The sequence below is a fragment of the Bacillus cereus group sp. RP43 genome, from assembly GCF_040459645.1.
GTDB classification, from domain to species: domain Bacteria; phylum Bacillota; class Bacilli; order Bacillales; family Bacillaceae_G; genus Bacillus_A; species Bacillus_A mycoides_C.
Window position 1 is genome coordinate 517,694 of the sequence record NZ_JARVHQ010000001.1, and the last position, 230,686, is coordinate 748,379.

Below are 230,686 nucleotides of genomic sequence, written 5' to 3' on the forward strand. Positions count from 1 at the left end.
GGAGAAACACCATTTATTCGTGAAAACTTCTTATACAATAATCACCGTTATGCATTTACAGCTGTTTCAATGGGGAATCCGCATGCGGTTATTTTTGTTGATGATGTAGAAAAAGCGCCTCTTACAACGTTAGGACCAGTTCTTGAAACGCATGAAATGTTCCCAGAGCGAGTGAATGTTGAATTCATCGAGATTTTGAATGATGAAGAGATGAATTTCCGCGTTTGGGAACGTGGATCTGGTGTAACACAAGCTTGCGGGACAGGAGCATGTGCAGCTGTCGTTGCGGCAATCTTAAATGGAAAAATGGAACACGGTAAAGAAATTACAGTTCACTTAGCAGGCGGCGACTTAATGATCGCATGGACAGAAGAAGGAAATGTATTAATGAAAGGACCTGCGGAAATAATTTGCCGCGGAGTGTATGAGTACAAGATAGAAGCGTAAAGATGTATAATAGAATGAGAACAGAAAGGATGGTGTATTTCATGATTGAAGTAACAGAACAAGCAGCTTTTCAAATTAAAGATATGTTAAAAGATGCTGAAGATGGAGAGAAGTACGTGCGCCTTGCTGTACATGGCGGCGGATGTAGTGGTCTTTCTTACGGCTTAGGATTTGAAGTAGAACCAAAGGAAGACGACACAGTTCTTGAGTTTTTCGGTGTTGAATTTGTTATTGATAAAGAAAGTGCTCCGATTGTAAAGGGAGTGAAAGTTGACTATAAACAATCTATGCTTGGCGGCGGATTCACAATCGACAATCCAAATGCGATTGCATCATGTGGATGTGGATCATCTTTCCGTACAGCGTCGAATGCTGGTAAGCCGGAAGAGTGCTAAGTTTTTTCATTCCGTTATTCTAAGCGGAAATTGAATGGGTGGGTTGCATATAAAGACCTTCTTAGCGATGAAATCAAATCGTTAGGAAGGTCTTTTCTTTTGCCGTTAAAAAAGAAAAAGAGCATGACAAAGATGGCGAATATATGCAAGAAGAAGGATGAAGAGGATGCATGAAGGTGAAGGCCATATCAAATTATATAGAACTGACTCGTTCCATATTAATTAAAATACGCTGATTACTAGAAATTAAAAACTACCGGAGGAATTTACAATGAAGTCATTTAAGAAAGTACTGGTATTAGGGATGACGTTGGTTACAGCATCAATATTTGGAGCTTGTTCTAACGATACAGACGTGTTAACAAAAGCGGGAGCAAAGCAACAAGTGAAATCGGAAGCGGAAGTACTAAAAGAACAGAAGGAAACTCCTATGACTACGAGCGAACGTGACAGCATTAAATATGAGGACGCTCCGTCATCACAGAAGCGTTATATTTCTCGCGACGAAGCCCAAAAGATTGAGGAAGGTATGACGTATACGGATATTCTTAATACGATTGACTACGGTGGTGAGAACATAAAACATTACAATAACAAGGAAAAACGCGTGTTTTATACTGAAAAAGATACGGATGGTACATATGAAATTATGGTTGAATTAAATACATAGTTACGTTGTGAATATTGAACGTACTGCTATAAAGGATGCGGATAAAGAGAGTCAGGTATCTACGAAAAGCAGTGAAGAGCCTGCGAAGGAATATGAAGAAAAGAACGACCGCGTACCGTGGTATAAAGATGTAAATAACGATTCGGCGGAAGTAGACTATAATCACTATTTGAAAATCAAAAAAGGTATGCCCGCAAATCAGGTAAAAGCTGCGATTGGACAGCCACGTATGATTGAGAAATATAAATCGTATTCAGTATACGGCTATACCGGTTATGGTGGGGAAGGAACATTACGTGTAATCTTTGAACCAAATGGAACTGTTACGCAGGTAGTAGAAGATGGCTTACCACGATAATAAATTAATTAGGGGAACAATTGCAGTAAAGTTGTCGGTGGCTTTATAAAGTCTTGGAGAGAGAACCGTGAACAATCGGAGAGGACGATGATGAACGAAGATAAGATAACGATAATTATGCTAGTAGTATTAACGATAGCGTTAGTATTTGTTGGAGTTTCGTCCAAATTCAATAGCCTCATTGTGGACGCTATCGCCGTACTATTTTTGTTGATAGCTACTGCAGTAGGTGCAGCGATTGGAACAGAACGTAGGTTACGCAAAAAAGGTGGGAAGTAGCAGTTTTCCTTATGCAAGAAGGAGGGACGCATGATTGACGATATTTTTGAGTTCGTAGGGAGATATGTCATTAAACCCATTATTAGATCTATAAGATATCTTTTGATAGATATCATAATTGAATGTGTAATAGAGGGGGTAATAAGCGGTATAAGGAAATTATGTGACAAGTGGAAAAATTGGCGTGGAAGACGTTATTGGCGTTAATAGATTGTCATGGATAGGCTAGATGAGTGCCAATAACGTTTTCAATGAAAAAAACACTGATTAAAGTTTTAGTTTATTATCTTACAAAAGTGTAATGTTCATGTCATGTTTTTGAATTTCTTCTTTAAGGCCTGGGCTTTAAGATAAGAATATAAGAAAAAACATATGAGGTGAAGGAAATGAAAAGATACATTGCACTATTTAGTATTTTAGTTGTATTTGCAAGTTTGTTAGTTGGTTGTGATATTAACCGTATGGGTAAAGATGAGTACTACGTTCAAATTACAACTGATGGAATCGAAAAAAATGAGAAGTCTGATGATGGTAAGCCATACAAATATTTTGAGTACAAGTTAACTGGATTTGATAAAGAAGGTAAAGAGAAAGAATTAGAATTTAATGCTCAAAAGAATCTGCGTAAAGAAGCATTTCTACGTGTGTACCACTCAGATAAAAAAGGTGTATCAGCTTGGGAAGAAGTGAAAAAGGACGAGCTTCCTGCGAAAGTGAAAGAAAAATTAGGTGTGAAATAAGTAGTGAAGAAAAGGAATTGACGATCATGGTCAATTCCTTTTTTCGTTCTCAAAATCCTCTTCTGAAATGACTTTAAATCCATGTCTTTTGAATAAAGCTGTTGTTACCCCGTAACCAGTTTGTTTATTCCCGTTAAATTCCCCTGTGTAAATAGTGGAACTACCACAAGATGGACTGCGTTCTTTTAAAATAATATATTCTGGGTTTAAATCTTTTATTTGTTCTAGAGCTTTATAAGCACCGCTCACGAAAGCTTCTGTAACATCTTCTCCAGCTTTTGTCATTACTTTCGCTTTTCCGTCCAAAACGTCATCGCCATTCCCACCAATAATTTCAGCTGAAGGACGAGGCGTTGGTAATCCTCCTAATACTTCAGGACAAACGAGGATGGTGTCTTCTCTTTGTAATAACTCTTCTATTTTTGAAACGAGATTATCGTTACCATCATACCGACAGGCGATACCACCTAAACAAGCACTAATTACGATCATATTGTCATCTCCAATAAAAAATATTAACTATCACGCCAATTTCTCTTCCTGCCTCTTACTTATAAATGAGGTGATAAAAATGGGAAGCTTATATAATTTAATGAAACCATACATTGAATTTCGAAGTAAAGAAGAGTTTAATACATATCAAAAACAAGTTTTTAAATGTTATCAGTTTCAACTAAATAAGACTGATTCTGCCGTCATTCGATCCATTTAAAAAAGAGTCATGCGTATAATACATGACTCTAAGTAGCTAATCGAACTTTCTTACAACTGGAACACGAATTGCTACAAATAGTACAAAGACGATAACAGCGATTGCACCGCTTTTCATAACCGTTACAATTGGAATGCCGATTCCAAGTGCAAGCGATGTAAATGCGTAAGAGAGCGGAATGAATCCCATCGATGAAAGCATGAGTAGGCTCATTACGCGTCCCATCATTTCTTCTTTTACTGTCGACTGAATCATCGCCATAAGTGGAACAATTGCCATTGCGATTGTAATACCGTAAAACGTTCCAGCTAATAACGCTTGCCAAAGTACGGTGCTAAAATTGATGGCTAGGAAGAATACACCAGACAGTAGCATCATGATAATGCAAAATAGTCCACGTCTACGATTAATATTTTTTAATCCGACAATGACAGCTCCTATCGCCATCCCGCCGCCAACAGACGCTTCTAAGTAACTAAACTGAAGGGAATCACCGTGCAGAACGTTTTTGACGAAGAGCGGGAAGCCTACTTGCATTGGGCCGATTAAAAATAAGTTTAAAAAGGCGCTACATATAAGGAAAGTTGAAAGAAATGGTGATTCTTTTACATATAAAATTCCCTCTTTAATAGAAGTAAACATGCCTTTATCTGTTTCATTTTTTTCGGGTACGGTAAATTGTATTTTTTGAACGAGTATCGCAGCGATAATGAGTAGCAGGATTGTAATTGAAAAAATTGTTTCATAGTTCGTAAATTTAATGAGAATACCACCAAGTACAGGTCCTAAAATGACAGATGCTTGGTTTGTCATTTGAGTAAGTGAATTTGCTTGTGTTAAACGGCTTTTTTCTACAAGTTCAGGCAGAATAGATCCATCTGCTGACCAGAAAAAAGCGTCAGCAAGTCCGAAGAACAAAGCGAACAAAGCAAATGTATATAGTGTTACATCACCGACGATGAACCAGGTGAGAATAGTTGCGACAAGAATAGCGCGAATAATATTAGAGTAAAACATAATATTTTTTTTCGGGAATTTATCAGCTAATGCTCCGCCGATAATCATAAAGATTAGCCTTGGAACACTAAGAGCCACGAAAACAATACCGAGTGAAGCCTCAAGATTTAATGTTTTTGCTATGTACCATGTTTGTGAAAAAGTAAAAAAGGCTAAAGCAAAACTTGAAAAGAGAGTAGCTGCCCAAAGAAAAAGGAAGTTCGTATTTTTTAATAACGGTTTTCCGCTTCCTTCTAAAGCAGATTTATTTTGTTGTAGTTCCTCCATATTGCTTCCTTTCTATGTACCGATTTTAGACTAAAAAACCTATTAACAATCGTTTTATCCCGCGTTAACGGGCAGTAAAACTCCCACCTTAAAATTTGGCTCGAGCAAAGAAGTTAGGTGGGAGACCAACTGCCCGTAAACGCCCGATTGGTGAAGGCTAATACTCAGTGGGGGATGAACAAAACACCCACTGAGTATAGTTTCACTTTATACAGCTTCTAATATTTCTATACTGCACTTTCTCATTGTAGACAATAATAATGAATTTGCACAGTGGCTATTTAACGACAAAAAAGAAGATACCAAAGGGTATCTTCTTTTTTGTCATTCAGGCTAAAGCAATATAAATATCCAATTGTACGTTATTTGGATCAACTGCATTTTCGTCATAAAGCTCAAAATCTGCTGTAAAAGCACGCTTGTTTTCTTTTGACCATTGCCAAATATATTCCCAAGCTTCACAAACGACTTCAGACACAGGACCTTTTCTCGTTGTAAATACCGCATACGTAGCGGCAGGTATTGTTAAGGTTGTCATATTTTCAGGAACGTCTTCTAATGAAGAAACAGGCATGCCGATAGTAAATTGATATGTACCAGTTTCATCCGATTCGTAGTTTGAGTAGAAAGCGAATGTTTCTTTTGTTTGTTGATTTGGAATTTGATGCATGATTTGTTCTTGGAAGTAGCGATTCCAAAGCATCGGAATCTTTCCTTCAGTTGATGCTTCTTTTTCGTTTGTAGTTGTAATAGAAACACCGATTGCTTGGAAAGCTTCTTTTTTTACGATAATAGGTTCTTTCATTAATAAAACCTCCCTTTATTAAACGAAACATACGTTCTGTTTTATTGTAACATATTTTGGAAGGAAGTAGTGTTTTTTATCAAATTGCGATGTATTTTATTTAGGGAAAAGAGAGTATGAAAAGAACTCCTTTCATGTAAAAGGAGTTCTTTTCATTTCTATATTAAAACATACTTGAGCTATGCATTGGTTGAAGTTTTGCGTTTGGATCGAAGTAAGCTTTTGCATTGTTTACTGCTGTCGGTGCTTCACCAAAGCCGCAAGCAATGAGTTTTACTTTTCCTTCATATGTACAAATGTCACCAGCAGCGTAAATGCCAGGAATATTTGTTTCCATTTTTGAGTTCACGAGGATGCTGTTCTTTTGAATATCTAAGCCCCAATTTTTAATTGGACCAAGCGAAGAAACGAAGCCGTAGTTTACGATTACGTCATCAACATCGATGATAACTTTTTCTTCTGTTTTTACGTGCTGAAGGACAACTTGTTCAATCGTGTCATCACCGATGAGTTCAACTGGAACGTAAGGTGTGCTTACTTCTGCACGGGAATTCATTAAGCTTTCTACGCTATGTTCATGTGCACGGAATTTATCACGGCGATGAACAATTGTAACTTTGTCCGCGATCGGTTCTAACATCATTGTCCAGTCTACTGCTGAGTCACCGCCACCGAATACAACGACGCGTTTTCCAGCAAATTTATTCATATCATCAACGAAATAATGTAAGTTTTTCTTTTCGTATTTTGCTGTGCCTTCTAATTCTAAGCGGCGTGGTTGGAAAGCACCATTACCAGCAGTAATAATGACAGATTTAGAGTAATGAGTTTGTTTATTTGTAACAAGTTTAAATATACCGTCAGCTTGTTTTTCAAGCGTATCAACAGCTTCTTCTAAGCAAATAGTTGGATCGAACTTTTTCATTTGCTCTTTTAAGTTATCAACTAACTCTTGTGCACGCACTTTTGGGAATCCAGCTACATCATAAATATATTTTTCGGGATATAGTGCGGATAATTGCCCTCCAAGTTGAGGTAAGCTTTCAATGATTTTTACACTTGCTTGTCTCATTCCGCCATAAAATGCAGTGAATAGTCCTGTTGGGCCACCACCAATAATCGTTATGTCGTAAACTTTTTGATTTTCTGTCACTTTCATTCCCCCTATAGATGGAATTTTAATATTGATTTCATATATTGTTCATATGTACACGAAAATCCTGCAAATGATGACACTTTCAAATAAATGATAGCATATTTCAGTTAATAATACTTCTGAAAACGACTGAATAATAAGTAAGTTTGCGTATAGATGTTTTAGAATCGTATAAAATATAACGGAAGGAAAATACATGAAAAAAAGGCTAAAAAACCCTTGAAAACGCTATGTTATTTTAAAATATCGATAATTCTCTAGGTGCTTGAATTATGGAATGAAACCGACTAATATAGGGAAGTATTATGTTAAATTTCTATGACAAATTTCGTACGATTTTTTGACTGCGTTTTGTTATGATATAGAATGTGATAAATTCCACATTCTTGACAAATAGAGTTTTTAGTACTTGGTATTATTTTTTATTACTATTATATAAAGAAAAGGGTTGTGATTTAGTGAAGACTCCAAAAATCGTAGTTTTAGGTGCAGGTTATGGCGGGATGATTACGACTGTTCGTCTGCAAAAAACATTATCTGTAAGTGAAGCTGAAATTACGTTAGTAAACAACAACAGCTATCACTACCAAGCAACTTGGTTACATGAGAGTGCAGCTGGTACATTACAAGATGATAAAATCTGTCTAGATATTCAAGACGTTATCGATACAAATAAAGTGAACTTTGTACAAGATACAGTAGTAGAGATTAAAGCTGCTGAAAAACGTATTATCTTAAAAAATGGTGAATTAGAGTATGATTACTTAGTAATCGGTCTTGGTTTCGAATCAGAAACGTTCGGAATTAAAGGATTAAAAGAGCATGCATTCTCAATCACTAACATTAATGCAACTCGTCAAATTCGTGAGCATATGGAAGAAAAATTTGCTCAATATGCGACTGAAAAACGTGATGAATTAGTAACAATCGTTGTTGGTGGCGCTGGATTTACTGGTATCGAGTACGTAGGTGAGCTTGCAAACCGTATTCCTGAACTTTGTAAAGAGTACGATGTTCCACGTGAAAAAGCACGTATCATCTGTGTAGAAGCTGCTCCAACAGCACTTCCTGGTTTCGATCCAGCATTAGTAGAGTACGCTGTAAAACAACTTGAGAAAAAAGGTGTAGAATTCCGTATCGGTACAGCAATTAAGGAAGCAACTGAAGAAGGTATTATCGTTGCAAACGGTGATGATGCTGAACTTCTTAAATCTGAAACTGTAGTTTGGGCTGCAGGTGTTCGTGGTAACGGTATTGTGGAAGAGTCCGGATTTGAAGCAATGCGCGGACGTATTAAAGTGGATGAGTACATGCACGCTCCAGGTCATGAAGATGTATTCATGGTTGGTGACGCAGCGTTAATCATCAACGAAGAAATTAACCGTCCATATCCACCAACAGCACAGATTGCAATTCAAGAAGGTTATAACATTGCACACAATTTAACTGTGTTAGTTCGCGGCAAAGGCGAAATGAAAAAGTTCGCATTTGATAATAAAGGATCTGTATGTTCATTAGGTCATGACGATGCGATGGGCGTTGTTATGGGCAAAAAGTTAACAGGTTGGAAAGCTTCATTCATGAAGAAAGTAATCGACAACCGTTACTTATTCTTACTAGGCGGACCTTTATTAGTTCTTAAAAAAGGTAAATTGAAGTTCTTTTAATATATAGTAGAAAAAGCAGAAACGGCTATGAGCTGTTTCTGCTTTTTTCGTATTGAAAATATAGTATAATATATAAAAAAGAAAGAATATTCTGTTCGTTCGGTGGAGGAGGTTATATCATGGGGAAGCGAGGGAAAGTGTGGTTAGCTGTCAGTGGCTTAGTAGCTACAAAAGATGGGAGATGGCTATTCGTTAAGAAAAAATACGGTGGATTGAAAGGGCAATGGTCTTTACCAGCTGGTTTTGTTAATGAAGGTGAGACTGTTGATGAAGCTGTAAAACGTGAAATTTTGGAAGAGACAGGTATTGTTGCTCATGTAAAAGGGATTATTGGTATTCGCTCAGGTGTTATTCATAATGAAATTAGTGATAATATGATTATTTTTCTTCTAGAGCCAGAGGGAGAAGACGTTATCGTACAGGAGAAAGAATTGTCGGAAGTAGCTTTTTTACATCCAGAAAACATTGCAGATGATCAAAATACTTCTGTACTCATCAAATATTTATTAGAAGGAAGAGCAGAGTCGCATTTTGAAATGGACAAAACATTAAATCCAGGAGAGCAATTTGGTTATACGGCTTATCATGTGTTTACGGCGTATGCGAAGGAGAGGGAGAAGAAGTGAGTATACCGGTACTACTTATTTCAATGATGTTGTTCTTTATTTTATTTTTTGGAATTGGATTTTTACTCAACATGATTTTGCGAGCTACGTGGGTAATGGTTATTGTGTATCCGATTATTTGTATGCTTATTATTAATAAAGCGAGTGTATGGGACTATTTTTCAAAGCCAAAAGAAACATTTTCTTCATTTGGGACAAGTGTATCGCATTTAGGACACGCAGATGTGTTTATTCTATCCACTGGATTAGTAGGTGCTGCTTTAGCAGGAATTATAATTAAAAAACTTCGGAAAAGTGGATATCAAATGTTTTAATCTCCAATCAATTTGGAGATTATTTTTTTGCATATTCCTTCATCGTATAGGGAATGATTAACGATGAAGGAGTGTGGAATATAAAAATGTTAAAACGATATTGTATTCGCATTATGATGACTTGTTTACTTGCATTCGCATTATGCGTAACATGGAAGGCTTTCACAGGAGTTTCTTTATTAGAGATTATAAAATTATATGAAGAAACAAGTGCAAAAGAAGTACATGCAGCAGAAATTGAGAAAAAAGTTGCTCCGAGTAAAGAAGTGATAAATGCTTTAGAACAGGCAAATGACTGGTCTAAATATCGTGTTATAGAAATGACTGCAACTGGTTATACATCAGGTATAGAGTCAACTGGAAAGAGACCGGGGCATCCAGAGTATGGCATTACATATTCAGGTGTTAAAGCAAAAAGGGATTTATATTCCACAATCGCTGCTGACTTGCGCGTATTCCCCCTTGGGACAATTCTATTCGTGCCAGGTTACGGATATGGTGTTGTAGCTGATAAGGGCGGTGCTATAAAAGGAAATCGTCTCGATTTATATTATGATACGGTGAAAGATGTTTATAGCCAATGGGGTAAGAAAAAAGTAAATGTGTATATAGTGAAAATAGGAAATGGTAAGTTTTCGGAAGAAGAGTTAACGATGTTAAATCAAGACGAAACGATGCAAGTGTTTCGTGGACAATATTTAAAACAAAGATAGTCTAGTGGTAATAACGCTAGACTTTTTTCTTGTCTTATTTCACCATAGGAGATAGCATCTTTATATGAAATAACAGAATTTAGAATTGTCGCATTTTATCGAAAATAAAGTTATAATGGACGTAGAGAAATTTAGGGGGTCTGAACATGTTGCAAGTACAAAAAGAATTAGCAAGTCATGAAGCGGTAATTGTTGCCTTATTTGAAGAAGATAAAACGAGTAGCTTTGTACAAGAACTGGATAAAGCGTTTGAAGGACAATTACAAGTTTTATTAGAAGAAAAAGAACTTTCAGCTAAGAAGAAAGCCATTTCAAAAGTACATAGCTTAGGAAAAACAAATGTTAAACGTTATTATTTTGTTGGTTTAGGTAAGAAAGAGTCATATACAACAGAAACGTTACGTGCAGCTCTTAGTAAAGCTTTTAAATCGTTACAATCGGCAAAAGTAAAAGACGCAGCAATCTTACTTGATTCTTTCGTAACAGAGAAATTAGATGCGATTGATGTAGCTCATATTGCAACGGAAGTATATTGCCTTGGTACATACGGATTACAAACATATAAAACGGATGAAAAAGAAAGAGTAGAGTTAGAAAAACTGATTGCTATTACAGCAGAAGATGCACAAGAAATTGAAGCAGCATTAACAGTAGGATACGTACATGGACGTGCAACGAACTCAGCTCGTACGCTTGTAAATATGCCGCCAAACGTATTAACAGCGACAAAGCTTGCTGAGTATGCAGTTGAATTAGCAGAAAAATACGATATGGATTATAAGGTTCTTGAGAAAGAAGAGATGGAAGAGCTTGGTATGGGTGCATTACTTGCAGTAAACCAAGGATCGACAGAGCCACCTAAAATGATCGCTCTTATTTATAAAGGAAAAGAAGAGTGGAAAGATGTAATTGGATTTGTTGGAAAAGGGATTACATATGATACAGGCGGTTATTCTTTAAAACCACGTGAAGGCATGGTTGGTATGAAAGGTGATATGGGCGGCGCTGCAGCTGTTCTTGGCGCGATGGAAATCATCGGTGAACTTCGCCCTGAGCAAAATGTAATTGCTGTTATTCCATCAACTGACAACGTTGTAAGTGGTACGGCATTTAAGCCAGATGATGTTATTACATCTATGAGCGGAAAAACAATTGAAGTATTAAATACAGATGCAGAAGGTCGCCTAGCGTTAGCTGACGGTATTACGTATGCGAAGAAACTTGGTGCAAATTACTTAGTTGATGTTGCAACATTAACAGGCGGTGTAATTGTTGCACTTGGAAATCATACAACAGGCGCAATGACAAATAATGAAGAATTATTTGAACAAGTGTTAGAGGCTTCTATGGAAACGGATGAGCCAATTTGGCAATTGCCGATTTTTGAACGTGATAAAGAACGTGTCAAGAACAGTAAATTTGCGGATTTAAATAACTCACCAGGCCGTGAAGGACATGCGGTTATGGCTGGGACATTCCTTGGTGAATTTGCAGAAGAAACACCATGGGTACACTTAGACATCGCTGGAACATCTGAAACAACAGGTGCACATGATTTAGGACCATCTGGAGCAACAGGTGCAATGGTGCGTACACTTGCAACACTTGTTGAGCGTTTCGGAGAAGAATAATTTTTGAAGAAAAGGCTGTCTCAAATTTTTGGGATAGCCTTTTCTTATTGATATGGTATGACTATTGTCAGTTTTTGTCGGTAAGTCGATATATTTGGAGTTACGGTTGATATAATTTCATTTACTATTTTACCGTTCCAAAAAGTGCTATATAGTGAAAGATTCGTCCTATAAAGAAATCGTATATAACGTCCCGCTTAAAGCGAATGAAGTACGCCCTGTTTCCTCAGAGACAACCAATATAAGTGAATCGCTTTTCTCTGATAGGCCAATTGCGGCCCTATGACGTGTTCCTAGCTCAGGATTGATTTCTGTGCTTTTTGTTAATGGAAGAATATTAGCTGCTGAGACGATATGATTATTTTTAATGAGAACGGCTCCGTCATGAAGAGGGTTCCCTGGATAAAAAATCGATTCAAGTAGTGGCGCGGTTAAGTGTGCGTTTAATGTCGTTCCAGTTTGAATGAAAGAATTAAGAGCATCACTTCGTTCCACAATAATAAGAGCACCGTGTTTTCGAGCGCTTAAATGTTGGACAGCTGTAGTGATGAAATGTGAACTTTCCGTATAAGGTGATAAATATGCTTGAATATAATATGTAGCTGCTAACGTCTGTACATCTGTTAACATATGATGAATATCTTCCATTTTACATAAAATACATTCATCTTCTTTATCGATTGCATGCTTCATGTTTGATAATTCTTTTTCAGCAATTTCAATCATCTGCTTTGTTTTTATTTTGAGCTCTTCTGACAAGCCCCATTCTTGCATAATCTTCATTCCCTTTGGTGGAGTATTTAACCATAGTGTATACAAATATTTATAGTAAAATCCTGCTAGATTTTAAAAAATATTGAGATGCAGGTTGTTTTTTTCATATAATGAAGGTACGACAGGCGAGAGGAGATGGAAGTATGAATTGGAAACAAGAATTTAGTCGCTGGCTTTCATATGCAGAATTAGACGCAGAATTAAAAGAACAGCTAGAAAACATGAAGCAAGATGAGAAGAAAATCGAGGATAGCTTTTATAAAAATCTAGAGTTCGGCACAGGTGGTATGCGTGGTGAACTTGGTGCTGGTACGAACCGTTTAAATGTATATACAGTTCGTAAAGCAACAAAAGGATTAGCTAGGTTTATTGAAAAATTAGGTGAAGAAGCGAAAAAACGCGGTGTTGTTGTCGCGTATGATTCTCGTCATAAATCACCTGAATTCGCAATGGAAGTAGCTGCTACTCTTGGTGCACAAGGTATTACAACATATGTATTTGAAAGCTTACGTCCAACACCAGTGCTTTCTTTCGCAGTTCGTCATTTACATACAGCAAGTGGAATCGTTCTTACGGCAAGCCATAATCCGCCCGAATATAACGGTTATAAAGTATATGGTGAAGATGGTGGCCAGTTGCCTCCAAAAGAAGCTGATGAGTTAATTAGCTACGTAAATGCAGTAGAAGATGAATTAACAGTTAAAGTTGCTGATGTTGAGCAATTAAAAGCTGACGGTTTATTACATATAATTGGACAAGAAGTAGATGATGCATATGCGGCAGAATTGAACAATGTCATTATTAATAAAGAGATGGTGAAAGAAGTAGGAAAAGATTTAAAAATCGTCTTTACACCACTACATGGAACGTCAAATATTTCGGTACGCCGTGGTTTAGAAGAAGTTGGATTTACAGATGTAACAGTTGTAAAAGAGCAAGAGTTACCAGATCCAAACTTCTCTACAGTAAAATCACCAAATCCAGAAGAGCATGCAGCATTTGAGTATGCAATTCGCGACGGTGAAAAAGTAGGCGCAGATGTGTTAATCGCAACAGATCCTGATGCAGACCGTCTAGGTGTAGCAGTTCGCAATCATGATGGTGAGTTCCAAGTGTTAACTGGTAACCAAACAGGTGCGTTAATGCTTGATTACTTATTATCACAAAAGAAGGAAAACGGGACTCTTCCAGAAAACGGTGTTGTTTTAAAAACAATCGTAACGTCTGAAATTGGTCGTACAATCGCAAAAGCATACGGTTTAGATACAGTTGATACGTTAACTGGATTTAAATTTATCGGTGAAAAAATTAGACAGTATGAAGAAAGTGGACAATATGAATTCCAATTCGGTTATGAGGAAAGCTATGGTTATTTAATCCGTCCATTCTGCCGTGATAAAGATGCGGTTCAATCCGTCCTATTTGCATGTGAAGTAGCTGCGTACTACAAATCACAAGGTAAAACGTTATACGATGGTCTGTTAGAAGTATTTAAGAAGTATGGGTTCTTCCGTGAGGACCTTGTATCGTTAACGTTAAAAGGAAAAGATGGTGCTGAACAGATTCAAAAGATGATGGCAACATTCCGCGGGAATCCTCCGAAAGAAGTAGCTGGTTTAATAGTCGTTGCAGTTGAGGATTATAAGGAAAGCATCATTACAACGTTACAAGATGGAAATAAGGAAGAGATTCACTTACCGAAATCAAATGTGTTAAAATATCAATTAGAAGATGGTTCTTGGTTCTGCTTACGCCCATCGGGAACAGAGCCGAAGATCAAATTCTACTTTGGTGTACAAGATGATTCCTTACAAAATAGTGAACAAAAGTTACTTACTATTAAAGAAGATATTATGAATCGTTTATAATAGAATAGAGTGCTACTGATAGGAAAAGGGGAGAACGGAGAACGGCCTCCTCTTTTCTTATAGTTTTGTTTGATGTAGAGGATTATTACGAGCGAGTGTTATAAATTTGCACTTTACTAAGAGAATTAGAATGAAAAGCGAGGGTATTTGTCATGAAAAAAGTGAGAAAAGCAATTATCCCGGCAGCGGGATTAGGAACACGCTTTTTACCAGCAACGAAAGCAATGCCAAAAGAAATGCTTCCAATTGTAGATAAACCAACAATTCAATACATCGTAGAAGAAGCAGTCAAATCAGGCATCGAAGATATTATTATCGTTACTGGTAAAGGAAAGCGCTCTATCGAAGATCATTTTGATAACGCATTTGAATTAGAGCAAAACTTATTAGAGAAGAAAAAGTATGAGTTACTTGAAAAAGTACAAGCTTCTTCTAAAATGGTAGATATCCATTACATTCGTCAAAAAGAACCAAAAGGATTAGGACATGCTGTTTGGTGTGCGCGTAAATTCATTGGTGATGAGCCGTTTGCAGTATTATTAGGCGATGATATCGTTCAAGCTGAAAAACCATGTTTACGTCAATTAATGGACGAGTATGACAAAACACTTTCTTCTGTTATTGGTGTACAAACTGTTCCTGAAGCAGAAACACATCGCTATGGAATTATTGATCCGTTAGAGCAAGAGGGACGTCGTTATCAAGTTCGTAATTTCGTTGAAAAACCAGCGCAAGGTACTGCGCCTTCAAACTTAGCGATTATGGGACGTTACATTTTAACTCCTGAAATCTTTATGTTCTTGGAACAGCAACAAGTTGGAGCGGGTGGCGAAATTCAGTTAACGGATGCAATTCAAAGCTTAAATGAAATTCAACGTGTATTTGCATACGATTTCGAAGGAAAGCGTTATGACGTTGGTGAAAAATTAGGATTTGTTCAAACAACAATTGAAATGGCATTGCAACACCCAGAATTACGTGATGATATGCTAGTAATGATGAAAAAAATTTTAGACGAGCAAATGAAGCAAGAGTCTTAATATAATAAACAAGGAGCTGTTCCTATAGGAACAGCTCCTTGTTTATTATGAAATCGTCGAATGAGAATGCTGATAAGCCGAACGACGTACAGCATAGTATATGCGAGGTGCGATAATAGCGCCGATAATTGTAAATGCAATATCCTTTACTGCAAACCACATCATGATCATCCAAGCAGCTTTATAACTCATATTACCGCCCATGAAGAGATTGACCGCCCCGTACATGTAAGTAGTACCGATAATATAAGTTAAAATGATTCCTGCGAAAGAGGCAATTGCAAATGTACTAAATGTTGGTTTTTCTTTTTGTTCTACTAGTTTTCCTGATACGTAAGCAACGATAATAAACGCGATAATAAAACCACCAGTAGGATCTAAGAGTGCCCCGAATCCAGCTTTGAAGTTAGCGAAGATTGGTGCGCCGGCTACGCCAACGAGCATATATACAATCATTGATAATGCACCAAGTCGACTTCCAAGAAGAAGACCTGCTAAAATTGCGAAAAATGGTTGCATAGATAACGGGACGCCCGCTATTTGCAGGAATGGTGCCCAAGATACAATATTTGCACCAATGGCCATAAGAGCAACGAACATGGCAGCTAATGCTAAATCTAAAACATGAAATCTTCTCATAATGTTAACCTCCTGTTGTTTTTAGGTTAACATTATCGTAGCGAAAATATTTACTTGTTGTCAATCAAAATATTTTGATAAGAAGGCTTTAAATAGTCTCTAAGCAATGTGTATGGAATACGAAATTGTGGGATTCCGCTTGAATAAGGAGCAATTTCATATAAAGAGAAATAAATCACAAGATTATCCGGTTCTAAAAAGTAGTGAAACTTTTTAGTGCTCATTACTTTTTCGGCTGCGTCAGGGAAATAGATGCTTTCATTTTGTTTAATTTGTCTTACAATCTCTGTGCGAACTATTTCTTTATATTTATCCTCTTGTTGAAATAAGTCGTCTAAGTGTAATAATTTTTTTTCGTTCAAATCAAATGTATTTGCCTTCCACGTATACAGTCCGTGCGCTCCGCCTGTATATTGATAGTAATTCACATATAGGCTGAGAAAAGGTGGTTTATTTAAGGAGATTTTATAATCAACATTCGCCACGTACGGATGGAAGGGTGTACTAGACCCTTCTGTTTCTTTATAATATTTTTTTGCTTCTTTTTCTAATTTGTTTTTAAATTTGTCAGTAGATTTTTTGTAATAGAAATTGAGCTTATTTTGAAATTTAGAATCGGAAAAATTGTGAAAAGAAGGCCTACTAATTTGATATTCTATATAAGGTTTCTTACCTTTTTGCGTTATAGTCTGAACATCGATTGTCAGGTTAGATGCTTTGGCTGCCATTGCACAATTTGGTACAATAGTCAGCAAGGAGAACATGAGCAATAGTATACAAAGTTTCTGTTTCATTGTGGTGAAACCTCCTTATATAAGTGTTATAGGTAGTTTGAAAATAAACAGGTAAAATTATACATTTAATTAAAGAGAGAGAAGGCGAAAACGATATGGCAAAAACTTTAATGGACTCACTTGGAATTGAGTTGTTAGAAATGACAGAAGATAAAGTAGTTGCTACGATGCCTGTTGACGAGCGTACGCATCAGCCGTTTGGATTTTTACATGGTGGTGCGTCTATTGCGTTAGCGGAAACGGTAGCAAGTGTTGGGTCATATAATTTAATTGATCAAGAGAAATGTATTTGTTTCGGTCTAGAAATTAATGCAAATCATATTCGCTCAAAGAAAGATGGAATCGTAACAGCAATCGGGACACCGATACATAGAGGGCATTCAACGATGGTTTGGGATATTCGTATCATTGATGAAAATGATGATTTAATATGTATTTCAAGATGTACAGTAGCAATTAAAGAAAAACGTGAAAAATAGAAAAGAGGCGGCTCTTATGAGCTGCCTCTTTTTTATAATTAGAACTGGATTTTTTTCTCTAAGAAACCTTTTAGTTCGCTAATTGGCATACGGACTTGTTCCATAGTGTCACGGTCACGTACTGTAACAGCTTTGTCTTCAACAGAGTCGAAGTCGTATGTGATACAGAATGGTGTACCGATTTCGTCTTGACGACGGTAACGTTTACCGATAGAACCAGTTTCATCAAAGTCTACCATGAAGTCTTTAGCTAGTTCTGCGAATACTTCAGTAGCACCTTCAGATAGCTTTTTAGATAATGGTAAGATAGCTGCTTTATATGGTGCTAAAGCAGGGTGGAAACGAAGAACTGTACGAGAATCGTTTTCTAATTGCTCTTCTTCATATGCATCACATAAGAATGCTAATGTTACACGGTCTGCACCTAGAGATGGCTCGATACAGTACGGCACGTAACGCTCATTCGTTTGTGGATCGATATAGTTAAAGTCTTCGTTAGAGTGTTCCATGTGACGTTTTAAATCGAAGTCTGTACGAGATGCAACGCCCCAAAGTTCGCCCCAACCGAATGGGAATCTGAATTCAATATCAGTTGTTGCGTTACTGTAGTGAGATAACTCTTCTTCACCGTGGTCACGAAGACGCATGCTCTCTTCATGCATACCAAGTGAAAGTAACCAGTTTTTACAAGTTTCACGCCAGAATGCGAACCACTCTAAATCTTCACCAGGCTTACAGAAGAATTCAAGTTCCATTTGTTCGAATTCACGTGTACGGAATGTGAAGTTACCAGGCGTGATTTCGTTACGGAAACTCTTACCAATTTGGCCGATACCAAATGGAAGTTTTTTACGCATAGAGCGTTGTACGTTTTTGAAGTTTACGAAAATACCTTGTGCTGTTTCAGGACGAAGGAAGATTTCGTTCGTGCTAGACTCTGTAACACCTTGGAATGTTTTGAACATTAAGTTGAACTGACGGATTTCAGTGAACTCTTCACTGCCGCAATCAGGACATTTTACTTCATGTTCTTTCATTAAATCAGCCATTTGGTCGAAAGTAAGACCATCAACAACCATTTCGATGCCTTTTGCATCTAATGCATCTTCAATTAATTTGTCAGCACGGTGACGAGCTTTACATTTTTTACAGTCGATCATTGGATCGTTGAAGTTACCAACGTGACCAGAAGCGATCCAAGTTTTAGGGTTCATTAAAATAGCAGCGTCTAAACCAACGTTGTGTGGAGATTCTTGAATGAATTTTTTCCACCAAGCTTTTTTAACGTTATTTTTTAATTCGATTCCAAGTGGACCGTAATCCCAAGTGTTTGCAAGACCACCGTAAATTTCAGAACCAGGGAAAACGAAACCGCGATGTTTTGCTAAGTTTACAACTTGTTCCATTGAATACATAATAAAATCCTCCTTTTGAAAGTTAACGTATTTGCGATGACGTGATGGGTACTTTGGAAACGGGGTATCTCCGCTTTAAGGTATATCCAGCTCTAGCGGCTAGAATATTCGGTGGCTTCGCTTCTTCCGCCGAGGCAAAAAGCGCCTCTATGTCAGAAGCTCCATCCCCCTCACATTCTGAACGAGCCGATTGCGCTTTAAGGTATATCCAGCTCTAGCGGCTAGAATATTCGGTGGCTTCGCTTCTTCCGCCGAGGCAAAAAGCGCCTCTATGTCAGAAGCTCCATCCCCCTCACATTCTGAACGAGCCGATTGCGCTTTAAGGTATATCCAGCTCTAGCGGCTAGAATATTCGGTGGCTTCGCTTCTTCCGCCGAGGCAAAAAGCGCCTCTATGTCAGAAGCTCCATCCCCCTCACATTCTGAACGAGCGCTTGCGCTTTAAGGTATATCCAGCTCCAGCGGCTAGAATCTCCGGCCATTTCGCTCTCTCGCTCGAAGCAAAGAACGCTTCAAGATCGAGAGCTCCAATGTCCTGCGATTCTGAACGAGCCGCTTCCGCTTTTAAATTAAATACAAAAAAGCTCGTCTCTAGGCAATCATGCCTAGGGACGAGCTTGTATATACCCGCGGTTCCACCCTAGTTGATGTGCATTTCGCACATCCACTTTCATCACGTATTGCTCGAGACTGCCGTTTCCTTGCGGCTTCAGGCTTTCACTATCCCTGAATCGCTTTTGTGCAAGTACTTATAAGTCCGTCATCGCTACTTATATTAATAATAATGAACATATTCTAACACGTTCTTTTTTAAATCACAATAGAGGAACGTGCCTATCTATGATAGAGTCTCGCCTATTTTTTCGTTATTTATTCCGTAATTTTGCTTAATGTGCTTAATTGCTTCACGTTTACTTAATGGAGCGAGCTCGTTAGTTTGAACGTATTCCCAAACTACATCTGGCTTTGTTTTTGCATATTCGCGAAGGACCCAGCCAATCGCTTTTTGAATGAAAAATTCTTTTGAAGAATGTAGTTGTCCGATAATCCAGAAAAGGAGTTCTTCATCCATTTTTTGTTTATATTTTAGCTGGAATAAAATAGCGGCACGTTGTAACCATATGTTTTCTGATGCAATCCACTTTGGAATATATGCAGAAATTAATTCTGGATGTTTTAAAAAGATAGCACCTAAAAATGTAGGGACGATGCTATCAACAGAGTCCCACCAAGATTTTGTGACAATAAGTTCTTCTAAAAATGGGATATGAGTTTCGTTTATGTGTTTTTTATATTTTTGCATGATATCGAGTGCGGCAGCTTGAAATTCACGTTCTGGTAAGTCCCAAAGCTCACGTATGATAATTTGGAAGTCCTTTTTATCTGGGAGAGTATGTATTTGAATGACGTCTTTCAATAATTGTCTTCTCTCAGGAGTTTGAATGCCGAGAAACGGGAAGTGATTTTTCATATAACGTGCCATCGGTTCTGCTTTTTCGGGATTTTGATGAGCTGTAAAATGCTCTTGTAATGCTTTTACAAATGGATGCATAAGTCTTTCTCCTCTCTTATTATCTTTCTCATATTATTATACAAAGAGTTTGGGTGAATTTTAAAACATAACTTGCACTGTAATGAAATATGTTGAGAAGAGAGAGGAGAGGATAAGATGGAAGATCAAAGCGTACTAGCAGGTTTCTTTGCTCTTAGTTTTGCGGTTATTCTTGTTATAATAATTTGGGCAATTATTTCGTATTTGTTAACGGCTTTTGCACTTTATACGATGGCAAAAAATGATGGTGCAACTGATGGGGTTCTTGCGTTTATTCCATTTTTGAATAGTAAGACGTGGGGTGACTTGGCGAAGGACAAATTACCAGATTTCTTGAAAGAAGAGGCAGGGTGGAAAGTATTTGGTATATATGTCGGATGTTTTATCTTTAATTTCGTACCGATTATAAGTTTACTAGCAACAGCAGTATCGATTGTGCTGTCTATTTATCTCATCTACGCTATTTTGGATAGATACGGAACGAATTCCATACTATTTACGATCATTCATACAATCACATTTTCGGTTTTCTTGCCGATTCATTTGTTCATTATTCGGAATGAGCCGGTGAGGTATAACGAGTAGGCGTATCGAAGTTGTCGTGCGGTCGATAGATTTGGTTTCATAATAATTCGGATATGCTGAAAAAAGAACGAAAGCGCCCTGCTTAGCAGGGCGCTTTTTTCTACTACACAAGATAGCGTAAGTAAATGTAAATATGAGAAATGATTAATGAAACGATCATAATTGGGAAGCCGACTTTAAGGAATTCCATGTAGCTGAATTTATGTCCTTCACGACTTGCGATTCCGGCTACGATTACGTTAGCGGAAGCCCCGATTAATGTTCCGTTTCCACCTAAGCAAGCACCTAATGCTAATGCCCACCATAGTACGTCGATTTGTGCGTCAGAAGGTGATAAACCTAGCCCAACTGCCATATCGTTAATAAGTGGAATCATTGTTGCAACGAATGGAATGTTATCGATTGTTGCAGAGGCGATACCAGATACCCATAGAATAAGGATAGATGCTTGAGAAATATCTCCGCCTGTTATTCCAATTACTTTTTGAGCTAACGTTTTGATAAGCCCGATATCGATAAGTCCTCCAACGAGTACGAATAGTCCCGCGAAGAAGAAGATTGTTACCCACTCTACACTTGCGAATACCTCTTCAATTTCATGCTCTTTCACACCGATTAGCATAAGTACAGTAGCACCAGTTAAGGCGATAATTGCTGCATCAATATGGAAAATAGAATGAGTCATGAAACCTACAATCGTAAGTCCAAGTACTGTTAAAGATTTCTTCATTAATACTGGATCTTTAATGTATTGTTTTTCATCTAAGCTCATTAACTTTTTAATTTGTACAGGATCAGCAATTAATTGTTTACGGTACATGAAGTAAAGCATTGTTGCTGTAACAGCAATAATGATGATTACGATAGGTGCTAAGTTGAATAAGAAAGCATTGAAATCTAAATGCTTATTTGCAGAACCGATCATAATGTTTGGCGGATCACCAATTAATGTTGCTGTTCCTCCGATATTTGAAAAAATAATTTCAGAAAGTAAATATGGAACAGGATTTACTTGCAAGATGCGCGTAATAGATAAAGTAACTGGAACAACAAGAAGTACTGTTGTAACGTTATCTAAAAATGCGGAGCCAAGCGCGGTAAGTAAGGAAAGTGAAATTAAAATTTTAATTGGATTTCCTTGTGCTCCTTTTGCTGCTTTAATGGCAACGTATTGGAAGACACCTGACTTACTTGTAATGTTTACTAGTATCATCATACCGATGAGTAATGTAATTGTTCCCCATTCAATATGTTTCGTAAAGGCGTTGTGTAAGTCAACGACACCCACAATTACCATGAATGCTGCGCCAAGAAGTGCGATGACAGCGCGGTTAATTTTTTCAGAAATAATAATGGCATATGTAATTAAAAAGACTGCGATAGCAAAATAATACTGCCAGTTTGCGAGCTCTTGCGTTGTTTCGTGCAAAAATCTCATCTCCTTTCGTTCACTTTTCTTAGTGTTTCAAAAAATTAACTAGATGAAACACACATAAAGTCATTATAAAGTAGAAAAATGGCGGATGTAAATGAAAGGGTTTATTTTGTCATATTTTCTGCATAGGTCATTTTTTCTTATTTTTAAAAATATTTGTGGGCATCTGACATATATATAAGATACATCCAATCTGAATATTTAAAATAGAATCAGCATTCGAGCTTGTTCGTGTAGGAGTGTCAAATAGAAAGGAATGACAAAGATGATAAGGAAGGGATCGTATGGATGAACAACGATTTTTGTTTTTAGACTTTGAGTTTACGATGCCCCAGCATAGAAAAAAGCCAAAAGGTTTTTTCCCAGAAATTATTGAGGTCGGACTCGTTTCAGTTGTTGGTTGTAAGGTGGAAGATACGTACTCATCGCATGTTAGACCGAAAACATTTCCGTCTTTAACGGATCGATGTAAAAAATTTTTAGGAATTAAACAGGAAGTAGTGGACAAAGGAATTTCTTTTCATGAACTTGTTGAGAAACTTGCAGAATATGAAAAGAGGTGTAAACCAACAATTGTAACGTGGGGAAATATGGATATGAAAGTCTTAAGGCAAAACTGCGAAATGGCGGGAGTAGAATTTCCATTCTTTGGACAGTGTCGTGATTTATCGCTTGAGTATAAAAAGTTTTTTGGAGAGAGAAATCAAACAGGGCTGTGGAAAGCAATTGAGGCTTATGGAAAAGCAGGAACAGGAAAGCATCATTGTGCGCTTGATGATGCAATGACGACATATAATATTTTTAAGTTAGTAGAAAAAGATAAAGAGTATTTAGTCAAACCAGCACCTCCGACATTAGGGGAACTTGTTGATTTTTCGAAAGTGTTAAAGAAAGTGAGTACACAGTAACGACCAAATTGCAAAATATGTAATTTGGTCGTTTTGTTTTTTTAAAGTTTGTAATCTTGCTTCAATTGCTGAAGTGTTTCTAGACTACGCCCCGCAAAAGGTGAATCATCTTCAGAAAATGAATTCATTTGAGTTTCTAATGCTAATTTTAGTGACTCTGTATAATCCGGAATTTCTCCTTCATATTTCTTCACCATTTGCTCTGGAATGTTGGTCTGTTCACGAAAAGCTAAAGCACGTCTTTCATGGAAGAATGGTACGTCAGCTTGTTTTACATTATGTAAATCACCTTGCACTGGATGTTTTAAAACAGCTAATACTTTTACGACGTAACTGCCAGGACGGCTATTTGTAATTTCGCCGATGTATTTTCCAGTTTTATAAATACCAGTAACGATTTCACCAATTTCAAATGTTTCTCTCATATTTTTCACCTCAAGTTTATAGTAAGGAAAGTATAAGAAGTAGTCAAAGAAATCAGTTGATTTTTGAATGTCCTTGAGAATATGACAGGCTTCAACTATAATTTAAAATGATATAACAGAAAATTCTGATGTTAATTGTTTTCATAAATTCCCTGATAAGGAGTGTTCTATATGATGCCTTTATATTTTCCTGAAGATAAAACGGAGTATATTATTCCAGGTATTGTTTGCGTTCTATTTATCATCGGTGCGGTTGCTACGTGGCGTATGTTTATTCGTGTATCAAAACGAGAAGCAGAGCGATTACAGAAAGTAGAAAAAAAGCTTTTAGCTGAAAAGAAACAGTAATTCATTTTTGCATGTTTCCCTCTATGCTCGGACAATCTAAGGGCAGAAAGTATTTTGGAGGGAATTGAATGAAAAGACGGCTTTTTTTCAGTTGTTGTTTATTATTTCTAATGGCGGGTTGTGACCAAGGGAAGCCGAAAGAAATTGATGTGAAATTACATAATGCTTCAGGTGATGAGGTTGGGACTGCAAAAGTAGCTCAGCAAACAAGTGGAGTGAAAATTACGATTAAAGCGGAAGGCTTTACACCAGGACCACACGGGATACATGTACATGAAATCGGAGAATGTAAAGCGCCACGTTTCGAATCATCTGGGAATCATTTTAATCCGGATAATAAAGAACATGGGCTCTTGAATCCGAAAGGTGCGGAAAATGGTGATTTACCGAATGTAGTTGCAGACGGTTCGGGAAAGATTAAAGCAGAAATCGATGCTCCGCATATAACGCTTGAAGAAGGAAAAACGACGATTCATAGAAAAGATGGAGCGTCTATTATTATTACAGAAAACGCTGATGATGGTATGACACAACCAACGGGTAAATCTGGTGGCCGAATTGCTTGCGGTGTTATCGTAAAAAAAGCGTCGGATATGAAGAAAAAATAGAAGCTACCGTGAATGGTAGATTTTGTTGTAAAACCGCATGATAGTAAGTGGAATTATATCGATTTATCGAAAAAAAAGGAGGTTGTCCCAAAATCATTTTGGGATAGCCTCCTTTTTTGTTATGAGAATGTATGGTGCAGTCTGTTTAAAATTTTTTCTAAAACAGATCTAGGACAGCCAATGTTAATTCGGATATGGGCTTCTCCACCTGTTCCGTATTTCTCACCAGGTTCAACGATGATTTTACCTTTTTCTTCAAGCAATGCTGTTCGTTCATCTTGAGAAAGATCCAAGTGGGAACAATCAATCCACAGTAAAAAACTACCTTCTGGTTTAATTACAGAAAGAGCTGGTATGTGATTTTGAATATACTCACAAGCAAATTGAGCGTTATCTTCAACGTACAATCGAATTTCATTTAGCCAATCATTACATTCTGTATAGGCACTTTGCATTGCTGTATAAGCAAATGTATTTAATCCGTGGAATCCTTGTCTATATTGGATAGACATAAAGGCATTACGGAGATTTTCATTCGGAATAATAATGATCGATGCTTGTAATCCAGCGATATTAAATGTTTTGCTCGGAGCCATACAAGTAATAGTGCGTGCTGCTAATTCTTCAGATAAAGAAGCAAACGGTGTATGAGTATGGCCTCTATAAATAATATCGGCGTGAATTTCATCCGCGACAACGGTTACATTATATTGCGTACATAACGTACCGAGTTTTATTAGCTCCTCTTTCGTCCAAATGCGTCCGATAGGATTGTGAGGGCTGCAAAGAAGCATTAGTTTTACACCTTGTTTAAATTGAGTTTCTAGATGCTCGAAGTCTATCTTATATATGCCATTTTGTTTAAACAAGGGACTCTCACATAATTGTCTATTATTTGTTTTGACCATTTCAAAAAATGGTGGATAAATAGGAGGTTGTACGAGTACGGCTTCGCCTTCTTTCGTTATAGCCTGTATGCTCGTACTAAGAGCTGGAACGATACCTGCGCTAAATACAATCCATTCTTTTTGTATTTCCCAATTGTATTTGCTTTTCGTCCAATTACAAATGATATCCCCAATATTTTCAGGAGGAAGTGTATAGCCGAAAATAGGATGTTCTATGCGCTTTTGTAATGCAGTTTGAATTGGTTTTGGTACTTCAAAGTCCATATCGGCAATCCAAGCGTGGATGAGCTCTTCATTTTTATATGTATCCCATTTTGTACTATGTGTTCCGCGCCTATTTACCGTTTTATGAAATAGTTGCATATGTTTGTTTGCTCCTTTCTTCTGTCAAACTGTTAAGTTGTGAAAATTCTCACTCTTCTTATAGAATAGCTGATGTGATACGATAAAGAAAAGCATTAAAAAGTGAAAAGGCGGGAAGTAGATGGGTACATATGACAAAATGATTGAGGTTGTGAAAAATTGGGATCCGTTTCAAATGGGACCGGAGTTTTATGAAACAGAAGCGAGCGATGTTGTAAACGTCGTAAGTGTGTTTGATGATCCGAAATACATCGCAAAGAAAATTCAACATATATACTTTATGTCTTTTGAAGAAGTACCTGCACTTGAAAAATGCGAAAAATTAGCAGTAGAGTTACTTGTACTAAAAGAAGGCGGAAGTTGTTCATTATAGGCTGTCGGAATTTACGACAGCCTTTTTGTTTATTTTCGTTTGGATTGATTAAAGCTTCACTTTATCCCGTTTTAACGGGCAGTAAGACTCCCGCCTCAAAATTGGGTTGAAGCAAAGAGGTTAGGCGAGAAATCAAACTGCCCGTAAAAACCCGATTGGTGAAGGCTAATAATCCGTGGGGATAGAACCTCCCACGGATTAAAGCTTCACTTTATTGCGCCGCAAATGCAACAATTTCTTCATAAACATGATCGGGCTTTTCTTCAGGTAGTAAGTGTCCTGTATTTTCATAAGAAATGAAAGTTGAATTAGGTAGGTCCTTATGGAGACGGTGTCCTACATGTACAGGGACGACGCGATCTTTTTCACCCCAAATGAGTAATACTGGGGTTTCGATTTTTTGTAATTCAGTTGAAGATAAGTCGCCTTCACGGTCTCTTATCATTCGAGTTAAAGCAGGGAATATACGATCATCATAAAAAGGAGCAGCATAGCCTTCCATCATTTCATTGTCAATTAATGAATGGTCATGAACGACATTCATTAAGTTATGAACGATGCCCCTTCGAATAATCCAGTTCTTCACGTATAAGTGGAAGAACGGTAAATAAGAGGAGTACAGTAAAGGTAAGTTTGCGCGTGCTAAATAACTAGAGCTACATAGTAAAATTGTCTTTGAAATTAATTCAGGGCGTAAACGGTTTACAAAGAGTGAAATTTGTCCGCCCATAGAATGACCAACTAATACAATATTCGAGAGAGATAAATGTTCGATTAAATCGATAATAATAGCTGCTAAATTGTGATAAGAATATTTAAAGAGATGAGATTTATCACTTTTTCCGAATGGTGGTAAATCAAGGGCAATTACTGTACCTTCCTTTGTTAGTAAAGGAATGAGTCGTCGATAGCTAAATGAGGAAGAGAGGAAGCCGTGAACGAGTACGAAAGTAGGTCGTTCTTTTTTAGTATTATTTTCGTACAATTCGTAATGAATAGTAGTGCCGCGAGTGGAAAAAGTGAAGTAAGGGCATTTGCATTCATGGTTCATTTTTTGTCACTCCATTGATTTTTGTTCATATCATCTCCAAGGGAGAAAAAAATATGTTAACAAAAAAAGGCAAGATGACGATGTCATCTTGCCTTTCGCGTATTTATAATTACCGACGCACAATATTAGGTGGTGTTTTTCCTTGTAATCCTGCCACTAAATTTTCAGCAGCTGTCATTGCCATTTGCTGCCTTGTTTTTAATGTTGCAGATCCGATGTGCGGTAAAGTTACAACGTTTTGTAATGATAAGAGCGGATTCTCTTTTTGAATCGGTTCTTGTGTAAATGTGTCGATGCCGGCTGCGAATATTTTCTTTTCTGTTAACGCATGAATTAATGCAGTTTCGTCTACTGTTTTCCCGCGAGAAGCATTAATGAAAATTGCTGTTTCTTTCATTAGTGAAAATTCCTTTTCACCGATAAGATGATATGTTTCATCTGTTAATGGAGTAAGAAGAATAATAAAATCAGATTGTTTGATTAGAGTTTGTAAATCACAATATGTAGCATCAAATTTTTGTTCAGCTTCTTCTTTACGGCGACGGTTATAGTAAAGGACATTCATATCAAATCCGAATTTCGCTCGTTTTGCGACAGCTTCTCCAATTCGTCCCATTCCGATAATACCGATCGTACTATGATGTACATCTAGTCCGAAGTGTTCTTTTCCGATTTCAGCGTTCCATTCACCATTTTTCACATAGGAATTGAGTTCGCAAACACGGCGTCCAGCAGATAACATAAGAGCGAAAACGAGATCGGCTACTGTATCATCTAACACATATGGCGTATTCGTTCCGATAACATTTTGTTTTTCCATCGCTTTTAAATCAAAGTTATCATGGCCAACAGAAATGTTACTTACTACTTTTAAATTAGGAGCAGCCTGCAATAACTCTTCATTTATAGTAGATCCGAAATTTAATAACCCATCTTTATCTTTTATTTTTTCCAATAGAACATCACGAGGTACTTTCTCGTTTTGATCCCATTTTTCAAAATCACAGTGTTCTGATAAATAGTTTTCTACAAATGTTGGAACTGGTTCGGCAATATATACTTTTGGTTTCACGGTTCCATCCCCTTTCCTCTTTACCTTGATTGGTGTGTACTAATAATCAGCGGGTATGAAGCTCCCGCTGATTAAAGTTTCACTTTACCCCACTATTTGCGGGCAGTAAGACTCCCACCCAAAAAACGGCTGAAGCAAAGAGGTTAGGTGGGAGTCCGGGCTGCCAGTAAAGGCCCGATTGGTGAAGGCTAATAATCAATGGGGATGAACCCTCCCACTGATTAAAGTTTCACTTTATTTTGACATAATTCTCAAAAAAAATCTTCTTTTCAAACTGGAAAGGGTATTTGTATAATTTAGACACAAACTAAAAGGAAGGGTGATTTATATGGTGACAGAGAAAGAATTAGAATTATTAGCTTGTCTTGAAAAGAATAGTCGTTTATCTGTAGATACATTAGCGAAGTTGTTAAATATAGAAGTAGAAGAAGCGAAAAAAATGGTTGCGAAATTAGAAAGTGAAAAGATTATCGTGGACTATGTAACACATATCGATTGGACAAAAGTGAAAGAACATACTGGTTTAACGGCGATGATTGATGTGAAAGTTACACCGAAGCGTGGTGTCGGTTTTGATGCAGTAGCTGAACAAATTTATCGCTATTCAGAAGTGAAATCCGTTTATTTAATGTCTGGGACATATGACCTTTCTATTACGTTAGAAGGGAAGACGATGGGAGAAGTAGCAATGTTTGTTTCTGAGAGACTAGCAACAATTGAATCTGTCGTTTCAACGACAACTCATTTTATTTTGAAGAAGTATAAACATGAGGGCATTATTTATGAAAAGACAGATGATGATAAGAGAATTGTGGTGACACCGTGAAGCAATTTGACCTATCTAGAGTAGCAGAATCTTTACAACCGTCCGGTATACGAAAGTTTTTTGATTTAGCGGCAAGTATGAAAGGTGTTATTTCACTTGGAGTGGGGGAGCCTGACTTTGTTACACCTTGGAATGTAAGGCAAGCATGTATCCGTTCTTTAGAGCAAGGATATACAGCCTATACAGCAAATGCAGGATTATTGGAGCTCCGTCAAGAAATAGCAAAGTATCTAAAAAAACAATTTGCAGTATCTTATGATCCGAATGATGAAATCATTGTTACAGTTGGAGCGAGTCAAGCGCTAGATGTAGCGATGCGTGCTATTGTAAACCCTGATGATGAAATACTTATTATTGAACCAAGTTTCGTTTCGTATGCACCGCTTGTTACGCTAGCGGGCGGGGTTCCAGTTCCAGTAGCGACTTCATTAGGAGATGAATTTAAAGTACAGCCAGATCAAATTGAAGCAGCTATTACAACGAAAACAAAGGCAATATTACTTTGTTCTCCTAATAACCCAACAGGCGCAATGTTAAATAAATCCGAATTAGAAAAGCTAGCAGTTATTGTTGAGAAGTATAATTTAATCGTGTTATCTGATGAAATTTATGCAGAACTTGTATACGACGAAGCATATACGAGTTTCGCGAGTATTAAAAATATGCGTGACCATACGATTTTAATTTCAGGGTTTTCAAAAGGATTTGCGATGACGGGATGGCGTCTTGGGATGATTGCAGCCCCTGTGCAATTTTCAGAATTAATGCTCAAAATCCACCAGTATTCAATGATGTGTGCACCGACGATGTCTCAATTTGCAGCGCTTGAAGCATTACGCGGGGGAAATGATGAAGTAATTCGAATGAGAGATAGCTATAAAAAGCGTCGTAACTTTATGACGACATCTTTCAATGAAATGGGCTTAACATGTCATGTGCCAGGCGGGGCGTTTTATGTCTTCCCTTCTATAGCTTCAACCGGACTATCTTCAGAAGAATTTGCAGAACAGTTATTATTAGAAGAAAAAGTGGCTGTTGTTCCTGGAAATGTGTTTGGCGGGAGTGGTGAAGGATTTATCCGTTGTTCATATGCAACATCGCTTGAGCAACTTATGGAAGCAATGAAGAGAATGGAACGGTTCATAGAGAATAAAAAAAGGACAAAACACAATACGTTTTGTCCATAAAAGGGGGGGAATACTAGAAAGCCATGTGTTAGTATTCTATCCTAATATTGGAGAATTATACGTATTACAGGAAATTTTTTCGTGAATTTTGAATGAGTTCTATCATAGTGGTATAATTTACTAATATAAGGTGGGAGTGTCCTCGGGGGTTTACTTAGGATACTTACCATTAATCGGATATTTAACAATAAATACATCTGCTTTGCTATTTACAATTGTAGAGAAAATGGTAAACGTATGGGAGTGTTTCACATGTCAGAACAATATACAACGGGAGTGGTTGTAACAGGGAAAGTAACTGGAATTCAAGATTACGGTGCATTTGTAGCTTTGGATGCAGAAACACAAGGACTTGTGCATATATCTGAAATCACAAATGGGTATGTAAAAGACATTCATGACTTTTTAAAGGTCGGAGATACAGTAGAAGTAAAGGTACTTTCAATTGATGAAGAGCACAGGAAAATGAGTTTATCGTTAAAAGCCGCGAAAAGAAAACAAGGAAGGGTTCTTATACCGAATCCATCTGATAAAGGGTTCAATACGCTGCGAGAAAAGCTAGCAGAATGGATTGAAGAATCGGAAGTAATAAAGTAAAAGAGGAACGCATATGAGCGTTCCTCTTTTACTTTGACTTATGATATATATATATTTGCAAATATGATTGCATGCAATCATATTCGTATGTCGGAGGCGAAAAAGACATACTGACTATTGAATTTCATGTGTTTCTGGGTGAGTACCAAGATTCTCGGATGGTTTAAATAGTAAGCCGAGGTTGATAAGCCCAGAAATACCAACGATGCCGTAAATAATACGTGCAAGAGCTGAGTTTTGTCCACCGAAAATGGCTGCCACTAAGTCAAACTGGAAGAATCCGATCAATCCCCAGTTCACAGCGCCAATTACAGTAAAGACTAATGCGATACGTTGCAGAGTACTCATGAAAAAGCCCCCCTTAATTGTGAAGCATGAGCAAGCGATGAGTTAATTAACTCCTTTATAGAATGGTTTAGTTATGTTGTTTTTATACATAAAAAATATAATAAAAATGATGTATATACATCTATACCGAAAAATGCGAATTTTTATGCGAAAAATGAACTTTTTCTAAAAAATATATTTTGGTTACGGTTACAATTGTTGAATCGCTTGATTTACAACTTTAGTTTCGCTAAAGTGAATACAGAAATACATATACATAATTGGAGGGAAAAAGATGAGTACACATGTAACGTTCGACTATTCTAAAGCGTTATCCTTCATCGGTGAACATGAACTAACTTATTTACGTGATGCAGTAAAAGTAACACATCATGCAATCCACGAAAAAACTGGAGCTGGGAACGATTTCCTTGGGTGGGTAGAGCTTCCGCTTCAATATGACAAAGAAGAATTTGTGCGCATTCAAAAATGCGCAGAAAAAATTAAAAATGACTCTGACATTTTACTTGTTGTAGGTATCGGTGGTTCTTATTTAGGAGCACGTGCAGCAATCGAAATGCTAAACCATTCTTTCTATAACACGCTTTCTAAAGAACAACGTAAAACTCCACAAGTGCTATTTGTTGGACAAAACATTAGCTCCACTTACATGAAAGATTTAATGGACGTACTAGAAGGTAAAGACTTCTCTATTAACGTTATTTCCAAATCAGGTACAACAACAGAGCCTGCAATTGCATTCCGTATTTTCCGTAAGTTATTAGAAGAGAAATATGGAAAAGAAGAAGCTCGCAAGCGTATTTATGCAACTACAGATAAAGCACGTGGCGCATTAAAAACATTAGCTGATAACGAAGGTTACGAAACATTCGTAATTCCAGATGACGTTGGAGGCCGTTTCTCTGTATTAACGCCAGTTGGTCTATTACCAATCGCGGCAAGTGGCTTAAATATTGAAGAGATGATGAAAGGTGCAGCTGCTGGTCATGATGACTTCGGGACATCAGAACTGGAAGAAAACCCAGCTTACCAATACGCAGTAGTTCGTAATGCCCTATACAATAAAGGGAAAACAATTGAAATGCTTGTTAACTATGAGCCAGCACTTCACTACTTCTCTGAGTGGTGGAAACAGTTATTTGGTGAAAGTGAAGGAAAAGATCAAAAAGGTATTTTCCCATCTTCAGCAAACTTCTCAACTGACTTACACTCATTAGGTCAATACATTCAAGAAGGTCGCCGTGATCTATTCGAAACAGTTCTTAAAGTAGGTAAATCTACACACGAACTAAAAATCGAATTAGATGACAACGATTTAGATGGATTAAACTATCTTGCTGGTGAAACGATAGACTTCGTAAACACAAAAGCATACGAAGGTACATTACTTGCACATAGCGATGGCGGAGTACCAAACTTAATCGTAAACATCCCTGAATTAAATGAGTACACATTCGGTTACCTTGTATACTTCTTCGAAAAAGCATGTGCGATGAGCGGCTATCTATTAGGCGTAAATCCATTTGACCAACCAGGAGTAGAAGCGTACAAGAAAAACATGTTTGCTCTACTTGGAAAACCAGGATTTGAAGAGTTAAAAGCAGAATTAGAAGAGCGTTTAAAATAATAAAAAGCGACCGGATCTCCGGTCGCTTTTTATTATTGTACTGAAAAATACATCGGTATATTCAAACTAGAATGGGTATGCTAAAGGAAAAGTCTAGGAGGGATGGGCTTGATTCCGATTCAATCAAATTTAGAAGGACGTACATATGCTTTATATAAGTTAGAAGAGGTTATGAAACCACTTGGATATAATATTGGTGGCAATTGGGATTATGATAAAGGATGCTTTGATTATAAAATCGACGAAGAAGATGGTTATCAATTTTTACGAGTACCATTTACAGCGGTGGATGGAGAACTAGATGTGCCTGAGGTAATAGTCCGTCTTGAAACGCCGTATATTCTTTCTCACGTATATCAAGACGAACTAGATGATAATGTGAATGCGTTAACAGCTGGAACGAGCGGATTTGATCAATTTGCTGAGCCGAAAGATCCCGATGGAGACGTGAAAAGAAAATATATCAATATTGGTAAAGTACTAGTGCAGGAACTAGAAAGTCATTTTTTTAATGGTGAATAACAATGAGTATGTCGCTTTCGATGAGAATGAAAGAATGAACTGGATTGATCATATATTGTTCGTCGCGCTTTACACCTAGTAAGAGAATGTTTTGCTTTAAAAGAGTATAGCTACAATTTGCAAAGGATTGTCCGGTGCAGGACGGGAAAATCTCCATCAGTTGTAATTTGTTATCAGAGATTTCATCGTAAAGTGAGAATAGTACACCTGAAATGGAAGGGAATAAAAGAGAAGCGGTAAATACATAGCTCGTTAATTTATTTCCTTCTATAATTTCTGATACGCCAGCTCTTGTTGCATTTTGGATTTGTTCAGAAGTAAGAAGTTCAGCGATGCAGTGAATGTTTGGATTAAGACCTTTTGCAGTTAAAATATTTAAAATGGACTGTGTATCCGCTAAGCTTTCGTTCTTTTCTTTATCCGCTGTTATTAATATAGTGTGAGCTGTTGTGATATTAGCTTTTAATAAAGTTTGATCGTGATGCGGACAACCTTTTATAAATTCTAAATGATGAAATGGCTTTGGAAGTAAAGAAAGTGTTTCATCAATTAAAACGATATCAAGGTTCGGCTGTAATATGTGCATTTGTTTTACAACATGTTTTGCACGTTCATTCCAGCCAACGATAATCATATGACCATTAGAGGTAGCAGCTTCTTCTCCTTTAATTTTCATATATTGTTTATTAATCATGTCGGTAGCGAATAGAACCATATAATAAGAACAAAATCCCGTTCCTAATAAAATAATGCCTATACCAATAAGTTTTCCTATCGTTGTATGGGGGGCGAAATCGCCGTATCCAACGGTGAAAATGGTAACGATTGACCACCAAACCCCGTCGAACCATGTGGTGAAGTGAGTTGGCTCTAATATATGTATAAGAAAGCCGGAGAAAGCAGTAAGCACAATAATAAAACAAATTAAACGAAAGATAATGGAATCACGAAATGTATCTACTAAATTCGGACGGGATTTCAAGTTCCTATTCCTCCTTACTTTTCAGGACTACATTCATTGTTACCATTATAGAAACAAGAAAAACTCTCTAATTAAAAAGAGAGTTCATTTCATAATTAATACATACTTTCAACTTCAGTTTGTTGAACACTTTCAAGATGTTGGAGAGCATAGTAAACATCGGCAGTATGTCTTGTTTGATCGATAGACAATTTAAGATGTAAGTAGTGAGTGCCGCTTTCTAATGTTTTAAGCTTCATATTTTTAACCTTTATATCCATTTCTTTTATTTCTTCAATTACAATGGGGATATTGTCCATATTTCGTACAACGAGTTTAACTGCGATATCACGTTGACGAAATGATCTAGGGCCGACAAATTTCATAGTTAATGGGATAAGTTCTACACTAATCATAAGGAAACACATCCCGAAAATTGCTTCGATATAGAAGCCGGCTCCAACGGCAATGCCAATACCAGAAGCACCCCAAATCATAGCGGCAGTCGTTAGTCCCGCAATACTATCGTTTCCTCTTCGTAAAATTACACCGGCACCTAAAAAGCCGATTCCTGATACGATTTGAGCGGCAAGTCGAAGTGGATCCATATTCATATGATCAGTATGTGGTAAGTTATAAGCTGCTTTAATAGAAACAATAGTCAGGAGGCAACTAATAATAGAAATAACTAAACAAGTTTTTAAACCGAGTGGTTTACGTTTTAATTCGCGCTCTAAACCGATAGCGAATCCTAAAATAGTTGAGAGACCTAATTTTATTAATAAGTCGGTGTAGTCCATGTATATTCCTCCTTGTATGATATGGTATATAAATAAAACGTTTATATAGAAAGAAACGCTTTTTGGTAGAGTGACTTTATATAGAATATATGTAGGAATTACTTAGAAATGAAAGAGATATTTCGTTTAAGTATATGATATTAAAAAAGAAATGTAGTTGGTTTTAAAAAAGTTTTCAAAAGGTGTTGCATTTCATTTTTTCACATGATATATTAATAACCGTCGCTGATGCGGAAACGCAGAAAACGACAAAAAAGAAATTAAAAAACTTAGTTGACATCGAAAAACGAAGATGTTAACATAAGGAAGTCGCAAATGAGCGACCAAGTAGTTCTTTGAAAACTGAACGAAACAAACAACGTGAACGTCAATTTTTATTTTTAGATGCTAGACAAACTAACTTTATTGGAGAGTTTGATCCTGGCTCAGGATGAACGCTGGCGGCGTGCCTAATACATGCAAGTCGAGCGAATGGATTAAGAGCTTGCTCTTATGAAGTTAGCGGCGGACGGGTGAGTAACACGTGGGTAACCTGCCCATAAGACTGGGATAACTCCGGGAAACCGGGGCTAATACCGGATAATATTTTGAACTGCATGGTTCGAAATTGAAAGGCGGCTTCGGCTGTCACTTATGGATGGACCCGCGTCGCATTAGCTAGTTGGTGAGGTAACGGCTCACCAAGGCAACGATGCGTAGCCGACCTGAGAGGGTGATCGGCCACACTGGGACTGAGACACGGCCCAGACTCCTACGGGAGGCAGCAGTAGGGAATCTTCCGCAATGGACGAAAGTCTGACGGAGCAACGCCGCGTGAGTGATGAAGGCTTTCGGGTCGTAAAACTCTGTTGTTAGGGAAGAACAAGTGCTAGTTGAATAAGCTGGCACCTTGACGGTACCTAACCAGAAAGCCACGGCTAACTACGTGCCAGCAGCCGCGGTAATACGTAGGTGGCAAGCGTTATCCGGAATTATTGGGCGTAAAGCGCGCGCAGGTGGTTTCTTAAGTCTGATGTGAAAGCCCACGGCTCAACCGTGGAGGGTCATTGGAAACTGGGAGACTTGAGTGCAGAAGAGGAAAGTGGAATTCCATGTGTAGCGGTGAAATGCGTAGAGATATGGAGGAACACCAGTGGCGAAGGCGACTTTCTGGTCTGTAACTGACACTGAGGCGCGAAAGCGTGGGGAGCAAACAGGATTAGATACCCTGGTAGTCCACGCCGTAAACGATGAGTGCTAAGTGTTAGAGGGTTTCCGCCCTTTAGTGCTGAAGTTAACGCATTAAGCACTCCGCCTGGGGAGTACGGCCGCAAGGCTGAAACTCAAAGGAATTGACGGGGGCCCGCACAAGCGGTGGAGCATGTGGTTTAATTCGAAGCAACGCGAAGAACCTTACCAGGTCTTGACATCCTCTGAAAATCCTAGAGATAGGACTTCTCCTTCGGGAGCAGAGTGACAGGTGGTGCATGGTTGTCGTCAGCTCGTGTCGTGAGATGTTGGGTTAAGTCCCGCAACGAGCGCAACCCTTGATCTTAGTTGCCATCATTAAGTTGGGCACTCTAAGGTGACTGCCGGTGACAAACCGGAGGAAGGTGGGGATGACGTCAAATCATCATGCCCCTTATGACCTGGGCTACACACGTGCTACAATGGACGGTACAAAGAGCTGCAAGACCGCGAGGTGGAGCTAATCTCATAAAACCGTTCTCAGTTCGGATTGTAGGCTGCAACTCGCCTACATGAAGCTGGAATCGCTAGTAATCGCGGATCAGCATGCCGCGGTGAATACGTTCCCGGGCCTTGTACACACCGCCCGTCACACCACGAGAGTTTGTAACACCCGAAGTCGGTGGGGTAACCTTTATGGAGCCAGCCGCCTAAGGTGGGACAGATGATTGGGGTGAAGTCGTAACAAGGTAGCCGTATCGGAAGGTGCGGCTGGATCACCTCCTTTCTATGGAGAATTGATGAACGCAGTTCATCAATAAGCGTTGACTTGTTTCGTTTCGTTCAGTTTTGAGAGAACTATCTCTCAAGTTTAAATGTATGTTCTTTGAAAACTAGATAACAGTGTAGCTCATATTTTTTTAATTTTAGTTTGGTTAAGTTAGAAAGGGCGCACGGTGGATGCCTTGACACTAGGAGTCGATGAAGGACGGGACTAACGCCGATATGCTTCGGGGAGCTGTAAGTAAGCTTTGATCCGAAGATTTCCGAATGGGGAAACCCACTATACGTAATGGTATGGTATCCTTACCTGAATACATAGGGTATGGAAGACAGACCCAGGGAACTGAAACATCTAAGTACCTGGAGGAAGAGAAAGCAAATGCGATTTCCTGAGTAGCGGCGAGCGAAACGGAATCTAGCCCAAACCAAGAGGCTTGCCTCTTGGGGTTGTAGGACATTCTATACGGAGTTACAAAGGAACGAGGTAGACGAAGCGACCTGGAAAGGTCCGTCACAGAGGGTAACAACCCCGTAGTCGAAACTTCGTTCTCTCTTGAATGTATCCTGAGTACGGCGGAACACGTGAAATTCCGTCGGAATCTGGGAGGACCATCTCCCAAGGCTAAATACTCCCTAGTGATCGATAGTGAACCAGTACCGTGAGGGAAAGGTGAAAAGCACCCCGGAAGGGGAGTGAAAGAGATCCTGAAACCGTGTGCCTACAAATAGTCAGAGCCCGTTAATGGGTGATGGCGTGCCTTTTGTAGAATGAACCGGCGAGTTACGATCCCGTGCAAGGTTAAGCTGAAGAGGCGGAGCCGCAGCGAAAGCGAGTCTGAATAGGGCGTTTAGTACGTGGTCGTAGACCCGAAACCAGGTGATCTACCCATGTCCAGGGTGAAGTTCAGGTAACACTGAATGGAGGCCCGAACCCACGCACGTTGAAAAGTGCGGGGATGAGGTGTGGGTAGCGGAGAAATTCCAATCGAACCTGGAGATAGCTGGTTCTCCCCGAAATAGCTTTAGGGCTAGCCTTAAGTGTAAGAGTCTTGGAGGTAGAGCACTGATTGAACTAGGGGTCCTCATCGGATTACCGAATTCAGTCAAACTCCGAATGCCAATGACTTATCCTTAGGAGTCAGACTGCGAGTGATAAGATCCGTAGTCAAGAGGGAAACAGCCCAGATCGCCAGCTAAGGTCCCAAAGTGTGTATTAAGTGGAAAAGGATGTGGAGTTGCTTAGACAACTAGGATGTTGGCTCAGAAGCAGCCACCATTTAAAGAGTGCGTAATAGCTCACTAGTCGAGTGACTCTGCGCCGAAAATGTACCGGGGCTAAATACACCACCGAAGCTGCGAATTGATACCAATGGTATCAGTGGTAGGGGAGCGTTCTAAGTGCAGTGAAGTCAGACCGGAAGGACTGGTGGAGCGCTTAGAAGTGAGAATGCCGGTATGAGTAGCGAAAGACGGGTGAGAATCCCGTCCACCGAATGCCTAAGGTTTCCTGAGGAAGGCTCGTCCGCTCAGGGTTAGTCAGGACCTAAGCCGAGGCCGACAGGCGTAGGCGATGGACAACAGGTTGATATTCCTGTACCACCTCTTTATCGTTTGAGCAATGGAGGGACGCAGAAGGATAGAAGAAGCGTGCGATTGGTTGTGCACGTCCAAGCAGTTAGGCTGATAAGTAGGCAAATCCGCTTATCGTGAAGGCTGAGCTGTGATGGGGAAGCTCCTTATGGAGCGAAGTCTTTGATTCCCCGCTGCCAAGAAAAGCTTCTAGCGAGATAAAAGGTGCCTGTACCGCAAACCGACACAGGTAGGCGAGGAGAGAATCCTAAGGTGTGCGAGAGAACTCTGGTTAAGGAACTCGGCAAAATGACCCCGTAACTTCGGGAGAAGGGGTGCTTTCTTAACGGAAAGCCGCAGTGAATAGGCCCAAGCGACTGTTTAGCAAAAACACAGGTCTCTGCGAAGCCGTAAGGCGAAGTATAGGGGCTGACACCTGCCCGGTGCTGGAAGGTTAAGGAGAGGGGTTAGCGTAAGCGAAGCTCTGAACTGAAGCCCCAGTAAACGGCGGCCGTAACTATAACGGTCCTAAGGTAGCGAAATTCCTTGTCGGGTAAGTTCCGACCCGCACGAAAGGTGTAACGATTTGGGCACTGTCTCAACCAGAGACTCGGTGAAATTATAGTACCTGTGAAGATGCAGGTTACCCGCGACAGGACGGAAAGACCCCGTGGAGCTTTACTGTAGCCTGATATTGAATTTTGGTACAGTTTGTACAGGATAGGCGGGAGCCATTGAAACCGGAGCGCTAGCTTCGGTGGAGGCGCTGGTGGGATACCGCCCTGACTGTATTGAAATTCTAACCTACGGGTCTTATCGACCCGGGAGACAGTGTCAGGTGGGCAGTTTGACTGGGGCGGTCGCCTCCTAAAGTGTAACGGAGGCGCCCAAAGGTTCCCTCAGAATGGTTGGAAATCATTCGTAGAGTGCAAAGGCATAAGGGAGCTTGACTGCGAGACCTACAAGTCGAGCAGGGACGAAAGTCGGGCTTAGTGATCCGGTGGTTCCGCATGGAAGGGCCATCGCTCAACGGATAAAAGCTACCCCGGGGATAACAGGCTTATCTCCCCCAAGAGTCCACATCGACGGGGAGGTTTGGCACCTCGATGTCGGCTCATCGCATCCTGGGGCTGTAGTCGGTCCCAAGGGTTGGGCTGTTCGCCCATTAAAGCGGTACGCGAGCTGGGTTCAGAACGTCGTGAGACAGTTCGGTCCCTATCCGTCGTGGGCGTAGGAAATTTGAGAGGAGCTGTCCTTAGTACGAGAGGACCGGGATGGACGCACCGCTGGTGTACCAGTTGTTCTGCCAAGGGCATAGCTGGGTAGCTATGTGCGGAAGGGATAAGTGCTGAAAGCATCTAAGCATGAAGCCCCCCTCAAGATGAGATTTCCCATAGCGTAAGCTAGTAAGATCCCTGAAAGATGATCAGGTTGATAGGTTCGAGGTGGAAGCGTGGTGACATGTGGAGCTGACGAATACTAATAGATCGAGGACTTAACCATATAATATGAAGCGATGTTATCTAGTTTTGAAAGAATATAAAAAACTTGTTGACTTTAAATGTCGAATGAGTTATGATGATTCTTGTCTTAAATGAATACAGTCTGGTAATGATGGCAGAGAGGTCACACCCGTTCCCATACCGAACACGGAAGTTAAGCTCTCTAGCGCCGATGGTAGTTGGGACCTTGTCCCTGTGAGAGTAGGACGTTGCCAGGCAATTCGGAGGATTAGCTCAGCTGGGAGAGCACCTGCCTTACAAGCAGGGGGTCGGCGGTTCGATCCCGTCATCCTCCACCATTCTAGCCGACTTAGCTCAATTGGTAGAGCAACTGACTTGTAATCAGTAGGTTGGGGGTTCAAGTCCTCTAGTCGGCACCAGAAAATCATGGCGGTTGTGGCGAAGTGGTTAACGCACCGGATTGTGGCTCCGGCACTCGTGGGTTCAATTCCCATCAGTCGCCCCATTTTTTCTTTTAAAATTATAATATGCGGGTGTGGCGGAATTGGCAGACGCACCAGACTTAGGATCTGGCGCCTTTGGCGTGGGGGTTCGACTCCCTTCACCCGCACTTTTAATAAAATAACTCATACATGTCTTGCGGAAGTAGTTCAGTGGTAGAATACAACCTTGCCAAGGTTGGGGTCGCGGGTTCGAATCCCGTCTTCCGCTCCAATTTTCAATATGACATGCCGGGGTGGCGGAACAGGCAGACGCACAGGACTTAAAATCCTGCGGTGGGTGACCACCGTGCGGGTTCGACCCCCGCCCTCGGCACCATATGCGCCCGTAGCTCAATTGGATAGAGCGTTTGACTACGGATCAAGAGGTTAGGGGTTCGACTCCTCTCGGGCGCGTTTTTATTAACGGGAAGTGGCTCAGCTTGGTAGAGCACCTGGTTTGGGACCAGGGGGTCGCAGGTTCAAATCCTGTCTTCCCGATATTTCAACATATGGGGCCTTAGCTCAGCTGGGAGAGCGCCTGCCTTGCACGCAGGAGGTCAGCGGTTCGATCCCGCTAGGCTCCACTTATTTGAATATAACTTATGGCGGTGTAGCTCAGCTGGCTAGAGCGTACGGTTCATACCCGTGAGGTCGGGGGTTCGATCCCCTCCGCCGCTACCATAAAGGACCTTTAGCTCAGCTGGTTAGAGCAGACGGCTCATAACCGTCCGGTCGTAGGTTCGAGTCCTACAAGGTCCACCACTCAAAGTTCATATCTCGGAGGTATACCCAAGTTCGGCTGAAGGGATCGGTCTTGAAAACCGACAGGCGGCGAGAGTCGCGCGGGGGTTCGAATCCCTCTACCTCCTCCATTTTTTCTAAATTAAATATTATATCATCGCGGGGTGGAGCAGTACGGTAGCTCGTCGGGCTCATAACCCGAAGGTCGCAGGTTCAAATCCTGTCCCCGCAACCAAATGGTCCCGTGGTGTAGTGGTTAACATGCCTGCCTGTCACGCAGGAGATCGCCGGTTCGACCCCGGTCGGGACCGCCATTTTTTTTACATAAAGGCTCGGTAGCTCAGTCGGTAGAGCAGAGGACTGAAAATCCTCGTGTCGGCGGTTCGATTCCGTCCCGAGCCACCATTTTGAAATCGCAAGCCGGCTTAGCTCAATTGGTAGAGCAACTGACTTGTAATCAGTAGGTTGGGGGTTCAAGTCCTCTAGCCGGCACCACTTTCAAAATGAGCCATTAGCTCAGTTGGTAGAGCATCTGACTTTTAATCAGAGGGTCGAAGGTTCGAATCCTTCATGGCTCACCATTTTTAATTTAATGCGGGTGTAGTTTAGTGGTAAAACAAGAGCCTTCCAAGCTCTGGTCGAGAGTTCGATTCTCTTCACCCGCTTTTTATGGGCCTATAGCTCAGCTGGTTAGAGCGCACGCCTGATAAGCGTGAGGTCGATGGTTCGAGTCCATTTAGGCCCACCATAATTATTCCGCAGTAGCTCAGTGGTAGAGCTATCGGCTGTTAACCGATCGGTCGTAGGTTCGAGTCCTACCTGCGGAGCCATATTATAGAGAAGTACCCAAGTGGCTCAAGGGGCTCCCCTGCTAAGGGAGTAGATCGCGAACGCGGTGCGAGGGTTCGAATCCCTTCTTCTCTGCCAGATTTTGGCCCGTTGGTCAAGTGGTTAAGACACCGCCCTTTCACGGCGGTAACACGGGTTCGAATCCCGTACGGGTCATACTAAAAGAGATAGCATAATCTGCTATCTCTTTTTTGTTGTGTAAAAGTAGACTTTGGATAGTCTGCTTTTTTTTTGAATACAGCTCGAGCAAGTGCATGTTGTGCTTCGCCTTTATTTAAACCAACCCGTACACGTCTTTTAAGCTCAGGACTCTATTTGAACATTTAAAAACTGTCCACTATGTAAAGCATATTCTAATTGAATTTTTATGCCCGCTGTTTGGGCGCAACCACCTGCCCCTGGGTACACACTAGCTAAATGCTTTGGCACTTGGAAAATCGTTGCATCTAAAATACGAATTCGTTGAAAATAAGCGATTGGATACCCGAAATATTAAAGCATCTTTCGCTAGATAACCACTTTTACACTAATTTCGCCATCGCTCTACTGAATATCAAGTTCACTGCAATCACGATGACTGCACCGATAAGGGTTGCAAATACACGGTCGAACAGAATGATAAACTGAAACGGCTTGCCGGCCTCCATGATCAAAATAATGAGCGGGATCATGGTTGCAGAGTATACAAGATAATTTCGAACCTTTAGAAGAGGTCGAACACCTGCGAATAGCCCGATACTTATAACTAACCCCAAAATTGGTAGACTAGTTGCGAGAAGCAAGCTCGCAACAATCACGCCGATTACTGTACCAAGCACTCGTTGTGTTGTTTTGATTGGAAAGAGTTCTATTTTCCGCTGAGTAAGGATCGCTACGGTAATTGCAATCCAATAGAAGTGGTGCTCGGGCCAAAGTATTCGCAATCCCTCAGCTATACCTAGACATAATGCGAGCCTGATTGAGAATTGCCAACCGGATAGGTGTGCAAGAGAATTCCGCCATAGAATGATTTTTTTCGATTTTGGCCCTTTCACAGCTCCATCCAGCGATGATTTAAAACAACGGTGTACCCAGATGCCTAGCACCAAGCTGATACTGACGGTCCAAATCGCCCCTGCTAAGATTGAAAAAATTAGTTCCATCCGGTACTCCGTCTGGCCGACCATGTTGAGGATGATAATCAGGAATATGACAAAGCTTGTTGTTGACACCGCCAAAGCACGACTATATCCGCCAATTAACGCAGCAAGGCTTACCAGCAGGATCAAGAATCCAAATGTCAGATAGCCATGTCCGAAAGAGAGAACAGCAGCAATCGCAGCGAGCACTACTGATATCAGTGCTGATGCCAACTTTTTCCCGTGATTTATAAAACTCGAACCGACTTTCACGCTACTGACTGCCAAACTGCCGACCGATGCAGCAAAACCAAGAGCAGGATAGCCTAGAACTGTAGCGAACAGAACAGGTCCGGCCATACCTATGCCGGCGGAAATGAGTTCTACTATTTCTACTTTGGCCTCCTTAGACCAAGAAAATACTTGAGCCCTATATGTCTTTACATTCATCTATAGCACCTCTTCCGACCCAAAGAGTAGGGTACAGTTTAATAATGGGCTCTTTCTTTAATCCATGGACATGTGGTGATACCTATGTCCATCAGGCTAATATTTTGAAGTATTCCCAAAATGAAAATTTTATCTTTCCAGAGTTATTTATAATAATTCAGCTCATTTTTTTCGATATGGGGAAATGCCAATTTCTTAAGTTGATGGCAATGTATGGTGACTCCTTATAGAAACCTCTAAAAGTATTGCTGCGGATTTACAAAAGTTAAATGATAAGAATTATGTGCAGGCTGCTGTATTAGGGGCTACTGCGGAAAATAAAGTGAAACTTTAATCAGTGGGGGTTTTGTTCATCCCCCACTGATTATTAGCCTTCACCAATCGGGCGTTTACGGACAGCCGGACTCCCACCTAACTTCTTCGCTCCAGCCAAATTTTGAGGTGGGAGTCTTACTGCCCGGCAAATAGCGGGATAAATAATATAGAAGAAGCTGTCTTTCAATAGGTGATCTATTGGAGCCAGCTCTTTGATGTTGTTATTATTGTCGAGTTTTTTTGATAAATCGATATCCCTTGTCGAATCGTTGATATATTTAAAGTTATGATAGATATATTGGGAAAATCGTTAATGTAATTTCACTTACCAAAGAACATCTAATCCCTTCTTTCACAATCTAAAGAAAACGCCTCCATTGAGATGGATTTCACCCGCATTCTAATAACTTTACACTCTATGTGAAAAAGTTCACAAATAGGTCATAATTTGTGAATTAATTCACAATAATCCGTGCTACAATATGAATGTAAAGAAGTTAAACAACATTAAATTAGTATTTTAATTAATTACTTAAACAATAATAAAAAAAATAGATGTAAACAATTGAAAGGGGAAATTAACATGAAAAAAGGTATCAATCGCGTAGTATTAGTAGGAACAGGAGCTGTAGGTTGTAGTTATGCTTACTCAATGATCAACCAAGGTGTAGCTGAAGAATTCGTACTGGTAGATGTAAATGAAGCAAAAGCAGAAGGGGAAGCAATGGACTTAAGCCATGCGGTACCATTCTCTCCAGCAGCAACAAAAGTTTGGAGCGGTAGCTATGCAGATTGTAAAGATGCAGATTTAGTTGTTATCACTGCTGGATTACCACAAAAGCCAGGCGAAACTCGTTTAGACTTAGTTGAGAAAAATACAAAAATCTTTAAACAAATCGTTCGCGGTATTATGGATAGCGGATTCGATGGAATCTTCTTAATCGCAACAAACCCAGTTGATATTTTAACTTACGTAACTTGGAAAGAATCTGGCTTGCCAAAAGAGCGCGTAATTGGTTCTGGTACAACTTTAGACTCTGCTCGTTTCCGTTACATGTTAGGTGACTACTTAGATGTAGATCCACGTAACGTTCATGCTTACATCGTTGGTGAGCATGGTGACACTGAACTTCCAGTATGGAGCCACGCTACTGTAGGTGTACAAAAACTAGAAACAATCTTAGCGAACAACGAACAGTATAACCAAGAAGATTTAGATAAAATCTTTGAAAATGTACGCGATGCAGCTTACCACATTATCGAGCGTAAAGGTGCAACTTACTACGGAATCGGTATGTCACTACTTCGTGTAACTAAAGCGATCTTAAGCAACGAGAACAGCGTATTAACTGTATCTGCATACCTTGAAGGTCAATATGGTGAGAAAGATGCTTACGTAGGTGTTCCAGCTGTTATTAACCGCGAAGGTGTACGTGAAATCGTAGAACTTGAATTAAACGAAGAAGAAAAAGTGAAATTCGCTCATTCCGTAAAAGTATTAAAAGAAACAATGGCACCAGTACTATAATAATTGCTAAATAATTCAGAGGCGGGAAACTGCTTCCTACCTCTGAATTTATATATAATTTAATATAAATTCCTTTTCCGGTTTCCCTTGTATATCCCCAATATACCCCTTTTGCTGGATAAGGGTTGTTTATAGAAAAGAGCACTCTACTTTATATAGAGTGCTCTTTATTATTATTTTTTAGGCGTTAATCCTAATTTCGTTAAAATATCTGCAAGTGTACCGCTTTTTGATTTTTCAACAGGTGTTTGTGATTTAGATGCATCTGGACCTTTTTTCAAGAAGTTCTTTTCAACGAAACGAATATCTGTTTCGTCGACAATACCGTCTTTGTTAAGGTCACCGTCTTTTACAGTTAGTCCTTTTTTACCATAGTTGCTAGCGATAATTTCAGCATCTTTCATATCGATTACTTTATCACCATTTACATCGCCGGCAAGGTTTTCGTCAGGTCGTGCATAATAATATTGGCCAAAAAGCTTACCATCTTTTTCAGTACCTAATTTTGTTGTTAGACGGCTTGTTAAATGCCCTGGTACTTCTACGTATAAATTATAGTCCCGATTATTAACAGGAAGTCCATTCAGTTTGAAGTATCCGTATTTATCTAGTGAGCCTTCAAACTTATGACGGTAAGAATCAGTTGCATATACTTTTACACCAAGCTTTGTATAATCGAGCTTTTCATCTAAATATCCACGCTCATTTAAGAATGCACCAGGTTTAATATTTCCTTCTACTAGTGAGTTTAGGGACATAACTGAGAATGTTTGATCTTGAAGGACACGCATTCTATTTGGCTCTGTTTCATCATGTTTCCAGTAAGCAAACACTGATGAATCTAACTGAGCATTTGCTTCATAAAACTCATCATTTTCTACTTTGAACGTTACATCAATGAATGGGAAATCACCATCTAATCCAGCGAAGTTTTTGTCATCGATAGCACCGCCAACTGTAAGAGAACCTGCCTCTAGTTTCGGCTCATTTACTTTTGCCGTTACCCCTTTTTCAGAAAGGAGTTTTTCAAAAGCAGGATTCAATTTCGCATTTGCAAATTTGAAGTTCTTTTCTAGGAATTTTACGTTAAATTCCCCAGCAACAAATTGTTTTACGTGTTTCGCATTTAGGGTTACAGTAAGTTCATCATTTTTGTATACTTCTTTTTTATCATAACTAGTTTTCGCATATTGAGCTCCTTGCGGGATAAACCAATAGTTATTTACACCGTTTGGATAGTCAGGACCTGCAGTTGCATAATCGAAAATATATACGCCTGTGTTCATTGGTCCTTCCACTTTAAAGGATTCAGGAGTAATGCCAACTTTAAAGTCACCATTTGCATTGATAGGTAAAAACTTATGCAAGTATGGAGAATAGTCATAGTACATAACCCCATTCGCTTCTTGCGTAATGTTTAATCCTTTTCCTTTTAAGTAGTCAACGTTCGAATCGTACACATTTCCTTTAATCCATAGTGCCTTTTTACCGTCTTCTACTGTATAGTTTTCTTCATTTAATTCATAAATACCAGGTTTTAATCCAGTTAACTTCACTTCAGGTGGTGTATTATCAATTATGACATAATCACCTTTCACACGTGCTTTCCCAGCTTTATCATAGCCGACAAACTCAATTGTGTAGTCTCCTTCTGGTAAATTGATTTTCTCATCACCAATTGGTTTCGCTGGATCATTTGTAAAAGGATACACTTTTCCGTTAAAGAATGAGTCTAGGTAGTAATACACATCAGTTTTTAGACCACTAGTGTTTAATGTTCCAATGAAGCCGAGAGCTTTATTTGTTTTTGAATCTTTCACGATAAGGTCTAACGTTTCAAGTGGGCTGTTTAATTGGAATGCCCCGTGAACATATGATTCGCCGTATGGGTTAAATTTAGATGTATCAGTTGAAATTGCTTTTCTTGATAATAGCGCATTTTCAATACCAGGTTCTGATACGCGAATAGAAAATGGAATTTGATATGTTTCTTCTTTATTTTTCGTATTTGTAATATGAATATATCCTTCATATCGGCCTTGTTTCACACCAGCTGGAACATTAATTTTCGCTTCAATTTCATCTGATTTTCCAGCATCAAGAGTAATTGTTTCAGGAACAGAAACTTTTACCCCATTTGCGGTAGCATCGTTAATAGTGGAAGAGGCTGGTGTATAAGAAATTTCTGTTTTAAATTCTTTTTTCTCTTGTTTATTATAATTAGCTACTTTTATATTTCGTTTTTGTTCAAGAGCTTCGCCGTCTTTTTGATAAAACTTACCGAATGCAATGGATCCAGTTTCTTCAGGTACTTCAATCACTTCATCATTTACAACAGTTTGTGTCGTATCTAATACTTTAAAACTTGTTTCCGTATGAACGGCGTTGTAAGCATCTACTAGCCCAGCTCCAACTTCATACACGGAATATTTTTCTTTTAAATCATCAGCAGTGTTCATGAGAGACGCTTTTACATCAAATGGAGAGTATTCTGGGTGTTCTTGTAAAATAAGTGCAGCAACGCCAGCGATATGAGGAGAAGCCATGGATGTTCCTTGCATACGCTCATAGGAAACGTCATAGTTTTCGCCCTCTTCTGGATCATTAATATATTCAGGTACTGTTGAAAGGACAGCAACACCAGGTGCTGTAATATCAGGTTTAATGTCATCATTTGCTGTAACAGGACCGCGGGAGCTAAAGTCTGCAAGATGATCGCCTTCTGTTTGAATATAACTGAGTTCGTCAAAAGTAAAGGATGTGTTCCCTTGTTCAATTTGAGCTTTTAGTTTTTCACCGTCTTCTTTCGTTAGGCGGAATGCTGGAATGTATTTTGTGCTTTCACCAACATAGAAAGGAATTTCTCCATCTACATTGTTATAAATAATAACGGCTTTTGCACCTGCTTGTTTTGCATTAGCAATTTTTTCATCAAATGAGGTCGTACCACGTGCAACGAGAGCGATTTTTCCTTTTACATCCTTTTTACTAAACTCGTCAGGTGTACCGATTCCTACAGATTCAATAGGTAAAGATTGTCCTTTGAAATCTTCTATTCTATCAGTGAAATTTTTGCCAAATAAAATCAAGTTAGGGAATTGTAATTGTCCAGCGTGACTTGATAGTTTTGGTAAGGAAATAGAGCTATCGCTTGCTCCAACCGTAATAGCAAATGGAGAAGCGCCTGGTGATCCGAGTGTTGATGGATTTGGTCCAGAGTTCCCAGCAGCAACGACTGTAACCACGCCGGAAAGCATCGCATTATTGACAGCGATAGACGTTGGATCAAGCGGATTGTTGCTATCGTCACCTAACGATAAGTTAATAACGTTCATACCGTCAGAAATGGATTTGTCAATTGCAGCGATAATACCTGAACTATCTCCACTTCCATATGGACCGAGTACACGATAGTTATATAGTTCAATGTCAGGTGCAACACCTTTTACTGCTGAATCTGATTTGTTTTTCTTTTGAGCAGAAACAATACCTGCTACGTGAGTGCCGTGTGATGTATAGAAGGCAGAACCACGGTTATCAAATTCAGGAGCACCAGATTGTTGCCACTCTGAATAAGTTGTTTCCATCGGATCTGCATCGTTATTAATAAAGTCCCAACCTTTTACGGAGTTTGGATCTATTTTACTAGAATCCTCGCCAGATTTTGCGCGATAGCCTTTATACACGTCTTTTAAGTCAGGGTGATTGTAATCGATGCCTGTATCTAATACACCAACTTTAATACCTTTTCCGGTAATGCCCTCACTATGTAACTTATCTACCCCGATTTGCGGAATGCTATCTGTTAGTTTTTGAGGTGCCTTTTGCTCAGCTTGCTTCGGTAAATTTAATTTCACTTCGTAATCTTTCCAAATACGTTTTACTACGCCGATTCGCAACAGTTCTTCAACTGTATTTGCCGGTAATGTCATCGCAACGCCATTTATCGCATGTTTATAAGAACGTTTAATTTGTACAGATTGGAAATTTCCTGATTTTACTGATGGGCTGAATTGATGAATACGTTTTAATCCTTTTTGGAATTCCTCATGTTCTTGATCAATACGTGCTTTTATATTTTCAGGAGCAGCTTGTAATCCTTTTGTTTTTTGTTTTAATTCATTAATCTTTACGGGTGCAGTTTGAAATTCTACAATGATATTTACTGGTTCAGAACTACTCGTATTAATATCTGGCGAAATAGTAAAGCCAGGATTGGCATCTAACGTTTGTAACGCCTGACGTTGCTCTTTAGAAAGTTTTGATAGTAAAGACTGAGCGTTTGAAGAGTCAATTTGGTTAATAGGATTTTCAGCAAGTACATTGAACGGAAGAGCAGTTGAAAATAGAACGCCAGCCGTTACAATTCCCGTAACAAATCGATTTTTCTTTTTCATTTATAAGCCTCCGACAATTTGTATTTTTTAATAGAGAAAAAATAGAATTATTTCTCTTCACCTTTTGTTTGCTCTGCATTGAATGTCCAGTTTAGTTGTAAAGAATCACCTTGAAACTTATTTTGATCTTGGTTATTATCTTCAAATGAGAAGAGAACGTGTAAGTAATCTGTTTCACCAGATTTAATACCGTCTATTAAGTTATAACGTTCTAGAGAAGTAGCTACATCCTCAGGTTTCATAGTTTTTAACTCTGATAGTTTTGTTTCCCATAAAACCTCGTGATCATCATTTGGATTAGATGGCTTACCATCGTTAACTAGAAACTTTACGACGATATGGTCACCTAAATCTTCACCAGCATTATTTTGCTTTGCATCTGTAACTTCATAGGATGTTTCAAGTGCTACTTTTGCAATATCTAATGTTCCTTTATTTTCAAGCTTGAAATTTCTTTCAATAAAATCACCTGGTTTTAAATCTTTCACATTAACGATTACACTTGGGTTAATAGAAAGGTCTAACGTACCAGCTTGAAATGAATTACCCGATGTTTCGGAGTCGCTGAAATAGGCAAATACACCACCAAATGTAAGTGATAAGCCTAGTGATGCAGTGACAACTCCCATTCCTACTTTTTGTTTCAATGACATAAGAAAGCCCCCTAGTTTGATTTTTATAGCAAACATTCGCAACGAGTGTGAGAAAAAGTAAACATAGCATTTCACTATGAATTGTAGTTGCAAAAGCTTGTTGTTCGTTATTGAGAACAAGTATATGCTTATGAATTTTACATTTCAATAAACTTTGTGACAAAAAATGTTGAGAAACATTATTTTATGACAGATTATTTTGTTTGAATTTTACGTGGAAAATAGTGTGAAAAACAGGGAGAAATCAATAAAGTAAATATTGAGCAATAATGAAAGGTGAAAATAGTAAGGGGAAATGAAGCGTTTGCAATGAATATTCGTCAAAATTCGATATTTTACACAGTAAATTTGAATATTTTAAGCCGAATTAAAGAAAAAAACGTATATTTTTAAAAAAATAACAAGGATATTTCAGTTTTTCGCAGAAATGATAAAGAGTAAAAAATTTCTGTCATCTTAGTGAGGTGAACATATTGGATGTAATAAATTGTGAAGAAGTGAAACGAGATGAGTTTCATACAGAAAAGTACTATGACAGTTATAACATCTTTGGGGCACATATTGTGACGGAAGATGGGATGCGAGGGGTACGATTCACAGTATGGGCTCCTCATGCGAAAGCAATGAGTGTTGTTGGGGATTTTAATGAATGGGATTATGAGCAACATAAGATGCTACAAGTGACAGAAGAGGGGATTTGGTCCTTGTTTGTACCGCATATTGAAGAGAATGAGATATACAAGTATGCGGTTGAAACGATGGATGGTGCCGTTATTTTAAAAGCAGATCCTTACGCAGTATATGCAGAAGTAAGACCAAATACGGCATCTGTAGTTTTTGATATAGAGGGATATGAATGGAATGATAAAAACTGGATTCGTAAGAGAAAGAAAAAATCGATTTATAAAGAAGCGATGACAGTTTATGAATTACATTTCGGTTCTTGGAAAAAGAAAGAAGATGGCGCTCTGTATTCTTACAGAGAAATGGCCGAAGAGCTCATTCCGTATGTGGTGGAACATCAATTTACACATATTGAAATTATGCCGCTTGTTGAGCATCCATATGATCGTTCTTGGGGATATCAAGGAACGGGATATTATGCAGCTACAAGTAGATTCGGCACGCCACATGACTTGATGTATTTTGTCGATGAATGTCATAAATATGGAATCGGTGTCATTTTAGATTGGGTGCCGGGGCATTTTTGTAAAGATGCTCACGGTTTATATTTGTTTGATGGGACACCGACTTATGAATATAAAGATATAGATGTACAAGAAAACCTGGTATGGGGAACTGTTAATTTTGATTTAGGGAAGAGAGAAGTACGTAATTTCTTAATTTCAAATGCGTTATTTTGGATGAGGTATTTCCATATTGATGGTTTCAGGGTAGATGCAGTTGCGAATATGCTGTACTGGAATAAAGAAGGAAAAGAGCAAAGCAATGAACACGCTGTTTCTTTCTTACGAGAGTTAAATGAAGCTGTGTTTGCAGAAGATGAAGAGTTTCTTATGACAGCGGAAGATTCAACAGCTTGGCCACTTGTAACAGCTCCAACATACGAGGGTGGACTTGGATTCAATTATAAATGGAATATGGGTTGGATGAATGACGTGCTGAAATATATGGAATGTGCGCCAGAGTATCGGAAATACATTCATGAGAAAATGACATTCTCTTTACTATATGCTCACTCTGAAAACTTCATATTGCCGCTTTCTCATGATGAAGTCGTTCATGGGAAAAAGTCGTTATTAAATAAAATGCCGGGAGATTACTGGGATAAGTTTGCTCAGCTTCGTTTATTATATGGATATTTCTTTACTCATCCAGGTAAGAAATTACTCTTTATGGGTGGAGAATTCGGGCAATTTGATGAGTGGAAAGACCTTGAAGATTTAGATTGGAATTTACATGATTTTGAAATGCATCGTTACATGCATGATTACTTTAAAGAGCTCATAGCATTGTATAAGCGCTCAAAACCACTTTGGCAGTTAGATCACTCGCCTGAAGGATTTCAGTGGATTGATGCTAATAATAATGAGCAAAGTATTTTCTCTTTTATCCGCCAAGGGGATAAGCAGGAAGATGCGTTAGTTGTCGTATGTAATTTTACGAAAGCTACATATGAAAACTATAAAGTAGGTGTACCAGATTTCGAGTATTATAACGAAATTTTAAACAGTGACTCGGCGCAATATGGCGGATCGGGGCAAGTGAATAAGAAACGTCTCAAGACGATTCTAGAGCCATATCATAATCAAGCGGCACATGTAGAAATTACAATTCCACCATTTGGCGTATCCATATTACGACCAGTGAAGACGAGAAAGGGGAGCAAAAAACAAGATGGCTCAAAAACAAAAGTGCGTAGCAATGTTACTAGCAGGGGGAAAAGGTAGTCGTTTAAGTGCATTAACAAAAAATTTAGCCAAGCCAGCTGTTCCATTTGGTGGTAAATATCGCATTATTGATTTTACGTTAAGTAACTGTGCAAACTCCGGTATTGAAACGGTGGGGATTTTAACACAATATCAACCGCTAGAACTTCATAATTATATTGGAATCGGAAATGCTTGGGATCTTGATCGTGTAAACGGTGGAGTCACTGTGTTACCTCCTTATGCGGAGTCTTCAGGTGTGAAGTGGTATACAGGTACGGCAAGTGCCATTTATCAAAACCTAAACTATTTAAGTCAGTACGAACCAGAATATGTCCTTATTTTATCAGGCGATCATATTTATAAAATGGATTACAGTAAAATGCTAGATTACCATATTGAGAAAGAAGCAGATGTTTCAATTTCTGTTATTGAAGTGCCTTGGGATGAAGCAAGTCGCTTTGGTATCATGAATACAAATGAAGAGATGGAAGTTGTTGAATTTGAGGAGAAACCACAATTTCCAAGAAGTAATCTTGCATCAATGGGAATTTATATTTTTAACTGGGCTATTTTAAAAGAATATTTAGAGATGGATGCAAGAAATCCTGAATCTAGTAATGACTTCGGAAAAGATGTACTTCCGCTTTTATTAGATGAAGGGAAGAAGTTGATGGCGTATCCGTTTGAAGGATATTGGAAAGATGTTGGAACGGTGAAAAGCTTATGGGAAGCGAATATGGATTTACTTCGCGATGAAACATCGTTGAACTTGAACGATCGTGATTGGCGCATTTATTCTGTGAACCCAAATGAGCCACCTCAATATATTGCAGAACAGGCAAAAGTAGAAGAATCACTTATTAATGAAGGATGCGTCATTGAAGGGGACGTGAAGCATTCTGTTTTATTCCAAGGAGTAACGGTAGAAGAAGGTAGTATGGTAATCGATTCTGTCGTTATGCCTGGGGCAAAGATTGGTAAAAACGTTGTGATTGAAAGAGCGATTGTTGGATCGGAAATGGTTATTGAAGATGGGACAATAATTCGCCCAGAAAAAAATGTTGACGATGTAGTACTAATTGCTGAAGGAAAATAGAAAAGGGGGATGAAATGAATGGGAGAAAAAATGTTAGGAATTATTAATGCAACGGGAAGTTTTCCTTCCTTAAAGAAAGTAACAGGGCATCGTTCATTAGCGGCGTTACCGTTTGGAGGCCGTTACCGACTCATTGATTTCATGCTTTCAAATATGGTGAATTCTAATATTCATAGCGTGGCGGTTTTTACAAGTCATAAGAATCGTTCTTTAATGGATCATGTCGGTTCAGGAAAACAGTGGGATTTAGATAGAAAGCGTGATGGACTGTTTTTATTCCCACCGAACTGCCAATGTGATCATGACGAATTTGGATCTTTTGCACATTTTAGAAGACATATTGATTATTTCCTAAGAAGCAGAGAAGAGTATGTCGTTATTACGAATAGCCATCTTGTAACAGCGTTAAATTTTCAAGCGGTGCTAAAGCGACATATACACACGTCCGCAGATATTACTGAAGTTTGTCATGAAGGGGTTTCGCTTCAAACATATGTGCTAAAGAAACAATTATTGCTAGACTTATTTGAGACATATAAAGATGTGGAGCAATACAGTTTATTTGATGTAGTGAGAGAAAAGCGAGGGGAATCACTGCATATTGCTACGTATGAGCATACAGGGTATGTAGCTATTATTGATTCGATTGAAAGTTACTATAAACATAGCTTAGAAATTTTGCAACCTGCTATTTGGAAGCAATTATTTAAGAAAGAAGCACCGATCTTTACGAAAGTAAAAGATGAGCCACCAACTCGTTATATGAAGGGTGCAGTAGTGAAAAATACAATGGTTGCAAACGGCAGTATTATTGAAGGGGAAGTGGAAAATAGTGTTGTCGCCCGTTCTGTTAAAATTGGAAAGGGTTCAATTGTACGTAATAGTATTATTATGCAAAAGAGCCAAATTGGAGATAATTGTATAATAGACGGTGTTATTATTGATAAAGATGTGAAACTTGGCGACGGCGTAGTGTTAAAAGGAAGTGCTGATAAGCCATATGTTGTAGAAAAAGGTAGTGTACAAAATAGTACAATCAATAGTTATTCGTAAATAGCAGGTGCATAATTAGTGGGGGATTTAAAACCCCCACTAATTAAGGTTTTACTCTATATGAAAACTTGAAGGGAGGAAGCTGTAAGAAGAGCGATTTATGATGTATACGCTTTTCGTGCAGTGGAACAACAGGTGAATATTTTATTTGCAGTATCAGAATGTGTACCGTTTATTAAATCCGGAGGTCTAGCTGATGTAGCAGGAGCGCTCCCAAAAGAATTAAAAAAATTAGGAGTGAATGTTCGCATTATACTTCCAAACTACAGTCTTATTCCGAAAGAGCTAAGAGAAGGATGTACGCTTCATAAAGTAATTAACGTTCCTCTTGGATGGAGAAACCAATATTGCGGGATTCTAAAAGGTGAGCAGGATGGGATTACGTATTACTTAATAGATAATGAATATTATTTTAAGAGAGATTCTCTATATGGCCATTATGATGATGGGGAGCGTTTTTCTTATTTTTCAAAAGCAGTTTTAGAGTGTATCCCACATCTTGATTTCGAAGTAGATGTTCTTCATAGTCATGATTGGCATACAGCTATGGTTAATTTCTTACTTCGTGAAAAGTATCAAGATAACCCGTTATATGAGCATATTAAAACGGTATATACGATTCATAATTTGCAGTTCCAAGGTGTATTTCCTCCTGAAGTGATGTACGACTTACTGGAGCTTGGTCATGAATATTTTCATAATGAACAGCTTGAGTTTTATGGAAACGTGAACTTTATGAAAGGCGGTATTATCGCATCTGACCAAATTACAGCGGTTAGCCCGACATATAAAGAAGAGATTCAATATGAGTTTTTCGGTGAGAAGTTAGATGGATTGTTACGAAAGCATAACGATAAGCTTAGTGGTATTGTAAATGGAATTGATACGAGCGTATATAATCCAGAAACAGATCCATATATTACGGCTCAGTATAGTGCAGAGTCGCTAGATGAAAAGAATGAAAATAAACGCGCATTGCAGCGTTATTTTGGTTTACCAGAAAAAGAAGATACACCAGTTATTTCGATGGTAACACGATTAACGAAGCAAAAGGGGCTTGATCTAGTACGTACTGTATTCCGTGAAATAATGGAAGAAGATGTACAATGTATTATTTTAGGGTCAGGCGATTCTGAATACGAGCAGTTCTTTGAATGGATGGCATATGAGTATCCAGAAAAGGTAAAAGTATATATTGGGTTTAATGAAGCGTTAGCGCACCAAGTGTATGCGGGAAGCGATTTGTTTTTAATGCCATCGCTGTTTGAACCATGTGGACTTGGACAACTTATTGCGCTAGCATATGGCACGATTCCAATTGTAAGAGAAACAGGCGGATTAAATGATACTGTACACTCTTACGATGAGGACACTGGAATTGGGAATGGCTTTAGCTTTACGAATTTTAATGCGCATGACATGTTACATACGATTCTTCGTGCAATTGAGTTTTATCAAGATAAACCGGTATGGGATAAGCTTGTAAAGCAAGCGATGACTGAAGATTATAGCTGGGGGAAATCTGCTCTTGCATACAAGAAATTGTATAAAAGTCTCATGGAATAACATTGAGGTGGTGAAAAAATGTTTACTCATGTTGAAAGCTTCAAATCCGCTTTTCTAGAAAAATTAGAAACGATGTATGGGAAAAGTTTCAAAGATTCTACAACTCGTGATCAGTATAATACGCTCGGTCATATGGTACGTGAGTATATGAATAGTCAATGGATTGCAACGAATGAAAGTTATCGTTCTGGAGATCAAAAACAAATGTATTATTTATCCATTGAGTTTTTACTTGGGCGTTTGCTTGGCAGTAACATATTAAATTTAGGTATCAGGGATGTATGTGAAAAAGGACTTTTTGAACTTGGAATTTCTTTGCACGAGTTAGAAGAGATTGAAGCAGATGCAGGACTTGGAAATGGTGGACTTGGACGTTTAGCAGCCTGTTTCCTCGACTCGCTTGCTTCTTTAAACTTACCAGGACATGGCTGTGGTATTCGTTATAAGCATGGTCTGTTTGATCAAAAAATTGTTGATGGCTATCAAGTAGAATTTCCAGAACAGTGGCTTCTTCATGAAAACGTTTGGGAAGTAAGAAGGCATGACCAAGCCGTAGAAGTAAGTTATTTTGGAAACGTTGAACCACTAGAAATCGATGGACGTTTAGAGTTCAGGCATACAAATGCAGAAGTTATTATGGCAGTACCATACGACGTTCCAGTTGTCGGGTATGAAACAAGTACTGTAAATACGCTTCGGCTTTGGAATGCAGAGCCAGTTCCTTTCCCGCAAAATTGTAAGGATATTTTGAAATATAAGCGTGAAACAGAGGCCGTATCGGAGTTTTTATATCCAGATGATACGCATGATGAGGGGAAAATACTTCGTTTGAAACAACAGTATTTCCTCGTATCATCAAGTTTGCAAAATATCGTTCGTATGCATAGGGAGAGACACGGTAGTCTTCGTCAGTTACATGAAAAAATCGCGATTCATATAAACGATACACATCCGGTTCTAGCAATTCCAGAACTTATGCGTATTTTATTAGACGAAGAAAAATTGACATGGGAAGAAGCTTGGCACATAACAACGCAGACGATTTCCTATACGAATCATACGACATTATCAGAAGCGCTTGAGAAATGGCCAATTCATATTTTTAAACCGTTATTACCGAGAATTTATATGATTATTGAAGAAATTAATGAACGTTTCTGTCATGAGCTTTGGGACCGTTATTCGTACGATTGGAAGCGTATTGAGGACATGGCCATTATTGCGCATGATCTTGTGAAAATGGCTCATTTGGCGATTGTTGGTAGCCATAGCGTTAACGGTGTGGCGAAAATTCATACAGAAATTTTAAAGCAGCGTGAAATGCGATTGTTCTATGAATTTTATCCAGATAAGTTTAATAATAAAACGAATGGAATTGCTCATAGGCGCTGGTTAATGAAGGCGAACCCGCAGCTGACGAATCTTATTTCGGAAGCGGTTGGGGATGAGTGGAAGAAAGAGCCGATTAAGCTGCAAGCGTTGCAAAACTTCATACATGATACTAGTTTTCAAGAAAAGCTTGCAGGGGTAAAGCAAGAGCGTAAGATTATTTTAGCGGAGCGCATTCATAATAAAATGGGGATCACGATTGATCCAAATTCTATTTTTGATGTGCAAGTGAAAAGGCTACATGCTTATAAACGACAGTTATTAAATGTTCTTCATATTTTGTACTTGTATAACCGTTTAAAAGAGGATACTAGTTTTTCATTTTACCCGCGTACTTTTATTTTTGGAGCAAAAGCATCACCTGGTTATTATTATGCGAAGAAAATTATTAAATTAATAAATGAGCTTGCAAGAAAAGTAAATACCGATCCGTACGTAAGTCAATTTATGAAAGTTATCTTTCTAGAAAACTACCGAGTTTCTTTAGCGGAAGATATATTCCCGGCGGCAGATGTAAGTGAACAAATTTCAACTGCGAGTAAAGAAGCTTCAGGAACAGGTAACATGAAATTCATGATGAATGGTGCAATTACACTCGGAACGTTAGATGGAGCTAATATTGAAATAAAAGACCGGGTCGGTGATGATGCTTGCTTCATTTTCGGTTTAACAGCGGATGAGGTTCTTCATTACTACCAAAATGGTGGATATCGTGCAAGTGACTATTATCACCACAATATGCACATTAAAAAAGTAGTAGACCAGTTAACGAATGGTTTCTTTGCACAGTCGGGAGCTGAATTTGAAGCGATTTATGATTCTCTCGTTATTCAAAATGATGAATACTTCGTTCTTCGAGATTTTAGCCCATATGCTGAAAGACAAGATGCTGTTGGAAGGGCATACGAAAATAGGCAGAAATGGATGGAAATGTCGATTTTGAACATTGCACAATCGGGGCATTTTGCGAGTGATCGAACAATTTTGCAGTACAGTAATGAAATTTGGGGTATTGGTAATACTGTTAAACTTTTTTAGATGAAAGCCCCTTTTGAAGGGGCTTTTATTTATTCAGTTTTAAAACAGAGATACGCTTGCTTAGAAAAATAAAACGAGCTTAATGAGATTAGGCTCGTTTTACTTATTTTACTTAAGAAAGGTAAGGCATGAACGTATATATTATACCTGTTCCGCCATATTCCCCTGTCGCAAAGTATGAAAATGTAAAGAAACCTGTAAACGAAAAAATTATAATGAGAAAAAGTGCAAAGATAAATTTTAGCATGTAAGGTCCCCTCATCCGAAAGTAATTTCATAGATTATTATAGTATACAAATATTGAATTTCCAATTGTTTACTGGTTAAAAATGAGAGGTCAGACATGTTTTGTATGTTGTAATGGAATGATTATTCGTAATGGATTTTGTATTTTTCGTAAATGTCATGTTGTGATGGACGTGTGCATATTCCCAATCACGATCATTAAAATTTATGTTTCGGGGAGGGAGAAGTGGAACGACATCGAATAAGTTGACGAAACGAAAGCTACTAGCCACTTGCAGTTTATAATAATTTCGAAAGGCGATATCTCCAACTTTTGGAGAGGCAAATGTATAAAGACCATACTGTGCGAAGGCAGTATTTATACGTGCATCTAGTATGTGTAGTGTAGCGAGTGCACCTCCTAAGCTATGGCCTGTTGCAAGAAGTTTCTTATGGGCTGGTAATGACACGAGCATATCCATAATGGGGTCCCGGCAAGATTCATAAATTGAAAGAAAGCCGTTATGAACATTTCCACTATTTAAAGCGTATGGGTATGGCCTTTGGTTGACGAGTGAATCAATAATCCAATCTGTATCTGTTTGTGTGCCCCTAAAAGCTACAATAATCGTATCTTCAGATTCTAATATGAACCCAAACCATTCCATCGTTTGAATCGCTTTTCCTTGAAAGCCTTGTACATATTGGAATCCATCAGGTATTTCAAAAATCCCATTTTGTTTATATTGTTCATACGTTAAATCGCAGCAAGATGCTAACAATATGGCAGTATCTTTATCAAAGGATAAAGGAGTACGCATCAAGAAAGCCCTCCTTAAGAAAAGGTATAGTTCAATATATGCAGTGAGGGACTTGATTCATTCTTTTTGAAAAAAGGCTTGAACCTACAGTTACGTGAGGGAGTATGATTTTTGTAAACATATTGTTAGGAGGAGTGTAGGATGAGCAAAAAAGAAGTTTATTCAATTGGTGAGTTTTCAAAGAGAACGGGCACATCGATATGGACACTACGATATTACGATGGAATACTATATGATTCAAAATGGTTTATACAGTCCAAAAGAAAAAGATAGTTCCCTATGAAGGGGACTATCTTTTTTTAGTGTTTTATTCTTTCCCATCTAAAAGACGGCCAAGTCCGCCTAAAACGCTGCCTTCACCGCTATTTTGAGCTGCTGGGCTTGTAAGGCGTGCTGCTAAGCGGCTAAGTGTTAAGGACTGAATCCAAACTGTTCCAGGACCTTCTAACGTTGCGAAGAATAAACCTTCGCCGCCAAATAGAGCTGTTTTTACTTTTCCAACGAATTGAATATCGTAGTTAACATCTTTTGTCATTGCAACGAGACAACCTGTATCAATGCGAAGTTTCTCGCCAGGTTTCAATTCACGCTTATATACAGTTCCGCCTGCATGCATGAAAGCTAGACCATCACCTTCAAGTTTCTGCATGATGAAACCTTCACCACCGAAGAAACCAGTTCCTATTTTTTTAGTAAACTCAATTCCGATAGAAACACCTTTTGCAGCACAAAGAAATGCATCTTTTTGGCAGACTACTTTTCCTTGGTATTCTGTTAAATCAACAGGAATAATTTTCCCAGGATAAGGAGCGGCGAATGATACGTGTCGTTTGCCATGACCTGTATTTGTAAATACAGTCATAAACATACTTTCACCTGTAACGAGACGTTTACCTGCGCCCATTAATTTACCGAATAGACCACTAGATGGTCCAGAACCATCACCGAAAATCGTTTCCATTTCGATATGATCTTCCATCATCATCATTGCGCCAGCCTCTGCGATAACGCTTTCTTCTGGATCCAATTCAATTTCAACAAACTGCATATCATCGCCATATAATTTATACTCGATTTCATGTGCTTGCATTTTTTCACCTCATCATATGTAGTAATTATATTGTACAAAAATTAAAGAAATTAGAATACTGTAGTTTTGTTAATTTTTGAATAAAAATAGAATAAAAATTTATGATTATACTAGGCTTATAAAAAACGATGGGACGAAAGTGTTCTCATTTGACGTTTTTGATATAGCATGATATAGTGAAAACACTATTGAGCTACATAATGTGGTACGGAAATAAAGCACGTTGTATTAAAGGCTGTAAGCTTGTTATACATTCATGTCCTTTATATCCACCTTTTCATGTGGATTCATAGTTTCATTTTTATTTAGGAGGTACATGACATGCAAACAGGTAAAGTTAAATGGTTTAACGGCGAAAAAGGTTTTGGCTTCATCGAAGTTGAAGGCGGAGAAGACGTATTCGTACATTTCTCAGCTATTCAAGGCGACGGCTTCAAAACTTTAGAAGAAGGTCAAGAAGTTTCTTTCGAAATCGTTGATGGAAACCGCGGACCACAAGCAGCTAACGTTACAAAAAACTAATTAGCTAGCGAAAAAAAGCATTCCGAATTTCGGAATGCTTTTTTTATGCTTTAGAACCAGACTCATCTGAAGATAATTCACCTTTAAAGGTGCGTTCTTCAAAGTCATCAAGCAATTGTTCATATTCTTCATGTTCTTCTGTTGCAAAAACTTGCGGGTTTTTCCCATACATATCAGTTCCAATAAAATTTTCGAAATCCTCTACATACCCAACATTTTCTTCACTATTTACGTACATTCCATTATAGTTTTTTGAATCCTGTCTTTCTAAATCGGATGGTGTTTCTGATGTTCCGTAATTTGCGACGTCTTGCCAAGCATCTTCAGCATCGTACTCTACAGAATGATCTTCGTCGTGCTTGTGAAAAGAAGGATTTAGCACTTCTTCTTCAACTGGGCGCGTCTTCATATCTAATTTATTTGTAGTGTGCTGAATACACGTTGTAGCAGTTGGCATTGCTTCTAATCTTTCAAATGGAATTTCCTCACCAGACACTTCGCAAATTCCGTACGTTCCAGCTTTAATTTTTTGCAGGGCATGTTTCGTATCTTCTAGCTGTTTATGCCAAAATTCGATGAGCCCGAAATCTTTCTCACGTTCGTATAATTCTGTTGCCATATCACCTGGATGGTTGTCATAGCTAGATAATTCTCCTACTGAATCACGTTGAGATGCACGGTCTTCATTTTCATGAGTTTGTATCGTTTGTTCAATTTCTTGCTGTTGTTTTTCTAAGCTCGATTTAAATTGATTTATTTGTTGTGGAGTTAACATAGGTCGTCCACCTTCCTACAATTCAGTTTCTTTACATAGTATGAGCGTTGAGAGTAGGAATTATGAGATGAATTTCAGCCGGGAAGTCGGTATATGAAAAAAGGAGCCGCATAAGCAGCTCCTTTCTATCCCGCTATTTGCCGGGCAGTAAAACTCCCACCTTAAAATTTGCCTGGAGCAAAGAAGTTAGGTGGGAGTCGGGCTGCCCGTAAAAGCCCGATTGGTGCGGGCTAATAATCAGTGGGGATGAACAAAATCCCCACTGATTAAAGTTTCACTTTATAGGAAGTATCCAAGCAATAATCCGATTCCCATTAGGAAACCGAAAATTGTATTTGTTTTTGCTGTGGAAATCATCGCAGGTACCATTTCCATTGGAATGCTTTTGCCGATAAAGCCTTTCGTCGCTTTAAATGCTTTCGGTACACTTAAGAATACGATAAGCATCCATGGTGATACGATGTTAACGATGATTAAAGCGATTGTCCAAATGTAGGCAACGATAAACATAGAAGCAAGTACACCAACGGCTCTTTCGCGTCCAACGAGAATTGCTAACGTTTTACGACCATTTTCTTTATCACCATCTAAATCACGAATATTGTTAGATAGTAAAATTGCACCAATTAAAATGGAGCTTGGAATAGATAATAAAATCACTTCTGATGTTACTGCCCCTGTTTGGATAAAGAATGAAATACCAATAATAATGACACCCATAAATAATCCTGCTGTTAGCTCCCCAAATGGTGTGTACGCAATTGGAATGGGGCCACCAGTGTAAAGGTAAGCAACGGCCATACAAACAAGACCGATTGCAGCAAGCCACCAGCTAGAGTTCATACAAATATAAACACCTAATAGCGTTGCGATGCCTAAAAATCCGAATGCTAAGTTAAGCACAGTTTTTGGTTTAATACCATCGCGGACGATAGCACCACCGATTCCAACTGAACCTTCATGATCGAGTCCTCTTTTATAATCAAAGTATTCATTAAACATGTTTGTTGCTGCTTGAATGAGAAGACAAGCAAGAAGCATCATAAGGAAAAGAGGGAGATGTATTTGATTTATACCTCCGACCTGCATCGCATATGCTGTTCCGATGAAAACAGGAACGAAAGCTGCTGTTAATGTATGGGGACGTAATAAACTCCACCAAATGCGCCAGCCTGTTTGCTTACTTGGCTTTTGCGCCGTAGGAGAGGAATTCGTTTCGACGTTCATTTCCATGGTGAATCCTCCTTGGTCACATATTGTACACAATTAAGTGTAGAAAAAGCATCATTTAGTGTCAACGTTTATTTTCTAGGAAGAGAAGGTGAATTTCTCAGAAATGCTAAACGTTGACAGGCCTTTCCTTTGAGGTGTATCTTAAAATCAAGCGTAATTATGACTATTTTTCGCCCATAGGGGGGAGACAATTGTGATTCAAACGAAACAAAAAGGCTTACAAGAAGTTCTTGTTACAGCTATTAAGCGTGCGACTGATGAAAAAACATTAGTTAGTTTTGTAAAACAAATAGATTGGGTGGATCCACTTCTGTTTTATGCAGCAGGAAAAAGGATCGCATTCGAAAATAGATGTTATTTTGCGGACCCAGCTCAGCATGTAATATTTGCTGGAATTGGCTCTGTTTTCACTATAGCAAATTCTGCTCACAAACGCTTTCAAACTGCTCGTGACGAGTGGGATAAAGTAAAAGAAAAAGCATTCGTACAAAGAGAAGGATACGAATTTGGAACAGGTCCTCTTTTATTTGGTGGATTTTCATTTGACCAAGAAAAAGAAAAAACGAATCTTTGGAAAGAATTTGATGATACCACATTTTCACTACCAGCATTTTTATTAACTGTAAAAAATGAAAAAGCGTGGTTAACGATTAATAAGTTCGTTTCAGCTGAAGAGTGTGCAGAAACTCTTTATAACGAAATTATTTCGGTAGAAGAGAGAATTTTACAAGAGAGTAAATGTGCACTAGAAGGATCAAAATTAACAGTTACTTCTAAAGTAGAAGTTGATCCGAATGGTTGGATGAATGCGATTGGAAAAGTGCAGGATGAAATGAAGCAAGGGAACGTGCAGAAGGTTGTATTAGCAAGGGAGCTAAAATTAACGATGGATCAGCATATTGATTCCGTTCTTGTTTTAGAAGCGCTTCGCATTGGGCAACCGGATTGTTACGTATTTTCTTTTGATTATAAAGGAGCATGCTTCTTAGGGGCGACACCTGAGCGATTGATTCGAAAAGAAGGCGAGAAGTTTACATCGATGTGCCTTGCTGGTTCAATTGGTCATGGCAATTCTATAGAAGAAAGTAAACAAAATGGTGAGACGCTTCTTCATGATGAAAAGAATTTGGCTGAACACGGTTATGTAGTTAACATGATTCGAGGTGTGCTAAGTGAGCATTGCGAATCTGTTAATATTCCGGAGAGCCCAGGCTTATTAACGACGAAAAATTTAATCCATTTATATACGCCAGTAGAAGCAAAAGGTGATGCAAGTCTTTTAACGATGGTAGAAGAATTACATCCAACACCAGCTCTTGGTGGTACACCTCGTCATGAGGCGTTGAAATTAATACGTGATGTAGAGCTTTTAGATAGAGGATTATATGGTGCACCAATTGGCTTTATAGATGATGAAGGAAATGGTGAATTTGCGGTTGCACTTCGCTGCGGATTATTAAATGGCGAGAAAGCATCCTTATTTGCCGGCTGTGGTATCGTAATTGATTCAGTAGCTCAGCTTGAATATGAAGAAACAAGTTTGAAGTTTAGACCGATGCTTGGTGCTTTGGAGGAATTAATGAAATGAACAATCATATAGAAGCATTATCATATTATTTAGGCGCGTTCGTGGACGAACTGACGCGTCTAAATGTATGTGATGTTGTCATTAGTCCTGGCTCGCGGTCAACGCCGATTGCCTTACTAATGGAACAACATGAAGGAATGAAAACATATTTACATGTAGACGAAAGATCAGCAGGATTTTTTGCGCTTGGTATTGCGAAAGCAAAAAAACGTCCTGTTGCGCTATTATGTACGTCAGGAACGGCAGCAGCGAACTATTATCCAGCTGTATGTGAAGCGTTTCATTCACGATTGCCGCTTATCGTATTAACAGCGGATAGACCGCATGAATTAAGAGATGTGGGTGCACCACAGGCGATGAATCAATTTAATTTATACGGTACTTTTGTGAAGCAATTTACAGAGATGGCACTTCCTGAAGCGAGTGAAGCAATGTATCATTACGCTCGAATGACAACGCAGCGTACGATAGCAAGTGCCTGTTTAGCGCCGCAAGGACCTGTTCATCTTAATTTTCCAGTTCGCGAGCCGCTTATACCGGATTTCTCATTAGAAAGCTTATGGGATAAAGGGCGTGGTGAATATACAGGAGTAGTTCAGCAAGGGAACGTGACGATGCCGAGTGAATATGTAGATTCTCTTGTAGGGCGCCTTTCACATATGGAAAAGGGGCTTATTATTTGTGGAGACGGCAGTCATCCAGAAATCACAGACGTTGTTATGAAAGTAGCTGAGAAAACAGGGTATCCAATTTTAGCAGATCCACTTTCTAATCTCCGTAGTGGTAATCATGATAAAACGATGGTTATAGATTGTTATGATACATTTTTACGAAATGAATTGTTAAAAGAAACGTGGAAGCCGGATGTTTTAATTCGTTTCGGCGGAATGCCTGTCTCTAAAGCATTAACGCAGTTCATCAAAAAACAAACGAAAGCTGTTCATATCGTTGTTGATGAATCTGGACAATGGAGAGATCCAGCTCTAGTTGCGACAGAAGTTGTACAAGCTAGTGACATTGAATTTTGCAGAGCATTACTAGAGAAAATGCTAGTTATGAAAAAGAATGATTGGTTCGGAATGTGGAAACATATAAACGAGAAAACGAGAGAAACACTTCGTGAGATGGAAACATATGAAACGGCATTTGAAGGAAAAGTAATTACGGATATTGTACGTGTATTACCAGAAGGGGCAACGTTATTTGCGAGTAATAGTATGCCAATTCGCGATACCGATTCATTTTTCTTCACATCGGATAAAAACATTCAAGTAATGGCGAACCGCGGTGTAAATGGTATTGATGGAATCATTTCAACAGCTTTAGGAGCGAGTATTATTTGTGATCCGCTCGTATTAGTAATCGGTGATTTATCATTTTATCACGATTTAAACGGGTTATTGGCTGCAAAATTACATGAATTAAATATAACGATTGTTGTTGTGAATAATGATGGTGGAGGTATTTTCTCATTCTTACCACAATATGAGAAAAAGGAACATTTCGAATCATTATTTGGAACACCAATTGGGCTTGATTACGAGCATGTTGTCAAAATGTATGGTGGTTCATTTAGCCGTGTGAATGGATGGGAAAACTTCCGAGAAGAAGTACAAACTGGAACGACAGCGAAAGGATTACATGTTGTGGAAATTTGTACGAATCGCGAAGAAAACTTGAAATTACATCGTGAATTATGGGCGAAAACAATGGACGTTATCACTACATCTTTGCAAGGTGAATCAAAATGAACGTAACGCTGCAAGGTGTATCGTATGAATATGAAGTAGTCGGAAGCGGTGAACCACTTCTACTTCTTCATGGTTTTACGGGAAGCATGGAAACGTGGCGTTCTTTCGTTCCTTCTTGGAGCGAGAAATTTCAAGTTATTTTAGTAGACATTGTTGGGCACGGCAAGACCGAGAGCCCTGAAGATGTTGCGCACTATGATATTCAAAATGTGGCACTGCGAATGAAAGAACTACTAGATCATCTTCATATTGAAAAAGCGCACATACTTGGCTATTCAATGGGAGGTAGACTAGCGATTACGATTGCTTGTTTATATCCAGAATATGTACGTTCTCTTTTATTAGAAAATTGTACAGCTGGACTTGAAAGTGAAGAGTCTAGAAAAGAACGTCGTGAAAAAGATGAACGACTTGCCGATAAAATTGAGCAAGAAGGTATCCGAAGTTTTGTATCGATGTGGGAAAATATTCCGCTATTTGAAACGCAAAAACGTTTAGCGCAAAACGTAAAAGAAGCGGTGCGAAAAGAACGACTTGCTAATAATCCAAAAGGACTTGCAAATAGTCTTCGCGGCATGGGAACAGGGGCTCAGCCCTCATGGTGGGACGAGCTGCAAAACTTAAAAATGCCTGTTCTTTTAATAAACGGGGAGCATGATGAAAAGTTCTTTCGCATATTAAAAAACATTGAAAAATCCATCCCTCGCGCGAAATTTGTCAAAATTGATGGTGCTGGCCATGCAATTCATGTGGAACAACCGGAAAAGTTTGATACAATAGTAAAGGGATTTCTAAAAACTATGCAGTGATACTTTTTTCAGCAAGAAGGAAGTTGCACTTATAGAGGAGATCAGAAATATAAAAGGAGGTAGTAGTAATGACTATTGAATGGGTAAAAGAAGGCAATTACGAAGATATTATTTATTCAACATACAATGGCATCGCAAAGATTTCGATTAACCGCCCTGAAGTACATAATGCATTCCGTCCTAAAACGGTAATGGAGTTAATCAATGCTTTTGCACACGCTCGTGATGATGCAAATGTTGGCGTTATCATTTTAACAGGTGAAGGTGGACGTGCATTCTGTTCTGGCGGCGACCAAAAAGTTCGCGGTCATGGTGGATATGTAGGTGACGACCAAATCCCACGTCTAAACGTATTAGACTTACAACGTCTAATTCGCGCAATCCCTAAACCAGTTATCGCAATGGTAGCAGGTTATGCAATCGGTGGAGGACACGTACTTCATATCGTATGTGACTTAACAATCGCTGCAGACAACGCTGTATTCGGACAAACAGGTCCTAAAGTAGGAAGCTTTGACGGTGGATACGGAGCTGGTTACCTAGCTCGTATGGTAGGTCATAAGAAAGCTCGCGAAATTTGGTACCTATGCCGTCAATACAGCGCTGGGGAAGCGCTTGATATGGGCTTAGTAAATACAGTTGTACCATTAGAAGAGCTTGAAGCAGAAACAGTACAATGGGCACAAGAAATCTTAGCAAACAGCCCAATGGCACTTCGTTTCCTAAAAGCTGCATTCAACGCAGACACAGACGGTCTAGCTGGTATTCAACAACTAGCTGGAGATGCAACGTTATTGTACTACACAACTGACGAAGCAAAAGAAGGTCGCGACGCGTTCAAAGAAAAACGCACTCCGGACTTCGGTCAATTCCCTCGTTTCCCGTGATCAAACCAAAAGCGGAAGCGGCTTGCTTAGAATGTGAGTAGGAAGAAGTGAAGCCACCGAACATTCTAGCCGCTGTAGCTGGATGTTTTAAAAGCGAAGCCGACTGTTTAGCCCCGTTGGCTAAGGTTCTTTCGCACAGAAAGTGTTTTTTACTTTCTCGTGCGGAAGGTTCTTAGACGGAAGGGGCTAGGAGGCGCAGCTAGATGAGATCAAACCGGAAACAAAACAACTAAGAGACTTGATGTCATATCAAGTCTCTTTCTTTCATGAAAGGAGAATGGATGATGGAGACGATGCCGAATTGGTTAATGCAGCGTGCATTTTTAACACCAGAGCGCACTGCAATTGAAATAGAGGACGAAAAGGTTACTTTTATGCAGCTACATGAAAAAGTAGTATCTGTTTGTGAACACCTCACGCATGTAGGAGTGAAGCGTGGGCAAAAGGTGGCTGTTCTGATGAAAAATGGTATGGAGATGATTACAGTGATTCACGCCCTATCTTACGTAGGGGCAGTAGCTGTGCTTTTAAATACGCGTCTTTCAAGAGAAGAGCTACTTTGGCAAATGGATGATGCTGAAGTTGTTTGTTTAGTGACGGATCAAGATTTTGAGGCTAAAGCTGTTCCCATCTATTCATTCGCCGAGGTGATGAATGGACCGAAGGCGGAAGCATCTATACAAGAAGAGTTTTCTTTAGAAGAAGCGATGACGATTATTTATACGTCTGGGACGACAGGGAAACCGAAAGGCGTTATTTTAACATACGGCAATCACTGGGCAAGCGCAGTCGGTTCTTCGCTTAATTTAGGGCTTCGTGATGATGATTGCTGGTTAGCTTGTATGCCGATGTTCCACGTTGGCGGGCTATCTCTTTTAATGAAAAATATTATGTACGGTATGCGCATTTTACTCGTTCCGAAATACGATGCTGATTTTATTCATAAAGCACTTCAAACGAGGGGCGTTACGATCATTTCTGTCGTATCAAAAATGTTAACAGATTTATTAGAGAGACTTGGAGAAGGGACATACCCAGCTTCTTTACGATGCATGTTACTTGGCGGAGGACCAGCGCCGAAACCGTTATTAGAAACGTGTGTGGCAAAAGGAATCCCTGTGTATCAAACGTATGGTATGACAGAAACGTCGTCTCAAATTTGTACGTTATCAGCTGATTACATGTTAACGAAAGTAGGATCAGCTGGAAAGCCACTATTTCAGTGCCAACTTCGTATCGAAAAAGACGGCGTAGTAGTGCCGCCACATGCGGAAGGCGAAATTGTAGTAAAAGGGCCGAATGTAACAGGCGGTTATTTTAACCGTGAAGATGCGACGCGTGAGACAATTCAAAATGGATGGCTTCATACTGGTGACCTCGGTTATTTAGATGAAGAAGGATTTTTATACGTATTAGACCGCCGCAGCGATTTAATTATTTCTGGCGGAGAGAATATATACCCGGCTCAAATTGAAGAAGTGTTACTCTCTCATCCGGCAGTAGCGGAAGCCGGTGTTGTCGGTATGTCTGACGATAAATGGGGACAAGTGCCAGCTGCATTTGTTGTGAAAAGTGGAGAGGTTACAGAAGAAGAAATTCTTCATTTTTGCGAGGAGAAATTAGCGAAATATAAAGTGCCGAAGAAAGCATGTTTCTTAGAGGAATTACCACGTAACGCTTCGAAAAAATTGTTAAGACGAGAGTTAAGACAATTAGTGGAGGAGATGTAGGTGGAAATAAAAAAAGCGACACTGTATATAACGGAAATGCCACTCGTAATTCCGTTTGCTGCAAGCTACGGAACTTACGAAAGGCGTGAGAGTATCGTTATTGAATTAGAGGATACAGACGGGTACCTCGGTTTTGGTGAAGTCGTTGCATTTTCTGAACCGTGGTATACGGAAGAAACGGTGAAGACAGCACTGCATGTACTACAAGATTTTTTATTACCTGACTTATTAAGGGCTGAAATTTCTCATCCGAATGAAGTACCATCTTTGTTCCAAAATATAAAGAGAAACCGAATGGCAAAGGCGGGAATAGAAGGGGCTGTTTGGGATTTATATGCGAAGCGACAAAAGAAGTCATTAGCGACATTACTTGGTGGAACTAGGACTGAAATTGAAGTTGGTGTTGTAATTGGAATAAATACGATTCCGGTTATGTTAAAACAAATTGAGAAGTATGCGGAAGAGGGATACGAGCGTTTTAAAGTGAAAATAAAGCCAGAGCATGACTACGAATTATTGAAAGAAATTCGTAAAGAGTTCCCGAATATCCCGTTAATGGCTGATGCAAATTCAGCGTACACATTGGCTGATGTAGATAAGTTGAAACGACTAGATGAATTTCAACTTATGATGATCGAACAACCGTTAGCGGATTACGATTTTCTTGATCATGCACAGCTGCAAAAGCAAATTGAAACACCAATCTGCTTAGACGAAAGTATTCATAGTTTAGAAGATACGCGCGTTGCGATTACACTTGGCAGTTGCCAAATTGTGAACATTAAACCAGGGCGAGTGGGCGGATTAACAGAATCAATCCAAATCCATAATTATTGCATGGAGCATAACATACCAGTTTGGTGCGGCGGTATGGTGGAGATGGGGATTTCACGAGCGCAAAATGTTGCTCTTGCTTCATTGCCTAACTTTACGATTCCTGGAGATATATCCGCTTCTAGTAGACATTGGGAGCAGGATATTATTTGGCCGGAAGTAATGCTTGAGGGCGGGAAAGTGATGGTGCCGCAAAGTGTTGATGCTGAGTATGAAGTTGACCGCGGGAGACTGGATGAAATCACGAAACAGCGGATTGTTTTTGAGTGATAAATTGAAGCTTCCTTAGGCTGCTCTCAAATAGCGAGAGGATTTTTTCGTTAATTGTCGGTAAGTCGATATATTTCAATAATCGCTGATATAATTCGAGTTACGGTCGATATAATTGAAAAATCGCTGATATAATTCAAGTTGTGGTCGATATATTTGGCAAATCGCTGATATAATTTTATTTACCAAGGTTACTTTAACGAGTAGCCTTTTCGTATTGTACAAATTGGATAGACTAGTTTACAATCTAGCGTATAAAAACGGAATGAAAAAGGGGGAGTAAAATGAAGCGGATTTCAATTTTAATCGCTGATGATGAGGCAGAAATTGCTGATTTAATTGAGATACATTTAGAAAAAGAAGGGTACCATGTTGTGAAAGCAGCGAATGGGGAAGAGGCGGTTCATATTATTGAAACGCAGTCAATTGACTTGGTAGTTTTAGATATTATGATGCCGAAAATGGACGGTTATGAGGTGACACGCCAAATTCGTGCGAAACATCATATGCCAATCATTTTCTTAAGTGCGAAAACATCTGATTTTGATAAAGTGACAGGTCTGGTACTAGGCGCAGATGATTATATGACGAAACCTTTCACACCAATAGAATTAGTTGCACGTGTAAATGCACAACTGCGTAGGTTTTTTACGTTAAATCAACCGAAAGTAGCGGAGAGTAAATCTGCTTTAGAAATAGGCGGAGTCGTAATTAATCCTGAGCGCAGGACGGTTGATGTATATGGTGAGCAAATTGAATTAACGCCGAAAGAGTTCGATATTTTATATTTATTAGCGAGTCATCCGAAGAAAGTGTACAATGTGGAAAACATTTTTCAGCAAGTATGGGCAGATGATTATTATGAAGGCGGAAATACAGTAATGGTACATATTCGTACATTACGGAAAAAGCTTGGGGAAGATAAACGAAAGGATAAGTTAATAAAAACAGTATGGGGGGTAGGTTATACTTTCAATGGCTAACATGATGAAAAGCTTTCGTTTTAAAATGATTGCCTTATTTGCATTAAGTATGGTGCTCGCAGCTACTGTAACTTATATAATTTATAAAGGATTGCAGCTGTATTATAAAACGATGGTTCGCTACGAAGAGCCTTTAGCGCAATTTCGGTCAATGGTAAGGGAATTTGGAGACATTAACTTCTTTTTAATTTTCTTTATTCCGCTATCTATTATCTTTTTCTTCTTTTTGACAAAACCGTATTTAAAATACTTTAGTGAAATTTCTAATGGAATTCATCATCTTGCGAACGGTAACTTTACAAATAAAGTTCAAGTTTCATCAAATGATGAGTTTGGAAATATCGCGCGCGAAATAAATGTTGCGAGTGAAAAGTTAAAAGAAGCTGTGGAAAGAGGCGACTTTGCAGAAAGTAGTAAAGATCAGCTTGTTGTAAATTTGGCTCATGATTTAAGAACGCCATTAACATCCGTGTTAGGATATTTAGATTTAATTCTTAAAGATGAGAACTTAACAAAAGAACAAATTAAACATTTTTCCACGATTGCATATACGAAATCGCAAAGGCTGGAAAGTTTAATCGATGAGTTATTTGAAATTACACGTATGAATTATGGCATGCTAAAGCTGGATAAAAAGCCGATTGATATAAGTGAGTTGCTTATACAGTTAGAGGAGGAATTGTATCCGTTATTAGAAAAACAGCATTTAGAAGCTAGATTGAATGTGGATCCTCATTTACCGATGCACGGTGATGGAAAATTGTTAGCTAGAGTATTTGAAAACTTGTTAACAAATGCCGTTCGTTACGGATATGATGGACAATTTGTTGATATGAATGGGTATGTTGATAATGGAGAAGTTGTCGTACAAATTATGAATTACGGAGATAGCATTCCAGAAGAAGATTTACCTTATCTTTTTGATATGTTTTATACAGGTGATAAAGCGAGAACAGAGAACCGTGGCGGGACAGGCCTTGGACTATTTATTGCGAAAAATATTGTCGAGCAACATAACGGTACGATTTCTGCTGAGAGCAATGTAGTTAGAACGATCTTTGAAGTACGATTGCCAAAAGACGAGAATTTAACAACTTAATAAAAATTTAAACTTTACCCCACTTTTTATTTTAATAGTTTTTTCTATTCTATACGTAAGTTACGTTAAGGAGGAACTAGAAATGAAAAAGTGGGTATTTATTTCTTTTTTTATAGCATGCACAGTATGTGTAGGCTTTTATATATCACCGTTATTTCAAAAGGAAATCGACGTTAAAATTGTCGGAAAAGATGAGCTAGTAAAGGCGGCAAACACCGAGAGGAAAGAGATTACGAAGGAACAAATTTATAAGGGCGATTTATTATTAGTTAACAAAGATTATCCAGTAAAAAAAGATAGTATTAGGTCTGATATTATAAATGTAAATCATAATAGTGAATTAGTGAGAGGCTATGTAATATTTGATAGAAATCTTCGTTTATCAAAGGATGTTGTGAAAAAGTTTTTGAACGTTGTCGATGCGGCTGGAAAAGAAAGTGTTAACCATTTTTTGATTAGTAGTGGCTATAGAGATTTTCAAGAGCAAAAACAGCTATATGAAAAAATGGGATCTGATTATGCGCTTCCAGCAGGATACAGTGAGCATAATTTAGGCCTATCACTGGACGTTGGGTCTACTCAAAAGAAAATGGAGAAAGCTGCTGAAGGAAAATGGATTGAAGAGAACGTATGGAAGCATGGCTTTGTATTACGTTATCCGAAAAATAAAAGTAACATTACTGGAATTCAATATGAGCCATGGCACATCCGTTATGTCGGCCTACCTCATAGCGCAATTATGCAAAAAAAGAATTTCACACTAGAGGAATATTTAGATTTCTTAAAAGAGGAAAAAGAGATTTCGACTGAAGTAGAAGGTAAGAAATATACGGTTTCTTATTATAAAATTTCGGGGGATATGAAAGTGAATGTTCCGGCGAATAAGCAGTATGAAATTTCGGGGAACAATATGGATGGGGTTATTGTGACGGTTCAGGAATAGAAAAGAAGGCTGTTCCGTTTGGGACAGTCTTTTATTATATAAGGAAGTGAGGGGCATTTTTGTCGGTAAATCGATATTCCTTGTTAAATCGTCGATCTATTGTAAGTTACGATAGATATAATTTTCCGTACTATCAACATGCTGGAGAGCTCCTTTTTTATTTATTTTTAAACATTATAACGTTATATTTACTTCTTCCTTTTTCTGTGTTACGCTAAATGTGTGAAAGAGATATAAAAAATGAAACTTTAATGTAAGCGTATTCTTATGGCTTCTTATAGAAAAGGGTGGAAATACAATGACAGAACGATTCGTACTACGTAATGTGAAACGTGTGAACGGGGAAGAGATTGACATTGTAATTGAAAATAATAAAATCGCACAGGTGACGAAAGCTGGTACTGGCGAGGGTGGAAAGATTCTTGATTACTTTGGTACTTACGTATCGAGTGGCTGGATTGATTTGCACGTTCACGCTTTTCCAGAGTTTGATCCGTATGGCGATGAAGTGGATGAAATTGGCGTTAAGCAAGGGGTAACGACAATTGTTGATGCAGGTAGCTGCGGAGCTGATCGTATTGCAGATTTAGTACAAAGTAGAGAGCAGGCAAAAACGAATTTATTTGCCTTTTTAAATATTTCTCGCATCGGTTTGAAACGAATTGATGAATTATCCAATATGGAATGGGTAGATAAAGAGAAGGTAATAGAAGCAGTAGAAAAGTATAAAGATGTAATCGTTGGGTTAAAAGCAAGAATGAGTAAAAGTGTCGTTTGTGATAGCGGAATTGAACCGCTTCATGTAGCGCGTTCTTTATCTCGTGAAACATCATTACCGATTATGGTACATATCGGTTCAGCTCCTCCGCGTATTGAGGAAGTTGTACCTCTTTTAGAAAAAGATGATGTGATTACACATTATTTAAACGGGAAAGAAAATAATTTATTTGATGAAGAAGGCAAACCGCTACCTGTGTTACTAGATGCAGTGAATCGCGGCGTACATTTAGATGTTGGTCACGGTAATGCTAGTTTTTCTTTTAAAGTAGCAGAAGCGGCAAAGCGTCACGATATTGCCTTTAATACAATTAGTACAGATATTTATCGGAAGAATCGTATACACGGTCCAGTGTATAGTATGGCTCACGTTCTTTCGAAATTCCTTTACTTAGGGTATTCGCTGGAAGAAGTGATTGATGCGGTTACGAAAAATGCAGCAGCGTGGCTAAAAAAACCAGAGCTTGGCCGTATTCAAGAAGGAGATATTGCAAACTTAACTTTATTTACGGTGAAAGATGAGCCAATTACGTTAATTGATTCAGAAGGGGATCAGCGCATTGCTGAAAGAAGGATTGATACGAAAGGGGTTGTAATCAATGGGTCATTCATTGAATGCTAAGTACGGATTAAAAAGAGTGATTAATGCGAGCGGTAGAATGAGTATTTTAGGTGTATCCGCTCCGACAGATACAGTTATGGATGCGATGAAACATGGTGGACAAAATTATGTGGAAATTGCTGATTTAGTAGATAAAGCAGGAGACCATATTGCGAGAATTCTAGATTCAGAGGCAGCGGTCGTTGTGAATTCAGCATCGAGCGGAATTGCGCTTTCTATCGCTGGTATCGTTACAGAAGGAAATCGCCGTAAAAGTGAAAGACTTCATCAAGAGGTCATCGCGAAAAGCGAAGTGATTATGCTAAAAGGCCATAATGTCCAGTACGGTGCTCCTGTTGAAACGATGATTTACTTAGGTGGCGGTAAACTTGTAGAAGTCGGATACGCAAATGAAGGAAAAGCAGAACATATTGAAGATGCAATCGGTGAAAATACAGCGGCAATTCTGTATGTGAAATCACATCATGCTGTGCAAAAAAATATGATTTCTGTTGAAGAAGCTTGGGAAGTAGCGCAGCGAAATAACGTACCACTTATCGTGGATGCGGCAGCTGAAGAAGATATTCAAAAGTATGTGAAGTATGCAGACCTTGCCATTTATAGCGGTTCAAAAGCGATTGAAGGACCTACTTCTGGTATTGTCGGAGGGAAACGAAAATATATTGAATGGCTGAAAGTGCAATTACATTGCATCGGAAGAAGTATGAAAGTTGGGAAAGAAACAACATTTGGTTTACTTCAAGCGCTCGATGAGTACGGAGTAAAAGAAGATAAGAGCCAGCAAGAAAAAGAATTGTTACAAGTACTTATGCCGCTAAAAGAATTAAACGGTGTAAATGTAACGATCGTTCAAGATGAAGCGGGAAGAGCGATTTTTAGAGCACGTATTCATATTAATGAGAAAGAGTTAAATAAATCAGCGAAAGACGTTGTGACAGCATTACGCGAAGGGGAAATCGCAATTTACACACGTGATTACGGAGTAAGACAAGGATTCTTTGATATCGATCCACGTCCACTTCAAGGCGATGACATACATGTGATTGAAGAAAAAATGAGAGAAATTGTAGGGGGAAACTAAAATGACAAACATTCAAAAACGTTTTTATAAAGGCCGCGTAGCATTAAATGTATTAGCGAACAATATCCGAAATGCGAAAGAAATTTTTGAAGCAGCAGAAGGTTATGTAGTAGTAGGTGTATTATCAAAAGATTATCCAACAGTAGAAGAAGCAGTTACAGCGATGAAAGCATACGGAAAAGAAATTGATGACGCTGTATCAATTGGACTTGGAGCTGGAGATAATCGCCAAGCGGCAGTTGTAGCTGAAATTGCGAAGTATTATCCTGGTAGTCATATTAATCAAGTGTTCCCTTCAGTTGGAGCGACACGTGCAAACCTTGGCGCAAAAGATAGCTGGATTAATAGTTTAGTATCCCCTACAGGAAAAGTAGGTTACGTGAATATTTCTACTGGCCCAATTAGTGCAGCTGGAGAAGAAAAAGCAATCGTTCCAATTAAAACAGCGATCGCACTTGTACGTGATATGGGCGGAAATTCATTGAAGTACTTCCCGATGAAAGGTTTAGCTCATGAAGAAGAATATCACGCAGTTGCGAAAGCTTGTGCGGAAGAAGGATTCGCATTAGAGCCAACGGGCGGAATTGATAAAGAAAACTTCGAAACAATTGTACGTATTGCGCTTGAGGCAAATGTAGAGCAAGTTATTCCGCACGTGTACTCTTCTATTATTGATAAAGAAACTGGCAATACGAAAGTAGAAGATGTACGCGAACTATTAGCGGTAGTGAAGAAGTTAGTTGATCAATATGCGTAAGAAAATTGCAGCATTCGGTGAAGTAATGATGCGCCTGCAAGTACCAGGATATGAATTGTTATCACAAGCTAACACATTAAAATACTCATTTTCTGGTACAGGTGTGAACGTGGCAGCAGCACTTTCTCATCTCGGGCATGAAGGATTTCTTATTTCAACTTTACCGGAAAATTCGGTTGGAGATGCGGCATTATCATACATTCAAAAGTTAGGTGTGCAAACCCCGCTTGTTTCAAGAGGCGGCAAACATGTTGGCATGTACTTTTTAGAAAATGGATTTGGAGCACGTGCAAGCCGCGTTACATATTCGAATCGACTAGAAAGTAGTTTCAATACGGCATGTGAAGAGATGTACCAATTCGAAGAAATCGCAAAAGAAATTGATATCGTTCATTTTTGCGGTATTACACTTGCGATGAATGATACTGTGCGCCATCATATGAAATCTTTAGCGAAAGCAGTTAAAGAAAACGGAGGCACCGTCGTTTTTGATTGCAACTATCGTCCATCGCTTTGGGGAGAAGATGGATATGAACAGGCGAAGCCGCATTATGAAGAGATGCTTGGGCTAGCTGATATTGTAATGATGAATGAAAAAGATGCAATGTTCGTTCTAGGAATGAAAACAGAAGAGACGGAGCGAGAGGCACAGCTGATGGATCTCATTCCAAAGGTCGCTGAAACGTATAGTATCACTACAATTTCTGGTACACATCGCTCTATTAATAGCGATAATACACACTCGCTTCGCGGGTTTATATGTAAAGATGGTGCGTTCACTTTTGCAAAAACACTTACGTTTTCTGTATATGATAGAATAGGTGCTGGAGATGCTTATACGAGCGGGATTATTCATGGCGAGATAGAAGAGTTTGCACCAGAGAAAGCTGTTTCATTTGCGTCAGCAGCTGGAATGCTTGCACATACAATCGTCGGTGATACGCCAATGTCATCAGGGAAAGATATACTTCGGGCAATGACGGCATCAGTAGGTGATGTAGAAAGGTAGTGGGTGTAACGGTGAACGTAACGAGAAAAAAAGGACCATTATATTTACAAATAAAAAATATTATTCGTGATCGAATATTACATGGTGTATATGCGATTCATACGAATATTCCTTCAGAACCGCAATTAGAGGAAGAGTTCAAAGTGAGCAAAATTACAGTTCGTAATGCGATTAAAGAACTCGCTCAAGAAGGATATTTGGAAAAGAAAAGCGGTAAAGGAACGAAAGTGATTCGTAATACTTCTGCGACAAAACTGTCGAAGGGTAAGAAATTTACTGAAGTGTTAGTGGAAGAAGGATATAAAGTACAAAAGAAATTGCTAAAGGCAGAAGTGGTTCATAATGAAGAAGGAACAGTACCGTTTCGATTATTCGGTAAAGAGAGTTTCCGTATTGAACGATTATATGCGTTAAATGATGCGCCGTACATTCATTATACGCACTACTTCTCAGCGCAAATGGCAAGTACAGATTTATCGGACTTTGATTTACAATCGCTTTACGATTTAGTCGAGGACCGAGGTATACATTTAGAAAACTTCAGAGATGAATTCGCAGTTGGATTTGCGCCTAGTTTCGTTGCAGAAGCGTTAAGTGAAAAAGAAGGCGCTGCATTATTAAAACGTATGCGCTATTCTTACGATGAAGTTGGCGAAGTAATTGAATATAGTGAAGGCTACTACAACACGGAAATGCAGCATTATGTAGTTAATTATGACGTATAAAAAAGAGGGTTTTTTCCCTCTTTTTTATTATAAAGTAAGGGGAATGAGAGATGGATATATACTTATTAATCGTCACGTTAATTGCGATCGCAATTGTTATTTTAGGAGTATCATGGTGGAAATGGCATGCATTTATTAGTTTAACAGTTGCTAGTTTGTTTTTAGCTATTATGTCCGGACTGAATTTAACGAAAATAGTGATTGCCTACGAAACTGGTGTTGGTAGTGTACTAGGGCATTTAGTTGGTATTTTGGCTCTCGGAACAATTTTAGGGAAAATGATGTCTGACTCAGGGGCAGGCATGCAAGTTGCAGATTTCTTCATTCGATTTTTCGGCGTAAAGAAACTACCTTGGGCTATGTTATTTGCGGGATTTGTTATAGGGATTCCAGTATTTTTTGAAGTGGGGATCGTCATTTTATTACCACTCGTTATCTCAATTCGAAAAACGACGAAGCAAAACATATTATTAATTGCTTTACCTGTCATTGCTGGATTATCTATTGTACATGGGCTAGTGCCTCCACATCCAGGTGCGATGACTGCAATCGGCATTTATAATGCGAATTTAGGGAAGGTATTATTGTATTCATTAATCATCGCGTTACCAACAGCTATTATCGCAGGACCGTTATTTGCAAAGTGGGTACATAAGAGAGTTATACCTGAAAATGAACCGGAGCTTGTTCGGGTTACAACTGTATCAACTGATTTACCGAGTCGTAAAGTTTCATTTTTTATTATTTTACTGCCAGTAGTTTTAATGATTTTATCAGTAGTCGCACCATATATTTCATTACCGAAAAAAATAACTGAATTTTTTGTATTTATCGGAAGTCCGGTAATCGCTTTACTTATTTCATGTTTCGCAGCGTTTTATTTACTAGGGATAAGACAAGGCATTAATAAAAAGATGATTAAAAAATTAACAGATGAAAGTTTACTACCAGTCGGTTCCATTATTTTAATAATCGGTGCAGGCGGTGGATTTAAACAAATATTAATTGAAAGCGGCGTTGGAACAGCCATCGCTCAAATGGCAGAACATATTTCATTATCACCAATCGTCTTAGCTTTCATGGTAGCTGGCTTAATTCGAATAGCGACCGGATCAGCAACAGTCGCTTTAACGACAGCAGCAGGAATTGTTTCACCGGTTATTCAGCACATGTCTGGTGTAAATTTGGAGTTGCTTGTTATTGCAACCGGCGCAGGGTCATTAATGTTTTCTCACGTAAATGATGCCGGTTTCTGGCTCGTAAAAGAGTATTTAGGATTAACGGTGAAGGAAACATTTAAGACGTGGACGGTACTGGAGACGTTATTATCATTTATTGCATTCGGTTTTGCACTTTTATTGAATATGTTTATTTAGAAGATACCTTAATTGGTATCTTTTTTTGATGAAGCCCAATTCCTAAAACAAGCCCGTTTTTATGTAAGCCAAGCTTCCGATTTGCCCTGAAAACATAATATAAATGGAATCCCCTCATTTAGAACAAGAGGAACTTGTTATGAATGATACTAAAGGAGGAATAGAGTAATGAGCGAAAAGTGTGAACACAGACATGATGATTGTAACCGCAGACATGGGTGCGGAGGCGGTTTTGCGCTTCTAATCGTATTGTTTATTTTATTAATCATTATCGGTGCTAGCTGCTTCGGCGGAGGCGGCGGTTCTTGTGGTTACGGCGGTTATGGTGGCTATGGCGGCGGCTATGGTGGGTACTGCTGCTAATTAAAAACTATTGAAAATGGCCTTGTGCAATATGCACAAGGCCATTTTATTCATATCTTGATATTCTGTGATAATTTATTAATGTACAGAGAACGGATTAGGAAGAAGAAAATAATCTCGATAATCCCGAACAATGTAAGTATAATGATTAATTCTTTTAATAAAGAAAAAGCAAACATGTTTTGTAAAAACTGAATCGCAAATATTGTATGAATACCAGCAACGATATAAGGAATGAAAAATAAAATTCCTAATTGAATCGTTGCGGAGCGAAACATTTCTGACTCAGTTAATCCAAGCTTTGTAATCGTAATGTATTTTTGTTTTTCAATTGTTAAGTCATTATACATACGGAAGTATAAAACACTAGCTGCCCCGATAAAGAACATAAAGCCAAGAAATGTCCAAATAAAGAAAGTAGCAATTGAATTGCCTTTACTGTAGTGTAGATCATCCGCGGCTGTAGAAAGGGAAAAAGGGACTCGAGCATCTTCTTCTTTATGTTTTTCATAAAAATCACGCACATCTTCATTTATAGTACGCGAAATATTTTTTGTCGGAGTAATTGAGTTTTCCCAGTTCTCCACAAAATAATTATATAGCGTTATTGTTTCAATATGAGGAATCAAATTATCAATTACAGTATCTTGAATAACAATTAAATGGGGTAATAAAAAAGAAGGCTCTATCCCTTTATTAATAAATCCTTTAATAGAAAATTCCTTTTTATTTGATCCGATTGTAATTGTATTTTGTTTTGCAAATGGATTTGATACAAGATTTAAGAGTTCTGGCGAGTAACGAGAAATAATATAAACTTGTGTAGAATCAAGAGTTATTTCTGGTCTCTTTAATTGTTTGGCGAGTATGTTATAGTCACTCATTTTCATAAGAACAACGTCTTCTTTTAAAGCTGTATCTTTTAATACTGTAGATTTGTATTTATTGTATTGAAAATTAGCATTTGTAAGCTCCTTTTCAATTGTAGCAATGTGTTTTTGCTCTAATGCATTTTCACCTTTGGTTACGTATGTGAAGGGGAAAGGATATCGTTCTAATATCGAAGCTTTTGTATTGTTATTAGCGGCAAATAATCCGATGATAATTGTAAATGCAAGTGCGGATAACATAGAAACGATAAAGAGAACATTAATATTACTACGAGTACGGCTAGTTAAATCTGAAATCCATAGCATATTTATTTGCTTCATATAAAACTTTCTTCGTCTTTTTAAAATGAAGATAAAGAGAAGAAATGTTTGCGAAAAGAATAAATATGTCCCGACTACTACGAGAGGCAAAATAGATAATATAATAAAGACTACAGAGCCATTCTGTACATTTTTTTCTGTTACGTAGCCTTGTGGATAACCGGCGATATAATAACATAATGTTAAGCAAATTAAAGCAAATATCGAAATAAGTATAGATGGTTTCTTTTCTTTGTCTCCTTTTTTTGTCCCCTTAATGAGCTGTGTTGTTTTACGAGTACGAATGAACATCGGTGTAAACGTAGAAACGATGAAAAATAAAATGATAAACGTTACCGTTGTAACGATAATTGCTTCTGTTGGCCAATATAAATAGAGGCCTTTTGCATTTGTTAATTTTGAAGTAACGAGTAAGAAAAAGTTAGAAAACACAAGACCGCCTTGAATACCAGCAAAGATAGCTAGTATTCCAATAATCATATTCTCAGTAAACAAAAGCCGTTTTAATTGTTTGTGTGAAATACCGAGAACAGTTAAAACGCCAAATTGTTGTTTCCGGACATTTAAAAATGTCCCGATAGAATATAAGAGAAAGAAGAACGAGAACAAAACGATAACAAACTGTGCCATGCCAGCTAAGTTCATGAGCGGATCTTGTTCCTGCAATTTATTCATAATTTGTAAGCGTGGATGATACGCGTATACAGTAAATGAAAAGAAAACCATGATAGAAAAAGCACTACTTACAAAATAAGCGAAATATGCTTTAGAATTACGCGAGACATTTTTAAATGCAAATTGCCAAAATGTCATCCACGTCTTCCTCCCAATAATGCTAGGACATCTAATATTTCTTGATAAAATTTCTCACGGTACAATCCGCGGTGTAGTTCATTGTAAAGTTCGCCATCTTTAATGAAAATAACACGGTTACAATAACTTGCTGCAAACGGATCATGCGTAACCATTAAAATCGTTGCATCTTCTTCTTTGTTTAATTTCGTAAATAATTCCATTACATCAATAGCTGCTTTTGAATCTAAGTTTCCTGTTGGTTCATCCGCAAGTAAAAGAGAGGGATGATGAATGACAGCACGTGCTACCGCAGTACGCTGTGCTTGTCCTCCTGAAACTTCAAAAATACGTTTGTCCAAAATATGATCAATTCCAAGTTTCTTTGAAATGTTATCGAGCTTTTCGTCCATTTCTTTTAAAGGAACATTATCTAACGTTAAAGGTAATACGATATTTTCTCCGATTGTTAACGTATCTAGTAGGTTAAAGTTTTGGAAAACAAATCCTAACTCTTGGCGACGGAAAATAGCCAATTTTTCTCTGCGAAATGTGTGCGGTTTTTTCCCGTTAATCACGACGTCTCCAGAAGTAGGGGAATCGATTGTGGAAATAACGTTTAAAAACGTAGATTTACCACTTCCAGATGGCCCCATAATTGCGACGAATTCACCTTTATCTACGTGTAAATTTATATTTTTTAAAGCGGTATGAGGGACTTTTCCCTCATATACTTTTGAGACGTTTTTTATGTGTAATACTTCTTCCATAGTAATCACCTTTCTACTTTTAAAACTTAATATGTTGTGATAATTTTTGCATATAAAAGGAACGAATTAAAAGGAAAAATAAAATTTCAACTGTTCCAAAAATCAACAGTACGACTGTAATCTCAGCGAAGAACGAGAGATGTAAAACTTCTTGTAGCATCTTTGTCGCAAACATCGTATGGATCGATGCCATAATGTAAGGCACGAAGAAAAGAATCGCAAGCTGAATTGTCGCTGAACGTTTCATTTCAGTTTCAGTTAAGCCAATTTTCGTAATCGTTATATATTTTTCTTGCTCATTTGTTAAATCTGTATACATTCGGAAGTAAAGAACACTACCAGCACCGATAAAGAAAATAACACCTAAGAAAGTACCAATTAAGAAGAATGAAGCGACATTTAGTTTTGTCTTATATAGAGAATCGCTCGCTTCACTTGCATGGAAAGGTGGATGCTCTGCTTGAATAGCTGCATTATCGTTATCGATTTTTGTTATAAACGATGAACCGATATTATGTGCTTTTTCCCAATCTGTAACTTTGAAGTTATATACACTCATTTGTTTGGAAACGGTGGATAAGGCTTCTACATTTTCATCAGATAGTATGAGTACTTGGTATATTAAGCTGTTTGGGAATGGGCTATAACTTTTATATTCTTTCACTTGTAGTTGTAAATTGTTTTGAGTAAGTGTAAGAGTATTTTTCTTTTCTTTATTGTGAAGTGTTCCAATAACTTGATCATCTAAGTCTTTCATAAGAATATAAGATTCATTCTTATTCACCGTGAGTTTTTCCAAATTTAACGCCTTAGCAAGTACATTATAGTCACTTTGTTTAATTGCATAATAGAGCTGCGTGTTATCTTCAGCCGAAGATACTTCATATATATCCGTTTTAAATTTTGTATAAGTAAAGTGTTCTTCATTAAATTTCTGCTCTAACCAGTTTAAATGTTCATCAGCTAATGTATTTTCAGTATGTGATAAATACGTAAACGGGAAAGGGTTTTTCCTAATTTCATCAAACTTTGTAAATTTCCCAAAACCGTATAAGAATGTAATCATTGTAAAAGCGAGCGTTGATAGCATCGCTACTATAAAGAGCATATTAATATTCGTACGAATGCGCGATGCTAGATCAGAGATCCAAAGCATATTAATTCGTTTCATATAAAACGTTCTTCGCGTTTTTAAAATACGAATAAGTAAAAAACTAATTTGTGAAAAGAAAAAGTATGTTCCAGCTGCAATAAGCGATGGAATGACAAATATACTAGAGACGGCATATAAAAGCCCAATGGTATCGCCTAACGACATAAAATATAATGGATTGGATTCTAATACATATCCAGTTATTAAGCATGCCGCACCAAATAGAGAGACGAGTACGGATGCTTTTTTTTCTTTTTGTTGTTTTCCTTCTTTTAAAAGGCGTACGGCTTTTCTCGTACGAATGAGCATCGGTGTAAAAGATGATACGAGAATGAAGAGCCCAAGAAAGATGATGATAGTTAAAACGATAGCACTTGTAGGCGGATATAAATATAAACCAGGTACGTGTGTAATTTTGGCGGTAACTAATAAAAAGAACTGTGAAAAGACAACTCCAAGTTGAATGCCAAAAAATATAGAAAGAGCACCAATTAACATATTTTCTATAAATATGAGTCGTTTTAATTGTTTTTGAGATATGCCAAGTACTGTTAAAATCCCGAACTGTTTTTTTCGTACTTTTAAAAACGTACCGATTGAATACAGTAAAAAGAAAAATGAAAAGAACACAATGACAACTTCTGAAATTGTCATTAATATGTTCAGAGAATAATTCACGTCTGTCATATGCAATTTAGGATGAAATAAATAAACTGCAAATGAGAAAAAGATTGCGATGGAGAACGCACTGCTTACAAAATAGGCGAAATAAGCTCTGGCGTTCCGCGTCACGTTTTTAAATGCAAACTGCCAAAATGTCATTCACCTAGCCTCCTAATGGGGTGAAGATGAAAAGAGTATAAGAAATACCCTTTTCATCAAGTTTGTTTTAAATATTTTGTCCACTCGTGTACTGTGATAATTTTTGCATATAAAGTGAACGAATGAATACGAAAAATACGATTTCAACGAATCCAAAAATAATAAGAACGGCTGAAACTTCTTTGAACAGAGATAAACCAATTACATCTTGTAGCATTTTTGTTGCGAACATTGTATGAATGGATGCCATAATGTACGGAACGAAAAATAAAATACTAAGTTGAATGGTTGCAGATCGTTTCATCTCTGTATCTGTTACACCGATTTTAGAAATCGTTATATATTTCTCTTGTTCGTTCGTCAAATCCGTATACATTCTAAAGTAAAGAACGCTACCAGCTCCAATGAAGAAGATAACTCCTAAAAATGTCCCGATTAGGAAGAATGCAGCACTGCCAGATGTTATTTTGTATAACGAACCTGCTGATTCAAAGGGGCGAATAAGAGGTCCTTCATACTGGGATGTATCTCGATCTTTTTGTACTTTTTCCATAAAATTATCAGCAATTTTATATGTCTGTTCCCAGTTTTGAATTTTGTAATTGTATGCTGATATATGCTTTACGGTGCCAGGTAAGTTATTTACGATAACATCAGGCAAAACTATCGTTTGATATGAAAAGCCAGCTGGAATTGCATTCACATACTCATAGCCTTTTACTCGTAATTTCGTATTTGTACTAGAGAGTGTAATGTAATCTCTTTTGTAGCTTTGCTCAAATTCGTTGAATATGGTGATATAAGATGTCCCTGTTAACACATATGCTTCGTTATCATCCATAAATAGTTGTTTCATTAGTAAAGAATTCGCAAGTTTGTTATAGTCACTTTGCTTAATTGCGTATACATCATTAAAAATGGCTACATCTTTATCTTCTTTTAGTGGTGTTTCATATATATCAGCTTTTATTTTCTTATAAGAGAAATGCTCTTTTTGTAATTGTTGCTCAAGCCAATTTAAATGCTCTGTAACAAAAGGGTTCGCATCATAAGAAAAATAAGAAATTGGGAAAGGAGAAGTTCTATTAACTTCTAGCTTAATAAATTTCCCGAATCCATATAGAAACGTAATCATTGTGAAAGCGATAGTAGATAGCATCGCTACAATAAAAAGCATATTAATATTCGTTCGAATACGGCTTGCTAAATCCGAAACCCAAAGCATATTAATCCGTTTCATATAAAATTTTCTTCTTTTCTTTAGAATATAAATGAGTAAGAAGCTAATTTGAGAAAAGAAAAAATATGTTCCGATTGTAACAAGCGTTGGGATAACGAAAATACTTGAAACCATATATATAACACCTATTTGCGGGCTTATTGATACGAAATATTTAGGATTTCCAGCTAACGCATAACCACCTAATAAACAAATCGCACCAAAGAAAGAAACAAGTATGGATGGTTTTCTTTCTTTTTGTTTTCCAACATTGGTTTTTAAAAGGTGTACCGCTTTTTTTGTACGAATAAGCATTGGTGTGAATGCAGATACAATGATAAAAAGACTAAGGAAAACAATGGTTGTTAAAATAAACGCGTTAGTAGGACCGTATAAATATATTCCTGGAACATGCGTAAGTTTGGCTGTTACTAATAAGAAAAATTGCGAAAAAACAACTCCAAACTGCATACCGAAAAAGATAGATGAAATCCCGATTAACATATTTTCCATGAAGACGAGACGGTGTAATTGTTTTCTCGATATTCCTAAAATGGTCAAAACCCCAAATTGTTTTTTTCTAACTTTTAAAAAAGTACCAATGGAATATAGTAAAAAGAAGAAAGAGAAAAATACAATTACTACTTCTGAAAATATCATTAATCCTGAAATTTCAGAAGTCATGTCAAAGTTTTGTAATTTCGGATGGAATAAGTAAACAGCAAACGAAAAGAACACAGCAATGGAAAAGGAGCTACTTACAAAGTAAGCAAAATAAGCTCTTGAGTTGCGCGTGACGTTTTTAAATGCAAATTGCCAAAATGTCATAGATTATACCTCCGGCTAGAAGATATAGAAGTAGTTGTATTGCAAAAAATGTATGAGATTGAGTTCTCATACATTTTGCTTGCATATGTTACGATCATGCTTCGGTCCTCTTCTCCGTATGTTCTGCCTGATTATTTGCAGCGTTGTGGAAGATGATTTTAATCGTCGTTCCTTTACCGACTTCAGAATCTAGTTTGACAGAGTGACCTAAATAATCACAAATTTTACTTACAATATAAAGTCCCATACCAGTAGATTCTCCGAATGCGCGACCGTTTTTCCCAGTGTAAAACGGTTCAAATACTCTTCGAATATCTTCTTGCGGAATACCAACACCTTCATCGCGAACTTCTAAAATAATATCTTTTCCGTTTCGGTAAGCAGATAAGAATACTTTCTTTCCGCGTTCACCAGAGTAACGAACTGCATTTGTCATTAACTGATAGATGATAAATTTTAGCCATTTCGCATCAGAAGCAACTTTTAAATCAGAATGGACTTCTAAAACAGGGAAGACACCATTACGAATGAATAGTTCTTTTAATCCGTTAATATTTTTTGTTACCGTATCTTTTAATGAAATCGTCTCGACATGGAAGTCTTCATGGAAGTTATTTAATCTTGCCATGTATAAAGCCATATCAAGCCCTTGGTTCAGACGATCTAATTCCTGTTTAAACTTTGGAATTAAATGTTCATCTTCCATTTCCAGCACCATAAGTTGCATGACGGAAACAGGTGTCTTCATTTGATGCACCCAATGGTTAATGAATAATTGATGTTCTTGTTGTTTTACTTCATACGATTGCAGTTCTTTTTGGAAGAGGCGGTACTGCGTACGCACGAGTTCATTGACACCGTGAGGCATCGGAGCAGTTGCTCTTTCAATAAACGCATCTTCCATTTTTTCTGGTTGCTCACTTAATCTATGGTACATTCTACGATTACGAACGTAACGATAAGCGAGGAAACAAATGAATAAATATAAACTTAAAACGACGAAGTAAAATTTATTGTTTTGAAATCCATCTACTGCATCATAAAGAACGAAAATGATACCGAAGTTTAATACGTACAGTAGGAAAAATGCAAAATGATCACGTAAAAATAGCTTCATGCTTATTCACTCCAAGTTGCGTTAAAACGATACCCAAGTCCACGTACTGTTTCAATAGAGTTCTCAATACCAAGCTCATTAAACTTTTTACGAAGACGCGTAATGTTTACGTTTAATGTATTTTCCTCAACAAAACTTTCGTCATCCCAAAGCGCAGCTAATAAATCTTCACGGCTCGCTGTACGAGGGAATTTAGATAATAACATTTCTGCTAAAATTGCCTCTTTCTTCGTTAAAAGAACTTGTTCAGATCCAAAGTGAATTTCTGGACGTTCAGGGAATAGTTTTAAACCTTCTACTTCAACGATACGTTCTGAAATATTTGGTGCATAATCACCGTAAATACGGCGTAATTGACCTTTGATTTTTGCCATTACAACGTCGTAGTGGAACGGTTTCGTAATGTAATCATCCGCACCGCTTTCAATCGCCATAATTTGCTCCATTTCACCAGCACGCGCTGAAATGAAAATAATTGGACAAGTAGATTCATGACGAATTTGACGGCACCAGTAGAATCCATCGAATTTCGGTAAGTTTACATCAAGTAAAACAAGATGTGGTTTCACTGCGTTAAACGATTCCATAATATCATCAAAGTTTTCAGTAACAACAGCGTCGTACCCGTACTTTTGAATGTGAGATTGTAGTAATGATGAAATATTTGGATCGTCTTCAACGATTAAAATTTTGTACATATGTATATTCCTCCTCAAAAAAACAATTGTAGCTATAGTGTATCATGTGTTTCAAGTCTTTTCATTATGTTGAAATATAAGCTATATAAATATACAAATTTAAAAAGGACATAGAACCTTTCTTTTTAGGTGAGAGAGAGGGTATAGCTATGTATAGGGCGGTCAAAGCCTGTTTCTTCTCCATGCGAAGTAATATACATAGAATAGCTGTGGCGTATTTATATGACGAAAGATTAAACCAGATTTATATAGTATCAGTATAGGTCAAAAGTGGAAAAGTAAAAAGGGCTATGGATATAATTGACAATTAATAGTTTTCGATTTAATATTTAGATAAATATCTAAATGTCTAATTAGTGAGAGGAAGAAAGACATTGAATCAAGCATTCAAAGCATTAGCAGATCCAACAAGGCGAAAAATTTTAGATTTATTAAAAGAAGGCGATCTAACCGCTGGTGAAATTGCTGAACAGTTCAATATGACAAAGCCAAGTATTTCACATCATTTAAGTGCATTAAAAAATGCTGAACTTATTCAAGATGAAAAGAAAGGGCAATTCGTTGTGTACTCATTGAACACGACTGTATTTCAAGATTTATTGACTTGGGTGTTTACGTTTACGAATAAGGGGGAAGAGGGGAAATGAGAAAACATCTTTTTGCAATTATATTAATTTTTATAACTTGTATCGCATGGGCGTTTGCTTGGCCTCATTTACCGGATACAATTGCGACGCATTGGAGCGGCGGTAAGGTAGATGGATATTCGTCTAAATTATATGGAATGATTTCTATGGTTGGAATTATGATTGCGTTATATATATTTCTAAATGTAATACCGAAGATTGATCCAAGGAAAGCAAATTATGAGAAATTTTCTAAAGCTTTTATGATGATGAATAATGGGATACTCCTGCTACTATTTGTAGGGAATATAGATATTATTACAAGTGGACTTGGGTATAACTTATTCATTAATCGTGTGCCGGAATTATTAGTGGGTGTTTTGTTTATAGTCATCGGCAATTATTTGCCACAATGCAAGCCTAACTTTTTCGTTGGGATGCGTAATCCTTGGACATTAAGTAATGAAGAAGTATGGAGAAAGACACATCGATTTAGCGGGAAAGTATTTGTGGTGTTAGGACTTATTATGATTATAAGTGTTTTCGCTCCAGCTGATTTGAGATCTTATATGATGCTCGGGATTATAGTAGTTGCTGTTATCATAACGAATTTATATTCTTACGTTTTATATAAAAAAGAAATGCAATTGTGAGCAATAAGGGATTGAACTGTACTAGTCAAATTTTATATTTATAGTTTCTATGTGTTAAGAGATTTAAATACTCAGTGGGGATAATGAAAAGCTCGCTGAGTAATTTTTTTGATTTTAGGTCTGAAAATTCAGTTAAAAATATAGTTTGGGGGAAATTACATGTTAGAAATTATAAATTTTAGCAAGACATACAAAGGTGGTAAGAAAGCAGTAGATCATTTAAATATTACTGTTCAAGCAGGAGATATCTTTGGATTTATCGGGCATAACGGTGCGGGAAAAAGTACAACAATTAAGTCGTTAGTAGGAGTTATAGATTTTGAAGAGGGTGAAATTTTTGTTGATGGCCACTCAGTAAAAAAGGATCCGATTGCATGTAAGAAAGTAATGGCGTATATTCCTGATAATCCAGATTTATATGAGCAATTAACAGGAATTCAATATTTGAACTTTGTTGCTGACGTGTTTAAAGTGTCTGCGAAGGATCGGGAAGAACAGATACAGAAGTATGGGGATGCCTTTGAGATTACACCTTACTTAGGAGACTTAATTTCTTCTTATTCACACGGTATGAAACAAAAAGTAGCGATTATATCGGCGGTTTTACATAAACCGAAATTATTAGTTTTAGATGAACCTTTCGTTGGTCTTGATCCAAAGGCAGCCGTAGTATTGAAAGGTATTATGAAGGAGCTTTGTGAAAAGGGAAGTGCAATTTTCTTTTCTACGCACGTTTTAGATGTGGCGGAGAAGTTATGTAATAAAATAGCGATGATTAATAGAGGGAAATTAGCACTTTCAGGGGAAGTAAATTCTTTAATAAAAGAAGGCTCATTGGAAGAGCTCTTTATGGAGGAGCTTGCTAATGAATACTAGTAGTTTAGGTCTGTTGAAAATCCGGTTGATAACGCAGCTAGGTTTAAATACCTTTAAATACGAAAAAGATAAGAAAAAGAAGCAGAATAAGATTTTGCTGACAGCATCTATTGCCCTAGTTGGTGTCATGTTAATGTTATATTGCGGAACCTCGGCATATGGATTGGTGAAACTAGAAATGAGTGAAATTATTCCAGTTTATGCACTAGTTATTAGCAGTGTATTAACGTTGTTTTTCACTATATTTAAGGCAAATGGAGAAATTTTTGCTTTTAAGGACTATGATTTTTTAATGTCATTGCCGATTTGTGTAAGTACTGTTATTGCAAGTAGATTTTTGTATTTATACTTGCTGAATACGATCTTTTCAATCATAATCATGCTACCGATGGGAGTTGTTTATGGCATACATGAGAAGCCATCAGTTGTTTTTTACTTTATGTGGTTCATCAGTATGTTTATAGCATCTTTAATCCCAACAACAATAGCAGCGATCTTTGGAGCTGGGATTACGGCAATCGCTTCTAAATTTAAAAATACGAATAAAATAACTACGATTTTAAGTTTTATAGTAATTATTACATTCGGTTTCTTTATGCTAAAAAACGGAAATGCTCAATATAGCCTTAATGATATGAATGGAATTGGTGCAATTGTTTCAGAGCAATTAACGAAAGTGTATCCATTAGCTAACATGTTTCAAAAAGCAATTGTTAATGCTGATATTATAGCCTTCATCCTATTCGTTGGGATATCAGTTATTTGGTATTATCTTTTTGTAAAAATACTTTCGTTAAAATATAAGCAAATAAACACAGGGATTTCCACTTATCATATGCTTTCAAATTATGAGATTAATAGTATGAGAAAAGAAAGTGTATTGGTTGCATTGTATAAAAAAGAGCTGAAACGTTTCTTCTCTTCTACAGTGTATGTCATAAATAGTGGAATGGGAGTCGTGATGGCGATAGCTTTCTCGCTGGCTATAGTTGTAGTAGGGCCAAGTCAATTAATAGCGTATCCTGGAATTGAGCCCCTGTTGCAAAAGATTGCTCCATTTGCTATTGCAGCAGCGATTTCGATGACGTGTACAACATGTGTGTCATTGTCTTTAGAAGGAAAAAATATATGGATTATTAAGTCATTGCCTATAGCGCCAAAGATGATTTATGACAGTAAAATTCTTATGAATCTTTCATTGACTATACCTGTATCACTTATTAGTGCTGTATTACTAATAATAGGGTTAAAATTAGATGTTTGGAGTTCTTTTTTAATCATAATAACACCGATAACATATTCAGTATTTTCGGCAGTATGGGGGATTTTTATTAATAATCGATTGGGTTATTATGATTGGGTATCAGAAACGCAAGTAGTAAAACAAAGTGTAGGATCGTTTGTCGGTATGTTTGGTGGCTTAATTGTGGCTGTTATACCTGCCTTATTAATCGGTACGGCTGCTATCTCGAACTACAGAGTATTTACTTTTTTATTTGTTATAGTGCTTACGAGTATTACTATTTTCTTGTATAGGAACGAGTCGAGAAGAAGTATAAAATAAGAAGCTGCTCTTCCTTTAAAAAGGAAGAGCAGCTTTTTTATTTTGAAACAGTTCAGATCCTTATATTACTTTTTCAAAACAGGTACCCATATTTCGCTTCTGAAATTCGGCGAGGATATATCTTTACTTTCATTCCATAAAATTTCCGGACCTTCTGCTAGTTCATAGTTTGAAGAAGGGAACAATTCGGAATAAATACGTCCCCATACATTTTGTAATGCACTAGGAAATGGGCCAATAGCTTCAAATATAGCCCACGTTGAAGCCGCAACTTCAAGCTGTTTGAATTGCTTTGGACAATCCTTTGTTGCGGCTACTCCAATATAGTGATCGAGTTCGCCTTTTTCCTCCATTCTTCCTTCAGAAAAATTTGTAGAAGCACTAATGAGTCCTGTAGGTTCAATATTTGAAAGGGACTTTAATGTTTGAATAGACTCTGGGTTTAAACTTTTCCACATCGAGGCAATTTCTTCATTTACACCATTGAAAACGATTGGTACTCGTTTTGTAATACCTATAATTCGAAATGAGTCTTTTTCTTCAATTCGATAGTTCATTTCATTTCCTCCTTGAATGGATAGTTGGAAGGTCATCGGTGAATAAGCTTTCAAAGAATGACTACTATTTCGGGCCTCTGAAGGTGTTATGCCGTGTAAGTTTTGAAATGCACGAGAGAATGAATCTGGTGAATTGTAGCCATATTTAATAGCGACATCAATGACTTTTACATTGCTGTTTTTTAGTTCAAAGGCAGCGAGAGTAAGACGTCTACAGCGAATATAATCAGATAGTGATATGCCAGCTAGAAATGAAAACATTCTTTTAAAGTGATATTCAGAGCAGAGAGCTAGCCTCGCAACTTCTTTAAAATCAATTTCATCTGTCAGGTTGTATTCAATATATTGCATTGCTGCATTCATATTTTTTAGTGAATCCATTAAATGACCTCCTTTGCAATTAGAATAGCAGGAAAGAAATAGCTTCATCCGACATTTCGTGCACAACTTTGTAGGTGCATTTTTTACCTTACAAAATTGTAATGTTCCTGTAAGGAGAATGAATGGATGGTATGATATCCCAATGCTATAGTAACAAAGTACTTTCATTCATTAAGTTAAATTTTTATGTCTTTACTTAGGTGCCTTACATAACTGTCATGTTTGTGTAAGAAACATCGATAGTGGCAAGAGTAGAGAATGTATATAGTGAAAATAGAGAATAGAAGAAATGAGGGATGTCGAGATGAAAACAGTGTTAGAAGCAAAAAATATTGAAAAAGTGTATGACACGGGTGGTAATAAATTTGCAGCGTTAAAAGGTATTAACTTACAAGTAAAAGAAGGTGAGTTCGTTGGAATTATGGGACCTTCTGGTTCTGGTAAGACGACTCTTTTAAATGTTCTTTCTACAATTGATAATGCGACGAACGGTGAAATTTTAATTGATGGAAAAGATATTGTGAAGATGAATGATGATAAGCTAGCTTTGTTCCGCCGCGATCATTTAGGTTTCATTTTCCAAGATTATAACTTATTAGATACATTAACGGTGAAAGAAAATATCGCTTTACCTCTTGCATTATCAAAGGTGAAAGCGAGCGAAATTGACCGCCGTGTTCTTGAAATCTCGAAGAAATTCGGTATTGATCATATTTTAAGTCAGTTTCCTTATCAAGTGTCTGGTGGACAGAAGCAGCGCTGCGCCGCATCACGGGCAATCGTTACAAATCCAAGTATGATTTTCGGGGACGAGCCAACTGGAGCACTCGATTCTAAATCAGCAACAGATTTATTAGAAAGTATGAAGTCATTAAATGAATATGATAACTCAACAATTTTAATGGTAACGCACGATGCATTTGCGGCGAGTTATTGTAAAAGAGTTATTTTTATTAAAGATGGTGAACTATATAAAGAATTGCATCGCGGTGAATCGACGCGTAAACAGTTCTTCCAAAAAATCGTTGACGTAATGTCTTCTATTTCTGGAGGTATGGCTGATGACCTTATCTAGAATTGCCCTCCGCAACATACAGCGGAATTTTAAAGACTACTTTGTATATTTTGCATCTATGATTTTTAGTATCGTCATTTACTTTACATTTAAAGCACTGCAATATAATTCACAAATGGAAAAAGCAGCGGAAGCCTCTAAAAAGATTAGCGGTGCGTTTCAGGTTTCCAGTGTGATGCTTATCATTTTCGTAGCAGTGTTCATTATATATTCGAACGGATTCTTTACACGTAAACGTAAAAAAGAAGTTGGCTTATATTCTTTATTAGGTATTCGTAAAAGACAAATTGGTAAAATGCTCTTTTATGAAAATATGTTAATGGGATTAATGTCATTAGTAATCGGGATTGCGATTGGTAGTGTCCTTTCAAAATTATTCCTTGAGTTATTAGTAAGTATGATGGGATTAAACTTAAACGTCCATTTTGAAGTACCGATGGCTGCCATTATTGATACAGCAATTATTTTCTTTGTGATTATTTTATATACATCACTCCAAGGGTATCGTTTAATTTATCGCTTTAAGTTAATTGAACTTTTCCGCGCAGAACGTGAAGGAGAAGCAATGCCAAAAGGATCTGTCATTATGGCATTAATTTCAGTTTTCTTAATCGGTTCAGGTTATTTCTTAGCGTTAATGTTTATGAAGGCAATTATGTATGCAAACTTTATGGCAGTTGCACTTTATATTTTACTTGCGACAGTATTAGGTACGTACTTACTATTTATGTTCTTTACTGTATTCGTATTGAAACGTGCAAGAAATAATAAATCATCGTTTTATAACGGTATGAATATGGTAACGACGTCACAGCTACTATATCGTATTAAAGGGAATGCAAAGTCACTTGCGACAATTTCTATTTTAAGTGCGGTAACATTAACAGCGGTTGGTACGTCAGTTACGATGTATTACAACACATTTACACAATCAAAAGCAGTTGCACCATACAGCTACTCTTATGAGAAGAAAGATGCAGAACTAGATAAGAAAGTAAATGCGATTTTTGCTGAGGAAAAAGAGAATCATCCTGTAAAAGATCAATTTGAAGTTGAGATGGTTCCTGTAAAAGGAAAGTTTGAAGGAGTTAAAGTCGATTTCATCTTTAATATGAACTACAGTATCTCAGAGAAATATCAATTTATATCTCAATCTGAATTTAATAAACTTGCTAAAAAAATCGATGCAGAAACAGTGAATATAGCTGCCGGTGAAGCCTTTATATATGATAGTTCTTATATTGAAGGGTATGAGTTTAGCCCTGAATATAAAGGAAATAAAGCGGTATTCCAAATTGGAAATGAAACGAAGACATTGACGATCCAAGGTGCAAATAATAATGCAATTACGAACTTAGGTGAATTAGTTGTTGTCGTTCCAGATGAAATGTATGAACAAGCGAAGCAAGCATTTGGAACACGTGTTGTGAAAAATATTGATGTAAAAGATGAAAGAAACAGTAAAGTATTAACAGAAAAACTAACAAAAGTGATGCCAGCTGGTGAATCAGAAATGGCACCACCATTTAGAGACTTCTATACTGGTTTCCATATGGGACTTGAAGCAACTGGACTAATGATGTTCATCGGAATGTTCTTAGGACTTGTATTCTTACTAGCAACAGGTTCTATTATTTACTTCAAACAGCTAACAGAGGCAAGTGCAGATCGTGAGCGTTACGTTGTCCTTCATAAAATCGGTGTAACGAAACAAGAAATGAAAAAAGCTATTGCAAAACAAGTGAGCTTTATCTTTGCAATTCCACTAGTAATCGGAATTCTACACAGTTTGTTTGCATTAAAAGGTTTAGGGAACATACTACCATTTGAAATTATGATTCCGCTTCTAATTAGTATCGGAGTATACAGCGTTATTTATATCGGATATTACTTCTTAACAGTTCGCTCTTATTATAAGATTGTGAGTGCGAAGTAATAAGGGAGCAGCTATCGCTATAGGCGGTAGCTGTTTTTTTATTCTTCATAAAATCTTAAGAAATCTCCTCAATTTTTATTAAGAAACGATAGTTATACTTAAACACAAGTTAAAAACTATTGAACGAATGGGGAGAGATTTACATGCAACTCATAACATTCTTACATGAATTTATTAAACACCCGAAACATACTGGTGCGATTGCGCCAAGTTCAAAAATATTAGCAAAGAAAATGGTAGATGTAATTGATTTTAATAGAGCGAAGTGCATTGTGGAATTAGGTCCTGGTACAGGAGTCTTTACGAAAGAAATTATGAAGCGAAAGAAGAAGGAGACAATATTTCTTCTTATTGAAATTAATGAAGTGTTTTGCAAAGAGCTAAAGAGCAAATTTAAAGATGAGCAGAACGTCATTGTTGTACACGGTTCGGCTGAAAATATAAAGAAATATATGGAAGAGTTCAATATAGAATGCATTGATTACGTCTTATCAGGATTGCCTTTTACTTCTTTACCAGAAGAAGTTTCAAAACGCATTTTAAACAATGCAATGGAAGCGATACATGAGAATGGGGAATTCATTACATTTCAATATTCACTTGTAAAAAAAGGATTTATACAGCATTTCTTCCCTGAAATTACACTAGAAAAAGTTTGGTTTAATTTCCCGCCAGCCTACGTCTTTAGCTGTAAAAAAGAGCTAAGGGGAGCATATGCATAATGGAGCTACATGAATTAATATCATACATTGAGCAGTATGGTTATTGGGCACTATTTTTTTGTTTATGGCTTGGCATTATCGGTATGCCGATTCCAGATGAAATGATTGTAATGAGTGGTGGATTTGTATCTTCATTAGGCGTATTAAGTGTAATTCCTGCGTTTTTATTAACATATTTAGGCGTTGTATCTGGGCTTTCTTTAGGTTACATACTAGGGAAAATATTTGGCATAAAAGTGCTTGAAAAATTGATAAAAAAGAAGAAGGCGAAGTACCTTTTAAAATCACAAGAGATAGTAGGGAAATATGGCCATTATGCATTAGTAATAAGTTATTTTATCCCCGTTGTGAGACATATCGTACCGTATTTAGTAGGAATGAATAACATGTCATTTAAAACGTATGCGATTTATTCATATGTAACAGGATTTGCTTGGACTTTAGTTTACTTTGTACTAGGCTCTATATTTGGAAAGCATATAGAAATGATAGTAACCATTGTAACCGAGTATGGTATATATTTTGGTGGCATCATTATCGTGGTTTTTAGTATTTCTTATGTGTATATGCATAAGAAGGATGCAGTGGTGGATTGATATAGTAGATAGAGAGTAGAAAAATAATACATAGATATTTCCTATATTTCACTTTTTTATTAGGGGATACATCCATGTTATTAATTTTTAGTATTATTTTAATAGGAATTATGGTCGGGATGAGAGTAGTAGCTTTAGGGATGATAGAGAGACATAGAAAAGAAGGTTTGTATGTGTATTGTCCTAAATATAGTGGGTAAATTCGAAGGGGGGATTCTGCTCCTTTTTGTTCAAAATGTAATTTGTTTTTTTAGTAAAGAATGATAGTAGGGATGAGTTTGAGCTATTGAAAAAGCTTTGCGAGGATACGCAAAGCTTTTTTGTATATTTTATTTTCTTTCGATTCACATTGTAGATAAGGAGAAAGAGAATCCTTTATTTTTCAGTTTATAAAAGATGAAGAGGAGAATTTATTATAGTTTTTGTAATAAGCGTTCGCCGCTTTCCATATTGCCTTTACATAACGGACATTTCGGCTCTTCTTCTAATGAAAAATTTTTACGCATCCACCCACGGCAGTTTTCTTCTTCGCATTCCCACACAGCAATTGCTTCTGGTTCTTCTACAGGTTTATCATTTTTTCTCCAATACATGTGATCGCTCCTTTAAATTGAAAAGTTTTTTAGAAAAAACAAAAAAGGTTGTTAACGTTTTTGTTAACAACCTTTTATTTATTCATCATACTATATTTTTTTGAAAAATGCGAAGTTTAGTAATTATTAAAGTTATAGTGAAATAGTTATTATACAAACGCAGGATTATAAATCATCGTAAAGTGCCCTTGCAACAATTCAATATGACACGGTGTATGAAGGGAACTTTCTCCATCTGTATCTACTTCTTTTTCTTCTTCTGTTTCAATATGAATGGATTTTGCTTTTACATGGAAGATGTCATTTTCATTTGAGTCTTCAAATAGTTTCTTTCCGATATAATCTTTAAACGCTTGAATGCCTGTTGACTTAACTACGAAAATATCAAGTGTTCCGTCATCACATTTTACGTTCGGAATAAAGGAAGGGATACCACCGAGATATTCACCGTTTCCAACCATAACAAGGACAGCTTCGTCTTCATATACTTGTCCGTCGTAAGTAATTTTTACTGGGAATGTTTCAGCATTTTTTACAGTTCGAATTGTGCTTAAATAGTAACCAATTTTACCAAGCTTTGCTTTCTCTTCTGCATCGATATTGTTTGATACTTCAGAGACGAGTCCAATACCCCAAAAGTTTAAGAAGTGTTGTCCATTTGCTTTTGCGACATCAATTGGTTTTACATGTCCTTTTGTAATGAGTTTTGCTGCTTCTGCAATATTTTGCGGAACACCAAGTGTGCGAGAGAAGTCGTTGCAAGTTCCGCCTGGAATGATTGCAAGTGTAGGTCTAGTTTCAAGAGGGGCTAAGCCATTTGTGCATTCAAATACAGTTCCGTCGCCACCAAAGACGATAATTAAATCTACTTTACTAGCAAACTCTTGACAATATTTTGTTGCATCACCTTGTTGTTTCGTATGTAGGATGCGTAAATCAGGAAAAGCCGTAGCAAGAGGTGGTACGATTTTCGTTAAGTTCGTATGTAAATCGCCTTGTCCTGCTTTCGGATTTACGATGAGGAGTACTTTTTCGAATTTTGTCTTTGTCATTTTTATTCTCTCCCTTTGTCTTTTACGAATCGTGATAGAAAATAAACTTCCACCAGTAATTGATGGAAGTTTATTATATTATTCCGTTACAACTGAAGCGATAAATGGTAAGTTACGATATTTTTCTGCACAGTCGATACCGTAGCCAACGATAAATTCGTCTGGAATTTGGAAGCCAACATATTCAGCTTTTAAGTCCACTTTACGACGCTCAGGTTTATCAAGTAACGTACAGAATTTCAATGCTTTTGGTTTATGCATAAAGAAGTGATCTTTTAAGAAGTGAAGTGTTAAACCAGAATCGATAATGTCTTCTACGACAATTACGTTTTTTCCAGTAATGTTTACATCGATATCTTTTAATAGTTTTACTTTTCCAGTTGTTTCGGTTTGATTTCCGTAGCTAGATGCAGAGATAAAGTCGATAGTTACTTCGTTTTTAATGTGACGAATTAAATCAGCAGCGAATACGAAAGATCCTTTTAATACAGCGATTACTACGATTTCTTCTCCCTCAAAATCACGTTCGATTTGAAGCGCTAGTTCTTTTACTTTTTCTTGTAATTGTTCTTCAGAAATTAAAGTATCTTTTATTTCAATTTTCATTTGAATCCTCCTACAGTGCAAAACTTGTGAACATTTCGACTGTAAAGGATAGAAAGGAAAAAGTCAAAGAAGATATAAGGTTTTTACAGAAATCCCCACAAAATAATCAGATGATATGATATACTGATTATATTAAGAAAACGCTTCCATAAAGGGTGATTATGATGAAAAAGAAACAGTATACAAGTGTAACATTTATAAAAGCATTGCTTTTAACAATTGTTCTTGGCATGTTGGCTTACATAATTGATGTACCTGCAATTCGCATTTCACTAATTGGAATGACTTTAGTATTAGGCGCAATTTCCCATGGTATGGTGTCGCAGCTGCAAGAGGCTGGACTTGATGATATGAAAAATCCTATAGATAAGAAATGAGAAACCTTCACGTATATAGAGTGAAGGTTTTTTCGTTTCTTACAAAAATGTAAGGTGATTTGTAAGACAAATCGATAGTTGCATAGTAGTGTTTTGGATAAACTATAAGTGTAAGGTAAAAGGCAAGCATATTTTAGGTAAATTAAGTTTTAGGCACTCTATATGTGAAAAAGGAGTAGGAGGGCATGGAGAAACATTGGACGACCTTTTCTTTTTTAGCAACTAGTAACACCGTAATGCTAGCTGGAGAAACGGATTTTTTGCAGATGTTTGATCGAGAAGACGATCATTCTTCTTCTAAATTTACAATGAAATGGAGTAAGTGGAGCGATAGTTGTAAATTGGAAGAAGAGGCCCCTAACGACAGGCAAAAAATTATTTTAACAAATCCTATTAAAGCATGGGTCGTTCAATGTCGTAAGTGTAACGTCAAAAATCACTTCAAGAAAACTGAGCCGAGACAATTAGTTATCACTCCGGCCCTTTCTACTTCTCAATCACGCGAAAGTAACAAATAAATATCGAGACACATCCAAAGAAGCATCGTATTTATACGGTGCTTCTTTCTTGTCCATAAAAAGTCCCTTAGCGTATGAAAGATTTGTTATGATTATAAAGGAATCTTACATTTTACATATGGTAGGAAATATGATGGAAGTAAAATTAGAAAAGGTGTGTATGATGAAAAAATATAGTGTAATTGCAGTAGCGAGTTTATTGGCAACAAATCTATTAACATTTCCTTCTAGTTCGCTAGCAGAAATTGAAAATAAAACGAGAAATAGTATAGAAGCCTTACCGGTTATACATAGTAGTAAGCAAAGTGAATTGCAAAAACAATTAGAAGTTATAAAAGAGCAGCAAATGGAATTAGAAAAAAGAAAAGATATTTTGAAACAGCAGGAAGAGTTATTTGTTAAAACTGATGAATTAAAACAGAAAAAAGAAGAGTTACTAAAACAAGATAGCGAAGATAAAGGGCAATTAGAAGAAGTTCAGCAAAAATTAGAAGAATTAAAGAAACAACAAGAAGAACTTGAAAAGAAGAATCCTTTAGAGGTAAAAGAGAAGAAGATTGATGAAAAGAATAACCAAGAAGAAACAAACTCGAATGAATTAGAGGAACAAACAAAGAAGGAAGAGCTTGGAGAGAATAGTCGATTAGAAATAGACGAAAAGAATAAACAAGAAGAGATAAATCCTGAATTAAAAGAGAAGCAAAAGAGAGAAGAATTAAAGAAACAGCAAGAAGAATTACTAATAAAGCAGCAACAATTGGAGCAGCAGCAAATAGAGTTAAAGCAAAAAGAAGAGCTTGAATTAAAGCGAAAAGAAGAGCAAGCAAAACAAGAGCTTGAATTAAAGCAGAAAGAAGATCAAGCAAAACAAGAACTTGAATTAAAGCAAAAAGAAGAACAAGAAAAACAAGAACTTGAATTAAAGCAAAAGGAAGAACAGGAAAAAAGAGAAGTAGAATTAAAAAGGGCAGTGAGTAATTTACAAGCAGCACCACAATCTTTCCATGATGTTCCAGGGTGGGCGGAAGAGTCTGTTAATTACTTAGTGAATAAAAAAGTAATTACAGGGATGCCGGATGGAACATTTTCACCGCATGGTGTATTAAGTAGAGCTGAAGCGGCTACAATTATGGCTAAAGTTTTAGGATTAGAAGTTAAAGAAGGGGACAAGCCGACCTTTATAGATTCGAAAGATAATTGGGCATCTTCCTACATTGCAGCGGTGGAAAAAGCAGGCGTTATTAAAGGTGAAGGAAACGGGAAATTTAATCCGTACGGTCAAATGACAAGAGCGGCAATGGCAACAATGCTTGTACAAGCATATCAATTAGATTTGAAAGTTAATGGAGAATTACCGACATTATTTAATGATGTGAAAGATCATTGGGGTGAGAAATTCATTAATATTTTAGTAGAATTAGGTATATCAAGTGGGATTGATGGAACACAGTGGCAACCTGATAAATCGATAACACGTGCGGAGGCAGCGCGACTTGTTGCGGTAACAGATCAATCTAAAGATAGTGAAGTAAAAGTGAAAAAGGTACATATAACGAAAAGTTTCTTTACGTATAACGAGCCATCATTATCATCAGGTATTTCAAATGAATATGCATCACAAGAAGTAAAGGTATATGAAGAAAGAGACGGTGGATGGATAAAAATTTATACGGATCTGGGTTTTAAGTGGGTGTGCTTAACTGAGAAGAAAGTGAATATAACGAAAAACTTCGTTACATATAATGAATCGTCATTATCGTCTGGTATTTCAGGCGAGTATACTCCGCAAGAAGTGACGGTTGTTGAAGAAAGAGAAGGCGATTGGATTAAAATTCGTACGAGTGTAGGTTATAAATGGGTCTGCCTAACTGAAAAGAAAGTACAGATTGATAGAGACTTTACTACTTACGATGCTCCGTCACGGTCTGCGACTGTTTTAGCGTATTATGGACCACAAACAGTAACTGTTGTAGAAGAAAGAGGAACGTGGCTTCGTATAAGTACATATGCAGGATACCAATGGTTAGACACGAAAAAGGAGACAAAGTATTTATCTAAAGTATTTTTTGCATATGACAGCCCTAGTTTTGTATCGCGTGTATCAGGGAAATATTCTCCGCAAACAGTAGAAGTATATGGTGAAAGAGAAGGCGGTTGGATTCAAATACAAACTAATAATGGTTTGAAATGGGTTAATGAAGGAAATGTTAATCGTAGTCAAGTGATATTGAACGTACCATCAATTTACCAATTTCCAGAATTACACAATGGCTGTGAAGTAGTTTCTTTACAAATGCTTGTGGAACATCAAATTGGTCGCTCATTAAATAAAGTAGCATTTGCGTTTGAAATGCCTTTTGATCAAACCAAATTAAAGAACTATAAAACATCATCACAAATTTGGGGAGATCCGGATGTAGGGTTTGTAGGTGATGTGACAGGAAATACGCCAGGATATTCTATTAATCCAGAACCATTAAAAAGATTGTTAGATAAATATGCAAGAGGAACAAATTTAACGGGAAATGATTTCTCAGTCCTAGAAGATTATGTGCGAAATGGGAAACCGGTTGTTACTTGGGTAACTGTAGCACTAAATAATCCAAGACCAATTACAACGTGGAAAACACCAAGTGGAAAAACAATTTATGGACGAATGAATACTCATGCGGTCGTTTTAACAGGTGTCGATGATAATTATGTATATTATAATGACCCATTTTATGGCACGAAAAATGTGAAAGTGAGTAAGAGTTGGTTTGCAAGTATTTATAATCAAATGGGGAAGAAAGCTTTAAGTGTAGACTAAATAAAAAAGGTTATCCAAGAGATTATTTTTGGATAACCTTTTTTTATAATGAAATCTTTAAAAGAACTCCATTTCATCTGCATCTTATATTTATATCTATTGTTTATTCTAGTGATACATCCGATGCGACGTGATGTAAAACGTATAAGAGGAGAGAATGAAAATGAAAAAGAAACTATTACCAATTTGTGCAATGGCACTTTTAACAGTAGGTTATTCTTCGGTAGCGAGTGCTTCAACTGGAACACTGACAAAGGAAGAAGCAGCGCAAGTACAGTCAGATGTAGCTAAAAAGGAAGCAGCAATTCAGGAACAGCAAAAAAATGATGTAGAGAAAAAGCAAGCAGCACAAGTACAAGAAAAAAGTGATATGGCTAAAAAAGAAGAAGCAATAAAAGCGCAACAAAAGAACGAAGTAGAGAAAAAGGGAGCAGCACAAGTACAAGAAAAAGGTGATGTGGCTAAAAAAGAAGAAGCAATAAAAGCGCAACAAAAGAACGAAGTAGAGAAAAAGGGAGCAGCACAAGTACAAGAAAAAAGTGATGTGGCTAAAAAAGAAGTAGCGAAGCAAGCTGTACAAGGTGAAAAATTACCAAACACAGCATCAAATAATGTAGCAATGATGGCACTAAGCGCATGTCTTGTAGCAATAGGCACATTATTTGGATTGAATCGTCGTAATAAAGTGAAGGCATAAAAATAAAGTGTTTATTAGCCTATAAAGAATGGGATAATTTCATATATTAAAAATGGTAGGATATCCCTACCATTTTTTGCATGGAGGGATTAAAAGTGACGATTTTAAATCGTATTGGGTTTACGTTAATGATAGCAGGTCTATTAATGGGAGCTTATTATTCTTTTGAATGGTATAAAGGAAAAAGTTCTGCACAAGATTTGACGACGGAAGAGATTAAAAATTTTGAGCAGCAAACATCTAAGCAGCATTCTAGTGAAGTACCAGTAAACGCGCAAGTACCTTCTTCTCAAATACAACATAAAGAAGGCCAAAAAGTGGCTATGTTAAATATCCCGAAAATAAAGAAGAAATTTTCTGTTTATTGGGGAGCGAATGATGCAACTTTGAAAAAAGGAGTTGGTATGTTTGTTAGTGATTTAACGACAACTCCATCTGGAGGAGGACATACTGTACTCAGTGGGCATCGAGATACTGTATTTACAGATTTAGGAGAGTTAAAAGAAAAGGATACTCTTATTTTAGAGTATGATAATAAAACTTACACATATGAAATTCAAAAGACATGGATTACCCATGCGGATGATCGTACTGTTATTATAAAAAAAGAAGAACCAATATTAACACTGACGACTTGCTATCCATTTGATTATATAGGGGATGCACCGGATCGATATATTATCGAGGCAAAGTTAATTACGAGTAATTCAAAATAAAATTATCAAGTACAAAATGCTGGCTACTTAAAATGAGAGGGGAAGACATAGATTATGTCAAAAAACATTTTAATTGTTGAAGATGAAGATATTTTACGTGAAATATTAAAGGATTACTTTTTGAGTGAACAATATAAAGTGCTTGAAGCGAGAGACGGGAAAGAAGCTTTAGTCTTATTTGAAGAAGAAGAGGTTGATTTAGTTATTCTTGATATTATGTTGCCAGAACTTGATGGTTGGTCTGTTTGCCGAAGGATTCGTAAGACGTCCGGGGTTCCAATTATTATGCTGACGGCACGTGTAGATGAAGATGATACGTTACTTGGGTTTGAGCTTGGGGCAGATGATTATGTTGCGAAACCATATAGTCCGCCTATTTTATTAGCGAGAGCGAAAAGGTTGTTAGAAAGTAGAAAAACAAAGAAGCCTTTAGAGAATGAAGATGATACGTTATCAATTCATGGCATTCATGTCCATTTTCCGTCACGTACTGTTACTGTTGATGAGGCAGACATTACTTTAACACATACAGAATTTGAAATATTAGTGTATTTCATGAAAAACCAAGGAATTGTACTAACAAGAGAGCAATTAATTTCAAGAATTTGGGGATATGAGTTTGCTGGTGATGATCGAACGGTTAATAGCCATATTCGTAATTTGCGAAATAAATTAGGAGAAAAATCAAAGCACATTACAACTGTAGTGCGAACCGGTTATAAATTCGAGGGGAACATATGAGAAAAGGGATTGTACTTAAATTATTTACCCTTACAACAGCCCTATGTATGTTGATTTTGGCGACGATATTTATTGGACAAACGATATTTTTTAAGCAATATTATGCGAATCGAAAAGTGGAAGACATTAAAGTGAATTTAAATTCTTTTGAAAAGAACTATTTAAATTATGCAGGAAGTGCAGATGGAATTCAGAAACTGGAGCAAGACTTTTTAAGAGAAAATAATACGTGGATTACAACATTAGATCAGAATGGGAATTTAAAACATACGGATGATTTTTATGTGGAGATTACTTTAGAGCGTTTGGAAGAGAAACAATTTGGACAAAAAACAATCACTATTCCTCTGTATAACCTCATGAATATAGATGAGATTGAAAGTAGGATACTACCTAGTTTGGTAGGAAAAAAGGTTTATTTTAGTGGTTTGCTAAGAAATGACAGTTTCATCACATCATATTTACAGTCAGCAGAGGGGAGTTTGAGCTGGGCTAATAAACCACTAAGTAAGAAGTTAGCTGAAAGGGAACTTAAGGAAAGTGAGGAAAAGCCAAGAGTAGCACAAGATTTAATCGGTGAGGAAAGAAAAAAAGTTGCTGGGAATTTGAGTGATTTGGAGAAGAAGAGGGTTGCTCAAAATTCCGATTTCAATATAAATGGAACAATTACGAAAGTGCAGCCTTCTGATGGAACAGTTCCCGTAAATCCAATTTATAAAAACAATTTGTTTTTGGATAATATAAAAGAATTTCAAGCTAATTTATTATTAAAAGAAAGCAATCAAATAAAATATGCAACACAAACAATGGACTTCGAAAAGAATGATATAAAATATAAATTATTAATCAAACCGATAAAAGAAAAAGACGGATCAATCACATATATATATGCGATGGCTTCTTTACAGCCTGTAGATGAGGCTGTACAAATGGTGCAAGATTATTACATCTATATTGTTGCATTTGTAGTCGTTCTAATTTTTCTAGCTTCGTTTTATTACTCAAAACAAATTGCAAAACCGTTACTAAGAATAAACGATACAACGAAAAAAATAGCGCATTTAGATTTTACAGAAAAAATTCCGATAACTTCAAAAGATGAAATCGGTGATTTATCGGAAAATATTAATACACTATCTAATAAACTACATTCACATATTGGACAGTTAGAAGAAGATATTGAAAAAGAAAGAAAGTTAGAAAACACAAGGAAAGAATTTATTGCAGGTGTATCGCATGAACTAAAAACGCCACTGAGTATTATGAAAAGCTGTATTTCCATTTTAAAAGATGGGGTAGCTGAACATAAGAAAGACTACTATTTTCAGGCGATGGAAAAAGAAGTAGACAAGATGGATATACTAATTTTGGATATGCTTGAATTAGCTAAATTTGAGTCTGGCACATATAACATGAAGATGGATTCTTTCTATATCGATGGAGTGATTGAAGAAATATGTGAACAGCTTTCATCGGAGATAGAGAAAAAAGAACTGAGTGTGCACAAGCATATATGTCCAGCTGAAGTGGTTGGGAATCAAAATAGAATTGAACAAGTTATAGTGAACTTCCTTACGAATGCAATACGTTATACACAAAATAAAGAGAATATCATTATTTCCACAATAGATGAAAAGGATCGTATCAAAGTGTGTATTGAAAATAAAGGCGCCCACATTGAAGAAGAGCAATTAGATAAAATTTGGGATCGTTTTTATCGCGTGGATGCAGCTCGTCAGCGTTCACAAGGTGGAACGGGGCTTGGGCTTGCTATTTCAAAGAATATTTTAGAATTGCACAATGCTGAATATGGGGTAAAGAATACAAAAGATGGTGTGTTATTTTACTTCTACTTACCGAAAAAAGCGTAGACAATACATGTTACGCTTTTTTAATTTAATTTCATATTATCTTTACCTAATCTTTATTTTTAAACAGTATACTTTGAATAGAAAATGAGGTTATGTAAGGAGTAGATTAGCCGTGAATAGCAATTTACTAGGTGTGATGGTATTTATTTTCTTTTGTGCATTTATTGTATTTATTATTGATATTACGATATGAAAAAAGAGCGCTCATTAGGCGCTCTTCTTTTCTCTATTCATTTGATAAGCACCGCTGCTTTTGAATAAGCGTGGTGAAGTTTTAAATAAAAGAATTAGTAATACAGTACATAGCATGAAAGAACTGATCATAGTACTGCCGTTTACAATTAATGAATATAAGACAGCTGATTGACCTTTTGGTGCATATTGGCCAAAGAAAATAATACCAGCAATAAAGTGACAGAAATAGCGTGCAAAACTACCGACAAATGTGGCAATGATCATGTAAACGAGTGCTTTTTTTCCTTTGTTTTGTTTGGGCTTATCTTTGCGACTGCCAAAACTTGGATGATCTGCATTACTATTGTCTGCGGCAAGTGCTTTTTGAATTGGACGATAGAATAAACCAGCAAATCCGATAAAAGCAAATGCAATGAAGTACTCAATGAATGCTTGAACAGGTGTTAAAATGTAAGCATCACCTACGACGATTTGTAAAAGTCCCCAAATTAAGCCACCTAGGAAAGCCGTTTTGAATCCCCAGCGGTATGCGATAATAAAAATAGGAATCATAGCGAATGAGATGGAACCGCCTGTTGGAAGTTTGATTGATAATGGTAAAATATCGATGACCAAGGCGAAGGCTGCAAGAATAGCAGATTCGATCATCGCTTGTAAATTAGTGTTACGCATGTTGTCTCCCCCTAAATCCAAGTTGCACAAAAAAAGAATAGATATCATAGGAGGATACGAAATACGTAAATAAAAAGAGGTATGTATTTCGGACGTTTGCACAATCCCTGCGTTAGCATTAACTAACAGGTTCGAAGGGTCGGAACGAAGTGTTCCCTCTCAGCAGCATGGCTCCCCCAGTGATAACGAGATTCTTTATTTGCTATTGTTTATTGTAAGCGAAATGGATGAGAATGGCAAACGAATCTAGTATGACAGTGATTGAAATATAATTGTATTGAAATGTTAATAAATATGAAGCAAAAGGGTATAGTACAAGAGAAATAGAGTGTGCTATAATTTGTCTGAAAATAATTATCATTCTCTTCTGAGGGGGAAGGTTATGAGCTTAGTAGATATTAAAATCGGTGAGAAAGTGTTAGTAAAAAGCGTTCAGTCTTTAGACCAATTATTAAAGAGAAGACTGGCAGCTTTCGGTCTTTCTGAAGGAAGCGAACTTCGCATGAAGCAGAAAGCGATGTTCAAAGGTCCTTGTACATTGGAGTGTCGTGGACAGTTAATTAGTATTCGTCATTGTGACGCGAAAATGATAAAGGTGGAATTAGCGTGAATAAGGTAGCTTTGCTAGGGAATCCGAATACAGGGAAAACATCATTATTTAATGCACTGACAGGTTCTTATGAATATGTAGGAAACTGGAGTGGTGTAACAGTAGAAAAAAAGGTTGGTAAATTAAAAGATAAGCAGGGAACATTAATCGATTTACCAGGCGTCTATGATTTAAATCCAGTTTCACGTGATGAAGGGGTTGTAACAAACTTTCTACTAACAGAAGAATTTCAGCATATGTTAAACATTGTGGATTCTTCGCAATTTGAGCGGAATATGCATTTAACGTTGCAATTGCTTGAATTTGGTAAGCCAGTTTCAATTGGTTTAAATATGGTTGATGTGGCGAAGCAAAGAGGAATTGTTATTGATGTAAAACGATTATCAAAACTATTAAGTGTGACAGTCGTTCCTGTCATCGCAAGAACTGGAAAAGGCTGTGAAGAATTACTTACGACTCTTAAAGAAAATGACAAAAAAGAGAATAGGCCATTCATTATTTCATATGGTGTACAAATGGATGAAGGGATTGGAGAGATAATCGCCCTTTTAGAGACGGCGAATTATGAGCATCCAAGATGGTTAGCCCTTCAATTTCTAAGTAATAACGAAGTAGTAGAAAAAGAAATGAAAGCATTACCAATTTATAAGGAACTTGTAGCCATTCGATCTCGTTTAGAAGAAAAACTTAATTGTACGTTGGAAGAGCATATTTACAAAACTCGTGAAGCGTATATTGAAAAGTTAAAAACAAATGTTATGAAGCATGAGAAAGAAGGGAAAATTCCTTTTTCGGAAAAAATCGATCAGTTAATTACACATAAAATTTTAGGACTTCCAATCTTTTTAGCAGTTATGTTTTTTATTTTTCAGGTTACGTTTACGTGGATTGGTACACCGTTATCTGATCTGTTAGATGAGTTTTTGGGTGGGCAGCTTACGGATTGGGTAACAGCTGGACTCACAAGTGTTGGTGCTTCAGATTTTATTCAAGCACTCGTTACAGAAGGTATTATTGCAGGTGTTGGTGCTGTATTAGTATTCGTTCCACAAATCTTTGCACTATTCTTTTTCATTTCATTATTAGAAGACTCGGGATATATGGCGCGAATTGCGGTTGTTATGGATAGAATTATGGAGTTCTTCGGATTAAACGGAAAAGCATTTATCCCAATGATTATCGGGTTTGGATGTAATGTACCAGGTATTATGGCGGCGAGAACGATTGAACAGGAGAAAGAACGTTTACTTACAGTTTTAGTAACTCCATTTATGTCTTGTTCAGCACGTTTACCTGTATATGCATTATTTGCGGGAGTATTCTTCCCTAATAGTCAGGCGACTGTTGTGTTCTCCTTATATGTTGCGGGAATTGTCCTTGCGTTATTAGTTACAAAAATTATGTCTCTTACAATTTTAAAAGCGGAAAAATCTATTTTCGTAATTGAATTACCTCCTTACCGTGTGCCACAAGCGAAAACGTTATGGCTAAGTACATGGGAGAAAGGTAAAGGATTTGTTCGTAAAGCGGGTACATTTATTTTCGGTGGTTCCGTTGTCATTTGGTTATTAAATTATGCAGGTCCATCAGGATTTGGTGTTGATATGGGAGACAGTTTCTTAGCAATGATTGGTGGATTTATTGCACCACTATTTGCACCGCTCGGCTTTGGAACTTGGCAAGCTGGGGCATCCCTTTTAACAGGATTTTTGGCAAAAGAAGTTGTCGTTTCAACAATGGCGATTATTTATGCGGTTAAAGAAGATGTGCTAGGAAATGTAATGGGGGCACATTATACTGCTTTATCAGCGTACGCATTTATGTTCTTTGTTTTATTATATGTTCCGTGCTTAGCGACAGTAGCTGTTATTAAACGTGAAACAGGATCGATGAAATGGACAGTTTTCTCTGTCGTTTATCCGCTCGTTGTTGCTTATGTATTAACGCTCATTATATACCAAGTTGGATCCTTACTCGGATTCTAGAAGGAGATGTATCGCGGTGATGGTCAATATTATAATTGGAGCTATCATTTTTGGTTATGCAGCATATACGTTAGTTAATTTTGTAAAGAGAAGTAAAAAAGGAAAATGCGCAGCATGCTCTTTAAATAAGTCATGTCAGTCGCAAACTTGTAGTCCGGATATGGAGCAAATTGCTCATAAATAGAAAAAAGCTTTGCGAATTTCGCAAAGCTTTTTTTATTATTTAATTTTAACTAATTGAGCTTCTTCTGCTGCTTTTCTATGATCAGCCATTTCTTTTTTAGGATCTTTATTCATTTTTAATACACCGACAGATTTTTCTTCTCCTGTTACTTTTCCGTATGCAGCATCATCGACGATTGCAAACATATCTGTATAAGAACGACCATCACCAATAATTGAATTACCTTCATATTTCAATTTTGTACCATTAATTTCGGCGTTTTCTACTTTTTCTTTCGCAAATAATACACCTTGTTCGACTGTTACTGCTGGTAATTTATCAATTGCTTTTGCATTGTCTTTTTCTACTTTCTTAAGTAGTTCTTTCTTCACTAACTCTTCACCAGTTTTCTTATCCATTACAAGTACTTTTTTACCTTCTAATGTCGCAAGTTTCATTTTGTATGTGTTCTTTTCTTTTATGTCAGATTTATTTTTATCAATGATTGAATTCACTTGTTGGTCACTACCGTAAGCAACGATACCGTTCGCTTTTTCTCCTAATAAAGAACAACCTGATAATGCTCCGAATGAAATTGCTGCTGCTAACCCGATTCCTACTAATTTTTTCATGATGATTTCTCCTTTTTATATGTTTTATAGTAAATACAGTTTTTGTATTAGTTCTTACATGTGGAGAAGCTTGTTTGCTGCTTCTGGTATTAGTGTATAAGAAATATGGAAACGTAACTATCGAGTTAGCTTACAGTAACATTACACTTATGTAATTTAGTGAAATCGCGCAAAAATAAGTTGATTTTGGAGGCAGAAATAATAAGGATATAGTAGGAATACAATATTCAATATGGAATGTCATATTATATTGGCTGTATTTTGGAAATAACATGTAAGGACATCTTAGTTTTGTTATAATAAACACATAGGTTGTAAAAATGAATATTCTTACTGAAAAGGGAGATTTTTAATTTTCCAAGTAGTGAATTTGAAATATGAGGTATATCATAGGAGGAATTTGGATGTCTGTATTTAAACGATTAAGAGATTTAACAATGTCGAATGTGTATTCATTAATTGAAAAAGCTGAAGATCCAGTTAAGATGACGGATCAATATTTACGCGATATGCAAGCGGATGTACAAGAAGCTGAGAAAAGTGTAGCAGCTCAAATCGCACTTGAGAAGAAATTTAAAATATTATTTGAAGAGCAAGAAGCACTTGTGAAAAAACGTGAAGAGCAAGCTCATATGGCTGTTCAAGCTAGTAACTTAGATCTTGCGCGCCGTGCTTTAGAAGAAAAACAAAATGCAGAGCAAAAGATGAATGAGTATAAAGCAAGCTATGAGCAAAACAAAGCTGCTGCTGATAACCTTCGCCTTAAGCTAGAAGAAATGCGTAAACAATTAACAGAGCTGAAAAATAAGCGTGAAACACTTGTAGCACGTGTAAATGCAGCGAAAGCACAAAAGAATATTAATCAGGCGATGTCTGGATTCGATTCAAATTCAGCAAAAGCTGGTTTAAGCCGTATGGAAGAGAAAGCACTTCAATTAGAGGCTGAAGCAGAAGCAAGCGGTGAAATTTACAAGAAAGAAAAGTCGTTAGATGATGAATTCGCAAGCTTAAACAAAAATTCTGTTGTTGACGATGAATTAGCTCGTATTATGAAGCAGTACGAGAAATAATATAGAATAGACAAAGAAACCGACATGTCTGAAGAGAATTCATGTCGGTTTTCTATTACTATTTTAGAGGAGGTTTTGTAATGACGTGGATGAATGTTTTAGCTATGCTTGTATGGACTGGAGCGAGTGCGGTACTTTTATTTGCAATTATGTGGGTTGATTCGATTTTTACAAAATACAATGATTTAAAAGAGATAAAAAATGGAAACACAGCAGTGACAACACGTTTCGTTATGAAATTATTCGCTCAAGGATACATTTTGTCACAATCGATTACGAAAGCAAATGATTTGTGGCAAGCGCTTCTTGCCTCAGCAGTTTCTTTCGTTATTTTATTAGTTGTAGAAATGTTCATTGAGTTTGTGTTAAAGAAGATGTCTGGTTTAGATTTGGAAGAAGGAACGAAAGAAGGCAGCGTAGCACATGCGATGTTAGCTGGTTCATTACATATCGTTGGGGCACTTATTTTAGGTGCTTGTTTATAAAGAGAAAAGGAGGGATAGATTGTGAGCTTATTTAAACGTATTAAAAATATAATGAAAAGCCCAGAGCCGCCGAAACCAGAAAAGAGTCTTTTGACATTAGCTCCTGGCGATATGATTGAAGTGTCGTTAGTGATGTACGAATTAACTGGGAAAACGAGCATGCATTCTCGCAAAGAGATTGTTTTAACTTTGCAGGACGGGAAAGATATTCGTTATTTAAAAATTGAAGACCGTGAAAATACGTATTACAAATTGTATACACCGATTGATGGTCGTTTAGATTCAATCGATGAAATTCCGACGACGATTGAAATGGATGATATAGAGTATCATATGGAAGAACAATATAATGGACGTGTTGTTGTTATGGGGAAAACGCCATTCGCTGCTTCAGAAGAACAGTACGTATGGGAATTCCAGTCTGACAACCGCAAATTATTACGTGTTGAATGGCAAAATGGTCGCACAATGATGTATGAGGGAGAAGCAATTATTCCTGCTGATGTACAAATCATAAGAGCAACATAAGGGGGGCGTAATCATGTCAAACCGATTGTTTACCATGATTAAATCGTTCGTGATCCCTATACTTGCTATCGTTACATTACTTGTTATTGCCGGCTATGCTTTATCGGGCTGTCAAAGTGGTCAGGCGAAGTCAATTCAGGACCGTTATCCGCTAGAGTCTGTCGCAAAGGATGGTAAACAAGAATCTTACGTGTATAGGGCTGCCAATCGGTCAGTTCCTGAAGTCGCAAAGGAACTTATAGCCGAAAGGAAACCGAAGCAAGCATCTAAAGAAGACGAAAATCAAATGTTCCTCGTTTATTCTGATAAAATGTATAATTTGCAAAAGGATAAAGAGAAACCATCTGATACGTTAATTGAAATTAGTAATGAAGAATTTGTCCGTCAAAATTACCAACCATCCTTCTTACAAGGATATATTATGGGGAGTATATTAAACGATATATTCGGTTCACGAAAATCATCATACGGTGATTATCGCGGATATAACGACAGACAAAATCATAAACCGGTTATCCCGGAAAGACCACCTACGAAAGAAGAAAAGAAAACCCCGCCTCCAATTACGAAGGAAGGGAAAGGATCTATTATTAAGCGAGGCGATAATGTAGATTCGAAATCATCTGTAGGTGATAAAGGGAGTATTACGGAAAAAGGAAGTAATACGACGCCTCCGCCTCCTACCGGAAGCAAAGGAAAAATTACAAAAACACCCGGTGGTTCAAGCGGATCAGATGTGAAGCCGAAATCATCTATTAAAACGCCGCCAAAGAATACATCTCCCCCGAAAACAAGGGTTGGTGGTTCTGGGAAAATTACGAAGAGAAGATAGTATAGAGACCGAAAAGTGGAATTTGCTTTTCGGTCTTTTTTATGGGGATTTATTCCTTGTGTCTGGTACACTTAATATATAAGGAGGGATTCGTATGACAATGTACAAAAGATTTAGTTTGATTATGTTCCTCGTCTTATTCCTCAGTTTGTTCATTAGTACAACGATGAAATTTCACTTTATAGTAGGTATTCTATGGATAATATGTACATGTACTCTCTTTCTGTATTTTCCGCTTCGCTTTCAACATGAAGTAAACGCCTTTCAAAAGTATGTAGATTGGGTTAAGAGAGGAGGAAAGTGGGGGGAGTGAAAATATATCAGCGATTATTAGAATATATCGACTTACCGACAAAAACTGATAACGGTAGCAACTTAATAATAAGGAGAGGCTGTGCCAAAATTTTGGCACAGCCTCTTTTTTCATAATGATTAATGAATATCACGTTTCTTGAAATTACCGCCTTTTACTTCTGCTACGTCATAAACTGTAATAAAGGCATTAGGATCGATTTCATTAATAAGGTCTTTCATTTTACTTTCTTCTAAACGGTTAATTACACAAGAGATTTCTTTAAATTTCTCTCTTGAATAACCGCCGTAAACTTCATTGTATGTTGCGCTTCGGCCTAAACGATCACGAATTGTTTCAACCATTAGTTCAGGTTCTTTTGTGATGATTTTAAATGTTTTCGAACCACTTAAACCAACTTCAACAATATGAATCACTTTAGAAGCGATAAAGTAAGCAATTGCCGAAAGGATAGCTCCTTGAAGACCAAATACTGTTGAAACAAAAATAAAGACAAACATATTTAAGAATAAAATAAGGTCACTTGTTCCAAAAGGTAACTTACGAGAAAGTAATACAGCTAGCATATCGATTCCATCTAATGCGCCGCCGTTACGTAATGCTAGTCCCATACCGAAACCGATAATAATACCACCAACAACTGTAACGAGTAATGTATCACCTTCAATAATAATTGGTATTCCGTGCATGACAACGGTACCTATTGCTAATGAAGCAATCCCGATAATAGAATAAATTGCAAAACTTTTACCAATTTGTTTATATCCTAACCAAACGAAAGGAATGTTAATAACTGCGATTAGAGCTCCTAATGGCAATCCAAATAATCTTGAACTAACGATACTTAAACCAGTTACACCACCGTCTGATACGTTATTTGGAATTAATACCGATTCTAATCCATACGCTGTGATAAATGCCCCAATAATAATCATCAAAGCTTTTGAAGCAATTTTTAGCTTATTGGGCTTGTTTTTGATAATTTTCTCCATGTAATTTCCTCGTTTCAAACTAGTTTCTTATTTGTTACGTAATTCACACCTACATTCCATTTTAACATTTAATTTGAAAAAATTCTCCTTTAATGGATGTATGCAGGGAATATTATCACCATATTATCTTTAAAATATTTTTGAAATAAGTATAAGAAATCCCATCCTTATGAAAGGATGGGAGAATGTTAAGAAACAATAAAACTAAGGACTGTTAGGAATAAAGCGAAACCTAAAATAGTCCCGCACACTTTCATATGGCGCTTACGTCCCATTACAACAATTGCGACATATTCACGAATCATTGCGTTAGGCCAGTAATAAAATGCTGTTTTTGATCCAATTCCCTGGCTATTAAGACCAGCTTGTCTTGCATATATACCAGCGCGGAAAAGATGGAAGTTGTTCGTTGTAAAGATACTTCTATACTTACCTTCTGGTTTTAAAGAATCCATAATTTCTTTAGAGAACGACATGTTTTGATATGTGTTGACAGAGCGATTTTCCTGCACTGTATGTTCAATCGGAATTCCTTTTTCAACAGCATATTTTTGCATTGCTTCTGCTTCAGGAAGACCTTCATCTGGACCTTGCCCACCAGAGAAAATGATTGTTGGTGGTGTATTTACAGAGGCTTGTTTCCAATAAAAGTCGATTGCTTTATTAATGCGACTTGCAAGTAAAGGTGGTACTTTATCATTAATTAAGCCACTACCAAGAACGATGATGAAATCTTGATTACGTCTAGGTCTATTGAATTGATATAAAAAATATGCGCTTAAGAAGTTAGACAAATGTACAAAGAAATACATAGTTATAAGCGAAATCGCAGTGAAAATAAATTGAAAATGCTCTGAGAATAAATTTGCTGGATTTATGATAGCGAGCATAATAAAGAATAAAATCCCTAAAGCAGCAATTAAAGTTAAAGAGTTTGTGAAGCGTCTTCCTTCACGTTGCATTAAAATTTTTGCATTAAGAAATAGTCCAAACATTAAAGCGACTATAGCAAAAGGTATCATTACAATTAGCGCTAACAGGGGAATAATAACGATAAAATGTAAAGAGTTACTACCAGACTCATATGAGGCTATAGCGCAAAATAATAGAAATGAACAGAAAAAGGCATTAAATAAAAAGCCATTTATTATTTTTCGTGGATCTTTTAAATATGAGATAAGAAAAATAATAAGTAATATAAGAGGAATGATTCCAAAATACATAATATAGTACACCTCAATTTGTATAAGAATTTGACATACCTTTTATATTACATGATTTTATAATTGGAAATGAAAGAAAAAGGATTTTGAATTTTCTCGATAAAATATATTGGATAAATATGTTAAAATGCATTTAAGGCAATATGTTAAAAGTAAAATGGTTGAAAAGGCACTCGGTAGAGTGTCTTTTCTTTTGGGTATGTAATTGTGCATATTGTATTTGTTTTCAAGGAAAGAGGATTAAAATATAAGTTGTGGATACACGCTATAAAGCAGAATTTTATACAAACATTTCCCTCTACTTTTTGTATCTAACAATCGTATAACAATAAATAATTCTGTTTTATAGTGTCTTCTTTGAAGGCACTTTTTTGTTGTTTAGTATAGATAGTTTTCACTGTTAACGTAGTGGAAACTATCTATACTAAACATTAGCAATCTTCGGTATAAATATTATCAATTTACTATATATTCCAATGATGTTAAGTTGAATATGAAAGGCTTTCTTTTTCAAAATATTACCCCTAATAAATTTTTGAAGAAGTCAACTGTCTCCAGAATTGCCATTCATGCTTAGCAAAAAGAATCCTTCGGGATTCTTTTTTGTGTTCGACACAATATGACAAAAAGAATTTATATAATTTGTTATATTGTTAAGTGGTTATTATGGAAAAGAGAAGGAGATTCAAATATGGGGTTAAAAAAATTACTTTTAACAGGTGCAATTGTTGCGACTACAGCATTTACTTCAATTGGGACGGCGCAGGCAAGTATAGAGTTTAAAGATGTTCCAAACAATCATTGGTCTTATAAGGCAATTATGGACTTAGCAAATAAAAACATTGTTGCTGGATATGGAAATGGGATTTTTGGGTTTGGTGATGATGTAACTCGTGAGCAAGTGGCAGCCCTTATGTTCCGTCAATTAAAGCCAGCAGTAAAAGAACAGTATAATAATCCGTATAAAGATGTTACTGATCGTTCGACTCTGTTTAAAAAAGAGATTCTTGCTTTAACAGAGATGGGTGTATTTGCTGGAGATGGCACAGGGAACTTTAGACCGAAAGATTCGTTAACTCGCGATGAAATGGCACAAATTTTAACAAAAGGGTTCCAATTGCAAATAAGAGGGGATCATAATTTCCCGGATGTAGATAGAAATGGATGGGCGAATCCTGCGATTACTGCAATTAAATCAAATTATATTACAGCTGGAACTGGTGATGGTAAATTCGCACCTAGAATGCATGTAAGTCGTGAGCAATACGTTCAGTTCTTATATAACGCGACATTACCGCTTGAAGAAAGACCAGGAGCCGGACAAGAACAACCACAACCAAAACGCTTTGCTAACTGTAAAGAAGCAAATGATGCTGGGGTTTACGATATTACAAGAGATAGTCCTTATTACGGTAAGCATTTAGATCGTGATGGTGATGGAATTGCTTGTGAGAGAAATAAGAGCGGTAAATAAGAAAAAGCACTCAGGCTGAGTGCTTTTTCTTATTTACACATGCTATTTTTTTAGACGATTCTCATAGAATGGGAGTAACGGAATGAAAGTAGGTGACAAAATGCCAGCTATTGTTGAAGGTGTTATTATTGAGAACTGTAACGGGACAATTAACTTAGGTGATAAATATAACGTACATCCGATTGAAAAGACGAAAGCTTATAACGGATCGGGATCTTCAAATACTGGATTAAATGTGAGAACATTCAGTGGTATTAGTACGGCAGATGTAAATGATAACGATTTAAATGATCAAGAAATTCAGTTTACTTTATAGAAGCTATATGTAAAATCGCATAAAGTGATGTATTTGCTCTGTGATACAATGGAGTTGTTAGTGATACTTCTTTATCATAGTTGTTAAACCAAAATATAACATCGTATCGAAAATCATACGTATAAGTAAAAAAGACACTTCGCTCGAAGTGTCTTTTTCATTTTAGTGATATCCTTTAGCAGAGTCTTTATGAATTTTATCTTTAAATATGCTGTAGCTCCAAAGTTGATATCCAATAACGATTGGTACCATGACCATTGCAACGAAGAACATAATTTTTAAGTTTAATTCACTACCTGCTGCGTTGTATAACGTTGTGCTGTATGCGTCGTTAATACGTGATGGTAACATTCTTGGGAACATACCTGCAAAGCCAGTTGTCATAAACATTGCGATTGTTAAGCAAACGAATGTGAATGCAAGGCCGATTTTATGTTTGTACACCATAATAAGTGCGAGTACACTCATTAACATTGCAAGTATTGGAAGAATGAATAGTACAGGATATTCCGTAAAGTTGTGGAATAAATTTGTACGATTTGCAGTTGCTACATAGAAGATAGCTAAAATGATAGCAGCTGCCATTGAAAATGGTCTTGCGATTTTATAAGCGCGATCAGATACTTCACCAGTCGTTTTAATCATAACCCAAAGGGCACCAGATACGACGAATATAGCAGTGAAGAATAGACCACCTAAAATACCATAATGGTTTAATAAGCTAAGTAAATTTCCTTCATAACCGTTTTTTCCAATTTGTAGTCCGTAATATAGGTTAGCGAATGTAACACCGAATAAGAAGGCGATTAGGAAACTACCAATTGAAAATGCCCATTTACAAGTTTTTTGCCAAATTGGTGAATCGTCTTTATGCATAAATTCAAGTCCAGCGGCACGAGCAAATAGTGCAAGTAATACTAAAAATAGTGGTGTATATAGGTAGCTAAACATATTTGCATATGTGACTGGGAAGGCAGCAAATGTTGCACCACCAGCTGTAATTAACCATACTTCATTACCACCCCAGAACGGGCCGATAGCTTCTTGTAATTGATTTCGTTCTTGACGATCTTTCGCAACGAATGGGAAAATCATTCCGTTACCGAGTGCGTAGCCATCAAGAATGAAGTAAACTGTCCAAATTACGCCCCATAAACCGAACCAGATGATTGCAAGCATATCATGAGACATGAGCTGTACCTCCTTCAGTAGCAGGCTCTTCTAATGCAGCTGGTCCTTTTTTTGCGAACTTCAGCATTAAGTATACGTCTGCAATTAAAAGTAAAGTGTAGAACAATATTAAACTAATTAATGAGAACCAAATTTGTGGAACTGATATAGGTGATACAGATTCTGCTGTACGCATTAGTTTATAAACTGTCCACGGTTGACGACCTACTTCAGCAACAATCCAGCCAGCATTAATTGCAATATAAGGAAGTAAGACAGACCACATTGTAATTTTTAAATAACGTTTTGAGTTTTCTAGTTTTCCTTTTCGGTTTAAATAGAAACCGAACCAAGTTAATGCCATAAAGAACATACCAAGTGCAACCATTAAGCGGAAGCTATAGTATACGAGGTTAACATTTGGACGATCTTCTTTCGGAATATCTTTTAAACCAACAATTTCTCCATCAAATGAGTTTGTATAGAAGAAACTGCCGAGTTTTGGAATTGTAAGTAGTTCAAAGTTCTTTTCATTTTTTACATCAGGAATTTGAATGATTGAGAAACCTTGTCCTTTTCCAGTTTCCCAAACAGCTTCCATTGCAGCTCCTTTTGCTGGTTGGTATTTAGCAGCTGATACACCTGATTGGTGACCCATAAAAGGTGTAATTGTTGCTGCGAATAATCCTAATATTAAACCAAACTTAAATGATTTTTTGAAGAAATCGACTTCATTTTTACGTAATAAGTGATAGGCACTAATTGCCATAACGAAGAAAGCACCAACGATATAACAACCAATTACAGTATGGAAGAACATGTTCCAAGCATATGGATTTGTAACAAGTGCCCAGAAATCATTTAATTCAGCGCGGCCGTTACGTACTACGTAGCCAACAGGGTTTTGCATAAAACCGTTTGCTGTAATAATCCAAAGTGCGGAAATATTTGTTCCAAGTGCAACCATCCACATACAGAAGGCACGGAACTTTGGTGAAATTTTGTCTTTACCGAATAACCATATTCCCATGAAAGTAGATTCTAAGAAGAAGGCAACGAGTGCTTCGATTGCGAGAGGCGATCCAAAAATATCCCCCATATATTTGGAGTACTCAGACCAGTTTGTTCCAAATTGGAATTCCATCGTAATCCCGGTTATAATCCCCATTACGAAGTTAATTGTAAATAATTTACCCCAGAAATTTGCCATTTTGCGGTATGTTGGATTCAATGTGCGGGCGTATTGAGTCTCCATACATGCTACCAAAATAACAAGTCCGATTGTCAAAGGTACAAATAAAAAGTGATAAAAAATAGTAATTGCAAATTGAAAACGACTCAGTAACAGAACGTCGGACATAATAAATATTCACTCCTTTTTTACATTATCTACAATCAGTTTATAGTGAAAAAACGTTTAAAGTATGTGAGACTTGTTACAAAGGTGTGTGTATATTTTGAAAGAATTATGTCGATTATCTGAAAATATCCTATTTTTACTATAAAGCAATATCCTTTTTGAGTTTTTCAAATTTTGGTACACTATATATGTAGTGTAAATGAGAGAAAAGAGGGTTCTTTACTATGAAGTCATTAGAAGAGATTTTACAATACAATGAAAAATTTGTTGAAGAGAAAAAATACGAAGAGTATGAAACAGGAAAATTTCCAAATAAAAAAATGGTGATTATCTCTTGTATGGATACTCGTCTTGTTGAATTATTACCGAAAGCAATGAATATGCGTAACGGTGATGTGAAAATTATTAAAGTAGCAGGTGCTGTTATTTCACATCCGTTTGGAAGTATTATGCGTAGTATTTTAGTCGCTGTATATGAGCTTGGAGCTGACGAAGTATGTGTTGTCGGTCATCATGATTGTGGTATGGCAAAAATTCAAGCAAGCAGTACAATTGAAAAAATGAAAGAGCGCGGCGTAACAGAAGAGAAATTAGATACACTTCGTTATTCTGGAATCGATTTAGAAAGATTCCTACAAGGATTCTCTAGCGTAGAAGAAAGTGTAGAACATAGTGTGTCAATACTTCGCAACCATCCGTTACTTCCGGAAGAAGTACCTGTTCACGGTCTTGTTATAGATCCTGACACAGGAAAATTAGATCTAGTTGTGAATGGTTACGAAAATTAAGAATGTATATTGTCATCCTTTTTATCTGGGACAGGATCAAATCCTCCCGGGTGGAAAGGGTGACATTTTAATATACGCTTACAAGTAAGCCAAAAGCCTTTGAGTGCACCATGTTTTTGAAACGCCTCTAATCCGTAATGAGAACAAGTCGGATAAAAGCGGCAAGTTGGTGGTGTCATCGGAGAAATGAACTTTTGATAAAAGCGTATAATCCCAATAAAAATCTGTTTCATAATGGTCTCCTTTTCAGCATAGTCTTAAAGTATTATAGCACGACTGTACATAATACTTTACTAATGTTGATTTCCGTTATATCATATTGGATATAACGGAATTAAATTAAAAGCGGGAGAGATGTTGTATGCCATCAGTAGAAAGCTTTGAATTAGATCATACGATTGTAAAGGCACCTTATGTAAGACATTGCGGAGTTCACAATGTAGGTAGTGACGGTATTGTAAATAAATTTGATATTCGTTTTTGCCAACCGAATAAACAAGCAATGAAACCAGATGTTATTCATACGTTAGAGCATTTATTAGCATTTAATTTACGTAAATATATTGATCGTTATCCGCATTTTGATATTATCGATATTTCACCAATGGGTTGCCAAACAGGATATTATCTTGTTGTAAGCGGAACACCAACGGTTCGCGAAATTATTGATTTATTAGAACTAACATTAAAAGATGCGGTTCAAATTACAGAAATTCCAGCTGCAAATGAAACACAGTGTGGCCAAGCGAAGCTTCATGACTTAGAAGGAGCAAAACGCTTAATGAACTTCTGGTTAAGCCAAGATAAAGATGAACTTGAGAAAGTGTTTGGATAGAAGGAAAAAACTGCCTGTGAAAGGGCAGTTTTTTATTTTGTTAAGAGAAAACTTACTCTTCTTTTTATGAAAGTATACTAGATACTCCAACATATAAAATAAAGGCAGAACAGAGAAAATAAACAAATGCTTTTGCTTTTTGCCGCTCTTTTATTTCATCAATTCCAAAAAGGATAAACATAATACTTAAAAGGATAAATACGAATGGTAAAAGCGTAGAGAATTTTGCAAAGAGGTTAAGTAGAGCGAGAATGAGGGCAATAGTTGCTAGTATAATTCGAATGTTTTTTAACATGAAATCCTCCTTTAGTGAAAGTAAATCGATATTAAAACGAAGAACATAAGAATAGAAACGAAAAAATACGGAATACTCATTGATTTTCGTCCGGATTTCAGTTCATTAATTCCTAGAAGAATAAAGATAAAGCTGAGAGTAAATTGTATGTATGGGAGAAGTGTGAAATTATCGGTAATAAGAGAATAAGTGCAAAGAGAGAGTATGATAAGCGTGAAAAACATGAGAAAAATCCGTAATCCAGTTAGCATTGTACACCTCCTTTAAATAGACTATTTAACGAAAAATTTCTGAGAAGCCAAGTAATAAAGCAGCAGCGCCAGCTATGAAAGCAAGTGTGCCACTAGATTGTTTATGTTTTTTAATTTCTTCTAGACCCATAGTGAAAGCCATCAAACCTAAGAAAATGAACATGTAAGGCATAATGTCTCTGTTGCCGCTGATAAAACTATAGATTGCTATAGATAAAGCGGTAAATGAAAAAGTAATTCGAAATCCGAAATCCTTTTAACATAAAGGACCCTCCTTCTATTTTATCCCGCTATTTGTGGGCAGTAAGACTCCCATCTCAGAATTCGGCGAATGCGAGGAAGTTAGGTGGGAGATAACTGCCCGTAAAAGTCCGATTGGTGAGGGCTAATAATCAGTGGGGGATGGACAAAACCCCCACTGATTAAAGTTTCACTTTATGTAGGTAATGATGAGAACAAGCCAAATGAAAGCACCAGTAACAATACAAATAAATCCGGTTCCTGAATCCTTCTTTTTTATTTGCTCAATTGCGATGAGAAACATTAAAGCTCCTAATAGAAATTGTGAAATTGGTAGAAAGTTATTTTGACCTGTCAGTAAACTAATAGCGGATATGATGATGACACTGAGTGCGATTAAAATGCGTAGTGTATTATGAATTCTCTTTACTGTTTTTTGTATAAGGGTTATCTTCTGGTTTATCAATGGAATGTTTATATGCATAGCCTTTATTAATCGTCATAACGGAGAGTACTAGTACGACTAGGACGATTATAATACCGATAATTACTATTTTAAGCATAAAACCCCTCCTTTTCTTTATTTTACATAATTTTGTAATTGATGAAAACAATAGAAATTAAAAGGATGAAAGAAGGGTGTTACATGGAGAATAAAAAAACATATTATATATCAGTTGGAAATGGTCAAATTTCGCAAGTGAAGACGGCGGATACGTATAATTTTGAGATTTATGCAAATGACGAGGAGATTACGGAGTTAAGAGAGTATTTTGATCAAGCATATAAAGAGGACTTAGGTTCGTTTGTACGCTCCCACGTTCCATTCGTTGAGTATCATCACGATTCGAATAATGACCGGTATGATGAACAACTACAAAAAGCATATAAAATGATTTATGATCTAGGAAATCATGAAACGAAAGAATTAGTCGCGCAAATGGGAATAATCAATGGATTGTAATTGGATAATATTATGCAGAAAAGCGAGAATATGCTACAATTTGTGGTAGGAAAAACTTGTAATCATCAATAGGGGAGTAATGGCATGTACAAATTTAAAGATTATTACCACAACACTGTACAATTATCGTTTGAACGTTACCCATTTTCTCCTGAGCCAAAGCATGTTTGGGTTGTATGCCGGTACGGGGATCAATGGTTATTAACGCATCATTTACGCCGTGGTCTTGAATTTCCAGGTGGTAAAGTAGAACTTGGGGAAACACCGGAAGAAGCGGCAGTTCGAGAAGTTCATGAGGAAACCGGCGGCATAGTTTCTGATTTAACTTACTTAGGGCAATACAAAGTATCCGGAAAAGACAAAATAATCATTAAAAACATTTATTTTGCAACAATTAGTGCGGTAGAGCAACATACGCATTACGAAGAAACGAAAGGGTCTGTTTTATTAAAAGACATTCCTGATAATATTAAAACTGATAGAAAATTTAGCTTTATTATGCGCGATGATGTATTAGCGCGTACGATGAAACATATAGAAGAAATCGGCTGTTTTACGAAGTAAAATGGCCGGTTTCTTTTTTTGTTTCAAAAAATGGTGTGAATATATCGTTACATTATGGGCTATTCTCTACCTCTAAAAACGAAAGAACCTCCAATAAATCATCCACCACACGTGAATGCTCAAAGTCACCCCAAAATAAATCTCTCTTCCAAACGCCAAAAATTCCTACTTGTTCAGAACCGAGCGCATCGTTTTCTGGATGATCTCCAACGTAAAGACATTCTTCGGCTTTTACATTCAGCTTTTGTAAAGCACGTTCGAAAATTTCAGGATGAGGTTTTTTGACTCCTTCTGCTTCTGAAACGAGAATTGTATTTGTATACGTATGTATGTTTAATGCTCGAAGGTTGCTCATCTGAAATTCAGTAAAGCCGTTTGTAATTATACCAATTTTAATGTTTCGCTGTTTTAATTGTTGAAGTAGTTCATGCATGTTTGGGAAGGGAATACAATGATGTTGGAAGTTTGTAATGTAGTCGTGCAACAGTTGCTCTTGCGTTAAAGTGGTAATGTTGTATTCGCAAAGGAGAGTGGAGTATACCTTATCTTTCCATGTGTAACCATTATTATCAAGCTCGAGAAAACGAGAGCAATACTCGAATTTTTCTATGTTTATCAAATGAAAGGCGAAGCGATTATATTGATCACGAATAAATTGCTCTAGAGATTGGCGACGATCTAATAGTGTTCCATCTAAGTCAAATAAGACTGCTCGAATCATGGGAAACCTCCATAAAGTTTTTATAATTAATTATCGCATATTCGTTAAAAAATGATTATGATATTTTTGTAGAATGGAATAATGGAGGGGCGTATGAAGAAACTGTATGGAAAATTAGTGTGTTTTATGATTTCAACGGGCTTAGTAGCTGGATGTGATATGTCGGAGCAAACTTCGAAAAGAGAGAAAAAAGATGTGTGCGAAACGACAGAAGAATGCACACAAATAGGTGATAAGACGCTTCAAAAAGTGTATAAAAAGATAGATGGACTTTCAGAACTTGAAGTACTAGAGGATTATGATTTAGAAGGACATTCAAGTAACGATATGAAAGAAGCAGAAATGAAAAAAGAGGATGATGAAAATTATTTCTTTTTAGCTTCTTATTATATTGATGGTGATGAAATTGTAGACCCTTATTTCGATAAACTAGATCGTAAACGATTGAATAAGGTTTTTGCTGAAGATAAAGAAGCGAAAGAAGAGGTGCTGGAACAACGTCAAGATAGAGGGTATCATGAATCGTTATGGGAGATGTATAGCACGCTTATTCCAGCTAAGTATCGCACTGACATAAAAGAGTTTGATATGGTAACAGATGGTTACGACGGAATTGTCGCCCACGTTATGCCGAGTGTAGAGTATCCGAAAGAGTGGGCCCTTAGTTTAGATACGCTTGATTCAGCAGTAAATATTGATCAAGTGATGAAAACATTAATACATGAGACGGCTCACATATTGACACTGGGACATAAACAAATACCAGTAAATGAAAAATACTTAAAGGCTTTTGAAGAAGATAAAGATATTTCATCATACCAAAATAAATGTAAATCTCTTTTCTTGCAAGAAGGATGTGCGAAGGAGAGCTCTTATATAAATCAATTCCACAATTTGTTCTGGAAACCAATTGAGCCGGAGTGGACAGAAAAGAAAGTGGAAGAAAGCGAAGAAGCTCAAATTGAATTTTTTAAAGAGAAACAAAATGAGTTTGTTTCACTGTACGGGACGACAAATGTAGCAGAAGATATTGCGGATACATTTACAGCGTTTATTTTACAAGATTCAAAAAAGGTGAAAGAAGGGACAGAATTAAAATATAAAAAAATTGCCTTCTTCTATCAATTCCCCGAGCTTGTAAAAATGAGAGCGGAAGTGTTAGCGGGATTATATGATGTTTCGAAAACGATAGAGTAACCAATTGGACATGAATGTGAGCTATGTATCCGATATATTTTAGCCAAGGGAAAACGTGAAGAATTTTAGTTCTTTACGTTTTTTATGTTGAGAAAGTTGAAAATTCTGTCTTTTTGAAAAAAGAAGAAGGAACTAGCGTTATAAAAGAGAATTAGTATAAAAATGTCACAATTTAGACACAATTATAATGCGCGTGTTGTAGGGACTATAAGTTTACTCTCGAGGAGGTAATGAAACGTATGAAAACGATTCTTGCTGTTGCTGGTCTCATTTGGGTAATGTCTCACGGTTTTCCGATTTTTGAAGGGGAGCAAATTCGTAGTGCACTAAATAAAAAGTTCAACGATTATCATGTAATAGATCGAAAAGATAATGTCGTTACAGTACGTGTGAAAGACTGTTTCCATACAGTTACGGTTGCTAATGGGAATGTTACAGATGATTCGAAAATGTGTGATAAAAGGTAAAAGAAAGAAGCTGACTCTAGCGTATCGTTTTGAGTCAGCTTTTTTTTCGTTTTCCAACAAGGAGTTTTTCAAATGCCTCGACAAATATATACATAAGAGTTGCGAGGACGCAAGTGAGCAATACACTGAGTAAGACAAGTGTGAAGTTAAAGACTTGGAATCCGTAGCTAATTAAATAGCCAAGTCCTTGTTTAGAAACGAGGAGTTCCCCGAAAATAACACCGACCCACGATAAGCCAACATTCACTTTTAACGTTGAAATAATCGCAGGGAAAGATGCAGGGAGAATAACGTGCTTATAGCATTGCCATTTATTTGCGCCAAATGTGTCCATGACCTTTATATAGTTGGAATCGACTTCTTGAAATGCGCTGTAAATAACGAGAATGGTAATGATGATGGAAATGATTACTCCCATTGCGATAGAAGATGAAATGTTTGGACCAAAAATAACAATGATAATTGGACCGAGTGCAACTTTTGGCATTGCATTTAGGACGACGAGATAAGGATCAAGTACCCGTGCCAAAAGTGGCATCCACCAAAGGAAAGTGGCAATAATAGCTCCGAGTACAGTTCCGAGAATGAAGCCTACTCCGGTTTCAAGCAATGTCGTCCATATGTGAATCCAAAGTGAACCGTCAATCCATTTCGTTAAAAAGAGATCCCAAATACTTGAAGGAGAGCTAAAGAGTAGAGGATCAATCCATTCTTTTTTACTAGCTATTTCCCATAGTGCAAAGAAAAGAACAAGAAGTACAAGTTGTAAAGAGCGAGCTAACCATGCATGTTGTCTTTCTTTTTTTCGAAACTGTTCATGTAGTTGTTTTATATTATCCAAGTCGTTCCAACTCCTTCCATATTTCTTGGAAGAGGGATGGGAAGTCATGGTGATGGCGTGCTTCTAATGGCGATAAGGAACGGATACTTTCTGGGACGATGAACGTTTTTGCAATTTTTCCAGGGTTCGCCTGCAGCAAATAAATACGATCACTCATCGCAATTGCTTCTTCAATATCATGTGTCACAAGTAGGGATGTTTTCTTATATTTACGTAGTAATGTGAAGACGAGATCTTCTAGTTTTAATTTTGTTTGATAATCGAGAGCGGAAAATGGTTCATCTAGCAATAAAATTCTTGGATCGGTCGCTAATGTTCGAACGAGGGCAGCACGTTGACGCATACCGCCGGATAGTTCATGAGGGTATTGCTGTTCTATATCATATAGGCCGACTTGTTTTAAAAGTTTTAATGTATGTTCTTTCGTATTTTCACCATAAATCTTTCGAATATGAAGTCCGAGCATAATATTTTCTTCAATTGTTTTCCAAGGAAACAAGTAATCTTGCTGGAGCATATAGCCCATAGATGGGGTCTTAGTTGTAATCGGTTCACCATCTAAAAATACGATACCTTCAATTGGATCGAGTAGCCCCGCGATGATGGAGAGGAGTGTTGTTTTTCCGCAACCACTTGGACCAAGGATTGAAATAAATTCGCCTTCTTCTACTTGCAAACTTATATCTTCAAGAATAAGTTTGGCATTTTCTTTTGCAAAAAAGCAGTGAGAAACGTTACGTATTTGTAAAAAGCTCATACACTTCGCCTCTATTTCTTAATAACGCTTTCGGCAATTTTTGTATTGACGAGCGCTTCATGTGGAACTTCTTTTTGTAATTCACCAGCTTCTTTCATAATCGTTTGGAGCTGTTTCCATTCTGCATCATCTAATAATGGATTTGTCGCATAAGAATGTTGTTTTTTGTAGCGCTCAATTACTTTTACTGAAATGTCTTTTGAAGTGTCTTTAAATAGTGGTGAAACGGCATCGGCAATCTCTTCTGGACTATGTGTATCAACCCATTGCTGCGCTTTATAGAGTGCGCGCGTGAATTTTTCAGCAGTAGCTTTATCTTTCTTTAAGAAACTTTCTTTTGCCATAAACGTTGTATAAGGAACAGTGCCAGATTCAGCTCCGAAAGAAGCGACGATATAACCTTTTCCTTCTTTTTCAAGTATACTTGCAGTCGGTTCAAAGAGCTGTACAAATTCTCCTGTACCAGATGCAAAGGCATTTGCAATGTTAGCAAACTCGATATTTTGAATTAAGTTCGTATCTTTGTGAGGGTCAATGCCATTTTTCTTTAAAACGTATTCGCCAACCATTTGTGGCATACCGCCTTTACGTTGTCCTAAAAACGTAACACCTTTTACGTCATTCCAATTAAAAGAGTTTAATTTTTTACGTGAAACTAAAAATGTCCCATCTGTTTGTGTAAGCTGTGCGAAGTTAATAACAGGGTCTTTTGCTCCTTGTTGATGAACGTAAATAGACGTTTCAGAACCGACAAGAGCAATATCAATTCCGCCAGATAAAAGAGCGGTCATCGTTTTATCTCCGCCAGCTGTTGTTTGTAAGTCAATATTTAATCCTTCATCTTTAAAAAATCCCTTCTCAATTCCAACATATAACGGGGCATAGAAGAGAGAATGGGTAACTTCGCCGACACGAATGTTTTGAGTTTGATCTTTTGTATTTTCTTTTTTGCTACTACAAGCAGCGAATGTGAAAACAGCTAGTAACATGATGCAAAAAACAGCTATTAATTTTTTCACTATATGACACCTCCTAGAAGTCAATCTACAAGCATGATATGTAGGTAAGTGCCCATATGTGAGTATATATAGCAGGAATTTTTTAGGCAATAAAGAAGTACAAATATAAGGGGTGATAAAATGGATTACGAATACGATGATAGCGTACATTTACATCTTGATTATTTCGGAACTGAATGTGATATGGAATCGATTGCTTATAAGAGGAAGCATGAAGACGTGTGGGATGTGTATTTTAATTTTGGAGTATACGGTATTCAGAAAAATGATGTAGAGGCAGGGATGTTTATGGACGAATATGCCGGTTATTACGTTTTTTCTGTACATGCTCGTGATTTGAGCTGGGAATTTGGAAGTGCACAGTTTGAGGAATGGGTCTTGAAGAACCATATAGTAGAAAGAACGCTTCAAAAATAGGGAGGAATTTCGTGGTTGAATTTCTCATCTTATTGTTTATTTGCGTAACTGGAATTTACATCATGCAAGTGCTCACTTACCGATTTGCAAAGAAAAATATTCATAAATACAAAAGATTGAAATTGGTTCATATGTGGTTAGATATGACTATGAAAAAGGGTCCGAGATTAGATTTTTTTGATTTTGTACTTATAGTAATCGTAAGTATCATATGGAAATTATGGATGCTTCCTCTTGTATAGTAAACATGCTAATCATCGTATCCTAATAAATTATGAAAAGAACCTGTCATATGACAGGTTCTTTTCTATTTGTAGCATGTAGTGTTACATGGGAAATCCAATGTATACGACAAATTACGACAAGGGGATTCATATATATTTGTTATTCTATTAAAGGTCATTATTTGTAATGTATATATAGGAGGATTTTTTAATGTTAAAAAAATTATTATTATTTTTACTTACGGGCTTATGTGTAGTTGTTTTAACAGCTTGTAAAGATGAAGAGGAAAAGCTGAAGGCAGCGGAAGAACAGAAAATAGATGAGAAGAAAGTTGAAGAAGATAAGAAGGTAGAAGAGGAAAGCAAACAAGAAGAGCAGCAAAAGGAAGAGGAAGAAAAACGTAAGCAAGAAGAACAACAAAGGGCAGAGGAAGAAAAGCGTAAGCAGGAAGAGCAGCAAAGAGTAGAGGAAGAAAAACGTAAGCAGGAAGAGCAGCAAAGAGTAGAAGAAGAAAAGCGTAAGCAAGAAGAGCAGCAAAGAGTAGAGGAAGAAAAACGTAAGCAAGAAGAGCAGCAAAGAGTAGAAGAAGAAAAGCGTAAGCAAGAAGAGAAACAGAAGATTCAGCAACAGCAGTCGGCACAACAAGAGAGAACACAGAAACAAGAAAAAACAACACAAGCAACAGGTGGGAAACCGACAAGATCACAAATTTCGGTCGGTTCACATGTAGTTATTCAATTGGATAAAGATTATAGTAAAACAGTGAGTGGTGTTGTGAAAGATATTTTAACAAATACAGAAACACATACGTACGGAATTAAAGTTCGATTACAAGATGGACAAATTGGCCGTGTGCAAAGTGTAGGTTAACAAAAAAGAACTTGTATACGATACAAGTTCTTTTTTCATAGTATTTAACGGGGTAACCAGACAAGCTGGGTTTAGGGAGTATTACTTGTACATTTAGTATAAATTAAAATAGAATCGTTTTAACGATTGATTTGTGAGAAGTGTGTGAATTTTTTGTTTAGTGTATAATTTGTTTAATGCGTAAAAAAATTCTTTAAGATTGCTAAGCGTTTTTTATTTAAATATATATTAAAATTTCAGAAAAATCAGTTACAATAAAGTTGAGTGTAATTTTAAAAAAAGAGGTGGGATATTGAAGAGTTTTTGGGGCGAGAAAATAACAGAATTTATCATTAGTATCGCAGTTATTCTTACTGTGAGCTACGTACCATTCTATTTCTTTCTAGGAAATAAGCTTGATTTTATTACATATTTACAGAGGTTAGCTTCTCCAAAGGAGATTGCACATATTGATACGAACACTATGCAGTCAATTCCCTTTTTTGAACGGATCATTGAACCTTATACGTATTCTATGACTATTCTTTTTATCGCTACTTGTTTAACAATTATCCTTTCAATTGGCCTTTCATTCGTATACTTATTAGTTTCTTCTAAAATTAAGCAGTGGATTGAGAGATGTTTAATTTTAATAGAATCAGTTCCAGATTTGTTATTAATTTTTAGTTTACAGTTATTTGTTGTATGGATTTATAAACAGACAGGATATCGCTTCGTTACTATTTATGCGTTTAATGATGAACGTGCCTATTTCTTACCTATTATTTGTATGACTATCGTTCCAACTCTTCATTTTTTCCGTGTTATCGTTTTATTTTTAATGGAAGAGAAGAATAAGCCTTATGTGGAATTTGCTCGTGCAAAAGGATTTAGTAATAAATATATACTGTATGTTCATTTATTACGTAATATTATGTACCATCTATTAAATCACTTGCAGCCGCTTTTTTTGTTCATGATTTCAAGCCTTTTAATGGTAGAGGGAGCTTTTAATATTACGGGATATATGTCTTTCTTAATAAGGGCAGGCACTTTAAATCCTTTAACGATGGCATGGTGGATTCTTTTATTATTTGTTCCATTCTATATTCTATTTGCTATTATACATTACCGAGTGAATCGTATTACAGGAGGGGCTTCTCATGATATATAGAAACTTTGGCTCCAAACGTTTTTTGTGTGGTGTCCTTTACTTTGTAGGGATTGTTGTAATTAGTTATCTTATTACATGGTTTGGTAAGGATTTATATATGAGTAAGACAATTTGGCTGAAAGATGCGAATGGGGATGTTATTGCTGCAGCTCCGTTTAGTCCGCTTACAATACCACCACTCGGTACAGATCGTAACGGTTTTAATTTATTTTTTCAATTATTAGTAGGTGCAAAGTTTACAATATTATTTGTATTTGGCGTATGTGTTGTACAAGTGTTTCTGGGCACTATATTAGGTGTAGCATTAGCTCATACACCATCTATAGTACAAAATTTATTTCAAAAAATATGTAAAGTGTATTTCTTTATTCCGACAGTGCTATGGGCGATTTTATGGATGTTTCCAATCATGTTACACAGTCAATTAACTGGATTTAATATGGATATTATTATAAAGCAGTTTACAGTTCTTTGTTTTGCGCTGTTACCAGCTGTTATTCTTTATGTGAATCAAGAAATCAATTTATTTATGAAAAATGAGTTTGTTACAACTTCGAAAATATTAGGTGCTTCAAAGTTTCGGATTATTAGAAAACATATATGGTTGTATTTAAAAGAAATTCTTGTCGTTCTTTTTTTACAGCAATTTGTTCAATTATTTACGTTATTAATTCATTTGGCGTTCTTTGGGATTTTAATAGGGGGACGAGGCGTAGATTATGATACGGGAAAACCATTCTCACTTACGAATGAATGGGCTGGTTTAATTGGTCTATACAAAAGTGAATTTTTAGCAGCACCATGGATTGTCATTGCACCACTACTATTCTTTACTGTTTCTATATTCGTTTTACATATGATGATTAAAGGGATAAAGAAAGAGCACGGTAACAGTCTATATTCTATGTATAAAAAGACAAAGAATGAGCCATATGAGCAAAGACAGGAAAAGAAGGACATAGATAAATCATTGTTCATTCCGGTGTCTTCTAGATCGATAGAAAAAGGTAGTTAAGAAAAAAGAATTTGCCGTAAGGGCAAATTCTTTTTTACTTTAAAGGAACTATGAATTTAAAAATTTTATTAGTTCCTTATTTAATTCATCCGCTTGATCGATTGGAGATCCATGACCGCTATTTGTAAGAGGGTATATTTCAGAGTTTTTAATTCGTTCTTTTGTTAGCTCAGCACTTTTGTAAGGGATGAGTTGGTCGTGAACACCGTGAAATATTTTTGTTGGGACGTTAATTTTACTTAAGTCCTTCGTTACGTCTTCGTTTGCAGCCGCTTGCAAAATTTTGATGAGAGCATAAGAAGCGGACTGCATACCGAGATAAGAAAACCATTCTAACGTGGCAGCTCCTAAGTTTCTATTAAAAAATGATAAAGATACATCATTAAGAAATTTAGGTAAATTTACATACATTTGAGAAATAAGAGCATCTGCTTGTTCTTTCGGTACGCCGTAAGGAGATTGTTGGTTTTTTACGAAAGAGGGGGAGACGGCATCAATTAATGCAAGTTTAGAAATACGGCGACCGTTATATCGTGACATGTATCGAATAGAAAGAGCACCACCGACTGAGAAACCAACTAACGTAGCATTTTCTATTTGAAGTGCATCTAATACAATTGCGATATCATCAGCTAAACGATCATAAGTGTAACCAGTCCATGGTTTATCAGACTGTCCGTTTCCTCGTATATCCATGGCGATGCAGCGGAAACCATGTTGTGGTAAGATATTAAATTGATATTGGTACATTTGATGATTTAAAGGCCAGCCATGAACGAAGAAGACAGGTTTACTTCCAGGGCCTGGGTTAATATCCTCAACAAAAATGTGTACATCTTTTTCCACTGTAACGAACATGATGTATCCTCCTCATGCATTTTAATAGGCTCTCTCCCAAAATCGCTGTTTTGTCATTGCCTGAATAAATTCATTCGCAAGTAGTGTAGAGTTTTGTTCTGTTATAACTCCAGGTTTTCCTTCGATATTTAAAGATTGAATAATAGTAGTTCCATTTTGGAAAGCGCCAAGTGGCTTAAAGTGATTATATGATTCTACGACAAATGAACTTGCTTTGTTAAGAAAATGATCATCGAGATTTCCACCAATAAGAAATAGCCCGTCATAAAGAAGCGGTGATCCTGTTAAGAAAGTATCATTCACTTCCCACTGTACATTTTGTGTTCCTTGCACTATACCTAATCGTTCGGAAATAATTACTGGCTGAAGACCGACTCGTTTGAATTGCTGTAGCATAGATTGTGCGTTTTGCCCGTCATATCCGTTTGCGACAATGACGCCTACTCGTAATGTATTTGGACTAAATGTTGTATTCGCCATACTGAGTGCTGGTGAGGATTTTGTAACATGTGATTCTTGAACATTTGGCACTGTTGCCCCGACTGCTTCAGCTACTAAAGTAGCTAATTCCGTACTTATATGACCAATCATATCTACGACTTGTTGGCGAACTGATTTACTTTTTACTTTTCCTAATTCAAAGGAGAAGGCCTGCATAATATGGATTTTTTCGACGTGGCTCATACTATTCCAAAATAAACGGGCTTGTGAGAAATGGTCCTTAAAACTAGCGGCTGTTTCTCTCGTTTTATGTCCAGAAACAGTAGAAGGATATGTAACGAAACCACCTTTCGTACCAGGTACAGTAAAGGGAGAGTTATTGGCTAAAGAGTTATTATGGTAAGCGACTTTTCCTTTATCAATTATATATTTAGACGCACCATCTCTTTGATTGTTATGAAAAGGACATACTGGGCGGTTAATCGGTAACTCTTGATAGTTTGTACCGACGCGGGCTAATTGTGTATCTGTATAAGAAAAGAGTCTACCTTGTAAGAGAGGATCATTTGTAAAATCGATACCGCGGACGATACTTCCAGGGTGCAGTGCGACTTGTTCTGTTTCTGCAAATACGTTATCAACGTTCCGATTTAACGTCATTTTTCCGATGATTTTAACAGGGAAGTCTTCTTCTGGCCAAATTTTCGTTGCATCTAATATATCGAAATCGTATTTAAATTCGTCCTCTTCTTCTAAAATTTGAACACCAAGTTCGTACTCAGGGTAGTTTCCCGCATTAATATTTTCCCATAAATCACGGCGATGATAATCTGGATCAGCGCCGCCTAGTTTTTGAGCTTCATCCCAAATTAACGAGTGAACGCCAAGCTTTGGCTTCCAGTGGAATTTTACGAATCGTGACTTTCCTTGTTTGTTAACTAAGCGAAATGTATGAACGCCGAATCCTTGCATCATTCGAAAACTTCTCGGAATTGTGCGATCTGACATAATCCACATCATCATAGCAGCTGATTCTTGATTATTGGCGATAAAGTCCCAAAAAGTATCATGTGCTGTTTGCCCTTGGGGAATCTCATTATGTGGCTCTGGTTTAAGAGCGTGAATAAGATCCGGAAATTTAATACCATCTTGAATGAAGAAAATGGGAATGTTGTTTCCTACTAAATCGAAATTTCCTTCTTCTGTATAAAATTTAACAGCGAATCCTCGTACATCTCGGTTCGTTTCATTTGCACCTTTTGATCCAGCTACTTCGGAAAAACGAATAAAAATAGGTGTCTTTTTAGATGGTTCTTGTAAAAAATGAGCCATTGTTAAGTCTTCTAAAGATTCATATAGCTCAAAAACACCATGTGCTCCGTAACCGCGGGCGTGCACGACTCTTTCAGGAATTCGTTCACGGTCAAAATGAGCGAGTTTTTCTCGCATAAGGAAATCTTCTAAAAGTGTAGGACCACGATCACCAACTGTTAAGGAGTTTTCATCATTTGAAATTTTGACACCTGTATTTGTTGTCATCTCTTTTCCGTCATTGTCTTTTGTAAAGGATTGTAACTGTTCTATTTTTTTATTTTCACGACCGTCCATATAAAGCACCTCCCATATTATACGTATTATTTTTCGTTAGTTTTATGCTTATATAAATGTGGGTATATATTACTTATTTGGTTTATTTTATCTTTGTTTACCTGTTAAAATCGTTTATTATAATAAATGGTATTCTTTGAAATATCATTTTGAAGGGGTGTTGAAGTGAGAGGAATTTTTCTATCGGCTAAAGAAGAAAAGAAAAACGCTAAGATTTTCTTATGGATATTACATGTTATTTTAATAGGATACGAGGTTGCATATGCCATTATATTAGAAGATAAAATGCCTTTAGAAAATTGGTATAAAATAATATGGAAGATTATATATATTATGACTATATTAGGTATTAGTGTTTATTTATTTGAGAGGGGCAAAGCACATTTAGTTAAATATACATACTTATTTGCATACATGATTGCGGAGATTTTTAATATTGGATGGTATGCCTTTCATAATAAAATAGCATTTGATGAAGGGAATATCATCGAATTTATTTTCATTTTTTTCGTGCCAATATTTTTAAGTAAACGATATTTATTTATGTTAACGCCATTTCTTATAGGGAAATATATGATATATCTATTTGTATTTGGAGAACTTAATTTATTTACACCTCTTGTTATGAATATGTTATTGCTTTTCGTGTCGTATATTATTTTAAATCGGTTTTTACAATATCTTTCAGCAGTAAAGAAAAGTATTGCAGAGGCTAGTCAGTCACAAAAATTGGCGGTTATCGGAAAAATGGCAGCGACAGTCGGGCATGAAATAAAAAATCCACTCGCGTCATTAAAAGGGTTTACGCAATTACAAAAGGAAAAGCACAAAAAAGATGCGACATATGGACAAATGATTATTGAAATAGAAAATATAAATAACATGATTAGCGAATTGATGGAGGTTGCTACATATAAACCTTCTGTTTATGAAAAACATATTGTAAGTGATGTTCTAATACAAGCAGTAGCAAATATGCGTGAAAAAATGGATGAGCTAAATATAAATTTCACCTTCAATGAAGAGTATAATAGAAGTGAAATTGAATGTGATAAACGTAAAGTAAAAGGGGTATTTTTGTATGTTATTAAAAATGCTTTAGAGGCAATGGAGCTCGGTGGAACATTACAAATACAAGTTGAGGATAAAAAAAGAGATTATGTAATAGTAAGTATAGTAGATAATGGTTTCGGGATAAAAAAAGAAAATTTAGGAAGAGTTACAGAGGCTTTTTATACAACGAAGCAAGACAAAATCGGATTAGGCCTTACGGTAGCAGAGCGAATTATTAAAGAGCATCTTGGAGAATTACATATTTCTAGTGAAGTAAAGAAAGGAACGAGAGTAGAAATAGTACTTCTGAAAAAACTTGAGCGTAATGTGGTACAAGATTAAGAGGTGTTGTTAAAGGAGCTACTATATGGACAAAGACTATATATTTGAAAAGGAAGAAATAAAGGCGTTGAAAATATTTTTAAGTTTATTCTTTGTTATATTTTTTGTGTATGATTTTGCTGAAAAGGCTACTGTCTTTTTCTCGGAGGGAGATCTAAAGCCAGCAGATGTTTTTGGAGAAGGCTTAGGTTTATGGTTATATATTTTGATGGTCTTATTATTCTTTACTGGAATTTATTTTATGAAACAGAAAAAGCCATATATTGTGAAGTACATTATTTTAATTGGCTATAATATATTGGATTTTATTCATAACTTCATTATTTATTACGGAAGTGATGCTGAATTTGATGGCGGTAATATAGTAGAAGGATTTTTTATTTTATTTGCACCAATCTTTGTGAATAAAAGATATTTTTTGTTAGTAGCAGGGATACTTGTTGGAAAGTACGCTCTTATGGGAATCGTTATTCAATCCGCTATCGTTCTAATTCCAATGGCATTATGCAGCGTATTTGCTATTATATGTTGGATTATACTTTTAAGATTTCAGTCTTACGTTCGCAAACTTGAAATGATGGATAAAGAAATACAAAAGGTAGAAAAATTAGCGATGGTTGGAAAAATGGCAACAGTAATTGGCGATAAGATTAGAAGGCCGTTAGTGAAATTGAAAAAACTTGTGAATAAGCAAGCGAAAAAACATCCAGAAGATAAGGTTTATAGCGACATTATGAAACAGGAAGTAGATCGTATTAATATAATTGCTAACGAACTAAGTGGATTTGAGAAATCTAAATCGATAGAATCAGAAACTCATAACATAAAAGAAATCATCTCTTATGTTATCCGAGTTATGGAAAAGCCAGCATTAGAACAAGGGGTAAAAATACATGCTATTTATAGTAAAGATATACCTCCAATTACATGCGATGAAAAACGATTGAAACAAGTATTTTTTAATTTAATAAAAAATGCGATTGAAGCAATGTCAGTTGGTGGAAATATTACTGTGAAAGTTATAGTAGAAGATGTAATCATTGTTCAAATTAAAGATGAGGGATGCGGCATTCCAAAAGATAAACTTCCGAAGCTAAATGAAGCTTTTTACACAACGAAAGAAACTGGAACAGGCTTAGGTTTAGTAGTTACAGAAAAAATTATTAAAGATCACCACGGTAAAATGAACTTTGAAAGCGAAGTTGGGGTTGGAACGACTGTTGAGATTATGTTGCCGATTTAACGGTGGGATATTTTAAAAGGGGAAATCACTTTCTTGAGAGTGATTTCCCTTTTTATTGTGGATGGAGAGGGGGATGTTTGATAACTAAGGTTCTATAACCACCATGTCTCCTGTGGAATCAAAGTAACATCTACATCAAAATTCTCTTGAAACCAATCGTACACCAATGTCTTTTTCACTAAATATTCAGAGGCAGAGTGTGAGACACCGATGAGCGACATGTTTGTTTCTTTCACATAATCTATAATGAGCGAATATTTATGTCTGCCGTAATCATTGTCGATATGGCAATGGATCTCTCCTGCAATATATGCTTCAGCACCTTTTTCTTCTGCTTCTTTCATTAAAGATACGACATCGCCGCAGCCAGCGATAATTGCAATTTTCTTGATGGAATCGTGTTGTTTACCTTCGAAGTCTGTATAAGGAATGTTAAAGAGTTTTTTTAGATGTTTTTGGAGTTTTTCTGTTGTTGTTTCATCTATTTCACAAATGAGGCCGGCTGGTTCGTTTTCTGGACCACCGTAAGCAAATCCGTCAATTACATTGGCTTGTAGTGCTTTTGCGATTGAAATGCTAGTTCCATATGTTTGATGAAAATCCATTGGACCGTGACATGTATATATAGAAAGTTTCTTTTCTTTTATTGCCTGCAAATATTTTGATGAAATTGGAATAAACCCTCGCCCTGATTTTCCGAGTGGATTACCGCACTCCATCACAAGTGGATGGTGCATGAAGAGTAAATCACCTGGTATGGATTGTGAAATGAATTTTTCGAGAACATCATCAGTCGGGAACACAGCTAAAAAGATTGTATTTACATTTTCAGTACCTCTTATCATAAGACCGTTAAATAGCTCAACAAAATTTGCTTCGAAAAATTGTTGCCATGGAAACTGGATTTGATCATATGTAGCTGGAATGAAACGACTAAAGGCACTGTCTTTTCCGTATTTTTCAATTTGGAATAAATGATTAAGTGATTGTTCTATTTCTTTTAAGGCTGGCATGTTTAGTAATCCTCCTTAAGATAATTCTTACTTTATTAGCTGTTTTTATTTTTTATAGCAAAATAAGAAGCGGATATAAAACAAATAAAACCTAGAATCCAGCCAATAGAAGGAGAATAGGAAAGTATATGTTTTAATACCATTCCGCTAGAAATAAAAAAGCTACCTAATAGACCTAATAAAAGGTTATATCGCTGTAGTTTGAACATCAGTGATATAACCTCCCTTACCACATATATTGTATAGTAGTCTCAATTTTCTGTATATAAAATTTGAGAAAAATGGTGGTACAATATATAAATGATATGAGAAGAGAGGATGTAGATTCACGCATGTACGTTACTGTAACAGAGGCAGCATATAAAAAGATTATGGATACGATTCCAAGTGAAGCGAAATATATAAAGTTATTTTACGATAATGAAGGTTGCGGTTGTGTTATGAGCGGGATTATTGATTTAGTAGCCGTTTCAGAGAAAGATGAGCGCGATGTAGATATTGAATCGAGTATACTAAACTTTATTGCAGATCGCACAAAGCTTGTATTTATGGATGATAAGTTAACAGTTGATTGGCATGAAGTTGGAGGGACTTTTCAGCTGAAGAGCCCAAGCCAGTTTTATAATCCGAATATGAAGTTACATGTTCGAGTGTAACAAAGAAAAGACCGCCCAAAAATATTTTTGAAGCGGTCTTCTTTAATTATATAAGGTGTTACTATTTTCGTTTTTTGTTGATAAATCGATACTCCTTGTTGAATCGCCGATATAATTTTGTTTACTAAATGAGCTACTTAATACAATGAAATGTACATGTGATTGAATTTTCTGTATAATTCTCTTTGCGGAGGGGATTAGGCATGAGAAGATGGGGAATTGAATTATTAATTTTAAGTGTCGTTATTATTTGGGGGATTAACTATACGATTGCGAAATACGGACTTTTAGAATTTACAGCGATTGAGTTTACTGCACTTCGAATGATGGCGGCGGCACCACTATTATTATTACTTACGTTCTTTATTGAAAAGTCACTTTATATGGAGCGAAAAGATATACCAAGATTAATCATTGTTAGCACGGTAGGTATTGTACTGTATCAAACGCTATTTATGGAAACGGTACAATACACATCCGCTACAAATGCCTCGTTACTCATTTCTATTTCACCTATTTTTACAACTTTATTTGCGATTTTCTTAAAACAAGAAAAATTCTCTTCTCGAAAGTTAGTTGGTTCCATAATTGCCTTTGTTGGTGCTACATTAGTTTTAGTAGCGGGGCATTCGCTTGCCAGTTCTTTCTACGGAAATGGGATTGGACTAATTACATCGATATGCTGGGGACTTTATCCTGTTTTAGCAGGGCCTCTTATAAAAAAATATTCCGCTCTTCGTGTTACGGCATGGTCAGCATTAGTTGGGGCGATTCCGCTGGCTGTGTTAAGCGGTCCACATGTTTTTTCAATGCCATTTCACATTACACACGGGATGACATGGTTTGCCTTGCTCTATTCTATTTTCTTTGTAACGGTATTTGGTTTAGTTATGTGGTATGTTGGTGTACAAAAAATTGGTGCGTCGCACACGATGGTATATATGTATATTACACCGCTCGTAGCTGTTTTATTTGCTGCAGTATGGGCAAATGAATATGTATCGTTACAACAAATAATCGGTGGAATGATTATTTTCTTTGGCCTATGGTTTGTGAAATCAGAGAAAGTGAAAGTTCACCCTATTGTGCAAGAACATATATCAAAATAGGAAAACAGATCACCTATGACCTGCTTTCCTATTTTTTTATTTTTGGTAAGAAGATGAGAAATAAGATAGCAGTAATAAGTGGAATTAAGTTTAAAAATGGAATACGGAAGAGTGTAATAAGAATAATACCTGGAAGAAGAACGCCGAGGACAGCATAGAAAATACTATGTTTTTTCGTGTACCAATACAATGAAAGTCCAATAAGTGCAGGGACAATGAGGTGAATGAGAGCCATTAAAAAATAAATCATTAGACGCCCCCTTTATTTATGTGCTTATTACATCATATCCGTATGTTCATAGATTGATATCAATTTTTTCATAAATGGACGGAAAATGTTTGGAAAAACGTCACATTTATGAGGGATTCTATATTGGAAATCTTGTATAATATTATTTCCTAAAAGCATTTTAACAACATAAACATACCGTTTATGTTGTTTTTAATTTGAATGAAATAGATTTTAAGTAGTATGGACTCGAAAGAAATGAGTTATACAGCTTTTGTTGGATAAATAGAAAAAACATTGAAGGAGAGTACAGCATGATTAGTATGTCATTAAAATCGTTTAAAGTTCAATCATATTATCTACTAGGTATTCTGTTATTAGGCTGGATGTTAACACCGTTTTCAGCACATTTTCTAGGTGCAGGAATTGGACTTATTGTAAGCATGTATTGTGTTTGGATTTTAGGAAGGCGTATCGAAAAGCTTGGAGATAGTATCGTAAAGAAGACGAAAGCGCCGACGCTTGGTATGTTTAATCGCTTTGCAGCTGCAATCCTTGGTGCTATTATTATGTACGAAATTGAGCATCATATGGTAATGTGGGCATTTGCAGTAGGTATTCTGGGTGGTTATTTCTTAATCGTTATTAATTTAGGGTATTATAGTATGAAAGATGAGAAGGAATTAACGAAGAGTTAAAAGAGCTTCTTTTTTAGATGGAACAGAGGATCCGGCGATTGATAGAAGCGGTTAGAGCCTTTTTGTTCCCATGCGGTGTGAAACCAGAAGGATGTAGTGAGTAGGAAAATAGTTTATATGTTCGAAGCTGTGGTTTGTACGTATGAAAATCCGATTATATAAATTGGATTTTGTAGATGGGATGATCTAGCGATGAGTAGGAGCGATCAGAGCCTTTTTTGCTCCCATGAGGTGTCAAACCAAAAGGAGAGAATGAGCGAGAGATTTGTTTGCTGTGATTTGTATGTGGGTAAAGTAAAGAATATATAGAAAGAAGCTCACGTTTTTCACGTAAGCTTCTTTTTTATGTAAGTGTGTGTAACCGTTAAGCCGCATTGGGTTTTGTCGGTGAGTACGCGAAACTTTACGGTTACACGACACTTATTCATATGAGTAAAGGGTTATTTCAACAGAAAGTTTTATAATTAAGCGATTGGGCCGCCTAAGTTAATAATATTTTCAGAAACGCTATCGAATTTTTTGAAGTTTTCTTTAAATTCGTTTGCAAGCTCAATTGCTTTCGCTTTGTAAGCATCTTTGTCAGCCCAAGTTTGTTCAGGCATTAATACTTCGTCAGGTACACCTGGTACGTGAAGTGGAACTTCAAGACCGAAGATGTCGTGTTTCGCAGTTTCAGCTTTTGCAAGTTCACCGCTTAGTGCTGCTTGAATCATTGCACGAGTGTAACCTAAGTTCATACGCTTACCAACGCCGTATTCGCCACCAGTCCAGCCAGTGTTTACTAAGAATACTTTCGCATCATGTTTCTCAATTTTTTCACCAAGCATTTCAGCATAGCGAGATGCATCAAGTGGTAAGAACGGTGAACCGAAGCAAGTAGAGAATGTAGCTTGCGGAGATGTAACACCGCGCTCTGTTCCTGCTAGCTTACTAGTGTAACCGCTTAAGAAATGGTACATAGCTTGCTCTTTTGATAACTTACTGATTGGAGGCAATACGCCAGATGCATCAGCAGTTAAGAAAATAATTGTATTTGGATGTCCTGCAACACTTGGCAGTACGATATTGTCAATCGCATGCATAGGGTATGCAGCACGTGTATTTTCTGTTAAAGTAGTATCGTTATAGTCAGCGATGCGTGTTTGACCATCAATGACAACGTTTTCTAAAACTGAACCAAATTTGATTGCATCGAAGATTTGTGGTTCTTTCTCATGAGAAAGGTTTACACATTTCGCGTAGCAACCGCCTTCAATATTGAATACACCGTTATCAGACCAACCGTGCTCATCGTCACCGATTAATTTACGGTTTGGATCAGCAGATAATGTTGTTTTCCCTGTTCCAGATAAACCGAAGAATAGTGCTACGTCGCCTTCTTCGCCTACGTTTGAAGAGCAGTGCATAGAAAGAATGTCTTGTTCAGGTAGTAAGAAGTTCATAATAGAGAAGATTGATTTTTTCATTTCTCCAGCGTATTCTGTACCACCGATTAGTACGATACGTTTTTCGAATGAAACCATAATGAATGCTTCAGAATTTGTACCGTCAATTGCTGGATCTGCTTTGAAGTTTGGTGCAGAAACAATTGTGAACTCTGATTCGTGAGTTGTTAATTCTTCTTCATTTGGACGAATAAATAATTGATGTACGAACAAATTATGCCATGCATATTCGTTAACAACTTGAATTGGTAGGCGATAGTTGCGATCAGCGCCAGCAAATCCTTTGAAGACGAATAACTCTTCTTTTTCTTTTAAGTATTCTAAAACTTTTGTATATAATTTATTAAAATGTTCTTCAGAGATCGGTTGGTTCACGGCTCCCCAAGCAATTTTGTCAGCAACCGATGCTTCCTTCACAATAAATTTATCTTTAGGAGAACGTCCTGTGTATTTTCCTGTTGAAGCAGAAACGGCACCAGTAGAAGTTAATTTCCCTTCGTTTCGCATTAATACTTTTTCCACTAATTGCGGAACACTTAATTGAATCTGTGCATTGCTTCCGTTCAATAATTCATGTAAACCAATTTGGACATTCACAGTACTCATATTTATATACCATCCTTTTCATTTAATGAAATATTCCTCGTAATCCCCATCAAGAGTATAACACAATTATATAAATAATGTATACTATTTATTTATTTTTGTTTGTGTGAATGTATCATTTCCTTATTAATATTTCATTCTATGCGTATTGAGAAAAACTTTCAGGAAAATGTGAATATTAATTGACAAATGAATATCATTTCTTTAGTATAGGTTGGGACGGATACTCTCTTATCCCGAGCTGGCGGAGGGACAGGCCCGATGAAGCCCAGCAACCTCACTTGTAGTGGTAAATACAGGTGAATAGGTGCTAAAACCTGTGCGAGGCTAACGGTCTCGAACGATAAGAGCAAAGGGCAAAAAGCAGTATGCAAGTAGCAAATTAAACCTTTCCTCTATGTTAAGTGGGAAAGGTTTTTCTGTATGCTTGTGTGGGAGAATAAATGTATGTCGCAGTTTGTGGCAAATTAAGGATGAGTTCCGTACAATATATACAATTACTGTAGGGAGGTTTACCACATGACAAAAAAACGTCATCTGTTCACATCTGAGTCTGTAACTGAAGGACATCCAGATAAAATTTGTGACCAAATTTCTGATTCAATTTTAGATGCGATCTTATCAAAGGACGCAAATGCACGTGTAGCTTGTGAAACAACTGTAACAACTGGTTTAGTATTGGTAGCGGGGGAAATTACGACTTCTACTTATGTAGATATTCCGAAAATCGTTCGTGAAACAATTCAAGGCATTGGTTACACACGCGCAAAATATGGATTCGATGCAGAAACTTGTGCAGTTTTAACATCTATCGATGAGCAATCTGCTGACATCGCTATGGGTGTTGACCAAGCGCTAGAAGCACGCGAAGGTCTAATGACTGACGCTGAGATTGAGGCAATTGGTGCGGGAGACCAAGGTTTAATGTTTGGTTTCGCATGTAATGAAACACAAGAATTAATGCCACTTCCAATCTCGCTTGCTCACAAATTAGCTCGCCGTTTAACTGAAGTACGTAAAGATGACACATTATCATACTTACGTCCGGATGGAAAAACGCAAGTTACAGTTGAGTATGATGAAAGTGGTAAACCTGTACGTGTGGATACAATTGTAATTTCTACACAACATCATCCAGATGTTACATGGGAAGAAATCGATCGCGATTTAAAAGAGCATGTAATTAAAGCTGTAGTTCCAGCTGAATTAATGGATGGAGAAACGAAATTCTTCATTAACCCAACTGGTCGCTTCGTAATTGGTGGACCACAAGGTGATGCTGGTTTAACAGGACGTAAAATCATCGTTGATACTTACGGTGGATACGCTCGCCACGGTGGCGGTGCATTCTCTGGTAAAGATGCAACGAAAGTTGACCGTTCTGCAGCATATGCAGCTCGTTATGTTGCGAAAAACATCGTAGCAGCTGGTCTTGCTGACAAAGCAGAAGTACAACTTGCATACGCAATCGGCGTAGCACAACCAGTATCAATTTCAGTTGATACATTTGGCACTGGTAAAGTATCTGAAGACGTACTAGTAGAACTAGTTCGTAACAACTTCGATCTTCGCCCAGCTGGTATTATTAAAATGCTAGACTTACGTCGCCCAATTTACAAACAAACAGCAGCTTACGGCCACTTCGGACGTACTGATGTAGATCTTTCATGGGAACGTACAGACAAAGCTGTAGCTTTAAAAGAGCAAGCTGGTCTATAATATATGAAAAAAAGCTTTGCGCGGTGAGCGCAAAGCTTTTTTTATTTTGTTTTACTTATGATTTGAATACATGAATTACAATACACTTCTCCGTCTAGCTCAATATACTTTTCATATTAGTCATGCCGCTTGCCGGAAAGGGCATATGAATCCATGCTTTTTCATACGTTTGTATTTCTTTTTTGCATGATTTACAAACTATCGGTTTCTTCTTGAACATATGTAATTACCCTTTCATTTGACGTGCTTTACCCGCGCAAAATGCACTGCTCAGTAAAAATAGCGTTGCGAATATAATACTTACTAATGTAGCATATGGAATTGCTCCTTTTAGAGAAAACCCCACGGTGATTGAAGCTATAAATAAGAGGATGAATGTTGTTGTTAATTTTTTATAAAGTTCCATAATATGTAGACCTCCGATTTATTTTGTAGTGTAAATTTAAAAATTAAATCTATTATGTAGAAAATATAAGGTGAGTTAAAGAGTAGCTAATGATGTGGAACCTAAGAAAAAATATAAAAAGTACACTCTTTTATTTTCCTTTTTGTGGGTTTACATACTTATATTGTATCATGCTTCATCGTTGGCTTCATACATAATCGTGTAAAGATATGTATGATAAAATGGAGAAAAGTCTTCAAGAAAGGAAAGATGAAAAATGAGTGTAACTGAACATAAAAAACAAGCACCAAAAGAAGTACGCTGTAAAATTGTTACGATTTCCGATACACGTACGGAAGAGACGGATAAGAGCGGACAGCTATTACATGAATTGTTAAAAGAAGCAGGTCATACAGTGACCTCTTATGAAATTGTAAAAGATGATAAAGAAAGTATTCAGCAAGCAGTGTTAGCTGGTTATCATAGGGAAGATGTAGATGTCGTACTAACCAATGGCGGAACTGGTATTACGAAGCGTGATGTAACGATTGAGGCAGTGTCAGTGTTATTAGATAAAGAAATTGTTGGATTTGGTGAGTTGTTTCGTATGATTAGTTATTTAGAAGATATCGGAAGCGCTGCGATGTTAAGTCGAGCAATCGGCGGTACGATTGGGCGCAAAGTAGTCTTCTCAATGCCGGGATCTAGCGGAGCAGTTCGTCTTGCGATGAATAAGTTGATTTTACCGGAGTTAGGTCATATTACATTTGAGCTGCATCGCCAATGAGTAAGTTTGCTGGAATTGTATTAGCAGGTGGTATGTCGAGTAGATTCGGTGAACCGAAAGCGCTAGCGAGCTGGGGTGGGAGTACTTTTGTTGAGCATATTTTGAAAGTGATGACCACTACGCTTCAAGGAGTTGTAGTCATTAGTCATTCTGATATAAAAGAGCGAGTGGAGCAATTAGTACAAGTTCCCGTTATAGAAGATATTCCGCATTATAAAGGAAACGGCCCACTTGCTGGAATTGTATCAGGAATGGAATATATCGAAGCAGATTGGTACGCTATTATGCCTTGCGATGCACCAAATGTTTCGCAAGAGTGGTTTACTATTTTATTAGAACAAACGAGTGATGAGTATGATGCGGTTGTGCCTATTATTAATGAAAGAAAACAACCGTTACTCGCGGCGTATCATTACCGTGTGAAAGAGAAGATTTACACTTTACTTCAGGAAGAGAAAAGAAGCATGGGGCAGCTTTTATCACAATGTAATGTGAAATATGTTGCCGGAGAAGATGTACAAGCAAATGCAGAATGGTTTATAAATGTGAATACGAAAGAAGAATATGCGCAGGTTCAAAAAAACCTTTCAAATGAATGAAAGGTTTTTTGATATACAGAAATTGGGGAACAATTACTGTATAAAGGTATGTGAGTAAGTTGATTTTAAGGGGAATTTCTTAAAATCATCATACAGTAAAAATACTATATAACCATATTTTAATTTTTATGGGTTTTTATTACAAGTATGTTTAGTTATGTATCTTTTTGATATAATGAATATAGAAATAAAGCGATATTTCACCTTATGTATCATTTAGTAAACTAAAATTTATAATTGTGTAATAAACTCTCTTCACGTTGTAAATAGCCAGTAAAGGTCACGTTTGTTTGCGGAACAGCTCCACGCAAACAATTATGAAAGTGATTCATATACATCTTTAGTTCTATACGATATACATAGAATATATTTACAAATATAACATTTGATGGGTGGCGGAATGAAGAGACCTGTTTTATACTAATATTGTGTCACCCCTTCCAAGGGACAGTGCACAGCCGGTGATTGGCTAATGGGAACATTCTCATTTTGCCAGTGCCGGTTTTTTAGTAGATAATGATGATAATAAAGTGAAACTATAATCAGTTGGGGTTTTGTTCATTCCCTACTGATTATTAGCCTTCACCAATCGGGCGTTTACGGGCGGCAGGGCTCCCACCTGACTTTTGAGGTGGGAGTCTTACTGCCCGCAAATAGCGGGATAAATTTTTTGAGGGAGGGATCGTTTTGAAAAAGATAGATTTTACTTCTATGAGAGAGCAAGTAGCTAGTTTTTATATTTATTCTATCTCTTTTCTTGGTTTAATTGCTTTTATCGTTTCTTTATTTTTAAGTAAAATGCCTTCTCATCTTATACTGCTTTTGTTGTTAATTATGTTTATGGGAATTACTGAGTATTTTCCTATCCGCATTTGGAGAGGCGGAATCACACTCAGCCTTACACTTATTTATACAATGAATTGGCAGTTTGGAATACATATAACTGTTGTTTCGTGTGTGTGTGTGATGTTATGTATCCAATTGTTTCGCCGCTTATCTATGCAAAGGACAGTATTTAATTGTGCGCAACTTGCTCTTAGTATCTTATTAGCAGAATGGCTTTCCAGTGGATGTTTCTCTCTTTTTATTTCTGGAATGAATCTTTCAGTTTTATATGAAAAATTCATAATTTTGTTTTTATTCAGCGCATTTCTTTGCCTTTTTAACGGTTTATTTTACGATCTTTTAATCATACTTCTTCCTCAGCCCTATCCGCTAGAAGAGTGGCGTAAAAAGAATATGTTAGTACTCTTGAGTTTGAGTTTTTGTTTATTTTATTCTTCACTTATACATATTTTAGATTACCGATATCGCGGAGTGATGGATGAAATTATGGTTCTGTTCTTCTTTTTCCCGCTTGTGGCAATCTGTATCATTAGCTCTTTCGTTAGACAAATACGGGTGGAAAAAGAACGATTATATAAGCTTTTTTCCATTACGACGGAATTAAGTCGTGGACTATCTGCTGGCAACTTACAGCAGATGAAACAATCACTGAAAGGATTTCTAGGAATACAGGCATATGTTTTATGGGCGAAAGATGAAGAGAACTGGACACTTTTATTAAAGGATGGAAAAGTACGTCGCGATATTTCTAATTATTCTGATCTGTATAAGGAGTTTGAAGAGATATCAGAAACTGTTGTTGTTACTGATTGGAAAACAGGTATGGCTCCGGGAGATGAAGTGTTTGAAAATACTATGCGCTCTCTTGTATATTTACCTCTTAAGGTAAATCATGAATTAGTTGGAATGTTTGTGGCAGGGAAAAGCAGGAGTGCGAGTTTTATTACTGAAGATGTACAGACTTTAGCTACGTTTGCTAATCAGTTAGGCAGCTTGCTTAAAACGCGGACACTCATCTCTGAACAGGAAAAAAGAACGATTTTAGAAGAACGAAATCGAATTGCTCGTGAAATCCACGATGGAATCGCACAAGCATTGGCCGGAGTGATATTTCAGATGGAGTCGGCTCAGAAAAAGTATGTAGATCGACCAAAAGACATGCAGCAAGTGGTAGATACAAGTATAAAAAAATTACGGAAGAGTTTAAGTGAAGTTCGTTATTCTATTTATGCTTTAAAGCCATATCCAACACAAAGATTAGGACTAAAACAAGCAATTATAAATAAAATTCAATCCTTAAAACAAGAATATGGTCTAGCCATTACATATCATGAAAGAGGCCGTTCTCGAAAACTTAGTTTTACGAAAGAACGGGTTATTTTCGATACTTTGCAGGAGAGCTTGCAGAACATTATAAAGCATGCAAAGGCAGATAAAGTTGACATTTTATTAAGCTATCAAAGGGAACATGTACTTTTAAAGGTAAAGGATAACGGAATTGGTTTTTCTCTTTTTGAATCCATGATTAAAGCAAAGCATGAGCCGCACTATGGTATATTACATATGAATGAACAGGCTGAACAGCTAGGGGCTGCCCTTCAAATTGATAGTTCAGCAGGAAAAGGGACAGAAATCACATTGTTAATTTCAGATTCAGAAATAGGGGAGGAGTATCATGATTCGAATATTAGTAGTGGATGATCATACTGTTTTGCGTGATGGAATTCGAAGTATATTGGAACTCGAATCTGATATGCGAGTAGTTGGAGAAGCTGTTTCCGGGGATGAAGTAGTAAAAAAAGTGGAAGAGTGTAGGCCGGATTGTATCTTAATGGATATTAATTTACCAGGAAAAAATGGTATTGAGGCTACATCACTCGTGAAAGATCAATATCCGAACTGCCGTGTTCTCGTATTGACTATGTATGAACATGATGAATACTTGATGGCTGCTCTTCGGGCAGGTGCAGACGGTTACTTACTGAAGGATTCATCATCCGAGCAGGTAGTGGCGGCAATCCGAATGGTATTACAAGGAGATTCTGTGATTCATCCGCGTATGACTAAAAAGTTGATTACATATCATCAGCAAACGAAATCAGAATCAAATGAAAATGAACTAACAGAGCGTGAAAAAGAAATACTATTTGAATTGGTCAAAGGTCTTAGCAATAAGGAAATTGCTGAAGCTCTATATATCAGTGACAAGACAGTTAAAATCCATGTTAATAAGATTTTCAGAAAACTAAATGTGAAAAGCCGTTCACAAGCAGTCATATATGCCGTGCGAAATCAGCTTGTTCCATTTTCTTAAATAAAAATCATTTAAAAGAACTACCCCGCACTTTATTATTTTACTCAAAATAATAAAGTGCGGGGTAGTTCTTTTGTACTATACGGTATAGAACTAATAACTAAAAAAATATTACTTTTTGATAATTTTCAGAAAAGTTTTAATTTTGTAAGATAAGAAAGTAGAGTTGTAGCCTAATAGCTTCGGAAATTTATGTTATGCAATAACTACAGATACAAATAAATTTAGATGGGGGAACTTGTATGAAGAGAGGGAAATTTGGGAGGGTTCTTACAGGAACGTTAGCTGTAGGTATGCTATTGTCACAAGGTATTCCGTATAATGTATTGGCAGAAAGCGCGCTTGAACTGAAGCCAGTTGATAATGCGGAACAGGTACTAATGAATCTGTCTTCAGAACAAAGAAAGGCGTTGGAACAGTTAGATGTAAGTCCTAATTTTACGATTTCACCTGATATTGATTCTAATAGTCCGGAATTAGTTAACGTTATCGTGGAATTCAATCAGGCTCCGGCGAAAATTGAAGTGATGAAACAAGCAGCGAAAGGGAAGAAAATAGCTGCTACTACTGCCCAAGCAAAAGTGGATGAAGAGCATAAAGTGTTCAAACAACATGTCGAATCTTTAAAATCGAAGAAGGATGCCGGTACGTACGATACGAAAAAAGTGGAAATCACACGCGAATATAAAAATGCGATCAACGGTGTAGCGATGACTTTACCTGGTGTGGCTGTGCAGGAATTGATCCAATCTGGAGTAGTAAAACGTGTCTATAAAGATTATGAAGTAAAAGTGGAACCTCCGGTAGAAACGAAAGAAACAATCGATCCGAAAATGGCAGACAGCATCCCGCAAATTGGCGTGGACAAGCTTCATGCAGAAAATATTATGGGTAAAGGAATTAAAGTTGGCGTTCTTGATACAGGTGCTGACTACAATCATCCTGACTTAAAAGATGCCTATAAAGGCGGATATGATTTTGTAGATAACGATGCAGATCCGATGGAAACGACGTACGAGGATTGGATAAAAGCTGGTAAGCCAGAATATCCAGGCTTAGTGTATTATACAAACCACGGTACACATGTAGCGGGGACAATCGCAGCTCAAAAGAAAAACAATGCGGATTATGCTGTAAAAGGTGTGGCACCTGAAGTTGACCTATATGCTTACAGAGTATTAGGCCCTTGGGGTGGAGGGAATTCTGCGGGGATTCTTGCTGGAATCGATAAAGCGATTACAGATGGTATGGATGTCATCAACATGTCGCTTGGTGCGCAGACGAACGATCCGTTATATGCCACTTCTGTCGCAGTAAATAACGCCATGCTTTCAGGTGTGGTGACAGTTGTTGCCGCAGGTAACGCCGGACCAAACGAAAAAACGCTCGGTTCCCCGGGAACGGCAGCTCTTGGTATTTCAGTAGGGGCAAGTGATGCTGCTATGTCTATTCCTACATTCAGCGGGAGTGTATCTAACGAAAAATTCGAAAATATGCAGCTATTAGGTAAAGATTTTCCGGATAAGTTAGAAGATCTTGGGGGACAATCGTTACCGATTGTATTTGCGGGACTTGGTAAACCAGCTGATTTTACGGGGAAAGATCTTAACGGAAAAGTTGCGTTAATTCAGCGCGGAGAAATTACGTTTGATGAAAAAATTAAAAATGCAAAAAATGCTGGAGCAAAAGCGGTTATTGTATATAACAATGTCGACGGACAAATATCTGCCTACTTAGGTGAGGGGATAGGTCTTATTCCATCTTTCCGTCTGTCAAAAGCGGATGGAGAACGGTTAAAGGCGTTAGGTGAAGTATCTTTCAAATTCGAAACGCTGGGCAATACAAAAACGGAAGGTGATCACTTAGCTGATTTCAGCTCCCGTGGGCCGGTAAATGGGAATTATGACATTAAGCCAGATGTAGTCGCTCCTGGCGTGTCGGTTTTCTCTACTGCACCGGAATATATTAACGATCCGCAGGACGGCATAAATTACGGCAATGCATATGTACGCTTGTCTGGTACTTCTATGGCGAGTCCTCACGTAGCAGGTACAGCGGCATTGATTTTGCAACAGCATCCGAATTATACTCCTTTCGATGTAAAAGCGGCTCTTATGAATACATCCAATGATTTGAATGGCCAGAATTCCGTATACGAAGTGGGTGCGGGGCGCATTGATGCGTATGAAGCTGTTCATACGGACACATCTATCAAAGTATTGGACAAAACAAAAAATATCGAGAACGGAAATGTTGTTGAAATTGACGAACAAACAGGCTCGATTATGTTTGGCAGACTTTTTAAGCAAGATGATAAACCAATTGAGGCAAGCAAAAAAGTAAATGTCCAAAACAACGGCAAAGAAGAAAAATCCTTTAAAGTAGAAGTGGAGTATCACGGTGAGCGTACAGGCATTCAAGATGCAGTGAAGAATGGAATACAAGTTGAGGTACCGGCATCTCTTACAGTGGCAAGCGGACAAACACAGGAACTGCAGCCAAAAATTACGATTCCTGCTAGCGCAGCGAAAGGCAGATATGAAGGATATATTCATGTAACGAATGCGAACAATCCGGCCGAAACATATCAAATCCCATTCGCTGTCATGGTGACGGAAAAGGGATTTGAATATATAAAAACGAGTGCACCATCTGTAACAAATAATACACCTTTCTGGGATCTTTTAAACACTACGGTCCACGGAATAATGAAGTTGAATAGTCCGATGCAAACAATCGATGTGCTTGTTAAGGACAGTAAAACAGGGAAAGCTGTAGGTTTTGTAGGAACAGCGAACACTAGTAAGTTGCACACGGACAAAGAAACTTTTCTTGTAGGAGCATTCAGCGGCATTGTCTATCCATTTACAAATGATCCTTCCAAGCCGATTAGCGATATTCCTGTGAAGCTTCCAGAAGGCGATTATATACTGGAAACGATTGGGCACGATGAGGAAGGGAAATCATATGTTGCAGATAATCCACTTATTTTGGACAATACAGCACCGGAAGTGAACATGGATAAAAAACCGGGTGTGATTGAAGTGAATGACTCCATGTTTACGGAAGAAGATGGAAAGAAAGCAGTATGGCTGCATGGAACTGCTAAGGATGCGACAGTGGATCTATTGAAATCAAAAGGTTTAAACTATGACCAATCATCTAACATCATGGAGTACTATGCAAACTCTGGAATGGTAGGTGGAAGCTTCCCAATCCAAGCAAATGGAGATGTGAAATTCGGTATTGAGGCAAATGATATTGCAAAAAAACCTCTAAATTTGACTTTGAATACGTTTGATATTGCAACGACATTTAATAAGCAAAGCTATGTCTTCGTAAAAGAAGGTACAGAGTATACGACTTCTAGTTATGATAAGAAAGACGTAAAAATCGGCGATACAGTTACGATGACACTTAGTCTCAATAATGTGAAGCAATTTGTATCTGGGGAATTCCAGGTGGAATTCATGAACGATTTGTATAAGTTTGAGAATGTGAAACTGAACAATGCGGCAAACGAGTACGCGAAGGAAAAAGGCTTGGAAGTATCGCTGCAAGAACCTGTGGTGAAAGAAGGAACTAACACCAATACGGTGAAAGTCGGCGCATCTATGAAAGGGAATGCATTTAGCGGTATGGACGGCGATATGCCTTTCCTTGATGTAACGCTCAAATTAGTAAGTGATGCATATTACAATAATGCTACCAAATTTAATGTACAACAGGCGTCTTATATGAAAGCGGGACAAACAGCACCTACTGCCATTTCTTATTTAAATACGGAAAGCTTTAACATCATTCCGACGCATTCGAGAGTGCTGGGTCCTATCAAGCCGGAAGCATTTTTGACAGCAAGCGGTTCTTTGAAAGCAGGAGATTATACAAAAATAGGTGCCCAAGTATATGTGCTGTCCCCAAAAGGTAAAAAATATAAGGGAACAATTGATAGTAAAGGGGCATATACGATTAATGGTATCCCAGCTTCTACTGAAGCACACACAGTTGTTGTCGATGTTCCGGGACATCTGAAAGTGATGAATAAATTCATTCCTGGATATTCTGTAAACGGTGAGGTGCGCGGGCAATATTTTAGATTAGGCGCTAAAGGTCTTGCAGGAGATGTGAATGGTGACAGATTGATTGATATTCGAGATATGCAAAGTGTAGTCGATGTATACGGTAAAAAGGATGCATCCATCTTGCCGCAAGATCTCAATCAAGACGGTGTCGTAGATGAGACAGATGTCCGCTTCATTGAGAAAAACTTCTTGCAAAAAGAAGTCGATGTTCCAGAAGTGGTTAAGCCGAAAGAAACAATCGGTAAAAAAGGTCTGGCAGACTTCCTGCGCCAGATTGGTTTAGAGCCGAAATCAAAGTAATACAGTGAAACTTCTATTAGTGGGGGATTTTCTTCATCCCCCCACTAATGATTTCTCACTTAATCTAATGATAGATTTTATCTACTATATTTTTATACAAAGTAAGATTAATAGCTTTAAAGGTTACTTCTTTTGTTTGATTTTCAGAATGGCATCTTAGTTTACTAGTTTCACGGATTGTTTGTAAAACAATTATATGAAGAAAAGAGGATGAGCTATGAAGAGAAGAAAAAAAGGGAAGCTTCTTATAGGAACGTTAGCTGTAGGTATGCTATTGTCACAGGGGATTCCGTATAACGTATTGGCAGAAAGTCCGGTTGAACTGAATCCAGTTGATAATGTGGAGACAGTCCTGAAGAGTCTATCGGCAGATCAAAGAAAGGCTTTAGAGCAATTGGATGCAAATCCTAACTTTACGATTTCACCTGATATTGATACTAATAGTCATAAATTAGTTAACGTTATCGTGGAATTCAATCAAGCTCCAGCAAAAATTGAAGTGATGAAACAAGCGGCGAAAGGGAAGAAAATAGCTGCTACTACTGCGCAAGCAAAAGTGGATGAAGAGCATAAAGTATTTAAGCAACATGTCGAATCTTTAAAATCGAAGAAGGATGCCGGCACGTACGATACGAAAAAAGTGGAAATCACACGTGAATATAAGAATGCAATCAACGGTGTAGCGATGACGTTACCTGGTGTGGCTGTGCAGGAGTTGATCCAATCTGGAGTAGTAAAACGTGTCTATAAAGATTATGAGGTAAAAGTGGAACCTCCGGTAGAAACGAAAGAAACAATCGATCCGAAAATGGCGGACAGCATTCCGCAAATTGGTGTGGACAAGCTTCATGCAGAAAATATTATGGGTAAAGGAATTAAAGTTGGCGTTCTTGATACAGGTGTTGACTACAATCATCCTGACTTAAAAGGTGCCTATAAAGGCGGATATGATCTTGTTGATAACGATGCAGATCCGATGGAAACAACATATGAGGATTGGATAAAAGCTGGTAAGCCAACAACTCCTGGTTATGTATATTATACAAACCACGGTACACATGTAGCGGGAACAATTGCAGCTCAAAAGAAAAACAATGCAGATTACGCTGTAAAAGGTGTGGCACCTGATGTAGATTTATATGCTTACAGAGTACTAGGACCATGGGGCGGAGGAAATACAGCGGGAGTCCTTGCTGGGATGGATAAAGCGATTGCAGATGGTATGGATGTCATCAACATGTCGCTAGGTGCGCAGACGAACGATCCGTTATATGCCACTTCTGTTGCAGTAAATAATGCCATGCTTTCAGGAGTGGTGACAGTTGTTGCCGCAGGAAACAATGGACCAAACGAAAAAACGCTCGGTTCCCCGGGAGCGGCAGCTCTTGGCATTTCAGTAGGGGCAAGTGATGCTGCCATGTCCATTCCTACATTCAATGCAAGTGCAGCGAGCGAAAAATTTGAAAATATGCAGCTATTAGGGAAAGACTTTCCTGATAAGTTAGAAGATCTTGGGGGACAATCGTTACCGATTGTATTTGCAGGACTTGGTAAGCAAGCTGATTTTACAGGGAAAGATTTAAATGGAAAAGTTGCGCTGATTCAGCGCGGGGAAATAACGTTTGATGAAAAAATTAAAAATGCTCAAAAAGCCGGAGCGAAAGCTGTTATCGTGTATAACAATGCTGACGGACAAATATCCGCCTACTTAGGTGAGGGGGTAGGTCTTATTCCATCTTTCCGTCTGTCAAAAGCAGATGGAGAACGGTTAAAGGCGCTAGGTGAAGTATCTTTCAAATTCGAAACGCTAGGAAATACAAAAACGGAAGGTGATCACTTAGCTGATTTTAGCTCACGCGGACCGGTAAACGGAAATTATGACATTAAGCCGGATGTAGTCGCTCCTGGTGTGTCGGTTTTCTCTACTGCACCGGAATATATTAACGATCCGCAGGACGGCATAAATTACGGCAATGCATATGTACGCTTGTCTGGTACGTCTATGGCTACTCCTCACGTGGCGGGTACAGCAGCATTGATCCTGCAGCAGCATCCAGAATACACACCTTTCGATGTAAAAGCGGCTCTTATGAATACATCCGATGATTTGAATGGCCAAAATTCCGTATACGAAGTAGGCGCAGGGCGCATCGATGCGTATGAAGCCGTTCATACGGACACATCCATTAAAGTATTAGACAAAACACAAAATGTCGAGAACGGAAATGTTGTCGAAATTGACGAACAAACAGGCTCTATTATGTTTGGCAAACATTTTAAGCAAGGTGATAAACCAATTGAAGCGAGCAAAAAAGTGACTGTTCAAAACAACGGTAAAGAAGAAAAATCTTTTAAAGTAGAAGTAGAGTATCACGGTGAGCGTACGAGCATTCAAGATGCAGTGAAGAATGGAATACAAGTTGAGGTACCGGCATCTCTTACAGTGGCAAGCGGAAAATCACAGGAACTGCAGCCGAAAATTACGATTCCTTCTAGTGCAGCGAAAGGCAGATACGAAGGATATATTCATGTAACGAATGCGAACAATCCGTCCGAAACGTATCAAATTCCATTCGCTGTCATGGTGACGGAAAAGGGATTTGAATATGTAAAGACAAGTACACCATCCGTAACAAATACAACACCTTTTTGGCAAGGCTTATACCCTTTTGTTCACGGGTCAATGAAGTTGAATAGCCCGATGAAAACAATCGATGTGCTTGTTAAGGACAGTAAGACAGGGAAAGCTGTAGGTTTTGTAGGAACAGCGGACGCCAGCAGATTACTGACAGATGTAGAAACTTTTCTTATGGGTATATTCAGCGGTACTGTCTATCCATTTACAAACGATCCTTCTAAGCCAATTGGCGATCTTCCTGTGAAGCTTCCAGCAGGCGATTATATACTGGAATTGATTGCGTACGATGAGGAAGGGAAATCATATGTTGCAGATAATCCGCTTATCGTGGACAATACAGCACCGGAAGTAAATATGGATAAAAAACCGGGTGTAATTGAGGTTAATGACTCCATGTTTACGGAAGAAGATGGACAAAAAGCGGTATGGCTGCATGGAACAGCTAAGGATGCGACAGTGGATGTATTGAAATCGAAAGGCTTAAACTATGACCAATCATCCAACAGCATGGCTTACTCTGCAAACTCTCCATTCATAAATGGGTACTTCCCGATCCAAGCGAATGGAGATGTAAAATTCGGTATTGAGGCAAGTGATATTGCAACAAAACCTCTAAATTTGACTTTGACTACGTCTGATATCGCAACGGCAGTTGGTAAACAAAACTATGTCTTTGTAAAAGAAGGTACGGAATATACGACTTCTAGTTACGATAAGAAAGATGTAAAAGTCGGCGATACAGTTACGATGACACTTAGTCTCAATAATGTGAAGCAACTTGTATCCGGGGAATTCCAGGTGGAATTCATGAACGATTTGTATAAGTTTGAGAATGTAAAACTGAACAATACGGCAAACGAGTACGCGAAGGAAAAAGGCTTGGAAGTATCGCTGCAAGAACCTGTGGTGACAGAAGGAACTCTCAAGAATACGGTGAAAGTTGGCGCATCTATGAAAGGGAATGCATTTAGCGGTATGGATGGCGATATGCCTTTCCTTGATGTAACGCTAAAATTAGTAAGTGATGCATATTTTGATAATGCTACCAAATTTGCTGTAAAGCAGGCGTCTTATATGAAAGCGGGACAAACAGCAGCTACTACCATTTCTTATTTGGATACGGAAAGCTTTAACATCATTCCAACGCATTCGAAAGTGCAGGGTTTTATCGGACCGGAAGCATTTTTGAGAAATGACGGTAGTTTGCCAAAAGGTGATTATACAAAGATCGGTGCCCAAGTATATGCAATGTCTCCACAAGGTAAAAAATATAAGGGAACAATTGATAGTAGAGGGGAATACACCATTAAGGGTATCCCAGCTTCTACTGAAGCACACACAGTTGTTTTCGATGTTCCGGGACATCTCAAAGCGATGAAGAAATTCATTCCTGGATATTCTGTAAACGGTGAGGTGCGCGGGCAATATGTTGGAGCACGTGCTAAAAATCTTGCAGGGGATGTGAATGGTGACAGATTGATTGATATTCGCGATATGCAAAGTGTAGTTGATGTATACGGTAAAAAGGATGCATCCATCTTGCCACAAGACATCAACCAAGACGGTGTCGTAGACGAGACAGATGTCCGCTTCGTTGAGAAAAACTTCTTGCAAAAAGAAGTCGGTGTTCCAGAAGTAGTTAAGCCAAAAGAAACAATTGGTAAAAAAGGACTGGCAGATTTCTTACGTCAGATCGGTCTAGAACCGAAGAAATAAAAATAGGGTGACCTAGGAGTGGTTGTTGATAAAAGAGGGGGAAATTTCATCTTCTGCAAATATCGATAGTCGCTCCTGAATGAAACACTAAGTTCTTTATTAAGAACTTAGTAACTATCTAAAAGGCATCAAATAAGGAAACAATTTGTTTTTACCTCATATGGGCCTATCAACTTTTTAGTAGTTTAAATATTATAAAAATAGGGGGATTATTAAAATGAATCTTAAGAAAAAACTTGGTATGGGTGTTGCATCTGCAGCTCTTGGTTTATCTTTAATCGGAGGCGGAACGTTTGCGTACTTCAGTGATAAAGAAGTATCAGAAAATACATTTGCGGCTGGTACGTTAGATTTGAGCATTGATCCACAAGTTATCATCGATGTTGACAAAATCAAACCAGGTGATCAAATAGAACGCGATTTCCACTTAATCAACAACGGTACTTTGAAAATTAAGGACGTTCATCTTCTTACTGATTACACTGTAACAGATGCAAAAGGTGATAATGGAAATGCTGATTTCGGTGATCATGTCAAAGTGGAGTTTTTATGGAACATAGACAAGAACACAGTTCCTGTATGGGAAACTACTTTGTCTGAATTGAAACAAGCTACTGCTGATGGCAACTTGCCTGATCTTGTAGAAAAAGGTGTCGTAAACTGGGAAGGAAACGGACTTGCTCCAGGCAAGGATGACACTTTCTATGTGAAATTCATATTTGAAGATAATGGAGAAGATCAAAACGTATTCCAAGGAGATACATTGAAATTGAACTGGACGTTTGACGCGGCTCAGACAAAAGGGGAAGAAAAATAAGTTCGAATTTTATTCATTATATGTATGTACCAACTGAACCGCTAAATAAAAGCGCAAGATAAAAAGAGGTCACACTTCGAAGTGTGATCTCTTTTCCTATATTTTGTACAATATAGGAGTTTCACTTGCAAATTGATGATACATAAGCCGCGTTTAAGCTAGCATTTCCGCTTTTCGACTTTGAATAACATCATCATAATGAATGAGTAAATCACTGGAAATTTCATCCCAGCTTTGTGTAGCAGCATAAGAGTGAGCATCTTGGCTCATTTGTTTACGCATTTCTTCATTATTTAACAATTCATAAATAGATGATAAAAATGAGTCCTCATTTTTGGGTTCACATAGAAATCCAGTTTTTTCATCTGTAATAATATTTTTAACCCCGCCACTATTCGCACCAATAACAGGTGTACCACATGCAAGTGATTCAAGTACGACGTTCCCAAATGTTTCAGTAGTAGATGGAAATACCATTAGATCAGAGGAAGCGTAGGCTTCAGCTAAATATTCACCTTGTAAATATCCAGTAAAGGTTACATTTGTTTTTGGAACATTTTCATGCAGGCCCTTTGCGAGAGGACCATCTCCAGCGATGAGCCAATGAATATCATCACGTTCTTTGTTCGTCGTTTGAATAAGTGTTTGAAGAGTGTCGATATCTTTTTCAGGAGCAAGGCGTCCGACGTAGGAAAGAATATATTCCGCTGTAATATTATATTTTTTTCGGAATAGGTCTTTATTGTAAGTGGGATGAAAGAGAGTGCAATCTACACCACGTCCCCAAATATAGAGGGCCTGAAATCCTTTATTCTTTAATTGATGTAATGTTTCAGGAGAAGGAACAAAGTTTTTTTGCATATGACTATGAAACCACTTTAAATAGTTCCATAGCATATTGGAGAGAAATTCGATTTTGTAATAGCGTAAATAGGCGTCAAAATCAGTATGATAAGAACCGACAACCGGGATATTTAACTTTTTGGCATAATATAATCCACAAAGTCCCATATTGAAAGGCGTAGCAATATGAATGATATCAGGTTTAAAGGCAAGAAGTTCCCGTCTAATGCGCGGAGTAGGAAAGGCAAAGCGACATTCTGGATATAATATAGTTAGCGGGATACTTCTCATTTTGTTTACATTCGATACGAAATTCTCTTCTGCCGTATGTTGAGGGGCGAAAACAGAATACGCGATATTTTCTTTTTGAAAATATTTAGTTAAACGTTCCAAAGTTTTCGCCACACCGTTGACTTGTGGTGTAAATGTATCGGTAAATATGGCGACTCTCATCATATCGCTCCTTTACATGAGTGGAATGAGTTGATAAAAAGAGATGATGCCAGAGCAAGTGCCGAGGCACATGCCTACAAATACATCTGACGGATAATGAAGTCCTAAATAAATACGGGAAATACCGACGCATAGCGCTAACGGTAATAGAAAAGCAAGCAAGTTTGGATTATAGCAAATAAATGGAATGAGGACAGAGAAAACAGCCGTTGTATGTCCGGATGGAAAAGAATGATCTTTTAATGGATAAACTGGATATTTCGCATCCTGAATTGTCAAATAAGGACGTTTTCGTGGATACCATCTTTTTAATATTTGCACTGGAATATGGCTAATTGTTAAAGAAATAGCAGTTGCAATTGCAGCTTGATGTAAATTCCCTGTTGCGAAAATTAAAAAGAAAAGTGTGAGTGTAATAGAGAAGGTAGCACCACCGATATGGGTAATATTGCTGAAAAAGATGTTTAATGTTTTTTGATCAAAGTAGCGATTAATTCCTTTGAAAATGTAACATTCTATTTTATATAGTCCACTGACCTTCATGAGATTTTTCCTCCCTCATTTACATATATATGGAGTTATTAACTTCTATTTTAATAAGATTTTATTGAGGGGATAATAAGGTTTTGTAAAGAAAAAGTTAGATTTTTTCATAAAAAAAGCTGCCAATCTTATGGCAGCGATAAAATCACTTTTGTAACGATTTATAATATTGTCCTTTTTCAACGTATTGTGTGCGGATACGTTCCATATCTTTACGGTCCTCTTCTGTTAATTCGCGAATGACCTTCGCAGGACGACCGAAAGCTAACGTATTAGGAGGGATTTTCTTTCCTTGTGAAACGAGACTACCAGCACCGATGAAAGCTCCTTCACCAATTTCAGCACCATCTAATATGATAGATCCCATTCCAATTAAAGCATCTTTTTTAATATGACAGCTATGTAAAATAACTTGATGACCAACTGTAACATCATCTTCCAAAATAAGAGGATACTGGGGACTTTGGTGAAGTGTACATTGATCTTGTACATTTACTCTATTTCCAATTATCGTTGGTGATACATCACCGCGGATGACTGTATTAAACCAAATACTAGATTCTTCGCCAATTGTCACATCGCCTGTAATGGTAACATAATCAGCGATAAAAGCACTACTCGCAATTTTCGGATTTTTTTCTTTGTAAGGATATATCATGTAAAGCCTTCCTTTCCTAGAGACTAGTTTTAGTGTATCAAATTATGAAAAAGAGTGAAATGGAGGAGTTTCGTATGTGGAACTATGAAGCGGAAGAAGCGAAAGCCGTCATTATTATAGTGCATGGTGCTATGGAATATCACGGACGTTATGAAGCAGTTGCAGAAATGTGGAATCATAGCGGTTATCACGTCGTTATGGGGGATCTTCCAGCACACGGAACAACTTCAAGAAATAGAGGACATATCGATTCATTTGATGAATACATAGAGGAAATAAAGTTATGGGTGAAAGAAGCAAGAAAATATAGATTGCCTATTTTTTTATTTGGTCATAGTATGGGAGGACTTGTCGTTATTCGTATGATGCAAGAAACGAAAAGAGAGGACATAGATGGGATTGTATTAAGTTCGCCTTGTTTAGGAGTATTAGCTGCACCTTCTGCTCCGCTTCGTGCTGCTTCAAAAATATTAAATGTCGTTGCTCCAAAATTGCAATTTGCAACAAATCTCACTGTAGAAATGTCAACTCGTAACCATGAAGTGAGGGATGCGATGGAGAATGATTCATTGTTCTTGCGCAAAGTATCAGTACGTTGGTATAGTGAATTGATTAAGTCTATTGAGATTGTTCATGAGAAAATAGATGATTTTCCAGATGTTCCACTCTTGCTAATGCAGGCGTGTGAGGATAAACTTGTAGATAAAACACGTGTCCGTACATGGTTTGATAATGTTAAAATTAGTGATAAGGCATATAAAGAATGGCCTAATTGTTATCATGAGTTATTAAATGAGTATGAGCGTGATGAAATTTTGAATTATATTCAGTCATTTACTGAAATACATGTCAATAATATAGTAAAAACAAACAAATAAATCATTATTTGTACATTTAATAGAGGAGATGAAGGAAGAAGTGAACGTACCGAGTAATCCCATAACGCTCATGGCGAAAGTATACCGTGATGTGTTTCCGGTTGTACACCATGAGCTAGCGATGTGGAAAGAGCGTGCCTACCATATTCCAAATGATGAGCTTCATAGTCAGGCAATCGCAAGTATTGAGAATAAAACGTTTCATTGCGAGGGCGGTGGTATTTTAGCGCTGTTAGCAAATGAGCACCGAGAGGAATGTATTCGTTTTATTGTAGCGTATCAAACGATTAGCGATTATTTAGATAATTTATGTGACCGCAGTACATCACTTGATCCAAAAGATTTTGCCGCTCTTCATGAGTCGATGATAATGGCATTAAGCCCTGAAGTTGAAGGGGGCGGTAATTATTATCGTTACCGTGATGATCAAGATGATGGTGGTTATTTAGATGAACTCGTTGAAACATGCCAAGATGTTTTAAAGAAAACGAAGCACTATGATAAAATTGCTCCTGTTCTTCATGAACTTGCTTGTTATTATTGTGATTTGCAAATTCATAAACACGTGAAATTAGAAGAAAGAGAACCACGCTTAAAAACATGGTTTGAAGCACATAAAGAAAACTTACCACCGATGAGTTGGTTTGAGTTTTCAGCATGTGCGGGTTCTACACTTGGAATCTTTTGTCTTGTAGCATATGCATTTCATGATGAATTACATGATGAGGATATTGAGAAAATTAGACAAGGGTATTTTCCTTACGTACAAGGACTTCACATTTTACTTGATTATTTCATCGATCAAGAAGAAGATCGCATCGGTGGAGATTTGAATTTCTGTAGTTATTATGAAAACGAACAAGTAATATTAGAACGCATGAAGCACTTTGTAGAAGAAGCAGAAAAGAGCATTGGTGATTTGCCTCATGCGAAGTTTCATCGTCTCATAAGCAGAGGATTACTTGGTATTTATTTATCAGACCAAAAAGTATCAGCGCAAAAGAATATGCACAAAATGGCACGGCGCATTGTAAAATACGGAGGTCTCACTTCACGATTCTTCTACTGGAACGGGAAGATGTACCGAAAGAAAATGGCGCAGTGATGAAGAAAACCACTCTTGTAGAGTGGTTTTTTTGTTATAATATGGTAAAGAAGGTGATGGAAATGAAGCGATTGTTTCAAAAGCTATATGACAATATTGAAGTAACGTTACTCGTGCTACTTTCCATTTCATTTGTAACTGGAATGTATATGATGATGAATAAAGCTGGCGGTCCGACAATGATGGATTATGTGGCTCAAGTTATCATTGCATTAATTATTATAGTAGATATTGTCTTTTTAATAAGTGGTAGAAAAAAAGAAAATAGTAAATAAAAAAGCATTTGTACACGGGAGTACAAATGCTTTTTCATTATGACCGTATTTTTGAAAATACATATATAAGAAGTTCAATCGCAAAAATAACTAACACAGATAGTCCGAATAAAGGCATGACAGCGCCTAATATAACCATCATGATAAAGAAAACGAATGTGCTTTTCTTATCTCTTTGTTTAGGAGGTGCTGCTAATTTTCCTTTCGGCTTTCTTGCTAACCACATTTTTACTCCGTAATAGATGAGAAGTAATAAAGATAATGTCGTTAGTAGGCACAATATTTTATTTGGCCATCCGAATAAATGACCTTCATGAAGCGGGATACCGTAAGTGAACCATTGTGCAAATAATCCATAATCACGATAGTCCGTTTTGGAAATAAGTTTTCCGCTATATTGATTAAAATAAGCAGTTATTTCTTCATTTGGTGCGACATGCATCCCCGTAATACCAGAACCGCTCGATTTCGAAACGGTGAATACACCTTTCGGATCAGCCGGTAATGAGATAACGTATGGCTTCTTTATTTCAATTCCTTTTTGTAACTCATCAATTGGAATGGCTTTTGGCTCATTTGAATTCGATTCAGGAGGAGCTTCTTTTCTTGTTGCCCACGGCAATTCTTTTACCTTCGATTCAGGCGGTGCCATATACAACTTTGGATATCCAATCGATTCATTCGATGATGCGATTTTATAAATTTGGTTACCCATAAATCCTGACCACGGTAATCCAGATGCGACTAGCAAAACGAGAGGAATTGTAAATATAATACCGATAATAGAATGACGTCGTTTTGCTTTTTCTCGCTTATTGGATGCTGGTGTGTTTTTGAACTGGCGTATACTCATATACAACCCAGTTACGATTAAAAAGATTGTCCAGCATGCCGCAAGCTCTACAATGTAGTTAACGACAGTACCACCAACTAAAAGAGAACTATGTAATTCCCTCATTATATTGGCAAACGTTTCACTTGCATTTTGATCTCCAACAATTTGATTATTGCTATCTAAATACACATATTTTTGTTGCCCAGTATATTCATTTGCAATGGTAAGTCTCGTATTATAATCCCCATTAAACTCACTAATTTTTGCCACACTATAGTGTGGATACTTTTTCTCTGTTAAGGAAAGCGAATCAGACATCGAAATAGATTCTGTTTGGGCGCTCTTCCCAAAATATAAATCTTTATAGATGAAATCTTCAACTTCTTCTCGAAATAAATACCCAATTCCGCTCAGTGACAAAGTAATAAGAAGCGGCGTAATAAAAAGACCAGCGTAAAAATGCCAACGCCAAAAAATGTAATGAAGCGAACGATTTACTTTCATACTTTCAGTTCCCCTAACCTTCCCTATATGAATAACTACTTATTTAATATAGCGAGATTAAGTGTGATTACTTTGAAAGAATTGTGAAGAAAGTTAAAAGTTTTTAGGGCAGATTGTATCGGCGAGACATACAATACGCAATGCAAAGCTTAGTGGAATGAATCAGCTCTTCAGTTCCTTTTTGTATCCTAATTTGAAGTGCCTTTTGAAAATAAGTAAGGGAGGTGTGGAAGTCACCCTCATCTAATTTCCTTTTTCCGTAATTAATGATGCTATAGTATGTTGTTCTTAGGAAGTGCTTTCTATGAATAGTTAGCAGTAAAACTCCAACATAGCACTATGTTGGAGTTTTATTACGATTGAGAGGGTGAAGCAATTGCGAGGTTAATCATTCAACAAGCAGGATGTACAAATAAAAAAATAACCGCTTGTGGATCAATAGTTTAGAAGTAGATGATACTAAAAAAGGTTTTCAGAATTTAAAGCCTGGTTCAGATTATGAGCGCATGTTTGCTGAAGCGCAAGTACGTCAAATTAGCGATTGGATTATTGGAATGAATGCTAGTTAGGTTATATACACTTCTCTTACGTAAGAAAGGCGTTCAAGGTGTTTATACGAGTACAAACACCTGCGTTGTGTTTGATAAACAAGCGACAGCAGGAAATTAAAAACTTTAAGCCAACGCCTTTCTTTGAATTGGAAGCGCAATTTACTTCTGAAAACAATAGCCAGCAAGATATATTCATTGGGACCTCCTTATATTTTCTACATACATCCTAACAACCGCTTTCGCAAGACATTGAGCAGAATCTACAAAGCCCTCATTCGCCACTACATTCAAATCAGTACATGCGATAATAGCGGTATCAACTTCATCTCGCAATTGTAAAACGAGCGCATTCCACAATTTGCGAGCTTCTTCAATTTCTCCAGATTTAATACAAGTAATAATTTGATTAATCATTTCCTGCCATTTTTCATTATGAATGTACTCTATATTACGTTTTGCAATCCCGTCTTGGTAAAGCCCCGCTTGAACTGTTGCTTCTGTTGCGAGAAGAGCGACTTTTTTTGTATTTTCAGGAATTGCTTTTAACGTCTCATCGACTATATTCAAAATAGGAATGGTAATAGAACGCTGTAATTCCTCGAAATAAAGATGCGCTGTATTACATGGCATTGCGATGAAATCTACACCAGTACTTTCAAGTTTTTGTGCCCCTTTAATAATCGCTTTTTTCATCGCTTCGTGATCAATAGGGCGATCCATATAAAACGGTGTTGGGCACGAATAAATCATCATATGAGGAAAGTCCATATCATGCTTTGCTCCGTATATTGTTTGGCACCCTGCTACAACTGTATCGACGAATGGTCCAGTTGATTTTGGCCCCATTCCTGCTAGTATTCCGATCATTTTTTCGTCTCCTTTAATATTGTATATATCCATTATATAGGAGGATAAAAAAAGACGTGCAGTGAGTGCACGTCTTTTTTTGTATGTTTTGTCGAATCGTCGATATATTATCGTTTCTCAATCGCTACAATGAATGGCGGGTTATTTTGCTGGTTAATGAAGCCGTATCGCAAAACGTGAGCTTGCTTTTGATCTAGTTCTTCTGCAAATGTGAGAACAGCGTCACGCTCTACTTGTCCTTCTGGATGACCGTGGTAAATGACAAGGACGATGATACCTTCTGGTGCCATTACGTCTAATAATTGTTCGATAGCCGAGATTGTTGAGTTCGGTTTTGTGACGATATGTTTGTCACCGCCAGGAAGGTAACCTAAGTTGAAGATTGCTCCTGTTACTTTTCCCTTTGCGTCGTCCGGTAATATGGATAGAAGTGTATCGTGACTATCGTGAACTAAAACAGTACGTTCGAAAAGTTCTTTTTCTTTCAGGCGGATAGTAGAACTTTCGATTGCTTCTTTTTGAATATCAAATCCAAATACTTTTCCGTTATCTCCAACGATTTCAGCTAGGAAGCAAGTGTCATGTCCATTGCCAAGTGTTGCATCTACTGCGTAATCGCCTTCTTTAACAGCCGTTTGCAAGAGAGTGCGAGCAAACGGTAATACACGTTCTAATTTCATTTTTGTTTCTCCTCATTTGCATATTTTCCTTGCCAGCTTCCGCGGCGTACAAATTCTGCATCGATGGAATTTAATACTTCCCATTTATTTAAGCTCCACATTGGGCCGATCATTAAATCAGGCGGACCGTCACCTGTGATGCGGTGCACAATTACGTCTTCTGGAATAATTTCAAGTTGGTCAACAACGAGACTTACGTAATCTTCAAGAGATAGGAATTCTAGTTGTCCTTTTTCATATTGCTTCACCATTGGCGTTCCTTTTAGTAAATGAAGTAAATGAATTTTAATTCCTTGTACGTCAAGCTTTGCAACTTCACGAGTGGTTTCCATCATCATGTCGTAATCTTCAAGGGGAAGACCGTTAATAATATGTGAGCAAACTCTAATGCCATGCTTGCGTAATTTATTTACGCCTTCCACATAAGATGGATAATCGTGAGCACGATTAATAAGATTTGCAGTACGTTCATGAACAGTTTGTAGTCCGAGTTCAACCCAAAGATACGTGCGTTTATTTAAGTCCGCTAAATATTCAACAACATCGTCAGGTAAGCAATCTGGACGAGTTGCGATAGAAAGACCGACAACGTCTTTTTCTGCTAGAAGCGGTTCGAATTTTTCTTTTAATACTTCAAGTGGTGCATGTGTATTTGTGTATGCCTGGAAATAAGCGATACATTTTCCGTCTTTCCACTTTGAGTGCATTTTTTCTTTCATTTCATGATATTGCGTTATAACATCATCGCGGCGATCGCCAGCGAAGTCACCAGATCCAGCAGCACTACAAAACGTGCAGCCGCCGTAAGCAACTGTACCGTCACGGTTCGGGCAATCAAAGCCAGCATCTAATGAAACTTTAAAGATTTTTTCACCAAATTCATTTCGTAAGTGGTAATTCCATGTATGATAACGTTTATTGTCGTTTGTATATGGAAAAGGGTTTTGAACCTTCATTACTTTCCCTCCTAAGACGAGTCAAAATGAAACAAATAAAATCCATTATAACATACTCATAAGGTTCAGATGGAAGGGATACACTAAAGGGGAATTGAAGCAAGGAGGGACAATTATGGCAGAGCGTCAATCACTTGAATCGTATATTACACAGGCGGAACAAGCGGTGGAATATGCGAAAGAGCAATTAGATCTTGGTATGAGACAAGAGCATTACAATACGATGGAGTATTCAGATGCACAGTTACAATTAGAACAAGCATATAACGATTTACAAACGATGCAACAACATGCGAATGATGAGCAACGTGAGCAGTTAAATAGAGCACGTATGGCAATTCGCCAATTGCAACATCAAATGATTATTACACCGCACTAATAAGGAGTGAATGTAATGGCGAAACGTTCAGATCAAAATAACCCAGAGCAAAAAACACAAAATGGACATAACGCTGAATTTTCGAATGAGCTTGATCCAGTTGTGCAAGTGAAACAGCGCAACAGTAAAAAAGGACAACCTCAAAGATCGAAGCAATCAGAGTAGACCAGGTCGCAATATGACCTGGTTTTATTTTATCCCGCTATTTGTGGGCAGTAAGACTCCCACCTCAAAATTCGGCTGGAGCAAAGAAGTTAGGTGGGAGCCCTGCTGCCCGTAAACGCCCGATTGGTGAAGGCTAATAATCAGTGAGGGATGAACAAAACCCCCACTGATTAAAGTTTCACTTTATTATATTACAATAATGTAAGATTCTTGTAAGGTTTGTCGATAGTTATAAGCACACTTCTCCAGTAGAGTAAGGAAGGATTAAATTTTATACAAGGAGTTGCTTTATGGGGAACAATATTACAAACAAACGAATTGATGAGTTAGATTACATTCGTGGTTTCGCACTACTGGGGATTATTTTAGTAAATATTCTTGCATTACTTAACATTAAAATTCCAGATCCTAATACAGTGGATGCGAGTTATCAAAGATTTCTATACTTATTTGTAGAAGGTCGTTTCTTCTCAATCTTCTCATTCTTATTTGGAGTAGGATTCTATATCTTTATTTCAAGAGCGATTGCAAAGGGGAAAAATGGGTATATTTTATTTTTACGCCGCATAGTTGCGTTATTTATTTTTGGTGTGATTCATCAAATGTTTCAACCTGGAGAAGCACTAGCGTTATACGCAATTTGCGGGTTAATTGTTTTACCGTTTTATAAAGCGAAAAAAGAAGTGAACCTAGTACTAGGACTTGTTTTGACAATTGTCTTCAGTGTAATGGGAGTTAAAGAACTATTACCACTTGGCTTAATTTTATTAGGGCTTGCTGCAGGACAATATCGTGTATTTGAAAATCTCACGCAAAATATAAAGCAAGTCGCTATTTTTACAGGTATTATGTTTGTTTTAAGTGTCGTAGCTGTATGGTATCAATATGGGCATGTTCCTGCTGAACCATTTATAAATATGATACTTGAGAATGAGGATGGAACAATGAATGCTGCAAGCCAATTTTTAAAAATTGGTGTTACAGTTGGACCGATTATTTCAGCTTTCTATGTTGGAGCATTAATTTTATTACTTCAATTAAAACTAGTTCAAACCTTGTTAGCGCCACTGAAATATTACGGTCGTATGGCTTTAACGAATTATATTGGACAAACTGCAATGATTTTAATCGCAGGAAGTGTATTTAACTTTGCAGAAAACTTAACGTACATGCAGACGTTATATGTGTGTATTGCAATTTATGCAATTCAAATTGTGTTTAGCGTAATTTGGATGAAAATCTTTAAAATGGGTCCACTAGAATGGATTTGGCGTGTTATTACGTATTGGACGGTAACACCTTTAAAGAAATAAAGATAGAAATGGGCTGTTCCATAAACGGAACAGCCCATTTTTTATTGTCATCTTTCGTCGGTAAGTCGATATTCCTTGTCGCATAGCTGATAAAAGTAAAATTATCGCCAATAAAATTTCATTTATTAATGAAGGAAGTGAATTTATTTAAAATGAAAAAGCTTACCTTACACGCGCACCTTTTTTATATTACAAAAGTGTAAGGTAATTGTAATGTTAACAAATAGCAGTTCCCCTCCAAAAGGTGCAAAATAGGTAATGGAAAAACAAGCGTAGGAGGATATATATGACGAAACCAGTTGTAGACGTAAAAAACGTTCAAAAAGTGTACGGTAAAAAAGGTGAGAACCAATCACATGCGTTAAAAGGTGTTTCATTCTCAATTCAAGAGGGTGAGTTTGTCGGAATTATGGGACCATCGGGTTCTGGTAAAACGACATTGTTAAATGTAATTTCAACGCTTGATAAAGCAACGGGCGGTGTTGTTGAAATTGCGGGTACGGATATTACGGAAATGAAACAAGGTGAGCTTTCAGATTTCCGTTCGCAAAAGTTAGGATTCATCTTCCAAGACTTTAACTTATTAGAGAATTTATCTATTTATGAAAACATTGCACTTCCACTTTCCCTTCAAGGTGTTCCATCACGTAATATTGGACCGAAAGTAGAGAAAGTAGCGGATATGTTAGGGATTACAGAAATACTTCAAAAGTATCCATCTGAAGTATCTGGTGGACAGAAGCAGCGTTCAGCAGCAGCACGCGCTTTAGTGCATGAACCGGCAATTATTTTAGGGGACGAGCCAACAGGAGCTCTTGATTCTAAAAATGCAGCAAGTTTACTGGATGCGATGACAAACTTAAATGAAGAACAAGGCGTATCTATTATGATGGTTACGCACGATCCATATAGTGCAAGTTACTGTCAGCGTATTTTATTCATTCAAGATGGTGAGCTATATAAAGAAATTCACCGTGGTGGTACACGTGAAGAGTTTTATAAAGAAATTTTAGATGTGCTTGCAGACTTAGGTACACAAAAAGCGTAAGAAAGGAGACTTTGGCATGTTATTCAAACTTTCCATGTCAGGGCTGAAAAGTAAGTTAAAAGATTATATCGTCTTACTTGTTGGTCTTGTCATGTCCATTTCAATTTTTTATATGTTCCAAACATTAGCATTAAACGAAGCCTTCCTTAAGGAAAATTCTACTATTGGCCAAATTGGATTCGTATTCCAAGCAGGCTCATTTTTATTAGCGATAATAACCTTCTTCTATATTTTATATGCGAACTCTTTCTTACTATCTCTTCGTCAAAAAGAGTTTGGTATGTATATGATGTTAGGAGCAAAAAAGCATAAAGTTACATTACTTATGTTTATTGAGACAATTGTATTAGGTGCTGCGTCTCTTGCGATTGGACTTGCAGTTGGTATAGGACTTGCAGAAGGTATCGGTCAGTTGTTAATGAAACAACTCGAATTTGCGGGTGAAGGTTATAAAGCATTTTATTTACCATCTATGACTGTTACTTGCATCTTCTTCTTTGCATTATTTGTATTATCAGCAATTATGAATAGTATTAAATTATCTCGTATTTCTGTATTACAACTTGTACATGCAGATGCACAAACAGAACGTGTTGCAGTAAAAGGGAAAATGACAGGTTTAGTTGCATTCCTTGCGGTTATTTTATTAGGTATTGGCTATGCATCAATGATTTATATGGAAAAGCTAAGAGAAATGGGAATCCTTATTGCATTAATTACAACAACAGCAGGTACTTACATGCTATTTGGATCGCTTCTTCCGGTTATTATTAAAAAGTTAAAAAGTAATAAAAAACGAAGCGAAAAAGGGCTTAACGCTTTTACTTTTGCACAATTAAACTTCCGTATTAATAGTTTAACGAAAGTGCTTGCGACAGTAGCAATGTTAGTTGCTCTTGGAGCGGGTGCAATTTCAGGTGGTATGGCGTTTAAAAATAACGTTATAAAAATGGTAGATGGTTTAGTAATATATGATTCAGTAGTTCATAACCCAACAGCTGAAGAAAAGAAAATTTTAGACGGTATTACATTTAAAGAGAAAAATGAATATCGTTACAAAGTAGATGATAAATACGTTTACTATATAAAAGAGGATTTAGAGAAAAATCGTCCTTTAGTAAAAGATATGACAAGCATGAAGTCGATGAAAGATTTAGTGAATACGAAGAAAGCTTCAGAGGAACTACCAGTAGGTGCAGTTTCTAGAGAAATGAATGAAAAAGATGCGAACGCTAAAGAACTTCCAGAAGAATGGGTTGATGCTTTTAGTACAATCCATCCATATTATATATACGAAGATCATGCGATTAAAATTGTAGATCAAAAAATGTACGATGGGATAAATGGTAAAGAAGGTATAGCATTTATCGGAAAAGCAGATGATTTCTTAACATACACAAAAGAATGGAAAAAACTTGACGAGTTGCAGCTAGATAAATATAAAAATGTAACGGCTGAAAGAATGAACAGTAAATATCAAGCTTACGATATGTTCTACGGTGTTGCGAGTGGAACAGTATTTATGGGCTTCTTCCTTGGAATTGCTTTCTTAGCAATGATGGCAAGTTGCTTAATGTTTAAAATTCTTTCTGGTGCATCAAAAGATATTACGCGTTATCAAATGCTTCGTAAAATCGGTGTGCGCCGTGAATTATTAACGAAATCAATTTATAAAGAGTTATTCTTAGTATTCCTATTCCCAGCAATTGTGGGTATTGCTCACGTATTAGTTGGTATGAATATTTTCGGATTTATTTTAATGGATCCATATTTCCGTATTTGGGTACCAATTGTAATTTTCGTAGTTATTTATGCGATTTATTACTTCATTACAGTTCAATTGTATAAAGGAATTGTTCTTCCAAAAGAGGACTAATAACAAAAATACCGAGCATAGGGTGCTCGGTATTTTTCGTTATTTTCAGAAAAAATAACGAAAAACATTGATATGTTACTTAATTATATTATATAATATAATTAAGTAACATAAACTAAACATATAAAGTAGCAGGAAATGAAAGGAGGAATCCAACTTGCAGAAAGAAGATGGATCTTTATTTGAAGTTATAGGTATAGCGCTAAGGTCCAAAGAAGTTTTACTATTTTCATTTTTATCCCTCGTTATTTTTCTAACCGCAACGTATTTTTACAATAGTAAGTTTCCAAATCATAAATATCCAGAATTTTTAGGTGCATTAAAGTATATCGCTCCAATTGTATAGCGTAAAAAATTTAAAAGGAAATGGATAATACATGGAATTCCCATAGCATGATAAGGTAAAATGGACAACATGATGAGAAAATTACCGTTCATAAGATGAGGAGAATACATGTATGGAAGTTGTAGAGGCATTAAAAGATATAAGCCAAATTGAGGCTATGAAAAAATATTTGAAAGAGCATTCCCAGCGAGATTATCTTTTATTTGTTATTGGAATTAACACTGGATTAAAAATTACTGAACTATTGAGTATTAAATTTGAAGATGTATTAAATGAAGATGGAACTGTTAAAGAGTTTTATTCTCTTCCTGTGAAAGATGAAAAGTTTAAACAAGATATTTATTTAAATACAAAAGTAAAAGAGGCGCTTTTAGCGTACGTACAATCTTTTGATATTCAAAGAGAAAACTACGTATTTCAATCTAACAAAACAACAAATTCAATCTCACGCCAACAAGCGTATCGTGTTATCCATAGCGCAGCTGAAGCGGTCGGAATACTTGGTAAGATTGGAACGAACTCAATGCGAAAAACATTTGGATTTCATGCATATAAAAGAGGAATAGCAATTGCACTGTTGCAAAAACATTTTCATCACGCGACTCCTTCAGAAACGTTAAAGTATTTAGGGATATCAAAAGATGAGAAGTTTAAAACAGAGATTGATGTAGATTTGTAAAAGGGAAGAGCCGTAACTAAAAAAATTTAGGAGGCGGGAATATGAATATTAGAGAGAGTGAACTACCAGGCATTGGATGTAAATTTGAAGTGATAACAAAGGGTAATGAAAAAATGGTTATTGTTATTCACGATGATGGACGAAGGGAAATGTATCATTTTGATGCGGATCATGATGAGAGTATCTCAAGCATTTCTCTTCGCGATTCTGAGGCGAGACAAATTGCGGCTATATTAGGCGGGATGGTATATAGACCACAAGCTTTAGACACGATTGAGATGGCTTTTGAAGGATTATCAATTGAATGGTTTAAAGTAGAAAATAACGCACCAGTGGTACAAAAAACAATTGGTAGCTTACACGTTAGAAAAACATATAACGTAACAATCATTGCTATTTTGAAAAAGAATATGAAGAAGTTCTTTAATCCAGGCCCAGATTCTATCATTGAAGCTGGCGATATGCTCGTATTATCGGGCGAAAGACATGAAGTGAAAAGAATTATTAATGAGTTGCTTTCAGCAGGAGGTGATTCGTAATCGATGGATACTTTAATTTTTGAAGTTGGAACTGCGTTAGTATTAGTCGCTTTTGCAGCTATCCTCGCTGCAAAGTTAAAGTTTTCGATTATTCCGTTTCTCATTATACTTGGTATGCTAGTGGGGCCTCATGCCCCAGATTTAGGGCTTATCGATTTAAGGTTTATTGAAAGCGGAGAAGTTATTTCCTTCCTCGGCCGTGTTGGCGTCATATTCCTCCTATTCTACTTAGGCTTAGAATTCTCAATAAAAAAATTAATTAAATCAGGAAAGTCGATTGTCCTTGGGGGAACTGTTCATATATCACTTAATTTTATATTAGGTTTACTTTATGGATATATAATGGGCTTCCCCTTACTAGAAACATTAATTATTGCTGGAATTATTACAATCTCATCGAGTGCAATTGTAGCGAAAGTAATTGTTGATTTAAGAAGATCTGGTAATAAAGAGACAGAGCTAATTTTAGGAATCATTATGTTTGATGACATCTTTTTAGCTGTATATTTATCAGTCGTTTCAGGTTTAGTACTCGGCGGTGCAACGTCATTTGTAGGTGCCCTTACATCTGTTTTAATCGCAGTAGGATATATGTTACTATTCTTTGTGGTCGCTAGAAAAGCTACGTCGTTCCTAAATAAAGTATTAGATATTTCGTCAAACGAAATTTTTATTATCGTAATATTTGCTATTTTATTCTTTGTAGCAGGATTTTCAGAAACAATTCATGTTGCGGAAGCGATTGGGGCTTTATTGTTAGGACTCGTCTTTTCAGAAACAGAGCATAGTGATCGAATCGAGCATCTCGTCGTCCCGTTTCGTGATTTCTTTGGAGCTATATTTTTCTTCAGTTTCGGTTTAAGTATAGATCCGTTTTCGCTTGGAGGAGCAGTATGGTTGGCATTAGGAGCAGTTTTCATTACTCTCATCGGTAATTTTACAGCTGGAATGATTGCAGGGCGTAAAGCTGGGTTATCGCATAAGGCTTCTACGAATATAGGTTTAACACTTATATCACGCGGGGAATTCTCCATTATTGTCGCGAATCTCGGAATAGCGGGTGGCTTAATGGCAACGATTAAACCGTTCTCAGCTTTATATGTTTTAATATTGGCGTCGTTAGGGCCATTATTAACGAAGGAGTCTGGGAGAATATACTCTCTACTAGACAAAATATTTAAATGGAATGCTAAAGAAAGTGCAAAACGTAAAAAGGAAGTTGGATAACCTTTCGCGAGGGAACGATTCCATTATTTATAGATTAATATTTTACAAAGACGATTAGAATACATTCTAATCGTCTTTGTGCTATTATCTGAATTTCATCAACTATTAATCAGTTGCCTTCCTATTTAAAAACGACTACAATTTTACTGTTATATATATGAACGAAAAAAAGAGAATAGGAGGGGAGACTATGCCAAGGAAAGTATGGCTATTAGTAGCTGGGATGATTATTAATGTCACGGGTGCTTCTTTTTTATGGCCTTTTAATACAATTTACTTACATGATAGTTTAGGGAAATCTTTATCAGTAGCCGGAATGGTATTAATGATCAACTCGCTTACTGGTGTAATCGGAAACTTGCTCGGCGGTGTTTTATTTGATAAATGGGGCGGTTATAAATCAATTTTAGTAGGGATTGTCATTACACTTGTATCGATTTTAGGTCTTGTGTTCTTCCACGGTTGGCCGTTATATGTTGTGTGGCTAGCATTAATCGGATTCGGTTCTGGAATGGTGTTTCCATCGATGTATGCGATGGTTGGTACGGTTTGGCCAGAGGGCGGAAGACGAGCATTTAATGCGATGTATGTTGGACAAAACGTTGGGATTGCGATTGGAACAGCGTGCGGTGGTTTAGTTGCGTCTTATCGTTTTGATTATATTTTCTTAGCGAACTTTATTTTATACTTTGTTTTCTTCTTAATTGCTTTTATTGGATTCCGTGGTATGGAAGACAAAAAAGAGTCAGGAGTACAAAGAGAAGTCGAAACGAAAAAAGGTTGGTCACTTACACCTGGCTTCAAAGCACTTCTTATCGTATGTGTAGCATATGCTTTATGCTGGGTTACATACGTACAGTGGCAAGGGGCAATTGCAACACATATGCAGGAATTAAATATTAGTCTGCGTCATTATAGTTTATTATGGACGATAAATGGAGCGATGATTGTTTGTGCGCAGCCACTTGTTAGTATGCTAATTCGCTGGATGAAGCGCTCTTTAAAACAGCAAATTATGATTGGAATTATCATTTTTGCGGCGTCGTTTATTGTTTTAAGTCAAGCGCAACAATTTACAATGTTCCTCGTTGCGATGGTGACATTAACAATTGGTGAATTATTCGTATGGCCGGCAGTGCCAACCATTGCTAATATACTTGCACCGAAAGATAAACTTGGGTTTTATCAAGGGGTCGTAAATAGTGCGGCGACTGTAGGAAAGATGTTCGGACCGGTCGTTGGCGGAGCGATTGTTGACTTATACAATATGGAAGTATTGTTTATAGCGATCATGGTAATGCTTGTAGTAGCGCTTATAGCAACGAGTATTTATGATAGACGAGTAAAAGTAGAAGAAACAGTTGAAGAAAAAATTGCAGTTTAGTTTGACGGAACAAGTAACATGTTTTAGAATATATTTAAATTAACTCATATTTGTAATAACAGTGAAAAGGAATAGTAGTAATAGAAGCTGGTTTAGAGAGTTGACGGTCGGTGCAAGTCAATCCACGTTTCGTTATGAACTCGCCTTTGAGTTGCAGTTGTGAAACTAATAGTAGCAATTGCCGTTAATCCACGTTACGGATCTAAGCGAATGTATATATTACATTAATTTAGGGTGGTACCGCGGGAATCTATAACCTCTCGTCCCTTTCTAGGGATGAGAGGTTTTTTGTATTTTGGGCGGTGAAAATAAATAGAATTTCAAGGAGGGTATCTCATGAGCTTTAATCATCAAGAAATTGAGAAGAAGTGGCAAGGGCATTGGGAAGAGAATAAAACATTCCGTACGCCAGATGAGACAGAAAAACCAAAATTTTATGCACTAGATATGTTCCCATATCCATCAGGTGCAGGCTTACACGTAGGTCATCCAGAAGGTTATACAGCGACAGATATTTTATCTCGTATGAAGCGTATGCAAGGATATAATGTTCTTCATCCAATGGGATGGGATGCATTCGGTCTTCCAGCAGAGCAATATGCACTTGATACTGGAAACAGCCCAGCAGAATTTACAGAGCTTAATATTAATACGTTCCGTAATCAAATTAAAGCATTAGGCTTCTCTTACGATTGGGATCGTGAAGTAAATACAACGGATCCAAACTACTACAAGTGGACACAATGGATCTTCCTAAAACTATTTGAAAAAGGTTTAGCTTACGTTGATGAAGTACCTGTAAACTGGTGCCCAGCACTTGGTACAGTACTTGCGAATGAAGAAATAATTGACGGTAAGAGTGAGCGCGGTGGACATCCAGTTGAGCGTCGTCCGATGAGACAGTGGATGTTAAAAATTACAGCATACGGAGATCGTCTATTAGAAGATCTAGATGAGCTTGATTGGCCAGAAAGCTTAAAAGATATGCAGCGTAACTGGATTGGTCGTTCTGAAGGTGCAGAAGTACACTTCAACATCGATGGTACAGATGAGAAGTTTACAGTTTTCACAACGCGTCCTGATACACTATTTGGTGCAACATACTGTGTACTTGCTCCGGAACATGCACTTGTTGCAGAAATTACAACAGCAGATCAAAAAGAAGCTGTAGAAGCTTACATTAACTCTGTTAAAATGAAGAGCGATTTAGAGCGTACAGAACTTGCGAAAGAGAAAACTGGTGTATTCACTGGTGCTTACGCAGTTAACCCAGTAAACGGTGAGAAATTACCAATCTGGATCGCTGATTACGTTCTTGCAACTTACGGAACAGGTGCTGTAATGGCAGTTCCAGCTCACGATGAGCGTGATTATGAATTCGCATCAGTATTCAATCTTCCAATGAAGGAAGTTGTAAAAGGCGGAGACATTACGAAAGAAGTGTACACAGGTGATGGTGCACACGTAAACTCAGCATTCCTTGATGGTTTAAATAAAGAAGAAGCAATCGTAAAAATGATTGAGTGGCTTGAAGTAACGAGCGCAGGAAATCAAAAAGTAACGTACCGTCTACGTGACTGGTTATTTAGCCGTCAACGTTACTGGGGTGAGCCAATTCCAGTAATCCATTGGGAAGATGGTACAATGACAGCTGTAAAAGAAGAAGAATTACCATTAGTTCTTCCAAAAACAGAAAACATTCGTCCTTCAGGTACAGGTGAGTCACCACTTGCAAACATTGAAGAGTGGGTAAATGTTGTTGATCCTGAAACTGGTAAAAAAGGTCGTCGTGAAACAAACACAATGCCACAATGGGCTGGTAGCTGCTGGTACTACCTACGCTACATCGATCCAAACAACAGCGAAGCACTTGTAGACCCTGAAAAAGTAAAACAATGGCTTCCAGTTGATATTTATATCGGTGGTGCAGAGCACGCTGTACTTCACTTACTATATGCTCGTTTCTGGCATAAAGTATTATATGATATCGGTGTAGTTCCAACGAAAGAACCGTTCCAACAATTATTCAACCAAGGTATGATCTTAGGTGAAAATAACGAGAAAATGAGTAAATCAAAAGGTAACGTTGTAAACCCGGATGATATCGTAGCAAGCCACGGTGCAGATACACTTCGTCTATACGAAATGTTCATGGGACCATTAGATGCTTCAATCGCTTGGTCTGAAAATGGTCTTGACGGAGCTCGTCGTTTCCTAGACCGCGTATGGCGCCTATTCATTCAAGATAACGGTGAATTAAGTGAGAAAATCACTGATGCACCAAATAAAGAGCTTGAAAAAGCTTACCACCAAACAGTGAAGAAAGTAACAGAAGACTATGCAGAGCTTCGCTTCAACACAGCGATTTCTCAAATGATGGTATTCATCAACGATGCATACAAAGCTGAAACACTTCCGAAAGAATATGTAGAAGGTTTCGTAAAAATGATTGCACCAGTTGCGCCTCATATCGGGGAAGAACTTTGGAGCAAGCTTGGTTACAATGAAACAATCACATATGCAAGCTGGCCAACATTTGATGAGTCTAAACTTGTAGAAGATGAAGTTGAAATCGTTGTTCAAATTATGGGCAAAGTTCGCGCAAAATTAACAATGAGTAAAGACGCATCAAAAGAAGAAATGGAACAACTTGCACTTGAGGCAATCAAAGAACAAATTGAAGGGAAAACAGTTCGTAAAGTAATTGTTGTTCCTGGAAAACTTGTTAACGTTGTTGCAAACTAATTAATTATTAATAAAAGCTCAGAGCGTTTATGCTCTGAGTTTTTTTATGTGAAAAATAAGTTCTGGATCCCCTTCATCAATGGAGAACGAAGAAAAAGGTGCGGAATTCCCATATAGACAAACACCTATTCTTCTATAGGAAATATGATAAAAAAGGTAGGTTAAATTGAGCAGAAGAGGTGAAAGGAATGAAAGGGATGGACAATAATGCACCACATGGCTTCTTCGGAGGTGGATCGGATAGTTATGGACAAATGATGTCCATGGGAGGAGATGGTCAACACGGATATGGCGGAATCCCAAGTTGGATGGGAGGAGATGGTCAACACGGATATGGTGGAATCCCAAGTTGGATGGGAGGAGCAGCTGGAGGATTTCCGACGTCAGTGGCTGGAGCACAGACAGGAATTCCGACATTGGTAGGAGGAGCACAAGGAGGAGTGCCTGTAGGCATGCCAACTACATTTCCATCTTTCGTAGGAGGAGCACAAGGAGGAGCACCAGTAGGTATGCCAACTACATTTCCATCTTTTGTGGGAGGCGTACAAACAGGATTTCCTGTACCTGGCGTCGGTGTTGTAGCTGGAGGAGTCGGTGGTTTCCCTCAAGGTGTTCACGGTCATCATGTGCATCACGGTCATCACCAACATCACGGTCATCACCAACATCACGGCCATCACCAACATCACGGCCATCACCAACATCACGGCCATCACCAACATCACGGCCAGCATCAACATCATGGTCAGCATCAACATCATGGTCAACACCAAGGGCATCATCAGCAACAAGTACATCATCATGGTCATCACCAAATTCATCCGCAAGCGGTTCTTTTCCAAACACACCAAGGTCAACATCATCACCAAGGTCAACACCATCACCAAGGTCAACACCATCACCAAGGTCAACACCATCACCAAGGTCAACACCATCACCAAGGTCAACATCATCACCAAGGTCAACACCATCACCAAGGTCAACATCATCACCAAGGTCAGCAGCATCATCAAGGTCAGCAGCATCATCAAGGCCAACAGCATCATCAAGGCCAACAACAATATCAGCAATATCAGCAGCAACAACAGCCTTGGGCAGGTGGAATTGGAGCAGGGGCGGCAGCAGGAGCAGCAGCTGGTACTGCAGGAGCAGCAGGACACGCGGGACACGTGGGTCATTAATAGGCCAAAGGAAAAAAGACATAATAAAAAACTGCTAGGAGATCCTAGCAGTTTTTTTCTGCCTCTTGACGTTGGCGTTCGATTTCCGCACGAAGTTGTGGTTCCGGTGCTTGCCATCCTTCTGGTTTCATAATTTTGCCGTCGCCCTCGCGGAATCGAGGCTTTCCATCAGGGAATAGTTTTGCCATGTTAGCATTGTTTACAATTTCGAATCCTTTATCTGGACGTACGCCCATTTCTGCAAACGTTCCGAATGCAAAGTAAATAAGGTCAATAAGTGCATCATATTGATCTTCAACAGTTGTTGCTTCTAGAAATTCTTCTAACTCTTCTTGCATAAAACTAGCACGAATTTTTGCACGCTCTTCTGTTAGTTTTGTTGGAGTATTTGTCACAGGATGTCCGAATACTTCGTGCATTTTCGCAACAAGTTCGTATCCTTTATCTAAACCTTTTTCGTTTGTCATGTTGTTTCATCCTTTCTTACGTTATGCCGAAGTTTATTGTAACATAAGGTAGTTATTTAATAAAAAGAACATCTTATGAGAAATAAGATGTTCGCTTGTTATTCTTCTTTCTTAATTAAAACGGATAAAATAAGATCGATACCAAACATTCCGATGAGTAGCATCGGTATAACGACAAGTAAATAACGTGTGAAGGAAACATTTTTTAAGTATGTATGAGCAAATAAAAAGACGCCGAGAAATAAAATACCGTTTAAAATAGGCTTTACTAATTTTTTAGACATAAGCTCCCCCGTAAATATCCTTTTCTCTATTTAAAAATAAAAACTCCCTTCTCCGTTGTACCATGCCAGAGAGGGGAGTTCAATCATTAACTTATTCAATCACACCAGAATTTGTAATATTTACGGTGTATTTTATTTTAATAGGGACATCTTTATACATTCTTCGCCACTCTTCTAATTTGAATGGACGATAATGTTGTCTATATTTTGCTCCAAGTCCAAGGGGATCAACATTTAGAGATTTAAACTGTTTAATTAGTTTTGTAGCTTTCGCATCTAATTGTTTTTCGACTGACTTAGCTATTTTTGTTGTATTTTTTTTGTTTTCTAAATTAAATTTTCTAGAGAGCTCCTGAATACGAGCGTCCACCTTTACATGAATATAGAAAGAAGGTTTCCCATTTTTTATGTTTACCTCGTAGGTAGGAACGGAACGAATGTTATTAATCATTGCATAGCCAGGATTGGTTTTAAATTCATGTGAGTCCAAGCGGTGCTTTTCTAGCAGTCCTTTGAAAACAAACATATCGTGGTACTTAATTGTTCCGACTAACTTATCCTTTTTCAAGAGACCGATACCAGTAATCTTTATTTTATCTCCATGTTTTTTGAGGATAGGCATATAGGAATCTTGTCCTTCACGGTAGTACCTGAAGGCACCTAAATACAAATTGTCAGTTGGCAAAGGGCCAGTGTCCATATTATGTTCTAACATTTTTTTTATATAAATCGCAACATTGTAAGATGTACTATATTTTCCTTTAAATAGTTCAGTACCACTGCCTTCTAATAGTCCAACATACAGTGAGTTACCAATATTCACATCACGAATTAATGTGTCAAAGGAGTTGGATAATCCTTTTTTAGCAACCTTTGTTGTGAATAAGGCAACACGCATTTGACCGCTTGCGAACGGTTGCGAAGATTCTAAAGATGTATCTGCCTTTACTTGTTTTACTGCGTTTCCTGTTCCCTCATAAACTTGAACTTTATTGCCCTTTTTTTGTATAGGACAAACAAATGTAACTTTTACTTTATTATCTTTTGCTGTATCGAAGACAGTTCCTTGAATGAGTTGAACATCATCAATAATATTTTTTTGTAAGCAACCAGTTAGACTGAAGATACTGATGCAAATAAGAAGTATTAATTTTCTTTTGGTTTTTTCCATTTTCTTTTCACCCACACAATAATAAATAGAATTGGGATGTATACATATATAAGCCAAAAACTAACTTTAGATGTATTGCTAATAAAATCATTAATATCATGCCTGTTCGTTAAAAGTTGTGAAACAACTAAGGTGATAAGCATAAAGGCGATTAAAATGCTACGTTGCTTAACACGAAAGATTTCATGAGTTCCTCTAGTAGCAGCCCATAAAGGTAGAATAAAGCTCGTAACAATAACGAGAGCATAAGCGGAAATAGCAATATACTCAAGTCGCTCTATAAAAGGAAGCTTAATAACTTGTGTCATTGAAAGTTGAGACCAAATTGTTTTGAGTAGTTGTTTTTCACTAAAGAAAGTAAAAGCGAGAATAGTACTAAACAAATATAAGCAGTTAGAGAATAATGCCCCATATTGTGCGAATTTATGGGACTTCTCTGGCTCTTTAACAAACGGATAAACCATAAGAAAAATTTCAAACCCTGTCATACTATAAATAGATAGTTTGGCCGCTTTCAAAATATCGGTAAAAGAATGTGAAAACATCGGAAGTAAATTATCCCAATGTGCGAATTTCAAAATAAAAAGACTTAGAAAAAGATATCCTAAGGTCCCGCCAACAGAAATGACACAAATGCCTGTAATGACGCGGAAGCCTGATGAAATAATGTAATAACTTATTAAGCATAAAAAGAATGTGAGCATCCAGGTGGATGCACTAGGAAACATCCATACTTGAATAATTTCGACATATGTTCTAACTACAGAAATACTTACAATAAAAAAATAAGCCATAAAGATGATACTAATGCCGTTTCCAATCCATTTTCCAAAAGTTTGCTTGTGTAAATCAATTAAGTTTCCCTTTGTATTTTTTAATGAATAGTACATCATCCATATAAGAATATGGATACAGATTCCTGTGAGTAGAACCCCCATCCAGCCATCGTACCCAGCTACCTTTGCAATAATACGAGCGAATCCGAGAACACCAGCACCAAACTGTGCACTGTGAATTAAGAAGAAAACAAAGATAGGAGATATTTGATATTTTTCTTGAACTTTACTCATCAATGCACCTCATTTCTTAATCATCAAAATCCGATCTATGTTTTGTTGAAATTCCTTTTGCGGACTTTTTCACATGCTGTGGTCTCGCTTGTACATCTCTTGTATCAATCATCGTTAATGGAAAACGAATCCATGAATCTTTCATTGATTGTTGTCTAGTTGGATAAAAAAGTGCGTACGGTTTACGTAAAGAAGTTAGTCTAAAAAGATGGGTAAATAAAAAGATAAATCCAAGAGAGATACCAAATAGACCGCCTATTTCTGCAAAGGCGAGAAATGGGAAACGCAGTAAACGAACGGCGTTACCCATTTTATAAATGGGCGTAATAAAGGAAGCTAACGCTGATAAGGCAACGATAATTAATAAAATATTACTCGTTAAACCAGCTTGCACGGACGCTTGCCCGATTACGATACCGCCTACAATACCGAGCGTTTGTCCGACCTTCATAGGTAATCGCGCGCCAGCTTCTCTTAATAAATCAATCGCAAGTTCCAAGAAAAGTGCTTCTATTAAAGGGGGAAATGGTACTTGAGCCCTTGATAAAATCAATGTTTCAAGTAAGTCACTTGGAACTAATTCATAATGATAATTCAAAACTGCAACGTATAATGGAGTTGCACAAATTGAGAATAGAACAGCAATCAATCTTAAAATCCTTGAGAATGTAGCGTATAACCAAGAAACGTTATAGTCTTCTGGTGAAATGAAAAAGTCGAAATATGATACAGGTGTTAATAGGACACTTGGAGAACCATCAACAAAAATAGCGATTTTTCCATCAATAAGTGCTTTTGTGACTCTATCAGTGCGTTCTGTATTTATATAGAGTGGGAAAATTGACTTTTCACCCATTAATTCTTGTATATAAGCACTATCGTTAATTTGATCATATTCAAGAGCGCGTAATGATTCCTCTAGAAAATCTACATTATCTTTCTCAGCTAAGTTATTTAAATACATCATAACGACTTTTGTTTTTGAGAACTCTCCGATAATCATTTCTTTTGTTTGTAACTCTAAAACAGGAAGGCGTTTTCTTACTAAATTAATATTCGTATCAATATCCTCTACGAAGCCTTCTTGAGGTCCGATAACGGTTGATTCATTTAATGGAGGAGTTGGTGCACGATAATTATCAATTGCAATATTTGCAAGCATACACTTTTGATCTTGCTGATTTAATTGAATAATTGCATGGCCTTTTAAAACCATGTCCTCAATTTTTTGTAAGTCGTTCGTAATTGTAATACCACTCATCGGAATATGTTCTTTTAATTCTTCTAATGGAGCGCAAGGACGTTCCATTAGAGTAGGCATTAAATACTTTTGCAATTTCTCACCATCAAGTGAAGGGCGATAGTAAGAAATCCAATAAGGCATCGTTTCATCGTCAGATGTGTGGTAATTAACAAAATCACTAGACTGTTTCAGCTTCTCTATTAAATCTTGTAGAGAATGGATATGGTCATTTGCTGGCTTGCTAAAGTCATAAATGCTGTTACTTCCAGAGCTTTGCTGTTTCTCTTGGGAAGAATCGTCTTGTTTAGTATTTTGCTGTTTTTCTTTGGAAGAATCGTCTTGCTTAGTATTTTGCTGTTTTTCTTGGGAAGAATCGTCTTGCTTAGCATCTTGCTGTTTGTTTTGAGAAGAATTGTCTTGCTTAGCATCTTGCTGCTTGTTTTGAGAAGCCTCGTCTTGCTTAGCATCTTGCTGTTTGTTTTGAGAAGCCTCGTCTTGTTTGGAATCTTGCTGCTTGTTTTGAGAAGCCTCGTCTTGCTTAGCATCTTGCTGTTTGTTTTGAGAAGCCTCGTCTTGTTTGGAATCTTGCTGCTTGTTTTGAGAAGGCTTGTCTTGCTTAGCATCTTGCTGTTTGTTTTGAGAAGCCTCGTCTTGTTTGGAATCTTGCTGTTTGTTTTGAGAAGGCTTGTCTTGCTTAGCATCTTGCTGTTTGTTTTGAGAAGCCTCGTCTTGTTTGGAATCTTGCTGCTTGTTTTGAGAAGGCTTGTCTTGCTTAGCATCTTGTTGCTTGTTTTGAGAAGAATTCTCTTGCTTAGAAGGCTCCTCAGTTTGTTCCGTATTTTTTTGTTGGTTATTCTTATCTTTACTCTGTTTCATGCTTCTAGTCTGCTTTTTGTTATTGTTCTCTTGTTCGTTAGGCTGTTGTTCCGAGTCATTTGTCTCTTTTGCATCTGCTGTATTTGAGTTTTTTTTCTTACGTAACCAATTCCAAATCATATGTATTCCCTCTTTGATCTTGTAATATAGTGCTATTTTGTGGCTAATTTTGTATATTATTCATTTATTTATGAAAAGAAGAAGGAGAATGCTTTCCGCAGAAAAAAATCCTTTAGTAAGCAGTTCATAATATGACGGGAAGAAGGCGAGTCTGTGCAAATTGTAAAGAAGGAGAAGTTTATTTTAAAAGAGTTTATTTTTGAAAATGGTAGGGAAATTCCTGTTCAAATGGGGTATGAGACGTATGGTACTTTAAATAGAGAAAGATCCAATGCGATTTTGGTTTGCCATTATTTTAGTGCAACAAGTCATGCGGCAGGAAAATATACAGCGCATGACGAGGAGTCTGGTTGGTGGGATGGATTAATTGGACCTGGGAAAGCAATTGATACAAATAAATATTTCGTTATATGTACTGATAACCTTTGTAATGTACAGGTGAAAAACTCATACGTTATTACTACTGGACCAAAATCGATTAATTCAGAAACAGGAGACGAATACGCTATGGATTTCCCTGTATTTACATTTCTTGATGTAGCTCGTATGCAATATGAGTTAATAAAAGATATGGGGATTTCTAGGTTGCATGCTGTAATGGGACCGTCGGCAGGTGGGATGATTGCGCAGCAATGGGCTGTCTACTATCCTCATATGGTGCAGCGAATGATTGGAGTTATTACGAATCCGCAAAATCCAATTATAACGTCGGGCAATGTAGCACAAAATGCGATTGAAGCAATTCAACTGGATCCAAATTGGAAAGGTGGAAAGTATGGAGAAGAGCAGCCAACGAAGGGTCTTCATTTAGCAAATCGAATGATGTTTATGAATGCGTTTGATGAACATTTTTATGAAACAGCATTCCCGCGGAATAGTATAGAAATGGCACCTTATCAGGAATTTTCTGCATTAACATCATTTGAGAAAGAGATTAATAAAGTGACATGCAAAAGTATAGATTTAGTAGATGCAAATTCATGGATGTACACTGCGAAAGCAGTCTTATTACATGATATTGCGCATGGATTTTCTTCTTTAGAAGAGGCTCTTTCTAATATAGAAGCGAATGTACTCATGATTCCGTGCAAACAAGATTTACTTCAGCCACCCCGTTATAATTATAAAATGGTAGACATTTTGCAAAAACAGGGGAAATATGCAGAAGTGTATGAGATAGAAAGTATAAATGGGCATATGGCTGGGGCATTAGATGTTCATTTATTTGAAAAGAAAGTTTACGAGTTTTTAAATCGGAAAGTATCTAGTTTCGTGTAGGAAATAATTAATGTGGAAAGGTGCATGATTTATAGTAGGCACCTTTTTTTACATGATTTGCAGACGGAAAATATATGAAGCGACTGATAAACCGAAGAAAGCTATACTAAGTAATAGAAATAAGAATGACATTTCTTGAGGGGATTTTATCTTTTTATTATTTTTCATACTAAGAGCAATAACTGCAAAAACTAAGAAAATGATGCCCATAATGAAAAGAAAAAGTGTCATTTTAACTGGCTCCTTTCATCAAACAAGTATATTGAGGATACAATGCGCTAGTTATGTTTGTAAAGAGTAAGTTTTGCGGGGAAATTGAGAAATAAATGTTCCATTCTTTGCGTTCCTTCCTTCGCATGCTAAAATTGATGAGAAATGATTGTTTAAAGAAGAAACTGAAGGTTTTATTGTATATAAGGAGGAACTACATATGACAGAAGTAAAAACAATTACTACAGAAGAAGTGCAAGAGCGTTTAGAAAATGGAGAAACATTATTTTTAGTAGATGTAAGGGAAGATGAAGAAGTAGCGGCAGGGAAAATTCCGGAAGCTGTACATATTAAAATGGGCGATATTCCAAATAAAGTAGATTTCTTTGAGAAAGAGAATGAATATATCTTTATTTGCCGTTCGGGAATGCGTAGTGAAAACGTATGCCATTATTTAAATGAGCAAGGATTTAAAACAGTGAATATGGTTGGCGGTATGCTTCAATATGAAGGTGAAACGAAATAGTTAATTGTTAAAAACTTGAAACGAGTCTGTTTCAAGTTTTTTTCTTTTGCATACAGTGTATAAAAGGGGGATAGGTAAATGGGGATTAACATGCGTAAAGTAAAAATTATAAATAATACAGGAGCTGTTAATGTCGGTGACTGTTATGATATCTCACCTTTAGCTGTGGCAAAAATATATGCTGGTGCTGGAGGATCGAGTGCGGCTGTTTTTTTAAATGGGAAACGACAGCCAGAAGCTGTGATTAGAACATCAGTGTTTCTTCCGCCATTAGCGACGAGTACACGTACATTAGGTGCATAAAGGAAAGGTAGAGTGTAAGTATGCCTGCACGTATTAAAGAATTTATTATCGTTAATAATACTGGGAATATATTTACAGGGGATAATTTGAGTGATACTTCATTTACTGCTACGAAATCGTATAGTGGTTCAATGGGTTGTACTTGGATTGATGTTGTTACAGTAATAGGGACGGAGACGAAGCTTTGTTTACAGCCGGGAGATTCTGTGACGACAACATATACACGAGGAACTCCTGCTGGTACTTTAACAGGAACAAATATGGGGCAAAGTGTAAATGCATCGGGTATAGCGCAAGCTGTCCCTAATACAGATAATATGGATTCAACAGCTGGACTCCCCTAGGAAATTAGGGGAGTTTTTATTAATTTAATTAAAAAATTCACTTCATAAAATAAATTAGAGTCTAATAAAAGTAGTCTTGGAGATTGCTTTTGTAAATAGATTAAAAAGAAGAGTTTTGTTTCATGTAAAAAGATGGTTTGTAGGTGGTGAAAATGTGAAAGAGCGTGATAATAAAGGGAAACAACATTCGTTAAACTCTAATTTTAGAATTCCACCAGAACTTATTGGGCCTACTTTTCCTCCTGTTCCAACTGGATTTACGGGTATAGGGATTACAGGCCCAACAGGTCCACAAGGTCCAACGGGCCCTCAAGGACCAAGAGGATTTCAAGGTCCGATGGGAGAGATGGGACCGACAGGACCGCAAGGAGTGCAAGGGATTCAAGGGCCAGCTGGACAAATAGGAGCAACAGGACCAGAAGGACAACAAGGGCCCGAGGGATTGAGGGGACCAGTAGGAGCAACGGGAGCAACAGGTCTGCAGGGCGTGCAAGGAATTCAAGGTCCGATTGGTTCAACAGGCGCGACAGGAGCACAAGGTATACAGGGAATACAGGGATTACAAGGTCCGATTGGAGCTACTGGACCAGAGGGACCTCAAGGAATCCAAGGAGTGCAAGGGTTACCAGGAGCAACTGGCCCCCAAGGAGTTCAAGGAGTTCAAGGACTTATTGGTCCACAAGGGCCGAGTGGAAGTACAGGGGGAACTGGAGTAACTGGTCAGGGGGTTACAGGCCCAACAGGAATTACAGGTTCAACAGGGGTAACCGGTCCGTCAGGAGGACCTCCTGGCCCAACAGGTCCAACTGGTGCAACAGGGCCAGGAGGCGGACCGAGTGGAAGTACAGGAGTAACTGGATCGACAGGAAATACTGGGGCGACAGGAAGTCCAGGAGTAACTGGTGCAACAGGTCCGACGGGAAGTATAGGAGCAACTGGGATACAGGGCTCACAAGGAATACAAGGGATACAAGGGCCACTTGGACCAACAGGACCAGAAGGTCCGCAGGGGATTCAAGGTATTCCTGGTCCGACTGGAATAACAGGAGAACAAGGGATACAAGGAGTACAAGGAATTCAAGGGATAACGGGAGCGACGGGAGATCAAGGAACACAAGGTATACAGGGGGCTATAGGACCTCAAGGAGTGACAGGAGCAACAGGAGAGCAAGGGCCTCAAGGAATACAAGGAGTACAAGGGCCAATAGGAGCAACAGGTCCACAAGGAATACAAGGAATCCAAGGACCGATGGGTGAATTGGGGCCAACAGGTCCAGAAGGTCCAGAAGGACTGCAGGGCCCGCAAGGAATACAAGGAGTACAAGGTCCAATTGGTCCGACGGGACCACAGGGACAGCAAGGAATACAAGGACCAGTGGGATCGGTAGGTCCAACAGGTCCAGAAGGTCAGCAAGGTATACAGGGAGTGCAAGGTATACAGGGGCCGACGGGAGCGACAGGAGCACAAGGGATTCAAGGAATACAAGGGATACAAGGACAAATTGGTCCAACAGGGCCAGAGGGCCCACAAGGAGTGCAAGGTCCTCAAGGTACAATTGGCCCAACAGGGCCAATGGGGCCACAGGGAGTGCAAGGAATACAAGGAGAAATAGGTGCGACGGGAGCGCAAGGTGTTCAAGGTCCACAAGGAATACAAGGAATCCAAGGTCCGACGGGAGTAACAGGAGATACAGGAGCAACGGGAGCGACTGGTGAGGGAACTACAGGCCCAACGGGCGTAACAGGCTCAACAGGGGTAACAGGACCTTCCGGAGGGCCAGCAGGGCCGAGTGGTCCAACAGGTCCGTCGGGACCAACAGGAGTAACAGGTCCATCGGGTGGGCCACCTGGTCCGACAGGAGCGACAGGCGTGACGGGAGCAACCGGAGATACAGGAGCAACAGGAGCGACAGGTGTGACGGGAGCAACTGGAGATATAGGAGCAACCGGAGTGACGGGTTTACAGGGCCCACAAGGAATACAAGGTGTGCAAGGAGAAATAGGTCCAACAGGCCCGCAAGGTATTCAAGGTCCACAAGGGATACAAGGAGTAACTGGGGCGACGGGAGATCAAGGTCCACAGGGAATCCAAGGGCCACAAGGAATTCAAGGACCAACAGGAGCACAAGGAATTCAAGGAGAACAAGGTCCGCAAGGGATACAAGGAGCAACCGGAGCAACGGGAGCACAAGGCCCACAGGGAATTCAAGGGATACAAGGAATCCAAGGTCCGACCGGTCCACAAGGCCCAACTGGCATTCAAGGTGTGCAAGGGGAAATAGGTCCAACAGGTCCACAAGGTGTGCAAGGCTTGCAAGGCCCACAAGGCCCAACCGGGGACACGGGAGCAACCGGTTCGCAAGGGCCACAAGGAATTCAAGGTCCAACGGGAGTCACGGGAGCAACAGGGCTACAAGGAATTCAAGGCCCAACCGGAGCCACGGGAGCAACAGGTTCACAAGGAATCCAAGGTCCAACAGGCCCAACAGGAGCTGGAGCAACCGGAGCCACTGGAGCGACCGGGGTGACTGGAGTTAGTACAACTGCAACGTATGCATTTGCAAATAATACATCAGGAACCGCTATTTCCGTTTTATTAGGTGGTACGAATATCCCATTACCGAACAATCAAAATATTGGACCAGGAATAACCGTTAGTGGTGGAAATACTGTATTTACAGTTGCGAATGCAGGTAATTATTATATAGCCTATACAATTAATTTAACGGCAGGATTACTTGTAAGCTCTCGTATAACTGTAAATGGCAGTCCGCTTGCGGGAACGATAAACTCTCCGGCAGTGGCTACTGGTTCATTTAGTGCACCAATAATTGCTAACTTGCCTGCTGGAGCTGCTGTTAGTTTACAATTATTTGGATTAGTTGCAATAGCTACATTATCTACGACAACACCAGGAGCTACTCTCACTATTATTAGATTAAGTTAATAAGTAGAAAAACCTTGGAACTTTTATGTTTCAAGGTTTTTTTATCCCAGTATTTGAGAGTCGTTCTCGCTAATCAGAGGGGAATTGATAACCTTCTATTGTTTAAAGTTTCACTTTATTCACCTTAGCAAAAACATCGCAGTTCGAAAATATATTATAATAGAATGAAAAGAGAGAAATTTGGCAGAAAGGGAGGGTGGCGATGCAGGAGATGGTTAAAGACTTTTTTGGACGCCCACTTCAAGATTTACGCATATCTGTCATTGATCGTTGCAATTTTAGATGTACATATTGTATGCCGGCAGAAGTATTTGGGCCTGATTATGCTTTTTTGAAAGATGAGTTTTTACTGACGTTTGATGAAATCGAGCGTTTGGCAAAAGTGTTTGTTAGCATCGGTGTAAGAAAAATTAGACTTACTGGTGGTGAGCCACTACTCCGTAAAGATTTAGCAAAACTTATTGCACGTCTCGTGAAAATTGAAGGGCTAGTAGATATAGGATTAACGACAAATGCGATTCATTTAACGAAACAAGCGAAGGCATTAAAAGAAGCTGGATTACATAGAGTAAATGTTAGTTTAGATGCGATAGATGATGATATATTTAGAAATATTAATGGTCGAAATATTAATACAAAACCTGTGATTAAGGGCATTATAGCAGCAAAAGAGGCAGGGCTTGAAGTAAAAGTAAATATGGTTGTGAAAAAAGGGATGAACGATCATCAAGTACTTCCGATGGCTGCGTATTTTAAAGAGCAAGGAATTTCACTTAGATTTATTGAGTTTATGGACGTTGGTAGTACGAATGGATGGAATTTTGATCAAGTAGTTACAAAGCGGGAATTAATTGAGATGATTCATGGAGTGTATCCGCTTGAGCCAGCTGAAGCGCATTATTTTGGTGAAGTTGCGAAACGATATCGGTATGTTGGAACAAATGTAGAGGTCGGGTTTATTACTTCTGTTTCTGAGTCGTTTTGTTCTTCTTGTACGAGGGCGAGAATTTCGGCGGATGGAAAATTCTATACTTGTTTGTTTGCGACGGAAGGATTGGATATAAGGGAACTTCTTAGAGATAATCTTTCGGATGAAGAGCTATTACATGTTATACAAGATGTATGGATGAATAGAAAAGATAGGTATTCAGATGAACGGACAGAAGAAAGTGCGAAAAATCGTCCGAAAATTGAAATGTCTTATATAGGAGGATAAGAAAGGGGGATGTCGTATGCAAGAGCGATATTCAAGACAAATGTTATTTTCTGGTGTTGGGGAAGAAGGGCAACGGAAAATAAGAGGGAAGCACGTGCTCGTCATCGGTGCTGGTGCGCTCGGAGCAGCGAATGCAGAAGCAATTGTTAGAGCAGGTGTTGGAAAAATAACAATTGCTGATCGTGATTATGTAGAATGGAGTAATTTACAAAGGCAACAATTATATACAGAAGAAGATGCAAAGCATTATAAGCCGAAAGCGATAGCGGCAGCAGAACATTTAAAGGCAATTAATTCCGAAGTAGAAATTGTACCGATTGTGACTGATGTAACGGTGCAAGAAATGGAAGAGTTAATTAAAGGTGTAGATTTAATATTGGATGCGACAGATAATTTTGAAACGCGCCTTCTTATTAATGATATATCTCAGATGTATAACGTTCCATGGATATACGGAGGATGTGTTGGAAGTTACGGAGTAACTTATACAATCTTACCAGGAAAAACGCCGTGTTTTCGATGTTTAATGGAACATCCGGCGAGCGGAGCGACATGTGATACGGCCGGTATTATACAGCCAGCAGTGCAATTAGTAGTTGCACATCAAATAACGGAAGCCTTGAAAATATTAGTAGAAGATTTTGAGGCACTTCGTGAAACGATGCTATCATTTGATCTTTGGAATAATCAACAGATGGCATTTAAAGTGAATAGACAGAAAAAGGATACATGTTTATCTTGTGGAAAATTACGTACATATCCGAGTTTAACATTTGAAGCTCAAACGAAAACAGAAGTATTATGTGGACGAAATACAGTTCAAATCCGCCCAGGTGTGCGTCAGGGTTTTAATTTAGAAGAAATTAAAAAGCGCTTACAAAAAAGTGTGGATGTAAAAGCAACGCCGTATTTATTATCATTTCCAGTGGAAGAATATCGTTTTGTTTTATTTACAGATGGCAGGGCATTTATTCATGGTACGAATGATATGAATGTTGCGAAACGACTATATGCAAGATATATAGGTTGAACCTAAAGGAGAGTCCTTTAGGTTCAACTGGAAAAGATAGGATTAAGAATTTCTAATATAATCTCCATTTTTTCCGCCCGTTTTTTCAAGTAAGTACGTTTCGCCAATAATCATACTCTTATCAACGGCTTTACACATGTCATATACAGTAAGAGCGGTAGCGGAAGCAGCTGTTAAAGCTTCCATCTCAACGCCGGTACTACCTTCTGTTTTAACTTTTACTTCAATAAGTAGTCGATATTGTTCTTCTGACTGTTTCCAATCGAAAGAGACATCAACACCTTTTAATAATAAAGGATGGCACATTGGGATAATATCAGAAGTACGTTTCGCAGCCATAATGCCTGCGATTTGTGCAACAGCTAATACATCACCTTTACCAATTTCATTGTGAGAGATTTTATCAAAAATTTCTTTCGTAACGAGAATGCTAGAGCATGCTATTGCTGTTCGAACGGTTATTTTTTTGTCACTTATATCAACCATTTTAGCGCGTCCTTGGTCATTGAAATGTGTAAATGAAGACATGGAATTCCTCCTTGAAGTAATTGCTATTTAATATATAAAGTGTAATCGAGATTAGATATTTTGCAAATATGAGGTGAGAAACAATGGTAGAAAAACGAATCCCGATTCAAGTTGCTGAGGCAGTAGAGCGGGTTATGAAATACGCTAAGCATGGTGAAGTAGAAGAAGTTTCTATTACAGAAAGTTACGGGAGGATTCTTGGAGAGGATGTTGTCTCAGATCACGATGTTCCTCACTTTGATCGTTCTCCTTACGATGGTTTCGCAATTCGAGCAGAAGATACGAAGGAAGCGAGTCAAGAGCAGCCGGTTGAATTTGAAGTAATAGGAGAGATCGGAGCAGGGTTTGTTTTTACAGAAGAAGTAGGGGCTTTTCAGGCGGTTCGTATTATGACAGGAGCAGCTATCCCAGAAGATTGCAATGCAGTCGTAATGCTAGAGTTGACGGAAGGGTTCGAGAAGAACGAAAGTACATATATGAAGTTGAAACGCTCTTTCCAAAATGGTGACAATGTGTCATTTAAAGGAGAAGATATAAAACAAAATCAAGTCCTTGTTAACAAAGGTGTTGTAATCAATCCAGGTGTTGCCGCACTGTTAGCAACGTTTGGATATAGCACTGTGAAAGTTGTAAAACAGCCTGTTGTCGGTATTGTAACGACAGGCAGCGAATTACTTGAAGTGCATGAGCCGCTTGAGCCAGGCAAAATTAGAAATAGTAACTCTTATATGATTGCCGCTCAAATTATGAAAGTTGGCGGAAAAGTGCGTCACTATGGACAACTTGCCGATGAGTTAGACACATGTTTTACAGCCGTTAAATCAGCGATGGATGAGGTTGATATTTTAATTACAACGGGCGGTGTTTCAGTAGGGGATTACGACTATTTACCAGCTATTTATGAAAGGTTACAGGCGAATGTACTCTTTAATAAAATAGCGATGAGACCCGGAAGTGTAACGACAGTAGCTGAAGTTGATGGAAAGTTACTTTTCGGTTTATCAGGTAATCCATCAGCTTGTTATGTAGGTTTCGAATTATTAGTGCATCCAATTATAAAAACGTATTTGCATGCGAAGGATCCTCACGCATATAGAGCTGATGCTATTTTGCAAAAAGATTTTCCGAAACCAAATCCGTTTACTCGTTTTGTAAGAGCGAAAGCGAGCATTGTTAATGGGGCACTACAAGCGGCGCCAGTTGGTTTAGATAAATCGAGTGCGGTCTCTTCACTTGCGGATGCAAATGCTTTTATTGTGCTGCCTGGAGGGACGAGAGGGTTTGAAGCAGGAATGAAAGTATCTGTATTATTGTTAGAATGCTCTGAGGGAAGTGATTGGCCGTGGGCAAAGCCTCTTCAATCTTACAAATAGTAGGGTATCAAAATAGCGGGAAAACAACACTTGTAGAGAAAATGGTACATGCATTAGCTGAAAGAGAAATGAAGGTTGCTACAATTAAACATCATGGTCATGGGGGCTTTCCTGAAGTAGCGCAAAAAGATAGTGAAAGACACCGAAAAGCTGGTGCTGTAGTAAGTAGTGTAGAAGGCGCTGGATTACTATCTCTGTCCTCTTTACGAGATGAATGGTCCTTGCAAGAAATTATCCGCTTGTACGAATTTTTTGAAGTGGATACGATTTTAATAGAGGGCTATAAAGCTGAGGAATATCCAAAAATAGTGTTACTTCGTTCTGCGGAAGACGCTGAACTTTTACATAAAGTAGAAAATATAGCGGCGATTATTACGTGGTATGATGCTCCATCAAATGTACGAGAAGAATATAAAGTATTTCATATAACAGAAGAAAAGTTGTATATAGACTGGTTTTTACAAACGGTTAGGAGTGCAAAATGATAACTACATATTATGAAGTAATGGATACAGAAATCTCGATTGAAGAAGTGACAAAGAAAGTAGTTCGCCGTGAATGTGGTGCTGTCACAACATTTATCGGAACAGTTAGGGAGTTTACGAAAGGGCGTCGTACACTATACTTAGAGTATGTAGCTTATAAGACGATGGCAGAAAAGATGCTACAGAAAATTGGATCAGAAGTGAAGGAGAAGTGGCCCGGTACACATGTTGCGATTACGCATCGCATCGGCACGCTGCGAATTTCTGATATAGCGGTTGTTGTTGCTGTGTCAACGCCTCATCGCAAAGAGGCTTATGAAGCGAATGAATATATTATGGAGCGTATTAAGCAAATTGTTCCGATTTGGAAAAAGGAGTTTTGGGAAGATGGTGACTCATGGATTGGTGATCAATTAGAAAAAACACCATATCCAGCAGGAGAGCCTGGGAAGGAGTTATAAATATGATTCGAGTATTGTTATTTGCGAACTTGCAAGAAGAAGCAGGAACGAGTGAATTACAAATGGAGAAAGAAAATATTACTGTTGCAGAGTTAAAAGATATTGTTGCGAAAGAATATAATGTACCAGTGTCAGCGCCAATTATGGTTGCGATTAATGAAGAGTACGCAAATGAAGATGATACGATACAATCTGGTGATGTAGTTGCATTAATACCACCAGTGAGTGGTGGTTAATATTGGATTTGTGCTATAAAAAACGACTTTCCTATATAGGGAAAGTCGTTTTTTTATGGCATTTTGGAGAACACTATCTTATAGGAAAAGGAGGAAGTTATGAAAAAGATATGTGTAATTATTTCAATGATATGTTCTGTTTTTTTCTTTTCTCCAAGCAATTCTTTGGCAAAAGAATCGACGGAACAGCTTTTAGAAAGTGCGTTGCTGAATCGATATTACTCGGTTATAAGGCAAGTGACAGAAGATCAACATGAATGTGAATCCGTTACAAACATAAAGCGCATTGGGAAGAAAGATGAGTTTATTCCTAAATTTGCAGTTACGCTACAATTTCTTACATTTCAAGGGGCGCATAATCCACCGAATGATAAAGTTACACTTACTTTGGAAGATAATTTAGATCACGTAAAGATAAAGAAAGTGGAGCGAGAAAAGAATGTTTCTGGTGCTATTGCAGAAAAGGTTTGCGCACGAAAAAACGAAAAAATAAAAGCTCATTCTAATGATTTAGAGCGATAACCTATGACATTTTGTAGAGAAAGGTAATGAGCGATGGATATACTTTTAGCGATTTTACCAGCTATATTTTGGGGAAGTATTGTGCTATTTAACGTGAAACTGGGCGGGGGACCGTATAGTCAAACGCTCGGTACAACGTTCGGTGCGCTTATTTTCTCGATTGTTGTTTATATTTTTGTGAAGCCAGTATTAACGCCTACCGTTATTGGAGTTGGGATTGTGTCAGGTTTATTTTGGGCGCTTGGTCAGGCGAATCAATTGAAAAGTATTGATTTAATGGGTGTTTCCAGAACGATGCCAATTTCAACGGGACTTCAATTAGTTGCGACGACTTTATTTGGCGTTATTGTATTTCATGAATGGTCGACGACAATATCAGTTGTCCTTGGAGTTTTGGCGCTCGTTTGTATTATTATCGGGGTTGTTTTAACATCACTTCAAAGTAAAGAAGAAAAGAATGCAGAGCAAGCAGGGAATTTCAAAAAAGGAATTATTATTTTATTAATTTCAACGGTCGGTTATTTAGTTTATGTAGTAGTTATTAGGTTATTTAACGTAGATGGTTGGTCTGCTTTATTACCGCAAGCAGTCGGTATGGTGTTAGGAGGCATTTTACTTACGTTTAAACATCATCCATTTAATAAATATGCGATACGAAATATTATTCCAGGATTAATTTGGGCAGCTGGAAATATGTTTTTATTCATTTCGCAGCCGCGCGTCGGAGTTGCAACAAGTTTTTCACTTTCACAAATGGGCATTATTATTTCGACGCTTGGCGGGATTCTTATATTAGGTGAAAGAAAAACGAAGCGTCAATTAATAGGGATTGTCGTTGGTATCGTTTTTATTATCGCAGCCGGAATTATGCTAGGTATTGCAAAAAGTTAAAGGAGGTATTGAAATGTATAGCGATTTAGAAGGCAAAGTTGTCGTTATTACAGGGTCAGCAACGGGTCTCGGAAGAGCGATGGGGGTACGATTTGCTAAGGAGAAGGCGAAAGTTGTTATTAATTATCGCTCACGAGAGTCAGAAGCAAATGATGTGTTAGAAGAAATTAAAAAAGTAGGCGGAGAAGCGATTGCTGTAAAGGGGGATGTCACGATTGAATCGGATGTTGTGAATCTCATTCAATCTGCTGTGAAAGAATTTGGTACGCTCGACGTTATGATTAATAATGCAGGGATAGAAAACGCAGTCCCATCGCATGAAATGCCGTTAGAGGATTGGAATAAAGTAATCAATACAAATTTAACGGGTGCTTTTTTAGGGAGCCGTGAAGCGATTAAATATTTTGTGGAACACGATATTAAAGGATCTGTCATTAATATGTCTAGTGTTCATGAGAAAATCCCGTGGCCATTATTCGTGCACTATGCGGCAAGTAAGGGCGGTATTAAACTTATGACAGAAACGTTAGCGTTAGAATATGCACCAAAAGGTATTCGAGTAAATAATATTGGGCCTGGTGCAATTAATACGCCAATTAATGCTGAAAAATTTGCTGACCCGAAAAAACGTGAAGACGTAGAAAGTATGATACCAATGGGCTACATTGGAAAACCTGAAGAAATCGCAGCAGTAGCAACTTGGCTCGCTTCATCAGAGGCGAGTTACGTAACTGGAATTACGTTATTTGCAGATGGTGGAATGACTTTATACCCATCGTTTCAAGCTGGGCGTGGATAATATGAAAAGGCCAAAGAGATAAATCTCTTTGGCCTTTTTAAGCAAAAAAAAATAGCGGTCAGCTATTTTTAAAATTAATGATTGATTGTATCTTGAAGAAATTCTGTTGCTTGATGTTCTGAAACATTCTGTACGAGCGCAACTTCGCTAATAACCATTTTGCGCGCATTATCTAGCATTTGTTTTTCGCTCGCATTTAATGCTCTTTCTTTATTGCGACGAAGTAAATCACGAACAACTTCTGCACTATCTTGAAGATTGCCGTTCTTCATTTTTTCCATATTCATTGTATATCTTTGTTTCCAGGAAAGTGAGGGGTCTGATTCCCCATGATGAAATTCAAGAAGTATACCATCTAACGTACCTTTATCGACGATATAACGTATACCTGATTTTTGTAATTGATCCATCGGAAGCATTACTTGCATATCTTTACTAAGGATGCGTATCACACAATATTGACGCGAAGTACCTAATATTTCTTTCTCCTCAATCGCTTCGACGATCCCTGCACCGTGCATTGGATAAACGATTTTATCACCAATTTGAAACAAATCATCCACCTCCATATGTGGTAACCATCTTTAATGATAACACACTTAGATAAAAATGTCAAATTTTATATAATACCACATTGAATACATTCGAGTCAATATGGTAAAGGTCTTTTTTTTTATGTATTTTTTTGCGCTTTTATGTGAAATAAATATAGGGAACTTTTTTAGAAAAATAGTACAGGTGCAGAAAGAAGGCATATCCACTTATTTTTAAGCATAAAATATAAAATCGCTAATACAATATACCTAAATCCGTTCTTTGCAAAGGAGGGAGAGAAGGTGGGGCGCACAATTAGAATTGATATTACAAATAAAGTTGTAGCTAAATTTAGGCCAGATTATTTGGAATTATATACGAGTAAGTTTATGATAGGTAAGTTTTATGTCTATACTGAAGATAAACAATATGTGTTAGAAGACGGATATATATATGAAGATGGAAAATTTTATCGCATCATAGATACGCACCGTGGCAATAAAAAAGCGGCGGAGGGCTGCGATCTAGGATGGTGTTAACATGATTCGTGTGAAAGTGTTTGATGAAAGTCATGAAAAAGACTTAGAAGACGCTGTAAATGTATTTTTGAAAAAAATTGATGATGGAAATTTTGTAGATATAAAGTATCAAGTTGGTGTTTCAATTAACGATGATGAAAATCAAATTTATTGTTTTTCAGCGATGATTGTTTATAAAGCATAAAAAAGAGCTAGGGAGCCAGCTCTTTTTTATGCTTTATGTTGAGACAACATGTGTCGGTAAAATATTCATAATAGATTGTGTTGTGCCTGTTTTCTTTTCCGTTAAAAGAACTTCTCCTGTTTCATGCTCCTGAGCATCAGTGCACATACCGAGGTGATAACGATCACCTAAAAATGGATCAATATAAAAACCGTTTTTGAATACTTTATCATTCGGATGTTTTTCATGGTGAATTTCAGAACAGTTAATGCAATAGAACATAGCTTACATCCCCTTTTTATTTTTGTTTGAAAAAGTGAGTCGGTAGTCATTTCGCTCCTAAGGAAATGTTGAGGAGAAGAGAAATAACTACCTACTCAAATGGTGGGCATATTCCTTCTGATTTTTTATATCTCACGTATTGTCCCTGAGGGAAGGAGGAGAGACACAGTACGCATGATATAAGTAAGGCGCTTCTTTCAATATGAATGATGGAGTTTCATGTTGAGAGAAGTTTTTATTTTTTATTGCCTTTGTGAGTATATTATGAGGGAATGCTGAGAGGGTGTTTGTCCTGTTGAAAAAATGTTGAGAATTTCTCAACATTGAACATAGCCTTCCTTGACATATAACCAAATGGTGTTATATTATCAAAAATGAAACTAAAAGGTGTTATTTTTACGCCGAATAAAGGAGAATTAAAATGGAACAACAAAATACATTAAATGATATTAAACAAACAATTGTTTTTAACGCGTCTATTCAAAAAGTATGGAATGTAGTATCAACTGCAGAAGGAATTGCTTCATGGTTTATGCCAAATGATTTTGAATTAGAGGTAGGACATGAGTTTCATGTGCAATCGCCATTTGGGCCATCACCATGTAAAGTGTTAGAAATTGATGAGCCAAACCATTTATCATTCTCATGGGACACAGATGGATGGATTGTTTCATTTAATTTGAAAGACCTAGGAGATAATAAAACAGAATTTACGTTAATTCACGGCGGCTGGAAACATCCTGATGAAATTCTTCCGAAAGCGAATGCGAAGAGCTCTATTATTCACGATAGAATGAATGGCGGATGGGTAGCGATTGTAAATGAAAAACTGAAAAAGGTTGTTGAAGGTTAAATGTCTTCGTCAGCAGCGAAATATGATGTATTTCAAGCCATTGCTGATCCAACCCGCCGAGAAGTATTACGGTTATTAAGTGATAAAGAGTTACCCATTTCAAAAATAACGGATCATTTTCCGATGAGTCGTACTGCAGTTGTAAAGCACCTTCATATTCTTTCAGAAGCGAATTTAGTGAGTGGAAGAAAGAGTGGAAGAGAGAAGATATATCGTTTGCAACCAGAGCCGTTAGAAGAATTACAGCAGTGGCTCTCATATTATGAACGATTTTGGGATAATAAATTGTCCATGCTTAAACATATTGTGGAGAATGAGGAATAGAGTATATAAAGAGGATGACCGAAATGGTCATCCTCTTTATTATTGTTCACTTGTTTGTTTAGCTGGCTTTAATAAGAGCCAAGCGATAATTAATGTGAATACCGCTAATACGAAAGTGCTCATATAAATGACGTGTACACTTGATGCTAATGCGGATTGAGACTCGGTTACCACGTTTGCTGTAGTTCCTCCGTGTCCGCCAGAAGAAACAAGATCAAGATTTTTAATACCACGTGCGTGAATCATCGTATTGAAGATTGTTCCGAAGATTGCAGCGCCTAGTGTTTGACTAAATGTATTAATAAATGTGTTTAAACCAACTGCCGTTCCGCGTGTATGAGCCGGTACAGCTGCTTGAATTGTGACCATGTAAATTGGTGTAACAAGCCCCATTCCTAAGCCGAATAATCCGACTGCAACATAAATAAGGAATGATGGTGAATCTGTTGATAATGTAAATAATAAGAAAGTAGCAACTGATAAAATGCTAGCTCCAAGTAAAATGATTTGTTTCGTTTGTAACTTGCCAACTAAGTTACCGGAGAACATAGCACCGAATGTCCACATAACAGGAATAGGCATTAAAATGAGTCCAGCTTCTGTCGCATTTTTTCCTAAAACACCTTGGCTCCAAATTGGAAGATACACTGTAATACTAATAATCATTGCGCCAGCAATAAGCGTTAGTATGTTTATAGTAGATAGTGTACGGTTAGAGAAAAGTGCTAGCGGAATTAATGGTTCCGGAGATTTCTTCTCGATGTATAAGAAAATAATGAATGAAATAGCGGCAAAGATTAATAGGCCGATAATTGAAATGTCTCCCCAGTTTTGCTTACTGCTACCTGTTAATAATGCGTATAGCAGAGCGATTGTACTTAATGAGAAGACTGTTGCTCCAAGGTAATCGATATGTTGCTTGGCGGCAGACTTAACAGATTCCTTATAAGAAGTGGCAAACATTAAGCAAGCGATAATTCCAAAAGGAACGTTTAAGAAGAAAATATAGCGCCAAGAAAGAGAATCAACTAAAAATCCGCCGACTAACGGCCCAATAACACCAGATACACCCCAAACGGCACTCATCCAGCCTTGTGCTTTCGCGCGGTCTTTCGCTTCACTATATAGGTCTCCAATAATCGTCATTGTGATCGGCATAACAGCCCCAGCCCCTATACCTTGAAGAGCACGGAAGAAGATTAATTGTTCCATTGATGTAACGACTCCGCAAAGTGCAGAACCGATTAAGAAGATTGTTGCTCCGATGAGCAGAACTTTTTTACGGCCGAATAAATCAGCTAGCTTTCCGTATATTGGAGTCGAAACAGCTGTTGCAAGCATATAGATTGCATATACCCAACTAACAAGTTCGACGCCTGACAAATCACTCGTTATACGAGGGATCGCTGTACTAACAATCGTTCCTTCTACCGCAGAAAGAAACGTCATTAGCATTAAAGACATCATGACTTTTTTTCTCATTTGTTTTCCCCTTACCCTTTTTCGAATATTCAACAATATAAAATATAAAGGTACTAAGGTATATAAAGCAACAAAAAAGCAATGGGAAGTTAGGAGGAAGGGATATTTTTGAAGAAACGGTCGATATATTTAAAGTATCGCCGATATAATTTCGTGTACTGCTTTGCTATTCCAACATACCAAAAAAAGAAACAGGAAGCCCTGTTTCTTTTTTAATATTGCATTTTCGCATTTTGTCCAGCTGTTGTTCCGGCAATTCGGCCAGTAACAAGGGCAGATGTAATGTTATAGCCGCCAGTATAACCGTGAATATCAAGAACTTCTCCGCAGAAGTATAAACCATTCGTGAATTTCGAAGCCATTTCTTTCGGATTAATTTCTTTAACGGATACCCCTCCGCCAGTAACAAATGCTTTTTCAAGTGATTGCGTACCATTTACATAAACGGTAAATTCTTTAAAGTCTTTCACAAGTGCACGAATCTTCTCGTGAGAAACTTGTCCAGCTTGTTCGCTACCGTCAATTTCATTTTTTTCTAATAAGAATAGGAAGTAACGTTCAGGAACATAGCCTTTTAAAACGTTTTTAATTCCTTTTTTCGGATCTTCTTTCATTTGTTTCAGCATGCGCTGGAACAGTTGCTCACTATTTTCTTCTGGCAATGCATCGATACTCATGTGCACTGTGTTCGTTTTAAACTTTTTCATCGCTTTCACAACGAATTGGCTACAGCGAAGAGCAGCAGGACCAGATAGGCCGAAGTGAGTGAAAAGCATGTCCATTTTATGAGAAATGATAACTTTTCCTTTCGGGTTTAATACACTTAAGTTTACATCTCGTAAAGCAAGACCTTGCAATGTGCGGTCACGAATAAACGGTTCGTTTGAAAGAATTGGTACTTCTGTTGGGAAAAGTTCTGTAATTGTATGCCCAGCTTTTTCAGCCCAAGCGTATCCGTCTCCAGTAGAACCAGTTTGAGGAACAGATTTTCCGCCAACAGCGATAACGACGTGATTCGTTTCTAACACTTCGCCTGTTTGCAGTACGACTGCTTTCGTTTGACCATTTTCATATTCAATCGTTTCAACAGGTGTATTTGTACGGATTTTTACACCTAAATCTTTTAAGCGTGTTAAAAGTGCATCTACTACTGATTGTGCTTTATTTGATACTGGGAACATACGGCCATGGTCTTCTTCTTTCAGCTTTACGCCGAGATTTTCGAAGAATGTAATAATATCTTCATTATTGAAAATAGAAAAAGCACTGTATAAGAAGCGACCATTTCCAGGTATATGTTTAACGATTTCATCAAGTGGTAGACGGTTCGTTACGTTACAACGACCACCACCAGAAATCGCAAGTTTACGTCCTAGTTTATTTCCTTTATCAAGAAGTAAGACGCTTGCGCCTTCTTCAGCAGCACCGATTGCAGCCATTAGCCCTGAAGGACCGCCGCCGATGACAATAACATCATAATGCATAATATATCGACCTCATTTTCTACATTTCCTGCCTAAAAGAATAGCATGTTTTCCCTTAAAAGAAAAATAGAGTGAAGTACTGCTTCAGGAGAGAATTGTGGTACAATACAAAAGTTAGAGTTCAGCGTTATAAAGGAAGTAGGAGGATTTTTTGTATGTCCGATTCAAAATTTCTGCGCGGAACGCTTATTGTGACGTTAGGGACATTTTTAGTAAAGTTCTTAGGCATGATTTACGTCTTTCCATTTCATGCATTAGTAGGCACAGAAGGCGGAACGCTCTATACATATGGATACATTCCATATACGATATTTTTAAGTATCGCAACGGCAGGGGTGCCGCTTGCTGTTTCGAAGTTTGTTTCCAAATATAATGCACTTGGAGATTATAAAACGAGCCGGAGAATGTTCCGCTCGGGAATGGTTATGATGATAGTAACAGGAGTTCTTTCCTTCTTAGTACTGTACATGACCGCACCATTATTTGCAGAAGCAATGCTTGGTAAACAAAGTTTACAAAATAAGATAGAAGAAGTTACGACGATTATTCGCCTCGTAAGTTTTGCGCTTATTGTTGTGCCGGCAGCAAGTTTGATTCGTGGTTATTTCCAAGGCCATCAATCGATGGGGCCGACTACGGTTTCACAAATTATTGAGCAAATTATTCGTATCGTCTTTTTATTAGCGGGTAGTTTCATCGTTATTAAAGTACTTGGCGGTACAGTAGCAACGGCAGTTGGGGTTGCGACATTCGCTGCGTTCGTTTCAGCGGTTGGAGCACTTGGCGTATTAATTTGGTACTGGTTAAAACGTAAAAAATATTTGGATCAATATTTAATTGAGCAAACTGTACCAGAATCGACGGTAAGTACCGCTCAATTGTTTAAAGAGTTGTTTGCATATGCAATTCCTTACGTTGTAATTGGATTAACAATTCCTTTATATCAACAAATTGATACATTGACATTTAACTCTATTATGCAGGCGATTGGTCAAGGAGATATCGCAGAGCGAGCGCTTGGTATTTTCACGATGTGGACGCATAAATTAATTATGATTCCAGTATCACTTGCAACAGCGTTTAGTTTAACGCTCGTGCCAGCGATTACAAAGTCGTTTACTGAAAAGCAATACCGTTATTTGAAATTACAAATTACACAAACATTCCAGGCGAATATGTTTTTAACATTGCCAGCAGTTATCGGTATTTCTACACTTGCATATCCAATTTACACTGCTTTCTACGATTCAGATCCACTAGGTGGACAAGTATTAATGTGGTATGCGCCAGTTGCATTGTTATTCGCTTTATTCACAGTAACAGCAGCGATTCTGCAAGGGATTAACCAGCAGAAACATGCGATTGTTGCACTTATGATGGGTGTTATTTTGAAATTTGCATGTAACGTAATCTTTATTCGTTATTTCGGTACAGTGGGGGCGATTTTGGCTACTGCAGTCGGATTCTTAGCTTCCGTATGGTATACGAATAGACAAATCAAAAAACATGCAAACTATTCATTTGGTGTTGTATATAAGAGAACATTCCAAATTGCAGTATTAACACTTGTAATGGTTATTGCTGTAAAACTATCACAATGGCTTCTATCTTTCATGATTTCGCCTGATGGCCGTATTGGTGCTCTTATTACAGTTGCGATTTGTGCAGGTATTGGTGGTCTTGTTTACGGATTGTTAGCGATTCGCACAGGAGTACTAGAAAGAGTATTTGGCGGAGAAGCTTTAGAGAAAATCCAGCGTAAACTTGGTAGTAGATTCAAAATAAAGTTGAAATCAAAAGGGGCGTAAATACGTCCCCTTTTCTATGATAAATAAAGAAGGTGAAGAACATGAGATTAGATAAATTATTAGCGAATATGGGACACGGAAGTAGAAAAGAAGTAAAGAAATTACTGAAAGACGGCGTTGTGAAAATTGATGGAACGCCAGTGAAAGATGCGAAGTTTCATGTGAATGTAGAAGAGCAAGAGGTTATGATTCACGGTGAAGTTGTGGAATATAAAGAGTTTGTTTATTTAATGATGCATAAACCACAAGGTGTTATTTCAGCGACAGAAGATGATAACCACGAAACAGTAATAGATTTATTAGAATTAGAAGATGCGATTTTCGATCCATTCCCTGTTGGAAGGCTCGATATTGATACAGAAGGTTTCTTATTAATCACAAATGATGGGAAGTTAACGCATCAACTATTATCTCCGAAAAAGCATGTGCCGAAAAAATATTATGCACACATTTCAGGCGTTGTAACAGAAGAGGATGTAAAAGAATTCGCTAAAGGTGTTATTTTAGAAGATGGCTATGAAACGAAGCCAGGCGAACTTACAATTTTAAAAAGTGATGATATTTCCGAAATTGAGCTTGTTATTACAGAAGGGAAATTCCATCAAGTAAAGCGTATGTTTGAAGCTGTAGGGAAAAAAGTAGTGTATTTAAAGAGAACAGAGATGGGACCTTTATTGTTAGATGAAGAGTTAGAACTTGGGCAATATCGCGAGCTAACAGATGAAGAAGTAGAAATGTTAAAGACGTATCAAGTAGATAACGAGAAGTAACGCCAATTTTAGAGTATAGAAAAGACCCCTTTCTAATTATATAGAAAGGGGTATGTATTTATTTACATACAATTATTTTTTTGTTATGAGGTCATTCTCACTTTCTTTCCTGTCGTTGTCCACTTGCCGCGGCAAGGGCTATACACGAGTTCATTAAACTGCAACACATTTAGATCACGTTGTATCGTTCGCGGTGTGATCCCGAACTCATCTACAAGGTCTTTCGTTGTTACCGTACCGTTTTCATTGATGTACATATAAATCGATTTAATGCGTGTTAGCATACGAGTAGTTGTAGGTTTCAAGAGAAAACCACTCCTCTACTAGTTTTTTTGACCCCATTCAGGAAAGAAGGTCGTTACTACCATTGTACTCTACATGATAAAATTCATGCTTTAATCTACTTAAATTTTACAAAAGTTTAACAAATATTCATATAGAAAAATATTGGTAGTTGACATTGTATATTTGGTCAGTCAACTAACTCATAAATTTCTACGTAAAACGCCAAATTCCTGCAAATTTTTTTGAGAAAATAAAAGAAAAACTAATGAGAAATATCTGAAATATTACAATTGTTCGTCATTAAGTTTTCATGTATGGCATAAGAGATTTTCGTTTGCTATGATGAAAGAGACAATATAGTGAAGGATGGATGCGTGATGTCAACGATTAATTGGACAGAAGAAGTTGCAAAACGAAAAGATGATTTAATTCGTGATACACAACAATTTTTACAAATTAAAAGTGTATGGGAAGAAGAATCTGCGAAAGAGGGCGCACCATTTGGTGAAGGTGTAGAAAAAGCTTTATCTTTCATGTTACATAAAGGAGAAGCAGAAGGTTTCACTTCTAAAAATTTAGCAGGATATGCAGGTCATCTTGAAATGGGACAAGGAGAAGAATTAGTAGGTATTCTTTGTCACGTTGATGTTGTGCCAGAAGGAGATGGCTGGACAACTCCTGCGTATAGTGCGGATATTCGCGATGGGAAGATTTTTGCACGTGGTGCAATTGATGATAAAGGGCCGACAATGGCAGCTTATTATGCGATGAAAATCGTTAAAGAATTAGGCTTACCTCTTTCCAAACGTGTTCGTATGATTTTAGGAACAGACGAGGAAAGTAATTGGAAGTGTGTAGATCATTATTTTAAAAATGAAGAAATGCCAACAATCGGTTTTGCGCCTGATGCAGATTTTCCAATTATTAATGCGGAAAAAGGAATTTCTGACATACAAGTTGTGCAAAATGGTAGCGAAGAGAAAAACGGTGCATATGAACTTATTTCATTTGAGTCAGGTCGCCGTTTAAATATGGTTCCTGATTTTGCAGAAGCTGTTGTTACAGGAGAAGATGTAAATGCACTTACAGTAGCATATGAAACGTATTTACAAACTGCTAAAAAAATAGGGGAATCAACTATAGAAGGAAATACAGTGACGTTGCAAATGGAAGGAATTTCAGCACACGGATCTACTCCTGAAAAAGGAGAGAATGCAGGTTTATCATTAGCAAACTTCTTAACTACAGTTTCACTTGATGGAAAAGCAAATTCATTTGCGACATTTGTAACAGAAACATTTACTGGTGATATTTTTGGTGAAAAGGCTACTATTGCTTATAAGGACGAAATTAGTGGTCCGTTAACAGTAAATGTCGGTCGCCTTTCTTATTCGAAAGAAAATGGTGGCAATTTAGGATTAAACGTACGTTACCCGGTTACGACTAACTTTGAAGAAACAATTGCGAAGTTAAAAGAATATGTTGGCACTCATGGGTTTGAAGTAGCCGACTATTCTAACTCTCGCCCGCATCACGTTGACAAAGATCATACGTTAATTCGTACTTTGCAACGCGTATATGAAGAACAAACTGGTGAAAAAGCTGAATTGTTAGCAATTGGCGGTGGTACTTATGCTCGTTCATTGAAAGCTGGCGTTGCATTTGGCCCGTTATTCCCAGGAAAAGAAGAACTTGCGCATCAAAAAGACGAGTACATTGAAATTGAAGATTTATTAAAAGCAACAGCGATTTATGCGCAAGCAATTCATGAATTAGCGAAGTAATGGATATATAAATAATAAGAGGCCGTCCCAATACAGATTTTGGGACGGTTTTCTGTTAGGTGTAGGTTGCTTTTCTTGCCGTATTTTGTTGTTATATCGACATTCCTTGTCGAAACGTCGATATAATTTCATTTATTATTGCGTTCTGAACTTGGTTAGACTTTTAGGGAAGTTTGATTCTTTTTAATTGAATGAGATAAGAAAGAAAAGCAACAATAGAAAGAAGGAGAAGATGTACATGGAGCCGCATTATTTTGTCGCGATTACTTTACCAAATCATATAAAAGAAGTGCTGTCTAACTATAAAGAGGAAATGAAAGAGGAATTGCCATTTCGTTCATGGGTACATAAAGAAGACTATCATATTACCCTTTCATTTTTAGGGAGTGCGACAGAGGAACAATTAGAAGGAATAAAGAATGGATTACAAACACTTACAGAAACAACAGAACTATCGTTCACATTACAAGGATTTGCAACGTTCGGTATGGAAGATAGGCCGCGTATTTTTTGGTCGAAGGTAAGCGAGAATCAAGATTTGTTTCAATTGCAAAAGCAAGTACACACTATGTGTGAAGGAAATGGATTTTCTTTAGAAACGCGCCCGTATCATCCGCATATTACTGTTGCTCGTAAATGGGTAGGAGAAGAGAAGTTTGATTTAGAACATATAAAGGAAGTGCCTGAAATATCATTTCAAGCGGATACGATTACTTTATACGAATCTCACGTGAAGGAGACACCGAAGTATAAAGAGATTGCTGAAATAAAATTACAAAAATAGAATGTATGAAAACGTTTTTTATACAGGTGAATATACTATAGAGAATAATGGAGTTACTGTATAGAGTCTTACTGATCAGAAAAGCCTTATCATTTGCAGCTCGTTTCATCCCGCTATTTGCGGACAGTCAGACTCTACCTCAAAATTCGGCGAATGCGAGGAAATTAGGTGGGGAGATAACTGCCCGATTGTTGGGGGCAATAATCAGTGGGATGAACAAAATAACCACTAAATAAAGGTTCACTTTATTTTAACTTTGAGAATGATGGTGATTTTTTTATGTTGAAAGTAAAACGTCCATTTGATGCCTATTTAGATGAAATGAATAAAATTACAATTTTGCTCCCACATGCGTATGGAACAAGTCGGACATTTCGTTTGCAAGAAGGAAGTAACGTGAAAGATTTACCGATTTCTCATACGATTGCGCTTCCGGATGCAACGAAGTATGAGTGCTTTATAGAAGAGCCGCTAGATGTGGGAAAGTATTATACAGTACGAGATGAACGGAATGAAGAAACAGATTTACAAATAGGTGCTGTCATAAGAACAGCGATTTTCGATGAAAAGTATTATTACGAAGGTACAGATTTAGGTGCTGTGTATCAAAAAGAGGCAACGACATTTAAAGTATGGGCTCCAACTGCGAGGCTTGCGAAAGTAAGGATTTATAAAAGTGATAAAGAATATACCGATCATGAAATGTATAGAGGAGAAAATGGGGTTTGGACTCATACATTACAAGGCAATTTAGCTGGAGAAAATTATACATTTCTTGTTTGTATTAATTTAATATGGAATGAAGCGGTGGATCCTTACGCAAAGTCAGTGACTGTAAATGGGAAGTACGGCGTTGTTATCGATTTGGAAAAGACAAATGTAACAAAGCAAGAGCAATTACCACCATTGCAGGCAATGACAGATGTCATATTGTATGAACTGCATATTCGTGATGCCAATATTCATCCAAACAGTGGGGCGAGTAAAAAAGGAACATATAAAGGGCTAATGGAAGAAGGGACAACAGGGCGAAATGGGACGTTAACAGGCTTGTCTCATATAAAAGATTTGGGTGTTACACATGTTGAATTATTGCCTGTATATTGTTTCGGTGGTGTAGATGAGGTGAATCCTTCTTCTGCATATAATTGGGGTTACAATCCATTATATTACAATGCGCCAACGGGATTTTATGCTACAAACCCATCTGATCCGTATGACAGGATAGTAGAGTGTAAGCAACTGATTGAAACATTTCATGAGCACGGCATTAGGGTGATTATAGATGTTGTATATAATCATGTTTATGAAAGAGAGTTATCATCATTTGAAAAGCTTGTCCCAGGATATTATTTTCGTCATGGTGAAGATGGTATGCCTTCTAATGGGACGGGAGTCGGGAATGATATAGCATCTGAACGGAAAATGATGAGGAAATTTATTATAGAATCTGTTTTATATTGGCTTACTGAATACAATGTTGATGGATTCCGATTTGATTTAATGGGAATTTTAGATGTTGAAACGATGAATGCGTTAGAAAAAGAAGTGCGAAAAATAAAGCAGGATGCGCTGTTATTAGGTGAAGGATGGGATTTACAAACACCGCTTCCTCTTGAAGAGAAAGCGACGTTAAATAATGCGAATAAAATGCCATGTATTGCACAGTTTAATGATCAATTTCGTGATGGAATAAAAGGAAGTACTTTTAATATAAATAAACGTGGCTTTGCATTTGGTGGGTATGTAGACTGTAATCATTTGCAGTATATAGTAGCTGGTAGCCTTTTAAGTATGAAAGAGACAGGATTGTTCCTAGAGCCAATGCAAAGCATCAACTATGTAGAATGTCATGACAATATGACGATGTGGGATAAACTAGTGCAAAGTAATCCAGAATCAGAAGAAATTTTGAAGAGGCGTCATCGTTTAGCGACTGCAATGGTTATTCTTTCACAAGGGATTCCTTTCTTACATGCGGGGCAAGAGTTTTATCGTACGAAGCAAGGAAATGAAAATAGTTATAATGCAAATGATGAAATCAATCGATTAGATTGGGATCAAAAAGAAAAAGAGATGGAGACAGTTAACTATATAAAAGGTTTAATTGCGATTCGGAAGGAGCATGGGGCATTCCGATTAAAAAGCGCTGACCTTATAAAAAAGCATATGACTTTTTTGCAAACATCAAAAGAAACACTTGCATACCATTTGCGAAATGTAGAATCTTTCGGACCATGGAAAGAGATTGTTGTGCTATTCAATAGCGGTTTGCAAAATGAAATAGTTCAGCTCCCAAAAGAAGAAACGTGGCATGTATTAGTAAACGAAAAGCAAGCAAAAACACAGCCAATTTCTTCATTTAGAGGAAAGGAACTTCAAATGGCTCCAACTAGCACGTATATATTGGCGATAATGTGACAAATCGCTACTTGACGATGAGAATGTAATAAATGTAGAATTGACAAAGGTGACGATTTTGATAAGTTGTCATTCTATGAGTGATTTTGTAAAATAAACTAGAAGAACAGGCGATTTATCCTGTTTTCGGCTTATGCCAAGTTTTTTCATTCAAATACAATAAAGTATATGAATCCACAACATGTGTAGAAATGTTGCGGTTTTTCTTTTCATAACTATAAAAGATAAGGATTTGTTAACGGGTAATGAATATGGAATGGTTGGAACAATTATTAGGAAAAGAGTGGAGTCTTATACCGGCTGGTGGAGTAACGGGCGATGCATATATTGCGCAAAATGGACAACAAAAGTTATTTTTAAAGCGGAATACATCGCCCTTTTTAGCGGTATTGTCAGCAGAAGGAATTGTTCCAAAATTACTTTGGACAAGAAGGGTAACAAACGGTGATGTGATTTCTGCTCAAAAATGGCTTCCGGGACAGAAGTTAGAGTCAGAGGATATGAAACTAGAACGTGTTGCGAAACTTTTGAAGAAAATACACTCCTCTAAAGCGCTTGTGCAGATGATTCAAAGGTTAGGAAAGCAGCCGCTTCATGCGCAAGAGTTATTACAACAATTACAGCTCGTTTTAAGAGGAGATATAAGAGTTGATGAAACAATTCAGCAAGGTCTTCAATATTTAACTGAGTCATTAAAAGATATTGAGTACAATGAATTCGTTGTATGCCATTGTGATGTAAACCATAACAATTGGATATTGTCGGATGAAGATGAATTGTTTTTAATTGATTGGGATGGAGCTGTTATTGCTGATCCAGCTCTAGATCTTGGTATGTTATTATATTGGTATGTTCCGCGCCATGAATGGAGTAAGTGGCTTGGATATTATGAGGTTGAACTAGATGAATCATTGCTTAGGCGTATGAGATGGTATGTGATAGCACAAACGATTTTATCTATTCAATGGCACACAACAAAAAAGCAGCAAGCAGAAGCTAAATATTGGCATCAATATTTACAGCAACTACTTGCTTCAGAATAATACTTAAGAAAAATTGTCCATTCCAGCAATCCACTGAGTAAGCTGTTCTTGATTATTGGAAATATGGTTGTCCAAATTAGAGGAAGATTTACCCGATTGACTATAAGAATATACATCGTTTAGCATTGATTTAGCGTCACTACTTATACTATCGTTTGCGAGTAACGATTGAATGAGGCGCTCTAATTGCTCGCATTCAGAAACTGTTCCGCAGCAATCACTTTGATGGTTGACTAAAATATCTTTTAACACTTCTAATTGATGCTGTTGATTAATTGGCATGAACGGATCATCCTTTCGAGTGTTTTTCTCTCCCTAGAAATGTAAGAGAAAAAGCTGTTTCGTCATGGAATGTTTAGTGCTTTATGTAGTTTTTATCAAAATGGTACATCTTATACTTGAAAGAAACGGACCGAGTGCTCGTACGTACTTGGTTTTTTGTTTGATAGATTGATTAAAACAGAAAGAAGGAATTTTTCCTTTAAAATAGTTTTGTAAAGAGAGGGAGACATCTATGCGTTTAAGACATAAGCCTTATGCAATGGATCGAATTAATGAATATTCACATATCGTAATCGGAAACCCAGAGGAGCGCGCTGGTAACTGGAAAGAAGTATTTGGGAATGAACAGCCAATTCATATTGAAGTAGGTACAGGACGTGGCCGCTTTATGTATGATATGGCAAAAGCGAATCCACATATTAATTATATTGGAATTGAAAAATTTACAAGTGTTGTTGTAGATGCACTTGATAAATTAATTGAAGAAGAAGTACCGAACTTAAAGTTAATTAATAAAGATGCTGAAGATTTAACAGTTTTCTTTGCGAAAGGTGAAATTGATCGCGTTTATTTAAACTTCTCAGATCCGTGGCCGAAGAATCGTCATACGAAGCGTCGTTTAACGTATAAAACATTTTTACACAATTATGAAGAAGTGTTAGTAGATGGCGGAGAAATTCATTTCAAAACTGATAACCAAGGCTTATTTGAATATTCTCTTATGAGTATGGCTGAGTATGGTATGTTATTAACGTATCTTAGCCTAGATCTTCATAATAGTGATTATGAAGGAAACATTATGACAGAATACGAAGAGAAATTCTCTAGTAAAGGTCATCGTATTTATCGAGTTGAAGCAAAATATCGTACGGAGCCTATGCAGTAATGCGTAGGTTTTTTTACATGAAAAATAATCGGAATATTATGTTAAAATCAAATAGAAAAGGGGGATGGGATATGGAACAGTTACAAATTGGAAATATAAAAGTGACGTGGCTAAAAGGTGGGAATACACATTTAGATGGAGGCGCGATGTTTGGAGTTGTGCCAAAAGTACTTTGGTCACGCAAATATAAACATAATGATACAAATCATATTTATTTACGAACAGATCCGTTACTTTTACAAACGAAAGACGGTAATATGCTCATTGATTCCGGAATAGGAAACGGTAAATTGAATGAGAAGATGAAGCGGAATCAAGGTGTAACGGAAGAATCATCAGTTTATGAATCATTAGAAAAACTAGGATTAAAGCCTGAAGATATTCACTATGTTTTAATGACGCACCTGCATTTTGATCATGCATCTGGTTTAACAAAATGGGAAGGTGATCAACTTGTACCAGCGTTTCCGAATGCAAAAGTTTATGTTAGTGAAACAGAATGGAATGAAATGAGGAACCCAAATATTAGATCACGCAATACATATTGGAAGGAAAATTGGGAGCCGATTGTAGATCAAGTTGTTACGTTTCAGCAAGAAATAGAAATTACAGATGAAATAAAAATGGCGCATACAGGCGGTCATAGTTATGGACATGCAGTTATTGCTTTGGAAAGCCAAGGGGAAACGATGCTTCATTTAGCAGATCTCTTGCCGACGCATGCACATCAAAATGTACTATGGGTAATGGCATACGATGATTATCCGATGACATCGATTGAAAGTAAACAAAAGTGGATGAAGTACGGCGCTGAAAAAGAGGCATGGTTTACATTTTATCATGACGCGTATTACCGTGCAGTAAAGTGGAATGAGGAAGGGCATATCGTAGAAAAGATAGAGAGAAAAACGAGTATAGAAGCATAAAAATAGGAGGGTGTTCCAGAATATTTGCTGGAGCAGCCTCCTATTTAGATATGCTATATAAATGATGAAGCATATCCCCATTATAATATTTAGTCATGAATTCTTTTTCTTTAATCATACCAAGCTTCTTAGCAACTTTTTGTGAAGCAATATTGTCATGTTTAATAATTGAATAGACTTTTGACAGTCCTAACTCATTAAAAGCATATTCTTTAATGCCTTTAGTAATTTCACTTGCGTAACCTTTATGCCAAAATTCTTTTTTTAGCAAATATCCAATTTCTATGACCTGTTCAACATCGGCATCCTGCATACTTAAACCGGCATTCCCTATAAACCCATCAGTTTCTTTTAGATATATCCCCCATAAGCCAAATCCAAAATCCTTATATCGTTTTATATTTCTATCTAACCAGGATTGAACATCAGCATCAGAAAAATTGTGTTCATAAGCATACATTACATCTGGATCTTGCAACATCATTTTTAAATCATCAAAATCATCTTGTCGCATTTCCTTTAGGTATAAGTATTCGGTTTCTAATATCATCTATACTCCTTTTATTTCTTTCGCAATTAAAAAATAAGAGGTTCACCTAATGGGAACCCTCCTTTTTATGCTGCTATAACCTCTAAAACAGTACCTGTTTTAGCATCAACTAAAAATTCAAATCGTTCTTGTATATCATCTAACATCGTTGTAAGACCGCCGCGATAAACTTCGTATGCGACATCATATTTTTCAAATGTCTCTGGAACCATATGTACCCAAGAGCCAGTAATTTCACCTTTATGACTTAATGCTTGTTTCACCATTTTTAATGCTTTTTCTGAAGAAATATGGGATTGTTCTTGTACTTTGTTTGCAACAAGATAACCAGCTGCGAACCCAACACCAAGACCTGCTACTAAACCTTTCCAGCTCATATATTCACCTCAATTCTGTAAAATAAAAATAGTGTACCAATAATAATTATAAAGCAAATACAGCTAAAAAAGAAGAAACTAGAAACATTTCGAAAATTTCGTTACAATAAAAGAGGTATTCTACTAAGGTTTGAAAGAAGGGGACTTCGTGAATAAAGAGACATTACAATTATTTCGTACGTTAACAGAATTACAAGGTGCATCAGGTTTCGAACATGATGTACGCCGTTTTATGAAGCAAGAATTAAGCAAATATGCGGATGAAATTGTACAAGACGGTTTAGGTAGCGTATTTGGTCTGAAAAAAGGGGACGAAACTGGCCCACGTGTTCTTGTAGCAGGTCATATGGATGAAGTAGGTTTCATGGTTACGCAAATTACGAAAAATGGGATGCTTCGTTTTCAAACGTTAGGTGGCTGGTGGAGCCAAGTACTATTAGCTCAGCGTGTACAAGTTATGACGAAGAATGGTCCTGTTATTGGGGTTGTTGGTTCTATTCCTCCTCATTTATTAAGTGATGCGCAACGTGCAAAACCGATGGATATAAAAAATATGTTAATTGATATAGGTGCAGATAGTTATGAAGATGCGATTGAGATTGGTGTAAAGCCTGGACAACAAATCGTGCCAATCTGCCCATTCACGCCGATGGCAAATGAAAAGAAAATTATGGCGAAAGCTTGGGACAACCGCTATGGATGTGGCCTTGCAATCGAGTTATTAAAAGAATTAAAAGATGAAACATTACCAAACACATTATACTCTGGTGCTACTGTACAAGAAGAAGTAGGTCTTCGCGGAGCCCAAACTGCTGCAAATATGATTCAGCCAGACATTTTTTATGCGCTTGATGCAAGTCCAGCAAACGATGCGTCTGGTGATAAAACGCAGTTCGGTCAATTAGGAAAAGGTGCTCTTCTTCGTATTTATGACCGCACAATGGTAACTCATAGAGGAATGCGCGAATTCATTTTAGATACAGCTGAAACACATAACATTCCATACCAATACTTTATTTCACAAGGTGGTACAGATGCGGGCCGTGTACATACAAGTAACTCTGGTATCCCATCAGCAGTAATTGGTGTTTGTGCACGTTACATTCATACACATGCTTCTATTTTACATGTCGATGATTATGCGGCAGCGAAGGAATTAATTACGAAGCTTGTGAGAGCGACGGACAAAACGACGTTAGAGACGATTAAGAATAACGCGTAAAGAGGAAGGGTGAAAAACCCTTCTTTTTTTAGGTTGAATAGATGACCCAGCGATGAATGGTAGCGGTCAGTGCCTAGTTGGTGCTCGAGCGATGTATTAAGACCGCGGGTAGGAAGAGAGAGGAAGGCTGGTTTTGAGTTCGAGGACGGTAATGTTGAGGGAAGCCACCTTCTTTTTTAGGTTGAATAGATGACCCAGTGATGAGTGGTAGCGGTCAGTTTTTAATAGATGCTCGTACCACGTATAAAGAGTGGTTTTATTAAGACGAAAAGATGAATTTTATAGAGGTGAAAGAAATGAAGGTAGTAGTTGGATCGAAGAATAAGACGAAGGTTGGGGCTGTAGAGAAGGTTTGGGAAGATGCTGAAATTATATCTCTTTCTGTTCCGTCAGGAGTAGCAAACCAGCCTTTCTCAGATGAAGAGACGATGCAAGGAGCAGTAAATAGAGCGAAGAGAGCGGTGCAGGAAGGTGAAGCTCATATCGGCATTGGGCTAGAAGGCGGCGTTATGAAAACGGAGCATGGGTTATTTATGTGTAACTGGGGTGCTTTAGCGACAATTGAAGGTAAAACATTTGTTGCAGGCGGGGCACGTATTAAGTTACCAGACGATTTTTTAGCACCTCTTGAAGAAGGAAAAGAGCTAAGTGAAGTGATGGAAGAGTTTGTAGAGCGAAAAGATATTCGTAGTCACGAAGGTGCTATCGGTATTTTTACAGATGATTATGTCGACCGAACGGAATTATTTGTACACGTGGTTAAGTTACTTGTTGGGCAATATAAGTATGATGAAAAGCAAGCATAAACCTTGCACCACGCGCGATGTATGGTAGTATAAAGAAAAGATTATAGTGTGAAAAAGTGCACTCGTTAGAGGAGGAAATATAGATGAAATCATTAGAAAGCATGGAACAATTCCAAGAATTAAAAAATGAAGAGAATGTAGTCTTCATGTTCTCAGCAGAATGGTGCCCAGATTGCCGTTTCGTTGATCCATTTATGCCAGAAGTAGAAGAGAAGTATAGTGATTTCTCATTTTACTATGTAGATCGTGATGAGTTTATTGATCTATGCGTGAAAATAGATGTATTTGGCATTCCAAGCTTTGTAGCGTACAATAAAGGTGAAGAAACTGGACGCTATGTAAATAAAGATCGTAAAACACAAGAGCAAATCGAAGAGTTTATTGAAGGTTTAAAATAAGACAATTAGCCAATTGAATTGTAAAAACAACCTCTACCTTCGCGGGGGAGGTTATTTTTTTGGAAGGGAGGAAAAAGAGATGAAAATGACAAGTAAAAAGATGAAAGACGAGTTAATGAAGAAATTATCTCGACCAGAATGGGGCTTTCATTATGATAGCGAGAAAGAAGTTCTTCGTATTGAACAAACAGACTCGAAAAAAGGTATTAACGTATCACTTCCAGGAGTAGTGGCAAAATGGGAAGTGAACAAAGAAAAAGCGATTGAAGAGGTCGCTTATTACGTACAAGAAGCGCTAATTGCAATGCATAAAGAAGAAAATAGCACGGCGAAAATTTTACCCGTTATTCGCTCTACTTCTTTCCCGAAACAATCAGAAGAAGGAAATCCGTTTCTTATGACGGATCATACGGCGGAAACACGTATTTACTATGCACTAGATTCTAATAAAACGTATCGATTAATTGATGAGTACTTATTGCAAAAATTAGAACTTACAGAGCAACAAGTACGTGAAATGGCATTATTTAATGCTCGCTCATTAGGTTATGAATTTAAGCAGGACACAGTAGCAGGTAATACATTCTACTTTTTAAACACAAATGATGGATACGATGCGAGTCGTATTTTAAACGAATCGTTACTACACTCGATGCGTGAAAAGATCTCTGGTGATATGGTTGTTGCAGTTCCTCACCAAGATGTATTAATTATTGCTGATATCGTCAACGAAATCGGTTATGATATTATTGCACAAATGACAATGAAATTTTTTGCCGAAGGGCATGTTCCGATTACATCACTTTCATTCGTATATGAAGACGGGGACTTCGAACCAATCTTTATTTTAGCGAAGAATCGGAAGAAGACAGATGGAAAAGAGAAAGGATGAACGAAGTGAACGTTTTTTACAACCTTGAAGGAATTGGTGACACTTTAATTGTTACCTTACAAGATATTACTTTAGAAACCCGTACATTTGACCGCAAAGGAGATGTTGCTCGCGTTTATGATCGTGAAAGCAACGTAACAGGAGGATTCAACATCTTTAATGCGTCTTCTTATGTAGAAGTAACAGACAACGGAAACGTTACATTAACGAAAGAGTTTGTTGAAAAAATTAACGATATTTTAGCGAAGAACGGCTTTGAAGAAAAAGTAGAAGCTGATTTCACGCCGAAATTTGTTGTAGGCTATGTAGCTGAAAAAGAGAAGCATCCAAATGCTGATAAATTAAACATTTGTACAGTAGAAATCGGTACAGAAACATTACAAATCGTATGTGGTGCACCGAACGTTGATGCAGGACAAAAAGTTGTTGTTGCAAAAATCGGTGCTGTAATGCCAAGTGGTATGTTAATTAAACCAGCTGAACTTCGCGGTGTTCCTTCTTCTGGAATGATTTGCTCTGCACGTGAGTTAGAGCTTCCAGATGCTCCACAAGAAAAAGGTATTCTTGTATTAGAAGATAGCTTTGAAGTTGGACAAGAATTTAAATTTTAATTGATATTAGAAAAGTAGCCTCGCATACGTGAGGCTATTTTTTTATGCGAAATTCCTAGCATTGTAACGTTTCCTCTTAAAATCTATATTGTATTTTAAAAATGGATTAGGTAAAATTTAGAAAAAAGAAGGGGATAGACGTATGAAACAACAACCAAAAATCGCAGAACTTCTGAAACGAATTGAAACTTCAAAACAGCAAGATATCGAGTTAGGTTCCTATGAAATATATGTGTTTAGTGAAAGTGAATTAGAAAAAGGGCAAATCGGTTACCGATATGATAAACATAAAAATTCATTAATAAGCAATGAAAGCGGAAGATGGCAAGAAGGATGGATTGTTATCGGATATGAAACGGATATGGGAGATCCTGTTTTCGTTAATGTAGATGAAGGTACTTGCCCTGTTTATACAGCTGAGCGCGGTACGGAAACGTGGCAACCGATTTATATCGGGAATATGGATGATATTATAAAAATACTATAAGAAAGTGCTTTGAGTCCGGTGCAAAGTGATAGGAGAGAAAAATGAAGTATATAAAAATAATGAGCGCTATTGCAGTCATTGGAATATATATGGGAGGTTGTTCACAAGAAAAACTGAAAAAAGAAACAACATCTTCTGTACAAGAAAAAAACAACGATAAAAAAGAAGACGCACCGGTAGAAAAGCAGCAGGAAGAGCAAGAAAAGAAAGAAGAGCCGCAAGCTATTCAAACGAGTGAGCAAGCAGAGACTAAGCAGGAGGAAGTGCCGACCACAGAAAAGAAAGAAGCAGTCCTACCTGCGCAGCAAACGGAGCATCCAGCGCAAAATAATGAACAAAAAATAGAGAGTAATGAGAAAAAAGAGAAGTTTCTCGTCGTTATTGATCCTGGGCATCAACAAAAAGCCAATTTAAATCTAGAGCCAATTGGTCCAGGGGCAACTACGCAAAAATATAAAGTAACAGACGGAACAGCGGGAGTTGTAACGAAAAAGAGGGAATCAGTTCTTGTATTAGAGATGGCTTTTATATTGAAAGAAAAACTGGAAGCAAAAGGTATACAAGTATTGATGACGAGAACGTCACATGAGGTTGATATAAGTAATAAGGAACGAGCGACATTCGCGAATAATCATAAGGCGAATTTATTTTTACGTCTTCACGCGGACGGTTCCGAAAATCCAAACCAAAGTGGGTTCGCTGTATTGACGCCAGCGGAAGGAAATCAATATACGAAAGAAATCTATGCTGAAAGTTTTCAAGTCTCTCAAACAATTGTAAACAAAATGAGGGAAAATCATCAGGTGAAAGTAAATGGAATTAAATTTCGAGATGACCTTTCTGGATTTAATTGGTCGAAAGTACCCGGAGTACTATTAGAACTCGGATTTATGTCAAACCCAGAAGAAGACAAAAAATTATCTGACCCACAGTATGTAAATTCTTTGTTACAAAGCGTGACGGATAGTGTAGATGAATATCGGAAAAATAAAGCTTAAACTGCAGTCTTATATGGAAGGCTGCTTTTTTCTATATACAAAACACTCGTAAATTAGAATATTATGGATAAAGTTAATATGCTTAATTTTACCTGCACTTTTTGCCGAATGCTGATACAATAAAGGTTGTTACTATTTAGTAGAAAGAGTGGTAAGCATGTTAGATTGGATGAAAAAGCTGTTTAACAAAGAGGAAGAAAAAACAGCGATGAATAAAGAAGTATCGGAACAAATTGCAAGTCAGCCGAAAATTCCTCGTGTAAACCACTACACTGAAGCAAGAGAAGCACAAATGGCAAGTCGGAATGCAGGGAAATGTCGTTTTCCATTAATACCAGATAATGGCTTCGATGAAGAGGATGTAAGAGAACTGCCTAACTTTGAAGAACAACCTATTCAAAGAGGAGCATATGAAGAACAGCCTACTCAAAGAGGAATAAAAGTGGAAAGAGGCAGACGACCGTATGTGGAAACAGAAGCACCTACATATGAGGAACCAGAATTGCAATATGAACTGGAACCAGAGCCTGTCGTAAAAAAAGCATTCGTACCGTCGCAAGAAAATAACCGTAGACCATTTCGTCCAACAGAAATGATTTCTCCGATTTATGGATATAACCGTCCTTCAGTAGAAACGAAGGTTGTGCAGGAGGAAGAAAAGGAAAGAGAAGATCTTGAAATATCTGTTGAAGGAAAAGCTGTTGTTGACGCATGGTTAGAGAAAAAGGGATATACATTATCTGACTTTTCGGGAGTTCTACAAGGAAGCTCATCTGTTAAGAACGGAGTGAACGAACGAAGTAATAAAGTAGAAGAAAAATCGGTTGTGGATACATGGTTAGAGAAAAACGGTTACGAAGTTGAACGTCAAGCCCCTTCATTAGAAGAAAGCCTAAGTGATGATTTGCTTCATAAAACAGTAGGACAGCATGTGGAAGAAGAGGCTACAATTGTACAAGCCTTGAAGCAGGAGCAAGATGTAGTGAAGTTATCATCTACAGAAGATAATGAAGAAACTTTACAAGAAGAGTCAATAGATTCTAAAGTAGAGCATGTGTATTCGATACTAACAGAAGAAAATGAATGTAATACAGAAATAGAAGAAACTGTTGCTGAAGTTGCAGCAAATCAAGTCGAAGAAGAATCCTTAGAAGATGTAGTGATTGTAAAAGCAGATGAAAAGCTTGAGGAAACAATTGCTATAGAAATACCAGATGCTTTTGAAGAAGAATCTAAGGAAGAAGCAGGAGCTGTGGAATTAGAAGAATCTGAGGAAGCAGAAGAAGTTGCGGAGTTAGAAGAATCTGAGGAAGCAGAAGAAGTTGCGGAGCTAGAAGAAGCTAAGGAAGCTGGAGCTGTGGAATTAGAAGAATCTGAGGAAGCAGAAGAAGTTGCGGAGTTAGAAGAATCTGAGGAAGCAGAAGAAGTTGCGGAGCTAGAAGAAGCTAAGGAAGCTGGAGCTGTGGAATTAGAAGAATCTGAGGAAGCAGAAGAAGTTGCGGAGCTAGAAGAATCTGAGGAAGCAGAAGAAGTTGCGGAGCTAGAAGAATCTGAGGAAGCAGAAGAAGTTGCGGAGCTAGAAGAATCTGAGGAAGCAGAAGAAGTTGCGGAGCTAGAAGAAGCTGAGGAAGCAGAAGTTGTGGAATTAGAAGAAGCTAAGGAAGCAGAAGAAGTTGCGGAGTTAGAAGAATTTGAGGAAGCAGAAGTTGTGGAATTAGAAGAAGCTAAGGAAGCAGAAGAAGTTGCGGAGTTAGAAGAATTTGAGGAAGCAGAAGAAGTTGCGGAGTTAGAAGAAGCTAAGGAAGCAGAAGAAGTTGCGGAGTTAGAAGAATTTGAGGAAGCAGAAGAAGTTGCGGAGTTAGAAGAAGCTGAGGAAGCAGAAGTTGTGGAATTAGAAGAAGTTAAGGAAGCAGAAGTTGTGGAATTAGAAGAATCTGAGGAAGTAGAAGAAGTTGCGGAGATAGAAGAATCTGAGGAAGTAGCAGAGGTTGTGGAGTTAGAGGAATCTAAGGGAATAGAATCAGTTACGGAATTCGCATTAGAGGAAACACCGCAAGAAGAATTAATTGAAGAAACGATGAATACAGAGTCGTTAGAAAATATAGCAGATGCAGAGCAACCAGTGATTTCTCAGCAAGAAACAATTGAGTTCATGGAAGAAAGTGAAGTATTCGTACAAGTTTCAGAAGCAGATGAGCAAGTGAAGAAAGATGTTCAAAGCTTTGCGAATGTTTTAATTGAAGAAACTGAAGAAAAGAAACAAGTTGTTGAGGAACAGCCTGCTGTACAAAAAGAAGAGCCGAAACGTGAGAAAAAGCGTCATGTTCCATTTAACGTTGTCATGTTAAAACAAGACAGAAAGAAGTTAATGGAAAGACATGCGGTAAGAACGAACGTAACGCAATCTACTGTCGGTGAACGAGTAACGGAAAAACCAATGCAGCAAGTGGTAGTGGAAGCCCGAGTGGAAGAAAAACCGATGCAGCAAGTGGTAGTAGAAGCCCAAGTGGAAGAAAAACCAATGCAGCAAGTGGTAGTAGAAGCCCAAGTGGAAGAAAAACCAATGCAGCAAGTGGTAGTAGAAGCCCAAATGGAAGAAAAGCCAATGCAGCAAGTGGTAGTGGAAGCCCAAATGGAAGAAAAACCGATGCAGCAAGTGGTAGTGGAAGCCCAAGTGGAAGAAAAACCGATGCAGCAAGTGGTAGTGGAAGCCCAAGTGGAAGAAAAACCGATGCAGCAAGTGGTAGTGGAAGCCCAAATGGAAGAAAGACCGATGCAGCAAGTGGTAGTAGAAGCCCAAGCGGAAGAAAAACCAATGCAGCAAGTGGTAGTAGAAGCCCAAGCGGAAGAAAAACCAATGCAGCAAGTAGTGGTGGCTGAACAAGTACAAGAGAAAGCATATGTTGTAAATCAAAAAGAGAACGATATGCGCAACGTACTACAAACGCCACCGAAGTATGAACTTCCGTCATTAACGTTGTTGTCAATTCCGCAGCAGGCAGCATTAGATAATACGGAGTGGCTAGAAGAACAGGAAGAATTATTAAATACGACATTTAATAATTTCCATGTTGGAGCACATGTTATTAATGTGTCACAAGGGCCGGCGGTAACTCGTTTTGAGGTACAACCAGACCCAGGTGTGAAAGTAAATAAAATTACAAATTTAAGTGATGATATTAAGTTAAGTTTAGCTGCGAAAGATATTCGAATTGAAGCACCAATTCCAGGGAAGAGTGCAATTGGAATTGAAGTTCCAAACAAGGAAAGTAAGCCAGTATTCCTTCGTGAAATTTTAAGAAGTCCTGTATTTACAAAGAGTGAATCACCGCTTACAGTTGCGCTGGGGCTTGATATTTCAGGTGATCCAATTGTAACGGATATTCGAAAAATGCCACATGGACTTATTGCGGGTGCAACTGGTTCAGGGAAAAGTGTGTGCATTAACGCGATTTTAACGAGCATTTTATATAAAGCGAAGCCGCATGAAGTGAAGTTGATACTAATTGATCCGAAGATGGTTGAGCTTGCACCATACAATGCTGTTCCGCATCTTGTAGCACCTGTTATTACTGACGTAAAAGCAGCTACAGCTGCGTTAAAGTGGGCGGTTGAAGAGATGGAACGTCGTTATGAATTGTTTGCTCATGCTGGTGCTCGTGATTTAACTCGTTACAATACGATTGTAAGTGGGAGAGAAATCCCAGGTGAGACATTACCTTATATTGTAATTGTCATTGACGAGTTAGCGGACTTAATGATGGTTGCTCCTGGTGATGTTGAGGAAGCGATTTGTCGTATTGCACAAAAAGCTCGTGCTTGTGGTATTCACTTATTAGTTGCGACGCAGCGTCCATCTGTCGACGTTATTACAGGTTTAATTAAATCAAACATTCCAACGCGTATTGCGTTTACGGTATCATCTCAAGTGGATTCGCGTACGAT

At 37.4% G+C, this 230,686-nt stretch carries 220 protein-coding genes, 22 tRNA genes, 3 rRNA genes, 6 pseudogenes, 2 riboswitches and 1 other annotated feature (2 of these 254 cut by a window edge); of the genes and pseudogenes, 172 read left to right on the forward strand and 79 right to left on the reverse strand.

What is annotated here, in order from left to right:
• The 5 genes and pseudogenes from dapF to QCI75_RS02625 form a co-directional block, all read left to right on the forward strand.
• Positions 1 to 447 carry the 3' portion of a diaminopimelate epimerase gene (gene dapF, locus QCI75_RS02605; RefSeq protein ID WP_070145330.1) on the forward strand. Its footprint begins 420 nt before the window's first position, so only the last 447 of its 867 coding nucleotides appear in the window; its start codon lies beyond the left edge, outside the window; it ends in the stop codon at positions 445 to 447.
• Positions 448 to 488: 41 nt separating this feature from the next.
• Positions 489 to 842, forward strand: coding sequence for a HesB/IscA family protein (locus tag QCI75_RS02610; RefSeq protein WP_000573823.1), 354 nt, complete (start codon positions 489 to 491; stop codon positions 840 to 842).
• A 271-nt stretch (positions 843 to 1,113) separates the two neighbouring features.
• Positions 1,114 to 1,870, forward strand: a pseudogene (locus QCI75_RS02615) (hypothetical protein).
• Positions 1,871 to 1,957: 87 nt separating this feature from the next.
• Positions 1,958 to 2,149, forward strand: a complete 192-nt coding sequence (locus tag QCI75_RS02620) for a hypothetical protein (protein ID WP_144508499.1) — start codon at positions 1,958 to 1,960, stop codon at positions 2,147 to 2,149.
• 377 nt (positions 2,150 to 2,526) lie between these two features.
• Entirely contained in the window at positions 2,527 to 2,889 is a 363-nt protein-coding gene (locus QCI75_RS02625) for a YxeA family protein (RefSeq protein ID WP_144508500.1), read from the forward strand.
• A 30-nt stretch (positions 2,890 to 2,919) separates the two neighbouring features.
• Here QCI75_RS02625 and QCI75_RS02630 read toward each other — a convergent pair whose 3' ends face one another.
• Complete coding sequence (locus tag QCI75_RS02630) at positions 2,920 to 3,381, reverse strand: 2-thiouracil desulfurase family protein (protein WP_144508501.1); 462 nt, start codon at positions 3,379 to 3,381, stop codon at positions 2,920 to 2,922.
• 79 nt (positions 3,382 to 3,460) lie between these two features.
• Between QCI75_RS02630 and QCI75_RS02635 the strand changes: the two are divergent.
• Positions 3,461 to 3,589, forward strand: a pseudogene (locus tag QCI75_RS02635) (helix-turn-helix domain-containing protein); the annotation flags it as partial.
• Positions 3,590 to 3,637: 48 nt separating this feature from the next.
• On the opposite strand, the gene QCI75_RS02640 reads toward QCI75_RS02635, so the two are convergent.
• From QCI75_RS02640 to QCI75_RS02650, 3 genes are all read right to left on the reverse strand, one after another.
• Positions 3,638 to 4,885 carry an MFS transporter gene (locus QCI75_RS02640; RefSeq protein ID WP_144508909.1) on the reverse strand — a complete coding sequence of 416 codons (1,248 nt, stop codon included), beginning with the start codon at positions 4,883 to 4,885 and terminating at the stop codon, positions 3,638 to 3,640.
• Positions 4,886 to 5,213: 328 nt separating this feature from the next.
• Positions 5,214 to 5,690, reverse strand: a complete 477-nt coding sequence (locus QCI75_RS02645; RefSeq protein ID WP_353759940.1) for a GyrI-like domain-containing protein — start codon at positions 5,688 to 5,690, stop codon at positions 5,214 to 5,216.
• Positions 5,691 to 5,853: 163 nt separating this feature from the next.
• Positions 5,854 to 6,843, reverse strand: a complete 990-nt coding sequence (locus QCI75_RS02650; RefSeq protein ID WP_142344852.1) for an NAD(P)/FAD-dependent oxidoreductase — start codon at positions 6,841 to 6,843, stop codon at positions 5,854 to 5,856.
• Between the two features lie 461 nt (positions 6,844 to 7,304).
• On the opposite strand from QCI75_RS02650, the gene QCI75_RS02655 reads away from it, so the two are divergent.
• The 5 genes from QCI75_RS02655 to QCI75_RS02675 all read left to right on the forward strand — a co-directional run bounded on the left by QCI75_RS02655 (position 7,305) and on the right by QCI75_RS02675 (position 11,797).
• Complete coding sequence (locus QCI75_RS02655) at positions 7,305 to 8,513, forward strand: NAD(P)/FAD-dependent oxidoreductase (protein ID WP_002112603.1); 1,209 nt, start codon at positions 7,305 to 7,307, stop codon at positions 8,511 to 8,513.
• A 119-nt stretch (positions 8,514 to 8,632) separates the two neighbouring features.
• Positions 8,633 to 9,139 carry an NUDIX hydrolase gene (locus tag QCI75_RS02660; RefSeq protein ID WP_016096628.1) on the forward strand — a complete coding sequence of 169 codons (507 nt, stop codon included), beginning with the start codon at positions 8,633 to 8,635 and terminating at the stop codon, positions 9,137 to 9,139.
• Positions 9,136 to 9,453, forward strand: coding sequence for a YuiB family protein (locus QCI75_RS02665; protein ID WP_002089308.1), 318 nt, complete (start codon positions 9,136 to 9,138; stop codon positions 9,451 to 9,453). Before QCI75_RS02660 ends, QCI75_RS02665 begins: the two co-directional genes overlap by 4 nt.
• Positions 9,454 to 9,539: 86 nt before the next feature.
• Positions 9,540 to 10,166, forward strand: coding sequence for a 3D domain-containing protein (locus tag QCI75_RS02670; protein WP_353759941.1), 627 nt, complete (start codon positions 9,540 to 9,542; stop codon positions 10,164 to 10,166).
• A 146-nt stretch (positions 10,167 to 10,312) separates the two neighbouring features.
• Positions 10,313 to 11,797, forward strand: a complete 1,485-nt coding sequence (locus QCI75_RS02675; RefSeq protein WP_353759942.1) for a leucyl aminopeptidase — start codon at positions 10,313 to 10,315, stop codon at positions 11,795 to 11,797.
• A gap of 168 nt (positions 11,798 to 11,965) precedes the next feature.
• Here QCI75_RS02675 and cdaS read toward each other — a convergent pair whose 3' ends face one another.
• Positions 11,966 to 12,571: a sporulation-specific diadenylate cyclase CdaS gene (cdaS, locus tag QCI75_RS02680; RefSeq protein ID WP_144507682.1), complete on the reverse strand. Its 606-nt coding sequence runs from the start codon at positions 12,569 to 12,571 to the stop codon at positions 11,966 to 11,968.
• A gap of 143 nt (positions 12,572 to 12,714) precedes the next feature.
• Here cdaS and QCI75_RS02685 point away from each other — a divergent pair, with 143 nt between their 5' ends.
• Together QCI75_RS02685 and galU are read left to right on the forward strand one after the other, a co-directional pair.
• A complete protein-coding gene (locus QCI75_RS02685; RefSeq protein WP_353759943.1) occupies positions 12,715 to 14,439 on the forward strand; it encodes a phospho-sugar mutase in 1,725 nt (574 codons plus the stop codon).
• A 152-nt stretch (positions 14,440 to 14,591) separates the two neighbouring features.
• Positions 14,592 to 15,479, forward strand: a complete 888-nt coding sequence (galU, locus tag QCI75_RS02690) for a UTP--glucose-1-phosphate uridylyltransferase GalU (protein WP_098777525.1) — start codon at positions 14,592 to 14,594, stop codon at positions 15,477 to 15,479.
• 45 nt (positions 15,480 to 15,524) lie between these two features.
• Here galU and QCI75_RS02695 read toward each other — a convergent pair whose 3' ends face one another.
• Both QCI75_RS02695 and QCI75_RS02700 read right to left on the reverse strand, forming a co-directional pair.
• A complete protein-coding gene (locus tag QCI75_RS02695) occupies positions 15,525 to 16,118 on the reverse strand; it encodes a biotin transporter BioY (RefSeq protein ID WP_353759944.1) in 594 nt (197 codons plus the stop codon).
• A gap of 50 nt (positions 16,119 to 16,168) precedes the next feature.
• On the reverse strand, positions 16,169 to 16,912 hold the full coding sequence (locus QCI75_RS02700) for a DUF3298 and DUF4163 domain-containing protein (RefSeq protein WP_353759945.1): 744 nt from the start codon (positions 16,910 to 16,912) through the stop codon (positions 16,169 to 16,171).
• Positions 16,913 to 17,007: 95 nt separating this feature from the next.
• Here QCI75_RS02700 and QCI75_RS02705 point away from each other — a divergent pair, with 95 nt between their 5' ends.
• The gene (locus tag QCI75_RS02705; protein WP_001140604.1) at positions 17,008 to 17,391 is read left to right on the forward strand and encodes a hotdog fold thioesterase; all 384 of its coding nucleotides are present in this window, start codon (positions 17,008 to 17,010) and stop codon (positions 17,389 to 17,391) included.
• A 38-nt stretch (positions 17,392 to 17,429) separates the two neighbouring features.
• Here QCI75_RS02705 and QCI75_RS02710 read toward each other — a convergent pair whose 3' ends face one another.
• Both QCI75_RS02710 and QCI75_RS02715 read right to left on the reverse strand, forming a co-directional pair.
• A complete protein-coding gene (locus tag QCI75_RS02710; RefSeq protein ID WP_128281981.1) occupies positions 17,430 to 18,806 on the reverse strand; it encodes a glycine--tRNA ligase in 1,377 nt (458 codons plus the stop codon).
• An 837-nt stretch (positions 18,807 to 19,643) separates the two neighbouring features.
• Positions 19,644 to 20,357 (reverse strand): DNA alkylation repair protein, encoded by a 714-nt coding sequence (locus tag QCI75_RS02715; protein WP_105585457.1) that lies wholly within the window; start codon positions 20,355 to 20,357, stop codon positions 19,644 to 19,646.
• 117 nt (positions 20,358 to 20,474) lie between these two features.
• Here QCI75_RS02715 and QCI75_RS02720 point away from each other — a divergent pair, with 117 nt between their 5' ends.
• Entirely contained in the window at positions 20,475 to 20,942 is a 468-nt protein-coding gene (locus tag QCI75_RS02720) for a hypothetical protein (RefSeq protein ID WP_144507669.1), read from the forward strand.
• A gap of 103 nt (positions 20,943 to 21,045) precedes the next feature.
• Here the strand turns inward: QCI75_RS02720 and QCI75_RS02725 are convergent, their stop codons facing one another.
• Positions 21,046 to 22,371: an ArsB/NhaD family transporter gene (locus tag QCI75_RS02725; RefSeq protein WP_353759946.1), complete on the reverse strand. Its 1,326-nt coding sequence runs from the start codon at positions 22,369 to 22,371 to the stop codon at positions 21,046 to 21,048.
• A 290-nt stretch (positions 22,372 to 22,661) separates the two neighbouring features.
• Between QCI75_RS02725 and kapD the strand changes: the two genes are divergently transcribed.
• Positions 22,662 to 23,285, forward strand: a complete 624-nt coding sequence (kapD, locus tag QCI75_RS02730) for a 3'-5' exonuclease KapD (protein ID WP_353759947.1) — start codon at positions 22,662 to 22,664, stop codon at positions 23,283 to 23,285.
• A 41-nt stretch (positions 23,286 to 23,326) separates the two neighbouring features.
• Here kapD and kapB read toward each other — a convergent pair whose 3' ends face one another.
• Positions 23,327 to 23,710 carry a kinase-associated lipoprotein KapB gene (gene kapB, locus QCI75_RS02735; protein WP_001209324.1) on the reverse strand — a complete coding sequence of 128 codons (384 nt, stop codon included), beginning with the start codon at positions 23,708 to 23,710 and terminating at the stop codon, positions 23,327 to 23,329.
• Between the two features lie 171 nt (positions 23,711 to 23,881).
• Between kapB and QCI75_RS02740 the strand changes: the two genes are divergently transcribed.
• Together QCI75_RS02740 and sodC are read left to right on the forward strand one after the other, a co-directional pair.
• The gene (locus QCI75_RS02740; protein WP_353759948.1) at positions 23,882 to 24,058 is read left to right on the forward strand and encodes a hypothetical protein; all 177 of its coding nucleotides are present in this window, start codon (positions 23,882 to 23,884) and stop codon (positions 24,056 to 24,058) included.
• A 68-nt stretch (positions 24,059 to 24,126) separates the two neighbouring features.
• The gene (sodC, locus tag QCI75_RS02745; RefSeq protein ID WP_002124423.1) at positions 24,127 to 24,666 is read left to right on the forward strand and encodes a superoxide dismutase [Cu-Zn]; all 540 of its coding nucleotides are present in this window, start codon (positions 24,127 to 24,129) and stop codon (positions 24,664 to 24,666) included.
• Positions 24,667 to 24,785: 119 nt separating this feature from the next.
• On the opposite strand, the gene QCI75_RS02750 is transcribed toward sodC, so the two are convergent.
• Complete coding sequence (locus QCI75_RS02750; protein WP_353759949.1) at positions 24,786 to 25,937, reverse strand: MalY/PatB family protein; 1,152 nt, start codon at positions 25,935 to 25,937, stop codon at positions 24,786 to 24,788.
• A gap of 121 nt (positions 25,938 to 26,058) precedes the next feature.
• Between QCI75_RS02750 and QCI75_RS02755 the strand changes: the two genes are divergently transcribed.
• Positions 26,059 to 26,310: a YugE family protein gene (locus QCI75_RS02755; RefSeq protein ID WP_098777515.1), complete on the forward strand. Its 252-nt coding sequence runs from the start codon at positions 26,059 to 26,061 to the stop codon at positions 26,308 to 26,310.
• Between the two features lie 211 nt (positions 26,311 to 26,521).
• On the opposite strand, the gene QCI75_RS02760 is transcribed toward QCI75_RS02755, so the two are convergent.
• Positions 26,522 to 27,361, reverse strand: a complete 840-nt coding sequence (locus tag QCI75_RS02760) for an alpha/beta fold hydrolase (RefSeq protein ID WP_144508392.1) — start codon at positions 27,359 to 27,361, stop codon at positions 26,522 to 26,524.
• A 109-nt stretch (positions 27,362 to 27,470) separates the two neighbouring features.
• Positions 27,471 to 28,463, reverse strand: a complete 993-nt coding sequence (locus tag QCI75_RS02765) for a 2-hydroxyacid dehydrogenase (protein ID WP_144508393.1) — start codon at positions 28,461 to 28,463, stop codon at positions 27,471 to 27,473.
• A gap of 298 nt (positions 28,464 to 28,761) precedes the next feature.
• On the opposite strand from QCI75_RS02765, the gene QCI75_RS02770 reads away from it, so the two are divergent.
• From QCI75_RS02770 to yugI, 3 genes are all read left to right on the forward strand, one after another.
• The gene (locus QCI75_RS02770; RefSeq protein ID WP_142395810.1) at positions 28,762 to 29,259 is read left to right on the forward strand and encodes an Lrp/AsnC family transcriptional regulator; all 498 of its coding nucleotides are present in this window, start codon (positions 28,762 to 28,764) and stop codon (positions 29,257 to 29,259) included.
• Complete coding sequence (locus tag QCI75_RS02775; RefSeq protein WP_144508394.1) at positions 29,256 to 30,446, forward strand: aminotransferase; 1,191 nt, start codon at positions 29,256 to 29,258, stop codon at positions 30,444 to 30,446. The genes QCI75_RS02770 and QCI75_RS02775 overlap by 4 nt, the downstream gene beginning before the upstream one ends.
• A 252-nt stretch (positions 30,447 to 30,698) precedes the next feature.
• The gene (yugI, locus tag QCI75_RS02780) at positions 30,699 to 31,043 is read left to right on the forward strand and encodes a S1 domain-containing post-transcriptional regulator GSP13 (protein ID WP_144508395.1); all 345 of its coding nucleotides are present in this window, start codon (positions 30,699 to 30,701) and stop codon (positions 31,041 to 31,043) included.
• Between the two features lie 114 nt (positions 31,044 to 31,157).
• Here yugI and QCI75_RS02785 read toward each other — a convergent pair whose 3' ends face one another.
• Positions 31,158 to 31,391, reverse strand: a complete 234-nt coding sequence (locus QCI75_RS02785) for a DUF378 domain-containing protein (protein WP_002034535.1) — start codon at positions 31,389 to 31,391, stop codon at positions 31,158 to 31,160.
• A gap of 274 nt (positions 31,392 to 31,665) precedes the next feature.
• On the opposite strand from QCI75_RS02785, the gene QCI75_RS02790 reads away from it, so the two are divergent.
• Complete coding sequence (locus QCI75_RS02790) at positions 31,666 to 33,018, forward strand: glucose-6-phosphate isomerase (protein ID WP_144508396.1); 1,353 nt, start codon at positions 31,666 to 31,668, stop codon at positions 33,016 to 33,018.
• A gap of 108 nt (positions 33,019 to 33,126) precedes the next feature.
• Positions 33,127 to 33,540 (forward strand): YugN-like family protein, encoded by a 414-nt coding sequence (locus QCI75_RS02795; RefSeq protein WP_142344678.1) that lies wholly within the window; start codon positions 33,127 to 33,129, stop codon positions 33,538 to 33,540.
• Here QCI75_RS02795 and QCI75_RS02800 read toward each other — a convergent pair.
• A complete protein-coding gene (locus tag QCI75_RS02800) occupies positions 33,527 to 34,522 on the reverse strand; it encodes an ion channel (RefSeq protein ID WP_144508397.1) in 996 nt (331 codons plus the stop codon). The genes QCI75_RS02795 and QCI75_RS02800 overlap by 14 nt on opposite strands.
• Before the next feature lie 95 nt (positions 34,523 to 34,617).
• Complete coding sequence (locus tag QCI75_RS02805) at positions 34,618 to 35,301, reverse strand: MgtC/SapB family protein (RefSeq protein WP_144508398.1); 684 nt, start codon at positions 35,299 to 35,301, stop codon at positions 34,618 to 34,620.
• A gap of 402 nt (positions 35,302 to 35,703) precedes the next feature.
• Here QCI75_RS02805 and QCI75_RS02810 point away from each other — a divergent pair.
• The 25 genes from QCI75_RS02810 (at position 35,704) to QCI75_RS02930 (ending at position 42,511) form a co-directional block, all read left to right on the forward strand.
• Positions 35,704 to 37,255: ribosomal RNA gene (locus tag QCI75_RS02810) — 16S ribosomal RNA — on the forward strand.
• A 146-nt stretch (positions 37,256 to 37,401) separates the two neighbouring features.
• Positions 37,402 to 40,323, forward strand: a 23S ribosomal RNA gene (locus tag QCI75_RS02815).
• 101 nt (positions 40,324 to 40,424) lie between these two features.
• Positions 40,425 to 40,540: ribosomal RNA gene (gene rrf / locus QCI75_RS02820) — 5S ribosomal RNA — on the forward strand.
• Together the 16S, 23S and 5S rRNA genes with 22 tRNA genes alongside form the textbook arrangement of a ribosomal RNA operon.
• 5 nt (positions 40,541 to 40,545) lie before the next feature.
• Positions 40,546 to 40,621: transfer RNA gene (locus tag QCI75_RS02825), tRNA-Val, on the forward strand.
• A 5-nt stretch (positions 40,622 to 40,626) separates the two neighbouring features.
• Positions 40,627 to 40,702: transfer RNA gene (locus QCI75_RS02830), tRNA-Thr, on the forward strand.
• Positions 40,703 to 40,712: 10 nt separating this feature from the next.
• Positions 40,713 to 40,788: transfer RNA gene (locus QCI75_RS02835), tRNA-His, on the forward strand.
• Between the two features lie 24 nt (positions 40,789 to 40,812).
• Positions 40,813 to 40,893, forward strand: a tRNA-Leu gene (locus QCI75_RS02840).
• A gap of 29 nt (positions 40,894 to 40,922) precedes the next feature.
• Positions 40,923 to 40,997 (forward strand) — tRNA-Gly (locus QCI75_RS02845).
• A 16-nt stretch (positions 40,998 to 41,013) separates the two neighbouring features.
• A tRNA-Leu gene (locus QCI75_RS02850) sits at positions 41,014 to 41,102 on the forward strand.
• Between the two features lie 3 nt (positions 41,103 to 41,105).
• A tRNA-Arg gene (locus QCI75_RS02855) sits at positions 41,106 to 41,179 on the forward strand.
• Positions 41,180 to 41,189: 10 nt separating this feature from the next.
• Positions 41,190 to 41,263, forward strand: a tRNA-Pro gene (locus QCI75_RS02860).
• Positions 41,264 to 41,276: 13 nt separating this feature from the next.
• Positions 41,277 to 41,349: transfer RNA gene (locus QCI75_RS02865), tRNA-Ala, on the forward strand.
• 20 nt (positions 41,350 to 41,369) lie between these two features.
• A tRNA-Met gene (locus QCI75_RS02870) sits at positions 41,370 to 41,446 on the forward strand.
• A 4-nt stretch (positions 41,447 to 41,450) separates the two neighbouring features.
• A tRNA-Ile gene (locus QCI75_RS02875) sits at positions 41,451 to 41,527 on the forward strand.
• A gap of 17 nt (positions 41,528 to 41,544) precedes the next feature.
• Positions 41,545 to 41,637: transfer RNA gene (locus tag QCI75_RS02880), tRNA-Ser, on the forward strand.
• 27 nt (positions 41,638 to 41,664) lie between these two features.
• Positions 41,665 to 41,741, forward strand: a tRNA-Met gene (locus tag QCI75_RS02885).
• Between the two features lie 3 nt (positions 41,742 to 41,744).
• Positions 41,745 to 41,820 (forward strand) — tRNA-Asp (locus tag QCI75_RS02890).
• Between the two features lie 15 nt (positions 41,821 to 41,835).
• Positions 41,836 to 41,911: transfer RNA gene (locus QCI75_RS02895), tRNA-Phe, on the forward strand.
• Between the two features lie 14 nt (positions 41,912 to 41,925).
• Positions 41,926 to 42,001 (forward strand) — tRNA-Thr (locus QCI75_RS02900).
• Between the two features lie 10 nt (positions 42,002 to 42,011).
• Positions 42,012 to 42,087, forward strand: a tRNA-Lys gene (locus QCI75_RS02905).
• A gap of 13 nt (positions 42,088 to 42,100) precedes the next feature.
• Positions 42,101 to 42,171 (forward strand) — tRNA-Gly (locus QCI75_RS02910).
• A 6-nt stretch (positions 42,172 to 42,177) separates the two neighbouring features.
• Positions 42,178 to 42,254 (forward strand) — tRNA-Ile (locus QCI75_RS02915).
• 7 nt (positions 42,255 to 42,261) lie between these two features.
• Positions 42,262 to 42,336, forward strand: a tRNA-Asn gene (locus tag QCI75_RS02920).
• 6 nt (positions 42,337 to 42,342) lie between these two features.
• Positions 42,343 to 42,433 (forward strand) — tRNA-Ser (locus QCI75_RS02925).
• Positions 42,434 to 42,439: 6 nt separating this feature from the next.
• Positions 42,440 to 42,511 (forward strand) — tRNA-Glu (locus QCI75_RS02930).
• A gap of 76 nt (positions 42,512 to 42,587) precedes the next feature.
• Here the strand turns inward: QCI75_RS02930 and QCI75_RS30505 are convergent.
• From QCI75_RS30505 to QCI75_RS02945, 3 genes and pseudogenes are all read right to left on the reverse strand, one after another.
• Positions 42,588 to 42,666: pseudogene (locus QCI75_RS30505) on the reverse strand (hypothetical protein); the annotation flags it as partial.
• A gap of 1 nt (position 42,667) precedes the next feature.
• Positions 42,668 to 42,832, reverse strand: a pseudogene (locus tag QCI75_RS02940) (transposase); the annotation flags it as partial.
• A gap of 44 nt (positions 42,833 to 42,876) precedes the next feature.
• Entirely contained in the window at positions 42,877 to 43,923 is a 1,047-nt protein-coding gene (locus QCI75_RS02945) for an FUSC family protein (protein ID WP_353759950.1), read from the reverse strand.
• Positions 43,924 to 44,821: 898 nt separating this feature from the next.
• Here QCI75_RS02945 and QCI75_RS02950 point away from each other — a divergent pair.
• Positions 44,822 to 45,766, forward strand: a complete 945-nt coding sequence (locus tag QCI75_RS02950) for an L-lactate dehydrogenase (protein WP_000715333.1) — start codon at positions 44,822 to 44,824, stop codon at positions 45,764 to 45,766.
• A 173-nt stretch (positions 45,767 to 45,939) separates the two neighbouring features.
• Here the strand turns inward: QCI75_RS02950 and QCI75_RS02955 are convergent, their stop codons facing one another.
• Together QCI75_RS02955 and QCI75_RS02960 are read right to left on the reverse strand one after the other, a co-directional pair.
• Positions 45,940 to 50,163 (reverse strand): S8 family serine peptidase, encoded by a 4,224-nt coding sequence (locus QCI75_RS02955; protein WP_353759951.1) that lies wholly within the window; start codon positions 50,161 to 50,163, stop codon positions 45,940 to 45,942.
• Between the two features lie 47 nt (positions 50,164 to 50,210).
• Complete coding sequence (locus QCI75_RS02960) at positions 50,211 to 50,816, reverse strand: TasA family protein (protein ID WP_353759952.1); 606 nt, start codon at positions 50,814 to 50,816, stop codon at positions 50,211 to 50,213.
• Between the two features lie 473 nt (positions 50,817 to 51,289).
• On the opposite strand from QCI75_RS02960, the gene glgB reads away from it, so the two are divergent.
• From glgB to glgP, 5 genes are all read left to right on the forward strand, one after another.
• The gene (glgB, locus tag QCI75_RS02965; protein ID WP_144508408.1) at positions 51,290 to 53,227 is read left to right on the forward strand and encodes a 1,4-alpha-glucan branching protein GlgB; all 1,938 of its coding nucleotides are present in this window, start codon (positions 51,290 to 51,292) and stop codon (positions 53,225 to 53,227) included.
• Positions 53,175 to 54,305 (forward strand): glucose-1-phosphate adenylyltransferase, encoded by a 1,131-nt coding sequence (gene glgC, locus QCI75_RS02970; RefSeq protein WP_105585866.1) that lies wholly within the window; start codon positions 53,175 to 53,177, stop codon positions 54,303 to 54,305. The genes glgB and glgC overlap by 53 nt, the downstream gene beginning before the upstream one ends.
• A gap of 18 nt (positions 54,306 to 54,323) precedes the next feature.
• On the forward strand, positions 54,324 to 55,358 hold the full coding sequence (glgD, locus tag QCI75_RS02975) for a glucose-1-phosphate adenylyltransferase subunit GlgD (protein WP_199674588.1): 1,035 nt from the start codon (positions 54,324 to 54,326) through the stop codon (positions 55,356 to 55,358).
• A gap of 135 nt (positions 55,359 to 55,493) precedes the next feature.
• The gene (gene glgA, locus QCI75_RS02980) at positions 55,494 to 56,924 is read left to right on the forward strand and encodes a glycogen synthase GlgA (RefSeq protein ID WP_085313019.1); all 1,431 of its coding nucleotides are present in this window, start codon (positions 55,494 to 55,496) and stop codon (positions 56,922 to 56,924) included.
• 18 nt (positions 56,925 to 56,942) lie between these two features.
• Positions 56,943 to 59,351 carry a glycogen phosphorylase gene (gene glgP / locus QCI75_RS02985; RefSeq protein WP_353759953.1) on the forward strand — a complete coding sequence of 803 codons (2,409 nt, stop codon included), beginning with the start codon at positions 56,943 to 56,945 and terminating at the stop codon, positions 59,349 to 59,351.
• Between the two features lie 323 nt (positions 59,352 to 59,674).
• Here the strand turns inward: glgP and QCI75_RS02990 are convergent, their stop codons facing one another.
• Complete coding sequence (locus tag QCI75_RS02990; protein WP_002112553.1) at positions 59,675 to 60,397, reverse strand: lipase family protein; 723 nt, start codon at positions 60,395 to 60,397, stop codon at positions 59,675 to 59,677.
• Between the two features lie 141 nt (positions 60,398 to 60,538).
• Here QCI75_RS02990 and QCI75_RS02995 point away from each other — a divergent pair.
• Positions 60,539 to 60,625: pseudogene (locus QCI75_RS02995) on the forward strand (MerR family transcriptional regulator); the annotation flags it as partial.
• Positions 60,626 to 60,704: 79 nt separating this feature from the next.
• Here the strand turns inward: QCI75_RS02995 and QCI75_RS03000 are convergent.
• The gene (locus tag QCI75_RS03000; RefSeq protein ID WP_098775843.1) at positions 60,705 to 61,487 is read right to left on the reverse strand and encodes a TIGR00266 family protein; all 783 of its coding nucleotides are present in this window, start codon (positions 61,485 to 61,487) and stop codon (positions 60,705 to 60,707) included.
• Between the two features lie 321 nt (positions 61,488 to 61,808).
• Between QCI75_RS03000 and cspD the strand changes: the two genes are divergently transcribed.
• A complete protein-coding gene (gene cspD, locus QCI75_RS03005; RefSeq protein ID WP_001193051.1) occupies positions 61,809 to 62,009 on the forward strand; it encodes a cold-shock protein CspD in 201 nt (66 codons plus the stop codon).
• A gap of 43 nt (positions 62,010 to 62,052) precedes the next feature.
• Here cspD and QCI75_RS03010 read toward each other — a convergent pair whose 3' ends face one another.
• Positions 62,053 to 62,784, reverse strand: a complete 732-nt coding sequence (locus tag QCI75_RS03010) for a yteA family sporulation protein (RefSeq protein WP_144508691.1) — start codon at positions 62,782 to 62,784, stop codon at positions 62,053 to 62,055.
• 279 nt (positions 62,785 to 63,063) lie between these two features.
• On the reverse strand, positions 63,064 to 64,017 hold the full coding sequence (locus QCI75_RS03015; RefSeq protein WP_144508692.1) for a 1,4-dihydroxy-2-naphthoate polyprenyltransferase: 954 nt from the start codon (positions 64,015 to 64,017) through the stop codon (positions 63,064 to 63,066).
• A 193-nt stretch (positions 64,018 to 64,210) separates the two neighbouring features.
• Here QCI75_RS03015 and QCI75_RS03020 point away from each other — a divergent pair, with 193 nt between their 5' ends.
• The 16 genes from QCI75_RS03020 (at position 64,211) to QCI75_RS03095 (ending at position 81,621) form a co-directional block, all read left to right on the forward strand.
• Complete coding sequence (locus tag QCI75_RS03020; protein WP_144508693.1) at positions 64,211 to 65,605, forward strand: isochorismate synthase; 1,395 nt, start codon at positions 64,211 to 64,213, stop codon at positions 65,603 to 65,605.
• On the forward strand, positions 65,602 to 67,356 hold the full coding sequence (gene menD / locus QCI75_RS03025) for a 2-succinyl-5-enolpyruvyl-6-hydroxy-3-cyclohexene-1-carboxylic-acid synthase (RefSeq protein WP_353759954.1): 1,755 nt from the start codon (positions 65,602 to 65,604) through the stop codon (positions 67,354 to 67,356). Before QCI75_RS03020 ends, menD begins: the two co-directional genes overlap by 4 nt.
• On the forward strand, positions 67,353 to 68,165 hold the full coding sequence (menH, locus tag QCI75_RS03030; RefSeq protein ID WP_353759955.1) for a 2-succinyl-6-hydroxy-2,4-cyclohexadiene-1-carboxylate synthase: 813 nt from the start codon (positions 67,353 to 67,355) through the stop codon (positions 68,163 to 68,165). The genes menD and menH overlap by 4 nt, the downstream gene beginning before the upstream one ends.
• Positions 68,166 to 68,233: 68 nt before the next feature.
• Positions 68,234 to 69,052: a 1,4-dihydroxy-2-naphthoyl-CoA synthase gene (gene menB / locus QCI75_RS03035; RefSeq protein ID WP_144508696.1), complete on the forward strand. Its 819-nt coding sequence runs from the start codon at positions 68,234 to 68,236 to the stop codon at positions 69,050 to 69,052.
• A gap of 284 nt (positions 69,053 to 69,336) precedes the next feature.
• Positions 69,337 to 70,782 (forward strand): o-succinylbenzoate--CoA ligase, encoded by a 1,446-nt coding sequence (locus QCI75_RS03040; RefSeq protein WP_353759956.1) that lies wholly within the window; start codon positions 69,337 to 69,339, stop codon positions 70,780 to 70,782.
• Positions 70,783 to 71,886: an o-succinylbenzoate synthase gene (gene menC, locus QCI75_RS03045; RefSeq protein ID WP_144507026.1), complete on the forward strand. Its 1,104-nt coding sequence runs from the start codon at positions 70,783 to 70,785 to the stop codon at positions 71,884 to 71,886.
• A 284-nt stretch (positions 71,887 to 72,170) separates the two neighbouring features.
• Positions 72,171 to 72,869 carry a response regulator transcription factor gene (locus QCI75_RS03050; protein ID WP_144507025.1) on the forward strand — a complete coding sequence of 233 codons (699 nt, stop codon included), beginning with the start codon at positions 72,171 to 72,173 and terminating at the stop codon, positions 72,867 to 72,869.
• Entirely contained in the window at positions 72,862 to 73,968 is a 1,107-nt protein-coding gene (locus QCI75_RS03055) for a sensor histidine kinase (RefSeq protein WP_144507024.1), read from the forward strand. Before QCI75_RS03050 ends, QCI75_RS03055 begins: the two co-directional genes overlap by 8 nt.
• Before the next feature lie 82 nt (positions 73,969 to 74,050).
• A complete protein-coding gene (locus QCI75_RS03060; RefSeq protein WP_144507023.1) occupies positions 74,051 to 74,911 on the forward strand; it encodes a M15 family metallopeptidase in 861 nt (286 codons plus the stop codon).
• 298 nt (positions 74,912 to 75,209) lie between these two features.
• Positions 75,210 to 76,310 (forward strand): amidohydrolase/deacetylase family metallohydrolase, encoded by a 1,101-nt coding sequence (locus QCI75_RS03065; RefSeq protein ID WP_144507022.1) that lies wholly within the window; start codon positions 75,210 to 75,212, stop codon positions 76,308 to 76,310.
• On the forward strand, positions 76,288 to 77,391 hold the full coding sequence (locus tag QCI75_RS03070) for a DgaE family pyridoxal phosphate-dependent ammonia lyase (RefSeq protein ID WP_144507021.1): 1,104 nt from the start codon (positions 76,288 to 76,290) through the stop codon (positions 77,389 to 77,391). Before QCI75_RS03065 ends, QCI75_RS03070 begins: the two co-directional genes overlap by 23 nt.
• A gap of 1 nt (position 77,392) precedes the next feature.
• On the forward strand, positions 77,393 to 78,148 hold the full coding sequence (gene dagF, locus QCI75_RS03075; RefSeq protein WP_144507020.1) for a 2-dehydro-3-deoxy-phosphogluconate aldolase: 756 nt from the start codon (positions 77,393 to 77,395) through the stop codon (positions 78,146 to 78,148).
• Positions 78,141 to 79,157 carry a sugar kinase gene (locus tag QCI75_RS03080; RefSeq protein WP_144507019.1) on the forward strand — a complete coding sequence of 339 codons (1,017 nt, stop codon included), beginning with the start codon at positions 78,141 to 78,143 and terminating at the stop codon, positions 79,155 to 79,157. Before dagF ends, QCI75_RS03080 begins: the two co-directional genes overlap by 8 nt.
• On the forward strand, positions 79,157 to 79,882 hold the full coding sequence (locus QCI75_RS03085) for a GntR family transcriptional regulator (RefSeq protein ID WP_144507018.1): 726 nt from the start codon (positions 79,157 to 79,159) through the stop codon (positions 79,880 to 79,882). The genes QCI75_RS03080 and QCI75_RS03085 overlap by 1 nt, the downstream gene beginning before the upstream one ends.
• Before the next feature lie 50 nt (positions 79,883 to 79,932).
• Positions 79,933 to 81,258: a gluconate permease GntP gene (gene gntP, locus QCI75_RS03090; RefSeq protein WP_353759957.1), complete on the forward strand. Its 1,326-nt coding sequence runs from the start codon at positions 79,933 to 79,935 to the stop codon at positions 81,256 to 81,258.
• A 168-nt stretch (positions 81,259 to 81,426) separates the two neighbouring features.
• On the forward strand, positions 81,427 to 81,621 hold the full coding sequence (locus QCI75_RS03095) for a YjcZ family sporulation protein (RefSeq protein ID WP_070145275.1): 195 nt from the start codon (positions 81,427 to 81,429) through the stop codon (positions 81,619 to 81,621).
• Positions 81,622 to 81,671: 50 nt separating this feature from the next.
• Here QCI75_RS03095 and QCI75_RS03100 read toward each other — a convergent pair whose 3' ends face one another.
• The 6 genes from QCI75_RS03100 to QCI75_RS03125 all read right to left on the reverse strand — a co-directional run bounded on the left by QCI75_RS03100 (position 81,672) and on the right by QCI75_RS03125 (position 90,231).
• Positions 81,672 to 83,645 (reverse strand): FtsX-like permease family protein, encoded by a 1,974-nt coding sequence (locus tag QCI75_RS03100; RefSeq protein WP_144507016.1) that lies wholly within the window; start codon positions 83,643 to 83,645, stop codon positions 81,672 to 81,674.
• Positions 83,642 to 84,394, reverse strand: coding sequence for an ABC transporter ATP-binding protein (locus QCI75_RS03105; RefSeq protein WP_000393250.1), 753 nt, complete (start codon positions 84,392 to 84,394; stop codon positions 83,642 to 83,644). Before QCI75_RS03105 ends, QCI75_RS03100 begins: the two co-directional genes overlap by 4 nt.
• A 19-nt stretch (positions 84,395 to 84,413) precedes the next feature.
• Positions 84,414 to 86,369, reverse strand: a complete 1,956-nt coding sequence (locus tag QCI75_RS03110) for an ABC transporter permease (protein ID WP_144507015.1) — start codon at positions 86,367 to 86,369, stop codon at positions 84,414 to 84,416.
• 67 nt (positions 86,370 to 86,436) lie between these two features.
• Positions 86,437 to 88,416: an ABC transporter permease gene (locus tag QCI75_RS03115; RefSeq protein ID WP_144507014.1), complete on the reverse strand. Its 1,980-nt coding sequence runs from the start codon at positions 88,414 to 88,416 to the stop codon at positions 86,437 to 86,439.
• 94 nt (positions 88,417 to 88,510) lie between these two features.
• Entirely contained in the window at positions 88,511 to 89,533 is a 1,023-nt protein-coding gene (locus QCI75_RS03120; protein ID WP_144507013.1) for a sensor histidine kinase, read from the reverse strand.
• A 2-nt stretch (positions 89,534 to 89,535) separates the two neighbouring features.
• Positions 89,536 to 90,231, reverse strand: coding sequence for a response regulator transcription factor (locus tag QCI75_RS03125; protein ID WP_071744366.1), 696 nt, complete (start codon positions 90,229 to 90,231; stop codon positions 89,536 to 89,538).
• Positions 90,232 to 90,605: 374 nt separating this feature from the next.
• Here QCI75_RS03125 and QCI75_RS03130 point away from each other — a divergent pair, with 374 nt between their 5' ends.
• The 4 genes from QCI75_RS03130 to QCI75_RS03145 all read left to right on the forward strand — a co-directional run bounded on the left by QCI75_RS03130 (position 90,606) and on the right by QCI75_RS03145 (position 93,950).
• Complete coding sequence (locus QCI75_RS03130; protein ID WP_002067754.1) at positions 90,606 to 90,878, forward strand: autorepressor SdpR family transcription factor; 273 nt, start codon at positions 90,606 to 90,608, stop codon at positions 90,876 to 90,878.
• Positions 90,875 to 91,510 carry an SdpI family protein gene (locus QCI75_RS03135; protein ID WP_353759958.1) on the forward strand — a complete coding sequence of 212 codons (636 nt, stop codon included), beginning with the start codon at positions 90,875 to 90,877 and terminating at the stop codon, positions 91,508 to 91,510. Before QCI75_RS03130 ends, QCI75_RS03135 begins: the two co-directional genes overlap by 4 nt.
• 159 nt (positions 91,511 to 91,669) lie before the next feature.
• On the forward strand, positions 91,670 to 92,386 hold the full coding sequence (locus tag QCI75_RS03140) for an ABC transporter ATP-binding protein (protein WP_353759959.1): 717 nt from the start codon (positions 91,670 to 91,672) through the stop codon (positions 92,384 to 92,386).
• Entirely contained in the window at positions 92,376 to 93,950 is a 1,575-nt protein-coding gene (locus QCI75_RS03145) for a putative ABC transporter permease subunit (protein ID WP_353759960.1), read from the forward strand. The genes QCI75_RS03140 and QCI75_RS03145 overlap by 11 nt, the downstream gene beginning before the upstream one ends.
• Before the next feature lie 65 nt (positions 93,951 to 94,015).
• On the opposite strand, the gene QCI75_RS03150 is transcribed toward QCI75_RS03145, so the two are convergent.
• Positions 94,016 to 94,888: an AraC family transcriptional regulator gene (locus QCI75_RS03150; RefSeq protein ID WP_353759961.1), complete on the reverse strand. Its 873-nt coding sequence runs from the start codon at positions 94,886 to 94,888 to the stop codon at positions 94,016 to 94,018.
• Between the two features lie 304 nt (positions 94,889 to 95,192).
• On the opposite strand from QCI75_RS03150, the gene QCI75_RS03155 reads away from it, so the two are divergent.
• The 4 genes from QCI75_RS03155 (at position 95,193) to QCI75_RS03170 (ending at position 99,217) form a co-directional block, all read left to right on the forward strand.
• The gene (locus tag QCI75_RS03155) at positions 95,193 to 95,963 is read left to right on the forward strand and encodes an ABC transporter ATP-binding protein (protein WP_000859655.1); all 771 of its coding nucleotides are present in this window, start codon (positions 95,193 to 95,195) and stop codon (positions 95,961 to 95,963) included.
• Entirely contained in the window at positions 95,950 to 97,899 is a 1,950-nt protein-coding gene (locus QCI75_RS03160; protein ID WP_353759962.1) for an ABC transporter permease, read from the forward strand. The genes QCI75_RS03155 and QCI75_RS03160 overlap by 14 nt, the downstream gene beginning before the upstream one ends.
• 143 nt (positions 97,900 to 98,042) lie before the next feature.
• The gene (locus QCI75_RS03165) at positions 98,043 to 98,621 is read left to right on the forward strand and encodes a class I SAM-dependent methyltransferase (protein WP_144506743.1); all 579 of its coding nucleotides are present in this window, start codon (positions 98,043 to 98,045) and stop codon (positions 98,619 to 98,621) included.
• A complete protein-coding gene (locus QCI75_RS03170; protein WP_144506742.1) occupies positions 98,621 to 99,217 on the forward strand; it encodes a DedA family protein in 597 nt (198 codons plus the stop codon). The genes QCI75_RS03165 and QCI75_RS03170 overlap by 1 nt, the downstream gene beginning before the upstream one ends.
• Positions 99,218 to 99,630: 413 nt before the next feature.
• Here the strand turns inward: QCI75_RS03170 and QCI75_RS03175 are convergent, their stop codons facing one another.
• The 3 genes from QCI75_RS03175 to hpt all read right to left on the reverse strand — a co-directional run bounded on the left by QCI75_RS03175 (position 99,631) and on the right by hpt (position 101,468).
• A complete protein-coding gene (locus QCI75_RS03175) occupies positions 99,631 to 99,810 on the reverse strand; it encodes a cold-inducible protein YdjO-related protein (RefSeq protein WP_144506741.1) in 180 nt (59 codons plus the stop codon).
• Positions 99,811 to 99,959: 149 nt separating this feature from the next.
• On the reverse strand, positions 99,960 to 100,862 hold the full coding sequence (locus tag QCI75_RS03180) for a diacylglycerol/lipid kinase family protein (protein ID WP_144506740.1): 903 nt from the start codon (positions 100,860 to 100,862) through the stop codon (positions 99,960 to 99,962).
• 78 nt (positions 100,863 to 100,940) lie between these two features.
• Positions 100,941 to 101,468 carry a hypoxanthine phosphoribosyltransferase gene (gene hpt, locus QCI75_RS03185; protein ID WP_000687586.1) on the reverse strand — a complete coding sequence of 176 codons (528 nt, stop codon included), beginning with the start codon at positions 101,466 to 101,468 and terminating at the stop codon, positions 100,941 to 100,943.
• A 161-nt stretch (positions 101,469 to 101,629) separates the two neighbouring features.
• Here hpt and QCI75_RS03190 point away from each other — a divergent pair, with 161 nt between their 5' ends.
• From QCI75_RS03190 to QCI75_RS03220, 7 genes are all read left to right on the forward strand, one after another.
• Complete coding sequence (locus QCI75_RS03190) at positions 101,630 to 101,845, forward strand: hypothetical protein (RefSeq protein WP_144506739.1); 216 nt, start codon at positions 101,630 to 101,632, stop codon at positions 101,843 to 101,845.
• A gap of 185 nt (positions 101,846 to 102,030) precedes the next feature.
• Positions 102,031 to 102,363, forward strand: coding sequence for a hypothetical protein (locus QCI75_RS03195; RefSeq protein WP_144506738.1), 333 nt, complete (start codon positions 102,031 to 102,033; stop codon positions 102,361 to 102,363).
• A gap of 160 nt (positions 102,364 to 102,523) precedes the next feature.
• Positions 102,524 to 105,172 carry an S-layer homology domain-containing protein gene (locus QCI75_RS03200; protein WP_144506748.1) on the forward strand — a complete coding sequence of 883 codons (2,649 nt, stop codon included), beginning with the start codon at positions 102,524 to 102,526 and terminating at the stop codon, positions 105,170 to 105,172.
• Positions 105,173 to 105,335: 163 nt separating this feature from the next.
• A complete protein-coding gene (locus tag QCI75_RS03205; protein ID WP_144506737.1) occupies positions 105,336 to 105,869 on the forward strand; it encodes an LPXTG cell wall anchor domain-containing protein in 534 nt (177 codons plus the stop codon).
• A 95-nt stretch (positions 105,870 to 105,964) separates the two neighbouring features.
• Positions 105,965 to 106,585 (forward strand): class D sortase, encoded by a 621-nt coding sequence (locus QCI75_RS03210; RefSeq protein ID WP_144506736.1) that lies wholly within the window; start codon positions 105,965 to 105,967, stop codon positions 106,583 to 106,585.
• A gap of 54 nt (positions 106,586 to 106,639) precedes the next feature.
• Entirely contained in the window at positions 106,640 to 107,326 is a 687-nt protein-coding gene (locus tag QCI75_RS03215; protein ID WP_144506735.1) for a response regulator transcription factor, read from the forward strand.
• On the forward strand, positions 107,323 to 109,197 hold the full coding sequence (locus tag QCI75_RS03220; protein WP_353759963.1) for a sensor histidine kinase: 1,875 nt from the start codon (positions 107,323 to 107,325) through the stop codon (positions 109,195 to 109,197). Before QCI75_RS03215 ends, QCI75_RS03220 begins: the two co-directional genes overlap by 4 nt.
• Positions 109,198 to 109,404: 207 nt before the next feature.
• On the opposite strand, the gene thiT is transcribed toward QCI75_RS03220, so the two are convergent.
• Positions 109,405 to 110,064, reverse strand: coding sequence for an energy-coupled thiamine transporter ThiT (thiT, locus tag QCI75_RS03225; RefSeq protein ID WP_144506734.1), 660 nt, complete (start codon positions 110,062 to 110,064; stop codon positions 109,405 to 109,407).
• A gap of 86 nt (positions 110,065 to 110,150) precedes the next feature.
• Positions 110,151 to 110,252: riboswitch (TPP riboswitch) on the reverse strand.
• Positions 110,253 to 110,446: 194 nt separating this feature from the next.
• Between thiT and QCI75_RS03230 the strand changes: the two genes are divergently transcribed.
• Genes QCI75_RS03230 through QCI75_RS03240 form a run of 3 tightly spaced genes read left to right on the forward strand, consistent with a single transcriptional unit; the run spans position 110,447 to position 112,843 of the window.
• Positions 110,447 to 110,674 (forward strand): FeoA family protein, encoded by a 228-nt coding sequence (locus QCI75_RS03230; protein ID WP_000060519.1) that lies wholly within the window; start codon positions 110,447 to 110,449, stop codon positions 110,672 to 110,674.
• Positions 110,671 to 112,659, forward strand: a complete 1,989-nt coding sequence (gene feoB / locus QCI75_RS03235) for a ferrous iron transport protein B (RefSeq protein ID WP_144506733.1) — start codon at positions 110,671 to 110,673, stop codon at positions 112,657 to 112,659. Before QCI75_RS03230 ends, feoB begins: the two co-directional genes overlap by 4 nt.
• 16 nt (positions 112,660 to 112,675) lie before the next feature.
• Positions 112,676 to 112,843 carry a FeoB-associated Cys-rich membrane protein gene (locus QCI75_RS03240; protein ID WP_000989597.1) on the forward strand — a complete coding sequence of 56 codons (168 nt, stop codon included), beginning with the start codon at positions 112,676 to 112,678 and terminating at the stop codon, positions 112,841 to 112,843.
• 35 nt (positions 112,844 to 112,878) lie between these two features.
• Here the strand turns inward: QCI75_RS03240 and QCI75_RS03245 are convergent, their stop codons facing one another.
• Positions 112,879 to 113,454, reverse strand: a complete 576-nt coding sequence (locus tag QCI75_RS03245; protein ID WP_144506732.1) for a lipoprotein BA_5634 family protein — start codon at positions 113,452 to 113,454, stop codon at positions 112,879 to 112,881.
• 404 nt (positions 113,455 to 113,858) lie between these two features.
• On the opposite strand from QCI75_RS03245, the gene QCI75_RS03250 reads away from it, so the two are divergent.
• The 5 genes from QCI75_RS03250 (at position 113,859) to QCI75_RS03270 (ending at position 116,682) form a co-directional block, all read left to right on the forward strand.
• Positions 113,859 to 114,524 carry a PspA/IM30 family protein gene (locus tag QCI75_RS03250; RefSeq protein ID WP_002015754.1) on the forward strand — a complete coding sequence of 222 codons (666 nt, stop codon included), beginning with the start codon at positions 113,859 to 113,861 and terminating at the stop codon, positions 114,522 to 114,524.
• Positions 114,525 to 114,604: 80 nt separating this feature from the next.
• On the forward strand, positions 114,605 to 115,009 hold the full coding sequence (locus tag QCI75_RS03255; protein WP_000220084.1) for a DUF350 domain-containing protein: 405 nt from the start codon (positions 114,605 to 114,607) through the stop codon (positions 115,007 to 115,009).
• A gap of 21 nt (positions 115,010 to 115,030) precedes the next feature.
• Entirely contained in the window at positions 115,031 to 115,537 is a 507-nt protein-coding gene (locus QCI75_RS03260; RefSeq protein ID WP_000051748.1) for a DUF4178 domain-containing protein, read from the forward strand.
• 13 nt (positions 115,538 to 115,550) lie between these two features.
• Complete coding sequence (locus QCI75_RS03265) at positions 115,551 to 116,369, forward strand: DUF4247 domain-containing protein (protein WP_144506731.1); 819 nt, start codon at positions 115,551 to 115,553, stop codon at positions 116,367 to 116,369.
• 94 nt (positions 116,370 to 116,463) lie between these two features.
• Positions 116,464 to 116,682 (forward strand): hypothetical protein, encoded by a 219-nt coding sequence (locus QCI75_RS03270; protein WP_144506730.1) that lies wholly within the window; start codon positions 116,464 to 116,466, stop codon positions 116,680 to 116,682.
• Positions 116,683 to 116,801: 119 nt separating this feature from the next.
• Here QCI75_RS03270 and QCI75_RS03275 read toward each other — a convergent pair whose 3' ends face one another.
• Together QCI75_RS03275 and QCI75_RS03280 are read right to left on the reverse strand one after the other, a co-directional pair.
• Positions 116,802 to 117,674 carry a YitT family protein gene (locus QCI75_RS03275; protein WP_016135528.1) on the reverse strand — a complete coding sequence of 291 codons (873 nt, stop codon included), beginning with the start codon at positions 117,672 to 117,674 and terminating at the stop codon, positions 116,802 to 116,804.
• Between the two features lie 188 nt (positions 117,675 to 117,862).
• Entirely contained in the window at positions 117,863 to 118,897 is a 1,035-nt protein-coding gene (locus QCI75_RS03280; protein ID WP_353759964.1) for a YdcF family protein, read from the reverse strand.
• A gap of 691 nt (positions 118,898 to 119,588) precedes the next feature.
• Between QCI75_RS03280 and QCI75_RS03285 the strand changes: the two genes are divergently transcribed.
• Positions 119,589 to 120,371 carry an S-layer homology domain-containing protein gene (locus QCI75_RS03285; RefSeq protein WP_144505779.1) on the forward strand — a complete coding sequence of 261 codons (783 nt, stop codon included), beginning with the start codon at positions 119,589 to 119,591 and terminating at the stop codon, positions 120,369 to 120,371.
• A gap of 82 nt (positions 120,372 to 120,453) precedes the next feature.
• The gene (locus QCI75_RS03290) at positions 120,454 to 120,687 is read left to right on the forward strand and encodes a spore germination protein (protein ID WP_144505780.1); all 234 of its coding nucleotides are present in this window, start codon (positions 120,454 to 120,456) and stop codon (positions 120,685 to 120,687) included.
• A 162-nt stretch (positions 120,688 to 120,849) separates the two neighbouring features.
• Here the strand turns inward: QCI75_RS03290 and cydB are convergent, their stop codons facing one another.
• Positions 120,850 to 121,878 (reverse strand): cytochrome d ubiquinol oxidase subunit II, encoded by a 1,029-nt coding sequence (cydB, locus tag QCI75_RS03295; RefSeq protein ID WP_144505781.1) that lies wholly within the window; start codon positions 121,876 to 121,878, stop codon positions 120,850 to 120,852.
• The gene (gene cydA / locus QCI75_RS03300; protein ID WP_144505782.1) at positions 121,868 to 123,217 is read right to left on the reverse strand and encodes a cytochrome ubiquinol oxidase subunit I; all 1,350 of its coding nucleotides are present in this window, start codon (positions 123,215 to 123,217) and stop codon (positions 121,868 to 121,870) included. The genes cydB and cydA overlap by 11 nt, the downstream gene beginning before the upstream one ends.
• A gap of 224 nt (positions 123,218 to 123,441) precedes the next feature.
• On the opposite strand from cydA, the gene QCI75_RS03305 reads away from it, so the two are divergent.
• Positions 123,442 to 124,005 (forward strand): beta-class carbonic anhydrase, encoded by a 564-nt coding sequence (locus QCI75_RS03305; RefSeq protein WP_002089163.1) that lies wholly within the window; start codon positions 123,442 to 123,444, stop codon positions 124,003 to 124,005.
• Here the strand turns inward: QCI75_RS03305 and yidD are convergent.
• Positions 124,002 to 124,238 carry a membrane protein insertion efficiency factor YidD gene (gene yidD, locus QCI75_RS03310; RefSeq protein ID WP_144505783.1) on the reverse strand — a complete coding sequence of 79 codons (237 nt, stop codon included), beginning with the start codon at positions 124,236 to 124,238 and terminating at the stop codon, positions 124,002 to 124,004. The genes QCI75_RS03305 and yidD overlap by 4 nt on opposite strands.
• Positions 124,239 to 124,366: 128 nt before the next feature.
• On the opposite strand from yidD, the gene luxS reads away from it, so the two are divergent.
• Positions 124,367 to 124,840 carry an S-ribosylhomocysteine lyase LuxS gene (gene luxS / locus QCI75_RS03315; RefSeq protein WP_001141369.1) on the forward strand — a complete coding sequence of 158 codons (474 nt, stop codon included), beginning with the start codon at positions 124,367 to 124,369 and terminating at the stop codon, positions 124,838 to 124,840.
• Between the two features lie 64 nt (positions 124,841 to 124,904).
• Here the strand turns inward: luxS and QCI75_RS03320 are convergent, their stop codons facing one another.
• The 4 genes from QCI75_RS03320 to ytzI all read right to left on the reverse strand — a co-directional run bounded on the left by QCI75_RS03320 (position 124,905) and on the right by ytzI (position 126,189).
• Positions 124,905 to 125,135 (reverse strand): YczI family protein, encoded by a 231-nt coding sequence (locus tag QCI75_RS03320; RefSeq protein ID WP_144505784.1) that lies wholly within the window; start codon positions 125,133 to 125,135, stop codon positions 124,905 to 124,907.
• Positions 125,136 to 125,411: 276 nt separating this feature from the next.
• On the reverse strand, positions 125,412 to 125,624 hold the full coding sequence (locus QCI75_RS03325) for a YczI family protein (protein ID WP_353761485.1): 213 nt from the start codon (positions 125,622 to 125,624) through the stop codon (positions 125,412 to 125,414).
• Between the two features lie 192 nt (positions 125,625 to 125,816).
• Positions 125,817 to 126,047 (reverse strand): DUF3953 domain-containing protein, encoded by a 231-nt coding sequence (locus tag QCI75_RS03330; protein ID WP_144505812.1) that lies wholly within the window; start codon positions 126,045 to 126,047, stop codon positions 125,817 to 125,819.
• Complete coding sequence (ytzI, locus tag QCI75_RS03335) at positions 126,040 to 126,189, reverse strand: YtzI protein (RefSeq protein ID WP_144505787.1); 150 nt, start codon at positions 126,187 to 126,189, stop codon at positions 126,040 to 126,042. The genes QCI75_RS03330 and ytzI overlap by 8 nt, the downstream gene beginning before the upstream one ends.
• An 83-nt stretch (positions 126,190 to 126,272) precedes the next feature.
• Between ytzI and QCI75_RS03340 the strand changes: the two genes are divergently transcribed.
• Both QCI75_RS03340 and mutTA read left to right on the forward strand, forming a co-directional pair.
• Entirely contained in the window at positions 126,273 to 126,590 is a 318-nt protein-coding gene (locus tag QCI75_RS03340) for a hydrolase (RefSeq protein ID WP_144505788.1), read from the forward strand.
• 84 nt (positions 126,591 to 126,674) lie between these two features.
• On the forward strand, positions 126,675 to 127,154 hold the full coding sequence (gene mutTA, locus QCI75_RS03345) for an antimutator 8-oxo-(dGTP/GTP)ase (protein ID WP_002015736.1): 480 nt from the start codon (positions 126,675 to 126,677) through the stop codon (positions 127,152 to 127,154).
• 52 nt (positions 127,155 to 127,206) lie between these two features.
• Here mutTA and QCI75_RS03350 read toward each other — a convergent pair whose 3' ends face one another.
• Entirely contained in the window at positions 127,207 to 127,875 is a 669-nt protein-coding gene (locus tag QCI75_RS03350) for an HAD family hydrolase (RefSeq protein ID WP_144505789.1), read from the reverse strand.
• 93 nt (positions 127,876 to 127,968) lie between these two features.
• Here QCI75_RS03350 and QCI75_RS03355 point away from each other — a divergent pair, with 93 nt between their 5' ends.
• Together QCI75_RS03355 and QCI75_RS03360 are read left to right on the forward strand one after the other, a co-directional pair.
• Positions 127,969 to 129,072, forward strand: coding sequence for a M35 family metalloendopeptidase (locus QCI75_RS03355; protein WP_144505790.1), 1,104 nt, complete (start codon positions 127,969 to 127,971; stop codon positions 129,070 to 129,072).
• A 239-nt stretch (positions 129,073 to 129,311) separates the two neighbouring features.
• Positions 129,312 to 129,539 (forward strand): hypothetical protein, encoded by a 228-nt coding sequence (locus QCI75_RS03360; RefSeq protein ID WP_144505791.1) that lies wholly within the window; start codon positions 129,312 to 129,314, stop codon positions 129,537 to 129,539.
• Between the two features lie 34 nt (positions 129,540 to 129,573).
• Here the strand turns inward: QCI75_RS03360 and QCI75_RS03365 are convergent, their stop codons facing one another.
• The 3 genes from QCI75_RS03365 to QCI75_RS03375 are packed head-to-tail and all read right to left on the reverse strand — an operon-like array spanning position 129,574 to position 132,156.
• Positions 129,574 to 130,380 (reverse strand): ABC transporter permease, encoded by an 807-nt coding sequence (locus tag QCI75_RS03365; protein ID WP_144505792.1) that lies wholly within the window; start codon positions 130,378 to 130,380, stop codon positions 129,574 to 129,576.
• Positions 130,373 to 131,137 (reverse strand): ABC transporter ATP-binding protein, encoded by a 765-nt coding sequence (locus tag QCI75_RS03370; RefSeq protein ID WP_144505793.1) that lies wholly within the window; start codon positions 131,135 to 131,137, stop codon positions 130,373 to 130,375. The genes QCI75_RS03365 and QCI75_RS03370 overlap by 8 nt, the downstream gene beginning before the upstream one ends.
• A gap of 11 nt (positions 131,138 to 131,148) precedes the next feature.
• Complete coding sequence (locus QCI75_RS03375; protein WP_144505794.1) at positions 131,149 to 132,156, reverse strand: ABC transporter substrate-binding protein; 1,008 nt, start codon at positions 132,154 to 132,156, stop codon at positions 131,149 to 131,151.
• A 120-nt stretch (positions 132,157 to 132,276) separates the two neighbouring features.
• Here QCI75_RS03375 and QCI75_RS03380 point away from each other — a divergent pair, with 120 nt between their 5' ends.
• The 5 genes from QCI75_RS03380 (at position 132,277) to QCI75_RS03400 (ending at position 135,836) form a co-directional block, all read left to right on the forward strand.
• Positions 132,277 to 132,573: a DUF3986 family protein gene (locus QCI75_RS03380; protein ID WP_144505795.1), complete on the forward strand. Its 297-nt coding sequence runs from the start codon at positions 132,277 to 132,279 to the stop codon at positions 132,571 to 132,573.
• Positions 132,574 to 132,584: 11 nt separating this feature from the next.
• Positions 132,585 to 132,815: a hypothetical protein gene (locus QCI75_RS03385; protein ID WP_070145228.1), complete on the forward strand. Its 231-nt coding sequence runs from the start codon at positions 132,585 to 132,587 to the stop codon at positions 132,813 to 132,815.
• A gap of 193 nt (positions 132,816 to 133,008) precedes the next feature.
• Complete coding sequence (locus QCI75_RS03390; protein WP_353759965.1) at positions 133,009 to 133,668, forward strand: YwbE family protein; 660 nt, start codon at positions 133,009 to 133,011, stop codon at positions 133,666 to 133,668.
• A 292-nt stretch (positions 133,669 to 133,960) separates the two neighbouring features.
• Positions 133,961 to 134,821, forward strand: a complete 861-nt coding sequence (locus tag QCI75_RS03395; RefSeq protein WP_144505797.1) for an ABC transporter permease subunit — start codon at positions 133,961 to 133,963, stop codon at positions 134,819 to 134,821.
• On the forward strand, positions 134,811 to 135,836 hold the full coding sequence (locus tag QCI75_RS03400; protein ID WP_353759966.1) for an ABC transporter permease subunit: 1,026 nt from the start codon (positions 134,811 to 134,813) through the stop codon (positions 135,834 to 135,836). The genes QCI75_RS03395 and QCI75_RS03400 overlap by 11 nt, the downstream gene beginning before the upstream one ends.
• A 48-nt stretch (positions 135,837 to 135,884) precedes the next feature.
• On the opposite strand, the gene QCI75_RS03405 is transcribed toward QCI75_RS03400, so the two are convergent.
• Together QCI75_RS03405 and QCI75_RS03410 are read right to left on the reverse strand one after the other, a co-directional pair.
• Positions 135,885 to 136,694 carry an alpha/beta fold hydrolase gene (locus QCI75_RS03405; RefSeq protein ID WP_144505799.1) on the reverse strand — a complete coding sequence of 270 codons (810 nt, stop codon included), beginning with the start codon at positions 136,692 to 136,694 and terminating at the stop codon, positions 135,885 to 135,887.
• Positions 136,695 to 136,715: 21 nt separating this feature from the next.
• On the reverse strand, positions 136,716 to 138,743 hold the full coding sequence (locus QCI75_RS03410; RefSeq protein ID WP_144505800.1) for a catalase: 2,028 nt from the start codon (positions 138,741 to 138,743) through the stop codon (positions 136,716 to 136,718).
• Positions 138,744 to 138,908: 165 nt separating this feature from the next.
• Here QCI75_RS03410 and QCI75_RS03415 point away from each other — a divergent pair, with 165 nt between their 5' ends.
• The gene (locus QCI75_RS03415) at positions 138,909 to 140,138 is read left to right on the forward strand and encodes an ATP-binding protein (RefSeq protein ID WP_144505801.1); all 1,230 of its coding nucleotides are present in this window, start codon (positions 138,909 to 138,911) and stop codon (positions 140,136 to 140,138) included.
• 25 nt (positions 140,139 to 140,163) lie between these two features.
• Entirely contained in the window at positions 140,164 to 141,381 is a 1,218-nt protein-coding gene (locus QCI75_RS03420) for an ATP-binding protein (RefSeq protein ID WP_144505802.1), read from the forward strand.
• Between the two features lie 92 nt (positions 141,382 to 141,473).
• Here QCI75_RS03420 and QCI75_RS03425 read toward each other — a convergent pair whose 3' ends face one another.
• Positions 141,474 to 142,394, reverse strand: a complete 921-nt coding sequence (locus QCI75_RS03425; RefSeq protein WP_353759967.1) for a Nif3-like dinuclear metal center hexameric protein — start codon at positions 142,392 to 142,394, stop codon at positions 141,474 to 141,476.
• A 332-nt stretch (positions 142,395 to 142,726) separates the two neighbouring features.
• Between QCI75_RS03425 and QCI75_RS03430 the strand changes: the two genes are divergently transcribed.
• On the forward strand, positions 142,727 to 143,050 hold the full coding sequence (locus tag QCI75_RS03430; RefSeq protein ID WP_144505813.1) for an iron-sulfur cluster biosynthesis family protein: 324 nt from the start codon (positions 142,727 to 142,729) through the stop codon (positions 143,048 to 143,050).
• Positions 143,051 to 143,253: 203 nt separating this feature from the next.
• Complete coding sequence (locus QCI75_RS03435; RefSeq protein WP_144505803.1) at positions 143,254 to 144,159, forward strand: DMT family transporter; 906 nt, start codon at positions 143,254 to 143,256, stop codon at positions 144,157 to 144,159.
• Positions 144,160 to 144,187: 28 nt separating this feature from the next.
• On the opposite strand, the gene QCI75_RS03440 is transcribed toward QCI75_RS03435, so the two are convergent.
• Positions 144,188 to 144,409, reverse strand: coding sequence for a hypothetical protein (locus QCI75_RS03440; protein WP_002123250.1), 222 nt, complete (start codon positions 144,407 to 144,409; stop codon positions 144,188 to 144,190).
• 293 nt (positions 144,410 to 144,702) lie between these two features.
• On the opposite strand from QCI75_RS03440, the gene QCI75_RS03445 reads away from it, so the two are divergent.
• The gene (locus QCI75_RS03445) at positions 144,703 to 145,086 is read left to right on the forward strand and encodes an ATP synthase subunit I (protein ID WP_144505804.1); all 384 of its coding nucleotides are present in this window, start codon (positions 144,703 to 144,705) and stop codon (positions 145,084 to 145,086) included.
• Positions 145,087 to 145,550: 464 nt separating this feature from the next.
• On the opposite strand, the gene pckA is transcribed toward QCI75_RS03445, so the two are convergent.
• Positions 145,551 to 147,137 carry a phosphoenolpyruvate carboxykinase (ATP) gene (gene pckA / locus QCI75_RS03450; protein ID WP_002123248.1) on the reverse strand — a complete coding sequence of 529 codons (1,587 nt, stop codon included), beginning with the start codon at positions 147,135 to 147,137 and terminating at the stop codon, positions 145,551 to 145,553.
• Positions 147,138 to 147,365: 228 nt separating this feature from the next.
• Positions 147,366 to 147,487: riboswitch (SAM riboswitch) on the forward strand.
• 169 nt (positions 147,488 to 147,656) lie between these two features.
• On the opposite strand from pckA, the gene metK reads away from it, so the two are divergent.
• A complete protein-coding gene (gene metK / locus QCI75_RS03455; RefSeq protein WP_353759968.1) occupies positions 147,657 to 148,856 on the forward strand; it encodes a methionine adenosyltransferase in 1,200 nt (399 codons plus the stop codon).
• A 226-nt stretch (positions 148,857 to 149,082) separates the two neighbouring features.
• Here metK and QCI75_RS03460 read toward each other — a convergent pair whose 3' ends face one another.
• The gene (locus QCI75_RS03460; RefSeq protein WP_000424797.1) at positions 149,083 to 149,262 is read right to left on the reverse strand and encodes a hypothetical protein; all 180 of its coding nucleotides are present in this window, start codon (positions 149,260 to 149,262) and stop codon (positions 149,083 to 149,085) included.
• Between the two features lie 256 nt (positions 149,263 to 149,518).
• On the opposite strand from QCI75_RS03460, the gene QCI75_RS03465 reads away from it, so the two are divergent.
• The 7 genes from QCI75_RS03465 (at position 149,519) to QCI75_RS03495 (ending at position 163,340) form a co-directional block, all read left to right on the forward strand.
• Entirely contained in the window at positions 149,519 to 150,028 is a 510-nt protein-coding gene (locus QCI75_RS03465; protein ID WP_144505806.1) for a MogA/MoaB family molybdenum cofactor biosynthesis protein, read from the forward strand.
• Positions 150,025 to 150,627, forward strand: a complete 603-nt coding sequence (locus QCI75_RS03470; protein WP_353759969.1) for a molybdenum cofactor guanylyltransferase — start codon at positions 150,025 to 150,027, stop codon at positions 150,625 to 150,627. The genes QCI75_RS03465 and QCI75_RS03470 overlap by 4 nt, the downstream gene beginning before the upstream one ends.
• Before the next feature lie 687 nt (positions 150,628 to 151,314).
• Positions 151,315 to 153,174 carry a GAF domain-containing sensor histidine kinase gene (locus QCI75_RS03475; protein ID WP_353759970.1) on the forward strand — a complete coding sequence of 620 codons (1,860 nt, stop codon included), beginning with the start codon at positions 151,315 to 151,317 and terminating at the stop codon, positions 153,172 to 153,174.
• The gene (locus tag QCI75_RS03480; RefSeq protein ID WP_071771107.1) at positions 153,149 to 153,787 is read left to right on the forward strand and encodes a response regulator; all 639 of its coding nucleotides are present in this window, start codon (positions 153,149 to 153,151) and stop codon (positions 153,785 to 153,787) included. Before QCI75_RS03475 ends, QCI75_RS03480 begins: the two co-directional genes overlap by 26 nt.
• Positions 153,788 to 154,029: 242 nt before the next feature.
• Positions 154,030 to 158,169, forward strand: a complete 4,140-nt coding sequence (locus QCI75_RS03485; RefSeq protein ID WP_353759971.1) for a S8 family serine peptidase — start codon at positions 154,030 to 154,032, stop codon at positions 158,167 to 158,169.
• A 217-nt stretch (positions 158,170 to 158,386) separates the two neighbouring features.
• Positions 158,387 to 162,523 (forward strand): S8 family serine peptidase, encoded by a 4,137-nt coding sequence (locus QCI75_RS03490; protein WP_353759972.1) that lies wholly within the window; start codon positions 158,387 to 158,389, stop codon positions 162,521 to 162,523.
• Between the two features lie 217 nt (positions 162,524 to 162,740).
• Positions 162,741 to 163,340 (forward strand): TasA family protein, encoded by a 600-nt coding sequence (locus tag QCI75_RS03495; protein ID WP_144505811.1) that lies wholly within the window; start codon positions 162,741 to 162,743, stop codon positions 163,338 to 163,340.
• A gap of 153 nt (positions 163,341 to 163,493) precedes the next feature.
• Here QCI75_RS03495 and QCI75_RS03500 read toward each other — a convergent pair whose 3' ends face one another.
• The 3 genes from QCI75_RS03500 to QCI75_RS03510 all read right to left on the reverse strand — a co-directional run bounded on the left by QCI75_RS03500 (position 163,494) and on the right by QCI75_RS03510 (position 165,837).
• Positions 163,494 to 164,636, reverse strand: a complete 1,143-nt coding sequence (locus QCI75_RS03500) for a glycosyltransferase family 4 protein (protein ID WP_353759973.1) — start codon at positions 164,634 to 164,636, stop codon at positions 163,494 to 163,496.
• A gap of 12 nt (positions 164,637 to 164,648) precedes the next feature.
• Complete coding sequence (locus QCI75_RS03505; protein ID WP_144508640.1) at positions 164,649 to 165,179, reverse strand: phosphatase PAP2 family protein; 531 nt, start codon at positions 165,177 to 165,179, stop codon at positions 164,649 to 164,651.
• A gap of 145 nt (positions 165,180 to 165,324) precedes the next feature.
• Positions 165,325 to 165,837, reverse strand: a complete 513-nt coding sequence (locus tag QCI75_RS03510) for a gamma carbonic anhydrase (RefSeq protein WP_098779673.1) — start codon at positions 165,835 to 165,837, stop codon at positions 165,325 to 165,327.
• 74 nt (positions 165,838 to 165,911) lie between these two features.
• Here QCI75_RS03510 and QCI75_RS03515 point away from each other — a divergent pair, with 74 nt between their 5' ends.
• Genes QCI75_RS03515 through QCI75_RS03525 form a run of 3 tightly spaced genes read left to right on the forward strand, consistent with a single transcriptional unit; the run spans position 165,912 to position 168,095 of the window.
• Positions 165,912 to 166,715 carry an alpha/beta hydrolase gene (locus tag QCI75_RS03515; RefSeq protein ID WP_144508639.1) on the forward strand — a complete coding sequence of 268 codons (804 nt, stop codon included), beginning with the start codon at positions 165,912 to 165,914 and terminating at the stop codon, positions 166,713 to 166,715.
• A 40-nt stretch (positions 166,716 to 166,755) separates the two neighbouring features.
• Positions 166,756 to 167,820, forward strand: coding sequence for a tetraprenyl-beta-curcumene synthase family protein (locus QCI75_RS03520; protein ID WP_144508638.1), 1,065 nt, complete (start codon positions 166,756 to 166,758; stop codon positions 167,818 to 167,820).
• Between the two features lie 41 nt (positions 167,821 to 167,861).
• Positions 167,862 to 168,095 carry a hypothetical protein gene (locus QCI75_RS03525; RefSeq protein ID WP_144508641.1) on the forward strand — a complete coding sequence of 78 codons (234 nt, stop codon included), beginning with the start codon at positions 167,862 to 167,864 and terminating at the stop codon, positions 168,093 to 168,095.
• Positions 168,096 to 168,132: 37 nt separating this feature from the next.
• Here the strand turns inward: QCI75_RS03525 and QCI75_RS03530 are convergent, their stop codons facing one another.
• Positions 168,133 to 169,434, reverse strand: coding sequence for a PepSY-associated TM helix domain-containing protein (locus QCI75_RS03530; RefSeq protein ID WP_144508637.1), 1,302 nt, complete (start codon positions 169,432 to 169,434; stop codon positions 168,133 to 168,135).
• 375 nt (positions 169,435 to 169,809) lie between these two features.
• Between QCI75_RS03530 and QCI75_RS03535 the strand changes: the two are divergent.
• Positions 169,810 to 170,158 (forward strand): annotated as a pseudogene (locus QCI75_RS03535) (DNA topoisomerase); the annotation flags it as partial.
• Positions 170,159 to 170,177: 19 nt separating this feature from the next.
• Here the strand turns inward: QCI75_RS03535 and QCI75_RS03540 are convergent.
• The 3 genes from QCI75_RS03540 to mnmL all read right to left on the reverse strand — a co-directional run bounded on the left by QCI75_RS03540 (position 170,178) and on the right by mnmL (position 172,488).
• Positions 170,178 to 170,852, reverse strand: coding sequence for an aspartate/glutamate racemase family protein (locus QCI75_RS03540; protein ID WP_353759974.1), 675 nt, complete (start codon positions 170,850 to 170,852; stop codon positions 170,178 to 170,180).
• Between the two features lie 107 nt (positions 170,853 to 170,959).
• The gene (gene mnmM, locus QCI75_RS03545) at positions 170,960 to 171,532 is read right to left on the reverse strand and encodes a tRNA 5-(aminomethyl)-2-thiouridylate-methyltransferase MnmM (protein WP_353759975.1); all 573 of its coding nucleotides are present in this window, start codon (positions 171,530 to 171,532) and stop codon (positions 170,960 to 170,962) included.
• Entirely contained in the window at positions 171,529 to 172,488 is a 960-nt protein-coding gene (gene mnmL, locus QCI75_RS03550; protein WP_002167527.1) for a tRNA modification radical SAM protein MnmL/YtqA, read from the reverse strand. The genes mnmM and mnmL overlap by 4 nt, the downstream gene beginning before the upstream one ends.
• A 115-nt stretch (positions 172,489 to 172,603) precedes the next feature.
• Between mnmL and QCI75_RS03555 the strand changes: the two genes are divergently transcribed.
• From QCI75_RS03555 to QCI75_RS03610, 12 genes are all read left to right on the forward strand, one after another.
• A complete protein-coding gene (locus QCI75_RS03555) occupies positions 172,604 to 172,867 on the forward strand; it encodes a YtzC family protein (protein ID WP_000840865.1) in 264 nt (87 codons plus the stop codon).
• A gap of 15 nt (positions 172,868 to 172,882) precedes the next feature.
• Positions 172,883 to 173,032 (forward strand): hypothetical protein, encoded by a 150-nt coding sequence (locus tag QCI75_RS03560; RefSeq protein WP_001129345.1) that lies wholly within the window; start codon positions 172,883 to 172,885, stop codon positions 173,030 to 173,032.
• A 290-nt stretch (positions 173,033 to 173,322) separates the two neighbouring features.
• Entirely contained in the window at positions 173,323 to 174,345 is a 1,023-nt protein-coding gene (locus QCI75_RS03565) for a DUF418 domain-containing protein (RefSeq protein WP_144508986.1), read from the forward strand.
• 286 nt (positions 174,346 to 174,631) lie between these two features.
• Positions 174,632 to 175,393 (forward strand): ABC transporter ATP-binding protein, encoded by a 762-nt coding sequence (locus tag QCI75_RS03570; protein WP_144508987.1) that lies wholly within the window; start codon positions 174,632 to 174,634, stop codon positions 175,391 to 175,393.
• Between the two features lie 16 nt (positions 175,394 to 175,409).
• On the forward strand, positions 175,410 to 177,269 hold the full coding sequence (locus QCI75_RS03575) for an FtsX-like permease family protein (RefSeq protein ID WP_353759976.1): 1,860 nt from the start codon (positions 175,410 to 175,412) through the stop codon (positions 177,267 to 177,269).
• Between the two features lie 157 nt (positions 177,270 to 177,426).
• Positions 177,427 to 177,615 carry a hypothetical protein gene (locus QCI75_RS03580; protein ID WP_002067637.1) on the forward strand — a complete coding sequence of 63 codons (189 nt, stop codon included), beginning with the start codon at positions 177,427 to 177,429 and terminating at the stop codon, positions 177,613 to 177,615.
• Positions 177,616 to 177,727: 112 nt separating this feature from the next.
• Positions 177,728 to 178,294: a tyrosine-type recombinase/integrase gene (locus QCI75_RS03585; protein ID WP_144508446.1), complete on the forward strand. Its 567-nt coding sequence runs from the start codon at positions 177,728 to 177,730 to the stop codon at positions 178,292 to 178,294.
• Between the two features lie 41 nt (positions 178,295 to 178,335).
• Positions 178,336 to 178,833 carry a cation:proton antiporter regulatory subunit gene (locus QCI75_RS03590; protein WP_001026047.1) on the forward strand — a complete coding sequence of 166 codons (498 nt, stop codon included), beginning with the start codon at positions 178,336 to 178,338 and terminating at the stop codon, positions 178,831 to 178,833.
• Positions 178,834 to 178,836: 3 nt separating this feature from the next.
• Positions 178,837 to 180,060: a cation:proton antiporter gene (locus QCI75_RS03595; protein ID WP_144508445.1), complete on the forward strand. Its 1,224-nt coding sequence runs from the start codon at positions 178,837 to 178,839 to the stop codon at positions 180,058 to 180,060.
• Positions 180,061 to 180,250: 190 nt separating this feature from the next.
• Positions 180,251 to 181,444, forward strand: a complete 1,194-nt coding sequence (locus QCI75_RS03600) for an MDR family MFS transporter (RefSeq protein ID WP_353759977.1) — start codon at positions 180,251 to 180,253, stop codon at positions 181,442 to 181,444.
• A 52-nt stretch (positions 181,445 to 181,496) separates the two neighbouring features.
• Positions 181,497 to 181,715, forward strand: a binding site (T-box leader).
• A 65-nt stretch (positions 181,716 to 181,780) separates the two neighbouring features.
• Complete coding sequence (leuS, locus tag QCI75_RS03605; RefSeq protein WP_144508443.1) at positions 181,781 to 184,189, forward strand: leucine--tRNA ligase; 2,409 nt, start codon at positions 181,781 to 181,783, stop codon at positions 184,187 to 184,189.
• Between the two features lie 188 nt (positions 184,190 to 184,377).
• Positions 184,378 to 185,370 (forward strand): VrrB protein, encoded by a 993-nt coding sequence (locus QCI75_RS03610; RefSeq protein ID WP_144508442.1) that lies wholly within the window; start codon positions 184,378 to 184,380, stop codon positions 185,368 to 185,370.
• Positions 185,371 to 185,414: 44 nt separating this feature from the next.
• On the opposite strand, the gene QCI75_RS03615 is transcribed toward QCI75_RS03610, so the two are convergent.
• From QCI75_RS03615 to QCI75_RS03635, 5 genes are all read right to left on the reverse strand, one after another.
• Positions 185,415 to 185,837: a pyrophosphohydrolase domain-containing protein gene (locus QCI75_RS03615; RefSeq protein ID WP_016106401.1), complete on the reverse strand. Its 423-nt coding sequence runs from the start codon at positions 185,835 to 185,837 to the stop codon at positions 185,415 to 185,417.
• Positions 185,838 to 185,935: 98 nt separating this feature from the next.
• Positions 185,936 to 186,121, reverse strand: coding sequence for a hypothetical protein (locus tag QCI75_RS03620; protein WP_002129504.1), 186 nt, complete (start codon positions 186,119 to 186,121; stop codon positions 185,936 to 185,938).
• A 91-nt stretch (positions 186,122 to 186,212) separates the two neighbouring features.
• On the reverse strand, positions 186,213 to 187,292 hold the full coding sequence (locus QCI75_RS03625; RefSeq protein WP_063218527.1) for a Ger(x)C family spore germination protein: 1,080 nt from the start codon (positions 187,290 to 187,292) through the stop codon (positions 186,213 to 186,215).
• A complete protein-coding gene (locus QCI75_RS03630; RefSeq protein ID WP_144508479.1) occupies positions 187,268 to 188,362 on the reverse strand; it encodes a spore germination protein in 1,095 nt (364 codons plus the stop codon). The genes QCI75_RS03625 and QCI75_RS03630 overlap by 25 nt, the downstream gene beginning before the upstream one ends.
• A 16-nt stretch (positions 188,363 to 188,378) precedes the next feature.
• Complete coding sequence (locus QCI75_RS03635) at positions 188,379 to 190,601, reverse strand: spore germination protein (protein WP_144508480.1); 2,223 nt, start codon at positions 190,599 to 190,601, stop codon at positions 188,379 to 188,381.
• Positions 190,602 to 190,754: 153 nt separating this feature from the next.
• Here QCI75_RS03635 and QCI75_RS03640 point away from each other — a divergent pair, with 153 nt between their 5' ends.
• Positions 190,755 to 191,879: a homoserine O-acetyltransferase family protein gene (locus QCI75_RS03640; protein ID WP_144508481.1), complete on the forward strand. Its 1,125-nt coding sequence runs from the start codon at positions 190,755 to 190,757 to the stop codon at positions 191,877 to 191,879.
• A 48-nt stretch (positions 191,880 to 191,927) separates the two neighbouring features.
• Here the strand turns inward: QCI75_RS03640 and QCI75_RS03645 are convergent, their stop codons facing one another.
• Positions 191,928 to 192,110 carry a hypothetical protein gene (locus QCI75_RS03645; RefSeq protein ID WP_002015640.1) on the reverse strand — a complete coding sequence of 61 codons (183 nt, stop codon included), beginning with the start codon at positions 192,108 to 192,110 and terminating at the stop codon, positions 191,928 to 191,930.
• A 199-nt stretch (positions 192,111 to 192,309) separates the two neighbouring features.
• Between QCI75_RS03645 and QCI75_RS03650 the strand changes: the two genes are divergently transcribed.
• The 6 genes from QCI75_RS03650 (at position 192,310) to QCI75_RS03675 (ending at position 198,455) form a co-directional block, all read left to right on the forward strand.
• The gene (locus QCI75_RS03650) at positions 192,310 to 192,615 is read left to right on the forward strand and encodes a rhodanese-like domain-containing protein (RefSeq protein ID WP_000141214.1); all 306 of its coding nucleotides are present in this window, start codon (positions 192,310 to 192,312) and stop codon (positions 192,613 to 192,615) included.
• A gap of 78 nt (positions 192,616 to 192,693) precedes the next feature.
• Entirely contained in the window at positions 192,694 to 192,918 is a 225-nt protein-coding gene (locus tag QCI75_RS03655) for a spore germination protein (protein WP_000512595.1), read from the forward strand.
• 20 nt (positions 192,919 to 192,938) lie between these two features.
• The gene (locus tag QCI75_RS03660; RefSeq protein ID WP_070140014.1) at positions 192,939 to 193,262 is read left to right on the forward strand and encodes a hypothetical protein; all 324 of its coding nucleotides are present in this window, start codon (positions 192,939 to 192,941) and stop codon (positions 193,260 to 193,262) included.
• 154 nt (positions 193,263 to 193,416) lie between these two features.
• Positions 193,417 to 196,209, forward strand: a complete 2,793-nt coding sequence (locus tag QCI75_RS03665) for a BclA-related collagen-like exosporium protein (protein ID WP_353761488.1) — start codon at positions 193,417 to 193,419, stop codon at positions 196,207 to 196,209.
• 202 nt (positions 196,210 to 196,411) lie between these two features.
• Positions 196,412 to 197,425, forward strand: coding sequence for a GTP 3',8-cyclase MoaA (gene moaA, locus QCI75_RS03670; RefSeq protein WP_353759979.1), 1,014 nt, complete (start codon positions 196,412 to 196,414; stop codon positions 197,423 to 197,425).
• 16 nt (positions 197,426 to 197,441) lie between these two features.
• Positions 197,442 to 198,455, forward strand: a complete 1,014-nt coding sequence (locus tag QCI75_RS03675) for a molybdopterin-synthase adenylyltransferase MoeB (protein ID WP_353759980.1) — start codon at positions 197,442 to 197,444, stop codon at positions 198,453 to 198,455.
• 42 nt (positions 198,456 to 198,497) lie between these two features.
• Here QCI75_RS03675 and moaC read toward each other — a convergent pair whose 3' ends face one another.
• Positions 198,498 to 198,983: a cyclic pyranopterin monophosphate synthase MoaC gene (gene moaC / locus QCI75_RS03680; protein WP_144504630.1), complete on the reverse strand. Its 486-nt coding sequence runs from the start codon at positions 198,981 to 198,983 to the stop codon at positions 198,498 to 198,500.
• Positions 198,984 to 199,066: 83 nt separating this feature from the next.
• Here moaC and QCI75_RS03685 point away from each other — a divergent pair, with 83 nt between their 5' ends.
• From QCI75_RS03685 to QCI75_RS03715, 7 genes are all read left to right on the forward strand, one after another.
• Positions 199,067 to 200,356 carry a molybdopterin molybdotransferase MoeA gene (locus QCI75_RS03685; protein WP_353759981.1) on the forward strand — a complete coding sequence of 430 codons (1,290 nt, stop codon included), beginning with the start codon at positions 199,067 to 199,069 and terminating at the stop codon, positions 200,354 to 200,356.
• Entirely contained in the window at positions 200,320 to 200,841 is a 522-nt protein-coding gene (gene mobB / locus QCI75_RS03690; RefSeq protein ID WP_142344554.1) for a molybdopterin-guanine dinucleotide biosynthesis protein B, read from the forward strand. The genes QCI75_RS03685 and mobB overlap by 37 nt, the downstream gene beginning before the upstream one ends.
• Positions 200,838 to 201,302, forward strand: a complete 465-nt coding sequence (locus tag QCI75_RS03695; protein WP_144504634.1) for a molybdenum cofactor biosynthesis protein MoaE — start codon at positions 200,838 to 200,840, stop codon at positions 201,300 to 201,302. Before mobB ends, QCI75_RS03695 begins: the two co-directional genes overlap by 4 nt.
• Positions 201,303 to 201,304: 2 nt before the next feature.
• A complete protein-coding gene (moaD, locus tag QCI75_RS03700) occupies positions 201,305 to 201,538 on the forward strand; it encodes a molybdopterin converting factor subunit 1 (RefSeq protein ID WP_144504636.1) in 234 nt (77 codons plus the stop codon).
• A 99-nt stretch (positions 201,539 to 201,637) separates the two neighbouring features.
• Positions 201,638 to 202,060, forward strand: coding sequence for a DUF3888 domain-containing protein (locus QCI75_RS03705; RefSeq protein ID WP_144504638.1), 423 nt, complete (start codon positions 201,638 to 201,640; stop codon positions 202,058 to 202,060).
• Positions 202,061 to 202,093: 33 nt separating this feature from the next.
• On the forward strand, positions 202,094 to 202,951 hold the full coding sequence (gene glcU, locus QCI75_RS03710; RefSeq protein WP_144504640.1) for a glucose uptake protein GlcU: 858 nt from the start codon (positions 202,094 to 202,096) through the stop codon (positions 202,949 to 202,951).
• 13 nt (positions 202,952 to 202,964) lie between these two features.
• The gene (locus QCI75_RS03715) at positions 202,965 to 203,750 is read left to right on the forward strand and encodes a glucose 1-dehydrogenase (protein ID WP_144504642.1); all 786 of its coding nucleotides are present in this window, start codon (positions 202,965 to 202,967) and stop codon (positions 203,748 to 203,750) included.
• Between the two features lie 74 nt (positions 203,751 to 203,824).
• Here QCI75_RS03715 and QCI75_RS03720 read toward each other — a convergent pair whose 3' ends face one another.
• Positions 203,825 to 204,319 (reverse strand): CarD family transcriptional regulator, encoded by a 495-nt coding sequence (locus tag QCI75_RS03720; protein WP_083595994.1) that lies wholly within the window; start codon positions 204,317 to 204,319, stop codon positions 203,825 to 203,827.
• Between the two features lie 267 nt (positions 204,320 to 204,586).
• On the opposite strand from QCI75_RS03720, the gene QCI75_RS03725 reads away from it, so the two are divergent.
• Together QCI75_RS03725 and QCI75_RS03730 are read left to right on the forward strand one after the other, a co-directional pair.
• Entirely contained in the window at positions 204,587 to 204,823 is a 237-nt protein-coding gene (locus tag QCI75_RS03725; RefSeq protein WP_098775633.1) for a DUF2553 family protein, read from the forward strand.
• 1 nt (position 204,824) lies between these two features.
• Positions 204,825 to 205,007, forward strand: coding sequence for a sporulation protein Cse60 (locus tag QCI75_RS03730; protein WP_000621746.1), 183 nt, complete (start codon positions 204,825 to 204,827; stop codon positions 205,005 to 205,007).
• A gap of 33 nt (positions 205,008 to 205,040) precedes the next feature.
• On the opposite strand, the gene QCI75_RS03735 is transcribed toward QCI75_RS03730, so the two are convergent.
• Positions 205,041 to 205,268: a DUF3973 domain-containing protein gene (locus tag QCI75_RS03735; protein ID WP_144504644.1), complete on the reverse strand. Its 228-nt coding sequence runs from the start codon at positions 205,266 to 205,268 to the stop codon at positions 205,041 to 205,043.
• A 421-nt stretch (positions 205,269 to 205,689) separates the two neighbouring features.
• Between QCI75_RS03735 and QCI75_RS03740 the strand changes: the two genes are divergently transcribed.
• Positions 205,690 to 206,121 (forward strand): SRPBCC family protein, encoded by a 432-nt coding sequence (locus QCI75_RS03740; RefSeq protein ID WP_144504646.1) that lies wholly within the window; start codon positions 205,690 to 205,692, stop codon positions 206,119 to 206,121.
• Positions 206,122 to 206,445: an ArsR/SmtB family transcription factor gene (locus tag QCI75_RS03745; RefSeq protein ID WP_000098845.1), complete on the forward strand. Its 324-nt coding sequence runs from the start codon at positions 206,122 to 206,124 to the stop codon at positions 206,443 to 206,445.
• A gap of 39 nt (positions 206,446 to 206,484) precedes the next feature.
• Here QCI75_RS03745 and QCI75_RS03750 read toward each other — a convergent pair whose 3' ends face one another.
• On the reverse strand, positions 206,485 to 207,927 hold the full coding sequence (locus QCI75_RS03750) for an MDR family MFS transporter (protein ID WP_144504648.1): 1,443 nt from the start codon (positions 207,925 to 207,927) through the stop codon (positions 206,485 to 206,487).
• 212 nt (positions 207,928 to 208,139) lie between these two features.
• The gene (locus tag QCI75_RS03755) at positions 208,140 to 209,411 is read right to left on the reverse strand and encodes a BaiN/RdsA family NAD(P)/FAD-dependent oxidoreductase (protein ID WP_144504650.1); all 1,272 of its coding nucleotides are present in this window, start codon (positions 209,409 to 209,411) and stop codon (positions 208,140 to 208,142) included.
• Positions 209,412 to 209,566: 155 nt separating this feature from the next.
• Between QCI75_RS03755 and QCI75_RS03760 the strand changes: the two genes are divergently transcribed.
• On the forward strand, positions 209,567 to 211,219 hold the full coding sequence (locus tag QCI75_RS03760; protein ID WP_098775627.1) for a putative polysaccharide biosynthesis protein: 1,653 nt from the start codon (positions 209,567 to 209,569) through the stop codon (positions 211,217 to 211,219).
• A gap of 41 nt (positions 211,220 to 211,260) precedes the next feature.
• Entirely contained in the window at positions 211,261 to 211,989 is a 729-nt protein-coding gene (locus QCI75_RS03765; protein ID WP_144504652.1) for a pseudouridine synthase, read from the forward strand.
• Positions 211,990 to 212,072: 83 nt separating this feature from the next.
• Here the strand turns inward: QCI75_RS03765 and QCI75_RS03770 are convergent, their stop codons facing one another.
• A complete protein-coding gene (locus QCI75_RS03770) occupies positions 212,073 to 212,294 on the reverse strand; it encodes a DeoR family transcriptional regulator (RefSeq protein WP_000805512.1) in 222 nt (73 codons plus the stop codon).
• 357 nt (positions 212,295 to 212,651) lie between these two features.
• Between QCI75_RS03770 and pepV the strand changes: the two genes are divergently transcribed.
• From pepV to QCI75_RS03790, 4 genes are all read left to right on the forward strand, one after another.
• Complete coding sequence (pepV, locus tag QCI75_RS03775; RefSeq protein ID WP_144504654.1) at positions 212,652 to 214,058, forward strand: dipeptidase PepV; 1,407 nt, start codon at positions 212,652 to 212,654, stop codon at positions 214,056 to 214,058.
• A 238-nt stretch (positions 214,059 to 214,296) separates the two neighbouring features.
• Positions 214,297 to 214,842: an RNA 2',3'-cyclic phosphodiesterase gene (gene thpR / locus QCI75_RS03780; protein WP_144504656.1), complete on the forward strand. Its 546-nt coding sequence runs from the start codon at positions 214,297 to 214,299 to the stop codon at positions 214,840 to 214,842.
• A gap of 279 nt (positions 214,843 to 215,121) precedes the next feature.
• Complete coding sequence (gene pulA, locus QCI75_RS03785; RefSeq protein ID WP_353759982.1) at positions 215,122 to 217,263, forward strand: type I pullulanase; 2,142 nt, start codon at positions 215,122 to 215,124, stop codon at positions 217,261 to 217,263.
• Between the two features lie 245 nt (positions 217,264 to 217,508).
• On the forward strand, positions 217,509 to 218,306 hold the full coding sequence (locus QCI75_RS03790) for a phosphotransferase family protein (RefSeq protein WP_144504662.1): 798 nt from the start codon (positions 217,509 to 217,511) through the stop codon (positions 218,304 to 218,306).
• Between the two features lie 3 nt (positions 218,307 to 218,309).
• Here QCI75_RS03790 and QCI75_RS03795 read toward each other — a convergent pair whose 3' ends face one another.
• Complete coding sequence (locus tag QCI75_RS03795) at positions 218,310 to 218,588, reverse strand: YtzH-like family protein (protein WP_088098040.1); 279 nt, start codon at positions 218,586 to 218,588, stop codon at positions 218,310 to 218,312.
• A gap of 232 nt (positions 218,589 to 218,820) precedes the next feature.
• Here QCI75_RS03795 and trmB point away from each other — a divergent pair, with 232 nt between their 5' ends.
• Together trmB and QCI75_RS03805 are read left to right on the forward strand one after the other, a co-directional pair.
• The gene (gene trmB / locus QCI75_RS03800; RefSeq protein WP_144504664.1) at positions 218,821 to 219,474 is read left to right on the forward strand and encodes a tRNA (guanosine(46)-N7)-methyltransferase TrmB; all 654 of its coding nucleotides are present in this window, start codon (positions 218,821 to 218,823) and stop codon (positions 219,472 to 219,474) included.
• A gap of 71 nt (positions 219,475 to 219,545) precedes the next feature.
• Positions 219,546 to 220,400, forward strand: a complete 855-nt coding sequence (locus tag QCI75_RS03805; protein WP_144504666.1) for a YtnP family quorum-quenching lactonase — start codon at positions 219,546 to 219,548, stop codon at positions 220,398 to 220,400.
• A gap of 40 nt (positions 220,401 to 220,440) precedes the next feature.
• Here the strand turns inward: QCI75_RS03805 and QCI75_RS03810 are convergent, their stop codons facing one another.
• Together QCI75_RS03810 and QCI75_RS03815 are read right to left on the reverse strand one after the other, a co-directional pair.
• A complete protein-coding gene (locus tag QCI75_RS03810; RefSeq protein ID WP_144504668.1) occupies positions 220,441 to 220,950 on the reverse strand; it encodes a GNAT family N-acetyltransferase in 510 nt (169 codons plus the stop codon).
• A 65-nt stretch (positions 220,951 to 221,015) separates the two neighbouring features.
• On the reverse strand, positions 221,016 to 221,327 hold the full coding sequence (locus QCI75_RS03815) for a PepSY domain-containing protein (RefSeq protein ID WP_000118541.1): 312 nt from the start codon (positions 221,325 to 221,327) through the stop codon (positions 221,016 to 221,018).
• Positions 221,328 to 221,475: 148 nt separating this feature from the next.
• Here QCI75_RS03815 and QCI75_RS03820 point away from each other — a divergent pair, with 148 nt between their 5' ends.
• From QCI75_RS03820 to QCI75_RS03855, 8 genes are all read left to right on the forward strand, one after another.
• A complete protein-coding gene (locus QCI75_RS03820) occupies positions 221,476 to 222,549 on the forward strand; it encodes a M42 family metallopeptidase (protein WP_001031515.1) in 1,074 nt (357 codons plus the stop codon).
• A 296-nt stretch (positions 222,550 to 222,845) separates the two neighbouring features.
• Positions 222,846 to 223,355 (forward strand): DUF84 family protein, encoded by a 510-nt coding sequence (locus QCI75_RS03825; protein ID WP_144504670.1) that lies wholly within the window; start codon positions 222,846 to 222,848, stop codon positions 223,353 to 223,355.
• 83 nt (positions 223,356 to 223,438) lie between these two features.
• A complete protein-coding gene (locus QCI75_RS03830) occupies positions 223,439 to 223,753 on the forward strand; it encodes a thioredoxin family protein (RefSeq protein WP_144504672.1) in 315 nt (104 codons plus the stop codon).
• Between the two features lie 79 nt (positions 223,754 to 223,832).
• Complete coding sequence (locus QCI75_RS03835; RefSeq protein ID WP_144504674.1) at positions 223,833 to 224,645, forward strand: DUF1444 domain-containing protein; 813 nt, start codon at positions 223,833 to 223,835, stop codon at positions 224,643 to 224,645.
• A complete protein-coding gene (gene ytpR / locus QCI75_RS03840; RefSeq protein WP_098775617.1) occupies positions 224,642 to 225,256 on the forward strand; it encodes a YtpR family tRNA-binding protein in 615 nt (204 codons plus the stop codon). Before QCI75_RS03835 ends, ytpR begins: the two co-directional genes overlap by 4 nt.
• 142 nt (positions 225,257 to 225,398) lie before the next feature.
• The gene (locus tag QCI75_RS03845; RefSeq protein ID WP_144504676.1) at positions 225,399 to 225,743 is read left to right on the forward strand and encodes a thiamine transporter; all 345 of its coding nucleotides are present in this window, start codon (positions 225,399 to 225,401) and stop codon (positions 225,741 to 225,743) included.
• 41 nt (positions 225,744 to 225,784) lie between these two features.
• Positions 225,785 to 226,741 (forward strand): N-acetylmuramoyl-L-alanine amidase, encoded by a 957-nt coding sequence (locus tag QCI75_RS03850; RefSeq protein WP_144504678.1) that lies wholly within the window; start codon positions 225,785 to 225,787, stop codon positions 226,739 to 226,741.
• Positions 226,742 to 226,898: 157 nt separating this feature from the next.
• Positions 226,899 to 230,686, forward strand: the 5' portion of a protein-coding gene (locus tag QCI75_RS03855; protein WP_353759983.1) for a DNA translocase FtsK. The gene runs 430 nt beyond the window's last position; the window shows 3,788 of its 4,218 coding nt (coding positions 1-3,788); the start codon lies at positions 226,899 to 226,901; its stop codon lies off the right edge, out of view.

Coding starts and splice junctions, on each gene's coding strand:
- QCI75_RS03290 (WP_144505780.1), top strand. CDS start 120,454: ATGAAAGTAGGTGACAAAATGCCAGCTATTGTTGAAGGTGTTATTATT.
- yidD (WP_144505783.1), bottom strand. CDS start 124,238: ATGAAACAGATTTTTATTGGGATTATACGCTTTTATCAAAAGTTCATT.
- sodC (WP_002124423.1), top strand. CDS start 24,127: ATGAAAAGACGGCTTTTTTTCAGTTGTTGTTTATTATTTCTAATGGCG.
- cspD (WP_001193051.1), top strand. CDS start 61,809: ATGCAAACAGGTAAAGTTAAATGGTTTAACGGCGAAAAAGGTTTTGGC.
- QCI75_RS03485 (WP_353759971.1), top strand. CDS start 154,030: ATGAAGAGAGGGAAATTTGGGAGGGTTCTTACAGGAACGTTAGCTGTA.
- thiT (WP_144506734.1), bottom strand. CDS start 110,064: ATGCGTAACACTAATTTACAAGCGATGATCGAATCTGCTATTCTTGCA.
- QCI75_RS03650 (WP_000141214.1), top strand. CDS start 192,310: ATGACAGAAGTAAAAACAATTACTACAGAAGAAGTGCAAGAGCGTTTA.
- QCI75_RS03340 (WP_144505788.1), top strand. CDS start 126,273: ATGGAGAATAAAAAAACATATTATATATCAGTTGGAAATGGTCAAATT.
- QCI75_RS03585 (WP_144508446.1), top strand. CDS start 177,728: ATGGAAGTTGTAGAGGCATTAAAAGATATAAGCCAAATTGAGGCTATG.
- QCI75_RS03400 (WP_353759966.1), top strand. CDS start 134,811: ATGATATATAGAAACTTTGGCTCCAAACGTTTTTTGTGTGGTGTCCTT.
- QCI75_RS03270 (WP_144506730.1), top strand. CDS start 116,464: ATGACAATGTACAAAAGATTTAGTTTGATTATGTTCCTCGTCTTATTC.
- moaD (WP_144504636.1), top strand. CDS start 201,305: ATGATTCGAGTATTGTTATTTGCGAACTTGCAAGAAGAAGCAGGAACG.
- QCI75_RS03715 (WP_144504642.1), top strand. CDS start 202,965: ATGTATAGCGATTTAGAAGGCAAAGTTGTCGTTATTACAGGGTCAGCA.
- yugI (WP_144508395.1), top strand. CDS start 30,699: ATGTCAGAACAATATACAACGGGAGTGGTTGTAACAGGGAAAGTAACT.
- QCI75_RS02715 (WP_105585457.1), bottom strand. CDS start 20,357: ATGCATCCATTTGTAAAAGCATTACAAGAGCATTTTACAGCTCATCAA.
- QCI75_RS03000 (WP_098775843.1), bottom strand. CDS start 61,487: ATGCAAGCACATGAAATCGAGTATAAATTATATGGCGATGATATGCAG.
- cydB (WP_144505781.1), bottom strand. CDS start 121,878: ATGTCTCATGATATGCTTGCAATCATCTGGTTCGGTTTATGGGGCGTA.
- QCI75_RS03175 (WP_144506741.1), bottom strand. CDS start 99,810: ATGTATTGGAGAAAAAATGATAAACCTGTAGAAGAACCAGAAGCAATT.
- QCI75_RS03220 (WP_353759963.1), top strand. CDS start 107,323: ATGAGAAAAGGGATTGTACTTAAATTATTTACCCTTACAACAGCCCTA.
- QCI75_RS03410 (WP_144505800.1), bottom strand. CDS start 138,743: ATGGACGGTCGTGAAAATAAAAAAATAGAACAGTTACAATCCTTTACA.
- QCI75_RS03790 (WP_144504662.1), top strand. CDS start 217,509: ATGAATATGGAATGGTTGGAACAATTATTAGGAAAAGAGTGGAGTCTT.
- QCI75_RS02750 (WP_353759949.1), bottom strand. CDS start 25,937: ATGCAACTATTTCATAAAACGGTAAATAGGCGCGGAACACATAGTACA.
- QCI75_RS03750 (WP_144504648.1), bottom strand. CDS start 207,927: ATGAGAAAAAAAGTCATGATGTCTTTAATGCTAATGACGTTTCTTTCT.
- galU (WP_098777525.1), top strand. CDS start 14,592: ATGAAAAAAGTGAGAAAAGCAATTATCCCGGCAGCGGGATTAGGAACA.
- QCI75_RS03110 (WP_144507015.1), bottom strand. CDS start 86,369: ATGACATTTTGGCAGTTTGCATTTAAAAACGTGACGCGGAACGCCAGA.
- QCI75_RS02760 (WP_144508392.1), bottom strand. CDS start 27,361: ATGAACCATGAATGCAAATGCCCTTACTTCACTTTTTCCACTCGCGGC.
- mutTA (WP_002015736.1), top strand. CDS start 126,675: ATGTACAAATTTAAAGATTATTACCACAACACTGTACAATTATCGTTT.
- mnmM (WP_353759975.1), bottom strand. CDS start 171,532: ATGAAATTAGAACGTGTATTACCGTTTGCTCGCACTCTCTTGCAAACG.
- QCI75_RS03440 (WP_002123250.1), bottom strand. CDS start 144,409: ATGATTTATTTTTTAATGGCTCTCATTCACCTCATTGTCCCTGCACTT.
- QCI75_RS02785 (WP_002034535.1), bottom strand. CDS start 31,391: ATGAGTACTCTGCAACGTATCGCATTAGTCTTTACTGTAATTGGCGCT.
- QCI75_RS03835 (WP_144504674.1), top strand. CDS start 223,833: ATGAAAATGACAAGTAAAAAGATGAAAGACGAGTTAATGAAGAAATTA.
- QCI75_RS03510 (WP_098779673.1), bottom strand. CDS start 165,837: ATGATATATCCTTACAAAGAAAAAAATCCGAAAATTGCGAGTAGTGCT.
- QCI75_RS03495 (WP_144505811.1), top strand. CDS start 162,741: ATGAATCTTAAGAAAAAACTTGGTATGGGTGTTGCATCTGCAGCTCTT.
- QCI75_RS03070 (WP_144507021.1), top strand. CDS start 76,288: ATGGGTCATTCATTGAATGCTAAGTACGGATTAAAAAGAGTGATTAAT.
- QCI75_RS03200 (WP_144506748.1), top strand. CDS start 102,524: ATGATGAAAAAATATAGTGTAATTGCAGTAGCGAGTTTATTGGCAACA.
- QCI75_RS03505 (WP_144508640.1), bottom strand. CDS start 165,179: ATGAAGGTCAGTGGACTATATAAAATAGAATGTTACATTTTCAAAGGA.
- glcU (WP_144504640.1), top strand. CDS start 202,094: ATGGATATACTTTTAGCGATTTTACCAGCTATATTTTGGGGAAGTATT.
- QCI75_RS03695 (WP_144504634.1), top strand. CDS start 200,838: ATGATAACTACATATTATGAAGTAATGGATACAGAAATCTCGATTGAA.
- QCI75_RS03355 (WP_144505790.1), top strand. CDS start 127,969: ATGAAGAAACTGTATGGAAAATTAGTGTGTTTTATGATTTCAACGGGC.
- QCI75_RS03645 (WP_002015640.1), bottom strand. CDS start 192,110: ATGACACTTTTTCTTTTCATTATGGGCATCATTTTCTTAGTTTTTGCA.
- QCI75_RS03615 (WP_016106401.1), bottom strand. CDS start 185,837: ATGACAAACGAAAAAGGTTTAGATAAAGGATACGAACTTGTTGCGAAA.
- QCI75_RS03215 (WP_144506735.1), top strand. CDS start 106,640: ATGTCAAAAAACATTTTAATTGTTGAAGATGAAGATATTTTACGTGAA.
- kapB (WP_001209324.1), bottom strand. CDS start 23,710: ATGAGAGAAACATTTGAAATTGGTGAAATCGTTACTGGTATTTATAAA.
- QCI75_RS03660 (WP_070140014.1), top strand. CDS start 192,939: ATGCCTGCACGTATTAAAGAATTTATTATCGTTAATAATACTGGGAAT.
- QCI75_RS03170 (WP_144506742.1), top strand. CDS start 98,621: ATGGAGCTACATGAATTAATATCATACATTGAGCAGTATGGTTATTGG.
- pepV (WP_144504654.1), top strand. CDS start 212,652: ATGTCAACGATTAATTGGACAGAAGAAGTTGCAAAACGAAAAGATGAT.
- QCI75_RS03470 (WP_353759969.1), top strand. CDS start 150,025: ATGAGTAAGTTTGCTGGAATTGTATTAGCAGGTGGTATGTCGAGTAGA.
- QCI75_RS03810 (WP_144504668.1), bottom strand. CDS start 220,950: ATGATATTAGAAACCGAATACTTATACCTAAAGGAAATGCGACAAGAT.
- QCI75_RS03610 (WP_144508442.1), top strand. CDS start 184,378: ATGAAAGGGATGGACAATAATGCACCACATGGCTTCTTCGGAGGTGGA.
- QCI75_RS03120 (WP_144507013.1), bottom strand. CDS start 89,533: ATGAAGCTATTTTTACGTGATCATTTTGCATTTTTCCTACTGTACGTA.
- QCI75_RS02705 (WP_001140604.1), top strand. CDS start 17,008: ATGGCAAAAACTTTAATGGACTCACTTGGAATTGAGTTGTTAGAAATG.
- QCI75_RS03445 (WP_144505804.1), top strand. CDS start 144,703: ATGATTAGTATGTCATTAAAATCGTTTAAAGTTCAATCATATTATCTA.
- QCI75_RS03265 (WP_144506731.1), top strand. CDS start 115,551: ATGTCAAACCGATTGTTTACCATGATTAAATCGTTCGTGATCCCTATA.
- QCI75_RS03165 (WP_144506743.1), top strand. CDS start 98,043: ATGCAACTCATAACATTCTTACATGAATTTATTAAACACCCGAAACAT.
- QCI75_RS03180 (WP_144506740.1), bottom strand. CDS start 100,862: ATGACAAAGACAAAATTCGAAAAAGTACTCCTCATCGTAAATCCGAAA.
- QCI75_RS02770 (WP_142395810.1), top strand. CDS start 28,762: ATGGTGACAGAGAAAGAATTAGAATTATTAGCTTGTCTTGAAAAGAAT.
- QCI75_RS03590 (WP_001026047.1), top strand. CDS start 178,336: ATGAATATTAGAGAGAGTGAACTACCAGGCATTGGATGTAAATTTGAA.
- QCI75_RS03245 (WP_144506732.1), bottom strand. CDS start 113,454: ATGAAAAAATTAGTAGGAATCGGGTTAGCAGCAGCAATTTCATTCGGA.
- QCI75_RS03815 (WP_000118541.1), bottom strand. CDS start 221,327: ATGAGCTGGAAAGGTTTAGTAGCAGGTCTTGGTGTTGGGTTCGCAGCT.
- glgD (WP_199674588.1), top strand. CDS start 54,324: ATGGGAGAAAAAATGTTAGGAATTATTAATGCAACGGGAAGTTTTCCT.
- QCI75_RS03530 (WP_144508637.1), bottom strand. CDS start 169,434: ATGAAAGTAAATCGTTCGCTTCATTACATTTTTTGGCGTTGGCATTTT.
- QCI75_RS03740 (WP_144504646.1), top strand. CDS start 205,690: ATGGAACAACAAAATACATTAAATGATATTAAACAAACAATTGTTTTT.
- QCI75_RS03745 (WP_000098845.1), top strand. CDS start 206,122: ATGTCTTCGTCAGCAGCGAAATATGATGTATTTCAAGCCATTGCTGAT.
- QCI75_RS03515 (WP_144508639.1), top strand. CDS start 165,912: ATGTGGAACTATGAAGCGGAAGAAGCGAAAGCCGTCATTATTATAGTG.
- QCI75_RS03040 (WP_353759956.1), top strand. CDS start 69,337: ATGGAGACGATGCCGAATTGGTTAATGCAGCGTGCATTTTTAACACCA.
- QCI75_RS03735 (WP_144504644.1), bottom strand. CDS start 205,268: ATGTTCTATTGCATTAACTGTTCTGAAATTCACCATGAAAAACATCCG.
- QCI75_RS02710 (WP_128281981.1), bottom strand. CDS start 18,806: ATGTATTCAATGGAACAAGTTGTAAACTTAGCAAAACATCGCGGTTTC.
- QCI75_RS03620 (WP_002129504.1), bottom strand. CDS start 186,121: ATGTCTAAAAAATTAGTAAAGCCTATTTTAAACGGTATTTTATTTCTC.
- QCI75_RS03420 (WP_144505802.1), top strand. CDS start 140,164: ATGGACAAAGACTATATATTTGAAAAGGAAGAAATAAAGGCGTTGAAA.
- QCI75_RS03850 (WP_144504678.1), top strand. CDS start 225,785: ATGAAGTATATAAAAATAATGAGCGCTATTGCAGTCATTGGAATATAT.
- QCI75_RS03095 (WP_070145275.1), top strand. CDS start 81,427: ATGAGCGAAAAGTGTGAACACAGACATGATGATTGTAACCGCAGACAT.
- QCI75_RS02695 (WP_353759944.1), bottom strand. CDS start 16,118: ATGAGAAGATTTCATGTTTTAGATTTAGCATTAGCTGCCATGTTCGTT.
- hpt (WP_000687586.1), bottom strand. CDS start 101,468: ATGAAAATTGAAATAAAAGATACTTTAATTTCTGAAGAACAATTACAA.
- QCI75_RS03625 (WP_063218527.1), bottom strand. CDS start 187,292: ATGGAAAAAACCAAAAGAAAATTAATACTTCTTATTTGCATCAGTATC.
- QCI75_RS02960 (WP_353759952.1), bottom strand. CDS start 50,816: ATGTCATTGAAACAAAAAGTAGGAATGGGAGTTGTCACTGCATCACTA.
- QCI75_RS03655 (WP_000512595.1), top strand. CDS start 192,694: ATGGGGATTAACATGCGTAAAGTAAAAATTATAAATAATACAGGAGCT.
- QCI75_RS03705 (WP_144504638.1), top strand. CDS start 201,638: ATGAAAAAGATATGTGTAATTATTTCAATGATATGTTCTGTTTTTTTC.
- QCI75_RS02700 (WP_353759945.1), bottom strand. CDS start 16,912: ATGAAACAGAAACTTTGTATACTATTGCTCATGTTCTCCTTGCTGACT.
- QCI75_RS03125 (WP_071744366.1), bottom strand. CDS start 90,231: ATGTACAAAATTTTAATCGTTGAAGACGATCCAAATATTTCATCATTA.
- QCI75_RS03255 (WP_000220084.1), top strand. CDS start 114,605: ATGACGTGGATGAATGTTTTAGCTATGCTTGTATGGACTGGAGCGAGT.
- QCI75_RS03500 (WP_353759973.1), bottom strand. CDS start 164,636: ATGAGAGTCGCCATATTTACCGATACATTTACACCACAAGTCAACGGT.
- QCI75_RS03430 (WP_144505813.1), top strand. CDS start 142,727: ATGTACGTTACTGTAACAGAGGCAGCATATAAAAAGATTATGGATACG.
- QCI75_RS03065 (WP_144507022.1), top strand. CDS start 75,210: ATGACAGAACGATTCGTACTACGTAATGTGAAACGTGTGAACGGGGAA.
- QCI75_RS03595 (WP_144508445.1), top strand. CDS start 178,837: ATGGATACTTTAATTTTTGAAGTTGGAACTGCGTTAGTATTAGTCGCT.
- QCI75_RS02675 (WP_353759942.1), top strand. CDS start 10,313: ATGTTGCAAGTACAAAAAGAATTAGCAAGTCATGAAGCGGTAATTGTT.
- metK (WP_353759968.1), top strand. CDS start 147,657: ATGACAAAAAAACGTCATCTGTTCACATCTGAGTCTGTAACTGAAGGA.
- moaC (WP_144504630.1), bottom strand. CDS start 198,983: ATGTCTTCATTTACACATTTCAATGACCAAGGACGCGCTAAAATGGTT.
- QCI75_RS03195 (WP_144506738.1), top strand. CDS start 102,031: ATGGAGAAACATTGGACGACCTTTTCTTTTTTAGCAACTAGTAACACC.
- QCI75_RS03795 (WP_088098040.1), bottom strand. CDS start 218,588: ATGCCAATTAATCAACAGCATCAATTAGAAGTGTTAAAAGATATTTTA.
- QCI75_RS02645 (WP_353759940.1), bottom strand. CDS start 5,690: ATGAAAGAACCTATTATCGTAAAAAAAGAAGCTTTCCAAGCAATCGGT.
- QCI75_RS03105 (WP_000393250.1), bottom strand. CDS start 84,394: ATGGAAGAAGTATTACACATAAAAAACGTCTCAAAAGTATATGAGGGA.
- QCI75_RS02945 (WP_353759950.1), bottom strand. CDS start 43,923: ATGAATGTAAAGACATATAGGGCTCAAGTATTTTCTTGGTCTAAGGAG.
- QCI75_RS02990 (WP_002112553.1), bottom strand. CDS start 60,397: ATGCGTACTCCTTTATCCTTTGATAAAGATACTGCCATATTGTTAGCA.
- QCI75_RS03600 (WP_353759977.1), top strand. CDS start 180,251: ATGCCAAGGAAAGTATGGCTATTAGTAGCTGGGATGATTATTAATGTC.
- thpR (WP_144504656.1), top strand. CDS start 214,297: ATGGAGCCGCATTATTTTGTCGCGATTACTTTACCAAATCATATAAAA.
- gntP (WP_353759957.1), top strand. CDS start 79,933: ATGGATATATACTTATTAATCGTCACGTTAATTGCGATCGCAATTGTT.
- luxS (WP_001141369.1), top strand. CDS start 124,367: ATGCCATCAGTAGAAAGCTTTGAATTAGATCATACGATTGTAAAGGCA.
- QCI75_RS03555 (WP_000840865.1), top strand. CDS start 172,604: ATGGCAGAGCGTCAATCACTTGAATCGTATATTACACAGGCGGAACAA.
- QCI75_RS02755 (WP_098777515.1), top strand. CDS start 26,059: ATGGGTACATATGACAAAATGATTGAGGTTGTGAAAAATTGGGATCCG.
- QCI75_RS03720 (WP_083595994.1), bottom strand. CDS start 204,319: ATGGAGGTGGATGATTTGTTTCAAATTGGTGATAAAATCGTTTATCCA.
- QCI75_RS02670 (WP_353759941.1), top strand. CDS start 9,540: ATGTTAAAACGATATTGTATTCGCATTATGATGACTTGTTTACTTGCA.
- kapD (WP_353759947.1), top strand. CDS start 22,662: ATGGATGAACAACGATTTTTGTTTTTAGACTTTGAGTTTACGATGCCC.
- QCI75_RS03685 (WP_353759981.1), top strand. CDS start 199,067: ATGGTAGAAAAACGAATCCCGATTCAAGTTGCTGAGGCAGTAGAGCGG.
- QCI75_RS03055 (WP_144507024.1), top strand. CDS start 72,862: ATGGCTAACATGATGAAAAGCTTTCGTTTTAAAATGATTGCCTTATTT.
- QCI75_RS03250 (WP_002015754.1), top strand. CDS start 113,859: ATGTCTGTATTTAAACGATTAAGAGATTTAACAATGTCGAATGTGTAT.
- QCI75_RS03280 (WP_353759964.1), bottom strand. CDS start 118,897: ATGTATTTTGGAATCATTCCTCTTATATTACTTATTATTTTTCTTATC.
- QCI75_RS03360 (WP_144505791.1), top strand. CDS start 129,312: ATGAAAACGATTCTTGCTGTTGCTGGTCTCATTTGGGTAATGTCTCAC.
- menH (WP_353759955.1), top strand. CDS start 67,353: ATGAACGTAACGCTGCAAGGTGTATCGTATGAATATGAAGTAGTCGGA.
- QCI75_RS02790 (WP_144508396.1), top strand. CDS start 31,666: ATGAGTACACATGTAACGTTCGACTATTCTAAAGCGTTATCCTTCATC.
- QCI75_RS02720 (WP_144507669.1), top strand. CDS start 20,475: ATGGAAGATCAAAGCGTACTAGCAGGTTTCTTTGCTCTTAGTTTTGCG.
- pulA (WP_353759982.1), top strand. CDS start 215,122: ATGTTGAAAGTAAAACGTCCATTTGATGCCTATTTAGATGAAATGAAT.
- QCI75_RS02685 (WP_353759943.1), top strand. CDS start 12,715: ATGAATTGGAAACAAGAATTTAGTCGCTGGCTTTCATATGCAGAATTA.
- QCI75_RS03765 (WP_144504652.1), top strand. CDS start 211,261: ATGAGATTAGATAAATTATTAGCGAATATGGGACACGGAAGTAGAAAA.
- QCI75_RS02610 (WP_000573823.1), top strand. CDS start 489: ATGATTGAAGTAACAGAACAAGCAGCTTTTCAAATTAAAGATATGTTA.
- QCI75_RS03080 (WP_144507019.1), top strand. CDS start 78,141: ATGCGTAAGAAAATTGCAGCATTCGGTGAAGTAATGATGCGCCTGCAA.
- QCI75_RS03630 (WP_144508479.1), bottom strand. CDS start 188,362: ATGAGTAAAGTTCAAGAAAAATATCAAATATCTCCTATCTTTGTTTTC.
- QCI75_RS03150 (WP_353759961.1), bottom strand. CDS start 94,888: ATGGATTCACTAAAAAATATGAATGCAGCAATGCAATATATTGAATAC.
- QCI75_RS03380 (WP_144505795.1), top strand. CDS start 132,277: ATGGATTACGAATACGATGATAGCGTACATTTACATCTTGATTATTTC.
- ytzI (WP_144505787.1), bottom strand. CDS start 126,189: ATGCTTAAAATAGTAATTATCGGTATTATAATCGTCCTAGTCGTACTA.
- QCI75_RS03565 (WP_144508986.1), top strand. CDS start 173,323: ATGGGGAACAATATTACAAACAAACGAATTGATGAGTTAGATTACATT.
- QCI75_RS03135 (WP_353759958.1), top strand. CDS start 90,875: ATGAGAAAACATCTTTTTGCAATTATATTAATTTTTATAACTTGTATC.
- QCI75_RS03570 (WP_144508987.1), top strand. CDS start 174,632: ATGACGAAACCAGTTGTAGACGTAAAAAACGTTCAAAAAGTGTACGGT.
- QCI75_RS03205 (WP_144506737.1), top strand. CDS start 105,336: ATGAAAAAGAAACTATTACCAATTTGTGCAATGGCACTTTTAACAGTA.
- QCI75_RS03050 (WP_144507025.1), top strand. CDS start 72,171: ATGAAGCGGATTTCAATTTTAATCGCTGATGATGAGGCAGAAATTGCT.
- QCI75_RS03305 (WP_002089163.1), top strand. CDS start 123,442: ATGAAGTCATTAGAAGAGATTTTACAATACAATGAAAAATTTGTTGAA.
- QCI75_RS03145 (WP_353759960.1), top strand. CDS start 92,376: ATGAATACTAGTAGTTTAGGTCTGTTGAAAATCCGGTTGATAACGCAG.
- QCI75_RS03755 (WP_144504650.1), bottom strand. CDS start 209,411: ATGCATTATGATGTTATTGTCATCGGCGGCGGTCCTTCAGGGCTAATG.
- QCI75_RS03675 (WP_353759980.1), top strand. CDS start 197,442: ATGCAAGAGCGATATTCAAGACAAATGTTATTTTCTGGTGTTGGGGAA.
- QCI75_RS03275 (WP_016135528.1), bottom strand. CDS start 117,674: ATGGAGAAAATTATCAAAAACAAGCCCAATAAGCTAAAAATTGCTTCA.
- ytpR (WP_098775617.1), top strand. CDS start 224,642: ATGAACGAAGTGAACGTTTTTTACAACCTTGAAGGAATTGGTGACACT.
- QCI75_RS03060 (WP_144507023.1), top strand. CDS start 74,051: ATGAAAAAGTGGGTATTTATTTCTTTTTTTATAGCATGCACAGTATGT.
- menB (WP_144508696.1), top strand. CDS start 68,234: ATGACTATTGAATGGGTAAAAGAAGGCAATTACGAAGATATTATTTAT.
- QCI75_RS02805 (WP_144508398.1), bottom strand. CDS start 35,301: ATGGACTACACCGACTTATTAATAAAATTAGGTCTCTCAACTATTTTA.
- QCI75_RS03525 (WP_144508641.1), top strand. CDS start 167,862: ATGGTAAAGAAGGTGATGGAAATGAAGCGATTGTTTCAAAAGCTATAT.
- mnmL (WP_002167527.1), bottom strand. CDS start 172,488: ATGAAGGTTCAAAACCCTTTTCCATATACAAACGACAATAAACGTTAT.
- QCI75_RS02740 (WP_353759948.1), top strand. CDS start 23,882: ATGATGCCTTTATATTTTCCTGAAGATAAAACGGAGTATATTATTCCA.
- QCI75_RS03370 (WP_144505793.1), bottom strand. CDS start 131,137: ATGAGCTTTTTACAAATACGTAACGTTTCTCACTGCTTTTTTGCAAAA.
- trmB (WP_144504664.1), top strand. CDS start 218,821: ATGCGTTTAAGACATAAGCCTTATGCAATGGATCGAATTAATGAATAT.
- QCI75_RS03760 (WP_098775627.1), top strand. CDS start 209,567: ATGTCCGATTCAAAATTTCTGCGCGGAACGCTTATTGTGACGTTAGGG.
- QCI75_RS02950 (WP_000715333.1), top strand. CDS start 44,822: ATGAAAAAAGGTATCAATCGCGTAGTATTAGTAGGAACAGGAGCTGTA.
- QCI75_RS03350 (WP_144505789.1), bottom strand. CDS start 127,875: ATGATTCGAGCAGTCTTATTTGACTTAGATGGAACACTATTAGATCGT.
- QCI75_RS02955 (WP_353759951.1), bottom strand. CDS start 50,163: ATGAAAAAGAAAAATCGATTTGTTACGGGAATTGTAACGGCTGGCGTT.
- QCI75_RS03010 (WP_144508691.1), bottom strand. CDS start 62,784: ATGTTAACTCCACAACAAATAAATCAATTTAAATCGAGCTTAGAAAAA.
- QCI75_RS02640 (WP_144508909.1), bottom strand. CDS start 4,885: ATGGAGGAACTACAACAAAATAAATCTGCTTTAGAAGGAAGCGGAAAA.
- QCI75_RS03390 (WP_353759965.1), top strand. CDS start 133,009: ATGTTAAAAAAATTATTATTATTTTTACTTACGGGCTTATGTGTAGTT.
- QCI75_RS03015 (WP_144508692.1), bottom strand. CDS start 64,017: ATGGAAATGAACGTCGAAACGAATTCCTCTCCTACGGCGCAAAAGCCA.
- QCI75_RS03160 (WP_353759962.1), top strand. CDS start 95,950: ATGACCTTATCTAGAATTGCCCTCCGCAACATACAGCGGAATTTTAAA.
- QCI75_RS03405 (WP_144505799.1), bottom strand. CDS start 136,694: ATGTTCGTTACAGTGGAAAAAGATGTACACATTTTTGTTGAGGATATT.
- leuS (WP_144508443.1), top strand. CDS start 181,781: ATGAGCTTTAATCATCAAGAAATTGAGAAGAAGTGGCAAGGGCATTGG.
- QCI75_RS03320 (WP_144505784.1), bottom strand. CDS start 125,135: ATGTTAAAAAACATTCGAATTATACTAGCAACTATTGCCCTCATTCTC.
- QCI75_RS03155 (WP_000859655.1), top strand. CDS start 95,193: ATGAAAACAGTGTTAGAAGCAAAAAATATTGAAAAAGTGTATGACACG.
- glgC (WP_105585866.1), top strand. CDS start 53,175: ATGGCTCAAAAACAAAAGTGCGTAGCAATGTTACTAGCAGGGGGAAAA.
- QCI75_RS03560 (WP_001129345.1), top strand. CDS start 172,883: ATGGCGAAACGTTCAGATCAAAATAACCCAGAGCAAAAAACACAAAAT.
- menD (WP_353759954.1), top strand. CDS start 65,602: ATGAACAATCATATAGAAGCATTATCATATTATTTAGGCGCGTTCGTG.
- QCI75_RS02620 (WP_144508499.1), top strand. CDS start 1,958: ATGATGAACGAAGATAAGATAACGATAATTATGCTAGTAGTATTAACG.
- QCI75_RS03490 (WP_353759972.1), top strand. CDS start 158,387: ATGAAGAGAAGAAAAAAAGGGAAGCTTCTTATAGGAACGTTAGCTGTA.
- QCI75_RS03730 (WP_000621746.1), top strand. CDS start 204,825: ATGATTCGTGTGAAAGTGTTTGATGAAAGTCATGAAAAAGACTTAGAA.
- QCI75_RS03100 (WP_144507016.1), bottom strand. CDS start 83,645: ATGACATTTTGGCAATTTGCATTTAAAAATGTCTCGCGTAATTCTAAA.
- QCI75_RS03115 (WP_144507014.1), bottom strand. CDS start 88,416: ATGACATTTTGGCAATTTGCATTTAAAAACGTCACGCGCAACTCAAGA.
- QCI75_RS03480 (WP_071771107.1), top strand. CDS start 153,149: ATGATTCGAATATTAGTAGTGGATGATCATACTGTTTTGCGTGATGGA.
- QCI75_RS03190 (WP_144506739.1), top strand. CDS start 101,630: ATGATGAAAAAGAAACAGTATACAAGTGTAACATTTATAAAAGCATTG.
- QCI75_RS03460 (WP_000424797.1), bottom strand. CDS start 149,262: ATGGAACTTTATAAAAAATTAACAACAACATTCATCCTCTTATTTATA.
- QCI75_RS03230 (WP_000060519.1), top strand. CDS start 110,447: ATGAGCTTAGTAGATATTAAAATCGGTGAGAAAGTGTTAGTAAAAAGC.
- QCI75_RS03540 (WP_353759974.1), bottom strand. CDS start 170,852: ATGATCGGAATACTAGCAGGAATGGGGCCAAAATCAACTGGACCATTC.
- QCI75_RS03425 (WP_353759967.1), bottom strand. CDS start 142,394: ATGCCAGCCTTAAAAGAAATAGAACAATCACTTAATCATTTATTCCAA.
- QCI75_RS03845 (WP_144504676.1), top strand. CDS start 225,399: ATGAAACAACAACCAAAAATCGCAGAACTTCTGAAACGAATTGAAACT.
- QCI75_RS02630 (WP_144508501.1), bottom strand. CDS start 3,381: ATGATCGTAATTAGTGCTTGTTTAGGTGGTATCGCCTGTCGGTATGAT.
- cydA (WP_144505782.1), bottom strand. CDS start 123,217: ATGTCCGACGTTCTGTTACTGAGTCGTTTTCAATTTGCAATTACTATT.
- QCI75_RS03435 (WP_144505803.1), top strand. CDS start 143,254: ATGAGAAGATGGGGAATTGAATTATTAATTTTAAGTGTCGTTATTATT.
- pckA (WP_002123248.1), bottom strand. CDS start 147,137: ATGAGTACTGTGAATGTCCAAATTGGTTTACATGAATTATTGAACGGA.
- glgP (WP_353759953.1), top strand. CDS start 56,943: ATGTTTACTCATGTTGAAAGCTTCAAATCCGCTTTTCTAGAAAAATTA.
- moaA (WP_353759979.1), top strand. CDS start 196,412: ATGCAGGAGATGGTTAAAGACTTTTTTGGACGCCCACTTCAAGATTTA.
- QCI75_RS03825 (WP_144504670.1), top strand. CDS start 222,846: ATGAAGGTAGTAGTTGGATCGAAGAATAAGACGAAGGTTGGGGCTGTA.
- QCI75_RS03575 (WP_353759976.1), top strand. CDS start 175,410: ATGTTATTCAAACTTTCCATGTCAGGGCTGAAAAGTAAGTTAAAAGAT.
- QCI75_RS03285 (WP_144505779.1), top strand. CDS start 119,589: ATGGGGTTAAAAAAATTACTTTTAACAGGTGCAATTGTTGCGACTACA.
- QCI75_RS03635 (WP_144508480.1), bottom strand. CDS start 190,601: ATGATTTGGAATTGGTTACGTAAGAAAAAAAACTCAAATACAGCAGAT.
- dagF (WP_144507020.1), top strand. CDS start 77,393: ATGACAAACATTCAAAAACGTTTTTATAAAGGCCGCGTAGCATTAAAT.
- QCI75_RS03805 (WP_144504666.1), top strand. CDS start 219,546: ATGGAACAGTTACAAATTGGAAATATAAAAGTGACGTGGCTAAAAGGT.
- QCI75_RS03830 (WP_144504672.1), top strand. CDS start 223,439: ATGAAATCATTAGAAAGCATGGAACAATTCCAAGAATTAAAAAATGAA.
- QCI75_RS03140 (WP_353759959.1), top strand. CDS start 91,670: ATGTTAGAAATTATAAATTTTAGCAAGACATACAAAGGTGGTAAGAAA.
- cdaS (WP_144507682.1), bottom strand. CDS start 12,571: ATGCAAGAATGGGGCTTGTCAGAAGAGCTCAAAATAAAAACAAAGCAG.
- QCI75_RS02660 (WP_016096628.1), top strand. CDS start 8,633: ATGGGGAAGCGAGGGAAAGTGTGGTTAGCTGTCAGTGGCTTAGTAGCT.
- QCI75_RS03465 (WP_144505806.1), top strand. CDS start 149,519: ATGAGTGTAACTGAACATAAAAAACAAGCACCAAAAGAAGTACGCTGT.